This window comes from Algoriphagus yeomjeoni (assembly GCF_003259505.1).
Taxonomy (GTDB): domain Bacteria; phylum Bacteroidota; class Bacteroidia; order Cytophagales; family Cyclobacteriaceae; genus Algoriphagus; species Algoriphagus yeomjeoni.
This window is the reverse complement of the sequence record NZ_QLLK01000009.1, coordinates 1-230,686: the sequence shown is the minus strand read 5'-3', so window position 1 is coordinate 230,686 and position 230,686 is coordinate 1. Positions and strand designations below refer to the sequence as shown.

Annotated in this window: 206 protein-coding genes and 1 tRNA gene; 94 read left to right on the top strand and 113 right to left on the bottom strand. The window is 40.8% G+C overall.

Translation table 11 applies throughout. From position 1 onward, the window contains the following. Positions 1–26: 26 nt before the first annotated feature. Together LV83_RS16030 and LV83_RS16025 are read right to left on the bottom strand one after the other, a co-directional pair. Positions 27–1,091 carry a M42 family metallopeptidase gene (locus LV83_RS16030; protein WP_111612560.1) on the bottom strand — a complete coding sequence of 355 codons (1,065 nt, stop codon included), beginning with the start codon at positions 1,089–1,091 and terminating at the stop codon, positions 27–29. A gap of 35 nt (positions 1,092–1,126) precedes the next feature. Further along, positions 1,127–2,710, bottom strand: coding sequence for an acyl-CoA carboxylase subunit beta (locus LV83_RS16025; RefSeq protein WP_111612559.1), 1,584 nt, complete (start codon positions 2,708–2,710; stop codon positions 1,127–1,129). Positions 2,711–3,012: 302 nt separating this feature from the next. Between LV83_RS16025 and LV83_RS16020 the strand changes: the two genes are divergently transcribed. Continuing rightward, entirely contained in the window at positions 3,013–3,957 is a 945-nt protein-coding gene (locus tag LV83_RS16020; RefSeq protein ID WP_111612558.1) for a Ppx/GppA phosphatase family protein, read from the top strand. Between the two features lie 69 nt (positions 3,958–4,026). Next, complete coding sequence (locus tag LV83_RS16015) at positions 4,027–5,097, top strand: Ldh family oxidoreductase (RefSeq protein ID WP_111612557.1); 1,071 nt, start codon at positions 4,027–4,029, stop codon at positions 5,095–5,097. Positions 5,098–5,486: 389 nt separating this feature from the next. Here the strand turns inward: LV83_RS16015 and LV83_RS16005 are convergent, their stop codons facing one another. Then, on the bottom strand, positions 5,487–5,693 hold the full coding sequence (locus LV83_RS16005) for a hypothetical protein (protein ID WP_146613736.1): 207 nt from the start codon (positions 5,691–5,693) through the stop codon (positions 5,487–5,489). Positions 5,694–5,785: 92 nt separating this feature from the next. Here LV83_RS16005 and LV83_RS16000 point away from each other — a divergent pair, with 92 nt between their 5' ends. The 4 genes from LV83_RS16000 to LV83_RS15985 all read left to right on the top strand — a co-directional run bounded on the left by LV83_RS16000 (position 5,786) and on the right by LV83_RS15985 (position 8,600). Further along, positions 5,786–6,013: a hypothetical protein gene (locus LV83_RS16000; RefSeq protein WP_111612554.1), complete on the top strand. Its 228-nt coding sequence runs from the start codon at positions 5,786–5,788 to the stop codon at positions 6,011–6,013. A gap of 35 nt (positions 6,014–6,048) precedes the next feature. Further along, positions 6,049–6,510, top strand: coding sequence for a hypothetical protein (locus LV83_RS15995; protein ID WP_111612553.1), 462 nt, complete (start codon positions 6,049–6,051; stop codon positions 6,508–6,510). Positions 6,511–6,646: 136 nt separating this feature from the next. Beyond that, positions 6,647–8,014, top strand: a complete 1,368-nt coding sequence (locus LV83_RS15990; RefSeq protein WP_111612552.1) for a Gfo/Idh/MocA family protein — start codon at positions 6,647–6,649, stop codon at positions 8,012–8,014. Between the two features lie 91 nt (positions 8,015–8,105). Next, positions 8,106–8,600 (top strand): GNAT family N-acetyltransferase, encoded by a 495-nt coding sequence (locus LV83_RS15985; protein WP_111612551.1) that lies wholly within the window; start codon positions 8,106–8,108, stop codon positions 8,598–8,600. A gap of 218 nt (positions 8,601–8,818) precedes the next feature. On the opposite strand, the gene truA is transcribed toward LV83_RS15985, so the two are convergent. Together truA and LV83_RS15975 are read right to left on the bottom strand one after the other, a co-directional pair. Continuing rightward, entirely contained in the window at positions 8,819–9,604 is a 786-nt protein-coding gene (truA, locus tag LV83_RS15980) for a tRNA pseudouridine(38-40) synthase TruA (RefSeq protein WP_158530601.1), read from the bottom strand. A 77-nt stretch (positions 9,605–9,681) separates the two neighbouring features. Beyond that, on the bottom strand, positions 9,682–10,884 hold the full coding sequence (locus tag LV83_RS15975) for a CehA/McbA family metallohydrolase domain-containing protein (RefSeq protein ID WP_111612549.1): 1,203 nt from the start codon (positions 10,882–10,884) through the stop codon (positions 9,682–9,684). Between the two features lie 145 nt (positions 10,885–11,029). Here LV83_RS15975 and LV83_RS15970 point away from each other — a divergent pair, with 145 nt between their 5' ends. Together LV83_RS15970 and LV83_RS15965 are read left to right on the top strand one after the other, a co-directional pair. Next, the gene (locus LV83_RS15970) at positions 11,030–11,278 is read left to right on the top strand and encodes a DUF4160 domain-containing protein (RefSeq protein ID WP_111612548.1); all 249 of its coding nucleotides are present in this window, start codon (positions 11,030–11,032) and stop codon (positions 11,276–11,278) included. Between the two features lies 1 nt (position 11,279). Continuing rightward, on the top strand, positions 11,280–11,510 hold the full coding sequence (locus LV83_RS15965) for a DUF2442 domain-containing protein (protein WP_111612547.1): 231 nt from the start codon (positions 11,280–11,282) through the stop codon (positions 11,508–11,510). 243 nt (positions 11,511–11,753) lie between these two features. Here LV83_RS15965 and leuB read toward each other — a convergent pair whose 3' ends face one another. From leuB to ilvD, 9 genes are all read right to left on the bottom strand, one after another. Further along, complete coding sequence (gene leuB, locus LV83_RS15960) at positions 11,754–12,821, bottom strand: 3-isopropylmalate dehydrogenase (RefSeq protein WP_111612546.1); 1,068 nt, start codon at positions 12,819–12,821, stop codon at positions 11,754–11,756. Next, entirely contained in the window at positions 12,790–14,349 is a 1,560-nt protein-coding gene (locus tag LV83_RS15955) for an alpha-isopropylmalate synthase regulatory domain-containing protein (protein WP_111612578.1), read from the bottom strand. Before LV83_RS15955 ends, leuB begins: the two co-directional genes overlap by 32 nt. 92 nt (positions 14,350–14,441) lie before the next feature. Further along, positions 14,442–15,032, bottom strand: coding sequence for a 3-isopropylmalate dehydratase small subunit (gene leuD, locus LV83_RS15950; protein ID WP_111612545.1), 591 nt, complete (start codon positions 15,030–15,032; stop codon positions 14,442–14,444). Between the two features lie 107 nt (positions 15,033–15,139). Next, on the bottom strand, positions 15,140–16,546 hold the full coding sequence (leuC, locus tag LV83_RS15945) for a 3-isopropylmalate dehydratase large subunit (RefSeq protein WP_111612544.1): 1,407 nt from the start codon (positions 16,544–16,546) through the stop codon (positions 15,140–15,142). A gap of 2 nt (positions 16,547–16,548) precedes the next feature. Beyond that, positions 16,549–18,057 (bottom strand): 2-isopropylmalate synthase, encoded by a 1,509-nt coding sequence (locus LV83_RS15940; RefSeq protein ID WP_111612543.1) that lies wholly within the window; start codon positions 18,055–18,057, stop codon positions 16,549–16,551. Between the two features lie 19 nt (positions 18,058–18,076). Further along, complete coding sequence (gene ilvC / locus LV83_RS15935; RefSeq protein ID WP_111612542.1) at positions 18,077–19,120, bottom strand: ketol-acid reductoisomerase; 1,044 nt, start codon at positions 19,118–19,120, stop codon at positions 18,077–18,079. Positions 19,121–19,181: 61 nt separating this feature from the next. Beyond that, positions 19,182–19,682, bottom strand: coding sequence for an acetolactate synthase small subunit (gene ilvN, locus LV83_RS15930; protein WP_057939693.1), 501 nt, complete (start codon positions 19,680–19,682; stop codon positions 19,182–19,184). 100 nt (positions 19,683–19,782) lie between these two features. Further along, positions 19,783–21,477, bottom strand: a complete 1,695-nt coding sequence (ilvB, locus tag LV83_RS15925) for a biosynthetic-type acetolactate synthase large subunit (protein ID WP_245947075.1) — start codon at positions 21,475–21,477, stop codon at positions 19,783–19,785. A 4-nt stretch (positions 21,478–21,481) separates the two neighbouring features. Beyond that, positions 21,482–23,161 carry a dihydroxy-acid dehydratase gene (gene ilvD, locus LV83_RS15920; RefSeq protein WP_111612541.1) on the bottom strand — a complete coding sequence of 560 codons (1,680 nt, stop codon included), beginning with the start codon at positions 23,159–23,161 and terminating at the stop codon, positions 21,482–21,484. 533 nt (positions 23,162–23,694) lie between these two features. On the opposite strand from ilvD, the gene ispE reads away from it, so the two are divergent. From ispE to LV83_RS15905, 3 genes are all read left to right on the top strand, one after another. Then, positions 23,695–24,504, top strand: coding sequence for a 4-(cytidine 5'-diphospho)-2-C-methyl-D-erythritol kinase (gene ispE, locus LV83_RS15915; RefSeq protein WP_111612540.1), 810 nt, complete (start codon positions 23,695–23,697; stop codon positions 24,502–24,504). A 70-nt stretch (positions 24,505–24,574) separates the two neighbouring features. Next, a complete protein-coding gene (locus LV83_RS15910; protein ID WP_111612539.1) occupies positions 24,575–24,817 on the top strand; it encodes a ribbon-helix-helix domain-containing protein in 243 nt (80 codons plus the stop codon). After that, positions 24,804–25,136 carry a type II toxin-antitoxin system PemK/MazF family toxin gene (locus LV83_RS15905; RefSeq protein ID WP_111612538.1) on the top strand — a complete coding sequence of 111 codons (333 nt, stop codon included), beginning with the start codon at positions 24,804–24,806 and terminating at the stop codon, positions 25,134–25,136. Before LV83_RS15910 ends, LV83_RS15905 begins: the two co-directional genes overlap by 14 nt. A 5-nt stretch (positions 25,137–25,141) precedes the next feature. Here LV83_RS15905 and LV83_RS15900 read toward each other — a convergent pair whose 3' ends face one another. Genes LV83_RS15900 through tgt form a run of 3 tightly spaced genes read right to left on the bottom strand, consistent with a single transcriptional unit; the run spans position 25,142 to position 28,257 of the window. Next, positions 25,142–26,050, bottom strand: coding sequence for a DMT family transporter (locus tag LV83_RS15900; RefSeq protein ID WP_111612537.1), 909 nt, complete (start codon positions 26,048–26,050; stop codon positions 25,142–25,144). After that, positions 26,051–27,124 (bottom strand): LptF/LptG family permease, encoded by a 1,074-nt coding sequence (locus LV83_RS15895; RefSeq protein WP_211320491.1) that lies wholly within the window; start codon positions 27,122–27,124, stop codon positions 26,051–26,053. A 2-nt stretch (positions 27,125–27,126) separates the two neighbouring features. Beyond that, positions 27,127–28,257: a tRNA guanosine(34) transglycosylase Tgt gene (gene tgt, locus LV83_RS15890; protein ID WP_111612575.1), complete on the bottom strand. Its 1,131-nt coding sequence runs from the start codon at positions 28,255–28,257 to the stop codon at positions 27,127–27,129. Positions 28,258–28,378: 121 nt separating this feature from the next. Here tgt and LV83_RS15885 point away from each other — a divergent pair, with 121 nt between their 5' ends. From LV83_RS15885 to selD, 7 genes are all read left to right on the top strand, one after another. Beyond that, a complete protein-coding gene (locus LV83_RS15885; RefSeq protein ID WP_111612536.1) occupies positions 28,379–29,515 on the top strand; it encodes a glycosyltransferase in 1,137 nt (378 codons plus the stop codon). Continuing rightward, positions 29,506–30,117: an RNA polymerase sigma factor gene (locus tag LV83_RS15880; RefSeq protein WP_111612535.1), complete on the top strand. Its 612-nt coding sequence runs from the start codon at positions 29,506–29,508 to the stop codon at positions 30,115–30,117. The genes LV83_RS15885 and LV83_RS15880 overlap by 10 nt, the downstream gene beginning before the upstream one ends. Then, complete coding sequence (gene rsmG / locus LV83_RS15875) at positions 30,117–30,761, top strand: 16S rRNA (guanine(527)-N(7))-methyltransferase RsmG (RefSeq protein WP_111612534.1); 645 nt, start codon at positions 30,117–30,119, stop codon at positions 30,759–30,761. The genes LV83_RS15880 and rsmG overlap by 1 nt, the downstream gene beginning before the upstream one ends. Positions 30,762–31,092: 331 nt before the next feature. Then, positions 31,093–35,379, top strand: a complete 4,287-nt coding sequence (gene dnaE / locus LV83_RS15870) for a DNA polymerase III subunit alpha (RefSeq protein WP_111612533.1) — start codon at positions 31,093–31,095, stop codon at positions 35,377–35,379. 233 nt (positions 35,380–35,612) lie between these two features. Then, positions 35,613–35,933 carry a thioredoxin gene (trxA, locus tag LV83_RS15865; protein WP_111612532.1) on the top strand — a complete coding sequence of 107 codons (321 nt, stop codon included), beginning with the start codon at positions 35,613–35,615 and terminating at the stop codon, positions 35,931–35,933. Positions 35,934–35,999: 66 nt separating this feature from the next. Beyond that, positions 36,000–37,055, top strand: a complete 1,056-nt coding sequence (gene mnmH, locus LV83_RS15860) for a tRNA 2-selenouridine(34) synthase MnmH (RefSeq protein ID WP_111612531.1) — start codon at positions 36,000–36,002, stop codon at positions 37,053–37,055. Further along, a complete protein-coding gene (gene selD / locus LV83_RS15855) occupies positions 37,027–38,070 on the top strand; it encodes a selenide, water dikinase SelD (protein ID WP_111612530.1) in 1,044 nt (347 codons plus the stop codon). The genes mnmH and selD overlap by 29 nt, the downstream gene beginning before the upstream one ends. A gap of 50 nt (positions 38,071–38,120) precedes the next feature. Here selD and LV83_RS15850 read toward each other — a convergent pair whose 3' ends face one another. From LV83_RS15850 to cmk, 9 genes are all read right to left on the bottom strand, one after another. Further along, a complete protein-coding gene (locus LV83_RS15850) occupies positions 38,121–38,675 on the bottom strand; it encodes a DUF502 domain-containing protein (protein WP_111612529.1) in 555 nt (184 codons plus the stop codon). An 84-nt stretch (positions 38,676–38,759) separates the two neighbouring features. Then, positions 38,760–39,389, bottom strand: a complete 630-nt coding sequence (locus LV83_RS15845; protein ID WP_111612528.1) for a 3-keto-disaccharide hydrolase — start codon at positions 39,387–39,389, stop codon at positions 38,760–38,762. A 130-nt stretch (positions 39,390–39,519) separates the two neighbouring features. After that, a complete protein-coding gene (gene nqrE / locus LV83_RS15840) occupies positions 39,520–40,131 on the bottom strand; it encodes an NADH:ubiquinone reductase (Na(+)-transporting) subunit E (RefSeq protein WP_111612527.1) in 612 nt (203 codons plus the stop codon). A 14-nt stretch (positions 40,132–40,145) separates the two neighbouring features. After that, positions 40,146–40,817 (bottom strand): NADH:ubiquinone reductase (Na(+)-transporting) subunit D, encoded by a 672-nt coding sequence (locus LV83_RS15835; protein WP_111612526.1) that lies wholly within the window; start codon positions 40,815–40,817, stop codon positions 40,146–40,148. Positions 40,818–40,847: 30 nt separating this feature from the next. Then, a complete protein-coding gene (nqrC, locus tag LV83_RS15830) occupies positions 40,848–41,612 on the bottom strand; it encodes an NADH:ubiquinone reductase (Na(+)-transporting) subunit C (RefSeq protein ID WP_111612525.1) in 765 nt (254 codons plus the stop codon). Continuing rightward, the gene (locus LV83_RS15825) at positions 41,599–42,816 is read right to left on the bottom strand and encodes an NADH:ubiquinone reductase (Na(+)-transporting) subunit B (RefSeq protein WP_111612524.1); all 1,218 of its coding nucleotides are present in this window, start codon (positions 42,814–42,816) and stop codon (positions 41,599–41,601) included. The genes nqrC and LV83_RS15825 overlap by 14 nt, the downstream gene beginning before the upstream one ends. A gap of 5 nt (positions 42,817–42,821) precedes the next feature. Continuing rightward, a complete protein-coding gene (locus tag LV83_RS15820) occupies positions 42,822–44,174 on the bottom strand; it encodes a Na(+)-translocating NADH-quinone reductase subunit A (protein WP_111612523.1) in 1,353 nt (450 codons plus the stop codon). Between the two features lie 133 nt (positions 44,175–44,307). Next, entirely contained in the window at positions 44,308–45,204 is an 897-nt protein-coding gene (locus tag LV83_RS15815) for a 4-hydroxy-3-methylbut-2-enyl diphosphate reductase (protein ID WP_111612522.1), read from the bottom strand. Next, entirely contained in the window at positions 45,188–45,892 is a 705-nt protein-coding gene (cmk, locus tag LV83_RS15810; RefSeq protein ID WP_111612521.1) for a (d)CMP kinase, read from the bottom strand. Before cmk ends, LV83_RS15815 begins: the two co-directional genes overlap by 17 nt. A gap of 129 nt (positions 45,893–46,021) precedes the next feature. On the opposite strand from cmk, the gene ade reads away from it, so the two are divergent. Next, the gene (gene ade / locus LV83_RS15805; RefSeq protein ID WP_111612520.1) at positions 46,022–47,650 is read left to right on the top strand and encodes an adenine deaminase; all 1,629 of its coding nucleotides are present in this window, start codon (positions 46,022–46,024) and stop codon (positions 47,648–47,650) included. Between the two features lie 209 nt (positions 47,651–47,859). After that, the gene (locus tag LV83_RS15800) at positions 47,860–48,153 is read left to right on the top strand and encodes a hypothetical protein (RefSeq protein ID WP_111612519.1); all 294 of its coding nucleotides are present in this window, start codon (positions 47,860–47,862) and stop codon (positions 48,151–48,153) included. Between the two features lie 120 nt (positions 48,154–48,273). Here LV83_RS15800 and LV83_RS15795 read toward each other — a convergent pair whose 3' ends face one another. The 11 genes from LV83_RS15795 to LV83_RS15745 all read right to left on the bottom strand — a co-directional run bounded on the left by LV83_RS15795 (position 48,274) and on the right by LV83_RS15745 (position 59,885). Beyond that, a complete protein-coding gene (locus LV83_RS15795; RefSeq protein WP_111612574.1) occupies positions 48,274–49,854 on the bottom strand; it encodes a peptide chain release factor 3 in 1,581 nt (526 codons plus the stop codon). Between the two features lie 437 nt (positions 49,855–50,291). Then, positions 50,292–51,527: a sensor histidine kinase gene (locus tag LV83_RS15790; protein WP_111612518.1), complete on the bottom strand. Its 1,236-nt coding sequence runs from the start codon at positions 51,525–51,527 to the stop codon at positions 50,292–50,294. 294 nt (positions 51,528–51,821) lie between these two features. Continuing rightward, on the bottom strand, positions 51,822–53,132 hold the full coding sequence (locus LV83_RS15785; protein ID WP_111612517.1) for an ABC transporter permease: 1,311 nt from the start codon (positions 53,130–53,132) through the stop codon (positions 51,822–51,824). Next, positions 53,125–54,018, bottom strand: a complete 894-nt coding sequence (locus LV83_RS15780) for an ABC transporter ATP-binding protein (protein ID WP_111612516.1) — start codon at positions 54,016–54,018, stop codon at positions 53,125–53,127. The genes LV83_RS15785 and LV83_RS15780 overlap by 8 nt, the downstream gene beginning before the upstream one ends. A gap of 17 nt (positions 54,019–54,035) precedes the next feature. After that, entirely contained in the window at positions 54,036–54,923 is an 888-nt protein-coding gene (locus tag LV83_RS15775; protein WP_245947074.1) for a hypothetical protein, read from the bottom strand. A gap of 80 nt (positions 54,924–55,003) precedes the next feature. Beyond that, on the bottom strand, positions 55,004–56,119 hold the full coding sequence (gene dnaJ / locus LV83_RS15770) for a molecular chaperone DnaJ (RefSeq protein WP_111612515.1): 1,116 nt from the start codon (positions 56,117–56,119) through the stop codon (positions 55,004–55,006). A 4-nt stretch (positions 56,120–56,123) separates the two neighbouring features. Further along, the gene (locus LV83_RS15765; RefSeq protein WP_111612514.1) at positions 56,124–56,696 is read right to left on the bottom strand and encodes a nucleotide exchange factor GrpE; all 573 of its coding nucleotides are present in this window, start codon (positions 56,694–56,696) and stop codon (positions 56,124–56,126) included. A gap of 77 nt (positions 56,697–56,773) precedes the next feature. Next, positions 56,774–57,769, bottom strand: coding sequence for a GTPase ObgE (obgE, locus tag LV83_RS15760; RefSeq protein ID WP_111612513.1), 996 nt, complete (start codon positions 57,767–57,769; stop codon positions 56,774–56,776). 72 nt (positions 57,770–57,841) lie between these two features. Beyond that, complete coding sequence (locus LV83_RS15755) at positions 57,842–58,414, bottom strand: adenylate kinase (RefSeq protein ID WP_111612512.1); 573 nt, start codon at positions 58,412–58,414, stop codon at positions 57,842–57,844. A 15-nt stretch (positions 58,415–58,429) separates the two neighbouring features. After that, entirely contained in the window at positions 58,430–58,966 is a 537-nt protein-coding gene (gene hpt / locus LV83_RS15750; RefSeq protein ID WP_111612511.1) for a hypoxanthine phosphoribosyltransferase, read from the bottom strand. 10 nt (positions 58,967–58,976) lie between these two features. Next, complete coding sequence (locus LV83_RS15745) at positions 58,977–59,885, bottom strand: aminopeptidase (RefSeq protein ID WP_111612510.1); 909 nt, start codon at positions 59,883–59,885, stop codon at positions 58,977–58,979. A gap of 171 nt (positions 59,886–60,056) precedes the next feature. Here LV83_RS15745 and LV83_RS15740 point away from each other — a divergent pair, with 171 nt between their 5' ends. Continuing rightward, a complete protein-coding gene (locus LV83_RS15740) occupies positions 60,057–61,343 on the top strand; it encodes an OmpA family protein (protein ID WP_111612509.1) in 1,287 nt (428 codons plus the stop codon). Positions 61,344–61,785: 442 nt separating this feature from the next. Here LV83_RS15740 and LV83_RS15735 read toward each other — a convergent pair whose 3' ends face one another. Then, positions 61,786–62,367, bottom strand: coding sequence for a DsrE family protein (locus LV83_RS15735; RefSeq protein ID WP_111612508.1), 582 nt, complete (start codon positions 62,365–62,367; stop codon positions 61,786–61,788). Between the two features lie 194 nt (positions 62,368–62,561). On the opposite strand from LV83_RS15735, the gene LV83_RS15730 reads away from it, so the two are divergent. The 6 genes from LV83_RS15730 (at position 62,562) to LV83_RS15705 (ending at position 71,824) form a co-directional block, all read left to right on the top strand. After that, positions 62,562–63,518, top strand: coding sequence for a calcium/sodium antiporter (locus LV83_RS15730; RefSeq protein WP_111612507.1), 957 nt, complete (start codon positions 62,562–62,564; stop codon positions 63,516–63,518). 22 nt (positions 63,519–63,540) lie between these two features. Then, positions 63,541–65,691, top strand: a complete 2,151-nt coding sequence (locus tag LV83_RS15725) for a cation:proton antiporter (protein WP_111612506.1) — start codon at positions 63,541–63,543, stop codon at positions 65,689–65,691. Positions 65,692–65,748: 57 nt separating this feature from the next. Beyond that, positions 65,749–66,423 carry a DUF3575 domain-containing protein gene (locus LV83_RS15720; protein WP_111612505.1) on the top strand — a complete coding sequence of 225 codons (675 nt, stop codon included), beginning with the start codon at positions 65,749–65,751 and terminating at the stop codon, positions 66,421–66,423. Between the two features lie 168 nt (positions 66,424–66,591). Next, positions 66,592–68,988 (top strand): outer membrane beta-barrel family protein, encoded by a 2,397-nt coding sequence (locus tag LV83_RS15715; protein WP_111612504.1) that lies wholly within the window; start codon positions 66,592–66,594, stop codon positions 68,986–68,988. Positions 68,989–69,121: 133 nt separating this feature from the next. Further along, positions 69,122–71,356, top strand: coding sequence for a S9 family peptidase (locus tag LV83_RS15710; RefSeq protein WP_111612503.1), 2,235 nt, complete (start codon positions 69,122–69,124; stop codon positions 71,354–71,356). Between the two features lie 63 nt (positions 71,357–71,419). Then, positions 71,420–71,824 carry a carboxypeptidase-like regulatory domain-containing protein gene (locus LV83_RS15705; RefSeq protein ID WP_111612502.1) on the top strand — a complete coding sequence of 135 codons (405 nt, stop codon included), beginning with the start codon at positions 71,420–71,422 and terminating at the stop codon, positions 71,822–71,824. 1 nt (position 71,825) lies between these two features. Here LV83_RS15705 and LV83_RS15700 read toward each other — a convergent pair whose 3' ends face one another. Continuing rightward, positions 71,826–72,008 carry a CPXCG motif-containing cysteine-rich protein gene (locus LV83_RS15700; RefSeq protein ID WP_111612501.1) on the bottom strand — a complete coding sequence of 61 codons (183 nt, stop codon included), beginning with the start codon at positions 72,006–72,008 and terminating at the stop codon, positions 71,826–71,828. A gap of 186 nt (positions 72,009–72,194) precedes the next feature. Between LV83_RS15700 and LV83_RS15695 the strand changes: the two genes are divergently transcribed. Continuing rightward, positions 72,195–73,337 (top strand): ATP-binding protein, encoded by a 1,143-nt coding sequence (locus tag LV83_RS15695; RefSeq protein WP_245947072.1) that lies wholly within the window; start codon positions 72,195–72,197, stop codon positions 73,335–73,337. Positions 73,338–73,393: 56 nt separating this feature from the next. Here LV83_RS15695 and clpB read toward each other — a convergent pair whose 3' ends face one another. After that, positions 73,394–76,012 carry an ATP-dependent chaperone ClpB gene (gene clpB / locus LV83_RS15690; protein ID WP_111612499.1) on the bottom strand — a complete coding sequence of 873 codons (2,619 nt, stop codon included), beginning with the start codon at positions 76,010–76,012 and terminating at the stop codon, positions 73,394–73,396. Positions 76,013–76,271: 259 nt separating this feature from the next. On the opposite strand from clpB, the gene LV83_RS15685 reads away from it, so the two are divergent. After that, the gene (locus tag LV83_RS15685) at positions 76,272–76,781 is read left to right on the top strand and encodes an ORF6N domain-containing protein (RefSeq protein WP_111612498.1); all 510 of its coding nucleotides are present in this window, start codon (positions 76,272–76,274) and stop codon (positions 76,779–76,781) included. A gap of 54 nt (positions 76,782–76,835) precedes the next feature. Here the strand turns inward: LV83_RS15685 and LV83_RS15680 are convergent, their stop codons facing one another. Beyond that, a complete protein-coding gene (locus LV83_RS15680; RefSeq protein ID WP_170124576.1) occupies positions 76,836–78,095 on the bottom strand; it encodes a dipeptidase in 1,260 nt (419 codons plus the stop codon). A gap of 170 nt (positions 78,096–78,265) precedes the next feature. Between LV83_RS15680 and LV83_RS15675 the strand changes: the two genes are divergently transcribed. The 6 genes from LV83_RS15675 (at position 78,266) to LV83_RS15650 (ending at position 86,118) form a co-directional block, all read left to right on the top strand. Further along, the gene (locus LV83_RS15675) at positions 78,266–79,993 is read left to right on the top strand and encodes an alpha/beta hydrolase-fold protein (protein WP_111612497.1); all 1,728 of its coding nucleotides are present in this window, start codon (positions 78,266–78,268) and stop codon (positions 79,991–79,993) included. A 5-nt stretch (positions 79,994–79,998) separates the two neighbouring features. Next, positions 79,999–80,883, top strand: coding sequence for an SMP-30/gluconolactonase/LRE family protein (locus LV83_RS15670; RefSeq protein ID WP_111612496.1), 885 nt, complete (start codon positions 79,999–80,001; stop codon positions 80,881–80,883). Between the two features lie 320 nt (positions 80,884–81,203). Beyond that, complete coding sequence (locus tag LV83_RS15665; RefSeq protein WP_111612495.1) at positions 81,204–82,205, top strand: acyl-ACP desaturase; 1,002 nt, start codon at positions 81,204–81,206, stop codon at positions 82,203–82,205. A 110-nt stretch (positions 82,206–82,315) separates the two neighbouring features. Further along, positions 82,316–83,614, top strand: coding sequence for a M20 family metallo-hydrolase (locus LV83_RS15660; RefSeq protein ID WP_111612494.1), 1,299 nt, complete (start codon positions 82,316–82,318; stop codon positions 83,612–83,614). Positions 83,615–83,658: 44 nt separating this feature from the next. Continuing rightward, positions 83,659–85,197 (top strand): carbon-nitrogen hydrolase family protein, encoded by a 1,539-nt coding sequence (locus LV83_RS15655; RefSeq protein WP_111612493.1) that lies wholly within the window; start codon positions 83,659–83,661, stop codon positions 85,195–85,197. A gap of 66 nt (positions 85,198–85,263) precedes the next feature. Then, entirely contained in the window at positions 85,264–86,118 is an 855-nt protein-coding gene (locus LV83_RS15650; protein WP_111612492.1) for a pirin family protein, read from the top strand. On the opposite strand, the gene LV83_RS15645 is transcribed toward LV83_RS15650, so the two are convergent. The 8 genes from LV83_RS15645 to bshC form a co-directional block, all read right to left on the bottom strand. Next, positions 86,119–86,892: a Rossmann-like and DUF2520 domain-containing protein gene (locus LV83_RS15645; RefSeq protein WP_111612491.1), complete on the bottom strand. Its 774-nt coding sequence runs from the start codon at positions 86,890–86,892 to the stop codon at positions 86,119–86,121. Between the two features lie 84 nt (positions 86,893–86,976). After that, complete coding sequence (lpdA, locus tag LV83_RS15640; protein ID WP_111612490.1) at positions 86,977–88,374, bottom strand: dihydrolipoyl dehydrogenase; 1,398 nt, start codon at positions 88,372–88,374, stop codon at positions 86,977–86,979. A 104-nt stretch (positions 88,375–88,478) separates the two neighbouring features. Next, on the bottom strand, positions 88,479–90,023 hold the full coding sequence (odhB, locus tag LV83_RS15635; RefSeq protein ID WP_111612489.1) for a 2-oxoglutarate dehydrogenase complex dihydrolipoyllysine-residue succinyltransferase: 1,545 nt from the start codon (positions 90,021–90,023) through the stop codon (positions 88,479–88,481). A gap of 88 nt (positions 90,024–90,111) precedes the next feature. Then, positions 90,112–92,904, bottom strand: coding sequence for a 2-oxoglutarate dehydrogenase E1 component (locus LV83_RS15630; protein WP_111612488.1), 2,793 nt, complete (start codon positions 92,902–92,904; stop codon positions 90,112–90,114). A gap of 226 nt (positions 92,905–93,130) precedes the next feature. Next, positions 93,131–94,795 carry a patatin-like phospholipase family protein gene (locus LV83_RS15625; protein WP_111612487.1) on the bottom strand — a complete coding sequence of 555 codons (1,665 nt, stop codon included), beginning with the start codon at positions 94,793–94,795 and terminating at the stop codon, positions 93,131–93,133. 190 nt (positions 94,796–94,985) lie between these two features. Next, a complete protein-coding gene (locus LV83_RS15620) occupies positions 94,986–95,483 on the bottom strand; it encodes a hypothetical protein (RefSeq protein ID WP_146613735.1) in 498 nt (165 codons plus the stop codon). A gap of 22 nt (positions 95,484–95,505) precedes the next feature. After that, the gene (locus LV83_RS15615) at positions 95,506–96,078 is read right to left on the bottom strand and encodes a 5-formyltetrahydrofolate cyclo-ligase (protein ID WP_111612485.1); all 573 of its coding nucleotides are present in this window, start codon (positions 96,076–96,078) and stop codon (positions 95,506–95,508) included. Further along, positions 96,068–97,633: a bacillithiol biosynthesis cysteine-adding enzyme BshC gene (gene bshC, locus LV83_RS15610; protein WP_111612484.1), complete on the bottom strand. Its 1,566-nt coding sequence runs from the start codon at positions 97,631–97,633 to the stop codon at positions 96,068–96,070. The genes LV83_RS15615 and bshC overlap by 11 nt, the downstream gene beginning before the upstream one ends. Before the next feature lie 203 nt (positions 97,634–97,836). On the opposite strand from bshC, the gene LV83_RS15605 reads away from it, so the two are divergent. The 4 genes from LV83_RS15605 to LV83_RS15590 all read left to right on the top strand — a co-directional run bounded on the left by LV83_RS15605 (position 97,837) and on the right by LV83_RS15590 (position 100,951). Beyond that, positions 97,837–99,078 (top strand): M16 family metallopeptidase, encoded by a 1,242-nt coding sequence (locus tag LV83_RS15605; RefSeq protein WP_111612483.1) that lies wholly within the window; start codon positions 97,837–97,839, stop codon positions 99,076–99,078. Then, positions 99,075–99,557 carry a 2-C-methyl-D-erythritol 2,4-cyclodiphosphate synthase gene (ispF, locus tag LV83_RS15600; RefSeq protein ID WP_111612482.1) on the top strand — a complete coding sequence of 161 codons (483 nt, stop codon included), beginning with the start codon at positions 99,075–99,077 and terminating at the stop codon, positions 99,555–99,557. The genes LV83_RS15605 and ispF overlap by 4 nt, the downstream gene beginning before the upstream one ends. Next, positions 99,554–100,237 carry a tRNA (5-methylaminomethyl-2-thiouridine)(34)-methyltransferase MnmD gene (gene mnmD / locus LV83_RS15595; RefSeq protein WP_111612481.1) on the top strand — a complete coding sequence of 228 codons (684 nt, stop codon included), beginning with the start codon at positions 99,554–99,556 and terminating at the stop codon, positions 100,235–100,237. Before ispF ends, mnmD begins: the two co-directional genes overlap by 4 nt. A gap of 240 nt (positions 100,238–100,477) precedes the next feature. Continuing rightward, on the top strand, positions 100,478–100,951 hold the full coding sequence (locus LV83_RS15590) for a Clp protease ClpB (RefSeq protein WP_111612480.1): 474 nt from the start codon (positions 100,478–100,480) through the stop codon (positions 100,949–100,951). A 56-nt stretch (positions 100,952–101,007) separates the two neighbouring features. On the opposite strand, the gene LV83_RS15585 is transcribed toward LV83_RS15590, so the two are convergent. The 5 genes from LV83_RS15585 to LV83_RS15565 form a co-directional block, all read right to left on the bottom strand. Beyond that, positions 101,008–101,670: a phosphatidylserine decarboxylase family protein gene (locus LV83_RS15585; RefSeq protein WP_111612479.1), complete on the bottom strand. Its 663-nt coding sequence runs from the start codon at positions 101,668–101,670 to the stop codon at positions 101,008–101,010. A 72-nt stretch (positions 101,671–101,742) separates the two neighbouring features. Next, a complete protein-coding gene (locus LV83_RS15580; RefSeq protein ID WP_111612478.1) occupies positions 101,743–103,020 on the bottom strand; it encodes a Glu/Leu/Phe/Val family dehydrogenase in 1,278 nt (425 codons plus the stop codon). 70 nt (positions 103,021–103,090) lie between these two features. Continuing rightward, positions 103,091–103,930, bottom strand: a complete 840-nt coding sequence (locus LV83_RS15575) for a phosphatidate cytidylyltransferase (protein ID WP_111612477.1) — start codon at positions 103,928–103,930, stop codon at positions 103,091–103,093. After that, positions 103,914–104,120, bottom strand: coding sequence for a putative signal transducing protein (locus tag LV83_RS15570; protein WP_111612476.1), 207 nt, complete (start codon positions 104,118–104,120; stop codon positions 103,914–103,916). Before LV83_RS15570 ends, LV83_RS15575 begins: the two co-directional genes overlap by 17 nt. Beyond that, positions 104,104–105,045 carry a CPBP family intramembrane glutamic endopeptidase gene (locus LV83_RS15565; RefSeq protein ID WP_111612475.1) on the bottom strand — a complete coding sequence of 314 codons (942 nt, stop codon included), beginning with the start codon at positions 105,043–105,045 and terminating at the stop codon, positions 104,104–104,106. The genes LV83_RS15570 and LV83_RS15565 overlap by 17 nt, the downstream gene beginning before the upstream one ends. Positions 105,046–105,082: 37 nt before the next feature. On the opposite strand from LV83_RS15565, the gene dusB reads away from it, so the two are divergent. Both dusB and LV83_RS15555 read left to right on the top strand, forming a co-directional pair. Beyond that, positions 105,083–106,072 carry a tRNA dihydrouridine synthase DusB gene (gene dusB / locus LV83_RS15560; protein WP_111612474.1) on the top strand — a complete coding sequence of 330 codons (990 nt, stop codon included), beginning with the start codon at positions 105,083–105,085 and terminating at the stop codon, positions 106,070–106,072. Positions 106,073–106,165: 93 nt separating this feature from the next. Further along, entirely contained in the window at positions 106,166–107,077 is a 912-nt protein-coding gene (locus LV83_RS15555) for a DMT family transporter (RefSeq protein WP_111612571.1), read from the top strand. A 134-nt stretch (positions 107,078–107,211) separates the two neighbouring features. Here LV83_RS15555 and LV83_RS15550 read toward each other — a convergent pair whose 3' ends face one another. From LV83_RS15550 to ubiE, 7 genes are all read right to left on the bottom strand, one after another. Then, the gene (locus LV83_RS15550) at positions 107,212–108,285 is read right to left on the bottom strand and encodes a DUF3810 domain-containing protein (protein WP_111612473.1); all 1,074 of its coding nucleotides are present in this window, start codon (positions 108,283–108,285) and stop codon (positions 107,212–107,214) included. A 10-nt stretch (positions 108,286–108,295) separates the two neighbouring features. After that, the gene (locus LV83_RS15545) at positions 108,296–108,877 is read right to left on the bottom strand and encodes a NifU family protein (RefSeq protein WP_111612472.1); all 582 of its coding nucleotides are present in this window, start codon (positions 108,875–108,877) and stop codon (positions 108,296–108,298) included. Positions 108,878–108,953: 76 nt separating this feature from the next. Next, positions 108,954–109,688, bottom strand: coding sequence for a ThuA domain-containing protein (locus tag LV83_RS15540; protein WP_111612471.1), 735 nt, complete (start codon positions 109,686–109,688; stop codon positions 108,954–108,956). 65 nt (positions 109,689–109,753) lie between these two features. Next, positions 109,754–110,503: a M15 family metallopeptidase gene (locus LV83_RS15535; protein ID WP_394335805.1), complete on the bottom strand. Its 750-nt coding sequence runs from the start codon at positions 110,501–110,503 to the stop codon at positions 109,754–109,756. Between the two features lie 5 nt (positions 110,504–110,508). After that, the gene (locus LV83_RS15530) at positions 110,509–111,264 is read right to left on the bottom strand and encodes an SDR family NAD(P)-dependent oxidoreductase (RefSeq protein ID WP_111612469.1); all 756 of its coding nucleotides are present in this window, start codon (positions 111,262–111,264) and stop codon (positions 110,509–110,511) included. A gap of 112 nt (positions 111,265–111,376) precedes the next feature. Beyond that, positions 111,377–112,189, bottom strand: a complete 813-nt coding sequence (gene porT / locus LV83_RS15525; RefSeq protein ID WP_111612468.1) for a type IX secretion/gliding motility protein PorT/SprT — start codon at positions 112,187–112,189, stop codon at positions 111,377–111,379. Beyond that, the gene (ubiE, locus tag LV83_RS15520; protein ID WP_111612467.1) at positions 112,138–112,860 is read right to left on the bottom strand and encodes a bifunctional demethylmenaquinone methyltransferase/2-methoxy-6-polyprenyl-1,4-benzoquinol methylase UbiE; all 723 of its coding nucleotides are present in this window, start codon (positions 112,858–112,860) and stop codon (positions 112,138–112,140) included. Before ubiE ends, porT begins: the two co-directional genes overlap by 52 nt. A 123-nt stretch (positions 112,861–112,983) precedes the next feature. Here ubiE and yihA point away from each other — a divergent pair, with 123 nt between their 5' ends. The 5 genes from yihA (at position 112,984) to LV83_RS15495 (ending at position 116,393) form a co-directional block, all read left to right on the top strand. Next, positions 112,984–113,586 carry a ribosome biogenesis GTP-binding protein YihA/YsxC gene (gene yihA, locus LV83_RS15515; RefSeq protein WP_111612466.1) on the top strand — a complete coding sequence of 201 codons (603 nt, stop codon included), beginning with the start codon at positions 112,984–112,986 and terminating at the stop codon, positions 113,584–113,586. Between the two features lie 49 nt (positions 113,587–113,635). Beyond that, positions 113,636–114,127: a DUF5606 family protein gene (locus LV83_RS15510; protein WP_111612465.1), complete on the top strand. Its 492-nt coding sequence runs from the start codon at positions 113,636–113,638 to the stop codon at positions 114,125–114,127. A gap of 42 nt (positions 114,128–114,169) precedes the next feature. Beyond that, the gene (locus LV83_RS15505) at positions 114,170–114,478 is read left to right on the top strand and encodes a hypothetical protein (RefSeq protein WP_111612464.1); all 309 of its coding nucleotides are present in this window, start codon (positions 114,170–114,172) and stop codon (positions 114,476–114,478) included. Positions 114,479–114,555: 77 nt separating this feature from the next. Beyond that, a complete protein-coding gene (locus tag LV83_RS15500; RefSeq protein ID WP_111612463.1) occupies positions 114,556–115,026 on the top strand; it encodes a hypothetical protein in 471 nt (156 codons plus the stop codon). Positions 115,027–115,271: 245 nt separating this feature from the next. Continuing rightward, positions 115,272–116,393 carry a sugar phosphate isomerase/epimerase family protein gene (locus tag LV83_RS15495; RefSeq protein ID WP_111612462.1) on the top strand — a complete coding sequence of 374 codons (1,122 nt, stop codon included), beginning with the start codon at positions 115,272–115,274 and terminating at the stop codon, positions 116,391–116,393. Between the two features lie 367 nt (positions 116,394–116,760). Here LV83_RS15495 and rnhA read toward each other — a convergent pair whose 3' ends face one another. The 5 genes from rnhA to aroQ all read right to left on the bottom strand — a co-directional run bounded on the left by rnhA (position 116,761) and on the right by aroQ (position 120,224). Continuing rightward, on the bottom strand, positions 116,761–117,213 hold the full coding sequence (gene rnhA / locus LV83_RS15490; protein ID WP_111612461.1) for a ribonuclease HI: 453 nt from the start codon (positions 117,211–117,213) through the stop codon (positions 116,761–116,763). 36 nt (positions 117,214–117,249) lie between these two features. Continuing rightward, on the bottom strand, positions 117,250–117,840 hold the full coding sequence (locus LV83_RS15485; RefSeq protein WP_111612460.1) for a MarC family protein: 591 nt from the start codon (positions 117,838–117,840) through the stop codon (positions 117,250–117,252). 266 nt (positions 117,841–118,106) lie between these two features. Further along, a complete protein-coding gene (locus tag LV83_RS21805) occupies positions 118,107–118,547 on the bottom strand; it encodes a transposase (RefSeq protein WP_111612459.1) in 441 nt (146 codons plus the stop codon). A gap of 196 nt (positions 118,548–118,743) precedes the next feature. Then, positions 118,744–119,799, bottom strand: a complete 1,056-nt coding sequence (locus LV83_RS15475; protein WP_111612458.1) for an aminotransferase class V-fold PLP-dependent enzyme — start codon at positions 119,797–119,799, stop codon at positions 118,744–118,746. Positions 119,800–119,810: 11 nt separating this feature from the next. Then, a complete protein-coding gene (aroQ, locus tag LV83_RS15470; protein ID WP_111612457.1) occupies positions 119,811–120,224 on the bottom strand; it encodes a type II 3-dehydroquinate dehydratase in 414 nt (137 codons plus the stop codon). A gap of 227 nt (positions 120,225–120,451) precedes the next feature. Here aroQ and xerD point away from each other — a divergent pair, with 227 nt between their 5' ends. Beyond that, positions 120,452–121,357: a site-specific tyrosine recombinase XerD gene (gene xerD, locus LV83_RS15465; protein WP_111612456.1), complete on the top strand. Its 906-nt coding sequence runs from the start codon at positions 120,452–120,454 to the stop codon at positions 121,355–121,357. Between the two features lie 103 nt (positions 121,358–121,460). Beyond that, entirely contained in the window at positions 121,461–121,697 is a 237-nt protein-coding gene (locus LV83_RS15460; RefSeq protein ID WP_111612455.1) for a hypothetical protein, read from the top strand. A 142-nt stretch (positions 121,698–121,839) separates the two neighbouring features. On the opposite strand, the gene LV83_RS15455 is transcribed toward LV83_RS15460, so the two are convergent. Further along, a complete protein-coding gene (locus tag LV83_RS15455; RefSeq protein WP_111612570.1) occupies positions 121,840–123,408 on the bottom strand; it encodes a phage tail sheath family protein in 1,569 nt (522 codons plus the stop codon). 287 nt (positions 123,409–123,695) lie between these two features. Between LV83_RS15455 and LV83_RS15450 the strand changes: the two genes are divergently transcribed. Beyond that, positions 123,696–124,568 carry a glycoside hydrolase family 16 protein gene (locus LV83_RS15450; protein WP_170124575.1) on the top strand — a complete coding sequence of 291 codons (873 nt, stop codon included), beginning with the start codon at positions 123,696–123,698 and terminating at the stop codon, positions 124,566–124,568. A gap of 142 nt (positions 124,569–124,710) precedes the next feature. After that, positions 124,711–125,982, top strand: a complete 1,272-nt coding sequence (locus LV83_RS15445; RefSeq protein WP_111612454.1) for a hypothetical protein — start codon at positions 124,711–124,713, stop codon at positions 125,980–125,982. A 23-nt stretch (positions 125,983–126,005) separates the two neighbouring features. Here the strand turns inward: LV83_RS15445 and LV83_RS15440 are convergent, their stop codons facing one another. Both LV83_RS15440 and LV83_RS15435 read right to left on the bottom strand, forming a co-directional pair. Then, the gene (locus LV83_RS15440; protein WP_146613734.1) at positions 126,006–126,644 is read right to left on the bottom strand and encodes a hypothetical protein; all 639 of its coding nucleotides are present in this window, start codon (positions 126,642–126,644) and stop codon (positions 126,006–126,008) included. 21 nt (positions 126,645–126,665) lie between these two features. Beyond that, entirely contained in the window at positions 126,666–129,011 is a 2,346-nt protein-coding gene (locus LV83_RS15435; RefSeq protein ID WP_111612452.1) for a TonB-dependent receptor, read from the bottom strand. A gap of 348 nt (positions 129,012–129,359) precedes the next feature. On the opposite strand from LV83_RS15435, the gene LV83_RS15430 reads away from it, so the two are divergent. Next, positions 129,360–130,919: an SDR family NAD(P)-dependent oxidoreductase gene (locus tag LV83_RS15430; RefSeq protein WP_111612451.1), complete on the top strand. Its 1,560-nt coding sequence runs from the start codon at positions 129,360–129,362 to the stop codon at positions 130,917–130,919. A 278-nt stretch (positions 130,920–131,197) separates the two neighbouring features. Here the strand turns inward: LV83_RS15430 and LV83_RS15425 are convergent, their stop codons facing one another. Continuing rightward, positions 131,198–132,019 (bottom strand): purine-nucleoside phosphorylase, encoded by an 822-nt coding sequence (locus LV83_RS15425; RefSeq protein WP_111612450.1) that lies wholly within the window; start codon positions 132,017–132,019, stop codon positions 131,198–131,200. 94 nt (positions 132,020–132,113) lie between these two features. On the opposite strand from LV83_RS15425, the gene LV83_RS15420 reads away from it, so the two are divergent. Then, positions 132,114–132,638, top strand: coding sequence for an NADPH-dependent FMN reductase (locus LV83_RS15420; protein ID WP_111612449.1), 525 nt, complete (start codon positions 132,114–132,116; stop codon positions 132,636–132,638). A gap of 3 nt (positions 132,639–132,641) precedes the next feature. Here LV83_RS15420 and ftsZ read toward each other — a convergent pair whose 3' ends face one another. The 14 genes from ftsZ to LV83_RS15350 form a co-directional block, all read right to left on the bottom strand. After that, on the bottom strand, positions 132,642–134,321 hold the full coding sequence (ftsZ, locus tag LV83_RS15415) for a cell division protein FtsZ (RefSeq protein WP_111612568.1): 1,680 nt from the start codon (positions 134,319–134,321) through the stop codon (positions 132,642–132,644). 109 nt (positions 134,322–134,430) lie between these two features. Next, the gene (gene ftsA, locus LV83_RS15410) at positions 134,431–135,741 is read right to left on the bottom strand and encodes a cell division protein FtsA (protein ID WP_111612567.1); all 1,311 of its coding nucleotides are present in this window, start codon (positions 135,739–135,741) and stop codon (positions 134,431–134,433) included. A 10-nt stretch (positions 135,742–135,751) separates the two neighbouring features. Beyond that, positions 135,752–136,510 carry a cell division protein FtsQ/DivIB gene (locus tag LV83_RS15405; protein WP_111612448.1) on the bottom strand — a complete coding sequence of 253 codons (759 nt, stop codon included), beginning with the start codon at positions 136,508–136,510 and terminating at the stop codon, positions 135,752–135,754. Beyond that, positions 136,507–137,919, bottom strand: coding sequence for a UDP-N-acetylmuramate--L-alanine ligase (gene murC, locus LV83_RS15400; protein ID WP_111612447.1), 1,413 nt, complete (start codon positions 137,917–137,919; stop codon positions 136,507–136,509). The genes LV83_RS15405 and murC overlap by 4 nt, the downstream gene beginning before the upstream one ends. Further along, positions 137,916–138,998 carry an undecaprenyldiphospho-muramoylpentapeptide beta-N-acetylglucosaminyltransferase gene (gene murG, locus LV83_RS15395; RefSeq protein WP_111612446.1) on the bottom strand — a complete coding sequence of 361 codons (1,083 nt, stop codon included), beginning with the start codon at positions 138,996–138,998 and terminating at the stop codon, positions 137,916–137,918. The genes murC and murG overlap by 4 nt, the downstream gene beginning before the upstream one ends. A gap of 29 nt (positions 138,999–139,027) precedes the next feature. Next, positions 139,028–140,197: an FtsW/RodA/SpoVE family cell cycle protein gene (locus LV83_RS15390; RefSeq protein WP_111612445.1), complete on the bottom strand. Its 1,170-nt coding sequence runs from the start codon at positions 140,195–140,197 to the stop codon at positions 139,028–139,030. Next, positions 140,194–141,546 (bottom strand): UDP-N-acetylmuramoyl-L-alanine--D-glutamate ligase, encoded by a 1,353-nt coding sequence (gene murD / locus LV83_RS15385; protein WP_111612444.1) that lies wholly within the window; start codon positions 141,544–141,546, stop codon positions 140,194–140,196. The genes LV83_RS15390 and murD overlap by 4 nt, the downstream gene beginning before the upstream one ends. A 5-nt stretch (positions 141,547–141,551) precedes the next feature. Continuing rightward, a complete protein-coding gene (gene mraY, locus LV83_RS15380; protein ID WP_111612443.1) occupies positions 141,552–142,763 on the bottom strand; it encodes a phospho-N-acetylmuramoyl-pentapeptide-transferase in 1,212 nt (403 codons plus the stop codon). A gap of 1 nt (position 142,764) precedes the next feature. Further along, positions 142,765–144,228, bottom strand: coding sequence for a UDP-N-acetylmuramoyl-L-alanyl-D-glutamate--2,6-diaminopimelate ligase (locus LV83_RS15375; RefSeq protein WP_111612442.1), 1,464 nt, complete (start codon positions 144,226–144,228; stop codon positions 142,765–142,767). Beyond that, positions 144,229–146,337 (bottom strand): penicillin-binding protein, encoded by a 2,109-nt coding sequence (locus LV83_RS15370; protein WP_111612441.1) that lies wholly within the window; start codon positions 146,335–146,337, stop codon positions 144,229–144,231. Then, positions 146,337–146,717 (bottom strand): FtsL-like putative cell division protein, encoded by a 381-nt coding sequence (locus tag LV83_RS15365; protein WP_111612440.1) that lies wholly within the window; start codon positions 146,715–146,717, stop codon positions 146,337–146,339. Before LV83_RS15365 ends, LV83_RS15370 begins: the two co-directional genes overlap by 1 nt. After that, positions 146,714–147,625: a 16S rRNA (cytosine(1402)-N(4))-methyltransferase RsmH gene (gene rsmH / locus LV83_RS15360; RefSeq protein WP_111612439.1), complete on the bottom strand. Its 912-nt coding sequence runs from the start codon at positions 147,623–147,625 to the stop codon at positions 146,714–146,716. The genes LV83_RS15365 and rsmH overlap by 4 nt, the downstream gene beginning before the upstream one ends. Before the next feature lie 4 nt (positions 147,626–147,629). Then, the gene (gene mraZ, locus LV83_RS15355) at positions 147,630–148,064 is read right to left on the bottom strand and encodes a division/cell wall cluster transcriptional repressor MraZ (protein ID WP_111612438.1); all 435 of its coding nucleotides are present in this window, start codon (positions 148,062–148,064) and stop codon (positions 147,630–147,632) included. 535 nt (positions 148,065–148,599) lie between these two features. Continuing rightward, positions 148,600–148,791 (bottom strand): CsbD family protein, encoded by a 192-nt coding sequence (locus LV83_RS15350; RefSeq protein WP_111612437.1) that lies wholly within the window; start codon positions 148,789–148,791, stop codon positions 148,600–148,602. 368 nt (positions 148,792–149,159) lie between these two features. On the opposite strand from LV83_RS15350, the gene LV83_RS15345 reads away from it, so the two are divergent. Continuing rightward, on the top strand, positions 149,160–150,185 hold the full coding sequence (locus LV83_RS15345; protein WP_111612436.1) for a ligase-associated DNA damage response exonuclease: 1,026 nt from the start codon (positions 149,160–149,162) through the stop codon (positions 150,183–150,185). After that, positions 150,182–151,780 (top strand): ATP-dependent DNA ligase, encoded by a 1,599-nt coding sequence (locus LV83_RS15340; RefSeq protein ID WP_111612435.1) that lies wholly within the window; start codon positions 150,182–150,184, stop codon positions 151,778–151,780. Before LV83_RS15345 ends, LV83_RS15340 begins: the two co-directional genes overlap by 4 nt. Positions 151,781–151,889: 109 nt before the next feature. Here LV83_RS15340 and LV83_RS15335 read toward each other — a convergent pair whose 3' ends face one another. Together LV83_RS15335 and LV83_RS15330 are read right to left on the bottom strand one after the other, a co-directional pair. Next, entirely contained in the window at positions 151,890–153,959 is a 2,070-nt protein-coding gene (locus LV83_RS15335; protein WP_111612434.1) for a M56 family metallopeptidase, read from the bottom strand. Further along, positions 153,959–154,330 (bottom strand): BlaI/MecI/CopY family transcriptional regulator, encoded by a 372-nt coding sequence (locus LV83_RS15330; protein WP_111612433.1) that lies wholly within the window; start codon positions 154,328–154,330, stop codon positions 153,959–153,961. The genes LV83_RS15335 and LV83_RS15330 overlap by 1 nt, the downstream gene beginning before the upstream one ends. A 346-nt stretch (positions 154,331–154,676) precedes the next feature. Between LV83_RS15330 and LV83_RS15325 the strand changes: the two genes are divergently transcribed. From LV83_RS15325 to LV83_RS15315, 3 genes are read left to right on the top strand one after another with little or no spacing between them, the layout of a single operon-like run. Then, a complete protein-coding gene (locus LV83_RS15325; RefSeq protein ID WP_111612432.1) occupies positions 154,677–155,789 on the top strand; it encodes an alkene reductase in 1,113 nt (370 codons plus the stop codon). 45 nt (positions 155,790–155,834) lie between these two features. Further along, on the top strand, positions 155,835–156,599 hold the full coding sequence (locus LV83_RS15320; protein ID WP_111612431.1) for an NRDE family protein: 765 nt from the start codon (positions 155,835–155,837) through the stop codon (positions 156,597–156,599). Positions 156,600–156,605: 6 nt separating this feature from the next. Then, positions 156,606–157,595: a YpdA family putative bacillithiol disulfide reductase gene (locus LV83_RS15315; RefSeq protein WP_111612430.1), complete on the top strand. Its 990-nt coding sequence runs from the start codon at positions 156,606–156,608 to the stop codon at positions 157,593–157,595. Between the two features lie 137 nt (positions 157,596–157,732). Here LV83_RS15315 and LV83_RS21755 read toward each other — a convergent pair whose 3' ends face one another. From LV83_RS21755 to LV83_RS15295, 4 genes are all read right to left on the bottom strand, one after another. Next, positions 157,733–159,664: an OmpA family protein gene (locus LV83_RS21755; RefSeq protein WP_111612429.1), complete on the bottom strand. Its 1,932-nt coding sequence runs from the start codon at positions 159,662–159,664 to the stop codon at positions 157,733–157,735. Positions 159,665–159,820: 156 nt separating this feature from the next. Then, positions 159,821–160,309, bottom strand: a complete 489-nt coding sequence (locus LV83_RS15305; RefSeq protein WP_111612428.1) for a hypothetical protein — start codon at positions 160,307–160,309, stop codon at positions 159,821–159,823. A 230-nt stretch (positions 160,310–160,539) separates the two neighbouring features. Beyond that, positions 160,540–161,331: a (Fe-S)-binding protein gene (locus LV83_RS15300; RefSeq protein WP_111612427.1), complete on the bottom strand. Its 792-nt coding sequence runs from the start codon at positions 161,329–161,331 to the stop codon at positions 160,540–160,542. 145 nt (positions 161,332–161,476) lie between these two features. Next, positions 161,477–162,811: a 4Fe-4S dicluster domain-containing protein gene (locus LV83_RS15295; protein ID WP_111612426.1), complete on the bottom strand. Its 1,335-nt coding sequence runs from the start codon at positions 162,809–162,811 to the stop codon at positions 161,477–161,479. 102 nt (positions 162,812–162,913) lie between these two features. Between LV83_RS15295 and LV83_RS15290 the strand changes: the two genes are divergently transcribed. The 6 genes from LV83_RS15290 (at position 162,914) to LV83_RS15265 (ending at position 166,793) form a co-directional block, all read left to right on the top strand. Then, positions 162,914–162,986: transfer RNA gene (locus tag LV83_RS15290), tRNA-Phe, on the top strand. 545 nt (positions 162,987–163,531) lie between these two features. Beyond that, positions 163,532–164,023, top strand: a complete 492-nt coding sequence (locus LV83_RS15285) for an RNA polymerase sigma factor (RefSeq protein WP_111612425.1) — start codon at positions 163,532–163,534, stop codon at positions 164,021–164,023. Next, entirely contained in the window at positions 164,020–164,451 is a 432-nt protein-coding gene (locus LV83_RS15280; protein ID WP_111612424.1) for a hypothetical protein, read from the top strand. Before LV83_RS15285 ends, LV83_RS15280 begins: the two co-directional genes overlap by 4 nt. 3 nt (positions 164,452–164,454) lie before the next feature. Next, entirely contained in the window at positions 164,455–165,009 is a 555-nt protein-coding gene (locus tag LV83_RS15275) for a DUF4252 domain-containing protein (protein WP_111612423.1), read from the top strand. 143 nt (positions 165,010–165,152) lie between these two features. Then, positions 165,153–165,641, top strand: a complete 489-nt coding sequence (locus LV83_RS15270; RefSeq protein ID WP_111612422.1) for a DUF4252 domain-containing protein — start codon at positions 165,153–165,155, stop codon at positions 165,639–165,641. A gap of 585 nt (positions 165,642–166,226) precedes the next feature. Beyond that, positions 166,227–166,793 (top strand): hypothetical protein, encoded by a 567-nt coding sequence (locus tag LV83_RS15265; protein ID WP_111612421.1) that lies wholly within the window; start codon positions 166,227–166,229, stop codon positions 166,791–166,793. Between the two features lie 392 nt (positions 166,794–167,185). Here LV83_RS15265 and LV83_RS15260 read toward each other — a convergent pair whose 3' ends face one another. Together LV83_RS15260 and LV83_RS15255 are read right to left on the bottom strand one after the other, a co-directional pair. Beyond that, the gene (locus LV83_RS15260; RefSeq protein ID WP_111612566.1) at positions 167,186–168,919 is read right to left on the bottom strand and encodes a M14 family metallopeptidase; all 1,734 of its coding nucleotides are present in this window, start codon (positions 168,917–168,919) and stop codon (positions 167,186–167,188) included. 12 nt (positions 168,920–168,931) lie between these two features. Next, positions 168,932–170,539, bottom strand: a complete 1,608-nt coding sequence (locus tag LV83_RS15255) for a M14 family metallopeptidase (RefSeq protein ID WP_111612420.1) — start codon at positions 170,537–170,539, stop codon at positions 168,932–168,934. Between the two features lie 120 nt (positions 170,540–170,659). On the opposite strand from LV83_RS15255, the gene LV83_RS15250 reads away from it, so the two are divergent. From LV83_RS15250 to LV83_RS15220, 7 genes are all read left to right on the top strand, one after another. Then, positions 170,660–171,580 (top strand): universal stress protein, encoded by a 921-nt coding sequence (locus LV83_RS15250; RefSeq protein WP_317046689.1) that lies wholly within the window; start codon positions 170,660–170,662, stop codon positions 171,578–171,580. 6 nt (positions 171,581–171,586) lie between these two features. Next, entirely contained in the window at positions 171,587–172,822 is a 1,236-nt protein-coding gene (locus tag LV83_RS15245; protein ID WP_111612419.1) for a cation:proton antiporter, read from the top strand. Between the two features lie 100 nt (positions 172,823–172,922). Continuing rightward, positions 172,923–173,951, top strand: coding sequence for a ferrochelatase (gene hemH, locus LV83_RS15240; RefSeq protein WP_111612418.1), 1,029 nt, complete (start codon positions 172,923–172,925; stop codon positions 173,949–173,951). 314 nt (positions 173,952–174,265) lie between these two features. Further along, positions 174,266–175,429: an AIR synthase related protein gene (locus tag LV83_RS15235; protein ID WP_111612417.1), complete on the top strand. Its 1,164-nt coding sequence runs from the start codon at positions 174,266–174,268 to the stop codon at positions 175,427–175,429. Between the two features lie 163 nt (positions 175,430–175,592). After that, positions 175,593–176,948, top strand: a complete 1,356-nt coding sequence (locus tag LV83_RS15230) for a neutral/alkaline non-lysosomal ceramidase N-terminal domain-containing protein (RefSeq protein WP_111612416.1) — start codon at positions 175,593–175,595, stop codon at positions 176,946–176,948. Positions 176,949–177,031: 83 nt separating this feature from the next. After that, entirely contained in the window at positions 177,032–177,418 is a 387-nt protein-coding gene (locus LV83_RS15225) for a DUF983 domain-containing protein (RefSeq protein ID WP_245947070.1), read from the top strand. Between the two features lie 59 nt (positions 177,419–177,477). Continuing rightward, complete coding sequence (locus LV83_RS15220) at positions 177,478–178,365, top strand: AraC family transcriptional regulator (RefSeq protein ID WP_111612414.1); 888 nt, start codon at positions 177,478–177,480, stop codon at positions 178,363–178,365. Here the strand turns inward: LV83_RS15220 and LV83_RS15215 are convergent. Continuing rightward, positions 178,348–178,956 (bottom strand): class I SAM-dependent methyltransferase, encoded by a 609-nt coding sequence (locus tag LV83_RS15215; protein ID WP_111612413.1) that lies wholly within the window; start codon positions 178,954–178,956, stop codon positions 178,348–178,350. The two genes, LV83_RS15220 and LV83_RS15215, sit on opposite strands and share 18 nt — an antisense overlap. Positions 178,957–178,995: 39 nt before the next feature. On the opposite strand from LV83_RS15215, the gene LV83_RS15210 reads away from it, so the two are divergent. Then, a complete protein-coding gene (locus LV83_RS15210; RefSeq protein WP_111612412.1) occupies positions 178,996–180,354 on the top strand; it encodes an acyl-CoA dehydrogenase family protein in 1,359 nt (452 codons plus the stop codon). Here the strand turns inward: LV83_RS15210 and LV83_RS15205 are convergent. After that, positions 180,351–181,190, bottom strand: a complete 840-nt coding sequence (locus LV83_RS15205; RefSeq protein WP_111612411.1) for a sterol desaturase family protein — start codon at positions 181,188–181,190, stop codon at positions 180,351–180,353. The genes LV83_RS15210 and LV83_RS15205 overlap by 4 nt on opposite strands. 127 nt (positions 181,191–181,317) lie before the next feature. Between LV83_RS15205 and LV83_RS15200 the strand changes: the two genes are divergently transcribed. The 3 genes from LV83_RS15200 to LV83_RS15190 all read left to right on the top strand — a co-directional run bounded on the left by LV83_RS15200 (position 181,318) and on the right by LV83_RS15190 (position 186,031). Beyond that, positions 181,318–181,956 carry a GDSL-type esterase/lipase family protein gene (locus LV83_RS15200; RefSeq protein WP_111612410.1) on the top strand — a complete coding sequence of 213 codons (639 nt, stop codon included), beginning with the start codon at positions 181,318–181,320 and terminating at the stop codon, positions 181,954–181,956. Between the two features lie 167 nt (positions 181,957–182,123). Further along, a complete protein-coding gene (locus LV83_RS15195; protein ID WP_111612409.1) occupies positions 182,124–185,177 on the top strand; it encodes an Eco57I restriction-modification methylase domain-containing protein in 3,054 nt (1,017 codons plus the stop codon). Then, on the top strand, positions 185,174–186,031 hold the full coding sequence (locus LV83_RS15190; RefSeq protein WP_111612408.1) for a hypothetical protein: 858 nt from the start codon (positions 185,174–185,176) through the stop codon (positions 186,029–186,031). Before LV83_RS15195 ends, LV83_RS15190 begins: the two co-directional genes overlap by 4 nt. Positions 186,032–186,879: 848 nt before the next feature. Here the strand turns inward: LV83_RS15190 and LV83_RS15185 are convergent. The 9 genes from LV83_RS15185 to LV83_RS15140 form a co-directional block, all read right to left on the bottom strand. Further along, positions 186,880–187,350, bottom strand: coding sequence for a hypothetical protein (locus LV83_RS15185; RefSeq protein WP_111612407.1), 471 nt, complete (start codon positions 187,348–187,350; stop codon positions 186,880–186,882). Between the two features lie 1,132 nt (positions 187,351–188,482). Then, complete coding sequence (locus tag LV83_RS15180) at positions 188,483–190,051, bottom strand: sulfatase family protein (protein ID WP_111612406.1); 1,569 nt, start codon at positions 190,049–190,051, stop codon at positions 188,483–188,485. 555 nt (positions 190,052–190,606) lie between these two features. Next, positions 190,607–191,482, bottom strand: coding sequence for an ATP synthase F1 subunit gamma (gene atpG, locus LV83_RS15175; RefSeq protein WP_111612405.1), 876 nt, complete (start codon positions 191,480–191,482; stop codon positions 190,607–190,609). A gap of 66 nt (positions 191,483–191,548) precedes the next feature. Continuing rightward, complete coding sequence (gene atpA, locus LV83_RS15170; RefSeq protein WP_111612404.1) at positions 191,549–193,126, bottom strand: F0F1 ATP synthase subunit alpha; 1,578 nt, start codon at positions 193,124–193,126, stop codon at positions 191,549–191,551. A gap of 23 nt (positions 193,127–193,149) precedes the next feature. After that, positions 193,150–193,710, bottom strand: a complete 561-nt coding sequence (atpH, locus tag LV83_RS15165) for an ATP synthase F1 subunit delta (protein ID WP_111612403.1) — start codon at positions 193,708–193,710, stop codon at positions 193,150–193,152. 9 nt (positions 193,711–193,719) lie between these two features. Then, entirely contained in the window at positions 193,720–194,214 is a 495-nt protein-coding gene (gene atpF, locus LV83_RS15160; protein ID WP_111612402.1) for a F0F1 ATP synthase subunit B, read from the bottom strand. A 77-nt stretch (positions 194,215–194,291) separates the two neighbouring features. Next, positions 194,292–194,549, bottom strand: a complete 258-nt coding sequence (gene atpE, locus LV83_RS15155; RefSeq protein WP_111318661.1) for an ATP synthase F0 subunit C — start codon at positions 194,547–194,549, stop codon at positions 194,292–194,294. 37 nt (positions 194,550–194,586) lie between these two features. Further along, positions 194,587–195,612, bottom strand: a complete 1,026-nt coding sequence (gene atpB, locus LV83_RS15150) for a F0F1 ATP synthase subunit A (RefSeq protein ID WP_111612401.1) — start codon at positions 195,610–195,612, stop codon at positions 194,587–194,589. A gap of 447 nt (positions 195,613–196,059) precedes the next feature. Beyond that, positions 196,060–196,290, bottom strand: coding sequence for an AtpZ/AtpI family protein (locus tag LV83_RS15140; RefSeq protein WP_111612399.1), 231 nt, complete (start codon positions 196,288–196,290; stop codon positions 196,060–196,062). Between the two features lie 144 nt (positions 196,291–196,434). On the opposite strand from LV83_RS15140, the gene porW reads away from it, so the two are divergent. From porW to uvrC, 3 genes are all read left to right on the top strand, one after another. Further along, positions 196,435–199,056: a type IX secretion system periplasmic lipoprotein PorW/SprE gene (gene porW, locus LV83_RS15135; protein WP_111612398.1), complete on the top strand. Its 2,622-nt coding sequence runs from the start codon at positions 196,435–196,437 to the stop codon at positions 199,054–199,056. A gap of 3 nt (positions 199,057–199,059) precedes the next feature. After that, the gene (locus LV83_RS15130; RefSeq protein WP_111612397.1) at positions 199,060–201,366 is read left to right on the top strand and encodes a penicillin-binding protein 1A; all 2,307 of its coding nucleotides are present in this window, start codon (positions 199,060–199,062) and stop codon (positions 201,364–201,366) included. 64 nt (positions 201,367–201,430) lie between these two features. After that, entirely contained in the window at positions 201,431–203,236 is a 1,806-nt protein-coding gene (uvrC, locus tag LV83_RS15125; RefSeq protein ID WP_111612396.1) for an excinuclease ABC subunit UvrC, read from the top strand. Between the two features lie 14 nt (positions 203,237–203,250). Here uvrC and porN read toward each other — a convergent pair whose 3' ends face one another. The 8 genes from porN to LV83_RS15085 form a co-directional block, all read right to left on the bottom strand. Then, a complete protein-coding gene (gene porN / locus LV83_RS15120; RefSeq protein WP_111612395.1) occupies positions 203,251–204,069 on the bottom strand; it encodes a type IX secretion system ring subunit PorN/GldN in 819 nt (272 codons plus the stop codon). Positions 204,070–204,101: 32 nt separating this feature from the next. After that, positions 204,102–205,715 (bottom strand): type IX secretion system motor protein PorM/GldM, encoded by a 1,614-nt coding sequence (gene porM, locus LV83_RS15115; RefSeq protein WP_111612394.1) that lies wholly within the window; start codon positions 205,713–205,715, stop codon positions 204,102–204,104. 40 nt (positions 205,716–205,755) lie between these two features. Continuing rightward, a complete protein-coding gene (gene porL, locus LV83_RS15110) occupies positions 205,756–206,559 on the bottom strand; it encodes a type IX secretion system motor protein PorL/GldL (RefSeq protein WP_111612393.1) in 804 nt (267 codons plus the stop codon). Positions 206,560–206,614: 55 nt separating this feature from the next. Continuing rightward, on the bottom strand, positions 206,615–207,709 hold the full coding sequence (gene porK / locus LV83_RS15105) for a T9SS ring complex lipoprotein PorK/GldK (protein ID WP_111612392.1): 1,095 nt from the start codon (positions 207,707–207,709) through the stop codon (positions 206,615–206,617). A gap of 168 nt (positions 207,710–207,877) precedes the next feature. After that, the gene (locus tag LV83_RS15100; protein WP_111612391.1) at positions 207,878–208,858 is read right to left on the bottom strand and encodes a PorP/SprF family type IX secretion system membrane protein; all 981 of its coding nucleotides are present in this window, start codon (positions 208,856–208,858) and stop codon (positions 207,878–207,880) included. Between the two features lie 76 nt (positions 208,859–208,934). Beyond that, positions 208,935–209,708, bottom strand: a complete 774-nt coding sequence (locus tag LV83_RS15095; RefSeq protein WP_111612390.1) for a uroporphyrinogen-III synthase — start codon at positions 209,706–209,708, stop codon at positions 208,935–208,937. Between the two features lie 32 nt (positions 209,709–209,740). After that, positions 209,741–210,862: a DUF4271 domain-containing protein gene (locus tag LV83_RS15090; protein ID WP_111612389.1), complete on the bottom strand. Its 1,122-nt coding sequence runs from the start codon at positions 210,860–210,862 to the stop codon at positions 209,741–209,743. Positions 210,863–210,864: 2 nt separating this feature from the next. Beyond that, positions 210,865–212,553, bottom strand: a complete 1,689-nt coding sequence (locus LV83_RS15085; protein ID WP_146613733.1) for a BamA/TamA family outer membrane protein — start codon at positions 212,551–212,553, stop codon at positions 210,865–210,867. On the opposite strand from LV83_RS15085, the gene hemW reads away from it, so the two are divergent. From hemW to LV83_RS15050, 7 genes are all read left to right on the top strand, one after another. Further along, positions 212,531–213,736 (top strand): radical SAM family heme chaperone HemW, encoded by a 1,206-nt coding sequence (hemW, locus tag LV83_RS15080; protein WP_317046688.1) that lies wholly within the window; start codon positions 212,531–212,533, stop codon positions 213,734–213,736. The genes LV83_RS15085 and hemW overlap by 23 nt on opposite strands. A gap of 13 nt (positions 213,737–213,749) precedes the next feature. Beyond that, on the top strand, positions 213,750–214,061 hold the full coding sequence (locus LV83_RS15075; RefSeq protein WP_111612387.1) for a DUF721 domain-containing protein: 312 nt from the start codon (positions 213,750–213,752) through the stop codon (positions 214,059–214,061). A 122-nt stretch (positions 214,062–214,183) separates the two neighbouring features. After that, positions 214,184–216,265 (top strand): GAF domain-containing SpoIIE family protein phosphatase, encoded by a 2,082-nt coding sequence (locus tag LV83_RS15070; protein WP_111612386.1) that lies wholly within the window; start codon positions 214,184–214,186, stop codon positions 216,263–216,265. Between the two features lie 3 nt (positions 216,266–216,268). Beyond that, a complete protein-coding gene (locus LV83_RS15065; protein ID WP_111612385.1) occupies positions 216,269–216,601 on the top strand; it encodes an STAS domain-containing protein in 333 nt (110 codons plus the stop codon). A 13-nt stretch (positions 216,602–216,614) separates the two neighbouring features. Next, on the top strand, positions 216,615–217,016 hold the full coding sequence (locus tag LV83_RS15060; protein WP_245947068.1) for an ATP-binding protein: 402 nt from the start codon (positions 216,615–216,617) through the stop codon (positions 217,014–217,016). Between the two features lie 87 nt (positions 217,017–217,103). Beyond that, positions 217,104–219,104, top strand: a complete 2,001-nt coding sequence (locus LV83_RS15055) for a peptidylprolyl isomerase (RefSeq protein ID WP_111612383.1) — start codon at positions 217,104–217,106, stop codon at positions 219,102–219,104. Positions 219,105–219,156: 52 nt separating this feature from the next. Continuing rightward, the gene (locus tag LV83_RS15050; RefSeq protein ID WP_111612382.1) at positions 219,157–220,524 is read left to right on the top strand and encodes a peptidylprolyl isomerase; all 1,368 of its coding nucleotides are present in this window, start codon (positions 219,157–219,159) and stop codon (positions 220,522–220,524) included. Positions 220,525–220,575: 51 nt separating this feature from the next. Here the strand turns inward: LV83_RS15050 and LV83_RS15045 are convergent, their stop codons facing one another. Then, positions 220,576–220,899, bottom strand: a complete 324-nt coding sequence (locus LV83_RS15045; RefSeq protein ID WP_111612381.1) for a hypothetical protein — start codon at positions 220,897–220,899, stop codon at positions 220,576–220,578. A gap of 91 nt (positions 220,900–220,990) precedes the next feature. After that, a complete protein-coding gene (locus LV83_RS15040; protein ID WP_111612380.1) occupies positions 220,991–222,781 on the bottom strand; it encodes an ABC transporter ATP-binding protein in 1,791 nt (596 codons plus the stop codon). Positions 222,782–222,926: 145 nt separating this feature from the next. On the opposite strand from LV83_RS15040, the gene LV83_RS15035 reads away from it, so the two are divergent. From LV83_RS15035 to LV83_RS14990, 10 genes are all read left to right on the top strand, one after another. Beyond that, positions 222,927–224,027, top strand: a complete 1,101-nt coding sequence (locus LV83_RS15035; RefSeq protein ID WP_111612379.1) for a Glu/Leu/Phe/Val dehydrogenase dimerization domain-containing protein — start codon at positions 222,927–222,929, stop codon at positions 224,025–224,027. A 115-nt stretch (positions 224,028–224,142) separates the two neighbouring features. After that, positions 224,143–225,327: a transcription antitermination factor NusB gene (nusB, locus tag LV83_RS15030; RefSeq protein ID WP_111612378.1), complete on the top strand. Its 1,185-nt coding sequence runs from the start codon at positions 224,143–224,145 to the stop codon at positions 225,325–225,327. Positions 225,328–225,334: 7 nt separating this feature from the next. Continuing rightward, entirely contained in the window at positions 225,335–225,637 is a 303-nt protein-coding gene (locus LV83_RS15025) for a YtxH domain-containing protein (RefSeq protein WP_111612377.1), read from the top strand. 95 nt (positions 225,638–225,732) lie between these two features. Beyond that, positions 225,733–226,275 (top strand): DUF1573 domain-containing protein, encoded by a 543-nt coding sequence (locus tag LV83_RS15020; protein WP_111612376.1) that lies wholly within the window; start codon positions 225,733–225,735, stop codon positions 226,273–226,275. A gap of 2 nt (positions 226,276–226,277) precedes the next feature. Continuing rightward, on the top strand, positions 226,278–226,595 hold the full coding sequence (yajC, locus tag LV83_RS15015) for a preprotein translocase subunit YajC (RefSeq protein WP_111612375.1): 318 nt from the start codon (positions 226,278–226,280) through the stop codon (positions 226,593–226,595). Between the two features lie 8 nt (positions 226,596–226,603). Then, a complete protein-coding gene (locus LV83_RS15010; protein WP_111612374.1) occupies positions 226,604–227,566 on the top strand; it encodes a YbbR-like domain-containing protein in 963 nt (320 codons plus the stop codon). Then, a complete protein-coding gene (gene coaE / locus LV83_RS15005) occupies positions 227,559–228,164 on the top strand; it encodes a dephospho-CoA kinase (protein ID WP_111612373.1) in 606 nt (201 codons plus the stop codon). The genes LV83_RS15010 and coaE overlap by 8 nt, the downstream gene beginning before the upstream one ends. 75 nt (positions 228,165–228,239) lie before the next feature. Beyond that, positions 228,240–229,121: a bestrophin family protein gene (locus tag LV83_RS15000; RefSeq protein WP_111612372.1), complete on the top strand. Its 882-nt coding sequence runs from the start codon at positions 228,240–228,242 to the stop codon at positions 229,119–229,121. 48 nt (positions 229,122–229,169) lie between these two features. Beyond that, positions 229,170–229,964 (top strand): HipA family kinase, encoded by a 795-nt coding sequence (locus LV83_RS14995; protein WP_111612371.1) that lies wholly within the window; start codon positions 229,170–229,172, stop codon positions 229,962–229,964. After that, complete coding sequence (locus LV83_RS14990) at positions 229,942–230,325, top strand: DUF3037 domain-containing protein (RefSeq protein ID WP_111612370.1); 384 nt, start codon at positions 229,942–229,944, stop codon at positions 230,323–230,325. Before LV83_RS14995 ends, LV83_RS14990 begins: the two co-directional genes overlap by 23 nt. Positions 230,326–230,686 lie beyond the last annotated feature (361 nt).

Here is a 230,686-nt window from a genome sequence, read left to right as displayed (position 1 = left end):
AGCCGAAATGACCGTGGGTTTTGACCCTATTTTATGTATCTAAAATCGAAAGCGGGATCAAAATCCAGCAAGAATTCATACATCAAATTGATCACCTGCTCGATATCATCCTTGCTTGCAGTCTCAACAGTAGTATGCATGTATTTCAAAGGGAGGGAGATCAATGCCGATGGCACACCTTCATTAGAATAAGCAAATGCATCCGTATCTGTTCCTGTGCCTCTAGATGCCGCAGCTCTCTGGAAAGGAATCTCTTTCTTTCTCGCCGTGGCAATAATCAAATCCAACAGCTTCTTGTGAATTGAGGCACCAACTGGCAACACCGGGCCTTTGCCTGCGGTGTAATCTCCACTTGTGACCTTATTATAAAGCGGAGCAGTGGTGTCGTGACAAACATCTGTGATAATTGCTGCATTAGGTTTGATTTTGGCAGCGATCATTTGAGCTCCACGAAGACCTATTTCCTCTTGAACGGCATTTACTATATAAAGTCCAAATGGCAATTTCTTTTTCTCTTCTTTAAGTCTCTTGGCGACCTGAGCAATCATATAGCCTCCTATTCTATTATCAAGGGCTCTACCTGAGTAGAATTTGCCATTCAATTCAGTCAACTCATCCTTGAAAGTGATCACGCAACCCACATGAATCCCCATTTCTTCAACTTCCTCCTTTGATCTAGCTCCCACATCTATGAAAATATTATCCAAAGTTGGCGCATCCTCCTTGCCTTCTTTCCTAACATGGATAGCTGGCCAGCCAAATACCCCAGGGAGTATTCCTTTGTCTGTATGGATATTTACCCTCATGGATGGAGCGATCATGTGATCAGAACCTCCATTGCGACGAACATAAATATAGCCATCGTCTTTAATATAGCTTACAAACCAACTGATCTCATCCGCATGAGCCTCGATCACGACTTTATATTCAGCCTTTGGGTTAATTACCGCAACAGCAGTTCCGTAATTATCAGTAAAATAATCATCAACGAATGGCTTAACATAATCCAGCCAAATTTGCTGACCTGATGCTTCAAAGCCTGTTGGGGAAGCGTTGTTTAAGTACTTATATAAAAAGGTATTCGAATCCATTGAAAATTATATTTGAAAATTGGTAATTGAATTTTTTACAGCGGAATATTCCCATGCTTCTTTCTAGGGATCCTATCCACCTTGTTTTCTAGCATTTTGTATGCTTTGATAAGTTTGATGCGGGTTTCCGAAGGCATGATGACTTCGTCAATAAAACCTCGGTGCGCTGCACGATAAGGATTTGCAAACTTAGCAGTGTACTCATCTACTTTTTCCTGAAGTTTGGCTTCTGGATCTTTGGCTTCTGCAATTTCTTTCTTGAAAATAATCTCTGAAGCCCCCTTAGCTCCCATGACAGCGATCTCTGCTGTTGGCCATGCAAAGTTTAGATCGGCACCTATATGCTTAGAATTCATCACGTCATAGGCACCACCATATGCCTTTCTGGTAATCACTGTGATTCTGGGAACTGTAGCCTCCGAAAAGGCATAAAGCAGCTTTGCTCCATTTGTAATAATGCCATTCCATTCTTGATCAGTACCAGGCAAAAACCCTGGGACATCTACCAAAACTAAGAGTGGAACATTAAAACTGTCGCAGGTCCTCACAAATCTGGCAGCTTTTACTGAGGCATCGTTATCCAAAACACCAGCCATAGACTGCGGCTGATTCCCAACCACTCCTATACTTCTACCCGCGATCCTTGCGTAGCCAACAACAATATTGTCCGCAAAGTTTTCATGTACCTCCAAAAATGAATCTTCATCTACTATTCCTCTTACTGCATCTCGAATATCATACGGTTGATTGGGATTATCTGGAATCAAGCTGTCCAAATCCTTCCGACTTTCATCCTTTAATAATTCATATGGATAAACAGGAGCGATTTCCTCACAATTTTGAGGCATATAGCTCAAGATCTTTTTGATGTGTTGAAGGCATTCTAATTCATTTGCGCAAGCGAAATGAGTTACCCCACTTTTGGTACTATGAGCCGAAGCTCCTCCAAGTTCCTCGGCGGTAACATTTTCCTGGGTGACAGTTTTCACCACATTTGGTCCTGTCACAAACATATAGGAGGTGTTTTCCACCATCAATATAAAGTCTGTAATTGCGGGAGAATAAACGGCTCCACCAGCACATGGGCCCATGATCGCTGAGATCTGAGGCACTACTCCAGATGCAAGTGTATTTCTATAAAATATATCTGCATAACCGCCGAGCGAATTTACTCCTTCTTGGATTCTCGCCCCTCCAGAATCATTCAACCCTACCACGGGAGCACCATTTTTCATCGCCATATCCATGATCTTGCAGATTTTCTCCGCGTGGGTTTCGGAAAGGGATCCTCCAAAAACTGTAAAATCCTGGGAAAAAACATAAACCAACCGCCCATTGACTTCTCCGTACCCGGTAATCACACCATCACCCAGATAATGTTCTTTGTCCAGACCAAAATCCTTTGCCCGATGCATGACGAATTTATCAATCTCCTGAAAAGTACCTTCATCCAACAATAACTCCACACGCTCACGGGCGGTGAGTTTACCTTTCTGGTGTTGAGAAGCTATTCTTTTTTCTCCTCCACCGAGTAACGCTTCCGCATTTTTCTTTTTCAGCAACTCTATCTTGCCTTCTTTTCCTGGTAAAGTATAATTGGGTTTATCTTTTTTGCTCATACGATAGTTTTTAGACTTGCTCAAATATAGCAGGCTTTGTCAGCTATGGAAAGGATTGTTTCCAGATGTAATTATTGTAAAAAGAAAGTAGTAAAAGCTGTTAGGAAAAATCCATAGCCAAGGAAGCTTTCGCCAGCACAGCTTCAGTAGGCTACTAGTTGTCACTGTTCATCTCCGTGAAACCTCAGCGCGTGTTGTAATGAACTAGTGTTTAGAAAAAAAATCAGGCAATTAAATTTATATGGAAAGACCTCATTTCAAATAACTTTCTATATTCGCCCATCTTTAAAAATTGGCAGCGTATGAGTACCCGAAAGGCGGCGGTAATTGACATGGGCACCAATACATTTCATTTGTTATTGGTAGAATTGGATGATGTAACTTTTAAAACAATTTACAAGGAGAAAATCCCTGTCAAATTGGGAAAAGGCGGAATCAATCAAAATAATCTTGCTGAAGATGCGGTAAAAAGAGCATATCATACGCTTAAACACTTCAAAAACCTGATCGATGGTGAAAACATAGATCAGGTTTTTGCTTTTGCTACCTCTGCTGTCCGGAATGCTGAAAATGGTCCAGAGTTCGTCAAAACTGTCAAGGAAACTATTGGAATTAACATTCAAGTGCTGTCAGGCGAGGAAGAAGCTCAAATGATTTACCAAGGAATTCGGCTTTCCGGTTCTTTAAATGGACAAACTGAACTAATGATGGATATCGGCGGGGGTTCTGTAGAATTCATCATCGGTAACAGTCAGGAGTCTCTTTGGAAACAAAGTTTTGAAATAGGCGGTCAACGTCTGTTGGAGCTTTTTCACTACCATGACCCAATTCTTCCAGAAGAAATTGATAAGCTGGAAAATTACCTGGAAGAGAAACTTCAGCCTTTGATAGAAGCTATCAAAACCTACAAACCATCAGGCCTAGTCGGAGCTTCCGGGACTTTTGATACCCTTACGGATATTTATTTTGAGTCCATGCTCCAGTGCAAACTCACCGGACGACATGTATTTGAGCTTCCTGTGGAAGAATACGAAGCAATTCATCGCATGATTTTAAGCAAAAACAAGGAACAACGATTACTCATTCCTGGGATGATTCCAATGCGAGTTGATATGATCGTGGTAGCATCCAGTTTGATAGAATTTATTTTGCGCTACATAGAGGTGGATTTTATCACCTGCTCGCACTATGCACTCAAAGAAGGAGCAATTGCTTCTTTGCTAATTCCTGAGCAAACCGCTATTTAAGCCTTTCTGAAAAATTTCATTTCTTATATTTAGCTGCTAATTATTTAACAGTTTATTCCCTCTATTGCTATGACTTATTCTTTTGAACAACTTCACACTTTTACATTAGGCATGCTTACCAAAATCGGCTGTCCGGCAGATCAGGCCAAGACAGCTGCTGACGTATTGCTTTCGGCGGATCTTCGAGGAGTGGACAGTCATGGCGTTGCACGGCTTTCGGGCTATGTTCGTTTGTGGGAAAAAGGGAGGATAAATGCAACGCCAAATATCAGAGTAGTACACGAAACTCCCTCTACGGCAGTAGTGGACGGAGACGGAGGTTTGGGTTTGGTGGTAGCTCCTTTTGCCATGAAGGTTGCTATCGAAAAAGCTAAAATCGCTGGAACAGGCTGGGTTTCTGTGAAAAACTCGAATCATTACGGCATTGCAGGATACCATGCTATGCAGGCTTTAGCTCATGATATGATCGGAATTTCCCTGACGAATGCGAGCCCACTAGTCGCTCCTACTTTTTCGCAGGAAAGATTATTAGGAACAAATCCAATTGCTGTTGCAATACCTGCTAAAAACCAACCCCCTTTCGTGGCGGACTTAGCAACAACCACCGCAGCGAATGGTAAATTGGAAATCTTGCAGCGCAAAGGAATGGATACACCAACTGGCTGGGTGCAGGACAAAGAAGGCAATCCGACCACTTCCGCAAATGGAGTGAAAGATGGCGGAGCTCTACTGCCACTGGGTGGAGATAGGGAACATGGTTCTCATAAAGGTTATGCCTTGGGTTCCATTGTGGATATTTTCTCTGCAGTACTATCGGGAGCCAATTATGGCCCATGGGTTCCTCCTTTCGTGGCTTTCTTAGAGCCAGATCCAAATCCAGTCGGAGAAGGAATTGGTCACTTTTTTGGCGCTATGCGCGTAGATGCTTTTCGCCCAGCAGATGAATTCAAAGCGCACATGGATAATTGGATCACTCGATTCCGAGCTGCCAAGCCAACTCCTGGAAATGAAAAAGTCTTAATCCCAGGTGATCCAGAGCGGGAATTGGAAGCTATCAGAATGAAAGAGGGAATTCCGCTGCTTGATCCTGTGGTAAAGGATTTGACGGAATTGGGGGAGAGATTTGGGGTAATGTTTTAGGAATGTGGGGTATAGTCGGTTGACCGATGTTAAATGTTAAAATTTAGATTTTATATTATTAACTGAATGATCTTAAAATGATGCAAAAACAGCACCCAATTACTCAAGATCACATATCTATAAAAATCTTAAACTTGACTTTTTCAGGATTTATAATTCTTTCCAATATTTCAGTTTTCTTTCCTCACACATTCCGAATTCTAAAATCTGGGGGAGGGCCATTTGGCTACGGAGTACTACTGCTTCCTGTTACATTCATCGGTATTTTATATCTAATTCCTGCTTTATTAACTTTTAAAAGGAAAAACCACTACAACAGAACTTTGCTTTGGATCAATATAACAGGGATAATCGGATGTGCTTACTGGGTTTACTTTTTCAACTCTTCTTTATTTTCTTAAAAAATCTTTCAAAGAAACACGCCTTCCTTCATCTAATTGTTTGATCCCAAGCAATAGTCCCTGATGCTGTTCTTCAGTCAAGGAATTTTCGCTATTCGTCATAGTGAGTAAATTCAACAGTGCTGAGATCAACTTATCATCATTGATCTCGAGTATCTGCTTCACCAAGCGTAGTTTTTCAACTGCTAGTTCCATGATTGTGTTTCTGATTAATTTAGCTTTTTCAAAATAAAAGTGCTCAAACCCCGTCTCTTTTTTAACTTTAAAGAATCCTATCCAAATCAACAATGTCCGACCTCCCTAAAAAATTCAAGCTCAACCGATCTGCCTTTCATGCAAGAAATGCCTCCGAACAGGTCAATTACGGTAAAGAATATAAAAATTTAACTTGGCAGGAAAGAATGCAAATTCACAAGTATCTCAATAGTATCGCCTACGGATACGACATAGATAATCCTCCAAGAATGGATAAAACGGTTTTTAAAGCGAGGTCTAAGGATCTAAATGATTTGTAATAATTTTGGATTAACTAGGATATCAAAAATTGCCAATGCCCATCACTCCCCTCACCTCCCGCCCCTCTTTCGAAGAAAACCCGAAACTTGCCAAAGCTGCTAGTAACCTGAGCACACTCATTGCTGCCATTGAGCAAAAGAAAATCCCACAGGCTCAACAACAGAAAATCAACGAGATCATCGAAGGAGTAAATGACTTCCCAGGACCAGATCCAGAATTGCTGAAGCAAATAAAATCCGCACAAGCAGCTATCATTAAACTGCTCGATCAGGAACTCAACCTTGTCCCACAAAATCACTATCAGCTCCAATGGCTCGTTCTTGGAATGGCTACTTTCGGGATCCCGCTAGGAGTGGTATTTGGCATTTCCATAGGAAATCTTGCTTTTTTGGGAATAGGTCTGCCAATTGGAATGGCGATAGGCATAGCTATTGGAACGTCTAAAGATAAGCAAGCAGCAGAAGAAGGCAGGCAGTTGGATTGGGTGGCTAAGTGATTTAAGCCTTTTGCAAGCTATTTTTTCAAATTGAGTTTTATCAACTTTAACCGATGATCACAAACTGATTAAAAACCACTTGATGAAGACTGTGCTTTTTGTAATTTAAAGCACCTATACCAAAAACCCATACCCTATGAACCCATTAAATCGAAGAGAATTTTTAAAAGGAAGTACAGCCCTGATGTCGTTGGCTAGCTTCGGCTTACTTGGCATGGATTTCAAAGATCGCGAAGGGCCGCTTCAAGTTGCGCTCATAGGCACAGGCTGGTATGGGAAATCTGACCTTTTTCGCTTGATTCAAGTGGCAGATGTAGAAGTTGTTGGCCTTTGTGATGTGGATAGCAAGCAACTAGCAGAGGCAGGAAGATTGGTTTCGACTCGTCAAAAGTCGGGTAAAGTCCCAACTCTTTATGAGGATTACAAGGAGCTTTTGGCAAAAGAAAAGCCAGAATATGTTCTGATCGGAACTCCAGACCATTGGCATGCGCTCATGGCAATTGATGTCGTTAAGAGTGGGGCACATTTGTATTTGCAAAAGCCAATTTCGGTGGATGTGATCGAAGGTGAGGCGATTCTGGCGGCAGCCAGAAAGTATGATCGCAAAGTACAAATCGGCACTCAGCGTAGAAGTACCCCGCATTTGGTACAGGCAAAAAAAGAAATAATCGACACCGGAAAACTCGGGAAAATCTCTCATGCAGAAGTTTGCTGCTATTATCATATGCGAAATAATAGTAATCCAGAGGTGATGCCCGTTCCTGAGAATTTGAATTATGAGCTTTGGGCGGGTCCTGCTCCAAAGTTGCCTTATCGCGGAATTTTGCACCGAGGATGGAGGGCATTTATGGAATACGGAAACGGAATAGTAGGAGACATGTGTGTACACATGCTCGATTCGGTACGCTGGATGCTGGACTTGGGATGGCCACTGCAAGTGACTTCGACAGGTGGGATCTATGTGCAAAAAGACAGTGTAGCGAACATTTCGGATACCCAGACTGCTCTTTTCGAATATGATGAACTGAACATAGTTTGGCAACATAGAACTTGGGGCAATCCCGTGGATAAGGATTACCCATGGGCTTTTAAAATCTACGGTGAAAATGGCATGCTAGCTGGCAGTCCAATGCGTGCTGATTTTTATCCCGAAGGAAGAAATAATGGTGAACCAATTCACTATCCGGTGGTTTTGGAAAAGGAAGAATATCCTGAGGATGTAACTGAAAAAGACAATGAGGTTCATGCGGCACCAGCCACAAGGGCGCAGTTGAGAGATTGGCTTCAAGCCATAGAAAAAGACACTTTGCCAGTGGCTGATGTTTTGGAAGGGCATATTTCGACTGCCTCCTGCATCTTGGCAAATATGTCAATGGAATTGGGAGGTAGACCATTAAAATATGACCCAAAAACTATGACTATTGTTGGTGATGACGAAGCAACTGCTTTGCTGAGAAGACCATATCGAGCAGGTTATGAGCATCCTGAACCAAATAAAATCTGATAAAAAATTGATACCATAAAACCGAGCTTCGTAAAAAATGGCTCGGTTTCCTTTTTTTAATCCAATTCGGATAAATTGAGACTCCACTACCATGATTCAAATAAAACAGGCGTCAAAAGAAGAATTAATTCTAGTTCAATCCATAGCTCAACGTACATGGCCAGATACTTTCAGGGAAATTCTAAGCCCTGCCCAAATCGACTACATGCTAAATTGGTTTTATGATATTCAGCATCTCGAGAAGCAGTTGGATGAAGGTCATATCTTTTTACTAGCATTCGAAGATGACGTAGAATTAGGATTTACCGGAATTCAGCTCAATCAACTACCAGGTCAAACCAAAATCCACAAGATCTATATTCTTCCTACAGCTCAGGGAAAAGGAGTTGGCAAGAAATTGATTCAGAAGATCAAAGAAGTTGCGCTGGCAAAAGATCAGAAAAGTCTCCTCTTGAATGTCAATAAATACAACGAGGGTGCGATCGCTTTTTACGAGTATTTGGGTTTTAAGAAAATAAAAGAAGAAGTCATCGACATTGGCAATGGGTATGTGATGGATGATTATGTGTTTGAGATGAAGCTTTGAGTATTTTCTTCTCTCGCAACGGCGCAGCGACGCGGCGTGAGATAGATTTTAGTTGTTGACTTCATTTATATTGGCGCAAGTCTATTCTGGCGCAAAGTCTTCAGACTTGTGCCTGCAAAAATGCAGTCTTCGGACTGCTTGCAAAAGAGGGAATGATTCAGTCTGAAGACTGCACTATTTTGGGTCCAAGTCATGAGACTTACGGACCAAAGCTTGTATTAAATCTCTAACACCGTTTCCCAAAGAACTAATCCATTTGCCGGAGCGGGTGGGAGATTTGGAAACTCCCCGTCCGGATTTTCAAGACGTGAGATAATGTCTTCCAGTTTCCATTCGCCAGAGCCTACATTCCAAATCGCACACATCATTTTCCGGACTTGATGATGGAGAAAACCAGTTCCGGTGATTTCGAAGTAATAAATATCCTTAGGAAAAAACTGCCCTAGAAATTCATTGGAGACAAAAATTCCTGAAGAAAGAACTTCGCGTTTATAATCCGTCTTGTTTTCTGAAGGTTTGCAAAACGCCTTGAAGTCATGCTTTCCTGTAAATAACCTACAAGCTTCTTTTATCTCTTTCCAATTAAGGTCGCCACCCACATTGACAAGAAAAGCTGAAGCGAAGGGATGAAAATCAGTGGAATTAGCAAAATAATAGCGATAGGTTTTTTCCTGAACGGATTGAATCAAATTGAAGTTGGTTGGCACTTCTCTCACGGAATTCAAACGGATATCCTGGGGAAGATGCTCGTTAAACTCTGGCAAAAGTGCTTCCATTTCAACTTTTTCCCTAAGGAAAAGCTGCACATATCCGCCTATACAGGAAACTCCCGAATCCGTGCGACTAGCCCCAATCAATGAAAAATCCTCATGTCCGAGTACATGCCTAAGTACTCTTTCTACTCTTCGCTGAACCGTTGGCTGATTGGGCTGAGGGGCCCAACCTTTGTATCGAGCACCAAAATAGGAAATAGAAAAAAGATAGGAATGTGGTCGGGATTGCAATGAAATAACGATTTGTGATTTGAGGTTGAAATTAGGGGCAATTTCGTTCAAATCAATCTACTACTCAAGAATTGCAATTACTTCCCTGTCACTGGCTGTGTCCAGGCCGTTTCTTTATCGCCGATCTGATAGGGATTTTCTTTTGGTTTAGAGGAAATGATTTTTGCCCGCACATACATATCGTCATCCTCTAGAGAATAAGATCCGGAAGTACCAGTTACCTCACTCAGCAATATTCCGCTTTCTTCTGGTGAAGATTTTTTGGTGCCAAAGAATTGGATTTCATAAGATATTCCTTCCTCCGCCTTCACTTCGACATTTAGCGTTTTTCCACTGAAGTCAATTGATTCCAAAGTAACACCTGTACTTGAATAGAAATCTCCACGCTCCATAGCTTCAACCAAAGATGCCGGGTCTAAGCTTTCAGACAAAACCATTACCCATCCTCTACCTGGATTGCTACTATTTTGATCAAAAACATGATAATTATGCGCATCATCTACAGCCAAACCATAAAGCAATGGCTTCCCCGCTTCCAAATAGGCTGCTTGAACTTTGTCCCAAAGCACTTCCATACTTGGCCTCAAGGAATCACCATAATTATTGACCTGCGGATGACCATTATACACTTCAAAAAATCGCTCACCTTCCAATGCGATAATATCCTCAGGCGTAATCGCCCACACGAAATTTGGATGGTTGATATGCAAAAACATAGGGACTCCTGTAGAATCCCGCTGAGCTTTGACTCTATCCAAGCCATTTTGCAAGATCTCTGGAATGGAGTTCCCTCCTTCAGCAGGGATCAATTTCTGGATATTCGTCACGTTCATATGCAGAGGTTTACTTTCAAAACTCTCCGTAAGTTCTTGGGATTGAATGATCAAAAACTCCCCTTTCTCTTCAAACATCGGAGCATATTCAGCTAAGGTTTTCAATCTTACTTCTATCCTACCCGCTGAATCTTCTCTGTATTGAACCTTGTCTCCATATTTATCCAAGTATTTCTGGAAACCCATTTCATGGGATGGGGATTTTGGAATCAACTTCCATTTTTCTCCAACTGCCAACGTATTATGATCGGAAAGAACCACAAAATCGTAGTCATGCGACTTGTACCAATCCATGATCATCTCAGGATAATCGTCACCATCTGACCAATAGGAATGGGTGTGCAGGTTGCCTTTGTACCATTGTTTTTTCGAAGAAGTCTCTTCTTGAGAAGTACATGATATCAAGAAAAACAAAGAGAGCGCAAAAATGGTGTAGTAATGTTTCATGTGGTTGGGGTTTGGAATGCTAAGATAGGAAACTCCAGGTGGCTGGAGGTTAGATTTGGGTTAAGGATTTGCCTAGTACCAGTTCTGCTTGTAGAAAAACATTATTAGATATGCTCAATTACCTTTCTATTTAATAAATTGGATTATGCCAACTGTTCTTTACATCTCAGGCTGGAGACTTTTCTTCTATTCAAATGAAGGTTCAGAACCAATTCATATTCATGCGCAAAAAGCAGACATGGAATGTAAATTTTGGATTTTAAGCGAGGAAGTAGACATTAAGGAAGCTTTTTCGTATAATTTGAGTACTTCAGGGAGAAAAGAGGTTCGTAAGATAATTTTCAAGAACTTTGATTTAATTGTAGACTCTTGGAACTCCTATTTCAATAAATAACATGAAAGTAAGCTATCATATTTCTGACATCAACTTCGTCAATGACAAAATGATCCTGTCAGTCGATGAGCAGGAAATTGTTCTTGATATTGCTGATGTATCCAACAAGCTGTTATTAGCGTCAGACATGGAACGCTCGGTGTATAAAATCTCTGCTTCAGGATATGGCGTTCACTGGCCACTTATCGATGAAGACATTTCCGTGAATGAATTGGTGAAGAAATATGAATGATTTAAATCCTAGTAAAAGCTGGGCAGCAACGCCTCACCACATTGAGTGAGTTCCTCCAATAGTATACTTCTGCTTCATTATCATACTTTTATTTCTTGGGCTTTACATTTATTATAGAATTAAAAAAGAAAAGCTAAAACAAACACCTAGTCTTAAGCAGCAAATAATTATGAATGCTCTCAAATCAACAAAAAAACCACCTCATTCCTGAGGTGGTTTTCCATTTAGTAAAGCCTAATTATTTTAAGCCAAAATCTTAGCTGCTAGCCAATCGCCAACCTCGGAAGTTTTGTAAGCTGTGCCGCCATCGGCGATATCTTCAGTTACATATCCTTCATCAAGAGAAAGGTTAACCACATCAGAGATCAGCTGAGCCTCTTCCTTCAAGTCGAAAGCATAATCAAACATCATCGCTGCAGAAAGAACTGTAGCCAATGGATTGGCAATGTCTTTTCCGGCCGCCTGAGGATAAGAACCGTGAATTGGTTCGAATAATTTGATCGAAGTCCCCAAAGAAGCAGAAGGCATCAAGCCCATAGAACCTGAAATTACCGAAGCCTCATCTGTTAGGATATCTCCGAACAAGTTTTCAGTGATCAAGACATCGTACGCTTTTGGCCACTGGATCAATCGCATTGCTACTGCATCTACGAATTCATATTCCACTTTCACGTCTGGATATTCCGGGGCCAATTCCTGTACGGTTTCTCTCCAAAGTCTGGAAGTAGCCATAACATTCGCTTTATCTACACAAGTCAAGAGTTTTCTTCTTTTTTGCGCAGCTTCAAAGCCCATTCTCGCTAGACGAGTGATTTCTTCTTTACTGTACACATTAGTATCAAAAGCTTTTGTGCCTTGCTCGTTTCTTCCTCTTGGCTCACCGAAGTAGATTCCGCCAGTCAATTCTCTGAAGAAAACAAAGTCAACACCATCTACGCGATCCAACTTCAAAGGTGACTTATGCACCAAAGACGGGAAAGTGAAGGTAGGACGAACATTGGCAAACAAGCCTAATTTCTGACGCATCAACAACAATCCCTGCTCAGGACGCACCTTAGCTTTAGGATCATTATCGTATTTTGGATCACCGATAGCTCCGAAAAGCACTGCATCGGAAGCTGCTGCGATTTCGTGGGTAGCATCTGGGTAAGGTTCACCAGTCGCATCAATTGCGGCGGCTCCTACTACTGCTTCTGTAAAAGTGATTTTGTGTCCGAATTTTTGGCCGATAGCTTTCACTACTTTCACAGCCTGGTCGATTACTTCAGGTCCGATGCCGTCACCCGGCAACAGCGCGATATTCATTTCCATAAAACTTGGATTCTTCTTTCGTTGGTGTTTGATTGAATGATTCGACGATGTTCAGCATTTTCTCTGTGGCCATCATCGCAGCCACTGTTTGATCGGGATCAAGCCCTTTCGTTTTAAATATTTTCCCATAATCCCAGGTGATGACAGTCTCCACAAAAGCGTCTGTTTTTCCTCCAGGAGGAATAGAGACATGGTAGTCAATCAATTTAGGAAGTTGTCTTTTTCGTGATTTGTAGATTTTTTTGACAGCTCGCATGAAAGAATCATACTGACCATCTCCTGTAGCGGTGGCATCGTAAGACTTCCCATAAATATTCAATCTCAACTGCACCGAAGGCTTCAATCCTTTGGAATGAGTCATGTGATAGCCTTCGATAAAAATATTTTTGGAAATTGAATTGTTTTGCAATACATCAGAAATAATGTACGGCAAATCTTCCGTAGTCACACGCTCTTTTTTATCACCGAGTTCGATGATTCGTTGAGTCACTTTCGTCAGTTCCTCTTTTTCCAAAGAGATCCCCAGCTCTTCCAAATTCTTTAGAATATTGGCTTTGCCAGAAGTTTTACCAAGGGCATATTTCCGCTGCCGACCAAATCGCTCTGGAAGCAAATCGTTGAAATATAGATTCTTCTTATTGTCACCGTCAGCGTGGATTCCTGCAGTTTGGGTAAACACATTTTCACCTACTACAGGCTTATTTGCCGGAATATGCTGACCGGAAAACTGCTCTACCAGTTTGCTAACTCGGTAGATTTTCTGCTCTTGCACGTTGATCTGAAGATCAGTGAAATCTTTAATCACAGCAATAACGGATTCTAAAGGGGCATTTCCTGCTCTTTCTCCCAATCCATTTATTGTCGTATGGATTCCGGATGCACCGTATATGATTGCTTCCATCACATTGGCGACAGAAAGATCGTAGTCATTGTGCGCATGAAAATCGAAATGTGCTTTCGGGAATTTGGTTGAGATCTGGATAAAATATTCCTTGGTTTCTTCCGGAGAAAGTAGCCCCAGAGTATCAGGAAGCATAATCCTTTTCACAGGAAGCGTAGTCAGAAAGTCAACTAGCGCAAGCGTATATTCGGGTGAATTCCGCATTCCATTTGACCAATCTTCCAAGTACACATTTACATCTATCCCATTCTCCTGAGCGTATTCTATGCTCTTTTGGATGTCTGCAAAATGCTCTTCCTGAGTTTTTTTTAGTTGGTAGACAAGGTGATTAAGTGAACCTTTTGTCAGTAGATTCATCACTTTGGCACCAGCTTTCAAAAGCCAATTCACCGACGCAGGCGTATCTACAAAACCCAAAACTTCAACCCTATCGAGATAGCCTTTCTCAGTCGCCCAATGTGTGATTTTCTGTACCCCCTCTAATTCCCCCTCTGAAACTCTAGCTGAAGCCACCTCAATTCGATCTACCTTCAATTCATCCAGCAAAAGCTTAGCGATCTGCAGCTTTTCAGAAGGCAAAAAGGAAACGCTTGAGGTCTGTTCACCATCCCTCAGCGTAGTATCCATTATTTCAATGCGTCTGCCAACGGCACCCTCCAAGGGTGTGAAACCCTTGGAGGGTTGACCCTTTTGATTTCCATTTGCCTTCATTTTATAACTTATTTACTAGCTGCAAAAGCATCGATTTCCTCCGACATATTCAATAAATAGTCTATGTCGTCGAAGCCATTTTGCATATTATCTTTCTTGTATTGATTGATGTCAAAAGATTCAGACTCTCCAGTGGAGTCCAATGTTATCTTTTGAGAAGGAATGTCCACGGTAATAGTCGCAGCGGGATTAGCAGTAATTGTATCTAGGAGTTTGTCAGCAAAAGCTGGAGAAACTGTCACTGGAAGTACGCCGATATTCAAGCAGTTATTTTTGAATATATCTGCGAAAAAGCTGGAAACTACGCATCTAAAACCGTAATCATATAATGCCCATACTGCATGCTCTCGACTTGATCCAGAACCGAAATTTCTCCCTGAAACCAAGATTTTACCACTGTAAGTTGGATCGTTTAGTACAAAATCCTTTTTAGGGTTTCCCTCCACATCATATCTCCAGTCACGGAAAAGATTGTCGCCAAAACCTTCACGCTCAGTAGCCTTCAGGAATCTAGCTGGGATGATCTGATCTGTATCCACATTGTCTGTCGGTAATGGAACCGCAGTGCTGGTGAGAACAGTAAATTTATCGTAAGCCATTTTATATAAATTGAAAGATTGGAAAATTGGAAAATTGAAAGATTTGATCGGTGCATAAAACTTAGTTACCGATTCGATCTGTACTTTCCATTTCTGACTTCGTGTTTTTAATTTTGGAACACTTCTCTAGGGTCGCAAATTTCGCCTGCTATGGCTACTGCTGCTACTGTCAAAGGAGATGCAAGCATAGTTCTAGCTCCAGGTCCCTGACGGCCTTCAAAGTTTCTATTGGAAGTAGATACGGCGTATTTTCCAGAAGGAATTTTGTCATCGTTCATCGCTAAACATGCAGAACAGCCTGGCTGACGTAGTTCGAATCCAGCTTCTTCCAAGATCTTTACCAAACCTTCTTCATGCGCCATTTTTTCAACCTCCCGAGATCCTGGTACAATCCAAGCAGTAATGTTATCCGCTTTTTTGTGACCTTTTACATAGGAAGCCACAGAACGGATATCTTCAATTCTACCGTTTGTGCATGAACCAACGAATACGAAATCAACCTTTTTGCCTTTGATAGCTTCACCCGGCTCAAAGCCCATGTAAGCCAAAGATTTCAGGTAAGAAGACTTATTACTGCCTTCCATTCCCTCGGTAGTAGGTATATTTCCTTTCACTTTGATACCCATTCCAGGATTTGTGCCGTACGTGATCATCGGCTCTATATCCGCAGCGTCGAAGTGATATTCTTTGTCGAAAACAGCACCTTCGTCAGTTTTCAAAGTTTTCCAGTGAGCTACAGCTTTGTCCCATTCTTCACCTTTTGGAGAATATTGTTTTCCTTTTAGGTATTCGAAAGTAGTCTCATCCGGAGCGATCAAACCTCCACGTGCTCCCATTTCGATAGACATGTTACAAACTGTCATTCTAGCTTCCATGGAAAGGCTTTGGATCGCAGATCCTGCATATTCCACAAAATATCCAGTAGCACCAGCTGCAGAAATCTGAGCGATCACATAAAGAATTAAATCTTTGGAAGTCACACCTGGTCCTGCTACGCCATCGATGGTAATCCTCATTTTCTTAGCCTTGGACTGCATGATACACTGCGTCGCCAAAACCATCTCTACCTCAGAAGTACCGATTCCGAAAGCAATAGCTCCGAATGCACCGTGCGTAGAAGTGTGGCTATCACCACATACGATCGTCATTCCTGGTTGCGTGATACCAAGCTCTGGACCGATCACGTGAACAATCCCGTGATGAGCAGAACCCAAATCGTGAAGTTCGATGCCATATTTGGCACAGTTCTCACGAAGTCTTTCTACTTGCATGCGGGAAAGCTTGTCCTTGATCGTTTTATCCTGATCTATAGTAGGAACATTGTGATCAGGAGTAGCGACAGTTCTGCTTGGGTTTTTCACTCCTATTCCACGCTTTTCCAAGTTTAGGAAAGCTACGGGAGAAGTTACTTCATGGATAAAATGCTTATCGATGAAGAATACATCTGGTCCAGCCGGAACTGATTTCACTACGTGAGCATCCCAGATTTTATCAAATAATGTTGTCTTTTCCATAATTATGCGGTCGCGTATTCTTTGACCGGGATTTTATTGAGTGCATCTACAAAGGCCTGAGCTGAAGCCAATACGATGTCTGTATGTGAGGAAAAGCCATAGTAAGGCTTATCTCCTTTGATTAACCTCATGTGAACTTTCGCCACATCGTCACTGCCATGTGTAATAGCCTGAATCAGAAATTCTTCCAATTCAACAGCTGGCTTGGCAATCTTGTCTATTGCTTTCAATACTGCGTCTACTGGGCCATTTCCATGCGCAGTAGAAGTATGAGACTCGTCACCGATTTTCATTTCTACCTGAGCTTGAATGGTTCCGTTGGATGAATAAGTGACTTTTCCCAATTCTATGAAATTTGAATCTGTCACAAACTTACCTACCAAGCCCATCAAATCTTTACGACCAATATCACGCTTGCTATCTGCCAAAATCAAGAACTCTTCGTAAACTTCTCTTAGAGCCTCCCCCTCCAATTCTACTCCCAAAGCATCCAAGTGATGCTTCAAAGCAGCTCTTCCAGACCTTGCTGTCAAGACGATAGTTGACTCTCCGACTCCAACATCTTTTGGATCGATGATTTCATAGTTTTCTCTATGCTTCAACACGCCATCTTGGTGAATTCCTGATGAGTGCGCAAATGCATTTCTACCAACGATAGCTTTGTTTGGCTGAACTGGCATGTTCATCAATTTGGAAATCAGGCGACTGGTATTATAGATTCTCGGGGTGACAATCTCTGTATGCACTGGAATAGATTTGTGGCATTTGATTGCCATCACTACTTCTTCCAGAGAGGTATTCCCCGCTCTTTCTCCAATACCATTGATGGTCACTTCCACTTGACGAGCTCCATGCTGTACACCGGCTACAGTGTTAGCGGTAGCCATACCAAGATCATTATGACAATGTGTAGCAATGATTGCTTTGTCAATGTTTGGCACATTATTCTTCAAGCTGGCGATGATAGCACCGTATTGTTCAGGAAGCGTGTAACCTGTAGTATCAGGAATATTCACTACCGTCGCTCCTGCTTTGATCACTTCTTCGATGATTTTATTCAAGAAATCTGGCTCAGCTCGTCCAGCATCTTCAGCGTAAAACTCCACGTCGTCTACAAACCTTCTGGCAAACTTCACCGCAGCTACACCCCGAGCAATAATATCCTCGGGAGTAGAGCGCAGTTTGTATTGAATGTGATAAGGTGAAACACCGATACCGGTATGAATACGACCCTTTTTCGCGAATTTGAGGGATTGAGCCGCTACTTCGATATCTTTTTCTACAGCTCTGGAGAGGGCGCAGATAATCGGGTTAGAAACTGCCTTTGAAATCTCGAGTACAGAATTGAAATCTCCTGGACTAGAAATTGGAAAGCCGGCTTCGATAATATCTACACCTAATTCTTCCAGCGCTTTTGCTACCACAATTTTCTCCTGGGTATTCAGCTGACACCCGGGTACTTGCTCCCCATCTCTCAGGGTAGTGTCAAATATCCATAGCTTCTCACTCATAATTCTTGGGGTTTTTGTGTTAATTATTTTCTGGTCTCAATTGACGGACGACAGCACCTGCCTGCCACATTTCAGAATCTCTCAATTCTTTCAATTCAGCTTCTAATTTCACTCTATAATCTTCTTTTGAATTAGAGTCGATAGACTTTTGAGCTTCTTGACCAGTTTTTACACTGTTATATAATTCTTCGAAAACTGGCTTAGTAGCATCTCTGAAAGGCTTCCACCAGTCAAGTGCACCTCTTTGAGCTGTAGTGGAGCAGTTGGCATACATCCAATCCATTCCGTTTTCAGCTACCAATGGCATCAATGACTGAGTTAATTCTTCCACTGTTTCGTTGAAAGCTTCAGATGGAGAGTGACCATTTGATCTCAATACTTCGTACTGAGCTGCAAAAATACCTTGAATAGCACCCATCAAAGTACCTCTTTCGCCAGTCAAATCGGAAGTTACTTCACGGTAGAAATCTGTTTCAAACAGATAGCCTGACCCAACTCCTATACCTAGTGCAACAACACGATCATAAGCTCTGCCAGTTCCATCCTGATAGATTGCATAAGATGAGTTCAACCCTCTACCTTCTACAAACATTCTTCTCAAGGAAGTCCCAGAACCTTTAGGAGCTACCAAGATCACATCTACGTCAGAAGGAGGTATGATACCTGTTTTTTCTTTGTAAGTCACACCGAAGCCGTGAGAGAAATAAAGTGCTTTACCTGGAGTAAGATGCTTCTTTACCGTAGGCCAAAGAGCAATCTGACCTGCATCGGAAAGAAGGAACTGAAGGATAGTACCTTTTTCGCAAGCTTCTTCCAATTCGAAAAGTGTTTCGCCAGGAACCCAGCCATCAGCTACAGCTTTGTCCCAAGTTTTGGAGCCTTTACGCTGACCTACAATCACGTTGAAACCGTTGTCTTTCAAGTTAAGCGCCTGACCTGGACCTTGGACACCGTAACCCAATACTGCGATCACTTCGTCTTTGAGTACTTCTCTTGCTTTTTCCAGTGGAAATTCTTCCCTAGTTACTACGTTTTCTTCTGTTGAGCCGAATTTTAATTTCATCTGTTTTTTATTTATTACTAGTGTTTAATAGGTTCCTGCGGAAGCCTTCTTTGGTTTATTATTATTTGACAAAACTGTCAATGGTTAACATTCTTTTCGCGACAGCTACTCTACCTGACCTGGCAAACTCTAGTAGACCGTAGCCCTTTAAAATCTCGAGCAATTCTTGAGTTTGCTCCTTATGACCTGTCAGTTCCAGAACCACGAAATCAGGTTCTGCCGCAATTATTTTGGCATTGTGTTGACGAATGATTTTCTCCAGGCCTCCATCTAGACGTGAAACAGGGATTTTATACAAAGCAATTTCCTGATATACCACGCTTTCATCTTCATGATAAAAAGCCTTAATCACATCGATAATCTTCTCAATCTGATTGACCAACTGAATGACAGTATCCTCTGAAGCTGTCACCTCGATAGTGATCCTATGGATTCCTTCCAATCGGCTTTCCGAGGCTGTGAGGGCATCGATATTGATACCTCTACGGGTAAAAATAATGGTGATGCGATTTAGAATACCGATGAAGTTTTCGGTAATAACGAATATGGTATATCGTTTCATGTGATTATAATTTTCTTTCAAAGGCCACATGGAATCTCGCAGGAATCATATTCATCCTTCTTGGCGGTAACTGAATTTTGCTCGATTTCATTTGTTTGAATTAGCTAAGTCTAACCTCTTCCACTGAACAGCCAGTGGCAATCATTGGGAATACATTATCTTCTTTTTCCACTACCACTTCGAGGAAATAAGGTCCATCGTGAATCAGCATATCTTCGATAGCTTCCTGCAAATCACCTCGTTCAGTGACTTTTTGAGCTTGAATATTATATGCTTCAGCTATTTTGATGAAATCCGGATTGTCAAGTTCGGTAAATGAATAGCGTTTGTCAAAAAACATTTGCTGCCATTGCCTTACCATCCCTAAGAAATTGTTGTTAAGCAGGACAATCTTCACAGGAGCCTTGGTCTGCATGATAGTTCCGAGTTCCTGAATAGTCATCTGAATCCCACCATCTCCTACTACACATACTACCTGTCTGGAGAAGTCATACATCTGGGCTCCCAATGCCGCAGGAAGAGCAAAACCCATCGTCCCTAAGCCACCGGAAGTGACTTGAGTTCTTGGTTTTTTGTAATTAAAATACCTCCAAGCGATCATTTGATGCTGACCTACGTCAGTCACTAATATCGCATCATCTGCTTTGTATTGGTTGACCCGATGGATGACTTCTCCCATGGTCAAACCATTTTTGGTTGGCATTAAATCTGGCTGAATGACTGTAGCATTTTCTTCATCAGCAAGCTTTTGAAATTTAGCCATCCACTCAGGATAGGAATTCTCTTTAACTGCTTGAGTCAATAATTCTAAACTATCCTTACAACTTCCTAAAACCGCTACTTCACATTTCACATTTTTATTGATCTCTGCTGGGTCAAGTTCCAAATGAATCACCTTGGCTTGCTTGGCATAACGCTTCAAATCTCCCGTCACCCGGTCATCAAATCTCATCCCTACAGCGATCAAAACATCACATTGGTTTGTCAAAAGATTTGGCGCATAATTTCCATGCATCCCGAGTTTACCAACATAATTTGGATGATCCTCAGATAATGCTCCTGAGCCCAGCAAGGTGCAGGCTGCTGGGATTCCTGATTTTTCTAAGAATGATTTTAATTCGGCCTCCGCTTGTCCCAATACGACACCTTGACCAAAAAGAACATAAGGTCGCTTAGCCATATTGATCAGAAATGCAGCTTCTTGAATAGCAGTTTTTTCTATTGGAATGTGCGTCCTATAAGACCTGAATCCTAAACATGGCTCATAATTAAACTCACCAAAGTTTGTCTGTGCATCTTTTGTGATATCAATCAAAACTGGCCCTGGCCTTCCTGATTTAGCTATATAAAAGCCTTTCGCAATGGCTGGAGCAATATCTTCCACTCTTCTGACCTGGATATTCCACTTGGTACCTGGCATAGATATACCTACTACGTCAGTTTCCTGAAAAGCATCAGTTCCTAGAAGATGAGAAGCGACTTGTCCTGTGATGCAAACCAAAGGAGTGCTATCGATTTGGGCATCGGCCAGACCTGTAATCAGATTAGTAGCACCTGGACCAGAAGTAGCAATACAGACACCTACTTTACCAGAGACGCGTGCATAGCCTTGAGCAGCATGGATCGCACCTTGCTCATGGCGTGTAAGTACATGTCTCAACTGATCATGATAATCATGCAATGCGTCGTAAACGGGCATTATTGCTCCTCCGGGATACCCGAAGATTATTTCCGCATTCTCGGCAATGAGTGATCTAACTACGATGTCAGCTCCTCTTATCATTGAATCCTTCATGGGCTTAGAATTTGTCTGTTACGCAACCTTCGGATGCGGTAGATACTAGTTTGTTGTATTTCTTTAATGTCCCTTGCAATTCAGGCATCTCTTTCTGCTTCCAGGATTTTTTCCTTTCAGCTAGCTCTTCATCAGATACTGCGACTGTAAGTTTTAACCCATCAGCATCGATCGTAATTATGTCTCCATTTTGGACGAGTCCAATTGGTCCACCAGACCATGCCTCAGGAGTCACGTGTCCTACGACAAAACCGTGAGTACCTCCAGAGAATCTCCCATCTGTGATCAACGCCACGTCCGAACCTAAACCAGCTCCAATAATCATAGAAGTAGGTTTCAACATTTCCGGCATTCCCGGCCCTCCTTTTGGACCAATATTTCTGATGACGAGTACTTCACCTTTTTGCACTTTATGATCACGGATCGCATCATTTGCCTCTTGCTCCGAATCAAATACGTGAGCCGGGCCAGTAAATGAACTTCCTTCTTTACCTGTGATTTTAGCTACGGCTCCCTCGGGTGCCAAATTTCCATCTAGTATGCAAAGGTGCCCAGTTGCTTTTATAGGAGTTTCCAACGGGTGAATCACATTCACCATAGATACGGTCACTGGGGCTATATCTTTTAAATTTTCTGCTACAGTTTCTCCAGTAACGGTCATGCAATCTCCATGAATGAAGCCGTGCTGCAGCATATACTTCATAAATGCCGGAACCCCACCTTGCTCGTGAAGGTCTTCCATCATGAATTTACCAGAAGGCTTGAAGTCACCAATCATTGGCGTCTTCGCATTGATGGCTTTGAAATCTGAAATAGTGAAATCTACTCCGGCAGTTCTAGCAATTGCAATGATGTGCATCACCGCATTAGTACTTCCTCCCAAAGCGATTGCAACTGTTACAGCATTTTCAATACTCTTTCGAGTAACGATATCACTTGGTTTGATGTCTTTTTCTAACAAAATTCTCATGTACTTATTGACATCACGGCATTCCTGAAGTTTCTCGGGAGAATTTGCAGGATTAGAGGCAGAATACGGCAACGACATGCCCAATGCTTCAATCGCTGAAGACATGGTATTTGCAGTATACATTCCTCCACAAGCACCAGCGCCTGGACATGCATTACGAATTACACCATCGTAATCTTCGTCCGAAATATTTCCATTTACTCTTTTTCCAAATGCTTCAAAAGCCGAAACAATATTCAGTTTTTCACCTTTATAATTACCTGAAGCTATCGTGCCTCCGTAGACCATAATAGAAGGTCGATTAATACGAAGCATTCCCATGACAGCACCGGGCATATTTTTATCACAACCAGCAACTGCCACACAGGCATCGAATGAGTGACCTAATATAAAAGACTCAATAGAATCAGCAATTATCTCTCTGGAAACCAATGAATAACGCATTCCAAGCGTACCCATAGACGTTCCGTCAGAAATCCCAATGGTATTAAAAACCAAACCGGTCAGATCTTGATCCTGTGAGGACTCTTTGATCAGACCGGCAAAGTCATTTAGATGCATGTTGCAGGGATTGCTCTCATAACCACAACTGGCTATCCCTACAAAAGGCTGTTTCATTTTCTTATCACTCATTCCAGTGGCATACAACATTGCCATTCCTGCTGGATGCTCAGGATTATCACTTATTTCCCAACTGTGTTTTTTCAGGGTCATATTCATAGGGTATAAAAAAAGTGCCTCAGGTTAGTGAGGCACTTCAGATTTTTTTTTATTTCATTATAAAGAATAGTCTAGTGCCTCACATTTAGAATCCAATGAGAATAATTAAGCTTAGCAAAATGACTACTTTATACATACTGTTTTTCAAAATTATCTCCGGCTCTCAGCCGAAGTACTAGACAAACTTAAAACCGAATTTTCAGACTTACAATATTTAATTTTACATTTTTAAACTTACTCATATAAAAAATGTATGTTAAATTAATTTTTTCAAAATAAAAATCTTATAAACCCACCATTTACCCCTGTTTTTCAGCAAATGATTTGTTGAAATTTTCGATTCTCAAAATTTTGTACTGATTTCTGTTTTTTTCAAATTTTAACAAAAGTTATTCTCTTTTTTTTAATAAGAAAAATGATATACCACAATTACTTCAATAAATACTAGATTTTTTACCGAATTCTCAATTTGGAAAAGCTTCACTTCCCCTGCTTTTTGTTTTATTTTTGGCAAAACACTAAATCCAATGATTTCATTTCCAAACGCTAAGATCAACCTAGGACTTCATATCACTGCCAAAAGAAAAGATGGATACCATGATATTGAGAGTTGCATGATCCCGATTCCACTGAATGACGCCTTGGAAATGATCGTTAGCACCAAAAAAACAACATTTGAAAGCACCGGGCTAGAAATTCCTGGAAATCCTAAGGAAAACCTTATCCTCAAAGCTTATCAGCTTTTGAAGAAAGATTTCCCAAACTTACCTCACCTGAACATCCACTTGCACAAGAATATTCCGATGGGAGCTGGACTTGGCGGAGGCTCAGCAGATGCTGCATTTGCGCTTAAGCTGATGAATAATCTATTTGACCTGATTTTGGATGATTTCTTTTTGGAAGAGTATGCTGCGCAACTTGGAAGTGATTGCGCCTTTTTCATTGAAAACATGCCAAAAATCGCCCGTGGAAGAGGTGAGCTTCTGGAACCGGTGGATTTGGATCTGGGTGGCACTCATTTGGTTTTGATCAATCCCGGGATTCACATTGGCACCAAAGAAGCTTATGCAGGCGTCACTCCAGCTTCCCCAAAAGTTTATCTCGAAGAAGTACTGGCTGATCGAAGCAGATGGAAAAGCGAGCTTGTAAATGACTTCGAAGCGAGCATTTTCCCGAATCATCCTGAGATCGCAGGTATAAAAGAAAAGCTTTACGAACATGGAGCTTATTATGCTGCTATGTCTGGATCTGGTTCTTCAGTTTTTGGGTTGTTTGAGGAGAAACCAGAGGGAATTGATTGGGATAAAGGATATTTTCTCTTTGAAGAAAAATTATAATTCGCTTAAAATAAATAGGTTGCATTCCAGTTTTATGTTTTATATTTGTAATTCATAAACATAAAACGCAATGGCAACTTTCACTAGTACACTTCCAGACGACCTGCTCCAGCGACTCGCTGATTATGCAAAAAAGCTTTCTCTACCAAAGAATAAATTGATGGAAAATGCACTTAATCTCTATCTCGATCATCTAAAAAGAGCTGAATATGTCAAATCTTATAGACAAGCCGCTCAGGATGAGGATATCCTTATGGTCGCAGAAGAAGGAATGGATTACTATCTAAAGCAGATCGAAGATGAGGCAGGGTGAAATCTGGATGTCAGATCTCAATCCTGTAATAGGTTCTGAGCAAGCAGGAAGAAGGCCGGTGGTGATCCTTAGCGGAAATCTGATGAACAAATTTCTGCAAGTGGTGATCACAGCTCCGCTAACTTCCAAAATAAAAAACTATAAGGGAAACCCAATTTTGGAACCATCAACTATAAATGGGCTGAAACTGGAATCTGAACTGATGGTTTTTCATATCAGATCTCTTTCAAAGGATAGATTAATTGAGAAAATCGGAGAAATATCAGCTGAGGAATTGAGTCAGGCGCTAGCTACACTCAAGGATATAACTACAATGTAGTTTACTTATCCCAACGGCCTTACTGGCTTTCTTCTTTTATTTATATAATTCAACACAGGATAGGTCAGCACCGAAACCAGAATTATACCCGTTCCCAGATAAAATTGTGGAGTCATTTTTTCGCTTTCTCCAAAAATCAAAACCGCTAGAATAATACCGTAAACAGGTTCTAAGTTAACAGTCAGATTGATTGAAAACACTGAAAGTCTCTTCATCAATTCCACCGAAACTGAAAAAGCATAAACGGTGCAAATCCCTCCAAGGATAAACAGCCAAAACCAATCGTATCCAACCCAAGCAAGTTGTAGACCTTCCTCAGTCATAAAATTGGAATAGAATGGCATAAATAAAATAGTGAAGAGACATGCCCCGGCCATTTCATAAAAGGTGATTTGATATGGATTGTGCTTATGTGCAAGTTTCCCATTCAATACTGAGAAAACGGCAGCAAGAAAAGATGAACCAAGCGCCATACTCAGTCCTAGCCAATAGCCTGATTCGAAACTGAAAATTACTAACAAACCACAAATCACCATCAGGCCAAGCCCAACTTCGTACCATTTGATTTTGGTGCGATTGAATAAGGGCTCCACGAAAGCTGTCCAAAGTGAGGTCGTTGCCATTCCTGCGAGACAAACCGAAGCTGTAGAAACTCTGGCAGACCAAAAAAACAATATCCAATGCATCGCAATTACAAATCCAACCCCAGTAACTCTGATCATAGAAGGGAATGGCATAAGAAGATTTTTCTTTTTCAATAGAAAAAGCCCAGCTACTCCCACGGATGCAATCAATGTCCTATAAAACACCAGTTCTATCGCAGGCAAACTAATAAGCAGTCCCAGAATAGCGGTAAATCCCCAGATCAGTACAATGAAATGAAGCATCAAGTAATCCTTGATCGTTGAATTCATCTAGCGAGGGACAGTTTTATAAAGTAAAAGGCCAGTAACAGCAAAAATGATATTGGGTAGCCAAACTGCAAAAATCGGATAGGTAGCTCCATTTTCAGCAAATGTCCTAGCGAGAATAAACAGTATGATGTAAATAAATGCTAATAGAAAACCCATCGCAATCTGAAATCCAGAACCGCCTCTTGTCTTCTTTGCAGACATTATTACTCCGATAAATGTCAGGATTATTGCCGCAAAAGGCGACATAAAACGAACATAGCGCTCGATTTTATAAAAACCCACATTGTCAGCTCCCCGTGCTTCTAGAACTTTAATCTGCTTCCCTAATTCGGGAAGCTTAAGCGTCTCATGATGGTTTGGAGGTAGATCAAAATCCTCCGGACGGATAGAAAGCATGGTATCGAGCTCTTCACCAACCGTATATTCTTCTGTTCTACCTTTAAGTTTGCGTAGCCTCCAGTTGTTTATAGTCCAAACATTCTTGGCAGTGTCCCATTCTATATTATCAGCAGTGAGCTTTGCTAAAAGCTCTCCGTCTTTTATGGTTTCTAAGGTAAAAGAATACCCTATTAATGAAGTGTTATAGAAGCGACTGATGTATGCATAAGATTCTTCGCCTACTTTAATATGAATATTTGCTTCAGAGGTGGTTTTCTCCTTTTCCAAATAATTAATGCGGAATTCAGTAACACCAGCAGTAGCTCCAGGCAGAACCCAACCATTCAGTAAAAAACTAGCTCCACCAATCATACTTGCAGCAAAAAGAAATGGCCGAAGCATTCTCATAAAACTTACTCCACTGCTCAGAATTGCAACAATTTCCGTTCTTCCAGCCATTTTGGAAGTGATGAAAATAACTGAAATAAATACGGTGATCGGTGTGAGGAGATTATTCAGATACAAGCCGTAATTGGCCATGTATTTGAAAATTTCCCTTGAAGGAACATCATTCCTAATGTAGGTGTCGTTCTTTTCGGTGAAATCCAAAACCAAAACCACCAGAACTAACATCACCACTACGAAAAAGTAGGTCTTGAGAAAATCCTTGATGATGAGCTTGTCTAGTAATTTCATAATTAGAGTCTGGTACTCACTTTTTTTACCATTTGATCTTTCCAAACGGCAAAATCACCTGCAAGGATATGTTCTCTAGCTTGGCCAACTAGCCAAAGATAAAAACTTAGGTTATGGATACTGGCAATCTGCGCAGCCAAAATCTCCTTACTGACTGTCAAATGCCTCAAGTAAGCTTTAGAATAGAATGTACTGACGTAGCCGCCGATAGCTGGATCTATAGCACTAAAGTCTTCCTTCCATTTTTCATTACGGATATTGATGAATCCCTCAGAAGTGAAGAGCATTCCATTTCTAGCATTTCGAGTGGGCATTACGCAATCAAACATATCAACGCCGAGAGCAATACATTCCAGAATATTTGCTGGCGTTCCTACTCCCATCAAGTACCGAGGCTTATCCTGTGGTAAAATATCAGTGACCAGTTCGGTCATCTCGTACATCATTTCAGCAGGCTCGCCTACTGATAGGCCACCAATTGCATTTCCTTGTTGATTGGTAGAAGCTATGAATTCCGCACTTTGCTTTCGCAAATCCTTGTAAACAGAGCCTTGGACAATGGGAAAGAGCGTTTGATTGTATCCGTATTTTCCTTCAGTTGCATCAAATTGATTAATACAACGCGTCAACCAACGATGAGTCATTTCCATGGAATTTCTCGCGTATCCATATTCGCATGGGTAAGGAGTGCATTCATCAAAAGCCATGATAATATCAGCACCAATCGTCCGCTGAATATCCATGACATTTTCTGGTGTGAAATGATGCTTCGAGCCGTCAATATGAGACTTAAACATCACGCCATCTTCCTTTATTTTACGGGTGCCAGACAGCGAAAAAACCTGATATCCTCCACTATCTGTCAAAATAGGTTTCTCCCATCCGTTGAATTTATGGAGCCCACCAGCCTTTTCAAGCACATCCAGCCCTGGCCTTAAATACAAATGATAAGTATTCCCAAGAATAATTTGAGCCTTGACATCTTGATCCAACTCCCGCTGATGAACAGCTTTTACAGAACCAGCCGTGCCTACGGGCATAAAAATCGGTGTCTGAATATCACCATGATCAGTTTTTATTACACCTGCTCTGGCTTTACTCTTGGAATCTTGTTGGGCTAAAGTAAACTTCATATCGCTAATGGGTTGCTGTTGAGACATTCTACACCTTGTCTCTTTCAGCCTACAAAAATATACGCTTATTCTTAAATGGTTTGCTGAATTTGATTTTATATTTGCTCAGCAAAAGCGACCTATGGGCCTATTTTTACTTTGGTTTTTCTTCGGTGTTGGAATCCTTATCCAAGCAGTTTACCTATTGGTTATTTTCGGAAAATCAGCATTTTATGTGGGTAGCAAATCCCAATCTAATTCTGAAAATGAGGAAGGGGTTACGGTTGTAATTTGTGCTCATAATGAATTTTCAAATCTTAAAGATCTAATCCCTAAGCTTTTCGAGCAAGATTACCCAGCATATGATGTAATGATCGTCAATGATCGATCCAACGACAGGACTAAACGCTTGCTGGAGCAAATGATGGAAATTTATCCCAAGCTTAGATCCGTCACAATCAAATACACACCTGCTCATGTCACCTCCAAAAAGTATGCACTTACCCTAGGTATTAAAGTCGCTAAAAATGACGTTATACTTCTGACAGATGCAGATTGCGTCCCAGAAACAAATCAATGGATCAGAAAGATGACAGCTCCAGTGCGAAATCAAGACAAAACATTTGCTGTTGGGTTCTCTGGGTATGAGCAAAAACCTGGCTTTTTAAACAATTGGATTCAGTTTGAGACCTTGCTGACTGGTTTATACTATTTGTCTTTTGGCCTGTGGAAAAGACCTTTCATGGGAATCGGTAGGAACTTATGCTATCGCAAGGATTTTTTTATGGAAGTAAAGGCTTTCAAAGGTCTTTGGCACATCGAAGGCGGAGATGACGACCTTTTCTTAAATCAATATGCAAGCGGAAGAAACACTGCAATAATTTTGGATCCTGAGGCTAATACTATTTCCAAGCCAAAAGAAACGCGCAAAGAGTACCTCATTCAGAAAAAAAGGCACCTGCATGTGGGTAAATATTATCGTGGAGAAGACAAGAGAAAGATTGGATTATACTCCTTTTCACATGCATTATTCTGGCTTGGGGGGATAGGATTGCTTATTTATTTCGGTTTAGACCAAAGCTGGGAACATTTTTCAGCTGTTTTCGGTATTATCCTATTAAGGTCTATTCTCGTAACGCTGATTTTCAAAGCAGCTGAGAAAAAGATTCAAGGTACTAAACCACCGAAAAATATCTGGATGCTAGATTTCTTGTATTTAGGTTATTTTTGGATTTTAGGGACAATCTCCCATCAGGCAAAAGACATCCAATGGAAATAAATGAACGCGGTTTTTCTAAGAAAGCACTTGAAGATTTTGAGTTAATTGATCAGGCTGTAGATCAAAAAGACCAGCAAGCCTTCGCTTCTTTGATGAAGCGATACAAAAAGGCAGTTTATTACATGATCTTAAAAATGATTCGGGATGCAGATGATGCCGAGGATCTGACGATGGAGGCTTTTGCGAAAGCATTCAAAAACCTACACCGCTTTAAAAAAGATTATACTTTTTCCACTTGGCTTTTTAGAATTGCCACCAATAACACCATTGACTTTATCCGAAAAAAGAAACTCAAAACCATGAGTTTGAACACGACGATGTCTGATGATGGGGGCAATTCGGTGACCATCGATGTGGAAGATGATGACAACAATCCGCAAGATGAATTCATCCGTACACAGCGAATCGAAATGGTGAGAATCTTCGTGGACAAGCTTCCTGCGAAATATAGAAAACTGGTTCAGCTTCGCTATTTCGACGAGCTTTCGTATGAGGAAATCGCCCAAGAACTCGAAAAACCACTGGGAACTGTGAAGGCTCAACTTCACCGATCCAGAGAATTACTTTACGAAATTGCCGCAGGCAAACAAAAACATATTTGATGAACTCTGGCACTCAGCTTATCCAGTCCTATTTTCCTGATCTCACAGAATCTCAACTTTCACAGTTTGATCAGCTTCAGGAGCTATACGAAGATTGGAATTCTAAAATCAACGTGATTTCCCGCAAAGACATGGAGCAATTCTATGTGCATCATGTGCTGCATTCCCTTGGAATTGTGAAAGTCATGCCATTTGAGCCAGGAACGAAGATTTTGGATATCGGCACTGGTGGTGGTTTTCCTGGAATCCCATTAGCCATCATGTTTCCTGAGACCCATTTTCACTTGGTGGATTCTATTGGGAAAAAGATCACCGTGGTCAAAGACGTGGTGAAGCAACTGAAGCTAACCAATGTGGAAGCACAACAGGCAAGAGCCGAGCAGTTGATCCGTAAATATGACTTTGTGATCAGCCGGGCAGTGACCCGAATGGTCAATTTTTACCCTTGGGTGAAAAATAAGATCCGCAAGGAAGACATCAACGAATATCCTAATGGCATTCTCTATCTCAAAGGAGGGGAAGTAGATGAAGAGATGGAAGAACTAGGAAAATCTTATGTGGTTTATCATTTGGAAGACTACTTCAAAGAAGAATTTTTTGAAACAAAAAAGGTGATCTATATGCCTTGGGAGGATAAGAGGTAGATTGGGTGTCGGCTGTCGGGTGACCTATATATACCATGCGGCAAATCTGCTCTCTTGAAAATACACTTTTAGATAGAAATTCTATTCTACTTGATACATTCTCTGATTTGAATCTGTACAAATTCAAAATAGACCTTGTACAATTTCAAAATAGAGATTCCCCCTGATTCTAAAGAAGCAGTACATTTACTATGCTCTGTGCCCTCAGCGCAAACCTCCGTGTTCATCGTGGTTTAAAAAACTTTCGCAAAATTCCCTGACAATTACCCCCGCTTCGCTTGCCTCCTTTCGGAGATTAGCCCTAATTTGAAGTCTCAATTACCCAAGCTGTATGTATTTAATTTTTGATACGGAAACCACCGGTCTTCCCCGCGACTACAATGCTCCCATGTCCGATGTGGACAACTGGCCACGACTGGTTCAGCTAGCCTGGCAACTGCATGATGGGAAGGGAAATCTGATCTCAAATCATAATTACATCATCCGACCTGAAGGATTTACAATCCCCTATAATGCGGAGAAAGTTCACGGAATCTCTACCAAGCGCGCGCTAGCAGAAGGTCACGACCTGAAGCAGATTCTTGGAATATTCGAAGGCGATGTGAAGCAAGCCAAATACTTGGTCGGTCACAATGTGGAATTTGATGTGAATGTCACCGGCTCTGAATATTACAGAGCGGAGGCTACTATGCCGCTGACGGCACAGCAGTTGGATACGAAAGACATTTCCACTGATTTCTGCGCCCTTCCAGGCGGTCGAGGAGGCAAATACAAATGGCCAACGCTTACTGAATTACACCAGAAACTTTTTGGGAAAGGCTTCGGTGATGCCCACGATGCAGCCTATGATGTGGATGCGACTGCTCGCTGTTTCTTTGGATTAATCACCCAAGGAGTCCAAGCGCCAGAATCAGGAATCTCTATTTCTGAAGTTATTTACGAAGCTCCAAAACTGGAGGAAGCGAACTTTGCGCAAGCAAAAGACGCTCAAAAAGCCGCTGCTAAAGATGTATTAAAGCAAGCCGGAAAAGCTGATATTTCGGACCTCACCGACATTCCATTCACCCACTTGCATGTGCACAGTCAGTATTCTGTGCTGCAGGCGACTTCTGAGATTCCAGCGATGATTGCTCGCGCAAAGGAGTTGGGAATGCCTGCGATAGCAATGACTGATCACGGGAATATGATGGGTGCTTTTCACTTCGTAAAAGAAGCCTTAGCAAAGGAAATCAAACCGATTTTGGGTTGTGAATTCAATCTTTGTCGCGACAGAAAAAACAAAGCAAATAAGGATGATGGCTATCAGACAGTACTCCTTGCAAAAAATAAAGCAGGTTACCACAACCTAGCAAAACTAGCTTCCTACGCAAATATCGAGGGTTTTTATTACGTCCCACGAATTGACAAGGAGCTTTTGGTTCAATACAAAGGAGATCTGATTGCAACTACTGGTGGCCTTTGGGGTGAGATTCCATTTCTGATTCTTAACGTAGGTGAAACGCAAGCGGAGGAGGCTTTTGTCTGGTGGAAAGAACAGTTTGGAGAAGACTTCTATGTGGAGCTCAACCGACATGGAGTTCCTGAAGAGGAGAAAGTAAATGAGGTGCTCTTGGAGTTTGCGAAGAAATATGACGTGAAGTATTTCGCAGCAAACAACTCTTACTACAGCGAAAAGTCAGATGCCAAAGCGCATGATGTCCTGCTTTGTGTGAAAGATGGGGAACTTTACGATAAGCCTAAAAAATACATCGGTAAGCGTGGACGTGAGTTTCGCTACGGTTTTCCAAACGATGAATTCTACATCAAAACTCCCGATGAGATGAAAAAGCTTTTCGCAGATTTGCCGGAAGCTATTGAATGTACGAATGAGATTACCGAGAAAATTGAAACCTATAAACTAGCTCGGGAAGTACTTCTTCCAGCTTTTGAGATTCCTGATGAATTCAAGCATGCAGAAGATGAAGTGGACGGAGGGAAACGTGGGGAGAATGCTTTTCTAAGACATTTGACCTACGAAGGAGCAAAAAAACGCTACCCAGTAATCACACCCGAAATCGAAGAACGCCTAGATTTTGAGTTGGCAACGATCCAAAATACTGGCTACCCAGGCTATTTCTTGATCGTTCAGGATTTTATTGTAGAAGCGAGGAAAATGGGTGTATCAGTAGGCCCTGGCCGTGGTTCTGCTGCGGGTTCCGCTGTTGCATATTGCACAGGCATCACAAACATTGACCCAATCGCTTACAACCTGCTTTTTGAGAGATTCCTAAATCCTGACCGAGTTTCACTTCCCGATATTGATATTGACTTTGACGACGAGGGAAGGGGCTCGGTGATTGATTACGTAATCAAAAAATACGGTTCCAATCAAGTTGCCCAAATCATCACCTATGGCACCATGGCTGCAAAGTCTGCCATCCGTGATACCGCACGCGTCTTAAACCTACCACTTCCTGAAGCTGGAAGACTTGCCGGCTTGGTGCCAGACATCAAGCTAAAAGCATTATTTGGCTTAGCTGGAAATCGAGCTGCACTTTCAGATAAGCTAAAGGGGCAGGGAGAAATGATCGCCAAAGCAGATGAACTGATCCGAATTTCCAAAGGCCAAGATGATTCTGCAAAAACGATCAACCAGGCTACCATGCTGGAAGGTTCTGTTCGGAATCTTGGAATTCATGCTTGCGGTGTCATAATCACTCCGGCGGATATTACGAACTATGTGCCTGTAGCTTTGGCGAAGGATTCTGACATGGTTTGTACGCAGTTTGACAACTCTGTGGTGGAATCTGCCGGCTTGCTGAAGATGGACTTTTTGGGATTAAAAACCCTAACTCTGATCAAAACCGCTGTTCGAATAGTCAAGGAACGACATGGAATCGAACTGGATGCTGATCATTTCCCAATAGACGACGCGAAGACTTACGAGCTTTTCCAACGTGGCGAAACAGTCGGGATTTTCCAATATGAATCTGCCGGAATGCAGAAATATATGCGCGAGCTTAAGCCTACGGTTTTTGCGGATTTGATTGCCATGAACGCCTTGTATCGTCCAGGACCATTGGCGTACATTCCTTCTTTTATCAAAAGAAAGCATGGAACTGAAGCGATCGAATACGATCTGGATGACATGCAGGAATACTTGGAAGAAACGTATGGAATTACCGTTTACCAAGAGCAGGTGATGCTTTTGTCCCAAAAACTTGCTGGATTCACCAAAGGTGAGGCGGATGTTTTGCGTAAGGCGATGGGTAAAAAGCAGAAGGATGTACTCGACAAAATGAAGCCAAAGTTTGTCGAACAAGCTTCCGCCAAAGGTCACGATGCCAAAAAACTTTCGAAGATCTGGACTGACTGGGAAGCTTTTGCATCCTACGCATTCAACAAGTCACACTCCACTTGCTATGCTTGGATCGCTTATCAAACAGCGTATTTAAAAGCTCATTATCCAGCAGAATACCTTGCTTCGGTTTTGAGCAATAACATGAATGACATCACGCAGGTGACGTTTTTCATGGAGGAATGTAAGCGTGCCGGAATTCCTGTTTTAGGCCCAGACGTGAATGAATCCAAAAATGGATTTACGGTAAACCAAGCCGGAGAAATCCGATTTGGAATGGCTGCAATCAAAGGTGCAGGATCTGCGGCAGTAGATGCGATTATTGAAGAGCGGGAGAAAAACGGTCCGTATAAAAACATCTTTGACTTTGCGAAGCGGGTAAGTTCCAAGGCTTTGAATAAGAAAACAATGGAAGCACTAGCAATGGCAGGTGGATTTGACTGCTTCCCACAGCATCATAGAAGACAATATCTGGAATCTGCAGATGGAGATTTGAATTTGATCGAAAAAGCGACCAAATACGCTCAGAAAGTACAGCAGGAGGAAGAAAGCAACCAAGTGAGTTTATTTGGCGGAGGTGCTGGAAACATGGAAGTTCCCCTTCCTACAATTGCTCCGATGGAGCCTTTCACGCAGCTACAGCAATTGAACATCGAAAAAGAAGTGGTTGGGCTTTATATATCTGGTCACCCACTCGATCAATTCAGATTAGAAATTGAGTCTTTCACCAATGCTTCCTTGCCTGATCTGAATGACTTGGAAAGTCTCAGAAATAGAACTGACATCAAATTGGCTGGCTCGGTTTCGACTTTTGCTCACAGGACGACTAAGAATGGTAAACCTTTTGGCACGCTGACGCTGGAAGATTACCAGGGTGCATTCACCTTTTTCCTTTTTGGGGACGATTATGTAAGGTTCAAAGAATACTTTATGCCAGGCTGGTTTTTGTTCATCAGCGGAACTGTAGCGGGTAAGCGCTGGGCTGAAAATGAGCTTGAATTCAAGATTGGCAACATCACTTTGCTGGACGAAATCCGGGGAAAAATGGTCAAGGGTCTCCGTGTCAATATTAATCTGGATGATTTGACGTTAGATTTGATGGAAAAGCTACAAGTGATCACCGAGAAGTATAAAGGCGATGCCAAGCTGTATTTTGATGTGATTGATCGCAAGGAAAATATTGCGCTGGAGCTTTTCTCTAAAAGATTCTCCATCGATCCAAGTGCGGAAATGATTACGGAACTGAAGCAAATTCCGGAGGTGATGTATAAGGTGGTTTAAAAGTAAGTCCGATGTTTGATGACCGATGTTCGGTGTCCACATTAAAATTTAGCTCAGTGAATTCAATTCACAACTACTCCAAATTAGCTATAGGAAAGAAATTAAAACCTTTACCATCATCGTTTTTGTCAATCAATCATTGACAAAAAAATCAAATCCCTCGGAACTTATTAATACGCTATTGGCTTTTGGTCATATATTTGAAATCCGAGAAATTTTAAACCAAACATACAATGTCAAAAGCAATAGAAATTACTGACGCAAACTTTGAAGAAATAATCAAATCTGAACAGCCAATCCTAGTGGATTTTTGGGCTGAATGGTGCGGACCTTGTAAAATGATCGGTCCAGTAGTGGAAGAGCTAGCCGGAGATTATGATGGCAAAGCTGTCGTAGGTAAAGTAGACGTGGATGCAAATCCAGGTGTAGCGCAAGCATTCGGAATCAGATCTATTCCAACTCTGCTCTTCTTCAAAGGTGGAGAAATAGTAGATAAGCAAGTTGGAGCTGTTCCAAAATCTGTATTATCTCAAAAACTTGATGCTCAACTTTAAGTAGTTGACTATATTACATTCAGAGCCGCAAGGAATTCCTTGCGGCTTTTTTTATCTTCAAACTTTATGGCCGAGCAGTTAATTACTTTAGATGAATTTTGGAGTTTGAGAGATCAATTTCCTGTGATCGATGCCCGCAGCGAAAAAGAATTTGATCAAAGCCATATCCCTGGCTCCATTAACATCCCAATTCTGAATAATACTGAGCGAATTCAAGTCGGCACACTTTATAAAGAAAGAGGCCCAGAAGAAGCGACCATCAAAGGGTTCGAATTAGTTGGGCCTAGATTCCATTTAATCATAAAGGACACTGTCAAGCACTTTCCTGAGAAAAAAGTAATAATCTATTGCTGGCGTGGAGGGATGCGAAGTCATATTCTTGCTTGGCTATTGACCATGGTAGGTTTTGATATTTTTCGCCTCAAAGGTGGCTACAAAACTTACAGAACTTACAGTTTTGATTTAGTCAGAAAAGACTGGAATCTGATCGTGCTAGGAGGAAAAACAGGGACCGGGAAAACCAGATTACTGAAAAAACTTCAAGAAACTGGAGAGCAAATCATAGATTTGGAAGGCTTAGCCAATCATAAAGGATCTTCCTTTGGCGCTATTGGACAGCCCGCTCAACCTTCCGTGGAGCAATTTGAAAATGAATTTGCTGAAACCTTACATAAGCTAGATCCAAAGAAATCTAGCTGGGTAGAAAATGAAAGTAGGAAGATCGGACGGTTGATTCTCCCAGACAATTTTTATCACCAAATGCTAGCTTCTCCTCTGATCGATATTTACAGAACTGAACAAGAGCGAATCAATTTGATTGTTGAGGAATACGCAGGCTTACCTTCAGATGAATTAATTCTCGCCGTTTTACGCATTAAAAAGCGATTAGGAGGTTTACGAACCTCAGAAGCGATACAAGCAATAGTGGAAGGAAATCACGAAGCCTGGATCTCGAACATGCTCGTCTACTACGACAAAGCGTACAACTTCGACTTGGATAAGCATGAATCAGGAAAAACAATCCAGTTAGACCTTTCTGGAATCGACGAAGAAACATCAACAAAAAAACTACTTGAAGCAAAATCTCAATTCCATGGAAAACACACCGACTCGACTGACTGAATGGAGTGAAGGCTCTGGCTGCGGATGCAAAATTGCACCGGCAATATTAGACCAAATACTAAGTTCAAGTGGCTCATTAACTCAATCAGACCCAAAACTTTTGGTTGGGAATTCAGGAAAGGATGACGCTGCAGTATATCAAGTTTCAGAAGATTTAGCTGTTATAAATACAGTCGATTTTTTCACTCCGATCGTGGACGATCCATTTGATTTTGGAAGAATCGCTGCCGCCAATGCACTCTCGGATGTATACGCGATGGGCGGTAAACCAATTTTTGCAAATGCTATCCTGAGCTGGCCTGTGGAAAAACTAGCTCCTGAACTTGCCGCCAAGGTAATGGAAGGAGCAAAATCTATTTGCAAAGCAGCAGGAATTGAATTAGCTGGCGGACATTCTATTGCTGCCAAAGATCCGATTTTTGGACTTTCAGTGAACGGAGTTGTTCATCCACATAAAATCAAAAAGAATCAGGGTGCCAAAACAAGAGATATTATTTATCTCACCAAACCTCTTGGAGTTGGCGTTTTGGCGACTGCGCTGAAGCGTCAGAAGATCTCTGACAAAGATTACATGAACCTACTTGATACCGCATGTCGATTGAATTCTATTGGCGAGATCATCGGAAACCATGAGGAAGTTCATGCGATGACAGATGTCACTGGCTTCGGATTGTTGGGGCATTTAATAGAAATGTGTGAGGGTTCTGGACTTTCAGCAGAAATCGATCTCTATAGGTTGCCGATGATAGAAGGAGTTCAAGAATACATTAATCAGTTTATTTTCCCAGACAATACTTACCGTAACTGGAATGCCTACAGCGCCAAAACCAAGGGAGTGGTGGGAATGGACTTGGTTAAGCTCTGTGATCCTCAAACTAGCGGAGGATTAATGCTTGCGGTAGATCCTGAAAACCGGGATTGGTTTGAAGAGGCAATGAAGCAACATAATCAGGTGATTTGGGAAATTGGGAGGTTCATAGAAAAGGCTGAAAAAACAGTAGAGGTAAAGCAGTAGAATTGGCTGATACAATTTTGTTCAAATTTCATTCAATGGTAATTTTTGAATTAAACCAATGGCGAAACCCCTCCACTCACCATAAACTTCATCACATCAGAGCTCTTCACTCCTAATAGCGGAGTTACTTTATCTTTTGGCACCAAGAATACATTCCCAGAAACATTGTAGCTATGAGGGAAATAAACAGCAACCATATCAGGCTCTCCCACTATCCCCATATTATCCTGCGTGATGAATCCCAAGCGGATAAACGTATCACTCAGCTGCACTTTGACAGGTGAGGAAAACTTCTTTTTGTCCCCAACAAAAGCACCCATCAGATCCTTGATGCTGGTATAAATCAAATTCACCAGTGGAATCTTGATCAGTCCCCGCTCAAACCAATCAAAAATAGGTTTGGCAAAGAAAAGGCTGGCCAGATATCCTACAAAAGTAATCAACGCCAAAACCATCAAAATACCGATCCCAGGTAATGGTACCGGGATCAAGTTATCCAGAAAAAGGATTGTCTGATAAATGATGTAAAAGGTGACTGCTAAGGGAGTCACAAATAACATTCCCCGAAGGAAATAAGAGAGAATACGCTTGTATGTAAATGTCATGACTGTAAAATGAAAATCCTGATTATTAGTCAATAATAATCAGGATTTATACTGTAAGATACTTTCCGTTTAAATTTCTTTAGATCAGTCTGGAAGGAGTTTCACCTTCACACTTTTATAGTAGATCACAGACTTAGGATCATGAGCCTGAAGAGCGATTGTTCCGTGGTCAACTTTCTTTGTACCTAGACCATCTTTACGGTTTTCATCCTTAGACTGATCATATACATTGACTGTTTCGCCATTGATCTTTACTGTCACAATATCACCTTGCACGATGATATGCTCAGTGTACCATTCTCCATCTTCCACATAGACATCTCTTACGTCTTGGAAAGAATACACACTGCCCGTCTTTCTCCAGTCACCATGACTTTGATTGACTTGAATCTCATAGCCAACATTTGGCCAGCCGTCTTCTTGGTATTGGGTATGGATAAAAATGCCTGAATTGGCTCCAGGCATGGTTTTCACTTCAGCAATTACTTCAAAGTTATTGAAATCATGATTTGCTACATCTCCATTGTAAAACGCGTGTCCTCGTGGTCCAGCTACTTTAATCACGCCATCTTCCACTTGAAAAGATTGTGAGTTTTCAGAAATCTTCCAGCCGTCTAGATTTTCACCATTGAATAGTTCGATCCACTCTCCGCTTTGTGCGGCAGCCGAAAATGTAAGTGCTATAAAGCAGCAGAATGTTAATAGGGTTTTCATAAGAGTCAGGGTTATTGAATAGTATATTAAAGGTAAAAGTTACGAGCTATTAGACAAAATCAAACACCACTAAAAACAAAAGCCCCGAGATTTCATCCCGGAGCTTTCGAATATTGTTGTTAAAGGCTGATTACAAATCAATCCCCATAAAGGACATGAATGCGATTCCCATCAAGCCTGTCAAAAGCATAGTAATACCCAGTCCTTTCAAGCCATTTGGAACATGAGAATATTTTAATTTCTCACGAATAGCAGCCAAAGCTACAATGGCAAGACAGAATCCAGTTCCAGATCCGAAGCCATAAACTGTAGATTCAGCAAGTGTGTAATCTCTTTGAGCCATGAATAGGGAACCACCTAGGATCGCACAGTTTACAGCGATCAAAGGAAGGAATATACCCAAAGCACCGTAAAGTGCAGGAGCAAATTTCTCAACCACCATTTCCACCAACTGCACCATCGCTGCGATAATCGCAATAAACATGATGAATCTTAGGAATGAGAGATCTATGTCTGCTAAGCCTGCATTCACCCAGGATAAAGCACCTTCTTTAAGTACATACTCATTCAATAACCAGTTCACCGGAACAGTCACAGTTAATACAAATATTACTGCTGCGCCAAGACCGATAGCTGTAGTTACTTTTTTGGAAACTGCCAAAAAAGAACACATCCCAAGGAAGTAAGCGAAAATCATATTGTCGATAAAAATCGACCGAATACCTAAATTAAATAAATCCATTTCTTCAGTTGGTTTTAGTGTTCAACATATCCAGTTTTGGTACGCTGTACCCAAATCAATAATCCCAAGACCATAAATGCCCCTACAGGTGACACCATAAGGCCGTTCGTTGCCAATTGGAAATCAGGACCAAATAAGCTAGAGACATAGTCGTAAATAGGGATACCAAATACTGCACCTGATCCTAACAATTCTCTGAAGAAGGCCACCGTTAGTATAATCCAAGAATATCCTAGAGCAGACCCAAATCCATCAAGAATGGAATCGTAAGGCTTATTACCCAAAGCGAAAGCTTCTAAACGACCCATTACTATACAATTGGTAATGATCAAACCAACGAATACGGATAGTTCTTTGTACATATCATATGCAAAAGCTTTCAATACCTCATTCACTAAAGTTACCAAGGTAGCTACTACTGCAAGCTGTACGATAATCCTAACTCGGCTAGGAATAGTATTTCTCATAAGAGAAATTAAAAAATTGGACATCACAATTACGAAGATAACCGCAATAGCCATTACCAAAGTAGGTTTCATTTGCGTGGTAACTGCAAGAGCAGAACAAATACCAAGTACCTGGATAGTCACCGGGTTGTCATCGATCAGAGGATCGCTTACCAGTTTTTTCCTACGCTTGGAGAGTAATGCCTCTGCAGGCTTTTTTTCTATAGTTTCAGCACTCATATTTAATAATTATTGAGTTGAATAGTTCGATTAAAGTGTAGCTACAGACGAAGAAGACTTCTTATTTTCAATGTAAGCTTCATAGTAGCCAAGATAATTCTTAAGCATATTATTAACTCCTTTTGCAGTAATAGTAGCCCCAGACATACCGTCTACTTGGTGAGGATCGCCAGAGTAATCTTTGCCTTCTCCTTTTTGCATCTCTACTGCCACTAACTCTCCTGACTCATTGTATATAGTCTTGCCCTCATATCTCTCTTGTACACCTGGCTCCGTGATTCTAGCTCCAAGACCTGGAGTTTCTCCCGCATGGGCTAAGGTAATTCCTCCTACTGTGTTCATATCTGTCTCCAAAGCAACATATCCCCAGATAGCGTCCCAAAGACCTGCTCCGTAAAGAGGCAAAATGTAATTTTCAGCGGATTCAGGACTTCCCTCAGCATGGAAAATATATACTGGGTATAATCTTTCCTCAGCTGGCTTCTTATAGTTCTTGGCAATATCAACGGTCTCAGCAGTGACTGCGACACCATCGCGCTCAGTAACTTCCTTACCTGTAATATCCACTACAACGGAAGCAATTCTGTTACTGTAATATTCATTAACCTGTTGAGGAGTCATGGCTGCAATCTCCTCGCCAGATATAACTGCACCCAAGATTTGTTTTTTGTTGTCCAACGCAATTGCTTCTTTTTGCAAAGGACCCAAAACTTGAGAAGTACCTGAAAGAAGTAATCCCAGAACTACCGTCAAGATGACGGAGAACGTAATAATATAAGTATTAGACTGTTGCACGTTGTAACCTCCTTGTTTTATTTGCCTTAACTACATAATAATCGATCAGCGGAGCGAACACGTTCATGAATAGAACCGCTAGCATAATTCCCTCAGGGTAAGCTGGGTTAGTCACTCGAATGATCACAGTAAGCATACCTATCAAAAGACCGTAAATCCATTTTCCGACCTCTGTCTGCGCTGCAGATACAGGATCAGTTGCCATAAAGACAATACCGAATGCCAAGCCACCCATCACCCAGTGGTACTGAGGAGGCAATGACATATATTCATTTACTGAGAAAAGATTCATCACAAAACCCATAATGTATGCTCCAGCAAAACCTGAGAAGATAATCTTCCAGCTTGCTACTCCAGTACCGATTAGGATTAATGCGCCAACCAACGCCATCAAAGTAGATGTCTCACCAATTGATCCTGGTATCCATCCTATGAACAAGTTTGTGAATTCATACAATCCAGATCCCAGTGCTGTGTTGTGGCTTGCTAAAGCTTCGACAGCTGACTGTGTACCGTCCACGCCAGCATTGTAAACTACTGATAGAGCAGTAGCTCCAGAGAAGCCATCAACTGGCATTTTATCACCTAAGTAAGTCCAAACCTGATCACCAGAAATCTGTGCTGGGTATGCGAAATACAAAAATGCTCTTGCTGTCATGGCCACGTTCAAGACGTTCATACCAGTACCACCAAATACTTCTTTAGCAATCACTACAGCGAAAACAGTTGCCAATGCCACTTGCCATAATGGTGTAGTTGCTGGCACCACCAAAGGGATAAGCATCCCTGTTACCAAGAAGCCTTCGTTGATTGGGTGCTTACGTACAATTGCAAAAATAGCTTCAACCATACCACCTGCTGCATAAGCAACTAAGACGATTGGTAAGACTAAGAATGCGCCTGTACCTAATTTCTCACCAAAATTTTCCCAAAGGCCAGCAGTTCCGCCAGTTGCCAATAAATGCTGATGACCTGTATTGTACATACCAAAAAGCAAACATGGAATCATAGCGATTACCACTGTGATCATCATTCGCTTCAAATCGATAGCATCTTTTACTTGAGCACCTTTGATGCCGGTAGTATGCTTAGGGCTGAACATGAATGTCTCCCCTGCCTCAAACGCGTAATATAGACTTTCAAGCTTGCCACCTTTTTCGAAAAGTGGCTTCTGCTTGTCCAATAAATCTCTTAGAAACTTCATATGGATTAACTGTATTGGATTAATTCAATTCCTTTTCTAACTAACTCCTGCACAGGATGCTTTGACACATCCACAAACTCGCAAAGAGCTAAATCTTCTTCCACGATCTCATAGATCCCCAATTCTTCGATTTCGTCAAAATCTTCAGCCATGATAGCTTTCAATAGATAAACTGGAAGTATATCCATTGGAGTAACAGATTCAAAAACACCAGTCTGAACAAATGCTCTTTCTTCTCCTCTACCATTAGAGTCCATGACGAATTCTTTGTTTGGAGTAAGGAAAGACAATAATCCTAATGCCCTGTGGTAGCTCAATCTAGTGGTAGGCTTTGCCCATCCCATGAATTCATAGTAATCACCCTCAGGGATAACTGTGATCTGGTTGTGGTAAAAGCCTAAGAAACCTTCCAGAGAAATTTTCTCACCAGTAAGCACATTTCCAGATATCACTCTTACATGACCAGAATTAAGATTGCCTTTTACGAAAGTGGAAACTGAAGCGCCCATGTAAGTCTTTACATAAGCTGCTTTGGTCAATTCAGAGCCAGTTACTGCGATGATTTTAGAAGCATCGTACACACCTTCCAAAATTAATTTACCGATCTGAGCAAGTCCATATGGAGAGACAGTCCAAGCGATTTCACCTTTGTTCATAGGATCTAAGTGATGGATCTGTACGCCTACGTTTCCTGCAGGGTGAGGACCCGAAAACTTATTTACCTGAGCTCCTTTCAAGTCTGCAAAAACAGATGGAGTAGGCTTTGAGCCATCCACATTCAAGTGAACTTTACCACTTGTAAGTTTTGCAAGAGCTTCGATTCCTGCCTGAAGATATTTCTCTTGGCCTTGCAATGCGAAAGCATAGTCCGGAGCAAGAGGATGTGTATCAAAAGCAGAAATAAAAATACTCTTAGGAGTATCTGTAGGGTTAGCTACTATTCCGTAAGGACGTTGTATGATGTTTGGCCAAACACCACTCGCTGCCAGTTTTGCTGCTAAAGCATCCCTATCCAGAGAAGCGATATTCACAGCACCTAGTTGCTCGTGGTCGATGGTAGCATCCGCCAAAATACTGATTTCAAGCAATTTCCTACGATCTCCACGCTTCACTTCGACGATTTTGCCGGAAACAGGAGCCGCATACATTACTTGATCCAATGCTTTGTCGATCAGGATTGGAGTACCTGCCTTTACGGTATCTCCTTCATTGACAAGAACTTTAGGGCGCTGGAGCCCGATAAAGTCTGTCGGCTTAATTGCGAAGGTTTGAGCCGGGGCGAAATCAGCAAGCTCTTGCTTAGCCTTTCCCACCAAGTTGATGTCAAAACCTTTCTTAAGCTTCACTATTTTAGACATATCTGTTTTTGAACTATGAGCTTTTGAAAAACGCCCCAAATCTAATAAATAACCTTTTTAATTTGAGGGTATATGAACTTTAATGTTTGAACTTTTGGAAGAATGGCTTCCTAAGTTTTTAAATATCTCTCTTTTATACTGAAAGCACCCCTTCTTCGAGCGATTCCACGTAAGATTTAACCTGTTCCATCAGCCACATGGGAGTAGAGGTAGCTCCGCAAATCCCAACTTTCTCATCTTTTTGAAACCAGTCTGGATCAATCTCTTTCTCATTTTCAATGAAATAGCTTCTTTCGTTTTGTGCTAGACAAACTTGATGAAGAGCCTTGCCATTGGAGCTTTTCTTTCCCGACACAAATAAGATCACATCATTTTCCTGAGAAAACCGCTGCAATTGAGGTTCTCTATTGGAGACCTGACGGCAGATAGAATCATTTGTATTGTAGGATTCTCTAGTTATTTCTTGTTTTGCGGCTTGTATACGCTCTTCTATTTTTTGAGAAATCTCGTAAAATCCTTTCGTGCTTTTGGTGGTTTGGCTGAAAAGGGTCACAGGCCTGGTAAAGTCTATTTTATCCAAGTCAGCATCTTCCATCACCACGATGGCTTTTTCCAGTGTCTGACCTGTCAAACCAATTACTTCCGCGTGGCCTTTTTTGCCATAGATGACAATCTGACCTTCCTCACGCTCCATTTTATCGAAAGCGCTTTTCACACGATGCTGAAGCTTCAGTACTACTGGGCAAGAAGCATCAATCAACTCAATATTATTTTCAATGGCAGTTCTGTACGTCTCAGGTGGTTCACCATGAGCTCGGATCAACACCTTGCAATCGTGGAGCTCTGACAATTGCTCACGATCTATCACGACCAAACCCTTTGCACTTAGACGAGTAACCTCCATATCATTATGAACTATATCACCCAAGCAATATAGCTGATCACTTTGCTCCATTTCATCCTCTGCCATTTTGATGGCAAATTCGACACCGAAGCAATACCCAGAGTTTTTATCAATGCTTACTTGCATAGCTCTCTTTTTTATCAATGATTTGTCTCGCTAGGTGGACAATCTTCCCCACTTGCGCCGCAAAGGTACTATTACTTGTATCTACCTCCACTGCATCTGGCATTTTCTTTAGTGGACTCTCTGATCGGGAGGAATCTACCCGATCTCTTTCAGCTAGATTAGTTTTAATCGCTTCCAACTCAACCAACTCACCTTTTTCTAACAATTCTTCCTGACGTCTAACTGCCCGAGTATCCAAATCCGCAGTCATGAATACTTTCAAATCCGCATCAGGAAAAACCACAGACCCGATATCCCGACCATCCATGACCACCCCTTTTTTCTTACCCAATCGTTGCTGCTGGGCGACCAGTTCTTTTCTGATGGCAGCAACCGTTGCGATTTCAGAAACTTTATTAGAAATGCGCATAGTACGGATCTCATCCTCCACATTCAAACCATTCAAATAGGTCTCTTGTTTGGCCGTTTCAGGATTGAGGTGAAAAGAAATCTCTAATGACTTCAAACCCTTTTCGACATCGTGCGGATTGGTTGGGGAGAGAAAATGATTCAAAAAGTGTAGTGTTGCCGCTCTATACATAGCTCCGGAATCGATGTAAGTATATCCCAAATCCTTTGCTACTGCTTTGGCCGTGGAGCTCTTTCCACATCCCGAATATCCATCGATGGCGATGACGATTTTATTCATTCAAAAATCCTTGTAATTGGCTTTTTTTATTCCTGTGCAAATATAGTAGTTTTAATCCAAACCAATCCCCAAACCTTGGAATCGAATCGCTTATGCAGATTCTCTCCATCTAATTTCCCCCTAATTTTTATGCAGATTCAAGGACAATTCGTCGATATTCCAAACCGTGAGATTTATGCTGTTTCACTTAGTACCCAAAATGGTATAATAGCAAAGCTTGAAAAAATCGAAGAAGATCCTTCCTTGCCTTTTTTGATGCCTGGCTTTATCGATGCGCATGTACATGTGGAGAGTTCCATGTTGGTTCCTGCCGAATTTGCAAGGCTAGCCGTAGTTCATGGAACTGTTGCAACCATTTCCGATCCGCACGAGATCGCCAATGTCTGTGGAATGCAAGGCGTGGAATATATGATCGAAAATGGTAAGCAGGTTCCTTTCAAATTCTACTTTGGTGCTCCTTCCTGCGTCCCTGCCACTCCTTTCGAGACTGCAGGCGGAGAAATAAATGCAGCAGACATTGAAAACCTGATGTCTAGGCCCGAAATTCATTACTTGGCAGAAATGATGAATTGGCCTGGCACGGTGAATCGGGATGAGCTGGTGATGGAGAAAATCCGAATCTCGAAGAAATACGGTAAACCTATAGACGGTCATGCTCCCGGATTAAAAGGTGAACTTGCAGAGAAATATGTCAGTGCAGGCCCAAGCACCGATCATGAGTGTTTTACCTATGAAGAGGCATTGGGCAAAATCAAACTGGGGATGAAAATCGCTATCCGTGAAGGATCAGCAGCTAAAAACTTTGAGGCTCTGATCGATCTGATCGATGAATATCCTGAAATGATTATGTTTTGCTCTGATGATAAGCATCCGGATAATTTGGCAGTTTCTCATATCAATGAGCTAGCCGCCAGAGCTGTCGCAAAAGGAAAAGATCTTTATAACGTGCTTCAGGCTGCCTGCCTGAATCCTATTACTCATTATTCTATGAATGTGGGGCAACTCAAAGAAGGTGATCCCGCAGATTTTATTATGGTAAAAGACTTGAAGGATTTCAAAGTCATCAGCACTTATATAAATGGAGAAAAAGTTGCGGAAAATGGAAAGACGTTGATTCAGCCCATCAAAAATGACATCATCAACAATTTCAATACTTCACTCAAAAAGCCAGAAGATTTTCAACTCAAAGCAAACGGTTCCAAAGTCAGAGTGATTGAAGCATTGGATGGACAATTGATCACGCCGGAAATCTCTGGAGAGATTCTAATCAAAGACGGATTTGCAGAATCGAATCCAGCGGAAGACATATTAAAAATCACCGTAGTCAATCGCTACGAAAATGCTCCACCAGCTGTGGCTTTTATTAAAAATTTTGGATTGAAAACCGGAGCAATCGCTTCCTCCGTTGGCCACGACTCACATAATATCATAGCAGTAGGGATCGATGATGAATCCATCTGCAAGGCTGTGAATCTTTTAATAGAGGCGAAAGGCGGAGTTTCTGCTGTAAATGGAAATCAGAAAGAAATTCTTCCACTTCCTGTCGGAGGGATTATGTCTCCTTCTGATGGCTATGAAGTTGCTTTTGCCTACACGAAGATTGATAGACTTGCCAAGAATATGGGAGCTACGCTGAATTCCCCATTTATGACTTTGAGTTTTATGGCGTTATTGGTAATTCCCGATTTGAAGTTGAGTGATAAGGGCTTGTTTAATGGGCAGAAGTTTGTATTTGAGGAGGTGTTTTTGGAAGATTGATTGGAATTGTAAAGAAATACGATAGAAATGAAAGAATCAGAATCGACAAAATCAGCAAGAACACAAGGTATTATACTATTGATTGGAGCATCAATAGCTCTAATCATTTTTTTACTAAAGAGATAATATTAGGCCGTTAAAACCTACTCCTCATTATTTAATTGCATCCTAATACACTAACACCGAACAATTATCTCAAACATTTCAAAGTGAAAAACACGAATGTCAATATTTTATCTCAAATCCAAAAAGCCCAGTCCATTGGATCTGTGGTGACGTTGATATCCTTTGTACTAAACGTCTTTGTGAGTAGAATGAAGTCGCTGGAATTCTTGACTCTTCCATTGATTATTGTCGTTTCCTTGACGATTGTTGGTTCAGGCTATTTCCTTTTCCAGACTGTCAAGCACAGAGAAAAAATAGAAAATCCGCGAAAAAACATTGTGGCTTTTGCTTTTAGAATACTTATCAACGTTGTGTTGCTCGTGCTGATGATGCTTTGAAAAGTACAATATGTATAATGTGGAATAATTCGGAATTAGATTCCGAATTTTTTCAGTTTTACCATAGAGCCATAAAAAAGCAAACCTTCCAGGTTTCCAAAACCTAGAAGGTTGCCAAAATCAAATATCCGATGTAAAGTGGAACTCTATTTCAGGATAATTATCCATCACCATCTGAAGCCAGGCCTTTGACTCGGCCATAAAGACAAGTTTACCGTCTTTGTCATGAGCGATATGACGGTTTTTGGAGCGGACAAATTCTTCCAACTGCTTCTTATCCTTGCTGGTGATCCAGCAGGCTTTGTATAGGTTCATTGGGTGAAACTCCACCGTAGCGTTGTATTCGTTTTTCAATCGGAACTGGATTACTTCAAACTGAAGTTGCCCGACTGTACCCACTACTTTTCTCGAACCCATATCGAAGGTAAATAACTGAGCGACTCCTTCTTCCATGAGTTGCTTCAAGCCTTTCTCCAGTTGCTTGGTTTTCATCGCATCCTTATTCACCACTTCCCGGAAAATCTCCGGAGAGAAACTTGGAATCCCCACAAACTGCATGTCTTCGCCATCAGTCAGCGTATCGCCGATTTTCAGGTTTCCCGTATCATACAATCCCACGATATCTCCTGGGAATGCCTCATCAATCATCTCCTTATCCTGCGCCATGAATTGTGTCACGTTGGAAAAACGAAGCGGCTTCGGTCCACGCACGTGATTGTAAGGCTTATTCCGCTCAAAAGTACCAGAGCAGATTCTCAAGAAAGCGATTCTGTTTCGGTGATTTGGATCCATATTGGCGTGAATCTTAAACACAAAACCTGAAAATTTCTTCTCGTCAGGTTTCACTTCACGATCCTCCGTTCTACGGCTTTTTGGTGCAGGAGCTATTTTGATAAAGGTATCCAGCATCTCATTAATACCGAAGTTATTCACTGCAGAGCCAAAGAATACTGGTGCCACTTTTCCTTCCAAATACTCAGTAGGATCGAAATCCGGATAAACTCCCTCGATCAATTCCACATCTTCCCGAAGTTGGTCTGCGTAGCTTTTCCCAATCAATCCTTCCAGTTCAGGATCATTCACATCCTCGAAAGACTGGCGCACATCGCTGAGTTTCCTTTGAGATGGGGTAAAAAGATTGAGCTTGTGGTCAAACAGGTTATAAACGCCTTTGAATGTTTTTCCCATTCCGATAGGCCAAGAAAGCGGACGGCACTGAATGTTCAGCTTTTGCTCCACTTCTTCTATCAGTTCGTAAGGATCACGGCCTTCTCTATCGAGTTTGTTGATAAAGCAGATCACAGGAGTATTTCTCATCCGGCAGACTTCCATGAGTTTCTCCGTCTGAATCTCCACGCCTTTCACGCAGTCAATCACCATAATGACCGAATCGACAGCAGTCAACGTACGGTAAGTATCTTCTGCAAAATCCTGGTGACCAGGCGTATCAAGCAAGTTGATTTTGATGTCTTTGTATTCAAATCCCATGACAGAAGTCGCCACGGATATACCTCTTTGCTTCTCTATGGCCATCCAATCCGACTTGGTTCCGGTATCGATTTTATTCGATTTCACCGCACCCGCCGTCTGGATCGCTCCACCAAAAAGCAACAACTTCTCAGTCAAAGTGGTCTTTCCTGCATCGGGGTGAGCAATAATAGCAAAGGTTCTACGCTTCTGGATTTCTTCTTTCAAACTCATGGGAGACATCAAATTAAGGCTGCAAAGGTAGGAAAAAAATGGGTGGTAAGGTGGTAAAGTTAAAAGTTGGGTTTTGATGTTTGATTTACGAAGTACGATTTACGCGGTTCGCGAAAGTGTTTACCTCATTCTTCATTTCAGTGGTCTATAAGAAAAGTATATTAATCTTGTCGCGAACTCATCCTTACCTCAAACTTCATTATTCGCTATTCTTCATTCGACATTCATCATTAAAAAGTTTATTTTGATTAGGGAGTTACATCCTCGCGAGGCACCAACCAATCTCATTATCACAACCAGACTGCTTCCGCGTACCGCGTCGCAGTGGTAAGCGGAGACTTCATCATTCAAAATGCACAAGGGTTTACTGCGAGTAGTAACGCTTGATTTCCAAATTGCCCTCGTAAATCGTAATTCAAAAAATCGTAAATCCCCAGTCAATACTCAAGAATTCCTTCAGTTATAAACTGCGATGCTCCCTCATGACTTCCATGGAGCAAAATTCTAAAAGTAGTTCCTTTCCCTACTTCAGAATGTTTGACGAAAATCTTCCCTCCGTGATAGCCTTCCACAATTCTTTTTGCTAATGTCAATCCAAGTCCCCAGCCCCGCTGACGGGTAGAAAAACCAGGATTAAACACCCGTCTATACATTTTCTTCTCCATACCTTTGCCAGTATCAGTGATATCGATGATCACAAACTTGTCACTGTCTTGAAGAATTTCTATATCGATTTGACCTTTTCCTTTCATCGCATCTACGGCATTCTTACAGATGTTCTCGATCACCCATTCAAAAAGTGGCTTATTCATCATCGCATCCAAATCCTTGGAATCTGCATGAATATTCAAATCAACCTTGGTGGAAATCCTCGGACGCAAGTAATTCATCGTTTCCTCGATGGTCTCATAAACATTCCCGGATTGGATGACAGGCTTAGATCCTATACTACTAAATCGCTCTGTCACCATCCTCAGCTTCACCACGTCTTTATCCATTTCAGTGATAATTTCCTTATTTTCCTCCCACACAGGAGAATTCCTGAGATAATCTATCCAAGCCATCAAGGAGGCTATCGGCGTCCCGAGTTGATGAGCTGTTTCTTTGGTCAATCCAGCCCACACACGGTTTTGCTCTGCGATTTTACTTTGATTGAAGAGTGCATAGGCAAAAGCACCAAAAATCAGAATAATCCCAAGCTGCACGTAGGGGTAGTATTTTAGATTAATCAGCAGCTCAGAATTCCTGTAAAAAACCTGAATATCTGCCTCTGGTAGAAGAATTGGCTCGTATTCTCCACGCATTTCAGCCAGTTCTCTCTCGAGAGTTTTAACTGAATCTTCCGCAGTGGCATTTTTTTTAAATGGAATGTTTCTGAATTCTATGGGGTTTTCGGAGTCATCCACCATAATAATCGGAATGGAATAATTCTGTTGGATGATCTCTTGGTTGATGAACGTGAGATTCTCCATCGTTGTAGCCGCATATTCCAGGGCACTGGAAAGCAATTCTATCTGCCTTCTTTCTCGCTCCCGCAACTCCTCCACAAGACTATTGGTATACCAAATCGACCCGGCTCCAATAATCAAAGAAGAGGCAACCACAAGCCACTTGACTTGCTTCCTATTCGTGTAAAAATCTAGAGAGGTAAGGTCCTGAAATCGTTTTTTCATTAATCAAACTTGAATTACTATCGTTACTAACTACCTATTCAAAAAGATAGTATCATCGGGATACAGAATTTATTAGACGGAAAGGCACTGCTTCTGGAGTAGGATTGTGATATTTCTTAAGTAGGTAATACTCTTCAACTCAATCAAAAGATAGGAAATTTGAAGATCAGCAGTCAAATAAAGAAAATATTTGAGAGAAATACTTTCATTGATTTCCAACAGAAAATCCAGACGGTTATGTCTGGATTTTCTGTTGGAATCTAATCATGGTACTCAACCGTAGTGCAGTAAATATCAATTATTTGTCTTAATCCACTTCCAAAGTGTCTTATAGCTTGGCTTTGTTCCATGCATGAGGATTCCGATTCTATAGATTTTGCCAGCTACCCAAGTAGTGAACAGAAAACCAACAATCAGTAATCCCATTGATAAAGCTAGCTCCCAGAAAGGAACACCATAACTCACTCGACCCATCATCGCGATCGGAGACGTGAGCGGAACGACTGAGAGCCAAAATGAAGTCGTACTAGTTGGGTCGTTCAGGACAAACACAAATAAGCCCATGTATGCAACAATCAATGGAATAGTCACAGGTAACATAAATTGCTGGGCATCTGAAGGCGCATCTACTGCCGATCCAATTGCGGCAAACAAAGCTCCATACAGCAGATATCCTCCCAAGAAATAAAACACAAAACTTAAAGTTATTTGCACGTAATTGATACCTGCAAGAACAAGAAGTATATCTCCCATTTCAGAATTCTGCGCCATACTCTGGGCCAATTCTGGATTAGCCATTTCCATGGCTTGCTGCTGCGGCATTTGCATTCCCAGAAAACCTGTCACTAGTGTAGTCAAGGTTCCGACTAGCACTATCCAAATCAAAAGTTGAGTAAGTCCGACTCCAGCAATACCAATTATTTTACCCAGCATCAGCTGAAATGGTTTGAGTGAAGAAACCAATATCTCTACGATTCGGCTGGATTTTTCCTCAATCACGCCCTGCATGATCTGATTGCCATAGATGAAAATGAACATGTAAATCAATATCCCAGCTACAAAGCCAATCGCATAATTCACTGTCGCGTTGCTAACAGTTTCTGTTCCTTCTTCATCTAGGGTTATAGATTTGATCGCTACTTTTGTCCGAACTTCATTGATGATTTTCGGATCAATTCCGCTTTCAAAAAGACGTTGTTCTTCGATTTTTTTTCGCAGATTATTCTCCAAGTAGCTAACCAAACTCATGCTTGGATTTTCTTCCCCATAAAATGAAATCCCTTGGGGATCCTTTATATCAAACTTAGGGATATGAAGAAAACCGTAACGATCTCCATCCTGTACTAATTTCTTGGCTTCATCGGAATTTATATCCGAAAATGAAAAAGCATATTGCTCCGAACTCTCAAGAAAGAATAGCTTATTATCATCTACCACTTCTATAATCCTTAGCGCTTGGTTGTCGTCTTCTTCCAAAGCAATCCAAACGAAAATCCCCATGATCGCAGGGAATATCAAAGGTGTTAATAAGGTGACAAGTAAAAATGATTTCTTTTTAACACGAGCGACATACTCCCGCTGTATGACTAACCAGATCTTATCCATTCTCTGTTGACTTTACCTGGTGAATAAAAATTTCTTCCATGCTAGGGATGAGCTCCTGAAATCGATTCACTTCCCCGTACTGCATCAATTCATTTAGAAGTTCATTAGGAGTTTTACCGCTCAGTGGGAGCGTAAAACTGTAGCTTCCCTCATCTTCTTTGGATATCCATTCGGTAGGTAAATCCCTTTTGATTTGGTCTAATGTAATCGAATAAACTTCAGGTCTATAAATTGATTTCACCTGTTTAATGGTGCCATCAATAATCTTTTTGGAGCGATTGATCATTGCTACTTGATCACAAAGTAACTCCACAGATTCCATTCTATGCGTACTCAGGATCACGGTAGTTCCCTTTGCTTTTAGCTCCAAAATCTCATTTTTGATGATCTCAGCATTCACTGGATCAAAACCGGAAAATGGTTCGTCAAGAATCAAAAGTGGTGGGTTATGAATTATGGTAGAAATAAACTGGACTTTCTGAGCCATGCCTTTAGAGAGATCTTCAATCTTCTTATCCTTCCAAGTTTCCATTTCTAGCTTTTCAAGCCAGTTTTTGATTTTAATCTTGGCTTCCTGAGGACTCAGCCCTTTAAGTCTGGCGAAATAAAGCATCTGATCCCAGACTTTCATTTTCTTATAAAGCCCACGCTCTTCAGGCAAATACCCGATCAATCCAATATGCTTAGGTGCCAAAAGCTCACCCCCAATGTAGACTTCCCCGCTATCGCTGTCTATAATCTGATTTATTATTCGGATTAGGGTGGTTTTCCCAGCTCCATTTGGACCAAGGAGACCAAAAACTACCCCTTCGGACACATTCAAATCCACATCTGTCAATGCCTTATTGGCTCCGTAGGATTTATTAAGCTTTTTAATTTTCAGCATATTCCAAAAAATAGGGATTATTCTACAGTTAATGAACCCACTCCTACATCAATGATCAATTCCATTAATCTTGGGTCATCCGCTTTGTATCCTTTCGTGATGTAAGTTCCTTTTTCTAAGGTTTTTAGATATTTCGGTAAGGTAGTTTTACACATCGCCGTTGTTCGCATTTTTATTTTGATTGGAAAAGAGTCTGAAGGCAAACGCAAATGAAGCGTACCTGCACCTACTGCCGCGATTACATGGCTAGCATTATGCATCCCATCTGAAAAATTCAAATCAATTTTACCATAATTCACTTCGAATATCATTCGTTTGGCATTCGTGAAGTTGGCATTGGAAACGACTACAGATCCCATGTTGAGGGTCACCAACAGTGTATCCATTTGAACCTGATTAGGTGACTCGCTACCATAATGTATCAGCACATCTGCACTAGCACTTTTCACTTTCAACTGGCTAATGGTGAGATTCGCTAAATCTAAGTCTGACTTGCCCATACCCAAATTGAAATCCAGATGATACAGGAAATTGGTGCTTAGGGCTACATTCCAGCTATGATCAAAATAATCAGAGGAACCCGAAAAAAGTTTCGAGGTAATGCTTTTCCCTAAGTTTTCAGACTCCACATTCTTGTGAATCAAGGATGTCTGAAGGACATTATTTGATACCTTCTGAGAAAATACAGGAAGGATATTCGTTTGATTAAGATGTCCATGAATATAGACAGGATCGGAAGATTTAGTTCTTTTAAGTTGAGTTGTACTTTTATAAGAAGTAAACTCTAGAGCAACCATATCAAAACCGTTTCTTTCTGTCGCCTTGAACTCTTTGACGAGTTGCGCCTTACCCACAGCTACCCATCCAATCATCATCAGGAAAAGCAGACACAATTTTCTAAGCATACGGTTAGGTTACGAGGCGACTTTGAAAAGGTTTTTTAAAAATATAAAAAAAGCCAGAATTGCTTCCGGCTTTTTTTGTATTAAAAGAACTCTTTCATTTTATCAAAAAAGGATTTTTCGCTGTTCCCTGGGTCCGGTTTGAAATTATCTGAATCCCTAAGCCCTTCCAGCGCTTCCTTTTCCTCTTTAGATAAATGCGTAGGAGTCCACACATTTACCATGATCAGCTGATCACCTTTGGAATACCCATTGATATCCTTAATGCCTTTACCTTTTAATCGAAGCATTTTACCACTTTGGGTTCCTTGCTCTATTTTGATTTTAACTTTTCCTTCTATTGTTGGTACTTCGATCGAAGCTCCTAAAGCTGCGTCCACAAATGAAACATATAGATCAAAAATCACATTGTTTCCATCACGCTGAAGAACCTTATCTTCAATCTCCTCAATCACAATAAGAAGATCACCAGCAATTCCACCTGGAATTTCATTACCTTTTCCAGACATGCTAAGCTGCATTCCTTCAGCCACACCTCCTGGAATATTGATAGAAATAACTTCTTCTTTTACAATGAGACCTCTTGCATCAGCATCCGCAGGTTTTTTATCGACTATCTGACCACTTCCTCCACAAACACCACAGGTGCTTGCCGAAACCATCTGTCCCAGCATGGTATTGACTACTTTCTTCACTTGTCCAGAGCCTTGGCAGGCAGAACAAGATTTAAAAGTCACACCATCAGCAATCAGATGGCGCTTCACTTTAATCTTCTTCTCGACACCATTAGCAATTTCAGCAAGTGTTAGTTTCATCTTCACACGGAGATTGGTTCCTTTCTTTGTTCGTCGACCACCGCCGCCGCCGCCGAAAAATGAACCGAAGCCTCCACCGCCACCGCCGCCGAAAATATCGCCGAACTGTGAAAAGATGTCATCCATATTCATTCCGCCTCCGCCAAATCCTCCGGCACCACCTACTCCTTGATGACCAAATTGATCATAACGTTGCTTTTTCTCCGGGTTACTTAACACTTCATAAGCCTCAGCTGCTTCTTTGAACTTGTCTTCAGCTTCTGGATTGTCAGGGTTTTTATCCGGATGATATTGAATCGCTAGTTTCCGATACGCCTTTTTTATTTCATCGGCAGATGCGGACTTTGTTACTCCAAGTACTTCGTAATAATCTCTTTTCGCCATAATATTATGCTCCTGTCACCACTTTAGCGTAGCGCACTACTTTATCTCCTAATAGGTAACCTTTCTCGATTACATCAACTACTTTACCTTTCAATTCTTCGCTAGGTGCAGGAATTTGAGTGATTGCTTCCTGAGTCTCGGGATCGAAGGGCTTTCCTACTAAGTCATCCATTGGCTTTAAGCCTTTTGAACCAAGTATTTTACCTAATTTCTGAAAAATTAGGAGATTCCCTTCTCTTACCTTAGCACCTTCAGCCTCATTTTCACTAGCTTTTAAACCCCGCTCAAAATCATCTACAATAGGGATAAGATCCCTAATAACATCCTCAGAAGCTGTGGAAATCAAATCCAATCGCTCCTTAGCGGTTCTTTTTCTATAATTCTCAAAATCTGAATAGAGACGAAGGTATTTATCTTTTAGATCGGCTACTTCATACTCCAATTTATTCTCTTCTGATTCAGTTTGAGATACTTCCTCTTCAATTTCCACCTCAGGAGAAGTATTTTCTACCGTTTCTTCATTGACATTCTCGTCCTTAAGATTCATTTCTTGATCCACTTGTTCTTTATTAGTCATAATTGAAATAGACAATAGTTGGCGTTGACCCTGCAACAATATTGTTGCCACAGCACTTTCTCTGACAAACTGACACCTTACCCCTCGTGTATAGCCTGCCAGATTAGATCTTTGAGCCTGTCAAGATTGTATTGGGAGACAGATGAGATGAACACGTGGGGAATGCCTTCTGGCACTTCCTTTTCCATTTCTTTTACCAGCTCTTCATCCAACATGTCTGCTTTAGATATTGCAAGGAGTCTTCGCTTATCGAGTAGTTCTGGGTTGTACTTTTCTAGTTCCCCTAGTAAAATCCTGTATTGATCACCAATATTAGCAGCATCCGCAGGCACCATGAATAATAAAATAGAGTTACGCTCGATATGGCGAAGGAAACGTATACCTAAACCTTTACCTTCAGCGGCTCCTTCAATAATACCCGGAATATCAGCCATCACAAAAGACTGATCTCCTCTGTAGCCTACCACACCCAAATTTGGAACGAGGGTAGTAAATGGATAATCGCCAATCTCTGGCCTCGCTGCAGAGATAGAAGAAAGTAGCGTGGATTTACCAGCATTTGGGAATCCGACCAAGCCAACATCTGCTAATAGCTTTAGCTCGAGAATAATCCATTCTTCTATTCCTTCTTCGCCAGGCTGTGAATAATGAGGTGCTTGATTGGTTGAAGTTTTAAAATGATCATTGCCCAATCCTCCTCTACCACCTTTAGTAAGCACTACCTCTTGACCATCTTCAGTGATTTCAAATCGCTTTTCTCCAGTTTCAGCATCTTTGGCAATGGTGCCAAGTGGCACTTCCAGGATCATATCCTTGCCGTCAGCACCAGTTCTCCTTCCTCCCTCACCACTTTTTCCAGCCTCAGCGATTACATGCTTTTTGTATTTTAAATGGAGTAAAGTCCATACTTGGGTAGTACCTCTTACGATAATGTGCCCACCTCTACCACCGTCACCACCATCTGGACCTCCTTTAGGCACATGTTTTTCTCTTCGAAAATGTGTCGATCCTGGTCCGCCTGCGCCTGATCTGGAACAGAACTTTACGTAATCTATGAAATTTGAATCAGCCATTTTTATAAAGAAAAAGGCTAAGCTTACTAGCCTAGCCAAATATGATTTGCAAAATTAGGGAATTTAAGGCAATCAGTAGCTATCAATCACTGAAGTGATGTCTGAGAAGATCTGATCGATCTCTCCTACGCCATTGATTTTCTGAAGTTTCCCTTGTGAAGCATAATAATCCGCTACTGGAAGAGTCTCATCTAAGTACACTTTAATACGTGTATTGATTTTCTCATCATCTTGATCATCTACTCGGTTTGAAGTTTTACCACGCTCTTTTATTCTTACCCTCAACACTTCTTCTGGCACATCAAGTGCAATCATGCCATTGATTGCAAGATCGTGTTTTGCCAGCATTTCATCTAGTGCCTCTGCCTGCGCTGTTGTGCGTGGGAAGCCGTCAAAAATAAACCCTTTAGCATCTTTGGTCTCATTAATTTTATCCTCTACCATTCCAATAACCACTTCATCAGGAACCAATCTACCTTCATTCATGTACTTTTTAGCGAGCTGGCCCAGTTCTGTACCCTCTCCAAGATGCTTTCTGAAAAGATCTCCAGTTGATAAATGAGTGAGACCATATCTCTGAATCAATTTTTCACTTTGAGTGCCTTTGCCTGCACCCGGAGGACCAAATAATACAATGTTATACATTAGTAAGTCTATTATTTAAGGAGTACTGAGTTGGTAAATATCAGGTAGATTCCTACCCAAACCATCGTAATCAAGGCCGTAACCAACCACAAATTTATTGGGAATTTCAAAACCCACATAATCCAAGGCGTAATTAAACTGAAAAGCCTCCGGTTTGTGAAGTAGCGTAACTATGGAAATTTTGGTTGGATTGAGGTCAGAAAGTGACTTTAATAAATAATCCATGCTGATTCCTGTGTCTACTATATCCTCTACAATCAGGACATTTTTGCCTTCAATCTTTTCTTCCAAACCCAACACAGAGCGCACTTTTCCTGTTGATTCTGTTCCTGCATAGCTACTCACTCTTATAAATGAGGTAGAAATAGGCAAATCAATTTGCCTGCATAAATCAGCCATAAATACAAAAGCACCAGTTAAGATGCCGACAACTATCAGCTCTTCTCCTGCGAAACCCCGGCTTATTGCTTGCCCGAGTTCTGAATTTCTTTGGCTAATCTCATCAGCACTCAAATAAACTTCAAATTCCTTATCCTTTATAACGATACTCATTTCAGTCTTTTTAAAGTCTTTCCATTAGGTATGGATAAATTTCGAGCATTGCTTCAAAATCCACCAAAGAGACTTTCTCATTTGGAGAATGTACATTTTCTTCGGCTGCTCCAATAAAACACCAATCAATTGCATACGGTGAAAATTGCACTTCCCTACCATCACTTCCGCCATACTCCTCCACTTCAAGCTGAAAAGGAATACCACTATCCTTAGCAAGGCTTACAATTCTATCAATAAATTTTTTGCGCGGGATAAATTTATCGCGAATGGATATTACTACACCATTGTGAAATTGTACACCCTCTGTAATCCAAGTAATATCAGATATCAATGCCTGCTTGATGGGAAAAGTTTCCTGAATAAACTTGAGTAAAAAAGGCATGCTCCCTCCACCATGTTCCTCATATGTGGAAAATACCACCCAACCATCGGAAATATTTTCGCAAAGTTTTAAAGCAGCATAAACTCCCAATCTATTATCCAGATATGCTGCTTGAATAAATTCTTCATCTACTCTTATATTCTGAGCAAAAGATAGCCGTGTACCTGGCTCAATTCCCCTTGGAAAATCATGTGAAATATTATTTTCGTCACCAGATATTTTACACGATATTTCTCCCAAAGAGTCTCTCCCCTCCAAAATAGCACCTTCAATTATTTCAGGACCACCTATGCTAATCAACTGATTATTATACCTTGACATAAAACCAATAGTATCAATATGAGCAAAAACAGCAGTTCTAGGTTCCCCGAATTTCAACAAAATACAATCATGAAAATCTTCACCTGAATAGATCTCTGGTAAAACTTTCCAACTTTTCTTCCGTTGGTCTATATGCTTTAATATGAATTCAGACGTTTGAGATTCATCTCCCGAAACACTATTTTGTTTAAGGATTTCGAATAAAAATTTCATTATGGCATAAATTATGTTAATATTTTGACGTTATATTTGAAAAAAGACTGGAATTTATTTTTTATCCTCAGTGGGTTCTAAATATTTCAGCTAGATTTGCAGTAAATTAAAAGTTTATAAATTTGTATTCACATCAATCAACACTTAAAATTTGAACAAAAATTTTTTGTTATGAAAAAACTAATACTATCAACAATTATCGCAGGCGGTCTCGCATTCGGAGCAAATGCACAGGAATTCGACAAATTCTCTCTCGAGGTTGGCGGAGGTTTTAACAAACCTATGGCACCATTAGCAGGAGGTTTTCTGTCCCCTACTCTTAATCTAGGTCACATCGATTTCGGTGCTAGGTACATGTTCAATGAGAAATTTGGTTTGAAACTGGATTACGGTTTCGGATCCGTAAAGGAAGCAGGTAACGAGGACGCTATCACGGGTTCCTTTGACACCAAATACTTCCGTTTAGACCTACAAATGGTTTCTAACCTTGGTAGAATCATGAACTTCGAATCATTCACCAGATCTCTAGGCTTACTTGGCCACTTTGGTGGTGGTATCGGTAATGTGAAACCTCAAGAAAATCAATTTGCTGGTTTTGATGATGATGTTTACAATTTAATGGTAGGTATTACACCTCAATTGAAATTAGGTAAAGGTGTTGCTTTGTATGGTGACATCAGTGCAATCATGAATGGCCGTCAAACTGTTACTTGGGATGGATCTACTCCTGTTGGTCCAGCTATTGATAATGGTTTCTTCGGAGCTAATAGTGTTTTGTGGACTGGTACACTTGGACTTCAATTCTATATCGGAGGTAATGAAGAGCATGCTGACTGGTACATCGCAGCTGATAAGTATGCTACAAAAGAAGAACTTGCAACTCAAATCAACGGAATCAAAGATATGTTGAAGGATTCTGATGGTGATGGCGTTCCTGATTATTTGGATAAGGAGCCTAATACTCCAGCTGGAGCAAGAGTTAATTCTGCTGGAATGACTTTAGATTCTGACGGTGACGGTACTCCTGATCATATGGATAAGTGTCCATTCCTTCCTGGCCCAGCATCAACTAACGGATGCCCAGTTGAAGAAGTACAAGAGCAAATCGATTTCTTCAAGAAAGCTATCAACGATGGTTATGTAAACGTTTACTATGCATTCGATAGCGATAAGCCACTTGGATACTCTACTAGCGCAGCTAATTATGTTTCTAACTTCTTGAAGAAGAATCCAGGTGTAAGTGTTGAAATCAAAGGTTATGCCGACGAATTAGGCCCTGAAGATTACAACATGAAACTTTCTGAAAGAAGAGCTAAGTCTGTTTATGACATCTTAGTAGCTTCTGGAGTTGACGCTTCAAGATTATCTTACAAAGGATATGGCGAAGATACTAGCGTAGATAAGTCATCTGCTGATGCAAGACAAATGGCTAGAAGAGCTAGTTTCGAAGTGAAGTAATTAGCACTTAATACATAAAATGAAGGGGTTCGATAGTATATCGAACCCCTTTTTTGTTGAGGTAAAACCTATTTTTTTACTTTTTACCTATTGGAAACTTCTAATTGATTCTGAAGCGTATTTCATTCTATAACCCAAAACCCATTTATAGTTTAATCCAATCAGATTTTTCATCTTAAACTATCGAGCTCTAACTAAGGCTAAATGATGTAAACATAATTGTAGAATCTCCCTCACCTTGTATAAGTGAAATACCTGAAACCACTTTATTAGCACTGATTTTAGTCCTAAAAGCGTTTAATCGGGATAGTATGAATAAATCACTATCTAAAATATCTTCTAGATGGAAGCACAATCCATTTAAGGGCGTTGAGATCGGAAGGATTAGCAAAAAAATAGTCGACAAAACGTCGAATATGCCTTAAAATATTCTTGAAATAAATTAATCATCACTAACATTGAGATAAGAATATCCCATCTGATCTAACATGATAAAGGTGGTCTTTGCTGATATCGCCATTTTGACGATTGGCGTAATATTCTCAGTTTTCAAGTTGTAGAACGCCATGCTTTGACCGCAAACGTAAAATTCAACTCCTACTTCTTCAAGAGCTTTTAAGGCAATCAAATTAGGGTTAGGTAGACCATAATTAGTCAGGTAGTCTTCTTCCTTTAAAATAGCCTGTACTAATCCTCCATGGATTACTGCAGCTAAATGAATCTTTTCAGCAGGTACTCCATTTGCAATAGATAGGTTATAAGTCCGAGCTACTTCCAAAATAGCAGGGTTGATTGCTGTAGAATCCTTCACTTTTCCATACAAGTCCAGTGCAACTTTATAGTCAAGATTAGAATCATAGGTCATAGCCGGGTTGACAACTGGCACGACTCCTACCCAAGGATGAAAATCCAGGACTGGATAAGTAATACTTTCCTTGATATGTGGAGGCATATTGTCTTGAGCCAAAGATTCGCCACTTGAAAAAGTAAAAGCGAGTAATAATACTAAGCAAAATAGTTTCATAATATTTTGTTATTTAGAGTCTTAGGAAAAGTATCAAATAAAAATAACAAAGCAATCTTAAAATGTAGGATAAAAACAGTCCGTATTTTATCTAAAAATATTTATTGGTACAGCATGAAATTACCCACATTTTTCATTCTACTTTTGATTGATTTTTTAAAGCGTTATGCTTTAAAATAAAAATCAATCAAGCTATGATTCTTCAAAGTATAATTCTTATTGCCGGTCTTTTACTGTTAGTAAAGGGTGCTGATTGGCTAGTAGATGGCGCATCGGTATTAGCAAAAAAATACAAGGTTTCGGACTTAGCCATTGGTTTGACGATAGTTGCTTTTGGCACATCTGCCCCAGAACTAGTCGTCAACTCAGTTGCTTCCTCGGGAGGGTATCCAGATATAGTTTTCGGAAATGTAATTGGATCAAACAATTTTAATCTCTTTGTCATTCTTGGCATAGCCGGATTAATCACCCCACTATCCGTTCAATCTAGTTCTGTCTGGAAAGAGATTCCCTTTTCTTTTTTAGCTGCTATCATCCTATTGCTGATGGCCAATAACTATTTTTCTGGAACTGAAACGAGTTTATCGCTGATTGAAGGGTTTGCTCTGCTGGTATGTTTTGCAGCATTTCTCTATTATGTTTTCACGCAACTAAAATCAGAACCTCCTAATCAAGAAATCGAGCAAAAAGTCTATTCAAATCTAAAAATCTGGGTTCTGATTTTTGGTGGGCTTGCTGGTCTTGTACTGGGCGGAAAATTAGTGGTGGACAATGCAGTTGCAATAGCAAACAGTTTAGGAGTGAGTGAAAAAATCATCGGGCTCACCATCATCGCTGCCGGTACATCCCTACCTGAATTAGCTACCTCCGTAGTAGCAAGTATGAAAAAAAACAATGATATCGCTATAGGCAATATCATTGGTTCTAACATTTTTAATATTTTCTTGATCCTGGGTGTTAGCTCCATCATTAACCCTTTAACATATCAACTTTCATTTAACACAGATATCTATCTTCTTTTGGGTGGCACACTTTTTCTATTTATTGCCATGTTCACTGGCAAAAGAAAAAGCTTAGATAGATGGGAGGCTGCCATTCTACTATTTACATACCTTGGATATACTACCTACTTGGTTAGTATGGAACTTTGAATAGTTATTAACATCCCTTAAAATGATCATAGAATCGATTTTTTCATCCGAATTGCCCATTACCAATCCGGTGATCAAATTCCTATTGATTTTATTGATCATCCTATTTGCTCCCATCCTATTAAATCGAATTAAAATCCCTCCATTGCTAGGGTTAATAATAGCTGGAGCCTTCGTTGGTCCAAATGGCTTTGACTTGATTGAACGCGATAGTGGAATTATCCTTTCTGGAACAGCTGGGCTACTCTATATCATGTTTCTAGCAGGATTAGAGATTGACTTGCAAGACTTTAAGAAAAACAGGAATAAGAGTCTAGTTTTTGGCATGTATACTTTCATGATTCCCATGACATTAGGAATCATTTCAGGACTTTATCTTCTTAATTTGTCATTGATTTCCTCAGTTTTGCTTGCAAGTATGTTTGCCTCGCATACCCTGATAGCCTATCCTTTAATTTCAAAATTGGGAATTGGAAAAAATCGAGCCGTGAATATTACCGTCGGAGGCACATTGATCACAGACACGTTGGCTCTATTGATTTTAGCAATTATAATTGGGTCTACAAAAGGCGAAGTAAATACAGCATTTTGGCTTAAACTTATACTCTCCATCACCACATTTGCTTTAATTATCATCTTTGGGTTCCCGAGGCTAGGTAGATGGTTTTTTAAAAAATATTCAGATAATTCTTCCCAATATATTTTTGTATTAGTTCTGGTTTTTCTGGGTGCCGCATTGGCAGAATTGGCTGGAATCGAAGCCATAATTGGTGCATTCCTTGTCGGTATATCCATCAACTCCCTGATTCCTCACACTTCTCCCTTAATGAATCGGGTCGAATTTGTAGGGAACTCGATATTCATTCCATTTTTTCTAATTGGAGTAGGAATGCTGGTCGACTTTAGGGTTTTCTTCGAGAGTTGGGAAACGATCTGGGTAGCGTTTGTGATGACAACAATTGCTATCTCTGCCAAATGGCTGGCAGCATTTGCAACTCAAAAAACATACAAATTCACCATAGATGAGCGGAGAATTATTTTTGGGCTTAGCAATGCACAAGCAGCAGCGACTTTGGCAGCAGTAATCATTGGATATAACACATTTTTAGGTTTTGATGATTTAGGTGAACCTACCCGACTTTTATCCGGATCTATTTTGAATGGGACAATCATCATGATACTTATCACATGTACCATTGCATCTTTGGAAGCTCAAAAGGGCGCTAAGAATATTGCGCTAGCCGAAACGGTTATTGACGATATAAATGAAGAAAAAGAAACTCCCGAGCGCATCCTTATTCCTGTTAGAAATCAGGAAACTTCAGATGAACTTATCAATCTAAGTATCTTGCTCCAGTCTCCGAAAAGAAAAAGTAGTATGTATGCTTTGAGCATTATCAATACTGATCTGCAGGATTCTGCTGCGGAAATGAAAGCTCAAAAAACTCTAAACAAAGCAAGTGAAACAGCATCAGCCACTGACCATTTTCTGATCGAACTACTTCGCTATGACACCAATGTCGAGCAAGGAATCACTGGAGTAATTCATGAAAATAAGATTACCGATTTGGTCTTGGGACTTCATGAAAAACAAGGTATGGACGACAGCTTCCTGGGAAATCTCACTGAAGGTCTGCTAAGCAAATCGAATACAACGACGTTTATTTACAAATCCCATCAACCCTTTGATACGCACAAGAGACATTTGATTCTTGTGCCTCCAAATGCAGAAAAAGAGTTAGGTTTTCCGTTTTGGCTGGTCAAAGTCTGGAATATTGCGAGAAATACCGGAGCACGTATTATTTTCTACGTAGCACCTGAAACAAGGGAATATCTAGCCGACATCCTAAAAAATTACCCAATCAGGGTTGATTTTCGCGCTTTCCCAGATTGGGAAGAGCTTTCAAACCTAAATATTCATCTCAAGCCAGATGATAACTTAATCATGGTATTAAGTAGAAAAGGTACTATCTCCTACCATACAAAACTTGAGCAAGTCCCAAGCTTAATCAATACATGGTTGCAGCATAATAGCTTTATCTTAATCTATCCCAACCAACCCAAATTCGCAGGAATGGACGGAATGGAAATGATACATGGCTCCCTAATTGGCCCTATTGAGCGATTTGATTACACCAGCAGATTGATCAACAAGCTATTTAGAAGGAAATAAAAATTTAATTAGTTGGAAAAAGAAGAAATAGTAATTCCTAGTTAATTTAGCCTTGTTATGAAATCATGCTATTTGCTAAGAATTGTAATTCTTCTATTTTTTGGGCTATTGTCTTCGATAAACTTTGCTCAACAGATTCTTGAGCTCGACAAAAGAGTGTTGATAAAGACTTCGCCAATGGCACTTTTGGAACCTGAGACTATTATTATTCAAGGAGGAATCGAATACTTTTTAAGCCCCAAATTTAGCATTCAGACAGAACTAGGAGTGAACGCGGGGCTTTTTGGTATTCCTTCGGGTAGAGGGAAAAACGAACAATTCTCTATGTGGCGAACAAAGAACGAATTGAAATTCTATTCTAAAAAGAACTATTGGGGGGTTGAATTATTTTTTGTGAGTAAGGATTTTATTCGAACCGACGATTATTATGTTACTAACAGCAATAAAATCTGGTATGACAGAGCTCACATTGATTTTCAGATTTTTGGAACTGGGTTAAAATTTGGGCGGCAAGAATTTGTCTCCGAAAACATTTCACTAGACTCCTATTTAGGGATAGGGATTCGCTCAAGATATCGACTAGTGAATGCGCTTGATATTTCTCCAAATCAAGTACGAGATGAATTAAATGAAAATTTTTTAACTGCTGACCGATACCGATTCAATAGATGGGATAACATCCCACACTTAACTCTGGGTATAAAAGTGGGAATTCTTCCACAGAAAAGATAACAGGGAAGCAAACAGTCCATAACTTCAATTTCCAACTACCATTTAAGACCTTTGGTCAATTATTATCTGGATATTCAGATTTTTCAAAATATATTCCCAACATCTACCCTCAAGTCAATATTTGATTTGGAAGTTCAATAACCCAAAATCAAAACCTCTTCCAGCAAAATGGATCGCGCTACAATATTATGTTTAGGAAAATTCGGGACTTTACTCGTTTTAGTTTTCCTTTTAGGTACAACAGGATATTCTCAACAAAGCAAGACTAAACTTTCTGGTGTGGTCAAAGAAAAAGAAAGTGAAAACCCCATGGGATTTGCTACTATTGGTATTTACTCAGAAAGAGATAGTCTAGTGGCCGGAGGAATTACTGCAGAAAATGGAAAGTTTTCTATAGATGTGCCCGTAGGCAACTTTTATGCTCTAATAGAATTTATGGGTTTTGAGTCTCATAAAACCAGGACGATCAATTTCACTACTACAAACAATACGATCGACCTAGGTCTGATAGAAATGGAGTCAACCGCTGGAGACCTAGACGAAGTAGTAGTCCAAGGTGAGAAGACTATTATGGAGCTTTCTCTGGACAAAAGAATCTTCAATGTTGGGAAAGATCTGGCAAATGCAGGAGGCACAGCAAATGATATTTTGATGAATTTACCTTCAATTGCAGTAGATCCAGAAGGAAATGTACGATTGAGAGGATCTGCGAATGTTAGAATTTTGATTGATGGAAAACCCTCTGGATTGGTGAGTTTCAAGGGAAGTAGTGGGCTTCGCCAACTTCCTGCCAATATGATAGACAGAGTGGAAGTGATCACCAATCCCTCCGCACGCTACGAAGCGGAAGGTATGGCTGGAGTGATCAATATCATTTTGAAAAAAGAGAATAATCAGGGTTTCAATGGTTCTTTTGAGGTTATTGCCGGAACACCAACTAACCTGGGTTTTACAGCTAATTTGAATTACAGGCACAAAAAAATCAACTGGTTTATAAACTACGGGCTCGCTCACCGCCGATCTCCAAATGTGGCGGATCTCTACCAAGAAGTTTATGGCGAGGACACCACTTTTATCTCCAATCAGACTAGGGATGGCAATGTGGAAAGTTGGAATAATAACATCCGAGGTGGGCTGGACTATTATTTCAATGAGAATAGCATCCTCACTTTTTCCTATTTGTGGAGAAGAAGTGATGCACATCGAATCACAGACATCCGCTACGAAGATTCCTGGAACAGCATCGGCAACCTTCAAAGCTATACGCTCCGGAGACAAGATGAAAAAGAACAGGAGCCAAACTCAGAGATTTCAGCGAACTACAAGCGGACATTTGAGGAAAAAGGCCACGAGCTCACTACCACTTTTACCTACCTGAATTATTGGGAAAACTCTGATCAGATTTTTACACAGAACACTTTTTCCCCTGATGGAATCGAAAATCAAGCGCTAGAAGAAGTCCAAACTTCCCTAAATGACGAATACGAAAATCAATATTTGCTCATGCTGGATTACGTCAGACCTTTTGGAAAAGAAGGAAAGTTTGAAACGGGCTTTAGAACGAGTTTCAGAAGAATGAAAAATGATTACCTCGTGCAGGAAAAAGGTGAAGATGGAGAATTTACACCGATTCCAGGATTGGATAATATCTTTCTTTATGATGAAAACATCATGGCTGCGTATGGCATCATTGGCAATAAGACGAACAACTGGAGCTATCAGGCAGGTTTAAGAGTAGAAAACACAGATGTTAGAACTATTCTGAAAGAGACAAATGAAGAGAACCCAAGAAAATACACCAACCTTTTCCCAAGTGCTCATTTGACCTATAGCATCACCGACGAAAATGCTTTTCAACTCAGCTATAGCCGAAGGGTTCAAAGACCTGTTTACAATGATTTGAGTCCTTATGTTACCTTCTCAGATGCGAGAAATTTCTTCAGCGGAAATCCAGATTTGGATCCAGAATACACCGATGCATTCGAATTGGGCCACATCAAGTACTTTGAAAAAGGAACCCTCTTTTCCACCGTCTATTACAGGAGTACTGTAGAGAAAATTGAGAGAATTCGAACCGTAAATGAAGATGGTCAATCGATTACAAGGCCCTATAATTTGAACGGGGAAAACTCATTTGGAATAGAACTAAGCGGAGATTACCGCCCAAAAGACTGGTGGAAAATTGACCTAAATGTGAATTTCTTTCATGCTACAATCGATGGAAGCAACATTCAGGCTGACTACACTGCAAAAACCTATTCTTGGTTGTTCCGTCAAACTTCCCGATTTACTCTAAAAAATGGGCTGGACTTACAGTTTCGTGCTAATTATGAAGCAAGGCAAAAGACTGCTCAGGGAATCAGAAAAGGGATTTTCTTTATGGATTTATCCGCTAGTAAGGATATAATCAAAGAACGGGGAACTTTGACATTGAACGTGACTGACATTCTAAATTCAAGGAAAGACAGAACTATCACTGAAGGTGTGAATTTCTATACAGAATCCAGCTCTCAGCGTCAAATGAGACAAATCAACTTGACAATGAGTTATCGCCTAAAGCAGTAAATACGAGTTTCATTAGTTTAAAAAGTACAGTAAACAGGTCACATTGATCTGTTTTTCGTTTGAATTGACCTCTATTGAAAAATCTTGGGATATTCCCTTATTTTTGAAGACATCAGTTTAAACTAAACAAGTCATGCGTTTTACAAAACCATCACAACTGTTATTCTTCCTTTGCTTCTTTATAACAAGCTCAATTCTTGCCCAAAAATCAGACTTACTCACACTAGAACGAATCTATGCTTCGAGTGAATTCCAGCAGGAAAGACTTCAACCCATCCAATGGATAGAAAATGGAGCGGCTTATGTGACCGTGGAGGACGGAAATGAATTGGTGAGATGGGATAGTAAGAGTTTGGAGAAAAGTGTTTTCGTGCCGGGTTCTGCGTTGCAAAACAATGGCAAACCAATCACAATCGAATCCTTTAGTCTTTCTGATGATGGATCTAAAGTCTTGATTTTCAACAATTCCAGTCGGGTCTGGAGATCAAATACAAAAGGAGATTACTGGGTTTATGATTTGGAGAATGAGGATTTAAAGCAACTTGGAAATGACTTTGAGCCTTCGTCTCTGATGTTTGCAAAGTTTTCTGCCGACAACTCAAAAGTCGCTTATGTGCAGAAGTTCAATCTGTACCTGGAAGACTTTCAAACTGGAGAAGTCACCCAATTGACCTCTGACGGAACAGACAAAATCATCAACGGAACCTTTGACTGGGCTTATGAGGAGGAATTTGGCAAGCGGGACGGTTTTGCATGGAGCCCTGATGCGGAGCACATCGCTTTTTGGCAGATCGACGCCTCGGAAATTGGCACTTTTTACATGATCAATAATACCGACTCGGTATATTCTAAGCCCATTCCACTTCAGTACCCAAAAGTCGGTGAAGAGCCGGCTGGAGCCAAAATTGGGCTCATTGATTTGGCTTCAAAAAATACAGAATGGCTTCCTATTCCAGGTGGAGAAAAGGAAAATTACTTACCGGGAATGCAGTGGATCAATGAAGATTTGCTTCTGATCCAGCAGATGAACCGAAAGCAAAACCAACTGACCATCTGGACCTATAAACCTTCCAACGAAGAACTGAAAAAAGTGTATGTGGAGACGGAGGAGACTTGGGTAGATCTAGCCTATCCTGATTTGTCCAGATATGGCTGGAGCGATAATAGCTTGCCGCTGGTCGATGATGGAAAAGCTTTTCTACGCATGACCGAAAAAGACGGATGGAGACATATTTATAAAGTAAATATTGCTTCCGGAAACAAGACTTTACTCACACCAGGGGAATTTGATGTCGCCTCATATGGAGGACTTTCGGACAAGGAAGTTTTCTTTATCGCTTCACCAGATAACGCCACCCAGCGGTATCTATATGCGATTGATCTAGCTGGCAAAGGAAAACTCCGACGAGTGACACCAGATGCTTTCGAAGGAGTGAATACCTATGACATCGCACCAAACGGACAAGTTGCGGTTCACAATCATCAAAGCACTTCAGATCCTTTGACCACAAGATTGGTTGCCTTGCCTGATCATAAGGTCGTAAAATACCTGGTAGAAAATGAGGCTTACAAAGCAAAATTAGCTTCGCTCAAAACACCGGAAATCAAATTCACAACCGTGACTACATCTGAGGGCGTAACCTTGGATGCGCGGGTTATTTATCCGGTGGATTTTGATGAGAAAAAGAAATACCCAGTGGTTTTCCACGTCTATGGCGAACCTTGGAGCACGGTGGCTACAGATACGCAAGTTGGACTTTACAATATCATGCTGGCGCAAAAAGGCTACTTCATCATTGATATGGATAATCGAGGAACCCCGACGTTGAAAGGTAGCGAATGGAGAAAGAGTATTTACCGGAAAATCGGTGTGATCAATGCTCGGGATCAAGGTTTGGCTGCTAAGGAATTACTGAAACTTCCTTACTTGGATGAATCTAGAGTAGCCGTTTGGGGCTGGAGCGGTGGAGGTTCTATGACTTTAAATTTGATGTTTAAATTCCCTGAAGTGTATCAAACTGGAATGTCGGTAGCTGCCGTTTCGAATCAACTGATTTATGATAATATCTATCAGGAGCGTTACATGGGACTCCCTCAGGAGAACATGGACGACTTTGTCAATGGGTCTCCAATTACTTATGCCAAAAATCTCGAAGGTAATCTCCTGATCGTACACGGTACAGGCGATGACAATGTCCACTATCAAGGGGCAGAAATGCTAATGAATGAGCTGATCAAACATAATAAGCAATTCCAGATGATGCCTTACCCAAACCGATCTCACGGAATAAATGAGGGAGCTGGAACGTCCCTTCACTTGTATACACTATTAACAAATTATTTGCTTAGAAACACTCCAGTTAACTAATTATCAAAAGATTAGGATTAATCAACTATTTTATTTTTCTTACTATTAAAATTTAGTAGGACTATGAAAAATACATCGATTGATTCACACAAACGTAAGTTAAGGAGGATAAATATTGGGGTGATCGTCTCATTTTGTTTATTTCTTGGAGGATTAGCCTTTTCTATCTCCAAGCTTACCGCAGCTCCTGACACGGAACAAGTAGAATATGAAAAAACTGTAAAAGGCCTTATTGTTTCATCAGAAAACAAGCCAATCCCTGGCGCGGTCATCAAAGTCAAAGATGCAACTACCGGAACTGTTGCTAACATAGAAGGTAATTTCTGGTTGGATTTGGAAAAATTTAATGAAGAAACTGTGACCTTAAAAATCTCAATGATTGATTACGAATCCACAGAGATGTTGGTAAACACAAAGAAATTACCAAAGGACCTGGGAAAAATCACCCTGAAAAAAGAAGTAGAGTAGCTTAATGCTCGATTGATTTTGCTTCAAAAGAAACAATTTCATTTTCCTCAATTGTGATCTGAACCTCAATCGGATTACAGCAAATTTCACAGTCCTCAATATACTTTTGGGAGGCCACGGAAGGATCAATCAACATAGAAATCTCCTCGAAGCAATAAGGACATGGAAAGAAATGCTCAAGCATATCAGAAGATAATCAATTACATTTCTTTAATCAAATGACGCTATTCACATTAATTCCGTCAGTCAACTGACGCTATTTACGTTAATTCCATCAGCTAACTGACGCTATTTACGTTAATTCCGTCAGTTATCTTTTAAATTCTAGCAAAAACAATTTACTTTGTGCTGTATTTCAATAAGATAGACAGTGCAAAATATCCCCAGAGCATTACGAGCCGATTTTGATCGGAAACTCATACCGAATAAGGTATTGATGATTCTCGGTCCACGAAGATCAGGGAAAACTGCGCTTGTACGTCAATTTACCAAAGATGTCGATCCTCAGCAAAGCCTGATCCTTAATGGAGAAGATGTGCTCGATGCGGCGCTTTTACAAGAAAGATCAGTAGCAAACTACAGCCGTCTGCTAGCTGGCAAAACGCTTTTGATCATCGATGAGGCACAACATATCCCTGAGATTGGGCTGATTTTAAAGCTGATTGTAGATACGATTGAAGGAATACAAGTAATAGGCACTGGCTCCTCATCCTTCGACATGCACCAGCAAGTAGGCGAACCCCTGGTAGGGAGAAAAAACATGCTATTCCTCTTTCCTTTAGCCCAGATGGAATTTGCTCAAGTGGAAGATTTCAAAACTACGCTGGAAAAGCGCGAAGAACGGCTGATATTCGGAGGCTACCCTGAACTGACTCGCTATCCTGATTGGAAAGACAAGGAAGACTACCTCTATCAGATTATGAATGATTACCTGTTGAAAGACATTCTGATGGCGGATGGGGTAAAAAATTCTGACAAGCTCTACTCGCTACTCCGGCTAGTGGCTTTTCAGGTAGGAAAGGAAGTTTCGCTGGAAGAACTCGGTAAGCAACTTGGCATGTCCAAAAACACCGTGGAGCGCTACCTGGATCTCCTTTCCAAAGTTTTCGTGGTCTTCAAGATCGGTGGATACAGTAGAAATCTTCGCAAGGAAATCGTCAAAAATAGCCGCTGGTATTTCTATGATAATGGTGTGCGGAATGCAATTATCCAAAACTTCAATCGATTAGAACTTCGGGCTGATGTGGGAGAACTTTGGGAAAACTACCTCGCCGTAGAACGGATGAAGTTTCAGAATTACAGTCATATTCGCTGTACTAATTATTTCTGGAGAACATATGACCAGCAGGAAATCGATTGGGTGGAAGAAGGGGCTGATACACTTCGGGCTTACGAGTTTAAATACAAAAGTACCAAAGCTCCCAAAGCTCCCGCTGCTTGGACAAAAGCCTACCCTGACTCCACATACGATGTGATTCATTCAGGGAATTACCTGGATTGGATCGGAGGGTAACAAAAAACCCTCGAAGCTACTTGCTCCGAGGGTTTAACGCTAACCAATAACCTAAATTACACTTCTATTTCAGAGCCGACATTTTTAAAGTAAACCTGCTTATCAGCATCCAAATCCACCAAGACCGCAGAGTCGTTTTTGATATAACCTGCCAAAATCTGTTTGGAAAGCTCGTTGAGTACTAATCGCTGCATGGTTCGCTTCAGCGGCCTTGCTCCGAAATTCGCATCAAAACCTACTTCACCTAGATAATCCAAGACGTCTTTGGTCGCTTCTATTTCTATACCTGATTCGGATAAACGATGCTGAATCTCTCTCCATTGAATATCCACGATCTTACGGATAATCTGCTTGTTCAGCGGCTCAAACATAATCGTTTCATCTATTCTATTTAAGAACTCTGGACGAACAGACTTTTTCAACAGCTCATAAACTTCTGTTTTGGTCTTATCCAAAACCTCATCTTTATTCCACTCCTCCATCTCAGCAAATCGCTCTTGAATCAAGTGCGATCCGATATTAGTTGTCAAGATGATAATCGTGTTCTTAAAATTGGCAATTCTGCCTTTATTATCAGTCAATCTACCGTCATCCAAGACTTGCAAGAGGATATTAAAGACATCCGGATGCGCTTTTTCAATCTCATCTAATAAGATGACAGAATAAGGCTTTCTACGGACAGCTTCCGTCAGCTGACCACCTTCATCGTATCCTACATAGCCTGGAGGCGCTCCTACCAATCGGCTGACTGCATGTCTTTCTTGGTACTCTGACATGTCGATTCGCACCATGGAATTCTCGTCGTTAAAGAGGTATTCTGCCAAAGCTTTCGCAAGCTCAGTTTTACCAACTCCAGTCGTACCCATGAATATGAAGCTACCAATCGGACGCTTTGGATCCTGTAGTCCAGCCCGGCTTCTCCGAACAGCATCTGATAAGGCAGTGATTGCTTCCTTCTGACCAGCTATTCTTCTTCCTAGTTCTTCCTCCAAGTGCAATAACTTCTCACGCTCTGACTGGATCATTTTGTTCATTGGAATTCCTGTCCATTTAGACACTACAGCTGCAATATCCTCCTGATCTACCTCCTCTTTCAGCAAAGGAGAGCCAGCTTGCATTTCCTTCAACTGGCTCTTGAAAGACTCCAATTTCTGTTCTGATTCACCAATTTTACCATATCGGATCTCCGCTACTTTGCCAAAATCTCCAGCTCGCTCAGCTTGCTCAGCTTCAACTTTATAATTGTCAATACGCTCTTTTTCACGTTGAATACCCGTGATTACAGCCTTTTCACTTTCCCACTTCGCTTTTACACTGTCACGCTTTTCAGCCAACTCAGCCAATTCCTTACTTAATACTGTCTCTTTATCCTTGTTTTTTTCCCTTCGAATTGCCTCTCGTTCGATCTCTAGCTGCATAATTCGACGATTCAACTCGTCTAATTCCTGCGGCAAGGAATCAATTTCCATCCTTAATTTGGCTCCGGCTTCATCCATCAAGTCAATGGCCTTATCTGGCAAGAAACGATCGGAAATATATCGCTGAGAAAGCTCTACTGCCGCAATTACAGCATCATCTTTAATTCGCACACCATGGTGCAATTCATACTTATCCTTAATCCCTCTAAGGATCGAGATCGCATCTGCAGCATCAGGTTCATCTACGATTACTGCCTGGAACCTTCGCTCCAGCGCCTTATCTTTTTCAATGTATTTCTGATATTCCTTCAGCGTAGTAGCTCCGATTGCATGAAGTTCTCCTCGTGCCAAAGCTGGTTTCAGCAAGTTGGCCGCATCCATGGCTCCTTCTCCGCCTCCACCTGCACCGATCAAGGTGTGAATCTCATCTATAAATAAGATTATCTCTCCCTCAGCGTCAGTCACTTCTTTGATTACTGCTTTCAGTCGCTCCTCGAATTCTCCTTTGTATTTGGCTCCTGCCACTAGCAAACCCATATCTAAAGAGATAAGAGTCTTGGATTTTAGGTTTTCAGGCACATCTCCAGAAACAATTCTTTGCGCGAGGCCTTCCACAATTGCAGTCTTACCCACACCTGGCTCACCTAGAAGAATCGGGTTATTTTTGGTTCTTCTAGCCAAAATCTGAAGCACTCTTCTAATTTCTTCATCACGGCCTATCACAGGGTCAATTTTCCCCTTTTTAGCCATCTCATTCAGATTCTTAGAGTATTTCTCCAGTGCCTGATATTTACTTTCTGCATTCGGATCAGTCACCTTATTTCCTTTTCTAAGTTCTTTAATTGCCTCGATCAATGCTTTTTCTGAAATACCTTGATCCTTCAATAGCTGAGAAGTAGCATCACCTGAGGCCAAAATAGCCAGCAACAAATGCTCTATTGCAACATATTCATCTCCAAAAGTCTTCAGGTAATCCTTTGCTTTTGTAAGCACTTGATTAGAATAATTCGATAAATGTGGCTGCTGTCCGCCGCTTACTTTCGGCAGTCTCGCCAATTGCTCATCTAGTCTTTGGGAAATGAATTGCTTATTTGTCCCAAGTTTTTTGAACAAAAACTCAGTTACATTTTCATCCTCTGAGATAATTCCTTTCAGCAAATGTGCCGGCTCAATATTGGGCTGTCCAGCTGAAGAAGCTATCTCCAGAGCCTTTTGAATCGCCTCCTGAGATTTTATAGTGAATTGCTTAAAGTCCATAGTATAGTTGGTTATTAGTGGTATCTACTTTTACTAGTCAAGGCCAAATGATTCAATCTCTGGACTTGCTATAATCCTTATTATCAAAACTACCTCCAATTGCTTTTCTCGGTCACAATGGCTGGAAAAATTGAATTTCACCCTATAAAACTGAAAAGTTGGCAGAATTTTATTCGGAATATGATGATTTCACGACATTATGAGTAGTTAAAAGAGGCTATTTCTATATATTAGTTTACACTTTTTAAAACAATCATTTATGAGTGAGCTTTTAAATGAGGAGCAGGTACTACAGCTCATTCACAAAATCCGAAATCAGAAGGTAATGCTGGATAGTGATCTGGCGGAAATGTATGGTGTAGAAACAAAACGACTTAACGAGCAAGTCAAAAGAAGTCTAGATCGCTTTCCCGAAGATTTTATGTTTCACCTTACTTCAGATGAATGGGCAAACTTGAAGTCGCAAATTGCGACTTCAAGTTGGGGAGGTCGTCGAACCTTGCCATATGTTTTCACAGAACAGGGCGTTGCTATGCTTTCATCAGTGCTAAACAGCCCTAGGGCCATTCAAGTCAATATTTCTATCATTCGAACATTCGTAAGGATCAGAGAATGGGCGCTTAATTATTCAGAGCTGCAGGACAAAATTCAAGCATTACAAGATGCAGAATCCAACCAAAATCAGCACATCAATCATATTTATCAAATGATAGAAGAACTTCTGAAGCCAAGTTTAGGGGAAAGGAACACAATTGGTTTTAAAAAATAAAACCCTGTTCCATACATATGAAACAGGGTCAAAGTAAATATATCTTTCAAATTTTTATCCCTTTTGAGAAACTGCATAATCCTCCACAGCCTGCCATACTCTGAATATATTTTTATAACAAATCTTTTCAATTTCCTCCCGAGAGTAACCACGCTTTAAAAGTTCCGCAATCAGGTTTGGATACATAGAAACATCTTTCAATCCTGTAGGCAAAGAATCACCAACGCCATCGAAATCGGAACCCAAACCTACGTAGTCAATGCCCACTAAATCTTTCACATAATCTATGTGATCGGCAACTCTCTGCACTGTTGGGAATGGATTGTTAGCGGCTGTGTATTCAGAAATATACGCCTGAGCTGCGGAATCTCCTCTCGAAAGATTATTTTCTGCTAGGTAGTTAATGAGATGCTCACGTACCGCTGAACTTCCCGCAGCATAGGCAGAATCAATAAAAGTACCACCGAAATTAATCATCATCACTCCACCATTTTTGGCCATAGCCTGAATCAACTCATCACTCATGTTCCGCTCAAAACCAGGAGTAAAAGCCCTCACAGATGAGTGCGAGGCGATGGTAGGAACTTTGGTAATCGCCAATGCATCCTTAAAAGTATCATCTGAAACGTGTGACAAATCAACCATAATACCCACTCGGTTCATTTCAGCCACTACCTTCTCGCCATATTCGCTCAAGCCATTATATAGTCTTACTGTATCATAGCTGCTGTCTCCAATCAGATTGGCTTTCCCGTGAGTTAGTGTGATGTACCGAATACCTCGTCCGTGAAAATATTCCACGTTTGAGATATTATCCTCTAGTGCAGATCCATTTTCCATTCCCATTGGAAGAGAGACTTTGCCTACGGCAAAATTAGCTTCAATATCGGCGGGGCTATATGCCATGGCAAATTGATCTGGAAAAGTCTCAGCCAAACGTTCTGTCATTAGAATGAGAGAATCTGCCAAAGCCTTGGAAGAACCTGGCGTCTGCTGAAGTCCAGCAGGGATATAAATAGACATAAAAGGCGCATCAAGACCGCCTTCTTTGGCTCTGGGAAAATCAAAGTTCCCATCAGGTGTACGGACCGACACATCCAAAATCTCGCGTTGCAGTGTAAATCCACCTACTTTCATTCGGTAGGGTAAATCCACATGGCCGTCTACCATGATAGTTTCATGTGCAATTTGTGTTGCTATCTCAAGGCGCTCTTCATCAGATAGAGCTGTGTAATCGACTGCAGTTTCTTCTTCCTTTGGGGCACATGCAATTGCCATGGTTACCAATAAGACAAGGCTTAAATATTTTCTCATAAGTTGGTGGGTTAGATTAATCCGTAAGATAAGTGGTTTTTCTAATTGAAATCCCATTAATCCATCAATGGCGTTTTGAACCATATTATTATCGATTCTAAAGTTTATAAAAACCAATAACCACTAGAATCAATGGGAAATATGTAAATTCCAACACAAAACCACCCAACATGAAACAATTCATCTATTTTGCCCTAATACTATTTGCAAGCTGGGCCTGTACTTCTCCAAATAATTCTCAAATCGAAATCGAAATTGATGAATCTCTACAAACAGAGCTAAGAGATGGGCGAGTGCTCTTGATTTTTTCTACAGATAGCACTTCAGAACCTCGATTCGGAATCAATGATAATGTGGGTACAAATCAGGTTTTTGGGATGGATTTTGAAAATTATGAAGCTTCGAAAGCAATCGTTTTCGACATTGAAAGTTTTGGATATCCAGTAGAAAGCATTGGGGAAATGGAAGATGGCACCTATTATGTCCAAGCTTTTATCCAAAAGCACGACACCTTCGAAAGAGCTGACGGACACACCGTAAAACTTCCCATGGATCAAGGAGAAGGTAGGCAGTGGGCGCGGGCTCCAAAAAACATTTACAGCAATCCAGTTAAAGTGGACTGGAAAAAAGGGCAAATGCTAAGCTTGACGATTGAAAATATTATCCCAGAAGTCACTCAGCCCGAAGACACAAAATACATCAAGCATATTCAATTCAAATCAGAAAAACTTTCAGAATTCTGGGGAAGAGACATGTTCCTTGGCGCAAACATTTTGCTTCCAGAAGGCTATGATGAAAACCCAAATCAGTATTACCCCTTGATGATTTTCCACGGGCATTTTCCTTCGGATTTCTCAGGTTTTAGAACAATCCCACCCGACCCAGACCTATCTGAAGATGATTACAGTGCACGGTTTGGAATTTATGGCTACGAAAAAATTCAGCAGCAAGAAGCCTATGATTTCTATCAAAAATGGACTTCGCCAGACTTCCAGCGCTTCATTATTATCGAGATCCAACATGCAAATCCTTATTATGACGATAGCTATGCTGTTAATTCCGCAAACTTAGGGCCCTATGGTGATGCCATTACTTATGAATTGATTCCCCATATTGAGGAAAAATTCCGAGGTATAGGCGAAGGGTGGTCACGCTTTCTCTATGGAGGATCTACCGGTGGATGGGAAGCTTTAGCGGTACAGGTTTTTTATCCTGATGAATACAATGGCTGTTTCGCAGCATGCCCTGATCCTATAGATTTCAGAGCTTATACGTCAATCAATCTCTATGAAGATCAGAATGCCTATTATCAGGAAGGCGAATTCCGGAAGACCCTTCGCCCTGGTCATAGGGACTATTTAGGCCATATTTCTGCTACTGTGCAGGATATGAATCATAAAGAACTGGCTATAGGGGGCAACAAAAGTAGGTCCGGAGATCAGTTCGATATTTGGCAAGCTGTTTATTCGCCTGTGGGCACAGATGGTTATCCAAAACCAATTTGGGATAAATATTCAGGAGAAATCGACTCAGAAGTTGCTTCCTATTGGAAAGAGAATTACGACCTTCGCCATATCATGGAGCGGGATTGGGATACTTTAGGACCAAAACTTGAGGGAAAAGTAAATATATACTGTGGGGACATGGATAATTATTACCTAAACAATGCAGTTTATTTGACAGAAGAATTTTTGGAACAAACCCAAAATCCATATTATGATGGCACAGTCGCATACGGTGACCGCGCCGAGCATTGCTGGAACGGAGATCCTACTCTGCCAAACTATATCTCCAGACTAAGGTATAATACACTCTATCTGGAAGAAATAGGGGAACGTCTAAAAGAAACAGCCCCAGCAGGATTTAATCAATACAACTGGACACTAACTAAAAACTAACTAATATGAAATCATCTGCACTAAAGCTTGGTCTTCTCGGACTTTCAAGCGCATTCTTATTTGCAAATTGTTCCTCTCCAAAAACAGAAGAAACGACTGAGGAGGTAGTCGTTGAGGAAGTAAAAACACCAACACTTACTAAGATTTGGGAGACAGATTCGACTTTGACAACTAATGAATCTGTACTATTCGACGCTGCTTCTGGCAAAATCTATGTATCTAATATAGAAGGGCAGCCTACTGATAAAGATGGAAAAGGTTCTATTTCCATCATCGATAAAGAAGGAAACATAGTCACTCAGGAGTGGGTCACTGGATTGAATGCACCAAAAGGTATGGGCATTGCAAACGGAAACCTTTACGTAACTGACATTGATCAATTGGTCGAAATCAACTTAGAATCAGGAAAAATCTCCAAGAAATACCCTATTGAAGGTGGACAGTTTCTCAACGATTTGGCTACTTATGATGGCAAAGTATATTTCACAGATATGAATACTGGCAAAGTACACATGCTCGATGGCGGGACAATTTCTACCGTAACTGAAGGTCATGAGTCTATCAATGGTATTGCTATTGGAGAAGATGGGGCATTATATGGTTTGGATAAATCCGGACTAGTTGCGCTCAACTCAGACGGATCCGACATGATTATGAATAGCACTGTCACAGGTGGTGATGGATTGGTGATTTTGGGAGATGGCAATTATGTAGCTTCTCGCTGGGCAGGAGAAATTTACTTTGTAAACGCAGAAGGAGAGACATTGCTATTAGACACTAAAGATGTTTCGTCCAATACTGCAGATATAGGGTTTATTCCAGAAGACAACATTGTTTTGGTCCCTACATTCTTCAAAAACAAAGTTGTAGCCTATAAATTGGATTATTAATCCTCCCTTACTAATCTTAGAAAAAAGCCTTCCTTTGGAGGCTTTTTTTAGTTAAGTGAACGGGAAGGCCTGATTTTTCCTTATATTAATGAACATGCCTCCTAAAGAATCTCACCCTTTTTGGAGCACCTAAAAGCAAAACATGCACTATTTTATGAATAATATCATGTTTTGTATAGTTAAACCTCTGTAAGTTGACCACTTATAGAATGACAAATCATTGATAGGTACTTTCTATCAGAAATTTGTTCAAATGTGAGTAAATTTGTCCTAATTCAAAACCATACCGAGTTAGCCATAATTCGGACTTAAATTTATCCATGATGAAATCAGGAGAAATAGATTACGAACTAGAAAAAAACATAGAGGTTATCTCTCAGCTGGATGGTCTTGTTGGCGAAGCCGTAGATAATATCCTAGTTGATCCAGACAAATGCTGGCAACCATCAGATTTCCTACCCGACTTTGGAGATCCGGATATTCATGATCAAATAAAACTCCTTCAGCAACGATCTGAAGGTATTCCAGATACAGTTTTTACTTCCCTTGTTGGCAATCTGATAACTGAAGAAGCACTTCCAAGTTATCAGACTTATTTCAATCTCTTAGAAGGAATCAATCCTGAAAGAAGTTTGCTTTCTCCTTCTGGCTGGGTGAGATGGTCTAAATCCTGGACAGCTGAAGAAAACCGTCATGGTGATCTTCTTAATAAATACCTCTACATGACTGGAAGGGTAGATATGAAAGCTATGGAACAAACTATTCATAGATTACTGATGAATGGTTTTGATGCGAATACTGGAGGCGATCCTTATCAAGCCATAGTTTACACCTCATTTCAGGAAAGAGCAACGAAAGTCTCTCACGTAAATACCGGGAAACTGGCAGATATCGCTGGAGACCCAGTTTTAGGAAGAATATGTAAGCAAATTGCTGGAGATGAAGCGAGACATGAGAAAGCCTATAAAAGCTTTATGTCAGCCATTTTTGATATTGATCCTAATGGAGCAATTCTCGCTTTTGAAAAATTAATGAGAAAGCAAATCGTAATGCCTGCAGTGCTGATGGGAGAAGGTGGCTCAAACCCTTCACTTTTCGCTGAATTCTCAGCGATCACTCAGAAAGTAGGAATTTATACCGGATGGGATTATGCCAGAATTATTGAGCATTTGGTGAGCCTTTGGAAAATCGAAAGTCTAACGGGCCTAAACGATGTAGCTTCAAAAGCTCAGGATTACCTAGTCAAACTCTCAGATAGATACATGAGGTTGGCTGATAGAATGAAGGCCCCAGAAGAAGTTAAACTGGCTTGGTTGAAATAGTCATGAACAATATTCAAAAAATCCTTTCCACATCGGAAGGGATTTTTTGATTAAGGACAGTTTAAGCTAACTTATAAGACTGATATAAATCTGGACGTGATTTAATAATTATGAAATACATATTTTGCCTGCTTCTTTTATCCTTTTCAGTTTCTTGCTTGAAAGCTCAGGGAACTCACTCAATTCTAGTAAACCAAAATCGCCTTTCTGGTCTGATCAAAGAACTGTCAACGTATGGAAAAAATGAAGCCGGCGGATCTGATCGAGTTGCCTACAGCCCCCATGATATTGCAGCCCGTAAATTTTTAATTCAAAAGTTAGAAAAGCTTGGATTGGACGTATCGGTGGATTTTTCCGGTAATATCATCGCAAAAAAGGCTGGAAGCAATCCTAGATTGAAGCCCATTATTTTCGGATCTCATATCGATGAAGTTCCAAACGGTGGCGATTACGATGGCCCAGTTGGCTCTATGGGTGCCATTGAAGTCATGGAGACATTACTAGAAAACAATATCACCACACTGCATCCGTTAGAACTCATTCTTTTCACCAACGAAGAAGGCGGAGTCGTTGGTAGTCGGGCTATCGCTGGACAACTTTCTCCAGAAGCTTTACTAACAAAAAGTAGTAGTGGTTTGACCCAATCTGAAGGAATCAGAGCAGTAGGAGGAAATCCAGATCGTATCATGGAAGTAAAAAGAGAAAAAGGTGACATCGCTGCGTTTCTAGAACTTCACATCGAGCAGGGTGGGAATCTTGAGAAAAATCAAAAACAAATCGGAGTAGTAGAAGGGATCGTCGCCATAGAATGGTGGCAATTCACGTTTAAAGGAATGGCAAACCACGCTGGAACTACTCCAATGAATATGCGAAAAGACCCGATGCTTCCTGCTGCCAAATTTATTTTGGCAGTGAATGAAACGGTTAAAACCTACGAAGGAGCTCAGGTAGGAACCGTAGGGAAAATAGAAGCTTTCCCAGGCGCAGGAAATGTAATCCCGGGAGAAGTAACTTTAAATTTGGAGTTGAGAGACCTTTCTTCTGAGAAAATCTGGAAAATCTATACAGAACTTGAGAGCAAAGCGAAAGTATTTGCTGAAGAAAGTGGTACTGATCTCAAGATTGTTCATCAAGAAGTGGCTAGCAAGCCAGCATTAGCTAATCCAGCTATCCAAAAAGCAATTGAAAGTTCTGCCTCTTCTCTTGGTTTGAGCACCATGTACTTACCAAGTGGTGCAGGACACGATGCACAGGAAATGGCCAGACTAGGTCCTATTGGGATGATTTTTATCCCAAGTAAAGATGGAATTAGCCATTCCCCACAAGAATATTCTTCGCCAGAGGACATTGCAAATGGAGCGAATGTCTTGCTTCAGACCCTTCTTAGAATTGACAAAGAATTAGACTAATATCGCACCCAGTTAGCGGCCAACAAACCACATTTAGCAACTCCATGGACAATACGCAAGTAGAAAACATATCATTATCCTACCTACAACCTTCTGATTACGCAGACCTCAAATCGGCGATGATCGAAGCATACAGAAGTATGCCTGGTTCGTATTGGAAAGAAAGTCAAATTGAAAGTTTAATCACCAAGTTTCCTGAAGGGCAGGTGGTAATTCGAATTAATGATAAGCTAGCCGGCTGTGCACTATCGATCATTGTGAGCGATTCCGATCTGGAAGGTGAGCATACTTATAAAGACATCACGACCAACTTCACTTTTGATAATCATAACAATGGTGGAGATATGCTATATGGTATTGACGTCTTCATCAAACCAGAGTTTCGAGGCTTGAGGCTTGGCAGAAGATTGTATGATTACCGAAAAGAGCTTTGTGAAAAACTGAATCTAAAAGGGATAGTATTTGGTGGTAGAATCCCTAATTACCACAAGTATGCGGATCAAATGGGGCCAAAGGAATATCTGGAAAAAGTAAAACTTAAGGAGATCTACGATCCTGTATTGAATTTTCAGTTGGCGAACGACTTCCATCCAGCGCGGATCATGAAGAACTACTTGGAAGGAGATGCTGCATCAAGTGAGTTTGCTGTCTTGTTGGAATGGAATAATATTTTCTACGAAAAGCCAAATAAAAAAGCCTCCACAAACAAGACTATCGTGCGCCTGGGTCTGATTCAATGGCAGATGCGCTTGTATGAAAATCTCGACGAACTGATGCAACAGGCTGAATATTTCATCGATGCTGTGTCAGGATATCGTTCGGACTTTGCACTTTTCCCGGAGCTTTTCAATGCTCCGTTAATGGCAGAATTCAATCACCTGAGCGAAGCACAGGCTGTTCGTGGATTAGCAAAATATACAGATGAGATTGTCAAGCGTTTTGCGCAGCTGTCTGTCTCTTACAATATCAATATCATCACCGGCTCCATGCCTAAGATCAAGAATGATAAGCTGTATAATGTAGGCTATCTCTGCAAACGGGATGGTTCGGTTGAAATGTATGAGAAGCTGCATATTTCCCCACTTGAAGCGAAAGTCTGGGGAATGCAAGGAGGAACTCAACTGAAAGCTTTTGACACAGACTGCGGTAAAATTGGCATTCTGATTTGTTACGATGCTGAATTTCCAGAATTGAGCAGAATTCTTGCTGATGAAGGAATGGATATTCTTTTCATTCCATTCTTGACAGATACCCAAAATGGCTACTCTAGAGTTCGCAACTGTGCAATGGCAAGAGCTATAGAAAATGAGTGCTATGTAGCCATGGCCGGAAGTGTAGGGAATTTGCCAAAAGTTCATAACATGGATATGCAATACGCCCAGTCCATGGTCATCACTCCTTGTGATTTTGCATTTCCAAGCAATGGCATCAAAGCTGAAGCTACACCTAATAGTGAAATGACTCTGATTGCGGATGTTGATCTATCCTTGTTGAGGGAGTTAGAGCAATTTGGAAGCGTGAGAAATCGCAAGGATCGTCGAACAGACTTGTTCGAGCTCAGACTCAAGGATATTTCAAAATAAATTGGATTTATGTAAACCAAATTCACTTGAAAACCATTACATGTATATACATCAATTGAGTCAATCATGAGAGAAATTAAAAAAATACATAAAGCGGAATACAGGCCTATTGCGGATTTGGTGACTTATAGTCCTATGCCTACTCGGCAGCTCCAGCAACTGGACCCTTTCATTTTCCTAAACCATCACGGTTTCCAAACCTATCCTGCCCATAATCAAGGATTGCCTTTTGGTCCGCATCCACATAGAGGTATGGAAACAGTCACCTTCATTACCGCAGGAGATATTATGCACTTGGATTCATCTGGTCATGAATCGGTCATTGGTCCAGGAGGAGTTCAGTACATGACTGCTGGGAGTGGCTTGATTCACTCGGAGGTGAGTAGTTCAGATTTTAAGAAAAACGGAGGAGATTTAGAAATCCTTCAGCTTTGGTTAAATCTCCCGGCAGATAAAAAAATGATGAAGCCGAGCTATGTTGGCTTGCAGGAAAATGAAATTCCGAGTTTTACCATGGATAATGGCAAAATAAAAGTCCAGCAGCTTTTCGGAGAATGGGATGGAAATGGCGGCGCTTTTAAAGGCAATTTTCCAATTACGATGAGTACGATTTACTTAGAAAAAGGCGGGAAATTCGAGAAGGCAATTTCTGCTGAAGAGAATATTTTCTTTTACATCGTACGAGGTGTGCTCATGGTAAATGGCGAGGAAATCAATTTCAGAAACTTGGTAGAATTTGAAAATCAGGAAGGATCAATCTCAGTAGAAGCTACCGAGGATGCTATTCTGATTCTAGGTCATGCAGCACCTTTCAATGAACCAATGGTCGCACAAGGTCCATTTGTGATGAACACCCAACAACAAATCCAAGAAGCCTATCAAGACTACCAAGCAGGGAAGTTTGGTACTTGGACCCACTAATTAACTATCTATAATATCCTGGGAGATAAGTCGGTAGATTTCAGCGATAGATTCGTTGTAATTCAAAAACCGATGATGATCTTCCAGGGTTTCATAATCTTCCCGAATTGCTGGGCCTGTTTGGGCAGCCTTTGCTCCTAATTGAAGACTTTTGGAAATTGTCTCAATAATCAGTGGCTTCAGCATCTCGAAGTCCAATCCTTGCCTGTGCATCACTTCCTCAGCAATTCTAATCATGTGATTGGAGAAATTACTCGCGAATACCGCAGCAATATGCATGGCTTTTCGATCTTTTGATCGTACAGTATAGATCAGTGGAGACAGACTTTTTGCTAATTTTTTGAGCTTTTGTAATGTCTCTTCATCATCAGATTCTAGCAAAAAAGGCACCTCATCAAATTCGATTTTTCTTCCTTTGGTGAAAGATTGCAAAGGATAAAATATACCTGTGTAGCTGGCTGAGCTATAATTCAACATATCCAACCCTACGGATCCTGAAGTATGTACAAGAATAGAATCCTCTGGCAAAATAATCTGGTCTGCTACTCCCATTATAGCAGAATCTTTAACTGCCAAAATAAAGATCTCAGCCTCACTTGCCGAGAAATCTAGCTCATCTTTAGCTTCTCCTGCATAGACCCGACCTGTAATAGTCTCTGCACTTTTCATGGTGCGCGCATAGACTTCTGTGATGATGTGACCTGCGTCTTCTAAAGCTGGCGCCAAATGCCAAGCGACATTTCCAGCACCAATTAGGGCAATTTTAAACTTCATACGCTAATTAAACCAAAAATTCGACCAAAGAAAAAGCCATTCGAATCTCTCCAAATGGCTCATTTTAATTCTATATTTTCAAACTTAAATATGCAGCGCTCTATTATCAGTAGCGGCCAAACAAGCTTCTTTGAAAGCCTCTGTATAAGTCGGGTGAGCATGAGACATTCTAGCGATATCCTCAGCAGATGCTCTGTATTCCATCGCTACCACCGCCTCAGCAATCATATCAGCCGTTCTTGGACCGATCATGTGAACACCTAGGATCTCGTCAGTCTCAGCATCTGCCAAGACTTTTACCAGACCATCGGTATCCATGGAAGCTCTCGCACGGCCAGAAGCCATAAAAGGGAATTTCCCAGTTTTGTATTTGATACCCTTTTCCTTCAATTGCTCTTCGGTATATCCTACAGCAGCCACTTCCGGCCAAGTGTATACTACACCAGGAATCAGGTTGTAATTGATATGTGGCTTCTGTCCCAAGATCGTTTCTGCCACAAATACTCCTTCTTCCTCAGCTTTGTGTGCAAGCATTGCGCCTTTCACCACATCACCGATTGCATAGATATTTGGCACATTAGTCTGCAAATGATCATTTACTTCTACTTGACCTCTGTCCGTGATTTTCACACCTGCTGCTTCCGCATTCAAGCCATCCGTATAAGGTCTTCTGCCAATAGAAACTAAGACATAATCACCTTTCACCTCTACTGTTTCACCTTTTGAATTCTCTGCTTTTACAGTAACTTCTTTGCCTTTGCTTTCTACAGCTGTTACTTTATGCTTTAGGAAAAACTCAAAACCGATTTTCTTCAAAGACTTCTGAAGTTCTTTACCCATTGTACGATCCATGGTAGGAATCAGTGAATCCATGTACTCGATCACGGATACTTTCGAGCCCATTCTACCGTATACAGATCCAAGTTCCAAGCCAATAACACCACCACCAATGACTACTAGGTGCTTTGGAATTTCTTTCAAATTCAATGTTTCGGTAGAAGTGATGACTCTGTCTTTATCGATTTTAATAAAAGGCAAAGTAGATGGCTTTGATCCAGTTGCAATAATGATATTCTTGCCCTGAATATCAGATGCGGTTCCATCGTCTTTAGTCACCTTCACGGTAGTTTTATCTACGAAAGAGCCAACTCCTTGATGAACATCGATCTTATTCTTTTTCATCAGATAGTTAATACCATCTGTATTCTGCTTTACCACATCTTCCTTACGTGCGATCATTTGCTTCAAATCAACTTTCAAATTACTCAACTTTATTCCATGAGTTTCGAAAGAATGAGCAGCATTATGGTAGTGCTCAGAGGAATCCAACAAAGCTTTGGATGGGATACAACCTACGTTCAAGCAAGTCCCTCCTAGCGTTGGGTATTTTTCAACAATGGCTGTTTTCAGTCCAAGTTGCGCACAGCGAATCGCTGCAACATATCCACCTGGACCAGAACCTATAACTATTACGTCGTACATTTTTTTTTAGATTTTAGAGTCTAGAACCAAGAGCCAAGACTGTTTAAAATGAGGGCTGCAGTTCCTCAGCCCATCGTAAATCGTAAATCAGAAATCGTAAATCCTTATACTCCAAACAACAATCTTGTTGGATCTTCAAGCAATTCTTTTACCCGAACAAGGAAGCTTACTGACTCACGTCCATCGATGATTCTATGATCATACGAAAGTGCCAAGTACATCATTGGAAGTATGACAACTTCACCATTCACTGCCATTGGACGCTGCACTATGTTGTGCATACCCAAAATAGCGGACTGAGGTGCATTAATGATAGGAGTAGACATCATGGACCCGAAAATTCCTCCGTTAGTCAACGTGAAGGTACCACCAGTCATTTCCTCTATTGAGAGTTTATTGTCTCTTGCTTTTCCTGCAAGTCTCACCACTTCTTTTTCTATCTGATCAAAGCTAAGTGTTTCAGCATTTCTGATTACAGGAACCACAAGTCCTTTTGGAGCAGAAACGGCTATAGAAATATCACAATAGTCGTTGAAGACCATCTCATTTCCGTCAATCTTAGCATTTACTGCAGGCCATTCTTGTAGGGCTACGCAAACAGCTTTGGTAAAGAAAGACATAAATCCAAGTCCTACCCCATGCTTTTCTTTGAATTGCTCTTTGAATTTGGATCTCAAATCCATGATTGGCTTCATGTTCACCTCATTGAAGGTGGTTAACATGGCCGTCTCATTTTTCACAGATACCAAACGCTTAGCAACCGTTTTTCTCAAAGAAGACATTTTCTCTCTACGCTCGTTCCTTTCTCCGGCAGTTGGAGCAGGCGCAGAAGCTTCAGCTGATTTATTATCAGCTTTTGCAGGAGCAGGAGCTGATTTTTGAGCAGATTGAGCATCTTCTTTGGTAATTCTACCATCTTTTCCAGTTCCTTTTACAGACTCAGGAGAAACTCCTTTTTCTGCCAAGATCTTGGAAGCAGCTGGCGATGCATGTCCTGTGGCATAGTTTGTATTTCCTGAGTCAGCGGATGCTGATGCAGGAGTTGAAGAAGAATCTGAAGATGATGCAGCACCTGGCTCGCCTTCCGTCACTTCGATTTTACAGATCATTCCGCCAATCTCAAGCACATCACCTTCTTGCGCTACATGGCGCAAAATTCCCGATGCCTCAGCTGGCAATTCAAAAGTCGCTTTATCAGAGTCCACCTCAGCGATGATTTCATCCAACTTCACATAATCTCCGTCTGCTTTGATCCAGTTTGCTAAGGTAACTTCCGTGATAGACTCACCTACAGTAGGCACAACCATATCTTTCACTTCTCCTGTTGACTTTGCTCCAGAAGATTTTTCCTCAGTCTTAGGTGCTGATTCAGCCTTAGGTTCGTCTTTGGTTGGCTCAGACTTTCCTGGAACTCCAGTTTCGTCGATTTCACAGATCACAGCTCCGATTTCCAGCACATCACCTTCTTGGGCTTTGATTTTAAGCACGCCCGCAGCTTCTGCCGGCAATTCAAAAGTAGCTTTATCAGATTCCAGTTCACATAGGACTTCGTCCATCTGAACTTCCTCCCCGTCTTTTTTAAACCATTGGCCAATAGTGACTTCCGTGATGGACTCTCCTACCGCTGGGACTTTAATTTCTTTGCTCATAAGTTTTTCTTTTTTTCTCTTTTGTAGTCAAAAAGAGAGGAACAAAATGATACGATTATTTTGGATGTCTTTATAAAAAGAGCTGTGATTATTTCAATTTAAGTGCTTGAGCAATAATGTTTTTCTGCTCTTCTACGTGTACTTTATTGTATCCTGTTGCAGGTGAAGCACTGGCTTTTCTGGCGATCACCTCCATTGGAATTTCCTTATAAAGTAATCTTAAGATATAATTCCAATACCCCATGTTTGAAGGTTCTTCCTGAACCCACACGACTTCAGCTTTTGGATAGCCAGAAAGAACATCTTGCATTTGTTTCTTTGGAAGTGGGTGGAGTTGCTCGATTCTCACGATAGCTACATCTTTCACTTTCTCTTTCTCGCGAGCTTCTTCCAAATCATAGTAAATCTTGCCGGAGCAAAGCACAACCCGCTTCACATCTTTGGCATTTACAGTAGTATCTGGAAGCACTTCTCTAAATGTACCTTCGGTAAATTCGGAAAGTGGTGAAACCACTTTAGGATGTCTAAGCAATGACTTTGGTGACATCACGATACAAGGCTTTCTGAATTCCCACGCCAACTGTCTTCTCAACAAGTGGAAGAAGTTGGAAGGCTCAGTTACGTTTGCCACCACGGTATTGTATTCAGCTGCTAGCTGAAGGAATCTCTCAGGACGCGCATTGGAGTGCTCTGGTCCCTGACCTTCGTAGCCGTGAGGAAGTAGCATCACCAAGCCATTCATTTTCTGCCATTTTGATTCACCAGAAGTGATAAACTGGTCAATCATAGTCTGAGCGCCGTTGGCAAAATCACCAAATTGTGCTTCCCAGATCGTCAAAGAATTTGGGTTTGCCATGGCATAGCCATATTCAAAACCTAATACTGCATACTCAGAAAGTAGAGAATTGTAGATGTAGAATTCACCTTTTCTATCCTTCATTTCCTTTAGGGAATTGTAGGCTTTATTCGTATTGGCATCATGAAGTACAGCGTGACGATGCGAGAAGGTACCTCTTTGCACATCTTGTCCAGTCAGTCGAACTGTCTTTCCTTCCAAAGTCAAGGAACCGTAAGCCAGTAATTCTGCTGCTGCCCAGTTCAATGATTTAGACTGGAAGAACATGTCTTTACGCTGCTTCAACTGCGCTTCAATCTGTTTTAGCGGTTTAAATCCTTTTGGAATTACTGTCAGCGCTTCAGCTACTTTTTCTATTTGCTCCTGAGTTACCCCAGTTTGTGGAGATTGATCAAAATCTTCTGGCTTGGACCTTCTCAAGGTACTCCATTCATTTTCAAAGCGAGTTGCCTGATAAGGAAGTGGCTTTTCCTTCACCAAATTTAATCGATCTTGAAGAAGCTGTCTAAACTCCTCATCCATTTGCGAAGCTAATTTTGCCTCCACATCACCACGTTCTGCTAGACGCTTCACGTAGATTTCTCTAGGATTTGGGTGCTTAGAGATAATGTTATATAGTTCTGGTTGAGTGAATTTTGGCTCGTCAGATTCGTTGTGTCCATGACGTCTGTAGCAGACCATATCGACAAAAATATCTCGGCTGAACTTCTGTCTGAATTCTGCAGCAAGTTTTGCGGCAAACACCACTGACTCAGCATTATCACCATTCACGTGGATTACTGGTGCATCAATGATTTTAGCTACATCTGTACAATAGATGGAGGATCTGGCATCATCAAAATCAGTCGTAAAACCTACCTGGTTGTTAATTACAAAGTGAATTGTCCCTCCTGTATTATATCCTTTCAGGTCTGCCATCTGAGTAACCTCATAAACGATCCCCTGTCCGGCAACGGCTGCGTCTCCATGAATTAAAATTGGAAGAGCCTTGGTCTTATCTCCTTTATACTCAGAGTCAATTTTCGCTCTCAAAAATCCTTCTACCACTGGATCTACCGCTTCAAGATGTGATGGGTTTGGAGCAAGCTTCAAGTGGACTTTATTTTCATTTGGAGTCACTATGTCACTTGAATAGCCCATGTGATACTTCACATCACCATCACCCATAGTTAAATCCGGCTTTGCAGTTCCTTCAAATTCAGAGAAAATCTGCTCATAGGTTTTGCCCATTATGTTAGCCAAAACATTCAGACGGCCACGGTGAGCCATACCGATCATTACTTCTTTTACTCCTAACTGAGACGAGGTATTTATAACGGCATCCAAGAATGGGATTGTGCTTTCTCCACCTTCCAGTGAAAATCGCTTTTGTCCAAGGTATTTGGTATGTAAAAAGTTTTCGAAAACTACCGCTTGGTTAAGCTTCGAAAGAATTCTCTTTTTCTCTTCATGAGTTGGGTTAAATGCTAAAGCATCTTTTTCCACCTTAGTTTTAAACCAATCCAGCATCTCCGGATCACGAATGTATAAGTATTCAAAGCCTACTGAACCTTCGTAAATGGATTTCAGAGAATCTAAAATTTTGGAAAATTTCGCAGTACCAATTCCAATTTCGTTTCCAGCTTGGAATTCAGTATTCATATCTTCTTGACCCAAACCGAAGTCCTGCGGATCAATCAACGCTTTTCTATCACGTCGCTCTCTTACTGGGTTGGTCTTTGATCTCAAGTGAGCTCTAGAGCGATAAGCGTGTATCAACGCTCTTACCTTGATTTCTTTAGGCAGCTGCTCCATGTCCATGATGGTACCTGGTGTCGCAAGTGCGCCATTTTTTGCTGGAGCAGCAGCTTTTCCATTCGACGAAGGAGGATTGTCTTCGTCACTGTAGTTTGTCAGCGCAAAGTCAAAGCCATCAAAAAACTCTTTCCAGCTTGGGTCGATTGATTCTGGGTCACTCTTGTAAGAAGAGTAAAGCTCATCGATATAAGACACGTGAGCATTAGCGATATAAGAAAACTTATCCATTGTTAATTATTCAAGAAGAGTTCAAAGCTAAGGCCTTAAATCTATAATAAAAAATTGCTTATTTGCCTTTCCGAATATGTAGATTGCTCTTACAGTTTTATTTGGCATATAACAGCGAAACCGTAGATTTTAGAAGTAATACTCCCAATTTCTTTATTAAAAGAAGTTGATCAACTCAACTTGGATGGAAAAACCTTCAATGTTGGACGCAGACAAATTCATGAAATTATTTCCCAACAAAAACCAAAGGATCGGTTTTAAATTGTTTCCAATCTTCCAAAAGTGCTTTATGGAGATTCGTTACCTGATCAGTTTGGTATTCTAAAGGTAGTTTTTGTATGTACTTGATCAGATTGTAACAAGTAGTAAACTGTCCACATGCAATAAGGTTATCTTGACGATGTACTTTTAAGTCTTCACTATCCCACCAAAGCGTGGTTGGCATCTGAGAAGCGATAAGAGCTGACTCTTTAATTCTTCTGGAAATAGTGATATCATCCGCCTTTTCCTTTTGCTTTTCATCACTGATAGTATTTTGCTTCCCATTCAATTGGTACACTGTGGAAGTTATTCGGCGATTAGCAAACTTCGGGGAGGTGTACAGCAAGTCAAAATTCAACCTCCTTATTTGTCTCAGGAATATTTCATTAATCATCAGTAAGGCAGAAGTCCACCTATTAATTATCATTTTCTTTACCTGGTTCACTTCTAAATCAGCAAATCTTTCTACATCATCCACCAGAGCAGAAGGCAAGACATTTTTAATCGTACCCTGAACCTCCTTTTTAGCTTTTTTCACTAAATAATCACCTAAAAAACCCAAGCCGGTCAATAAGCCAAATACTCCAATCAAGCCACTTGAAATACCATAAAGCAAAATCCAGGTTTTCTCAAAAAACACATCTATAAAACTTGATATGATCAAGCCAAAGACGCCGATTAGCAGACCAATCCAATAAGCAGGCTTTAACTGAAGGTATTTTAACCAGCCTGCAATAAAAGATGAAAGCGATTCTTTTCCTTTAGTTGAATTCAACCCTTCAAAAGGAGTCCAAGGAGGCATAACGAAACCATCTACATCATTCACGATAAGTAGATCTAAAGGGAAGCCATCCCGAGAACTTTTATCAAAATTCACCATACTGCCAATTCCCTGATTATCCACAATTCCTCCATCCATAACGCCTACTCCCTTAGCAAATTTGGGGACAGTGATTAAGTCAATATATTCTTGACTTTCATGATTTTCTATATAGTCGTTAGGGAATATCATTGGGGAAAAACCAACAGGAAAACAGGAAGAGGATGCGATCGCATCGGCAATACGTATGTCTTTCAAAACCGCCTGAATCTGGTCACATTTCAATTCATAATTCCCAAATTTATTGACGTTTTGAAATCTAAAAGTTAACCCATAAGAGAACTCGGTGGCATTGAAACAGACATATTTTAGGTGACCTTTTATTTTCTCCGGCTTCAAATCCTCAAAGCTTTTAGCGACTAACTTCTCATAGTAAGTGAGCGCGAAGCCATTAATTACTGAACGACTCCGAGTGGTTGTCTTCCAAAATTCATCATCCATGAACTTTGCGGTCGCCTCATCTACCAACTTATCCTCTTTCAGGAAAGTATAAAGTTTTGAGTAAAAAGTATCAAAGGAATCACCATTTGCATTATTGGCTGCAAACAGCCCAGCTGTGATGGTCCCCCCACTTACCGAGCTTAGAGCAATTACGTTTTCAAGAAGAGGCTTACCTTCAAACTCTATTCTATTTAGGTAATCCATAACCCCTAAGCTAAATGCGGTTGCTCGATATCCACCGCCACTGAAACATACGCCGATTGATTTCAGAGGAGTTAAAGGTTGCGAAACATCATCTGATTGCGCCATAAAAGTGTAGTTATAAAAAGAGACTTAATTAAAAATTATATTTTAATATACCGATAAAGAGCGATATAAAATATAAACACTAATAAAAGCAGCACCTAAATAGACGCTGCTAAAATCAAATAACATTTTCACAAGTTTGAATTACAAAACCTCACTATAAAGCTCCGAGCTTACCGAAAGTCACTTCAAGCTACAATGAATACCTCAGCGTAAAAGCAACTTCATCTTCCCAAAACTTAGTAAAGTCAGTGAAATTATAGGCAGGCTTCCAATAGAGTCCGACGAAAAAATTACTCTTATTGATGTTGTATTCCACTCCAGTGATTGCATCGATTCCAAAAACATTGTAATCCTGATCAATCTTGTATACCCAAGGTGGCTCACCTTTTCCATCCTTCCAAACTCCGTAATGAGCCCCACCACCAAAATACCATTCTAAGCCTCGAAATTCACGAATATCCAAATGGTGTTCATATAAAGCAGCGGCTACCCAGCCTTTCCATCTCCTGTATACTAAAACATCCACTGCCCCATTGTATGAAATAAATTGTTTTACAGTTCCACCAATGTTAGTTCCGCCTACTACTCCAATCATCGTATTGTAATCCGCAATCTGTGCTCTGGATTCATCTACAGATGAAAAAAGCATAAAAACTGTGACAAAAAGGAGGAGTAGAGTAAATCGCATATACAGGACTATTAATTCAAGGTTAAAAAGTAATAATATTTTCTGGCGTAATGCAATAATCAAGTGGGATATCATGCAATTCAGCTGGAATACTTAGCTCCGGGGCAAAAAAACTCAAACCTACCTTAATTACAGAATGATCTAGGCTAGCTAAAAAAACATCATAAAATCCTTTCCCAAAGCCAATTCTATTTCCTTTTTGATCATAAGCGAGTAAAGGCACAAAAACCACTTGAATCAACTCATTCGAAGTTATCTCATACTCCTCAGGAATAGGAATCCCCCAACTATCCAACTGAAATTTTGTCTTAGCCCTCAATAGCAAAGTCTTCAATTCCAAAGATTCAGAATCAACTTTTGATGTATATATCTTTCCACCAATTTCTTCTAGGTAGTCCTTAATAGGATAAGTATTTATTTCTAGCTGCTTTGAGATAGGAAAAAATAAGTGAAAATACTTGATGCCTTTCCTTTCACTCAAAAAATCAATCACATTCTGAGAGATCTGAAGAGACTTATGTTCTCGTTCCTCAGCGGACATAGCTGCTCTCAATTTCTTGTAAAAAACCCTAAGTTGATGTTTATCACGACTCATCTGACAATACCATCATTCTAAAATCCAATGGGTCAAAACAATCCAACAGCTCAGTAATCAAATCTGGATTACCTAAATAAAACTGCATCATATTGACGACACGCTCCTGTGGACTTCCTCCAGGCTTTACAAGTTCCTGAATGCAACTGGCACGTTCTATTTGTGTATGCAATCTTCGCTCTTCAGCTTTACGAAGTTTTCGCGCCATTTGATCCAGGATCTTTAAAGCACGGACCTTTCCAGCTGCAAAAGCATTCTCAAGGCTTTTCTCCAAATGTGCAGCTTCTTTCCCCTTCAAATCAAACAGCGCAGCGATAACCTCCTTTTGCTTTGTGAGCTCTATATCCATGCTAGCCTCCGCTTTCACAAAAGTCTTTTTCCAATGCTCCACATCTACAAAAAGATCCTCAACACCCCAATTCAACTGCGCCATTTTCCGCTGCACCTTCGTATTTAGAAGTAGGGCAAAATTACGAGGCAATAAGACAGGGAAAGGAGTATTAAAGTGCTCAAAAACGCCCTTCAGTTGAAGCCAATAAACCACTTCAGCCGGGCCGCCTAAATAAGCTAAATTCGGCAAAATCATCTCTTGGTATAAAGGACGCAGCACCACATTCGGGCTAAATCGCTCAGGATGTTTGGCTACCAAATCCTTCATTTCCTGATCTGAGAATCGTAACTCAGTGTTCACCACACCAAAGCCTGAATCCATCTTTTCAATTCGCTCCCGAACACCTTTGTCTAAGTAGAAGAAATTCACCTCCCTGGGGAAAATCTGACTACTATACCCCAGTTCTTCCAACTTTTCTGTCGCCTCGGTAGCTCTCTCATAGGAAGTATGCTCAAACAAATCTGAAAGAATCACTTCTGAGAATTCTCGCTTCAAGTTCACATCGTCCCCATCTACAATCAGCAATCCTTCCTCCCCGAAAAGTGAATTCACATACTTGCGTACTGCCTCTGCTAGTGTCTCTGAAGAAGAATAAGCATCCACAAACACATCTGGGGCGAATGATACCGTTTTCAAAAACTCTTTAAAATCTTTACCTAATTCAAAATCACCGACAGCACCGGTTTGATCAGAATTCCACTGGTATTTCTTACCATCTAGTTTGAAGTAATTGATCTCATCAAAATCATGATCCTCCGTCGCCATCCAATACACTGGTACGAACCTATGCTTTGGATAGGTTTGTGCTAATTTCTTAGCAAGATTGATGGTAGATACAATTTTGTAGATGAAGTAAAGAGGTCCTGTGAATAAATTCAGCTGATGACCTGTGGTGACTGTAAAAGTTTGTGCCGAGGATAATGATTCTATATTCTTTGAAACTGCATAGCTCACTTCCTGGTTGGCATATTGAGTCTGCAGCGCCGCTACCAGTATTTTGCGATTTTCTTGAGAAAAAGTCTTCTGGTCAATTGCTTGCTTAAAACTCTCCAAAATGGGAGCATGAGTATAAAATGGTTGTAATTCTTTTTTCCCTCCGATGTAATCCAAAAAAAATTGTGAAAACTGTCCGGTCTCGTGAAGTTCTACGCAACGTTTTAACATAAGGGAGTTGAGCTGAGGGTTATATTGGAAAACTAACTTAGGCAATCATTCCAAAGTTCGTTTTTTTTTCTGAAAAATGAGGAATGCTTATACCAATGGGGCTTAAGCTGATTAAACATTAGAATTCCGTGGAAGGTTTATTTAAAATAAGCTTTCCTAATTAGCCAGAATTGCCAATTATCTTAGCTTTGCAAGCTACAATTATGCTACCCTACACAAGATTTTTCTTAGATAACGGCTTAGAAGTGATCGTCCATGAGGATCACGGCAGTAAAATCGCTGTTTTCAACCTGCTTTATAAAGTCGGATCCCGAAATGAAAAGCCAGGAAAAACTGGACTTGCCCACTTCTTCGAACATTTGATGTTTGGAAGTTCTGCGAATGTCCCTGTTTTCGACCGAGAATTAGAGCGTGTCGGAGGTGCTTGCAATGCATTCACTAGTCCAGACATTACTAATTACTATATCACGATCCCAGCGGCAAATTTAGAAACTGCCTTTTGGCTAGAATCTGACCGAATGCTGCAACTCACGCTGAGCGAGAAAACAATAGAAACCCAGCGGAAAGTAGTGATGGAAGAATACAAGCAACGCTATCTTAATCAACCTTATGGCGATGTATTTCACCACTTGCGCGGTCTCGCTTATGAAACACATCCGTATCGTTGGCCAACTATAGGTCAGAATTTAGAGGATATTATCAACTATACCCAAGAGGATGTTTGGGCCTTTTACCAAGCAAATTATCGGCCTGACAATGCTGTACTAGTCGTCGCTGGTGCAGTCACCCAGGCTGAGGTAGAGCGTTTGTCCAAAAAATGGTTTGAACCCATTCCTAATCTTTCTGAATCAAATCACCAAATCCCTGCCGAAGCACCTCAGCTCACTAAAAAGACCAAAACAGTGGAAGCAACAGTGCCCACAGATGCGCTATACAAGGCTTATAAAATGCCGGCAAAACTATCGCCGGGATACTTAGAAGCTGATTTAATAACTGACATCATTGGCTTTGGAAAGTCTTCCTTGCTTGAGCAAACCTTAGTGAAAAATGGGAAGTTGTTTGCGGCAGTTGGAGCTTATGTGTTAGGATCAGTAGATCCAGGACTGCTGATTTTCTCAGGGAAAATGGAATCAGGCGTTTCAGCTGAAGAAGCCGAAAAAGCATTGGACGATGTAGTTTCTAAATTCCTAACTTCAGAAATCTCAGATTACGCGCTGCAAAAAGTAAAGAATCAAGGTGAAGCTATGAAAACCTATGAATCTATTCAGGTATTAAACCGGGCTATGAATCTGGCAAATTATGCGCAGCTTGGAAACCCAGACCTTTATTACCAAGAATTCGAAAATAAATCCAAAATAAAAGGAGACGAAATCATGATGTGGGCAAACCGCCTTATTCGTGAAGAAAACTCCTCTGTCTTATATTATAAATCTGTGCCTGCATGAACAAATTCAGAATAGGTTTTGGCTATGATGTCCATCAACTCAAAGAAGGATATGACTTCTGGCTGGGAGGAATCAAATTAGAACATGAGAAAGGTGCTGTCGGACATTCCGATGCAGATGTTTTGATCCATGTGATTTGCGATGCCCTTCTCGGTGCTGCAAACTTACGTGACATAGGATATCATTTCTCTGATCAAGACCCCAAATTTAAAGGTATTGACAGCAAAATTTTACTTTCAGAGGTGATGCTTCTGATCCGGGAAGCTGGCTTCGAAGTAGGTAATTTAGATACGACGATTTGCTTGCAACTCCCTAAGGTCAACCCACATATACCAACTATGAAAACATGTCTGGCTGAGGTGATGAATATCTCTGAAAACGACATTTCCATCAAAGCTACTACAACCGAAAAACTAGGTTTTGTTGGTAGGCAAGAGGGAGTCTCGGCATATTGCACAGCTTTAATTTATTCGGTATGAGCGACAACTTAAAAATCATCACTACTGAAGACGGTTCCCATTCTCTTTACAACGAAGAGCTAAAAGAAACCTATCATAGCTTTCACGGCGCTTTCAAAGAATCCATTCATGTTTTCATGCTTTATGGACTAGATTCATGGGTAATAAATAACCCTAAGAAAAAACCACTGAGGATTTTTGAGGTTGGTTTTGGGACAGGCTTGAATGCTTGGTTAACGCTCGTTTGGGCAGAGCAAAATCAGATTCCAGTCCTATATCATAGTATTGAACCCTTTCCATTAACCGAGGATATTTATTCCCAGCTCAATTACGGTGATATGGACGATGCCATATTTCACTATAAGCCATATTTGCAGCGATTGCATAAAGCGGACTGGGACAAAGGCATCATCATGTCTGAGTATTTCAACATGAAAAAGGAGAAAACTACACTGGAAGATGTAATTCTTTATCCAACTGACGTAGTATTTTACGATGCTTTTGCGCCAAGCAAACAGCCTGAAATGTGGTCAAAGGAAGCTCTAAGTAAGGTTTGTGAGACCCTGAACCCAGGTGGAATATTCACCACTTATTGTGCAACTGGACAGCTAAGGAGAGATTTGAAAGATCTCGGACTTGAGGTAGAAAATCTGCCTGGCCCTCCGGGCAAAAAAGAAATGACCCGAGGCTGGAAACGATAAAAACAACAAGTTTAAAGCTGTTTAGAAAACGAGTAGCAAATCCCTATAAATTATCCATTGGTAATGCAAATCATTGAAAAGGATATCGTCATTACTAAATAGATGCAATCACAAAATTAAATTGAAGGGGCTTCAATTCGTTCTAGATAAATTGGCATTCTCTTTCCTTTATATTCGAACCAAAGTGAATTTTTTACTCCCTGATTCGTTACTACTAAGTCCTTTAATATCTGAAGAAAAATGATCCTAATAGTACTTCTTACTTTTCTAAATGCATTTACACCCCAATTCACTGAGGCAGGTAAAGCCAAGTTGGAAAAAATGGTACAAGAGCGTGATGCACTGACCCAACAATGGAAGGCATCTGAAAGTAAAAAGTCCGGAATCTTTGGTAATCGGACCAAAAAGGACATGATCGAAACCAATGAATGGCTGGAGCGCATTATTGCAAAGGACAACCTGATTATGGATGAACTACGAATGATTGGGGATATCGAAACCACCGTTGCCACTCAGACCGGGGAAGACTACAAAGCCATTGCATTCAAGCAAGAAAAGGACGTCCAAGCGCTAAAAAGAGCAGTTGCAGAAAGAGACAAACAACTCGAAGAAAAGCTTTCCGAAAAAAGAACTTTCGAATGGATCAGTCTGATTTTATTTCTGATTACGTTGGGGCTTGGATTTGTGGTGTACAAAAAAGTCATCAAGGCATAAAACCAAAAAAGCTCCTTATTTGGAGCTTTTTTTGGTTTTATAGGTTTCTTAAAAAGTTACGCTTTCAATCTCGCAATCGGAGTTCTTCCACCTTTAGTTTTCTCTTCTAATCCTACCAATATCTCAGCATCTAATGGAAGGTAGACATCCACTCTGGATCCGAATTTGATAAAGCCAAATTCACCACCTGAGGCCAATTCGGAACCTAGCTTCACATACCATTTGATTCGTCGTGCCAAGGCACCTGCTACCTGTCTTACCATAAGTTTTGTTCCATTCTCATGAGTCACGACCATGGAAGTACGCTCATTTTCCGTACTTGACTTTGGATGCCAAGCTACCAAGTATTTACCTGGGTGATATTGAAAAAACTCAACTATTCCTTTGATCGGAGATCTAGTAACATGCACGTTGATCGGAGACATGAAAATCGAAATCTGTCTGCGGTTTTCTTTGAGATATTCATCTTCGAAAGTCTCCTCGATTACCACGACTTTACCATCCACAGGGGCATATACCAAACTTTCGTCAGTAGGTAATTTGAAAATCGGACTTCTGAAAAACTGTAGGATAATCAGATACAACACAATGCTTCCTAATACAGCAATATTAGAAAGTACTCTGGCATCTGGCATAAAGTAGATGATAAGATAATTTCCAGCCACTAAGACAATTAGCAACCAAAACAACAAAACTTTTCCTTCTCTGTGTATAGTCATAATTTTCAAAACTAAAAGGCGTGGAGATATCCCCACGCCTCAAAGATAAAATATTCTTTCGATAGAACAGGCTTAGAAGCCTCCTCGGAATGTATATGTCTTCGCTACTTTATCGATAGCGACGATATACGCTGCAATTCTCATCGGCACATCGTACTTCTGAGACGCCTGATAGACCATTTCAAAGGAATCCTTCATGATCCGGTCAGAGCGTCTGTTTACACGGTCAGCAGTCCATTTGTAGCCCAATCTGTTTTGTACCCACTCGAAGTAAGAAACAGTAACACCACCGGCATTTGCTAGGATATCTGGTACAGCCATGATGCCTTTTTCATTGATGATGGCATCTGCTTTTGCTGAAGTCGGACCATTTGCACCTTCTACGATGAGTTTAGCCTTAATATCGTTTACGTTGTGAATAGTGATCACATCTTCTACAGCTGCAGGCACTAGCACATCAACTTCCAAGGTGAGCAAATCGCCTGCATCTAGCATTTTCTCGCCACCTGCGAAGCCTTCCAAATTATTGTTATTCCCATCCCGGTAGGCGATAGCCTCCAGAATATTGATCCCATTCTCATTGTAAAAAGCACCGGTATGATCTGAGATTGCTACGATTTTCAAACCTCTTTCTTCCAACAGTCTAGCCGCCCAAGAGCCCACATTTCCAAAGCCTTGTACTGCACAGGTAGCTTGGAAAGGGTTGATTTTCAGTTTTTGCATGGCTGCCAAAGCGGTTACCATCACACCTCGACCTGTCGCTTCTGTCCTGCCGAGAGAGCCACCCAACACAAGGGGCTTACCTGTTACAACCGAACTTACCGTCATACCCTTTGCTTTGGAATACTCATCCATCAGCCAAGCCATCTCTCGAGGACCAGTTCCCATATCCGGAGCAGGAATATCCTTATCCGGACCGAAAACATCGATCATTGCCATGGTATAAGCTCTGACAAGACGCTCGATTTCACCCTTAGACATTTCCCTTGGATTACATCTTACGCCGCCTTTACCTCCACCGTATGGAATGTCCACTACTGCACATTTCCAAGTCATCCAAGCCGCTAATGCACGCACCTCATCGATGTGTACATCTGGCGCAAAGCGAATACCGCCTTTTGCTGGGCCAAGAATGTTGGAGTGAATTACTCGGATCCCCTCGAAGACCTGAATCTTACCATTGTCCATGGTGATAGGTAGGGATACGATTACTTGTTTGGCTGGATTTTTCAGGACATTGTACACCTCTTCGGAGAGGCCTAGCTTTTCAGCTGCAATGTTGAATCTTTCCATCATTGACTCCAGAGGATTTTCTTTATCCTTAATCGGAGCCGGTTCAATGTAAGCCATATTCGGGTTTGATTTAGTTATTCAAATGCGGTGTAATATTAAGCAGATTTTCAATCAAGAGGGCTTCAAATTAGAAGATTTTCAAAAAGGCTGTGATAAATGGGGCCGAAAGTAACAATCCATCAAAACGATCCATAAATCCACCATGCCCAGGAAGTCCTTTTCCAGAATCTTTAATCTCAATTGATCGCTTGAAAAGCGACTCTATAAGATCTCCATAAGTGCCGGCAATAATTATGATTCCGGCAATTACTAACCACTTCCAATCTTCGATCACATGGAAGTATCTCGTCAAGGCAAAAGCTACTCCTATTGCGGAGAATGCTCCCCCCAGAAATCCTTCCCATGACTTCTTAGGTGAAACCCGTTCGAATAACTTAGTCTTTCCAAATTTTGTTCCCGCAAAGTACGCGCCCGTATCACTGGCCCAAAGAATCAACAAGCAGCCAATAATGATCTCATAATTATAGGTAGCATCTACTGAAAATACCGCAAGATTTAGCAGAGAAAATGGCACCGCCACATAGAAAAGGCCCAAAAAAGTATATGCGACACCAGTGAAAGGTTTTTTGTCTGTTTTGCGATAAAGTTTAATAAAGAAAGTAATGGAGACAATCGGAAAAATCAAAAAGAAATACTTATCTGATAGATGTTCCTGCTGTACCAAAAAGGTGAGACAGAATATCATTAGCCCTAGGAATGTACCGAAACTTCTCAAAGGAAGCATGCCATCCAATCCGCTAAGCTTGTAAAACTCCATTTGTGAAAAGCCCAGAATTCCTGCAAAAACCAAAAAATAGGTGTATTCCGAATAAATGCATCCACCTACGATAAGCAAGGCTCCAAACAATCCAGTGATGGCCCTCTGCCCTAGATTACTGTAATTATTGATACTAAAACGTGATCTCATTCTGGACAAGGTTATTCGCCTTAATTAAATCTTTTTGCTGCACTAGTACCTCGTAGTTTCCAAAAATCTGATAAATAGTTTCTTTTTTGTTCAATACCACAGCTTGAATTTGGTTCTCCTCCAAGACTCCTTTTACAATCTCCGCTCGCACTTGCATTGAGCTTTCAAATACCTTATTCCAGTTCTCCATTGGGCTTATTTATTTTCTTAAAGTAAAAGATTCCTGCCAAAAGAACTAATAATCCAATGATTGCAGCAGGATATGACACCGTGTCTGTGGACTCCATATCAAAATCAATCAATCCTTGATTAGAGGCGTAAACCATCAAGACAGTCACTGTATTATTCAAAATATGAGCTAAGATAGGATAGGTAAGACTTCCAGAATAATAATAAAGGTAACCAAACATACCTCCCAAAAATAAGCGAGGAAGAAAGCCGTAAAACTGGAGGTGAATTGCTGAGAAAATAAAAGCCGTCACCCAAACACCAGCATGACCATTCCCTGTATATAAATGCATCTTTGGCTGAATTAGCCCTCTAAAAAACATTTCTTCACCTATTCCTGCAAGAACACCAATAACCAGAACACCCATAAGCAACTCGGGAATTGTCTGAAAATCAGTGAGATATTTAGTCATCTCCATCAGCTGAGTTTCCATCTCCAGCATCCAAATCTCTAGGTCAGAAAAAACCTCTGGAAGTACCAGTTGAGAGTTCCAATACACCAATAGCCCATTGAAAAGCATACCTCCTATAGCGATCAGAAAAACCAAACCTGCACCTTTGGCATTAAACCTTGGCAACTGAATTTCCCAATGCAAATCTGCTTTATCAATAAAATGCATGACTACATAAGCTGCTAACCAGAATCCTATTCCAGAACCTAATCCCTGTACAAAATACATGGCCATCCGCCCATTTGGAGGAGAATAATCACCAGTCATAAGACCAATTATCTCTTCCATGGTGATATTAAATAGGAATGGAGCAATTGCCAGCGCCACTACCTGTAGTACTATCAAAACACCTAATCCTACTAAAACAATGACTATCAAGGACAAAAGCCAACTCTTTCTCTTGGCAATTTCTGATTCCGTTTCGTATATCTCCATAATTGAGGTAAATTTACGCGCAAATTTAAAATAAGAAGTGGTTAAGATAGGAAACTTGGAGTTAGGAGACTTCCCATTGTTGCTTGCACCGATGGAAGATGTGAGTGATCCGCCGTTCAGAGCAGTATGCAAACAAAACGGTGCAGACCTCATGTACACAGAATTTATCAGCTCAGAGGGATTGATTCGTGATGCTGCCAAAAGTGTGGCTAAGCTCGATATTTTCGATTATGAGAAGCCTATTGGGATTCAAATTTTCGGAAATGAAATTGATTCCATGCGTGAAGCAGCAGCTATCGTAGAAGAAGCTAAGCCGGATATTTTAGATATCAATTATGGCTGTCCTGTGAACAAAGTAGCCTGCAAGGGCGCAGGAGCCGGGATTCTTCTGGATATCGACAAAATGGTCTCCATGACCGCTGAGATCGTAAAAGCTGTGAATATCCCCGTCACTGTGAAGACTAGACTCGGCTGGGACCAAAACACCATTCGTATAGTAGAAGTCGCTGAACGTCTTCAAGATGTAGGAATCCAAGCAATCAGCATTCATGCGCGCACTAGAGCTCAAATGTACAAAGGCGAAGCCGACTGGAGTTATTTGAATCTGGTCAAAGACAACCCACGCTTACACATTCCAGTCTTTGGAAATGGAGATATAGATACACCGGAGAAAGCGCAGGAATACAAGAATAAATACAACGTCGATGGAATGATGATCGGCAGAGCATCCATAGGATATCCGTGGATATTCAATGAAATCAAGCATTTCCTTGCCACAGGAGAAAAACTCGCTGCTCCAGGGTTGGACGAAAGGATTGCTGTCGCAAAGAAGCACTTAGACTTTTCAGTTCAGTGGAAAGGCCCTAAACTTGGCATTCTTGAAATGAGGAGACACTACACTAATTATTTCCGCGGTATGCCAAATTTCAAACAGTATAGAGCTGAGATGGTTACTGCAGAAACTTATGAGCATGTTTGCGATATCCTGAATCAGGTTTCTGACGTCTACGCAGATCATGTTTTTTAGAAGAAATAGTTAAAAAGTTGGAAGGTGGTAAAGTTGGAAGGTAAACTGCAACTTTACCACCTTCCCTACCTTACCACTTCTCAATTTCCTCAAATGTCAACTACCACCAACGACGGCAACCTTAAAAACTGGGGTTTACTAATTCTACTATCCTTGATCTGGGGCAGTTCATTTATTCTAATCAAAAGAGGCCTGGAAGTTTTTTCACCTGGAGAAGTGGGAGCCTATAGAATAGTCGCGGCCGCCACTTTCTTGTTACCACTTTCTATTCCAAGGCTCAAAAATCTTGATAAAACTCAGATCAAAAATTTGATAATCGTAGGTCTTGTCGGAAGTTTCATCCCTGCTTTTCTTTTTGCAAAAGCACAAACTCAACTCAGTAGCTCCCTAACTGGTGTTTTGAATGCACTCACTCCTCTTGCAGTGGTTGTGATTGGTGCATTGTTTTTCCAGTCTAAAATCACTCGCAGAAATGGAATAGGCCTTGCCATTGCTTTCGTAGGGGTTTTTATTTTGGTTACTGTTAAAGAAGGTTCTGGATTTGGAGCATTTACTGATATCAACGCCTATGCTTTCTTTGTGATTTTAGCTTGTATTTGCTATGGATTTAACCTGAATATCATCAAATACCGCTTTCAAAAATTAAAGCCGATTGAGATCACAGCTATTTCATTAATAATGGTTTTGCCTGTCGCATTACTCTATTTAATGGCCGGCACTCAGTTTTCTTATAAGGTCGTAAATATCGAAGGTGCATTGCCTGCCTTGGGTTATATCACATTACTGGGAGTGATGGGAACAGCTATTGCCTTGATCATTTTCAACGTGATGGTAAAGACCGCCACACCTGTTTTTGCATCATCAGTTACGTATCTTATCCCAATTGTGGCAATCTTCTGGGGAGTGCTTGATGGAGAAGTGCTCCTTTTCGGTCATTATGTTGGGATCGTGGCAGTGATTATTGGTGTTTGGTTCGGAAATAGAAAGAAAATAGTTCAACCTTGAATTTCCGCCTTATACTAAGTGGTTTTGCGATATAGGAATCAGATGGCGAAACCCAATAACTCGCATCATAAAAACTATAGAATTTTTATAAAAAAGCTTGCTTACAAAGCTTTATAAAATCAGCTAGCTTAACCTTATAAATTATTCATCCGCTCCCTCCATGCAAATGCCAACTTAGGAAGCTGCTGATAACTATTTATCCCAGCTTTGACGCCTTGAGTTTTTAGAAACACGTCGTTAGTTTTTCTACTTATCTCTAATGAAAATGCCTGAATTGAATCACTGTTTCGCTTGATGGACATCATGTCGTTTTTGATTCCAGGATCTAGATTTTTAAGCCACTCTCTGTAGTCTTCAGGTGCCATTCTATAATAATCCCGGATCTGATACATCAGCAACCTCAGCTGACCTGAATACCGAAGTAATTGATCTTCGCTATTGGTGCAGATTACCCAAGCGATAAAGTTTGCCTCTCCTTCGTCAGTCACACCATAACTATGCGCCATTTCATGGGCGACAGTAAAAGGTTGTTCTAAGGCGTGCAGCGTAGGGTCTATATAACTTTCGCCAGTAAAAGGAAAATAGATTCCTAGGATACCCATTTTCCTCATAAATCCAGGGGGAGGAAAAAGCTTGGTTCGGGGTCGCCCAGTAAAATTCAATCCAAGCATGTCTAGGTTGTCGGCAATGTTAGCTCTCACCAATTTTTCCAGCTCTGGATAAGCCAAAATACTTTCAATAGCAGCAGTATCCTGAGTGATCGAGTTCCTGTATTGTTGTGCCAAGCGCTGAGTAATGAGAACTTCATTTTGCAATTCCTCCAAGTTCATGGCGCGTGGACTTAGTCCGAGTTGCTCCACTATAGGTGTCCGCTGATAATTGAAACCCCAAAGAAACAGAAAGAAGAAAATCAGGGCCCCAAGGCCATTTGTCAAAGCTCGAGAGGAATATAAGACTCTATTTCTCCAACCTACTTTTTTGCGAAGCTTAAAAATATAAATCCCGATGATCAGCATCACCGAAAGGATAAACAAATAGACGCTGGGAAAAGGCATTCTTCCCAGCGTCATATCAATTACATTCCGGATTCCCGGAAAGAAAATTCTAGAATAAATATCGTCAGTTGCTTCAGGATTTTGAGCCGCCAAATAACGTATTCCCAAAGCAATAACTCCAAGAATCGCCCAGGACCAATCTCTTTTACCCATAAAAAACAACTTAAACTCCCTCAGCTACTACTTCTTTCACTTCAGGAAGCATTCTGGTTAGCAGGTTTTGAATTCCGGCTTTTAAGGTCACCGTACTAGAAGGACAGCCAGAGCATGAGCCTTGCAACTGCACTTTCACCACGCCCTCATGGAAAGAATGGAAAACGATCGCTCCACCATCTTGCTCTACAGCAGGACGAATGTACTCATCCAAAATCCCCTTGATTTTTTTCACCACTTCTGAATCATTCTCATCGAAAAGCGGATCCTTGTCAAATCCAACAGGAACTGGAGCTTTTCCTGCCTCCAAATATTGCTTGATATGATCACGAACGATGCCTTGAACTTCTGCCCATTCTACAGATTCAGATTTGGTAACAGTCACAAAATTAGAAGCTATAAATACTCGCTCGACAGCAGCAAAATTAAAAAGCTCTTGAGCTAGAGGACTGATTTTGGCACTTTCAGCATCCGGGAAATCAAAACTTACCCCCTCATCAACCAACATGAAGTTGGCTACAAATTTCAGGGAATTTGGGTTTGGATTGGCCTCCATGTAGAGGTGAACAGGTCTTGCTTGTGCTTGTAGCATGGTATTCTTGATTTTTGTTTAGAAAACCGATTTGCTGGCATTAAGTTCCAGCAAATCCAATTTTCCTGCAAATGAATTATTTATACGGTTCGCCAGTCGCTGCATACCAGATTCCTCCGTATAGGTGCTTTAAGAAATCATCCTCTTCCCAGGCTGACTCCACATGGCCCAAAGCAGTATAAAACACTCTTCCACCGTCAAATTCATGGTACCAAGCCATCGGGTGATTATCTCCATTCCCTCTAGCTACTTTATAGGTGCTTTCATCAGCTTTGATCAGCACTTTGATATCAGGATTGATTTCTCTGAATTCATACAGTTCATCAGTCCACAACCAGTTTTTCGGTAAATGCCAAGTCGATGGGTGAGTTTGATCGACTACATCAAGCCTTAATGTCTGCTGAGCGGGGTGAGAAAGGAAGTAAGCTCCAATCATTTTGTTATACCAAGGCCATTCATATTCGGTATCTGTAGCAGAGTGAATGCCTACAACTCCTTTTCCACTTTGCACAAACCGCTGGAAAGCTGCCTTTTGCTCCTCATTGAAAATCGTCCCGGTTGTGGTGGTCAAAATCACTACGTCATATTTTGCCAGTTTTTCATCTGTGAATTCACCAGCATCTTCTGTAGTATACACACTGAAAACCTGTGTTTTTCCCAATTTCTTCAACGCCACAACAGCATCAGAAATGGATTGATGGCGGAAGCCTGCGGTCTTGCTAAAAACCAGCGCTCTAAATTGCTGAGCATTAGACATCAAAGCAATGCTGAAAATCAGCGAAAAGGTGAGAAATATTCGTTTTAAGTTCATAGGGTTTGAGTTGTTGGGTTATTGAATTTTGAGTATTGAAAATTGATAATTGAATATTGAAGGTACTATTTGATTATTTCAAATTTTTCTCCAGCTTCTTTTCTGGAATATGCATTGAAATGCCACCATTCTGAGCCTATTCCTGTAAAACCGTTTGAAGTCATCACGCGGCGAAGAATTTCCCGATTTGCGATTTGTAGGTTGGTTATTTTTCCTTCAGCGAGCATTTGCTCTTCACGATCTGGATAGGCTTGGTAGCCAAAGAAATCATAACCCGTTCCCATATCCAACGTGGAATCAGCTTTGGTGTCAAATATGGTCAAATCTACCGCAACTCCGAAGTTATGTAAGCTACCTATTTTAGGATCTGCCACATAAAGCGGTTTCAAACTATCTGGTTTATCCAAATTATCCCAAAGTATCTGCTGCACACTGGCAGGACGCACTCCATCATAAACTAATAAAGTATAATCAGGATACTCTGCCTGAAGCATTTCCTGAGCTTTTTTCAATTGCTCTGCCACTTCAGGTTGGAGAAAAGCCTTTGTCAAATCCCCATAAACATCTTGACCGAAGAAATTGTCGGTTGTGGAATATTTCAATTCCACTTCAATCTCAGGAATAAATCCCTCCAACTCTACCAATCCTTGTTCTCGAAGAGTTTTTTCTAACTCTGGCATTTCCTCCACAAGATCTATTTCCTGTATAGGATCAAGTACTTCCCGCTGCTGCTCGGAGAATATCTCCTGATCGCTCTTTTGGGAAGTGCCACAACCAAGCATTAGTAGTAAAACAGGTATGTAAAGCTTTCTCAAAATTTCTAATTTCTATTGACAAGTGTAGCGGAAGCTTGAGCTGTTGGAAGAACTACCACATCAGCAATCGTTACATGAGGAGGTCTAGTTACAGCAAATTCAATAATATCCGCAATATCCTGAGCTACCAATGGCTCCATTCCCTGATAAACAGTCTCTGCCTTACCTTCATCTCCTTTAAATCTTACCAGCGAAAATTCCGTCTCCACTAATCCTGGATGAATTGCGACAACGCGAATACCAAAGGAATTCAAATCTATCCTCATCCCTTTAGTAATCGCATCTACCGCATGCTTGCTTCCGCAATACACACTTCCATTTGGATAAACTTCCTTTCCAGCGATAGATCCTATATTGATGATCATTCCTGATTTGCGAGCTGTCATTCCTGGAATAATTGCTCTGGAAACATACAAAAGTCCTTTCACATTGATATCCATCATCGCGTCCCAATCATCGAGACTTGCTGACTGCACAGGATCAATTCCGTGGGCATTTCCTGCATTATTGATCAGGACATCGATTGCTTTCCATTTTTCGGGGAGATTATCAAGAACCTCCTTCACATTTTCACGATCACGCACATCAAAAACCAATGGCAAAAAATCAATTCCCTGTGGTAATTCACTCTTTAATTCTTCCAGACGATTTCCACGTCTTCCAGTGGCGATGATATCAAATCCAATTTTAGCTAGGGTTATTGCAGCAGCTTTACCAATACCTGAGGTTGCTCCTGTAACTAAGGCGATTTTATTTTTCATGAAGGCAAGTTAAAAAATTATCAATGGTCGATGTCCAATTTAAAATGTTACGCCTCAAACTAGGTTTAGCAAAATCTTACAATTTTTCAATATTCCAATTTTACAATCCCTCCTATTGGAAATTCAGATAAAGCGTAATACTCTTTCTTTTAATAGACTCGATTGCTCCCTGAAGTTCAGGACGGGTGTTTTCTGCTTGATAGGCATTCATCAGTCCATGTGAAAAACGAACCTCTGGAGCAAACTTGAAGTATTTGAAGTAAAACTCGAATCCCATTCCCGCTTCTAGAGAAAAATCCTGTCCGGTCATCACGATGTCATCCACATTAGCTTCATCCTGTCCCTTTGTCCGAAACTGGTAACTCGCTCCGCCTACCCAATACATTCTGGTGTTATTAAACCGAACTGAACGATACTTGAATAGAAGAGGTAGCTCGACCATAGTAGCTTCAGAAGTGAAAACTTCTCTGCTAAAATTATTTGGGTTTGGCCCATCTATCACTTCATCACCAGTATTAGGTAAACCTGGTTCAGTCACATTGAAATAAGTCACTTCGGTTTTGTACTCATAAAAGCCAACCTTCGGCATAAACATCAAAGAAACTTGATCATGAAATCTCAGAATCCCGATAAACCCTAAGGAAAACCCGGCAGAAAATAATGGCTGAATACTTCTCACATTGTCAAACTCATTCGCAGAGGTAGAATTAAGAAAAGCATCCGTATATTTTATGCGAAGCGTGCTATTGTGGCCGGCCAAAAAGAATCCATAGGACAGCGGTCTGTTGTCTGAGGCTGATGCTGAGGTCAAGCCAAACATTCCTTGTCCAAACGTTGGGATCGCCGCTAAGAAAAACACTAAACCCAGTAGGATTACTTTGTTCCTACGTAGATTGAGCTTATTCCAAATGTAAGTGGTTTGCATAAGTTGCTTGTGAATCCGACACTATTCATAATTCTCAGGAAATCCATTCCATCTGGAAAGGCCTGTACTGACTCAGGAAGGTAAGTATAAGCAGAATTGTCTTTCGACACAATTTTGCCAATCTGTGGAAGAATAGCTTTGGAGTAAAAAGCATACGCCTGCTTCATTGGAGCTTTGGTAGGCTTACTGAATTCCAAAATCACCACTTTGCCTCCAGGCTTGAGCACGCGATACATATCTGCCAACCCCTTCTCCAGATTCTCAAAGTTCCTAACTCCAAAAGAAACGATGACCGCATCAAACTTATTATCTTCAAAAAGTAGTCCTTCCGAATCTCCAAGCTGAAGCTCGATTTTATCCTCAAGACCTTTTTTCTTCATTTTTTTTCGACCTTCCTCCAGCATACCTTCGGAAATATCCACTCCGATGATCTTATCTGGATTCAACGATAGTGCTTCAATTGCAAAATCTCCAGTTCCAGTAGCAATATCCAAGATCAATTTTGGCTGATCGTCTTTCAGGTATTTAATTGCTTTTTTTCTCCAAGTGATGTCAATTCCCATGCTGAGCACGTGATTAAGCAAATCATATTTGCCTGAAATGTTATTGAACATCTCAGCTACCTGATCTTTCTTGGAATCTTGCTTGTCTTTATAAGGTACTACGGCCATCTGAATTCTATCTTTGAAAGGACAATAATAGGCAAGAAACACGAGGAATGGAAAATTGTTAGACTTCGACTTGACCCTGCCCTTTTCGGATAATGTCGTACTTTTGCAAACAAATACCAGCAGATGATCCAGAAAGCCACCTTTGTAATCAGTAATTCGAACCCAGGAAATTGCCCTAAGCCAGACCGAGCTGAGATTGCTTTTATCGGTAGATCCAACGTAGGAAAAAGCTCACTGATCAATATGTTGGTCAATCAAAAAGGACTGGCAAAGACCTCCCAAAAACCTGGTAAAACTCAGTTGATTAACCACTTCATGATTAACGATAAGTGGTATCTTGTCGATCTTCCGGGTTACGGTTTCGCCAAAGTAAACCTAAAAGTGAAGCAGGGCTGGGAAAGCATGATTACTACGTACTTGACTAAGCGAGAAAATCTTTGTGGGGTATTTGTTTTGATCGATAGCCGACTGCCACCACAGCAGATAGATTTGGAATTTTTGCTTTGGTGCGGAACTCAGGAAGTCCCTACAGCTTTGGTTTTCACTAAAGCAGACAAACAATCCAAATCAAAAACCGACCAGAACATTCAGAAGTTTTTGAAGAAAACCAGAGAGATGTTCGGAGAGAATCCAGACTACTTTGTCACCAGTGCAGAAGCCAGCACAGGCAAAGAAGAACTGACGAAGTTTATGGAAGAACTAGTAACAGAATATAATGCCAGGTGAATCATTTAATTGATAATCCTATATTTGCAGCCTCGAAAAAATAAACCAAATGAATTTTAAAGATCTTGCTACCGTAGCCGGTAAACCCGGTTTGTTCAAAGTTTTGAAACCATCACGCACAGGAGTCATTCTTGAAAGCATGGATGCAAAAAAAACTAAACTCGTTGCCGGCATGTCCCAGCGTGTATCTATTCTAAGCGATATTTCTATCTATACCTTGACAGAAGAAGGCGCGGAGCCTTTGGAGTCTGTCTTGCAAAAAATTGAGGCCGAATTCCAAGGCGATCTTGGACTGGATGCCAATCCTGATGATGCTGAGCTTAGAGCATTCATGAAGCATATCCTTCCAGAGGTCGATGAAGCTAGAGTTTACACCTCAGATATTAAGAAGTTGATCACTTGGTATAAATTAATCCGTGAGCAGGCACCTGAAGTCCTTCAACAATCTGAAGAAAAAAAGCCAGAGGAAGTAAAGCCTGCTAAGGAAAAAGAACCAAAAACTGCAAAAGAAACTAAGTCTGATAAAAAATCAGAAAAATAAAACTAAAGCCCCGGTTCAACTCGGGGCTTTTTTGGCAGTAATATGAGCGAATCACTTTCTCAAGACACATTTTCATTGCTCAAAATGGATTTTGAACTTCCAGAATTCAATTCAGAATTTGATGAGCAAAAGGCAATTTCGATACTTTCCAAGGTAATCTCATACCTGCTAGATCGGGAATTTGAGCGCTTGCTACAGATATGTTACCGCATAGATTTGGGAGAGGAAAAGCTCAAAAGTATCCTACACGAATCTGATCCTGACCGTATTGCTCCTGATTTAGCACAGGCTCTTTGGCATCGCCAAAAACAAAAAGTAGAAATCAGAAAACGATATTCGGCAAATGAATAGGCCTATTTTTAAGGAATTGGGCCTATAAAAAGTATTTTTCCTTATTTTTAATTTTCACTCCAAACTAATTTTTCACTATGAAATTACTTTTGAAAATCAATTTTCTTTTGGCGCTCACTTGCTTGTTTACTTTAGGCTCTTGTAGTGATGACGATACTGATCCAGCGAAATCAGAAGCTGAAATTATCGGTTCCGGCATAGCATGGAAACTAAGCACTGCCAAGGTGGGTATCTTCAACGTAATCTCAGAAATAGATGCCTGCCTTCAAGACAACGAGGTAACATTTAATTACGAAACCAGTGTCAAGCTTGGGGTGTTAGATGCAGGGCCTACCAAGTGTAGCTCTACAGAGTCGCAGACTGTTAATTTTATTTGGGACTATAACGAATCAACCAAAATCCTGCTTGTCGACACTGAGATCATTGATGTGCCTGGAGCCGAAGGAAATATGATCGTTGAAAGTGTATCGAATAATGAACTCGTGATTTCTCAAAACATTTCTGTTTCTGGATTTACCCAAAAATTAGTGGTGACCTTTGTACATTAATTATTCAAGACAAAATAATTTATATGTATATCCGCTTTGTTACCAGTAAATAGATAAAAGCGAATTAATAGATGGTATACTCTAGCTTTGAGGCCGCTTCGGTCATCGGTCTTCCAGCCAACCAAAGAAAGAATCTAAGGTGACTGGCATCATTGCGGATAATCATAATAATTTAAAGGAAATAGCCTAGCCCTGTATTAAGGCTGCAGTTATTTCCTTTTTTCTTACCTCTCAATACTCCCAAAATGGCAAACCCTATCTGGATCATGACTTCTGCTTTTGATCAACTCAACTTAGATCAGACGATAGATAAAGCAACAGAAATCGGCGTACAAGGCCTTGACTTATGTGTTTTCAGAAAGGACGGGACGAGGGATGACTTTGTCGCCACACATCTGGATTATGAGAATTTTGGGCCTGAAGAAGCCAAAAAACTCATCGAGAAATTCAATGGAGCCAAACTTCGCCTTTCTATTGGGGCTTTTGAGAATCTAATCGGAGGAGATGCCGAACAGCGGGTTAAAAATCAAAACCATCTATTACGATTGATCCGCATGGCTCACCTGCTTGGTGGAGATGAAAATGATGTCAAAGTCGGAACCTTCGTCGGCTACAATCATGAATTGGGAAATCAAGATGGGGGATTTGAGAAAAACCTGCTGGAATACCAGCGAATCTTTGGGCCTATTATCCGCTACGCAAATAGCCTTGGGGTGACTGTACTTTATGAAAACTGCCCCATGGAAGGCTGGAGAAGTTCAGGTCATTTCGGAACTTTCAATAATTTGACGGGAGTGTTGGCTGCAAGAAAAATCATGTACGAACTTGTGCCTGAATCTAATCATGGAGAAATCTACGATCCGTCCCACGATGTCTGGCAGCATACAACCCCAGTTGAAGTGATTAAAAATACCGATATGAATCGGTTAAAGCGTATTCACGTCAAATCCACACGAAACAATCCTGATCCTTTCTGGGGAAATATGTATCCAATGCAGGAAGTAAATGCGGATTGGGCTAAAAAAGCTGGCGTTCCTTCAAGCAACAATCCTTGGGACAGACATCATTATGAAGCTACGTTGCCAGGCTTCGGATTAGGAGATTCGATGGATTGGCGAGCTTTTGTGAATATCCTAAAAGAGAAAAAGTTCTCCGGTCCTTTTGAAATAGAAAACGAAGCCGTTCTCTCCAAGCAAACAGGAAATATGGGAGCGATAGTCCAAGGCTGTAAAGCTGCTGTTCAAAATTTAGCTCCATTGCTTTATAAGTTGGGAGAAAATGGATGGGTCTATCCTGAAGCGGAATACAAACCACTTTTTGAAGTAAATCGGGAGGATGTTCCGTTGATGACGATGGAAGAATTATAAAATCTAAAGTGTGAAATTTAAAAGAAAAAATCAGACGAGAATAGTTTACGTTGACAACGTAAACTAGTGTCTTTAGCAAAAGAAACTTTCAAATTGATAAGCGTCAGGTTGGACCATTCCCTAGGAACGATTGGTGACAATCGATTCACCAACCATCCTAACTGAAGTCCAAAAAATAAAATACAGTGAGTTCTTAAGGGCCGTACCTAAAGGCACGACTGATAACTATGTAAATTCAATTCCTACCCATAGGTTGGTCCCTAAAGGCACGGGCTATAATGTCAAGATTGGACGCGTATTTAAACTAGAAAAAATGACACAAATATCATCTTTGCGCCTTCTTCGCGTCCTTCGTGGCTAAAAAAATCTATAAACTCGCTTCGTATCCTTCGTCCGGCTTCAGATCAAATCCTTCTGCGGCTTGCACCGCAAGCACATCACATCTCTCATTCTCGATATTGCCAGCATGGCCTTTTACCCAAATAAATTTAGGCTTGTACTTCAGATGTAGCGGAATATAACGTAACCAGAGATCTGGGTTCTTTTTGTCTTTGAAGCCTTTTTTCTGCCAACCCCAGATCCAACCTTTCTCTACCGAATCAACTACATATTTACTATCCGAATAAATCTGGACAGGAAACTCTGTTGTATTAATGGCTTGTAGCGCACGGATTACTGCCAAAAGCTCCATGCGGTTGTTGGTGGTCAATCGGAATCCTTCGGAAAGTTCTTTTCGGTGCTTGCCGAATTTCAAAACGGCTCCATATCCTCCAGGGCCTGGATTTCCTTTGGCCGCACCGTCAGTGTAAATGGTAATCATGAAACAAAGTAAGTGAAAATAGGTCAGAGAAAAGATTTAAATACCCGAATCCACTCCTATCGGAAAGGCATTTGTCTTGAAAATCTTGACAGCGATGGAAAGCAAAATAATCCCGAAAATCCTTCTCAACACATCCAGACCTGTCTTTCCAATTTTACGTTCCAGCCAACCGGTGCTTTTCAAAACTATATAAACCAAAATCAAATTGAGCAGAATCCCAATTGCGATATTGATCTGAGCGAACTCAGCTTTTAGGGTCAAAATAGTAGTAAGTGTCCCAGCTCCTGCGATCAGAGGAAAAGCAATCGGTACGATGGAAGTCCCAGCCTTAGCTTCTGGATCAGACTTGAAAAGCTCAATTCCCAAGATCATCTCTGCACCAATAGCAAAAATGATCAGTGCACCAGCGATAGCAAAGTCCTCCACTCCTATTCCGAAAAGTCCCAAAATTGCTTTGCCTCCAAGCAGGAACAGAATCATCAAAAGCCCTGCAGCAAGCGTTGCTTTTTCGGACTGAATATGGCCTACTTTTTGGCGGAGGTTGACAATAATCGGGATAGAACCGAGGATATCAATTACCGAAAAAAGGATCAGCGACACGGATAATATTTCCTTCAAATCAAACATCCCGCGAAAGTATACATTTAACCTTTGAGGTCTATAAGACCTCGAAGGTTTTTAGATTAAAATAATGTGTAGAAGTAAGGTGTCAGCACCTTTGAGGTCTATCAGGCCTCGAAGGTTAGACTACTATAATGAGGCTATCCCTCTAAAGAGTACTCGTCATATAAATACTCCTCCATAGCACCTTCATGTACTTTTAGAAATTCAGAAATACCTCCAAACCATTCTAAACCCAACTCTCTCGACACTTTGGAAGTTTTATAGGTAGTCTAAGCAGAAAAAGAAGAATACTTCCACCCTTTGGCTTTCGTCACTAGCCCATGCTTAATGGGATTTAAGTGAATGTAAAGGATGATTCGACTCAGGTAATTATCGTTATCAATTAATTTGCGCTTAAACTTTCTTTGGAAGAGCCCTCCATTCCTACTAATGGATTTATTAAATGCTTTTGCGTAGCAATTGAGAAAATTTGAGAATGACTTTACAATTTCTAGGTCCTGCTGATTTTCTTTAACTCTAACTAAAAAATGAAAATGGTTGGGGATTAGACAATAGGCAATTGTGTCAAAACATACTTCGCAATATTGAGAATATTTGATCAGGAAAAACTTATAATTTTCATCTTTTAGAAACAATTCTTGATTACTAATTGACCTAGAGTAAAGGTGATAAATTATACCAGATTCAAATGTTTCAGAGAAGTTTTTCATCGTTAGTTAAAAAGTGATCTAAAATAGAAAAATTCGATAAGGTTTAATAGCCTCAACTATTATTAAAAACAAACCCTCCGAAGTCATCAAAAGACTTCGGAGGGTTGCAAGCAAAAGACCTTCGGGGTTTTATAAACCACAAAGGTCAACATACTACCAAACCTTCGAGGTCTTGTAGACCTCAAAGGTTACACGGTTAAAACCTTCCCAAAAACTCAATTAACTTATCCATTTCAGCATTGGTAATCGCCGGGAAATTGGCGATCCTGAAGCTAGTTGGCTTATGCGGACCATAGCCAGAACCCAACTGCATTCCTTCTTTTTCAGCAGCCTTTTTCACGGATGAAATCAAATCTTCAGGACCAGTCACAGCCAATACCGTAGTACTTCTTGTCTCTGCATTATCAACCAGCATTCGAAGAGACTTGGATTGGGCAACGGCATTCTCTAGTTTTTGCATACGCTCACGAAGGTTTACGTCGATGTGTTGGATTTCTGCCAAATCCTTCAAAACCCGATTGAGTAAGTAGATCCCAAGTACATTCGGAGTATAATGCGTTTGGTAGCCCGCGGCATTTTCCAGGATAAAACTCAAAGAATTATAGCGTCCATTTTCTCCTTTACTTTCGCACTTTTCAATGGCTTTCGGAGAAAGAATCAAAACTCCCAAACCAGCTGGAAGTCCGAAGCATTTTTGCACAGAACCATACCAGATGTCCGCCAAAGAAAAATCAAACTCTATCCCCGCTATGGAGGAAGTGGTATCCACAGCGATCATTTTTTCAGGATACTTTTCTTTGATTGCTTCTATCGCTGACATCGGAACTTGAGTCGCATTGGCCGTTTCATTTTGCGTCAGCGCGATCACATCAAAGTCCTCAGAGATCTCTAAACTTGCCACATCGATCACCTGATTTGCCTCGATTTTCAAACCGTCAGTTGCTGGATTGATATGCTTTGCGAAGCCAATCCACTTCTTCCCGAAGGATCCAGAATAGATATGAAAGCTTGCTTGCTGTACGATAGACTGGGTGATGATCTCCCAGTTTTCGGTAGCGCTGGAGGTAAATAGCAACTTGTAATCATCCGGCATGTGCAGCTTTTCACGCATCAATTGCTCAGTTTCCTGATACAAATGCATGAAAGCATTACTGCGGTGATTGGCACTCAGAATACCTGCAGTGTAGGCATCTTGCAAATAAGTGGGAAGGGCATCGTAAACTTTAGATGGCCCGGGTGCAAAAGTGAGCATAGGGAAATAGGTTATTGAAAGTATAGGATTCCAAGGGCGTAGCCTTTCAGGCCAAGTCCAGAGATCATGCCGACGCAGGATTTGGAAATAATGCTTTTGTGACGGAATTCCTCGCGTTTATAAATATTCGAAATATGGATTTCCAGTGTAGGAGTCGTCACACTGGCAATGGCATCAGAAATCGCCACGGAAGTGTGGGTATACCCGCCGGCATTCAGCAAAATGGCATCAAACGTAAAACCAACCTCGTGAATCTTATTGATAAGTTCACCTTCAACATTACTCTGGTAATAATGTAGCTCAACATCTTGAAAAGCTTTCTTCAAGCCCTCAAAATATTCTTCAAAAGATGTGCTTCCATACACTTCCGGTTCTCTTTTACCAAGAAGATTTAGATTAGGCCCGTTGATGATCAGTATTTTCATGTGTTTGATAATTGATTTTTATACGTCACATGGAATCTCGCATTGGTGATAATAATCGGAATATGTGACTCTTGAGTCCTGCTCGATTTCAAAACAATATTCGGTTTGATGATTGCTGGTTCAAAGTTAATCGGAATTTCAGGTTTTAAAGTGGTAAAGTTGTAAAGTTGTAAGGTTGCGATGTTCCAAACCTTCTAACTTTACCACTTTGCAACCTTACCAACTGAATGTCAAAAATCTGGCAAAACCACATCAAGCAATTCCGCCATTATCTCAAGCTGGAGCGATCCTTAAGCGGTAATTCCATAGAGGCCTATACGCGTGATGTGGAGAAATTGGCAGCCTATTCGGATGCGAATTTCCCAGAGAAAAGTCCCTTGAATTTAGAATTAGAGCATTTACGAAGGTTTGTGAATGACTTAGCGAAACTCGAAATATCGGATTACACGCACGCCAGAATCATATCGGGAATCAAAGCCTTCTACAAATACCTGATGTACGAGGATGTGATCTCCGAAGATCCAGCGCAACTTCTGGAAGCACCGAAACTCGGGCGAAAACTTCCTGACACGCTCAGTTATCAGGAAATCGTGGAACTCTTGGAAGCAATTCCTCTAGGAGAACCTGAAGGTCATCGTAATCGAGCCATGCTGGAAATGTTGTATAGCTCAGGTCTGCGGGTTTCTGAATTGATTGAATTGAAAAAAGGGCAGGTATTCGAAGACGTCGGATTTCTGAGAGTCACTGGAAAAGGCAATAAAGAGCGACTAGTGCCTATCGGAAAAGATGCGTTGAAATACCTGAATATCTATAAAGATGAGGTTCGGGTGCATCAAACCATCGCAAAAGGGCATGAGGAATATGTATTTCTAAACCGCAGAGGTAAGAAGCTTACACGAGTCATGATTTTTCTGATTATCAAAAAGACTGCGGAGCTAGCTGGAATTGAAAAGAACATTTCTCCACATACTTTCCGTCATTCCTTTGCTACGCATCTCATCGAAGGCGGTGCTGATCTTCGGGCGGTGCAGGAAATGCTTGGTCACGAGAGCATCACCACGACGGAGATTTACACACATTTGGATCGAGATTATCTGCGGCAGGTGCTGACGGATTTTCACCCAAGGAAATAAATGTTGGTTGCTGGTTGCTGGTTGTTGGTTGTTTGAAAATTAATAATTTCGTAGAAGCCTTTTTATTTCTAAATTAACCTAGGTAATTACTGAAAACCCTACCATGACCAATCTTATCTACAAACTTTTCCCACGCCTAAACAGTCTCACCAAGCGTCAGAAACTCATGTTTCGCCTTTTGCTTCTTAGTGTGAGTATGATGCTTTTCGGAGCTTATTTTAAAATTGGCGGTAAACCTAATACTGATTTAATTCTAGGCTCAGCAATGGTTATTCATGTTATTTCAATCGTTGGATTGGTGAGCAAATGGGCGAAGTATCGTACCGTAAGTGAGTTTTAAAGTAAATAATAAGCACATTTTGAAAAACAATTAATCCTGCTTTTTATCCTAATAACTATTTCTGCCTGTACTTCTACGAAAATTAACTTTGGAATAATCAGAAACAGAGGATCAAAACAAATTATTTGCAAATACTCATTTTTTAGCTCGAACTAGCCATTTCCTGCTGGAAAGTGAGCACAAAGAATTCGGCAGGATGTGTCAGAGCTACTCTAATACTAACATTCATATATCCATCCATAATATCCTGCGCTGTCATTGTCGTTCCGAGTCCACACTCCACAGAAAATGCATCGTCGGGAATCGATCCAGCCAAGCCTCCTTGTTTCCAAATACCTGTTAAAAAGTTGCTAATCATAGATTTCACTGCGGTCCAAGTATTTGCATCATTAGGCTGAAAAACATAAGCTTCTATAGCAGATTTGCAGGACTGCTCAAGAAATATAAGGGTCCTCCGAACAGCAATATATCGGTAATCCTGACTATTCCCGTCTAGCGTTCTCGCTCCCCAAACCAGTACGCCTTCACCTATGAAAGACCTAATTACATTTATTGATTTCCCGCTGAGTGGATCTACGTTAAGCGGTCCCTGCTGATCATTATTCAGATGAATAGGCAGGTCTTTAACTTGGTTGATTCCGATATTTGCAGGAGAATTCCATACTCCTTTGACATTATCATTCATAGTGATCAACCCAGCCATCGCAGCACTTGGAGGTAAAGTATTAGCAAAATCCAGTACTTTGGCGAAAAACGAAGCATAAAATGCACTCGATTTAAGCAGAGCATTATTGAGCTGACTGACACTGATCGATTGATTATGGATATCATTGATCATTTCAAAAACACTTGTGACTGAGGCATCGCTGTTTTTAGGATTGATTAGCTCAGACAATTGATCCAAATCGCCTCCAAAGAAATTCGTATAATTCAAATCCTCCGGCTGAAGAACTGTGGTTCCCAAAAACGGAAAATAAGCTGCGCCATAGCAAAGCCCAATGCTTCCAGTGTTATTTCTAAAATTCTCAATTAATTGAAGGTAATTCTGCTGGCTAGGATTATTCCCTCCTTGCACATCAAGCAAACTCATGGTAGATCCAAGCTCTTCACATTGAAGAAGCATAGCTTGCATTAGTGTGGCATAATTGTCAATTGAAAGTAAAGTTGCATCAGGAAACACATACAGGGTAGGCTCAGGCTCCTTTTTCAGCAAGGAAAGTCCTATTAGCAATGCGTTCAAAGAAACATTCTGATTTATCAAGCGATCATTTGAGCCAAGTGGTCTGCCCGATACTTTACCATATGTTCCTACAGATACGATGTAAGCTTCACCTCCACCATTTTCAAAAAACAGTTTCACACTTAAAAATAGATAGTAAATGGTGCTAGGATCGGGTAGTATTAGATAGTCGCCCAAAGCTACACTGAAAGAATTGACAGCTACTTGACTTTTGGGTTTGTTAACCACAAAATAGTTTGGACTGTACTGCTGTGGTATTTCTCTTTCTTTTTTGGGGAGGCAGAAAATAGCCAAAAATTCATTCCATGAGGAAATTTTAATAGGAACATTTAAGTAGGACTTACCCTGATATTCTGCCTGTGGCGTATAACCTACAAAAGCAGGAACAGCTGTAGGTACAGCCACTACTGATTTGGGAGAGGCATTCTTTTCTTCTTTATAAACTCCTGGTTTCTTATACTTTGCAGCCATGATTTGAATAAGTTGAAAATGGAAAATGTGAAAAAGAAAAAGATGGACTAAAATTGATTCCAGAGCAGAATTTTCACGATTAACTATGAGCACAGTAATTTTGGAAGAAAGCCTCTTCAATTCTAAAATAAGGTTTATTTCAAACTATACCTTAGAATCAGCCGAAGACTTTCCCACAAGTTTGCTTGTAATATCCTCCACAGAGGAGTTTGTAGCCTCATGTAAAAACCATCCATTATGTAGACTACCAAAAAATCTCAAACTATAAATTCTCTATCTTCAATCTTATGAAGCAAGTGTTCATTTTACTATTCTTGATATTGGTGAGTTTAATTCCAAAAGATTCTCAGAAGATGCAGAAATCATTTTTCGAGGACTTTTCTTCCTCAAAATCAAAAATTTTCCGCTACGGTTCTACAGGAATGCCAGCCGATTTCAAATACAAAATGGGAATCTCATCTCCCTCTGAATCCGAAACTAAAATTCTTTCTTTTAAGCTAAACCCAGACGAGACAGCAGGCCCAGGCAAGGGTCCGGAGATCATCTCTAAGAATTTCACACACTTTGGAAGCTACTCTGCAAGATTAAAAGTGCCAGATGTGCGCGATAAGCAGCCGAATGTGGGAGCTGTAGTAGGATATTTCACCTATCATGAAGACGAGAAAGAAGGACTGAGCGAAATTGACTTTGAATGGCTGATTGCTGATCCAAGAATTATCTACGTCGGGACTTGGACTGGTAAGCCTGGCAACCTTCAACGAATTGGTCGGATCATAAATCTGGCTGAAGGGAAAATCATAGAAACGATCTCCAAAGTGGATTACGATGGGACACCAACTCCCTTAACTGACTTTCAGAATATCCCGGAGAGTATTCCAGCGATCAAAAATTACGATGCCTCTAAACAGTTCTATACCTATGGATTTGACTGGGAAAGTGAAAAAATACGTTGGTGGATGCTGCATCCTGAAACTGCAGATACTGTCGTACTTTGGGACTATCAAGGCTCGCAACTTGGAATCCCCCAACATGCGTCCAAGTATAGAATGAACTTTTGGCATACGAAAGACTGGGCTGTCGAAGGCAATCCTAATTCACTTGAGAAGCCGGAATTCCCCTTTGAGCTGGAAGTGGACTGGATGGGCTATAAGAAAAAATAAGCTACGCTAAAGAACTTTTGAATAGATTCGGCAGATAAGGATATTCAAAACAACTTGTTAAATTTTGCAAATAGCTGTACCTCAGCATTTCATAAACAGACCTTTTTTAGTTAACTTTTAGTTCAAACTAATCAGCTATCCTATGAAGAAGGCGCTTTTATTCGGAATCCTATCAGTCTTTTTATTTTCCCCTGAGCTTTTTGCCCAATCAAAAACAGAACTAATTACCGTAGATGGAAACCAAATGCGGGCTAAAACTTCAGGTTTAGCGGAGCGAAAAGCCTTTCAACCCATTGTAATTTTGGAAGCTGGAAGTGGAGAAAGTTTAGAGGTGTGGAATTCAGTATTTGAGCAAATCGCTGAGTTCTCCCCTGTGCTATCTTATGATCGACTTGGCCTTGGGAAGTCTAGTGATTCTAGAGAAAAGCCTTCAGTAGTTGCACGTGTTCAAGAACTGGAAGCACTTTTGACAGAAATGAAAATCCAACCTCCATTTATCCTAGCAGGGAATAATTGGGGCAATCTTCTGATTCGTGAATTTGCCGAAGATCATCCGACTGAGGTAGAGGGAATGATCTATGTTGATCCTGTTTTGGATACAGAAAACTCAGAGCAACTCAGTGCATACTTGAGCGAAAAAGGTTTGGATGGTGATCAATTGATTTCCGAATATATGGATTATCAAAAATTGAGAATGACTGGAAGATCAACAGGAAATAAGGAGGAAGCAGAACTGTTTTTGACGATGCTCAAGGACAACAAGTTAATCTGGTCTTCACAAGCGGTTCCGGAAGTCAACTCATTGGTAATTCTAGGAAGTAGATTTAATACATTCCCAATGATGGGTTCGCTTTCAGCAAATTCTGGTGAATTTTTCAACTTATTGATTGAGTCCAAAAAGAAATTTCTAGACGAGTACACACCTATTCACCCCGAATATTCTGTTCTTCTCTCTTCAGGATCATTGAATTCACTTCTTCTCCAAGAGCCTACACAAATAGCACAATCAGTCCGCCAAGTAATTTATGCTGATCCAAATAAGAAAATCGCGAATGCTGCACATAAGCTCGGCCCAGAGGAGTTTGATACATTTATCACAGATCTTTATTCCTATCTGCCAGGCTCGTTACTCACGGAAGAGAATATCAACATGATGGGTTATAGCCTCATGCGCTTTGATAAATACAAGCAAGCGGTTTCGCTTTTCCGAAAAAACCTTGAAAATCATCCAAATTCAGCCAATGTCTATGATTCTTTAGGTGAAGGTCTAATGGCTTTAGGACGAGTAGCAGAAGCAGTTCCGCTTTTCCAAAAAGCAGTAGAAATGGGTGCTGAGCCTCAACATCGGGACTATGAGCTTTTCAAAAAGAATTTGATCAAAGGAGAAGAGATGCTGGCAGGGATGGATAAATAATTCCGTACATATTATTCTTAATTCTAACTAGCTACAAAAACTAAGGACATTCCGTAATCACCTTTTTCACCGCTAGCAAAAATCATTTTAGAGTTTGACAATTCCACAAGTTGCAAACTAAAAAAGTTGTTTTTAATGACTCCATTAACTAAGGAAGCCTTGCTGATCGAAATGAAAATGAGACCTTCCTGCTCATAAAATTGATAGGAAGCCGTGGTGATTTCATCCTCAGGATCGATGTCGCTACAGCTGATTTCTCCCGAAACAACCTGTATTTCATTCGTTCCTTTCTGGAAAACAAAAATATCATCACTAAAACAGGCGTTTTTTGCACTTAGCACTTTCTGATTGTAGTTATCATAAAAAGCTTCAATTCTCCAATCCTTCAGATCAGTACCATGCAACTTGTGTAAATCTTCAGATGTGTATTTTTCTTGAAAAAGAGGCTCTTCATCAGGACTACAAGCAAAAAGAATGAGAAATATAAAACTGGCTAAAAATAAAGAATGAGAAATTTTCATTGGAAGGTAAATACGTTTAAGAGTTGGGAAAAAATGCTTCTCAAATCCTAAACCAATCTTAAAAATACCCGAATTATAACTACAATTAATTTTAGCTAGACATGTAATCGCCTGATTCTTTGAAACAAAAAAACGAAGCACTTTTTGCCTCGTTTCATAATTTTAAAACTCAACTCTATAACTCAATATCGGAATCAGCGGAGCCTGATAGGAAGTTTTGATCTTGTTTTCCATTGGTTCGAAGTATTCTCCATACACATTCTTCCGATTTGTTGCATTTTGAATATCAAGTGCCCAGGTACGGGTGGATTTTGGCTTGTTTTTCTTAAGACTAAAGCGCAGATCGGCTCGGAAATAATTCGGGCTTTTTTCCGAATAAAGCTGATCTTCAATATAAACGCCTTCACCTTTTTCGATAGAAGCTGCCAAATCAATAGGAGTATCCCGCAAGCCACCACTGTAAATAGCACGGAGGTTCACGCCGAAAACCCTATTTTTCTTCTGTTTATACTCCTTTCCAGCTGTGAAAGTCACATTGAAATTGCCATTGTAAGCGGAATTTCTCCAGACATCTTCATTGGTTTTATACAACGAATTGTAAAAGGAAGTGGAAAGCAAAAAGTACAAATCATTATGCGTAAACTGCTCCAAGGTCAGTTCAACCCCATAGTTTTTCCCAAAACCTTCATTGACCAGCGGATCAGTGGCAAAAGTCCACTGCTGATTGATGATGGAATAGGTTTCATCAGCACCGCTTTTGATCGGGATATTGAACAAATGCTGATAATAGGTTTCCACTTTCATGCGTAAATATGGAGTGAACGCGCGATCAAAACCCAGCACAAAATGATGTGATTTGCTCAGACCTAACTCTTTGTTAGGAAGCGTAATTTGCCCATCAACTTCCTGCTCCGCAAAGTAAGTCCCGAGCGGCTGCACCTGGGAATGTAAGCCGTAACCCACGCTCAAACGCTGCTTTTCGTCCAGCGCATAGGAAGCACTGAATCTAGGTTCGATAGACTTAGAATCATTCAGCAAAAGTTGCAAATAATGTAGGCCAACATTGATTGTTAGGCGTTCACTCGCTCGGTAGTTCAGCTGGGAAAAAGCTTGAATACTCTGCGTGTTTCCTTTGGAATTGATATTGGTTTGCAAGTTTTGATTTTCTTCTTCAAAGTCATCTTCACGAAGATTGTAATACAATTGATTTACATAAAACCCAGATCTCAAACTTGCTTTAGCCGAAAACTTTGTATTCAACACTGAGCTCAGTGTAACTTTTGAATTGCTATAATTCTCGTAAAAACGATCTTGCTCCTGCATCTCATCGGTCAATCGAAACTCGGTAGTTCCCAAAGCATTTCCTGAAGCCAACACTGTAGTTTGGAGGAAATTTGACTCGTTCAAAATGTAAGAATGCTTGATTCCAACGGCTCCAGTATTGGAGAAAAACGTCCCACCGTAGCGATCTCCCTCGGATTCCCAGTCCAAAGAATCAGTGATCGCATCACCATCTTGGTCGCTTAGTCCACCAAACCCAAAGAGTGTAATCGTGCTTTTCGGACCCGTCGGCAAATAGACGTTAAAGGATAAATCCTGGAAATTGGTAACAAAATCACCCAAAGGAAGTCCGATTTTTGAAAGGACAGAAAGTGTGGAATAACGGTAATTGATCAAGTAAGAACCTTTGTAGTTTATTGCAATTGGCCCCTCTGCCGCCACATCCAAGCCTAGAAATCCTGCCTGAAGTGTAAACTCCTGATTTTCATTATTGCCTTTGCGCAAGCTAAGGTCAAATACGCCCGAAAGTGCATTTCCATATTCCGCAGGAAAAGCTCCAGTCAGAAAATCAGAATTAGCTAATAACTGAGAACTTAAGATAGACACACCTCCGCCTGAAGTGCCAGGATTTACAAAGTGATTGGGGTTAGGAATTTCTATTCCTTCCATTCTCCAAAGCAAGCCGTTGGGACTGTTGCCACGAATTGAGATATTATTGTTTCCATCATCAGTGCTGGTGACTCCAGAGAAGGATGCTGCCATACGTCCAGGGTCATTTACTGCAGCGGCAAACTTCCTAGCTTCCTCCACAGAAAATGTGCGTCCACTCACCTGAATCATATCATTGATCGTTCGGTCTTTGTCTGTGGCCGTCACCACCACTTCATCGATCTGGGTGATATCTTCTTCCAAAGGAATTGTCAATACTACTTCCTTCCCGGAGTTCAGTTGAACATTCGGAAGGATTATCTCCTTAAAGCCCATAAAACTCACTTTTAGCGAATAGCTTCCAAGCGGAAGAGCAGGAATTTTGAAATCACCAGCTACATCCGTAGTCGTACCGATCACTGGATCCGAACCCATAATCATCACGGTCGCGCCGGGCATGGGAGCCTTGGTGATTTGATCGATCACGGTGCCACGGATAGTTTGCGTGAGTTCCTGGGCTTGTAAAGGATTGATCGCCATGAAAAATAGAACCCCAAAAATCTTTATAAACGAATTCATACTAGTTGGTTTAGTTTGATTCTATGACAAGGGGTTTGGGGTTTACCCTTAGTGCATGGAAGGAATTTCTCGCTGAAGAGAAAATTTTTAGCTCGCGGCGGCGCTATGGCGTGGCGAAAGATTCGTAACCTTTGAGATGTCACCCTGAGCGAAGTCGAAAGGCTTATTAGAACCTTTTAATGAAATCTCCCGCTAAGGAGCAGGAGGCGCAATTTTCGATATTCAGATTGCGTCAACAAAGGTAAATGAAGCATTGAACCTGTGATATTTACAATTACCCAACTTCCTACTTCACACCAATTTCCAGATTTAAAATACTTACTTTTGCGCCCTTGTAAGCTTAATACCATGGAAAAGGAATCAGAATCTGTAACACCAGTGAAATTCACCGCTGAACAAATCGCTCAAGCTATTGCAGTTCTGGAAGGATTGAATGCGGATACTGACCAGATTTTTGATATCCCGAAAGAAAGTAGGCTTGCCCTTCTCATGGCAGCGGGACAGTTTTCAAGACCGAGCAAAGAAGAACTTGCGGAGAGAAAAAAGGGTGCGAAAAAGATTCATAGAAAAAAAGTCGCAGATAAAGATAAAACTGCCAGAAAAACTACGGGAATTCGATCTGCAAGAGAAGCGTCAATTTTCATCGCACCAACTATGCTGGAATTGACTGGAAAAGAAGCTGATGAAGCCATTATTCTCGAATCACCTCGCGAATGCTATGTCTGTAAGGAGTCCTTTGATAGACTGCATCATTTTTACGACACCATGTGTACGGGTTGCGGGGATTTCAATTATGCCAAGCGTTTTCAAACCGCAGACATGAAAGGTCAAGTTGCGTTGGTGACGGGTTCTCGCCTGAAAATTGGCTACCACATTACGCTAATGATGCTTCGCGCAGGAGCAACTGTAATTGCCACGACCCGTTTCCCGGTGGATTCAGCTTTGCGATTTGCCAAAGAGCCTGATTTCAATCAATGGGGTGACCGACTTCATATCCATGGGTTGGACCTTAGACATATTCCGAGTGTGGAGATTTTTTGCAATTACATCGAGCAGAAATACCATCGACTGGATGTATTGATCAACAATGCCGCCCAGACTGTTCGTCGACCTTCAGGCTTTTATCAACATTTGATGGAAAATGAGGCCCTGGAATGGGAAGATCTCTCTACTGCTTCGCAAAAGTTACTTACTGATCATCATTCCTGCTTGCAAGAAATTAGAATTCTGAGCCAGGAATTTGCCGAAGGCGAAAATAAAAACCTACCCGTTTCCTGGCATGGAAAGCAATTAGGAATAGGATTGACATCTTCTGCTCAGCTCACGCAAATTCCCTACAGCATCGATGATTCTTTGAGTTCTGAGGAGATCTTTCCAATTGGAAAACTCGATGCAGATCTACAGCAAGTAGACCTTAGAAAGACAAATAGCTGGAGATTGAAGTTAGGAGAAATCCATACCAACGAAATGCTAGAAGTGCAGCTGGTGAATTCTGTGGCACCTTTTGTTCTTTGCAATCGCCTCGTGAACATCATGAAGAAGGATAATACGGGCAAAAAACACATCATTAATGTCTCTGCTATGGAGGGAAAATTCCATCAGTTTCACAAGGAAGCCCGACATCCCCATACGAACATGGCGAAAGCAGCTTTGAATATGATGACATTGACTTCTGCGGCTGAGCTTCCAAAATTCGGCATTTACACCAACGCTGTGGATACAGGCTGGGTGACGGATGAAGACCCAGCAGAATTGGCGAAGCGAAAGCAGGATTTGCATGACTTTCAGCCCCCGTTGGATATAGTCGATGGAGCAGCCCGGGTGATGGATCCGCTTTTTGATGGGATCAACACGGGCAAGCATTGGAATGGGAAGTTTTTGAAGGATTATAAGCCGACTAGCTGGTAGGAGTTTCTCGCGGCGTCGCTCCCGACAGCTGTACGGGAGGCGCAGAGTTTAATTGCTGCGTGTCATACTCACACTCGTTCTGTGTCACACTGAGCGAAGTCGAAGTGTCTCCCGCCTCGCAATAGGCGATAGTTTTTAAAGAAAAAGAATTTACCACATAGACACATAGCAAAACATAGTTTTACTTGATGTAATTATCAGTCGCTATGATCTCTATGTGGCTATGTGGTTTTATTTCTTAAAATTATCCTGCCTCTTGAGAAGCAGGACAACTGCCTTTAATCCACCTTCCTCACCACTTCCTTAATAATCTCTGCCATTACAGGCTCGGCAATTGCGGCAGCAGCAAGCACTTCGGCAATAGTAACTTTGGTTATTTTCCCTTCAACTCCCAAATCTGTAATCGCAGAAATACCAAATACCTCTATTCCTGCCTGTCTAGCTACGATCACTTCAGGAACTGTACTCATGCCAACTGCATCCGCTCCAATTCCACGTAGGTATTTGTATTCTGCTGGAGTTTCAAGATTTGGACCCTGAACGCCGACATATACCCCGGTATGAACCCGGAAATTGTTTTCTTTAGCAAAACCTAAAGCAATTGCAGTTAAATCAGTAGAATAGGCATCGCTCATGTCTGGAAATCTTGGACCAAATTCTTCGTAATGCTTGCCACGAAGTGGACTCTCGGGAAACAAATCAATTTGATCCCGAATCAGCATGACGTCTCCAACTTCCTGTTCTGGATTCAATCCTCCACTTGCGTTTGAGACAAGCAATGTTTTTACACCGAGCTTTTTCATCACACGAATAGGAAAAGTAACTTCCTGCATGGAATAGCCTTCATAGTAATGAAAACGTCCTTTCATTGCCATCACTTTTTTCCCTGAAAGCTCTCCAAAAATCAATTTACCTGAGTGACTTTCTACAGTAGCTAGCGGGAAATTGGGGATATCTGCGTAATTAATTTCCTTTTCCACTGTGATCTGCTCACCCAAATGTCCAAGTCCGGTACCAAGAATAATTCCTATTGATACTTGGCCAGAATATTTGGATTGTATGAAAGAAGTTGCTTCAGAGATTTGATTTAGGTAGTTCATAAGGTGTAATTTGCCAGCCCTAAATATATAAATTACCTCCTAGCTTCAAACTTTTATAGTGCTAAGAGTGTATTGCATTTAGAAAAAACAAAACATGATCAAAATAATCGTAGGAACTAACCGTAAGAATTCTGTTTCAAAAACTATAGCAGAGCTTTATCAAAGCATTCTTAAGGAGAAAGGCGAGCAATCAGAAATCCTTGAATTGGAGGATTTACCCAGTGATTTTATAGATAACGCACTTTATGAAAATAACGGGAAACATGATTTGTATAATGAGTTCCACGATCAATTAGTGGATGGGAAAAAGTTTGTGTTTATCGTCCCAGAGTACAACGGGTCCTTTCCGGGAATCTTGAAAACCTTTATAGATGGGATGACCTACCCTAATACCTTCAGGAATAAAAAGTGTGCTTTGGTGGGTATTTCATCTGGAATAGGCGGGGGTGGCATCGCTATGAGCCACCTTACCGACATCTTCCATTATCTGGGAATGCATGTCCTTGCTCTCAAGCCGAAACTGGCTAAAATAGAGCAAAATATGTCAGATAACCTGCTCACCAACAGGTTGTACTTGGACTTGCTGCAAACCCAGGCAGACATGCTGCTTGAATTTTAGGACTTAGTCCACATTATCATGCAGAAATCTATTATTTCCTAGAATCTCATTGTCATCGCTCAAGTTGTACTTACTGATACTTGGCTCTGAGCTATGCTGAGGTTCGTTCAATACTACATTTTTACGCTGATAAGCAGGCACTTCCATTTTCTCCTTCAATTCTTCTGGAGTTGGATTGAAAGCACGGTTACCTTTTAGCTTTTCAAAACGCTCGTGCGCTCTTTGAATCGCCTTTTGCTTCATTTGCTCATAGTAATCATTTGCAAAAGCTGGAGTAGCTGGCTCTTCTTTCTTAGGCTCTTCAGCAGTATTTTTCTCCTCCTCTTCTTCGAAAAGATCATGTACGATTTTCTCTTGAGCCGGCTTTGGAGCCTCAGCTTTCACTTCTTCCTTTGGCTTCATGAAAGAAAATAGGCTTTCTTTCTTTGGAGCTGGTTTAGGTGCTTCTATTGGCTCTTCTCTCTTAGGAGTTTCAGCCACTGGCTTCACTTCTGGAGCAGGAGTTGGCGTAGGAGTTGGAGTTTTTGGTATTGAGAATACAAAAGTAGATCCATTAGCAACTGGCTCTTCTTTTACTTTCTCGGATTTACCAGAATCCAAATTGATAACCGTCTTTTCTTCCTCTACTTCCTGCACTGGAGTGCTTGGAGTTGGAGCAGGAGATGGTGCAGCAATAGCCTTAGCAGTTTCTTCTCTTTTGGTTCCGGCAAGTCTATCCATTTGGAAACCTGTAGCAATTACAGTCACTCGGATAGCTTTGCCCAATTCCGGATCAATACCTTGACCGAAAATTACCTCTGCATTGTCACCCGCTTTCTCCTGTATATACTCAGTGATTTCGCTCAATTCGTCCATTGACAATTCCTCGTCTTCGCCGGACATAATGGAAAGCAAAATTTTCTCTGCTCCTTTGATATCCACGTTGTTCAACAATGGAGAAGAAATGGCTGCACCGGCAGCGCGGATCGCACGACCTTCGCCTTCTTCAGTTGAAGAGCCCATTACGGCAGCTCCAGCGTCTTTCATTACTGTCTTCACATCTTCAAAATCCACATTGACATCCTGATGAACAGTGATGATCTCAGCGATAGATCTTGCAGCAGTAGATAGAATATCATCCGCCTTGCTGAAAGCAGTTCTGATGGCAAGATTGCCATAGATCTCTCTCAATTTGTCATTTAAAATAACCAGAACCGTATCGCAATTCTCACGAAGAGCTTCAATACCAGTCTGAGCTACATTCATTTTCTTCTTTCCTTCGAACATGAATGGAGCGGTCACTATACCTACAGTTAGGATATTGAGCTCTTTCGCAATTCTAGCTACCACAGGAGCTGCACCAGTCCCGGTACCTCCACCCATTCCAGCCGTGATAAATACCATTTTGGTATTATCAGCCAATAGTTCTCTGATTTCATCCTCAGACTCTATCGCTGCATTTTTACCTTGCTCAGGATTTGCACCAGCACCTAGACCTTCGGTCAAATTGGCGCCAAGTTGCAATCTCAATGGAACCGGGCTAGACTTAAGTGCTTGAGCATCGGTATTGACTACCACAAACTCTACGTCCTTAATCCCTAGACCGAACATGTGGTTTACGGCATTAGAACCGCCTCCACCTACGCCGATTACTTTTATAATCGACTTCGGGTTTTTGTGTAAATCAAATCTGTAATCTTTCATGTTATCTGACATATTTATTGTTATTGGTGAAATTTTCTATGGTTGTTTGTAGTGGTTTTTTAAAAAGGGAAATTGACAGCAAAGCCGACAATCTCCCCAATCATAAGCCCTAGTAATTAATATCGTCTCCGATATCATCGCTGAGAATCCCTTTCAGTCTTCCGGCGATTTTATCGAATATGTCTTTTGGATTGATATCCATACTTTTCGCTCTTTTCAAGGATTTCCCATTGGCAGTGCGGTTCGTATATCCCTGATCTCTATCGTCGAGTGCTTTAAATCCTGCCAGTACCAAACCTACGGAGGTTGCATACATTGGACTTTTCACTTCTTCGATCACTGACTTGCCCAAGTGTTCATTTGGATAGCCAATTCTAGTATCCAGTCCAGTCATGTATTCAAACAACTGGCTGATAAATTGCAATTGTGAGCCACCGCCCGTCAGGACAATCCCTCCTGCCAGTTTCTTGTAGTGGCCACTTTGCATGATTTCATTTTGGACGATCTCAATGATCTCCTCCATTCTTGCCTGAATGATTGAAGCCAGGTTTCTAATGGAAATCTCTTTTGGAGCTCTATTTCTTAAGCCTGGGATTGATACGATTTCGTTAGGATTTGCCTCCTCAGTGATGGCTTTGCCAAATTTTGTTTTTAGCAATTCAGCCTGGTTTTGCATCACCATGCAGCCTTCTTTGATGTCTTTGGTGATGATATTTCCTCCCAAAGGAATCACAGCTGTATGACGGATAATGTTCTCGTAGAAAATGGCGATGTCTGTGGTACCGCCTCCTATATCTACCAGGCAAACGCCTGCTTCCTTCTCGTCATCACTCAACACAGAAAGTGAACTTGCCAACGGCTCCAGAATCAGTTGCTTGGAAACTAAATCTGCTCTGCGTACACATCTGTTGATATTATTGATAGCGGTGGTCTGGGCTGTGATGATATGGAAATCAGCTTCCAAACGAGTACCCGACATCCCTACAGGATCTTTGATACCACCTTCGTAATCCACGGTATAATCCTGCGGCATCACGTGAATGATTGTATTTCCCGGAGGGATCAGGATGTTTTCCATTTCACTGGAAAGTCTCCTTACGTCTTCAATCGTGATCTCATCATCCGTCGGCTGACGCATGATACTTCCACTTTGGATTTTACTTTGGATATGTTGTCCTGCAATACCAACTATGACATCAGCGATGTCCACATTTGCCATTTCTGACGCCTCCTCTACTGCTTTCTCGATGGCGTGCACAGTCTTGTCGATATTGGTCACAACGCCTCGGTCAACTCCGTCCGAAACGGCTTTGCCCATTCCAAGCACCTCGAGTTTGCCATACTCATTTTTGCGGCCTACGATGACACAGATCTTGGTTGTCCCAATATCCAGTCCTACTATTAATTCTTTGTTTTCCATATCCAAGCTATTATTCACAGACGATTTGATCCTTAAACTTCACGCTTACACGGTTGTAAGCACTCCACCCCTTGCGAGGCAATATTTCCTTATAAAAGACCGATATCCGGTCAAACTTATTTACTATGTCATGTGCATCTCCGAACTCGATGATTTGTCTCCCAACCTGCTGATAAAGGCGGATATCATCTCTGGAATTCAATTCCACTTCGGTGATTTGAGCATTCCAAAACTCATCTTCCGTGATGAATGTGATCAAGTCCATCAACTCAGGCATATCCGTATTGATTTCGCCTTTGTCCATCAGCTTTTCAGCATATTCTCCTTCCAAAATCAGCACTCGGCTGGTGTATGAAGTCGAGGTAGGAATGACTTTCCCTTCCGTGGTGATATATCCATCTGCACCTAAAGGCTGCGCAATTCTTGCAATCGGCTGATGCTGACTGATTTTCAAATTCAAAATGCCTTTCTGCCCCAGCATCGCCTCAGCCGACTTCACAAATGGATGCCCCAGTAGTCTAGCTTCGATTGCCTTCATCGGAACTTCTTCCAGCATCAACCCAGCTTTCAAGTCTGGAAAGGCTTCACTGAGGATCTTGGCGATCTCAGCATCTTCCACGAAATAGACTTCACTTACTCCTTCAATGTCAATCTCAGTCCCTTGGAAGGTTTTATAGAGGGTTTGCTTTTCCACAAAACCAATAAACCCTACCAGCACCAATGTGAGCACTACAAAAGCAAGCACTTTCTTTATTTTGGCCTTCTTCATAATGAGTATCGGTTAAGTCCTTCTTTCATCCATGATGCTATTTCTGGCACCAGACGATCGATATCGCCAGCTCCCAGTGTCACCAAAACTTCCGGAGAAGTCTGATCCAAATGGCTTATCAAATTCTCTTTGGACACCAATTCTTTATGGCCTGTATTAATGCCTTCAAGAAGCATAGCAGAGGTAATTCCCTTAATTGGAAGCTCCCTAGCTGGATAGATATCCAACAAAATCACTGAGTCCGCTAAGGATAGACTTTCGGAGAAGCCTTCGGCAAAATCTCTCGTGCGGGAAAACAAGTGAGGTTGGAAAATCACTGTCAGCTTTTTAGCTGGAAACATCGCACGAACAGAACTCAAGCATGCTCTGATCTCCTCAGGATGATGCGCATAGTCATCGATGAAGACCTGATTTCCTTCATTTACATGAATTTCAAATCTTCTCTTTACTCCTTTGAAAGAGCTAATTCCTTTTCTGATTTGCTCCTCAGATATCTGATGATCCAAGGCAATTGCAATAGCAGCCAAGGCATTTTCCACGTTATGAAATCCTGGGATGAACAACTCTAAACCCTTGATTTCATTTTTGCCATCCACATAATCAAATACAAATGACCCTGGTCTTGCCTGAATATTCTCAGCACTAATCCCTGAAGATCTTAACCCATATTCTCGGGTAGCAACTTTTGGAAGTTTGCCTTCTCCAAGTCTTTGCCCAGCCTGCTGCTGTATGTAAAGTCTTCCTTTTTTATCCACCAGATTGACAAACTCAAGGAATCCGTCTAAGATGTGCTGCTCGTCTCCATAAATATCCAAGTGATCTGGATCGGCACTTGTCAGCACTATTTCATTTGGATGAAGTCTTAGAAATGAGCGGTCAAACTCATCTGCTTCCACTACTACTAATGTGGGTTCTTTAGACTTTTTGCCTCCCAAAATCAAGTTGCTCTGGTAGTTTTGAGTGATTCCGCCAAGGAAAGCCACCACAGGTTTCTTTGCAGATTTCAGCATGTGAGCGATCATGGAAGAAGTGGTTGTCTTGCCATGTGTCCCAGCTACTGCGATGGTGTAGTACTTATTCGTTACTATACCTAGCACCTCAGATCTTTTCTTGATTTGGAAGCCATGATCTCTGAAGAAATTTAACTGAGCACTTTCCTTCGGCATAGCAGGAGTCCAAATAATCAGTGATTTCTCAGGATTTCCTGTAACTGAACTCGGGATAGTTTCTTGTTTGTCATCGAAAGAAATTTGCATCCCTTCAGTGATCAGCTCATCGGTCAGCGGCGAAGGTGTACGGTCATAGCCGGACACAGCATATCCTTCATGGCGAAACCAGCGAGCCAAGGCGCTCATGCCTATGCCACCGATACCGAGCAAATGGACGCTATTTATTCCTTCGAAACTCATGCAATCAATAGTTCTACTTCCTCCACTATGGCGTTGGCCGCATTCGGCTTAGCCAGATTCTTTATATTTTTCCCTAATGACTCAGACAGTTGAGTGTCCTTCATTAGCTCCGTTACTTTTTGTTCCAAAGCGCCTACGGCTTCTGAATCTCTCAAAAGCAATGCGGCATCGTGGCTTACATAAGCCATGGCATTTTTGGTCTGATGATCCTCAGCCACATTTGGAGATGGGATGAAAATCACCGGTTTGCCCACGAGAGAAAGCTCAGAAACTGACAATGCGCCAGCTCTCGACACAATCACATCAGCCGCCGCATAAGCCAAATCCATCTCGCGTATAAATTCATTCAGGTGAATATTCTTCAATCCTGACTCAGCCAGCTTGGATTTCATTTCCTGGAAATAAAACTTACCGCACTGCCATAGCAACTGATAGCCCTCAGCCTCCAGCTTTTGCATATCGGCGAGTACCGCGTTATTCAGTGTTCTAGCTCCAAGTGAGCCTCCCAAAACAAGGATTGTTTTTTTATCAGTATCAAGTCCGAAATGGGCAATTGCTTTCTCTCTTTTTCCAGATAAATCCAGGATATCCTTGCGAACTGGATTACCTGTGTAGGCAATTCTGTCAGCTGGGAAAAAGCGATCCATTTCAGGATAAGCCACACAGATCTTCTTTGCTCGCTTGGCCAAAATTTTATTAGTCAAACCGGCATAAGAGTTTTGCTCTTGAACCAGCGTTGGTATTCCTTTCCTTTGCGCAGCATAAAGCACCGGACCACTTGCATAGCCTCCGACTCCTACTACCGCATCTGGATTGAAATCCTTAATGATTTTCGAAGCTTGGGTCAGGCTTTTCAATAATTTGAAAGGAAACTTTAGATTTTCCAGAGACAAGCTTCTTTGCAATCCAGCCACCGGAAGACCTTTGATCTTGTATCCGGCTTCTGGTACTTTTTGCATTTCCATTTTGCCCAAAGCACCCACAAATAAGATCTCGCTGGCCGGATGCTTTTCCTTCCAGGCATGGGCAATAGCGATAGCCGGATAGATATGTCCTCCGGTACCTCCACCACTGATCAAAATGCGATATGTGCGCTGTGCGTTAATAATTATGCGGTTTTAAGTCTAGATCTATTTCCAATTGTGGGGCTGCTTGTCTGCGATTCATCTTGGTGATCTCCGCGACTAACCGAGAGAATAATTCCCAGCGATATCCCGGTGAAAACCAAAGAGGTCCCCCCCATACTTAGTAGTGGAAGTGGCAAGCCTGTTATCGGACCCAAGCCAACGGCCACAGCCATATTCACTAAGGCTTGGATCACCAATGCGAAACTCAATCCCGCAGATAGCAATCCACCAAATGCTTTATTTGAATTTGCCACGATACGCATGCCTCGGTAAAGCAAGGCGAGGTATAGGAATAGCACGGAGAATCCTCCGATCAGACCATATTCCTCGATGATGATGGCATAGATAAAATCCGAGTAAGGATGCGGAAGCGAGTTTCTCTGCTCAGAATTTCCTGGGCCTTTTCCTCCTATTCCTCCAGTTGCGATTGCGATGTAAGATTGCTCGGCCTGGAATGGGATTTCATCCTTGTTCATAAAGTCTTCAACCCGGGATACAAGAGTTGCTCCTCTTTGTCCTATGAATCCAGCAGCTGTCAATCCTAATGCGCCAACCATTAACACCATTGCTAAATATTTCACAGGAACTCGCCCTATGAACATGATGAGCAGGCAAGTAATCAATAGAAGAATTGCCGTTGAGAAATTCGCCATAGCGATCAATCCACTGATCAATCCTATCGCAATAATGATAGGCACGAAAGTGCTCTTAAAGTCCTTGATATTATTTTGACGTCTTGCAAGCATACCCGCAATCGAAGCTATCAAGGCCAATTTTGCCAAATCTGAAGGCTGAAATGCTTGGTTGATTACCGGGATGGTAATCCAGCGATTTGCCTCGTTGATATTGGAACCAAACAAATAAGTCACCAGCAAAAGTGGGATAGATATAATCACTCCCAATCGAGCATAAACTGCATACTTTCTGTAAGGAATTTTATGGGCAAACCACATCACCACCAGCGACACGAAAATCAACATGGAATGTCTGATTAGGTAGATCTCAGTATTTCCACCAGCATATTTATACGCCAAAGAGCCCGTAGCGGAATACACTACCAGAATACTGAAAAGCGACAATAGAATGACAATGCCCCAAATGATCGGGTCGCCTTTGAAATTCCTATCTATCCATGCTTTAAATTCACTCATGAGATGGCTTTGGGTTTAAGGTTTTCTACTGCCGCGCGGAATTGATTTCCGCGGTCTTCATAATTTTTGAATAGGTCAAAACTTGCACATGCAGGCGATAGCAATACAATATCTCCAGGCTTGCCTAGTTCTTGGCCCCAACTCACTGCTTCCCGGATATCCTGAGTTTCGCGGATATCAGCTATATCTCCAGCAAAAGCTGTTTTTAGTTTATCATTGTCCTTGCCCAAGCAAATCAGCGACTTCACTTTTTCATTTACCAAAGGCTTGAGGACAGAATATTCGTTACCCTTATCCACCCCACCAGCGATCCAAATCAAAGGATTCTCATAGCTTGCCAAGGCATAAGCAGTAGCTTCCACATTAGTCCCTTTGCTGTCATTGATGAATTTCACGCCGTCGACTTCTCTGACTTCCTCCATTCGATGCGGCGCGTTTTTGAAGGTTTGATAACCTGCGATCATCTGAGATTCGGTTACCCCGGCGCAAAGCGCTGCAGTTCCTGCGCAAAGTGCATTTAACACATTATGCTTCCCTTTTATGGAAAGAGAATCCATCGGAATTTGAGCTGATTTCCCTGCTATTTTCATCTCAAGCGTGAGTCTGGTTAAATAGCCTCCACTTTGCTGCGCTTGCTCGAGTGAAATCCAGTTTTGGGTTGCAGGAATTGTTTTGGTCTTCAATCCTTCCAAAGTCAAATAGTCTTCTGCAAAGAAAATGGCTTGATCAGCTGAAGTCATATTTTTGAAGATCCCAAACTTGGAATCCATGTACTTGTCAATCTGATAATCGTAGCGATCCAAGTGATCAGGCGTGATATTGGTCAGAATCGCAATGCTAGGCTTGAAAGTCTGGAAACCGTCTATTTGAAAGCTACTGCACTCGATCACCCAATAGTCATGATCTCCTTCAAGTAGTTGGCCAGCCCAGCTTTTACCTACATTTCCAGCTAGTCCAACATCCAAACCCGCTTCTTTCATTAGATGGTAAGTAAGCAAAGTCGTGGTAGTCTTTCCATTGGTTCCAGTAATCGCAATCACCTTTCCTTTGGAATAACCGAAGGCAAATTCCAATTCATCGATAATTGGAATCCCAATGATCAATGCCCTAGCTACGATTTCTGTTTTTGGAGAAATCCCAGGACTCTTAATGATCAAGTCGGCACTCAACACTTTAACTTCGGAATGTTTGCCTTCTTCATATGGAATTTCCAATCGCTCCATTTCTTCCTTTCTAGCGGGAGAAATCTGCCCAGCATCCGATACAAAAACGACATAGCCATTCTGCTTGGCAAGCATTGCTGCTCCCACTCCGCTTTCTCCTGCACCCAGAACGACTATTCTGTTCATATTTATTATCTAAGTTTTAGTGTTGCCAAAGTGATCACTGCCAAAAGAATCCCTACAATCCAGAATCGGGTTACGATCTTGGCTTCAGGTATATTTTTCTTTTGGTAATGATGATGAAGTGGAGACATCAGGAAAATCCTTCTGCCTTCCCTGTATTTTTTCTTAGTGTATTTGAAGTAGCCCACTTGGAGCATCACACTGACATTTTCAATTACAAAGACTCCGCACATTACTGGAATAAGTAATTCTTTGCGAAGCGTCAAAGCCAAAACCGCAATCACTCCTCCAAGCATCAAGCTGCCTGTATCGCCCATAAAAACCTGGGCCGGATAGGCGTTATACCAAAGAAATCCCACACAGGCACCAATGAATGCCGCAGCAAAAATCACGAGCTCGCCCGAGTTGGGGATGTACATGACATTGAGGTAAGAAGAGAAAATGGCGTTACCGCTGATGTATGCAAAAATCGCAATCGTCAAGCCGATAATGGCGGAGGTTCCCGCCGCAAGCCCATCAATTCCATCGGTGATATTTGCACCATTTGAAACAGCCGTGATAATGAACGTCACCACGAAAATGTATAGAATTGGAGTCATCGCTTCGCCCATAAAGCCCAGCAAAGTCTCGTAATTCAACTCATTGTTTTTGGTAAATGGAATGGTGGTTTTAGCAACTTTGACATCTCTATAAACCGAGGTTTCTACCACACCTTCCTCTATAGAAACAGAATTAGGGAATTCACGGATAACTACACTTTCGTTGAAATAAAGCGTGGAACCTACGATAATTCCGATTCCGATCTGACCGATGATTTTAAATCTTCCGGCAAGTCCTTCCTTGTTTTTCTTGAAAACTTTGATGTAATCATCCACAAAACCAATCCCTCCAAGCCAAACTGTGGTGATGAGCAAAAGGATGATATAGATATTGTTCAGATCTGCGAAAAGCAAAGTCGGGATCAAAATGGCCGCCATGATCATCAAGCCACCCATAGTAGGCGTACCTTTCTTCTCCTGCTGCCCTTCCAAACCTAAATCTCTTACCGTCTCACCGATCTGTTTATTCCGGATCCAAGCGATGATTTTGTGGCCAAAAGATATGGTAATGATCAATGAAAAAAGCGATGCCATACCGGCTCGGAACGAGATATATCGAAACACCCCTGTCCCCGGGATATCAAGTACTTTGTCCAAATAATCAAAAAGTGGATATAACATCTCAGCGCTGTGTCAATTGTTGTAAAAACTCGGTTACTACTTCAGTATCATCAAAGTGATGCTTCACCCCTTTGACCTCCTGATAATCCTCATGGCCTTTGCCAGCGATGAGGATGATATCTCCTTTTTGCGAAAGCATACAAGCAGTCTTAATTGCCTCTCTGCGATCCACAATGGATAATGTCTTTCTGATTTCAGACGGAACTACGCCAGCCTGCATATCTTTCAGTATTGCTTCCGGCTCCTCAAATCGAGGATTGTCAGAAGTAAGAATTGCTTTATCGCTTTCCTGAACGGCTATTTTTGCCATCACAGGACGCTTGGTTTTGTCACGATTTCCGCCACAGCCAACCACTGTGATCAATTGCTCTCCACCAGTTCTTGCGCCGTTGATAGTCTTTAGCACATTGTCCAAAGCATCAGGAGTATGTGCGTAATCGACGATGGCGGTGATGCCAGCAATGGAAATTCTATCGAATCGACCTTTTGCTCCGCGGATGCCAGAGAGCTCACGAAGTACTTCATCTTCCTCTTCCCCCAAAAGAACTGTGACGCCCAAAACACCCAAAAGATTGTAAGCATTGAATGCACCTATCATTCGGAACCAGATCAATTTCCCATTGATATCCAGCTCAAGGCCTTCAAGTGTATTCGATATGATTTTTGCTTTGAATTCTGCAGGAGACTTTAGTGCGAAATACTGATGTGATGCTTTGCAATTCTGAAGCATCACTGCTCCACGCTTATCATCTCCGTTTACCAGTGCAAAAGCGTCTTTAGGAAGCTCATCAAACAACTTCTTCTTTGCTTTTATGTACTCGTCAAACGTGCCATGGTAATCCAAATGGTCATGGCTGATATTTGTAAAAACAGCCCCTGCAAGCTTTAGTCCTGCTATTCTCTCTTGCACAATCGCGTGAGAACTCGCTTCCATAAAGCAATGCGTACAGCCTTCCTCCACCATTTTGCGAAGCAAAGCCTGCACACTTACCGCGTCGGGTGTAGTGTGAGTTGCATGAATTACAGTTTCATTAATCTTATTTTCTACAGTGGAAAGCAAACCCGTGCTGTAGCCCATCCGCATGAAAAGCTGATGCAAAAGCGTAGCTGTGGTGGTCTTGCCATTCGTGCCTGTAATGGCGACTACTTTGATACTTTCCGAAGGATTATCAAAGTAATTGCTAGCCATAATGCCTAGTGCTCTGGCAGAATTCACTACTTGCACATAGGTTACGCCATCTAGTATTTTCTCAGGCAATTGCTCACAAACAACGCTCTGAGCTCCAAGTCCAATAGCTTTCTCTATGAATTCATGGCCATCTACCTGCGTACCTTTGATCGCTACGAAAGCACTTCCCTCAGTCACCTGACGGCTGTCAAAGACAATATCTTTCACCCCCAACTCCATATCTCCAGTGGTAGAGGTAAGTGATACTTTATATAATATGTCTTTCAGTACTTTCATTTATCCCAATACCAGATTAATTGTTGCATTTGGAGTCAAGGCAGAACCAGGCGAAATCGACTGCCCTTTTACTCTGCCTTTTCCTGTATAGTTGACTTTCATTCCCTTGTTTTCCAGAATGAAAAGTGCGTCACGAAGCGGAAGTCCCGACACATCTGGGACAAGTGACTTGTCCGTGTCATTGACATTCATTTCCACGCTCGCTTCACGAGAAACTGTCTTCACCCACTCTTCTGGATTGGCTGCCGAGGCTTTCAATCCTAATTCTTGGAATATCTCTTGAAGTTCTTCCGCTTTCCCAGCCTGCACATAAGGCAATTGCGTACCCTGAGCTTCAGCTCTAAAAATCTCTTGTTGATTTTCTGGGTTCAGCTCAATATCCAGTGCGTAAATTTTGTCTGCTATTTCTTTGAAAACCGGTGCAGAAACATCTCCTCCATAGGCTGCAAAGCCTTTTGGACTGTCAATGACCACGACCATGGAATACTTAGGATTATCGGCAGGGAAATAACCAGCGAAACTGGTGTAATAAACTCTCGTGTATTGCCCATTGACCAACTTCTGGGCAGTACCGGTTTTGCCAGCGATTCGGTAATCAGTGTTGGCGATATTTTTTGCTGTGCCTCGTACCACCACACCTTCCAAAAGTTCTTGGAGAAGTTTGATGTTTTTCTCGGAAGCAATCTGCTTTCGAACCACCTCAGGCTCATACTGTTGCTCAATCCTGTTTCCTTTGGAAATAGATTTCACGATGTACGGCTTCATCATTTTTCCACCATTCGCCACTGCATTGTACAAGGCAAGGGTATGAAGTGGGTTTAGCTTAACTTCATATCCAATAGAAATCCATGGAAGCGAAGTTCCATACCAATCTTTTTCACCAGGTTTTTTGAAAAAAGGCTTGCCTTCGCCGATCAGCTGAAAACCAAAAGGCTCTCTCAATCCAACCTTATCAATGTAAGCCATGAATTTGGAAGGGCTGGAGCCAAAATGCTCGTCTACCAATTTTGAGATCCCAACATTAGAAGATTTCTCAAATGCCTCACGAATGGTCAAGGTTCCGTAACCACCATTCTTTGCATCACGCATGGTTTGGTTATAGAATTTATGAGCACCATTTCCCGTTTCTACCGTTTCGTCCAGCGTGATCTTGTTTTCTTCCAAAAGCGCAAGCATGGAAAGTAATTTGAAAGTTGAGCCAGGCTCTGTGTTTCCCTGATCTCCAATGGCAAAATTGTAGTTTTCACCGTAGCCATTGCCACTCGTATTTCTTTGCAAATTGGTGATCGCCTTGATTTGACCGGTTTTCACTTCCATCACTATCACAGAACCAAATTCCGCATCACGATCAGTCAGTTGACGTCTCAAAGCTGTTTCTGCCACATCTTGAATGTTCACATCTAGCGTCGTAGTCACGTCGTAGCCGTTCTCGGGCTTCACATCTTCTGCATCGAAGACCGGCTTCCAGCTTCCACCAGCTAAGCGTTGAAAAAGTGCTTTCCCATCCTGCCCTTGAAGGTAATTATTGAAACTGTACTCGATTCCTGCGCCATATTGGTCTTCATTCAAAAAGCCAACTGTACGGCTGGCAAGGGAATTAAACGGTCTATATCTTTTCTCTACTTTCTCGAAAATAACTCCACCTCCCAGTCTTCCTTCTCTGAAAATTGGCCAATTGGACATTTCCTGCATGCCTTGATATCCGATCTGCTTTCTGTTCAGCACCAAATACCGTTTGTTGTCTAGTCTGGCATCATTAATCATTCTCTTATAAGAGTCAGCCGACTTATCCTTATAGTATCCGGAAAGCTTTCTAGCAAGCGAATCAATTCCGGCTTTGTAGCGATCAGACTTTGCGATAGTTGGATCTAGTGCAACTCTATAAAAAGGCAAACTGGTAGCTAGTAAGCTTCCATCAGCTGCGTAGATATTGCCACGAGTAGCTGGCACTTCCCGATATTGGAAGTTGATTGTTTCGGCTTTTTCACGCCATACGTCTCCATCCGCCATTTGAAGCTTGGCGATTTTATACGGGATTAGCGCAGAGATCAGCGCTATGAGGATGAACACCACCCGTACTCGGATCAATATGGATCGTTTAAAATTCACTATTCTACCTCGATTTTAATCGGTGGTTGATTGAGTTCTACTATTCCTTGCTCAGCTACGCGCTTCGCTACTTCTGACTGCATGCTGCTAAGCATGTATTCTGCTTCCAGCGTAGTCACATCTGCTCTTAGATCTTCTACTTCCTGCTGTGCCTTTTCGATTTTGCGCACCATATTTTCAGCGCGGTGATTGCTCCAGATGTAGACCAAAGCCAATAAAGCCACAAATCCAACCGGTGGAACCAATTGGACTGGCACTCCTTCACCCAAGATTCCAGTAACATCGAGCTTCTCTTCCATCCATGTGAAAATGGATTTGCGAGGACCGCCTTTTGGCTTGTTGCCTGATTTCAATTTTTTCCTGAATGTGTTATTGCTCATATCCCCGTCTTCTTAGCAATTCTGAGTTTCGCACTTCTTGCTCTTGGGTTCGATGCTATTTCTTCTGCATCTGCTACAACAGCACCTCTGCTGATTGGCTCGAGAGGTCGTATTAGATTTCCGTAAAAATCCTTCTCCACCTCACCTTGGAATTTCCCTTTGATCATCAGGTTTTTCACCAAGCGATCTTCCAAACTATGATAGCTCATCACCACCAATCGCCCTTCTGGTTTGAGAATTTCTACTGCTTCACGTAGCATTTCCTCCAAAGCCCCCATCTCATCGTTCACTTCTATTCGCAAAGCCTGGAAGACTTGCGCGTAGTATTTAAAGTCTTTGCCTTTTGGGGCGTATCTTTTCAGAAAAGATGTAAAACCCTCTGTTGTCTCAAATTGCTGTGAGGTTCGTTCAGAGACTATAGCTTGCGCCAACGTCTTCGCATTTTTCACCTCACCATACATCCCAAGAATCTTGTGAAGCCGACCCTCATCGTAAGTATTCAGAACTTCTTTTGCAGAAACCTCTGCCGACTGATTCATTCGCATATCCAAGCTTCCACTGAATCGGGTAGAGAATCCTCGGCTCGGCTCATCGATCTGATGCGATGAAATCCCCAAATCTGCCAAAACCCCATCAACCTTTTTCACTCCATGAAGCCTTAGGTATTTTTTCAAATCCCTGAAATTGGCAGCGATGAAGGTGAAGTTGTCTGATGCAGGAATATTTGCTTCAGCATCCACATCCTGATCAAAGCCATACAAGTGACCTTTGTCCAAATGCTTCAAAATCTCACGGGAATGTCCACCTCCGCCAAAAGTCACGTCTACATAAACCCCATTGGGATCAATAGACAATCCTTCAGTGCATTGGGCTAGCATCACTGGTATATGATAAATAGACTCCGTCATGAGATTAAGAGAGATGCTTTTCCATCAGGCTAGACAAGTCCGCCGGATCCTTGATTATATTATTCAGGTAGTTTTCAGTATTCCAGATCTCTATACGAGTTCCGTTTCCTACTACCATGATGTCTTTCTCTAGCCCTGCGTAGATTTGAAAATGCTTTGGCACCAGCAATCTGCCAGCGCTATCCAATTCCACGTCAGTTACTGAATTGAAAAAAGACCTTTGCAACAATCGCTGTTCAGCGTTATTGATGTTCAGAGACTTGATTTGATTCTCCAGTTTTTTGTATTCCACTATGGTATAAAGTGCCAGGCACCTATCTTCAGCCATGCGAAGCATAAGCGCACTCCCATTAGCCTCCGGTATTGCCGCCTTTATCTTGGCCGGCAAAACCAAACGCCCTTTGGGGTCTAGCTTGCAATCGTATTGACTGTTGAACATAATTTCCTGTACTCTTTAGAATGATGAGTTTGTGGTAAAGACAAAAGTAATAAAATGACTTTCACTTTCTACCACTTTCCTCCACAATTTCCCACTTTGACTTAAAAGTAGGCAAATCTTTATTCCATCCCAATATTTATATGAAAAATTCACTGTTTTTTTTCATTGTATCCTATTGATTAGAAAGAGGTTAGATCTTCCCCAAAATGAGGCAAAACAGAGCGTTTTAGCCATTTTATCTGGCTAGAAAAAAATATCTATTCTATTATGGGAGTGAGAACAAAAGAAAAGTGGGGGGATTTCCCAGGATTTACTAAAAATCAAGAGTAAAGTGGGGAATAAACCCACAGTGCAAAAATTCGAGCATTAATTTTAATAAAAACCACAACTACAGAGTTCACTTTCATAAAGCTTTAGAATTAAAAAATCTTTCCAAATGTTATGGCCTTTTGATCCGAAAATTCATTTGGCAATGCACAAAAAAAAACACCCTCGCGCTGAGAGTGCTTTTATTAATTGACCTGATTTTTTGAAATTAGATACTATCTATAAAGGATTTTACTTCCTCTTTGGATTTACCCGTTTTCTGCTGGATTTTTCCTAAAAGCTCGTCTGCTCTCCCTTCGTCATGCATCAAGTCATCCTCGGTCAATTCACCGTATTCCTGCTTCAACTTACCTTTAATTTCGTTCCAATTTCCTTTTATTTTATCTTCAAATGAACTCATGATATTTTTCGTTTAGGTTAAAAATTAATTTCTTACCCTATTAAATCCACATCTTGTGCCAAAGCAATAGTTATTCCCTAAAACAGCCCCTAAACACTCCTAAAGGTATTTTATGAAGGATTCACCGGAAATTACTTAACGTTTTTTCGTCAAGTTGGGGAATCACATTCGGGAATTGAGGATATTTTTATTTGATTAAAGAGATTTTAAAAAGTTGAGGTTGAATGGAATTTCTTTAAATCTTAACGGTCATATACATTTTCCCGTCATGTTGGTTAAGAGTGTAGTGCCACATAGCTGACCCATTTGATTGAATCCCGCGATTGGTCATTTGATTATTCTTTAGCTAGCTATATTAATCTTTGAAAATGAAGCAGTCAGATCTTTTAATCTTCAACTCTAAGGGTATTTACTGCCCAAAAGCCCAAGTTTATATTGATCCATGGAGGCCTGTCAACAAGGCTATCATCACGCACGGACATTCGGATCATGCTAGGTATGGCCACAAGAAATACCTCACACACCATAGTAACGTCCCCATCATTCGCCATAGACTTGGAGATATAAATGCCCAAGGAATTAGCTGGAATGAGCCTTTTCAAGTTAATGGAGTCAGATTTAGTCTTCATCCTGCAGGACATATTATTGGCTCTTCTCAAGTAAAAGTAGAATACAAAGGTGAAGTCTGGGTTTTTACTGGAGACTACAAAACCGAAGATGACGGAGTCTGCACGCCCTACGAACTTGTTAAGTGCAATACCATGATTACTGAATGCACATTTGGACTTCCTGCTTTCAAATGGAAGCCCCAAGAAATCGTTTTTGAAGAGATCAATGCTTGGTGGAAAAGCAACAAAGAAGAAGGAAAAACTTCAGTATTGTTTGGCTATACTCTTGGAAAAGCTCAGCGGATTCTCAAGCATTTGGATCCATCCATCGGGAAAATCTACACCCATGGCGCCGTAGAAAATATGACGGAAGTCCTCCGCCCACAATTACAATTGCCAGAAACACATCTGATTACCAAAGACACTTCATCTAAGGAAATTCAAGGAAGTATGGTAATAGCACCACCAAGTGCTCATGGTACACCTTGGATGCGGAAAATGGTGCCATTCGAAACAGGAACCTGTAGTGGCTGGATGGCTTTTCGCGGAGCAAGATCACGCAGAGCTACGGATAAAGGCTTTGTGCTATCAGACCACTGCGATTGGCAGGGTTTATTGCAAAGCATCAAAGAAAGCGAAGCAACTCGAGTGATTTGTACACACGGGTATACGGATATTTTCAGCAAGTACCTTCGGGAAATCGGATATGATTCCAGCACAGAAAACACTGATTATGAGGGAGAAAAAGAAGATACTGCTACGACTGAAACCATCCAATCAGCATGAAACAATTCGCTCAACTGATCGAAAAGCTGGACTCAACCAATAAGACAAACCAGAAAGTCGCTGCTTTGGCTGCATACTTTGCTGAAGCCAATGAGAAAGACAAGCTCTGGACTATGGCAATTCTATCTCATAGAAGGCCTCCACGACCGGTAAATACCACTTTACTTCGCACTTACGCAGCTGAACTAGCCGAAATCCCACTTTGGCTTTTTGAAGAAAGTTACCATATCGTAGGCGACTTGGCAGAGTCTATAGCCTTAGTCGTACCAAATGATTTCCACACAAGTGAAAAATCACTGAGCACTATTCTGGATGAACTGATTTTATTAAAACCCCAAACTGATCTAGAAAAAAAAGAATATGTGCAGCGTATGTGGATGCAGCTGGATTATTATTCCCGATTTGTTTTCACCAAGCTCCTCACTGGATCATTTCGAATCGGAATCAGCCAAAAGCTCATGACCAAGGCACTTTCTCAGGTAACTTCTGTGCCACCAGATGAACTTGCTTATCGCATGATGGGTGATTGGAGTCCCGACTCAACGACATTCGAGGAGCTAGTTTTTGGAAGAAATGAACAAGCATATGTGTCAAAACCCTATCCATTTTACCTGGCTTATGCCTTAGAAAATGACTTGGACGAACTTGGCGATGTGGCCGATTGGGTAGCGGAGCACAAGTGGGACGGCATTCGCGGCCAGGTGATTTCCAGAAAAGGTGAGATTTTCGTTTGGTCCAGAGGTGAGGAATTAGTTACAGATAAGTATCCTGAAATCGCAGAATTGGTGAATTTCTTACCAAAAGGCACAGTCATCGATGGGGAAATATTAGCATTCATCGACGGTCAAATCGGGCTATTTAATGACCTTCAAACTCGAATAGGAAGAAAAAGTGTTAGCAAGAGTATTCTACAAAAAGTCTCCGTAATTTTTAAAGCATATGACCTTCTAGAGTATAATGGCGAGGATATCAGAGCATTGAGCTATCTGGAACGAAGGGCTATCTTGGAAACTTTGGTCATGAAAACAAACCATCCAGCTTTGCATATTTCAGAACAAATGCAATTTTCCTCTTGGGAGGAAGTAGCTTCCGAGCGAAAGCTGTCAAGGGACAAAAGAAGTGAGGGCTTGATGTTGAAGAAGAAATCTGCATCCTATCAAGTCGGCCGGAAAAAAGGAGATTGGTGGAAGTGGAAAACTGATCCGCTCACGATTGATGCCGTGCTTACTTACGCGATGCGTGGCCATGGAAGGAGAACGAATCTATTTACTGATTATACTTTTGGTCTTTGGCAACCCAATGAAACTGGAGAAATGGAACTGGTAACTTTTGCCAAGGCATATTCAGGCCTGACAGATAAAGAGTTTGCAGAAGTAGATAAAATCATCAAAAAAACCACTTTGGAGCGATTTGGACCTGTTCGAAGCGTTGCACCTACGCTCGTATTTGAGTTGGCTTTTGAGGGAATTGCTTTTTCAAACCGCCACAAAAGTGGTGTAGCCGTTCGCTTTCCACGAATTCACAGATGGCGACAAGACAAAACCATCGAAGAGGCAAATACTCTTGAAGATCTGAAGGCATTGATTCCAAAGTGAAAATTTCATGTAGGACTACAAGAAAAAAGACCTGTCCAACGGGCAGGTCTTTTTCAAAGCATCAACACACAATTACCTTTTCAGGTATATCTTGAGAAGAACGTCAGTTCTATTTGTTATCTTCTTTTTTCTTTAATGCCTCTTCCAATTTTTTCTGGTAGGCTTCGATTTTGGCGGCGTTCTCCTTTTGCCAAACTTCCATTTTACGTTGATACTCCTCCATTTTTGGCTGCATCTTAGCCTCCCACTCTTTCATCTTCGCCTCGTACTCCTTCATTTTTGGCTCGTTAGCTTTTTGCCACGCTTCCATCTTAGCTTCGAATTCCTTCATTTTAGGTTCATTTGCTTTCTGCCATGCCTCCATCTTCTTCTCGAATTCCTCCATTTTTGGCTTCATAGCCTTTTGCCATGCTTCCATCTTAGCCTCAAACTCTTCTTGATGAACTTCCCATTCTGCAGCTTTCAATTCAGCTGCTCTTGCCCACTCTATTGAACGTTTATCAATTTCCTTTGCCCACTTTTCCTTTTGCTCTGGAGTCATATTTTTGATGGTGTCGGCATTAAAAAAGAAGCCCGGCCCATTTTTTCCATCAAATTCAAAAATCATTGGATGATCACCCATCTCGAAGATCATCTCTGGCATGGAGCCCATTTCAAAGTCAGGCATTGGCGCCATTTCAAAATCCATTGGAGGCATAGGTGCCATAGCAAAATCCATCATTGGGGCCATCGTCTCAGCAGGGAAGGGAGGCATTGGGGCTAAATCCAATGCTGGCATATCTTCTAACACCATCGTCTTACCATTTTGCTTATATACGTAAGAGCCGTTCTTACCTTTCTTTATAACTATTGTATCACCTTTTGTAATAATGGTGTCTCCTTTAATCAGAACATGCTCCGGCTTAGCGTATTGATAATCTACGACTTGATTTTTAGAGTTTACATAAGTTGGCTTCCCATCAGTGATCACAACTTTTTTAACTTCATTATCCACGATAGTATCAGCGGATACCTCCAGGTTATTATTGATGTTTGAATTGACATTAGCGTTAAGATTTATATTATTCTCAACTTGAGCAATTGCCTGTAATTCGGTATTCACATCAACAGTGACTGGATTAACTTTTTCTGCAGAGACGGAAACGTCCTGTTGTGCTGTAGCCATCAGGCCAGCGCTTAATAAGAGTGTTAGTAGCATAGGGATAGAAATAATAGGGTTTTGTGGATAGGTCTGAGCCGGGTGACCCAGGATTCTTCTGATTCTTTGAAGGGTTGGATTCCTTCTTTTTCCAGCAGCAAGTGCTAGCTCTGGTGGGTTTTGCTTCGCAAAGTTCAGCACCTCAGCAAGACTATGTGCAAGCTCCTTGGGAACTACACCTACCTGAACTGCTAAGTCATCAGCTGCATTTTCCCTCAGCTCCTTGACGGTCTGACTCATCCACCAGTAACAAGGGTGATAAAAGAAAAGCACTTCTAGAGCTGATTGAAATAGATTTACCAAATAATCATTCCGCTTCACATGTGCCAATTCATGGGCGATGATCGCTTCCAATTGCACAGGTGTGAGCTGCAAAATAAGTCCTGCAGGAATAAGTATGACAGGTTTGAGATAGCCAAATGTAATTGGCGAAACTCCATAGGACGTCAATCGAAGCTCAACGTTCTTGGATATATTCATCTTGCTCACCAGGCGATAAAGCATTTTCTCCAACTGGAAATCCTCTGGATCTGAAGATGATTTTCTAAGCGTTCGGACTTCAGAAAGACTATTGAAAAGACGGAAAAGGAAGAGCAAAGCTCCCAAAAACCAAAAATTCACTAACAAGGGTAATTGAAGCTCAATCCATCCCACTGCCAGGTAGATAAATTCTTCCATTCCAATGCTAGAAGAAGCTTCAATAGTCTGCATCGGGATAAAAGATCTATTAATTCTCTCGAAAAGTGGTGTAGGTGTAAAACTTGCAACTTCGTAAATGAAGGTTCCAACTGCTGCAACTACTGAAAGACACAAAGCCGCCAAACCTAAATTATACTTGAAGTCGGCGCTTTTCTTGCTAAACACCTTCAACATGAACCAAAGTCCAGCACCCAAAATAACAAGTTGCCAGAGTGAGTGCACTAGCGTCCAGCCGATGGCATACACTATACTTTCCGATACCCAGTCGTTTAAAAGATCCATTATTTCTTATTTTCTAGTTGGTCTAAAAATGCCCTTATTTCATCTAATTCCTCTTTGGAAGGGTTTTCTTCACCCAATGCCTGGAGTACCAATTTTTGCGCAGAACCACCAAAAGCAGTTGTTACCAAATTCTTAAGCAGCGATTTCTGAGTGTCCTTCTGATTCGTAGCTGGACTATAGATATGTGTGCGCTGGGTTTCATTTCTACTGACCATCTGCTTGGCATGCATGTTCTGCATGGTCTTCAGCGTAGTCGTATAGCCAGTATCTTTTGTCTCTGAAAGTCGCTCATGTACCTGGCGGACGCTGGCTTCCTTCATTTCCCACAATAGGGAAAGTATTTCTAATTCTGATTCGGTAGGCTTACTCATAGGAGTTTATACGATAACTTTCGTAGCAAAGATATACGAAGAGAATCGTAAGTTCAAAATATCTACGATAATAATCGTATTAAAAAGTGTTAAAAAACTGTTTATCAGTATTTTATCATGATTAAATAAACTTAAGAAATATTATAAGGCAAATAAATAACCCGATCGTCACGCGCTATTATGACAAAAATGTGTTCGTTTTTATTCATTGGAAAGGTTTTGAAGGCATAATAGAAAGAATTACGATTTATGCCTAGAGACAAATATTTAGGATTTTCAATGAACTTTACCGTCTCGACATTAGTTGTATAGACACGGAATTTTTGAAATCAAACCAACTTTCGAAATGAATTACGATCAAGCATTGTTAAAACCTATTTCACTAGCAGGTGGACTAGAGTTAAAAAATAGAGTATGGATGGCCCCGATGACTAGAAGTCGTGCAGATAATCCATCGAATAAACCTTTTGATATTCACGAGAAATATTACGCACAGCGAGCATCTGCTGGTCTTATTATTACGGAAGGCTCCCAAGTTTCCAAAGAAGCAGTAGGCTACATTAATACTCCTGGAATTTATTCAGCTGCACAAGTAGAAGGATGGAAAGGAGTCACAAAAGCAGTGCATGATAAGGATGGAAAAATTTTCATACAATTATGGCATGTAGGAAGAATCTCGCATCCAGATTTTCATGGTGGAGAATTGCCATTGGCACCTTCCGCAATCAATCCGCATCAAAAATCCTATACTCCGGAAGGTTTTAAAGATACTGTCACTCCGAAAGAAATGACCCGTGCAGAAATTAAGCAAACGATTCAGGATTTTAAAAATGCTGGTAAAAATGCAATGGAGGCAGGTTTTGATGGAATTGAGATTCACAGTTCAAATGGCTATCTACTACATCAATTTTTTAATGCAACCAGTAATACCCGAAGGGATGAATATGGGGGATCAATCGAGAATAGAGCAAAAATCCTTTTTGAAATTATTGATGCGCTAAAAGAAGTGATGCCAGAGCAAAAAATCGGATTGAGATTAAACCCATCACTTAATGGGGTTTTTGGAATGGAAGCTGATGAGGAAACTATCCCAACTTTTGAATACATCGTTGAAAAATTGAATTCCTACGATCTTGCCTATTTACACTTATCTGAGCCATTTTCGGATGTTTCAGACATTCCATATTTAGTAAGTGAAATAGCCAAGCATTTCAGACCGTTATTTAAAGGAACTTTGGTCATTAATGCTGGTTTTGACCAAGAGAAAGGAAACAAAGTGATTGAAGAAGGATATGCTGACGCCGTGGCTTTTGGCACGTTATATATTTCCAATCCAGACCTAGTAGAGCGCTTTGCTGAGCATGCAGAACTAGCTAGTCCTGATAAAGACACGTATTACACACCTGGAGAAAAAGGGTACACTGATTACCCCAGCATTGAAGAATTAAAAGTTGGATAATCACCCTAGGGCCGGAAATTCCGGCCCTTTTCTTTATTTTTAGCCATGTGTCTTGTAGCTTTTTCCTGGAAAAATAATCCCAAGTTCCCTTTAATCATCAGTGCCAATCGAGATGAGTTTTTCGATCGGCCTAGCGAAAAAATCCATCTTTGGAAATCTGGTTTTTATGCCGGAAAAGACCTGAGAAGTGGCGGTACTTGGATGGGTTTTCACCCAAATGGCAGATGGTCTTTACTGACCAACTATCGGGATTTCAGCAATCCTAGGAGTCCTAAAATTAGCAGAGGCAAACTAGTCCAAGATTGGCTGGAAACTAATATCACTCCTGAAGAGTATTTGAAAGGCATTCAAGAGAACCAAAACCTTTATGACGGCTTCAATTTGCTGGTGAGCGATGGACACAAGCTTTTTTACTTGAGTAATTACGCACCTGAAGTTCTGGAATTGAAGCCTGGGATTTACGGACTTAGCAATGGTTTATTACATGATCCTTGGCCAAAAGTTGAATTGGCCAAAACTCAACTTAAGCAACTAACCCAAACTGCCTTTTCCACCGCAGACCTTTTATCCATTTTGAAGTCAACTGAGACCTATCCGAAAGAGAAATTACCTGATACAGGAGTGCCGTTGGAAATGGAAACTTCTCTTTCTGCACAATTAATCAGAATGTCAGGAAATTATGGAACGGTTTCGGCGTCTGCCGTGGTTCAACATACGTCTGGGCTGGTGCAGCTCAAACAACGAAGCTACCAATGGAATCCCGAGTTATATGATGACACGGATTTCCAATTTCAACTCGATCAAACCTAAGACCTAATGGCAGAAAAAATATATGATTTGCTCATCGTCGGTGGCGGACCTATTGGTCTTGCTTGCGGCGTGGAAGCAGGAAAAGCAGGATTGGATTATGTGATTATTGAAAAAGGCGCATTGACTAATTCTATTTATAATTACCCAATCAACATGACTTTTTTCTCCACTTCTGACCGATTGGAAATGGCTAATATTCCCTTTATGTCAATTGGAAATAAGCCGACTAGAACAGAAGCGTTAGAATATTATCGCAGAATATTTTCCCACTTTAATCTAAATATCAAGCTCTATGAGCCCGTTGAGACTTTGGAGAAAAAAGAGGAGCTCTTCCATATCAAAACGTCCAAGGATGAATATCTGGCAAAGAATATAGCAATGGCTACGGGCTTCTACGACTTGCCAAATCTGATGAACATCCCGGGCGAAGATTTACCCAAAGTTAAGCATTACTACAAAGAGCCCTGGCCATTCATCAACCAAAATATTGTAGTAGTAGGAGGAGCAAATTCCGCAGTAGATGCAGCACTCGAGACTTGGAGAAAAGGCGCTGAGGTAAGTATGGTTTTGCTGGAAGATGAGGTGGATCAGGCAGTAAAGTACTGGGTTCGACCAGACATCGTAAACCGCATCAAAGAAGGATCCATCAAAGCTTTTACCAAATCGACACTCAAAGAAATCCGTGAGCATGAAGTTGTCATTACTACTCCGGAAGGTGAAGTGACAATAGAAAATGACTTTGTCTTAGCAATGACTGGTTACAAACCTAATTTCGGATTATTGAATCAATTGGGTGTAAAATTAAGTGAAGATGAAAAATGCCAACCTGAGTACAATGGACAGACGCACGAATCAAATGTACCGGGTGTTTATCTTGCTGGCGTGGTTTGTGGAGGTCTCAATACCAGAGAGTTCTTTATTGAAAACAGTGTGGTACATGCAGGGATGATTGTGAAAGATATTGTGGAGAAGTCAAAAGTGAGAGGTATCAAGTAAAAAGTATTAGACTATGCTGCTGGACTAAGCACCTAATTAAAACAAAAGAGCCTGATCGAATCGCTTCGATCAGGCTCTTTTTATTTTTTAGCCACCGTTCGCGTCACACGACCGGTTTTAAAACTGCTTTGAATCTACTATTCTTTAATTTCAATCACCTTAAACTCAGTTCTTCTATTCGTCTGATGCTCTTCTTCTGTACTCGCATTCTCGATAATCAACTGACTTTCTCCATAGCCTCTCGCAACTAACCTGTCTGCAGAAATACCTTGAGAGACGATGTAATCTACAGCAGATTGAGCTCTACGTTGAGACAAATCCTGATTATAAGCATCACTCGATCTATCATCGGTATGTGAACTCAATTCGATTGTGATTGAAGGATTGTCTTTAAGTATTTGTACCAATTTATCCAACTCCACAGCAGCATCAGGCCTGATCTCCGCTTTATCCAGATCATAATAAATATTTTCCAAAACGATGGAACGATCAAGTACCAGCTGATCCAATACAATCGTGGTATCCAAGGTAATGTTAGTCACATCCTGTACAAGCGTAGAAATATCAGGAGTCTTTCCAGTAGTGGTATAAGGAATTGACTTAGAGAAATATCCACTCTTGGAAGCGATAATCGTAAAGTCAGAATCCGGTGTCAAAGTAAATCTCACGCGACCGCTAGTATTAGAAAAATCTCCCCCAGCTTGCTTATTCAAACTATCGTAAAGAACCACTCTAGCTTGCTCCAAAACAGCATCATCCTCTCCTGCTACACGCTGCTTGGTATAAACATTCAGCAATACATTGATGATTTTTGGCTTAGGAGTTTTATCCTCAAAGAAGTAAATATCATCATCTCCAATTCCGCCTTCACGGTTGGATGAAATGAAACCAGCTTTTGGATAATCTGTGAAGAAAAGTGAGAAATCATCATTGTTGCTGTTGAAGTTTTCTCCAAGGTTTTTAACTACCTGTGTTCCAGAAGCATCTTTTTCGGCTACGAAAAGATCAAGTTTCCCATAGCCCGGATGTCCATCCGAGGAAAAGAAGAATTTACCATCTCCCATTGGTCTAGGAAAAAGCTCATTGCCAGGCGTATTAATAGTAGGCCCTAGGTTCTTTGGATTGCCGAAGTCACCGTTTGCCAACTTCGTGGCTTTGTACAAATCAATTCCTCCATATCCTCCTGGTCTGTTCGAAGCAAAATACAATTCCTCTCCATCTTCGGAGAAAGCTGGAGTGGAATTCCACCAAAACTCATCTTCATTCACAGGCATCCAAATCGGCTGGGTAAAGCCTCCACCTCGGAAGTATGAAACAAAAAGCGCAGTTTCAGGAAGATCCTTATCTGAAGTAGAATTACCGCGGGCATAAATAATGGTGTTTCCATCCGGACTGATCGCAATGGCAGCCTGATTCAACCCCTCTTCATTTTTGAATTCGGGAAGCGCCTGAGCACCGCTCACATCTACCCGAAGTCCGTCAGCTCTAGCTCTGAATAATTTGGTATAGGGAGATCCATCAGCAGGGTAAAGTCCGCTGGCCTGTCGTCCGGAAGTAAAGTATATAAAATCTTCCGAAATGACAGGTGCATAATCTGGTCCTGCCGTATTTAAGTCTTTATAGTTCAACAGCTCATGATACGGCCAGTAATCTTCGATTCCCTCAGATAATTTGATTGCTTCTAGTTGGCGTTGGGTCTCCGCTAAAAAAGTCTCATCCTGAGTATAGCCCTTTGCTTTCTCGAAAGCTTCTTTAGCTTCCTCGTCCTTACCCTGAGCTTTCAAACTTAGGCCCAAGCGGTAATAGCTTTCAAAAGTAGGGTCCTCTTCTACCAGCTTCTCGTAATAAGGCGCAGCATCTTCAATCCGATTAGAAAGTCTGTAACTCTCAGCTATGACCTGATTTGCCTCTTTGTTGTCAGGGTCGTCTGCCAGTATTTGGGAAAAAGAGTTGATAGCGTACTGATATTGCCCAGAGAGAAACTGCTCATTCCCTTTTTCCTGAAGGCTCTTGCAAGAACTCACTCCTACGAGGAGTAAAAGACAAATCCACAAAAAATGGTTTTTCATCTGTTTATATTTTGATTTTCATAGGCCATACAGCCTGTCTTAAACTCGTTTCTGGAGAACCTTACATGATAAATAAATTTCCAAGTATATGATCCTTGAGTCATGCTCGATTTCATCTGAAAGGGAGATTGATGATCTATTCTGAATATTACTAAATTAATTTGGAAAGTATCGGTTCAGCCAACTATTCCCTGCCAAAATCCACACACTCTCCAGGTCTTTTTTGCTTTTCACCTGCGGGTTGATCACGAAGGTTTGCGAATCAATCTCACCAGAGGTGACTTTTGACTTGATCCCTAGAGCAGAAGCTACGTTGATTTCACCTGAGTTGGATTTAAATGTCACTTTGCCTTGATCTGTGATATTATTTTCAATCTCACTCTCCAACTCTCGCAATGTTCTGACTGAACTATCGATCGAGCAACCACTAGCTCCCAACCCAGACTCATCCACTGCCAGCACCAAAATCTGATTATCCAAAATCTGAAACGAGGTAGGCATTCTATTGCCGTGAGTATTCCACCCGTCGCAGAATGTGGACAATCTAGCTTTGATTAACTCTTTTTCCTGAGCAGAAAACTGACGTGCTGTCTGGTAAATCCAAACCCTCGAATCTTCTGAAATATCTTCAAATGGTACGTACATACAAGTGATTATTACTTTGGCTAAGAAAAACCCTTTCTACCTAACGGCAAAAAGGGTCAAATTGATTCATTGAAAAACGTAAATGCTTATCTACAATTAAGCCACTGACCATAGTTTCTTTGATTTACTGGCTGGAAGACGTATGACTGAAGCGGCCTCAGTTATTTATATATCCAAATCTTTAGATGCTTTTGACTACTTACAGGCTGAAAGACAGCTTATCTACTAATCTAGATTCCCATATCCTTGGCAATCATCTCAGCCAGGTCATAGACTTTCACTTCTGCTTCCTTTTCCTTGTTCTTTACACCATCCGTCATCATCGTCAGGCAGAATGGACAGCCAACTGCTATTGTACTTGCTCCAGTGGCCAGAGCTTCCTCGGTGCGCTCAATGTTAATATCTTTTTTGCCTGGTTCTGGTTCTTTGAACATCTGAGCTCCTCCAGCTCCACAGCAAAGACCTTTGGTCTTGCAGCGCTTCATTTCCACCAGCTCCACATCAAGTGCCTTGATTACATCTCTAGGAGCTTCATAGACATTATTTGCTCTGCCTAGATAGCAGGAATCGTGGAAGGTAATTTTCTTTCCTTTGAACTCTCCTCCACCTTGCAGCGCTACTTTTCCTTCATTTATGAGTTGCTGAAGAAATTGGGAGTGGTGAATCACTTCGTATTTCCCACCCAAAGCTGGGTATTCGTTTTTGATGGTGTTGAAGCAATGCGGACAGGCAGTTACTACCTTTTTAATATTGTAGCCATTCATCACCTGAATATTTGCGACAGCTTGCATCTGGAAAAGAAACTCATTTCCGGCACGTCTTGCTGGATCTCCAGTACAAGCCTCCTCAGGACCCAGAACGGCAAAGCTCACTCCTACTTTATTTAGGATTTTCACGAAAGCCTGTGTTACGGCTTTGTATCTATCATCAAATGAACCGGCACAACCCACCCAGAATAAGACTTCTGGACTTTCTCCTTTGCCGGCCATCTCGGCCATAGTTGGTACTTTATATGTTGACATAAGTTGGATTTACGATTTATGATATTGGATTTACGAGGCCATTTTCATGATTGACTTTTGCTCTTAAACCTCGACCTTATTTCAATTTCTCTACTTATTCAGTCCACTTTCCTAGTGAATTCTGAGACTGAATACTGGTAACTGATCACTTTATTTCTTCCTCTTTCACTTGCTCCGCCCAGTTAAATCTATCCTGAGGGCTGAATTTCCAAGGAGCAAAGCTAGTTTCCATGTTTTGGAACATCGCATTCCACTGCTGTGGCGTTCCGGACTCTTCCATGGCTACATAGCGGCGCATATCCAAGATGATCGCTAGTGGATCGATATTCACCGGACAAGCTTCCACGCAAGCATTGCAGCTGGTACAAGCATTCAATTCCTCCTTGGTGATGTAGTCTCCCAAAAGCGACTTTCCGTCTTCCAAGCCTTTCCCTCCTGCGTCTAGACTCTTCCCGACTTCCTCTGCACGATCACGCACGTCCATCATAATTTTACGAGGAGAAAGCTTCTTTCCGGTCAAGTTTGCTGGACATTCTGAAGTACATCTTCCGCATTCTGTGCAAGAATAAGCGTTCATCACGTTAATCCAACTTAGATCGTTGATGTCTTTGGCTCCAAATCTTCCTATTTCAGCAGGTGGATCAGCCGGAGCATCAGTAGGAATCCCAAGCATCATATTCACCTCATTGGTGACAGCAGGCATATTTTCCATTTCTCCCTTAGGTTTCAAGTTGGAATACCAAGTATTTGGGAAGGCTAGGAAAATATGGAGATGCTTCGAATATGTCACATAAATAGCAAAAGCTAAAATCCCAACGATGTGAAACCACCAGGAGGCTCTTTCCACGAAAATCAGAGATTCCGTACTCATGCCAGTGAAGACCGGATGCAAAATGCCACTAAAGAAAAGGTTACCGACCACTAGGTAATGCTCGGCTCCACGAACGGCCAAAATCTGATCGGTAGCATTCATCGTCAAAATTGCCAACATCAGCACAATCTCAATTACTAGAATCAAATTGCCGTCTAATGCCGGCCAACCCTTCATTTCAGGCTTAGTGAATCGTGGAACTTTGACCACGTTTCTCCGGATCAGAAAGATCACGCAGGAAAGCAAAACAGTGAAGGCGAGAAATTCAAACAGGTTCATCGCAGCTGTATAAACACCTCCTAGGAAAGGCGCAAATAACCGGTGAGTGCCCAAAACTCCATCCAGGACGAACTCCAGTACTTCAAGATTGATCACCAAGAATCCTACATATACAAAGAAGTGAAGAAAAGCAGGGATAAATCTCTTGAACATTTTCTGCTGACCAAATGCTACCAGCAGCATAGTTTTCCATCTTTTGTCCGGCTGATCATTTCTAGTTTCGGATTTGCCCAAAAAGATGTTTCGGCGCAGGAATTTGACACGTTTGATCAAAAAGAAGCTTGCAGCTCCCAGAATGATCAAAAATATTAATTGCGGTAAAAAGCTCATAGTTACTTTATTAGCGTATTTCTTGGGTTTAAATCTATATTTTTTTCTAAAATGGCTTGCTTGAAAAACTGAAATATCTACCTTTGCATCACTTTACAACAAGGTGATATAGCTCAGTTGGTAGAGCATCGGACTGAAAATCCGTGAGTCGGTGGTTCGAGTCCACTTATCACCACAAGCCATGAAGCAATTCATGGCTTTTTTTATGCGGTTACTTTTTACCGAACAGGACACAACTCGATATTTACGTGAAAAATTCGATTCATCCATTTCCTTATTAATCCCAGTTTCAATTACCCAATCCATCATTTATTCGACTTGATGATTCCAATTTAGGGAATCATTTTTTCTAAAATAGGAAAGCAAATTAATAAATAGTCTGCATGCATACTATTTCCAACTCTTATTTAGAAGAAATTTAGTCTAGCTTCAGTTTGTATATTATGGAATATGTATATCCGCTTTGTTACCAGTAAATAGATAAAAGCGACTTAATAGATGGTATAGCCTAGCTTTGAGGCCGCTTCGGTCTTCGGTCATCCCCGCCTGTAGTTCGGGCAGGGGTCTTCCAGTCAAAGAATCTAAGGTGACTGGCATCATTGCGGATAATCATATTATGTAACATCTTGATCTATTCAATGTTGAGGCCAGCAGAAAAAAACTTTCATTTTTTTTTGCCTCAATTGTAACATTTGCCTTTTCCATGCATAACCGTAATGAATGAAGTCATTTTTTGAAGCACATATCTGGCCGCAAAGAGGCAGGCTCTACCGGCTGGGATATCTCTGGGTGAGGGATAGATCCCTCACTGAGGATATGCTCCAGAATGTCTTTGAGAAATCTTTCGAACGGGAAGAGGAACTTCGTAGTCACCCGAATCTGATTGGATGGCTGGTAACAAGCTTGAAAAATGAAGCCTTAATGCATTTCAGGCAATCCAAAAAATTGGACTCTCTGGAAGGACTGGAAGAACTCAAAATGGAAGAGACTGTATCGGAGGACACAAAAGATTCCATTCGCCAAGTGATGAATCTTGTAAAAGGTTTGCCTTTGCGACAGCAGGAAATTTTCCACCTGAGAGAAGTAGAAGGGCTGAGTTACGAGGAAATTACTGAACACCTAGAGATAAGCCTGGAACAAGTGAAAGTGAATCTTCACCGAGCCAGAAAAAGCATTCGAGAGCGGATGCTCAACCAAAAATCAACCAAATGAAGAATCAGCGAATAGACGAATTACTCGAAAAGTATTGGGAAGCTGAGACAAGCTTAGCAGAAGAACAGGAATTGAAGCTTTTAATTCAATCTGCTGAAGGGTACGAGGAGGAGAAAGCTTTGTTTACTGGTCTTATGGATATTTCTGCAAAAGAACCATCCATTAAAAAGCCAACTAAGACCGTACTTATCAAATCCAGAAACTGGATGAATTGGGCTGCATCTGTAGCAATCCTAGTTGGTTCTGTTTGGGGATGGACTGTATATGAGCAAAAGCAAGCTGAGGAAGAAGCATTCATGGAGGTAATGCAGGCCTTTGCCCTGATTCAAACCAACCTCTCCAAGGGTCAAGAAGAAATGGGTGTGATGAATGAAATGAAATACCTAAATACAACAAACCAATTATTTGGCAATCCTATATCAAAATAAGCCATGAAGAAATTTATACTAATTCCGCTTTTGCTCTTCGCCTTTATAATAAAGGTGCAGGCACAGGACGATGCCATACAGCGGTTTTTCTCCAAATACATGGATGACGATCGTTTTTCAAGAGTCTATATCAGCCCTAAGATGATGCAGATGGCTGGAGGTTTTCTGAAAAGCAACGCTGGCACCGATAAGGACTCTGAAGATTTGGGTGTCTTGATTCAAAAAGTAAAAGGTATCCGAATTCTTTCCTCGGACGAGGTAGATGGAATGGCTTTCTATAAAGAGGCGATGGGAACCCTTACTAAAAATAAGTACGAAGACCTGATGATCGTCGAAGACAAGGGCAGTAGCCTGAAGTTTATGGTGCGCGAAGAAGGCGGACTGGTCAAAGAACTCATGATGATCTCAGGGGAAGCAGGAGACTTCACCTTACTGTCGATGCTGGGAAGTTTCACCTACGAAGACTTAAACTTGCTTGCTGAGAAGACGGATATTCCAGGAATGGATCTTTATGGGAAAGGAAGTAAAGGACCAAAGGGGCCTAAAGGAGTTAAATAAGTATCAAGTATCAAGTATCAAGTATCAAGTATCAAGTATCAAGTATCAAGTATCAAGTATCAAGTAAGGCGAAACTGAAAGACAGCAAGTAGGTTTCACAATTCGAAAATAATTAACTACAAACCACACTTTATAATAAACACATGAAAAAGCTATTCTTAACCCTAGCATTAATTGGAGCAGTGATATCCGTTCAGGCGCAGAGCAAAAGTGTCAAAGCACTTTATGAAAAATACAAAGGTGAAGACGACTTCTTCCACATGGAACTTGGCGGTAACTTCATGAACTTTGCCGAAGGCTTCAAAATCGATATTGATAAGAACGATATGGCCACAGTGGCCAAGTCAATCGAAAAGCTAAACTTTTTCACTTTGCCCGATCATGTGGATGATAGCAGGGTTGAATATAAAGCCTTGCAAAAAGGCTTGGAAAGGGAGCGCTATGATTTACTTATGGAGGCCTCTGAAGGAAAAAAAGGAGGAGTGATGGTGTATTCCAAAGGAGGAAATACCATTTCTGACTTAGTTGTTCTTGTCGGCGGTGATGATGGCGACTTGATAGTAGTAGAATTGAAGGGTAAATTTGACCAGGAATTGGTCGCGAAAGCCACAAATTATAAGGGAATTAACTAAATCCGGGAGAAAATCAGGACAAGTCACATTTCAATTTATGTAAGAATGACCAAAATGGGTTTAGAATTGAATATCTAAACCCATTTTTTTTGTCAATTCCCAACAACACGGGTCAGATTAGGGTAATAATATCAGCCAAAAACTGTTGATTTTTATCAAATCGGTTTCATATCTACCCATTTGAAAAAGCCTTTTGAAAAAATTTCTAATTTTTTTTCACAAAATTTCCATTGGAAATCCATAGATAATCTCGTGAACCGTAATTACAATATTTTGTGATAATCAATTTTGCCAACTAATATTTTTTAAAATAGGTAAAACTCAAAACACAGGGAGTTCCGCTATCGATTGCGGGAGCATTTTATTAAATCGGCAATAATTACAATGATCTGTTACCATATCATTAACAATGATCTTTTTTTATTGAGGTATTTGCAATTGATGTTTTCAGTCGTACCTTTGAATCGTAATAACAAACCAATCGGTAACCGAATTGAATTACAGCCCAAATTTCCCCACCTGAGACGGAGCAGCCGTCAGGCGGTTAATTTGAAAAATTAGAACCTATTCAAACCAATTATTAAAATGAAAAAATTATTCACATTGCTTTTCGTAGCGGGGATCGCTGCAGGAGCGTTTGCCAAATCAGAAGGTACATCTGTCCTAATTAGACAAACTGAAACTACTAAAGTGGCAGTATCCTTCAATGAAGCACCACAAGGAACTGTGATCGTAAAAATCACGGATTCAGAAGATCGTTTGATCTTGAGAGACAGAATCACTAAGAACGAAGCATTTGCTAAGAAATATGATCTTAAAGCGCTTCCTCAAGGAAACTACTCTGTAGAAGTAATGGACGAGTCAGGCGTATTGAGAACTGCTTCTTTCAACAATTACTTAGTAGAAGCTCCAACTGTCTTCTCTCGAGTATCTCCAATGGGAGACAATCAGTACAGATTGCTCGTAAGCAACCTAGACGCTAAAGATATCGAAGTAATGATCTATGATGGTGACAAATTGATCCACACAGAGAAAATCGATAATCCTCAGGGCCTACACAAAATCTACACTATTGATAACGGAAGCGGAGCAGGTATCAACTTCAAAGTGAAAACTGCATCAGGATTCGAAGGGTACGTAACAAGCCTATAAGCTAAACCAACTTCATATAAACTAACCCCGCTTGAGCAATCGAGCGGGGTTTTGTTGTTTAAGGGGAATTAACCACAGTGGTCACGGAGGTTTTCGCAGAGACCACAGCTTATTTCTACCCTGCTTCTCCACAACAAGGACATTTTATATCTATTGAATAAATGTTAGCTAAAGCCGTACCTAAAGGCACTGCAGATTGTTCAATAAACACCATATTCTATCCATAGGATGTTCCTTCGGGAACTTGCATCCAACTACCATAAACTTGTGACCTCTATGTTAATCTCAGTGTTCATTGCGGTGTAAAAAAAAATGCGAAGCATCACTGCTCCGCATTTTATACTATTCATCAAATTCAATTTGACTGACTACTGCCACTGATCACTGAGACTCTATTTCTCTTTCTTCCAACTAGCTTTTCCGCCTTTGGCCGAATCAACATTGATGGAATAATTTGACCCTGAAGACACAATCCACTTCACTTTTACTCCAGTCATTCCAGGTACATTATCTACCAATATTTTCTCAGGATTGTTCTTTTGCTCTTTGAGCTTATTGAAATCCTCATCTTCCACTACAAAACCAGCAAGCACTTTGGCTCCAGTAATGGTCACATAGTCAGGTCGCTCGATATTATATTTGAGATCCTGGCTAGCGTGAGTAGGCATCAAGCGCTCGTTGAAGATGGTAGCGGTAATAGATTTCAAACCTCCACCCAAATCTTCTTCCTTCACATCCATCACAGAGAGTTTTGGTGTGTGATAGCCATGGTAAATAGTGAAAGCAATATTTCGATGCGCATCCTGCTCGAGTAAGAACCCTGGATGAGCACGACCGAAGTTTTTCTTAAATCCGCCGATTTCCACTGTTCCAAATTGTGGATGCTCAAATTCGTTCCACATCACAAAGGCATCTCCCATTGTCAGGAACTCATCTACTTCGAACATTTCATTTTGTCCACCGCCTTGTTTGTGGAAATACAAGTAAGGAACCATCAGCTCATTGGAAAAGGTAAAAACTCCTCTCACTCCATAAAACCAATCAAGCTCACCACCGAAAACAGAATACAAATCTTTATAAACCGTCAAGTATCGATAGCCAGGAATCATCTCCTCACCTTTTTGCCCTAGCGCATCATAGATTCGGATATCATTTCGGTTATAGGTACTTACATCCTCTTCAGCACCTGGACCTCTTAGGATCATTCCGCCAGAATTGTGGAAACTTTGAGCTCCAGCGATATTCGGATGCTTCATGACAAACTCCATGATGGATCGGTTCTCAGGAAGTGTAAATGGATACTTCAACGCTCCCCGCTGTATGTAATCAGGCTGCCAGTTCCATCCCCAATCCCTGTTCGGGTCATAATATCCTACGCCATCGTCATTCACACGACCATCCCCATCTCCATCTGTACCTTCCTGACCCAGCATTTCGTATTCACCTACTTTATCCGCACCTACCATAATCAGCTTACGCGGATCCTGCGGATCTTTGATGTATCGGCCGGTTGGGGATTTTCTGATCATCATTGTGATGTGTCCATCACCATCTAGATCATCCATTCCATCTTCGCCAGCTACTCCATCGCCGTCATTATCCAAGATCATCATCCCAGATCTTGGTGAATTGGCAGTGTTTGGCTCCAAAAAGAAGTCATTTCTTGCATCAGGATTGATCGTTGGGGTGATATAAAACACCTTATCCTTCAAGAGCTGCTGGATAAATTCATTATCCGCAAACATCTCCGTCAGGTACCAAGCACCATAAAGAGAGAATTCACCTCCCTGAATTTCGTTGGAGTGGATATTTCCATCTATCCACATTCCGGGCTTATCTGTGTCTTTTCCGGTGGAAAAATCCGTGATCGTCAGCGTCCACATATCCCGACCTTCATAGGATTTTCCTATCGATTCGAGTTTGGCGATATTCGGATGCGCTGCCGCAATTTTTTTCATATTATCCACCAATCCTTCATAAGTATAATACCTGTTGAAAGCGATATCTACTTTAGGGTTGTGGGGAGTACCCACAGCACGGAAAAACTTCTCCTGCGCATCTGCTTTATAACTTCCTAGGCTAAGTGCACCTATAGCCACGGCAATGAGTAATATTTTTGATTTCATCGTTTTCATGGCTTAGAGTTTTACAGTTGTGGAAGTGAATCCGGCATGAGAAGCGCCGGCTTTTACAGTCACATTTCCCGAACCACGAATGATCCAGCTGAAACTTGCTTTCTCATAAGCTCCCAAAGAATCCATCAATTCGATTTTATTACCTGAGACAATTTTCTCCGCATCGGCATCTATGTCAATTCTGACTTTGCGCAGCCAACGGGAATTTTCTCCCATTTCAGAATGTGTCGGGATAGCTGAATTATTAAAAAGATCCATGGTCACTCTAGTCAATCCGTTGCCCAATGATTCAGAGTTCACATTATGAATCTCGAGCTTTGGTTGCATCTCAGCAAGCTTCAGGATAAAATCTGTGTGCTGATCAGCGATTTCCTCTACTTTATCAAAAGAAGGAGTAGTCATCACGAATGGTTTGATACCTCCTATTTCTACTTTTTTACCCGGAAAATCCGGATGTTGAATTTCCGCCCAAGGAACAAACACGTCTTGCATGCCCAGCGAATCTGCCCAAGCCAAGTAATTGGCTTCTGCATTTGATTTGCCTTTACCTGTCGAATCTTTGTATTCAGGAACCCAATAACCCGGAGTACCGAAGCTCAATCTACCAAAGTGGAAATATGCCCACTGAAAGAAATCCCCATCAGTACCTTGATTATCCTGCTGGTAAGCTTTCTGCTTTACCGTCTTTTTATAGACATCAGAAATCATTGTGTTTAATGCCTGATCTTCTTCCAAAATAGAAGTGACAATTCTCTTTTTAGCATTTCCTGCATTGTACTTCAGCGGTGTAGAGAGATTATTTGCCGGAGAAAAAGTAACAAAGGCAAAAATATTCCACTGCTCAAACAAGTAATCAAGCAAAGCTCGGGATTCTTTTTGGGTCACTGGCATATCACCAGCCAATGGCTCAAAAACTGGGAATTTATAAGTCAAGGACTTATTGAATGCTATTCCTTCCTTCAAGTCTTCAGCAAATTCGCCGTCTTTATCATCATCTTTTGATTCCTTATAAAGAGCGTATTTTCCTGATTCACCTTTTGATTTATCCGCTTTGACAAGCACTCGATCATCCTCTGGAGAAATTAAATAATCCCCTGTTGGATCTTCTACACGCATCATGGTGATCAGACCATCACCATTCAGATCGGTATAACCACTTCCGCCTGGAATCCCATCCCTATCATGGTCAATAGCAACTGCATTTCCTTTTCGCTCATATTTTAGCGAAGCGTGATACTGCTCGTAAGCATCCGGAGACATGTTTGGGAAAATGTAAAAAGTGGTGGCTTCAAGTGCCTCTGCATGATCTGAGACTAGCTTTTCTGCAAATTGAACGGCGAGCTCTACGCTTAGCACTTCATATCCTTCCACTCCACCTACTACTGCGATGGCAGGTTTTTCATCCAGTTTGCCAGTACCTATTTTGAGCACCCAGATATCTTTGCCTCCTTCGGTTTTGGTGAGTGAGGTGAGTTCAGCGGAGGCATTGGAAGCCACACGCTGCAAACGCTGATTGAGCTGACCAAGCGTAGGATAATCCGACTGCGCAAATGCAGCTCCTGATAATCCCATACCCCCAACCAGCAACCAACTGAGTAGTGTTTTTTTCATAAATCGTTTGGGTTTTAATTCTCTGATTTCAACAATCTCGAAAAAGATTGACCCTAAATTTTACTAAAAATTCGGGACAAAAAGCCTCTTCCTTTTTCGGAGTGCTTAAATAACACTTGAATGGATCGGGATCAGGATAAATGGAGTTGTGATAAAAGTATTGTACAGATGCGGAAAATTCGCTTATTTAAGGTCATTAGCTTTTTCAAAATGTATCATAAAGTAGCCCTTGCCATAGCTTTTTCCCCAAGGATGGAAGCTTTGATTTCAGAAACCAAACGACTTGTTCAGCTTTTCGGCTCCGAACTGATTTTAATTCATATTGGTAAGAAAACTGATGAACTAGAAGCCAAACTTGGAGAGATCATGGTAAAAAACGGCTTGGATGATGCCAAAACCAAGCTGATCTGGAAAGAGGGAAAGCCGGTAAAAATGATCATCGAAGCCTGCAAGGAAGAAAATGCTGACCTATTGGTAGCTGGAGCATTGAAGCGTGAGGGATTTTTGACCTACTACATGGGTTCTGTAGGCAGAAAAATCATCCGAAAATCCCCTTGCTCAGTTTTGACTTTGATCGAACCGAAAGTTCAATCCACAGTTTTTGAAAAAGTAGTACTCAACGGAACTCAATTGGAGATCACAGCTAATGTGATCGAGTGCGGAATAATTTTCTCCAAAGCCGTGAAGGCAGATCAAGTTCACATTTTGAATGAAATAAAAATGTATGGCCTCCAAATGGGCACCGCCAGTGAAGACTCTGAAGAGGAAGCCTCCAATACCAGACGGCAATTGGTGCAGAATGAAGTGGAATATGTAGAAGGGATTTTAAAGAAAATTGATCAAGGGAATTTGAAGATAAACATTAAAGTGACTGGCGGAAGATGGGCTGTTGAGTTGGCTAGATTTTGTGAAAAGATAGAAGCAGACTTATTGGTAGTGGGTGATGATCAAAAATTGAATTTTTTCGACAGGATTTTTCCACATGATTTGGAAGACTTGTTGAGCACTTTGCCTTGTAATTTATTAATCGTAAAAAATTAAACCTCCATGGAAACTTTAGACCATAAGGAGGTAATTAATTTACTCCTCCAACTCGCATCTATACTTATTCTGGCAAGAGTATTTGCAGAACTAGCCAGAAAATTCAAGCAACCTGCTGTAGTGGGTGAAATATTTGCAGGGATCATTTTGGGCCCCACCATCCTTGGAAATTTCTTTCCCGGAGCGCAAGAATATCTCTTCGGAACACATGAGATGACTAATATAGCCTTTGATGGTTTTGTGCAAATCTCAGTCGTACTGCTGCTATTCATTGCAGGATTGGAGGTGGAGTTACATATCGTATGGAGCCAGGGAAAAAAGGCACTTTACATAGCTGTGGCCTCGATGATCTTGCCGATAATCGCTGGTTTTGTCGTGGCCTACGCATTCCCTGAGTTTCTGGGAGTGAATATCAATGACAGAGTAGTAGCCTCCACTTTCTTCGGTTTAGCGATTTCCATCACAGGATTGGCCATTGTAGCCAGGATTCTAATGGATCTCAACCTCTTCAAAACATCCTCAGGCCTTCTCATTATTGCAGGAGCAATGATTGTTGACGTGCTTGGTTGGCTGATTTTCTCTGTGATTTTATCATTATCAGAATCAGGAAGCGATGGGCTGGGAGTCTGGCCTACAATTGGTCTAACCTTGCTATTTACGTTAGTTATGCTGACTATTGGAAAAGGATTGATCAATAGAGTTTTGCCTTGGATCAATAAGAAACTGGCCTGGCCAGGAGGCTTACTTTCCCTTTCACTTGCACTTTGCTTTTTGGCTGCTTCCTTCACTGAATTTATCGGAATCCACGCAATTTTTGGAGCATTTATCATCGGAGTGGCACTGGGAGATTCGGAGTATTTGACCGAAAAAGCGAAGGAAATTCTACATCAGTTTATCAATAATATTTTCGCTCCTATCTTCTTTGTTTCCATTGGACTCAAGGTAAACTTCATCACTGGATTTGATCCGGGAATTGTAGGAGTGGTAATTATTGTAGGTCTTTTGACAAAATATTATGGAGCTTACTTTGGCGGAAGACTTGCTGGTGTTTCCCGCAAAGAGTCAATCGTAGCCGGATTTGGTATGAGTACCCGAGGAAGTATGGATATCGTACTGGGACTGATTGCCTTAGAGAATGGATTGGTCACTGAACCACTCTTTATTGGCTTGGTTATTTTAGCGATTATTGCCAGTATGAGCGCAGGACCATTGATCGGCTGGGCGAGAAACCTGAAAGTTTAAAAGCTTTTTTCAATAACTGATTCTCAGGATCAATTGGCGAAATCTAACAATCGGACGTATTTTTGGGTTCTGAATCGCAAATCCTCACAATAGAGCTCTCATGAATAAATCCGGAAAAATCGGCGTCCTGCTGGTGAACCTAGGAACTCCAGACAGTACCGCTACCGGCGACGTAAGAAAATACCTCCGCGAATTTCTAATGGATGGACGAGTGATCGACATCCCGGTTGTCTTTAGATGGATGCTGATCAATTTGATCATTGCTCCCTTTCGGGCACCCAAATCTGCTCATGAATACCGAAAACTTTGGACAGATCGTGGTTCTCCCTTGCTTTTCCACACCGAAGATCTAAGAGACAAACTGATCGAAAAACTCGACTCCAAGCAATACAAAGTAGCGATTGCGATGCGCTATCAGACTCCTTCCATAGAAGCTGGTCTGGAAGAATTGCGAAAAGCCCATGTGACCAAAATAATTGTACTCCCACTCTTTCCTCAGTATGCTTCTGCCTCTACAGGTTCCGTACAGGACAAGGTGATGGAAATAGCCAGAAGCTGGCAGATCATTCCTGATATTTCATTTATCAGTAATTTCATTGAGCAACCGCTGTTTCTAGAGGCTTGGGCGGAGCGTGGCAGAGCTATGATGGAGGGAAAAGACTACGATAAAATCCTTTTCTCTTACCACGGACTTCCTGAGCGCCATATACTTAAAGGCTCTGTAGACGGCTATTGTCAGTTAGGTGCATGCTGTAATAAGTATGGAGCAAAAAATCATTATTGCTATCGTGCACAATGCTTCAAAACGACTCGTTTGATCTGCGAGAAACTTGGAATCCCAGAGGAAAAAGCTGTGAATTGCTTCCAATCCAGACTAGGAAAAGATCCTTGGGTGAAACCTTACACAGATGATGTTATTGAAGAGTTGAATAAGCAAGGTGTCAAGAAAGTATTAGCTTTTTCACCGGCTTTCGTGGCCGACTGTCTTGAAACCACCGTGGAAGTAGCCGGAGAATACAGAGACAAATTCCTGGAAGGAGGCGGTGAAGAATGGGACTTGGTGCCAAGTCTGAACTCGGAAAACACCTGGGTGGAATGCGTGAAGGAAATGGTGCTCGAGCATTCTTAAGAAAGGATTTTAACCACGGAGAGCGCAGAGTTTTGCGCGGTTAGCACGGTTGTCCTGCTTCTGGAGAAGCAGGACTTTTTATATTTAAAACAGAAAGCAGTCTGAAGACTGCGGTAATTTTAGGTCCAAGTCATGAGACTTGAACCAAATAAGTGGTCTTGAACCAAGTTAATTGCTGAATTTTAAATTGCGCCACTTTGTGTGAGCTTTGCGTACTTTGCGGACTTTTCGGTTAAAATTATCTACCAAATAAGCAACCCAACTTTACCCCTCTTATTCATCCATTTTGCGGAGAACCTATTAACTTTGCCCCCATGAACGAGCGATACATGCAGCGCGGAGTTTCCGCCTCCAAAGAAGATGTCCACAAGGCAATATCCAATCTTGACAAAGGACTTTTCCCGCAGGCCTTTTGCAAAATCGTAGAAGACACCCTCGGCAATGATCCTGAGTATTGCAATATCATGCATGCTGACGGTGCCGGCACCAAATCCTCTTTGGCATATTCCTATTGGAAAGAGACTGGTGATGTAAGCGTTTGGAAAGGTATCGCGCAGGATGCGATCATCATGAACACGGATGACTTGCTTTGCGTGGGTGCGATCAACAATATTCTCGTTTCCTCTACACTTGGAAGAAATAAAAACCTGATTCCTGGCGAAGTGATCTCAGCGATCATCGAAGGTACTGAAGAAGTTCTACAGATGCTCCGTGACAACGGCGTCAACGCTGTACTCACTGGCGGAGAAACTGCCGATGTGGGAGATTTGGTACGCACGATCATCGTGGATAGCACGGTCACATGCAGAATGCGTCGCGATGAAGTGATCTCCAATGACCAGATTCAAGGTGGTGATGTGATCGTAGGTTTGGCTTCTTTTGGTCAGGCAAAATACGAAACAGCATACAACGGAGGCATGGGAAGCAACGGACTTACTTCTGCCCGTCACGATGTGTTTAATAAAGTATTGAAAACAAAGTATCCTGAGAGCTTTGACCCTTCTGTACCGGAAGACCTGGTTTATTCAGGAAAATATAACTTAACTGATCCGGCTCCAGGAGCTCCTGTGAATATTGGTAAGTTGGTACTTTCTCCTACAAGAACTTACGCACCTATCATGGTGGATGTGCTGAACTACATGCGACCTAGAATTCATGGGTTGGTGCATTGCAGCGGTGGAGCACAGACTAAAGTCCTTCACTTTGTGGACAACGTGCACGTGATCAAGGACAATTTGTTTGAAACTCCTCCCCTTTTCCAAATCATCCAGGAAGAAAGTGGTACGGACTGGAAAGAAATGTATAAAGTCTTCAACATGGGGCACAGAATGGAAGTTTACCTAGACGAACGCTACGCTGAGGAGATCATCGACATCGCAGAATCTTACGGTGTAGAGGCACAGATCATCGGTAGAGTTGAGCCACATCAAGGCAAAAAAGTAACGATTAATAGTCCTCATGGCACTTTTGAATATTAATAATTTATCTGTTAAATCGAAATCATGCCAGTATCAGCATTTTCTTTGCTTATCTGGCGGGAAGACCGATGACGGGTGACCGAAGTACCGGCAAAGCTAGTGTGTACCATTTATTCTGGCACTTTTGGCTTTAATTGATAAAATTGAGGAACCCAATATTTAAATGGCGTTGAAAGAGAAAAACATCTTACTAAAAACAACAAAAGTCCTAAGCTGGACTTTTGTTGTTTTGGTAGTAATCGGACTAATCACTTTGACCAAAGTAGATCGATCTCCTATTCAGGATCAGGGTTTTTATAAAGAGACTTTGGAGCGATTAGATCAAAACACTTTTTCAAATTCCCAAGGCGACACTTGGATCGCTGGCTGGTCAAGTGTCAACATGACACCTGATGAACCTGCGGATCTTGTAGGTTATGCGCCTAGAGGAAAATATGAGTTCGTGCAAGACAGCAGTTATGTGAAAGCATTGGCTCTTTCCAATGGGAAAACCCGAATTGCATGGCTCAATTATGAATTGCTGATCGTGCACCCTACGCTTGCAGAGCAAATTCAGATAGCCATCAAGGATACCAATTTACCCGTGGATCAGGTGATTTTCACGGCAACACATACGCATTCAGGAATGGGTGGATATATGCCAGGCCCGATGGGGGAAATTGCTTTTGGAGGATTTGATCAAAGGATAGTAGATCAAATGGTGTCAAGTAGTCTTTCTGCTTTGCAAAATGCTATTGCCACCCAAGACACTGTTTCTATCACCTATCGAAAGTCCGATGCTGGCGCATTGGTGGCAAATAGATTTGTAAAAGACGGTCCGACAGATCCTTTTGTCCGACAACTTATTTTCACCAAAAAATCTGGCAAAAAAGCCACTTTCCTCACCTATTCAGCACATGCTACGGCGATGAGCACGAAGTTTATGGGGTTATCCGGAGATTATCCATTTTACCTCACAAAGAATCTGGAAGCTGACGGGTTTGACTTTGCTCTGTATGCTGCGGGGACAGTAGGAAGTCATCGACCACTACGCCCAGGAAACACACCGGAAATGGTCGAGCTATACGCCCATCAATTGGATTCTACCTTGAATCTAAGAATGACTTATTTCGCAACTCTAAAAAATCATAGCATTAAAACAGGCTACTTGCCGATTTCACTTCGTGAACCACATCTTCGCGTTTCAGATAATCTTCGCCTTCGCCCTTGGCTTTTCAATTACCTATTGGGCGAGACAAATGCGCATCTAGATATTTCTCAGATCGGCTCAACTTTGATGATCGCATCGAGCGGAGAACTCTCTGGCGTATTCTATGAAAAGTGGGAGAAGCTGGCTCAAAGCAAAGGATTGAATCTGATCATCACGACATTCAATGGTGGCTACATTGGATACATCACGCCTGATGAACTCTATGATGAAGACTTCCATGAGGTGCGGGAAATGAATTGGTATGGACCGGGAAACGGAAAATATTTTGACAACTTGATCGAAAAAGTCATAGAAAAGTCAAATCCCTAATCATCTCAATTGTCCTATTAGAAGTGTTTTTTATCCAGTTTGTTTTAGGCTTCAAGCTTTAATTTTGTCAAAACTTAAATGCCATGATATTCTCCACACTGAAAAGCATCTATCAATGCAAATGCCCTCGCTGTCATCAGGGAGATATGTTTTTACGTGGTAAATTATTGAGCCCAACCAAGTTCTCCGTGATGAATAAAACTTGCTCGCACTGCAAGCAATCATTCGAACCAGAGCCAGGCTATTACTTCGGAGCCATGTTCGTAAGCTACGCCATTAACACCGCCTTGTTTATTGCAGCTTGGCTGGCTTTGACAATTTTGAAACCAGACTATTCGCTTTCGCTTCTGCTTTCCTTACTGGGGGTCGCAGCCATCGTTTTTCTACCTTTCATTTACCGCATTAGTAGATCCATCTGGATATCGATTTTTATCCAATACCAAGGAGACGAGTTTCCGAGCTCTTCCTGATTTCTTACTTCAGACGAACTGGGTATATTTGAGAACTCCTGCAAAAGAAGTTTTCCAGAATGCCGAAAAGTCCTCTGCCCATATTTCACATTCCCGATTTCGGACCGGATGCAATTGATTCATCTCATTTCTATTACGCTGGGCTGAAGAGCCATTTGGCCACACATCAGTTTATCCAAAAACCGCATAAGCATGACTTCTATATTATTGTGGTTTTTACGCACGGATCAGGCAGTCACACCATAGATTTCAAAACCTATGCTGTAGAACCGGGATCTGTGTTTTTTCTAAGTCCAGGACAGGTTCATTCTTGGGAACTGACTCCAGCCACAGACGGTCATATTATTTTCTTCAGCGGAGAATTTTACACCTCCACTTTCCCGAGAAAAAGACTAAATACCTACTCTGTTTTCAACTCAATTGTGGATTTTCCAGCATTGAAAATCGGCTCTGAGGAAGCAAAAGAGGTTTTATACTTAGTTGAAAAAATTGATCAGGAGACGAAAAAGCCAACTTGGCACACGAAGGAGCTTTTGAAAAATTACATTGATACCCTCCTAATCTTTTTCTATCGCTACAAAGGGAGCAAAACATCTTTTTCTAAGAAAGAGAAACTGTTTCATGAGCAATTTCAGGAATTGGAACTCTTAATTGAAGATCATTTCAAAAAGCATCGAGAAGCGAGTTTCTATGCTGATAAGATGAACTTAAGTTTAAAACAGCTGAATAGCTTGTGTAAAAACACGGTATCCAAAACCAGTTCCCAACTCATTATGGATCGAGTGATCTTGGAAGCTCAACGACTTCTGACGCATTCGGATCTGAACATTTCTGACATTGCTTATGCACTTGAATTTGACGATGCTTCCTATTTCAGCCGGCTCTTCAAAAAGAAAACGAATATGACGCCTGAGCAATTCAGGAAACAACTAGATGCCAGTTTCTAACTTCCACTCCTGAGCTTTCACCCAGCCTTCCATAAATTCCTTTTCGGAAGTTTTCACCCAACCTTCTGAACCTAAGATTTGCTCATAATCGGGAAGATTTGCCCGCTTGTGCTTCGTCACCAGCCTAAAAAAACTAATCATGGCTTGATGTATAATTCGATGAAGAGTGTTTTTTGGAACAAAAAAATCAGCCAGGTAAATCTTCCCTTCCGGTTTAAGGCTTTTCCTAATTTCTCCCAAAAGGCTTTCAATTTCTTTGTCCAGCATGGTATCCAACACAAAGTGAAGCCAGACTTCATCAAAAACTTTCCCTTCCTTAGCCTGAAAAAAGTCCAGATGGAAGGAAAGATCACTTTTTCCAAGATTTACTTTTGCCCGATTGAGCATGGATTGGGAGATTTCCCAGTATTCTCCTGACAAATTCTCTTGTAAAACCTGATAATCAAGTCCATCTCCACCGCCTATAATTAAGATTTTCTTGCCGGTAAAATTTGATCCAAAACACCTTTTAGCCAGCATCAATTGCTCCCCAAAAATGAGTTTGGTCAGGGGATTGTAAAAAGGAGTAAGGAAACTGTAATTGTCTTTCACTAGTTTAAAGGAATGAACTAATTCCCAAAATAGATACCTATGAAAAATCTTTTTAGAAATATCAGTGGTTTGCGCAAACTTTTGTCAAGTGTAGACTTAGGCCAAATCTCCAAACTTTCCCAGAAAGTGGATCTTGCCAAGATGGTAGGATTGGTGTCGCAAATGAGTGAGGAAGACCTTTCAAAAATGATGGGAATGATGAAAGGAGGCAGCCGTCCGAAGACTATCCCGCCCATCAATGGGGATTTCTATGAATTGGACAAAACACTTGCACCTCAGGAGCGCGAGATTCAGTTGAAAGTGCGGGAATTTATGGAACGGGAGATTAAGCCAATTGCCAATGACTATTGGAACCGTGGGGAATTCCCCATGCAGATCATCCCGAAAATGGCAGAGCTGGATATTGCCGGATTGACTTACCAAGGCTATGGTTGCCCGGGACAATCCGCTTTGTTAGAGGGATTTATAGCCATGGAAATGGCAAGAATAGACACCTCGATTTCTACATTTTTTGGCGTGCAAAGTGGCTTGGCCATGGGCTCAATCTACCTCTGTGGATCAGAAGAGCAAAAGCAAGAATGGCTTCCTTCCATGCAAAAATTGGAGAAAATCGGCGCATTTGGTTTGACGGAACCCGAAGTAGGATCTGGAGTAGCTGGAGGATTGACTACAACCTGCAAAAGAGAGGGTGATGCCTGGGTGCTGAATGGGCAGAAAAAATGGATTGGAAATGCTACGTTCTCAGACATGACAGTAATCTGGGCGAGAGATCTGGACGATCAGCAGGTGAAAGGTTTTATTGTCAGAAAAGATAATCCAGGATTCAAAGCTGAGAAACTGGAAGATAAAATGGCGCTGAGAATAGTACAGAACGCCTTAATCACGCTGACAAATTGTGAAGTGCCGGAATCAGACAGATTGCAGGAAGCAAACTCTTTCCGAGATACTTCCAAAGTATTACGAATGACTAGAGCTGGTGTCGCTTGGCAAGCGGTAGGTTGTGCCCGTGGCGCCTATGAATTGGCTTTGGCTTATACGAATGAACGCAAGCAATTCGGCAGACCTATCGCTTCTTTCCAACTCGTTCAGGATCTTTTGGTAACCATGCTCGGTGATCTTACAGCTATGCAGACGATGGTTTTTCGGCTTTCAGAAATGCAGGATGGAGATATTCTAAAGGATGAGCACGCTTCCCTTGCTAAGGTATTTTGTACCCTTCGGATGCGTTCAATCGTGGATCATTCCCGCGAGCTTTTCGGAGGAAATGGCATTTTGCTGCGCCATGACATTGCAAGATTTGTAGCAGATGCGGAGGCCGTTTATAGCTATGAAGGCACCAAGGAAATCAATTCCCTGATCGTGGGACGTGCGATTACCGGGCACAGCGCATTCGTTTAAAGTAGAAGTAAAACGGCTGGAGTCAGAAATGCGATTTCCATTCGCATTCTGACTTGCTCGGGTCTTTGTCCAGATTTGAAAAAACTCAAATAGTGTAACAGCACCATGATGAGTAATAAACTCGGAAAGATTCTAAAGAATGAGTTTACCAAGAACAATCCGATTAAGGCAACTAGAATTAATCCGATTGCTAGCTGGCGGATTCGTGGATAGAGATTTTCATGAGGAATAATCGTGGCGATGGAGACAAAGCCGGCTTCCTTATCTGACTCAGTATCCAAACTGGAAAGCATAATCAAGTTCAAATAAGCCAAGCCCATGTACAGGATTGTCAGACCAAAAGCCGTCCAGGTATAATCGATTTGCGGAGTCTCGTACCAAGGAAGCCATGAGATCCCGATTACATAAAATACTGCTGAGCTGAGTTCTTTTAGGCGAACTTGCTTTTCCGCAAGCTTCCGAACTGCGAGCATTATTCCCAGAATCACGAGTCCTAAGCCTGCTCCAAAAAACAATTCCTGAGAAAACCCGAAGTATTGTATTGCCCAGACCAAACCCACTGCGCCAACTATTCCGAGTAAGGCCAGCAAGGGCTTTTGATAGTTGAGATGAAAATAATGCCGATTCTCTGTGTGATCTGAGTCCAATTTCCTAGCATCCATTAAATGATCGGCGGTGTAAATACACCAAACAGCCATGCCTAGCAAGGCATATTCTTGCCATTCCAAATCAACTCGAAGCAGTCGCTCAAAAAAAAGCATTCCGGCCATAGCGCCGAGAACCACATCCAAAGAAAGCCAGGTAAGCCGCTGATAGATTTTAAAGAGAAACTGCACGGATTAAAGATAGGGGGATTAGGTAAAAGTGCCTAGCTAGATCGCAATTGCGTATTTATTTTGACTAGGCTGTAATCAAACATTTGCCTATTTTGGAGATCAATTCTCAATCCCAAAACCTCAAATAATGAAAAGAACCAGTTTAGTACTACTCGCACTTTTAGCTTTGAATTCCATTTCCCTAGCACAAGCTCCTATCAAAATAGCCTGTGTGGGAAACAGCATCACCCAAGGACCAGGCAGAGACAATCCAGATAGCTGGCCGCTACAGATGCAGGCAATACTTGGAGATGCCTATGAAGTTGGAAACTTCGGAGTAAGCGGAAGAACGCTTTTAAGAAAAGGAGATTATCCTTTCTGGAATGAACCCCAGTTTCAGCAGGTGAAAGACTTCAAAGCCGACATTCTGATCATCATGTTGGGAACCAACGATTCTAAACCTCAGAACTGGCAATACGCATCAGAGTTTAGAAAAGACTATTTGGATATGATCGCCGAGTTCAAAGCAACCATGCCGGCCGACGGCAAAGTGTATGTGGTCATGCCCGTGCCAGTCACCCGTGAAAACTTCGGAATCAGGCCAGTAGTGATGAACAATGAGCAGCGCATGATGATCATCGATATTGCGTTGGACTCCGGATCAGAACTAATCGACCTGTATACCCCATTTATGGGCCATGAGGATCTACTACCTGATGGCGTACACCCAAATACTGAAGGATTGGGGATAATGGCGAAGGTGGTGGCGAGGGCGATTCGATTGTAGGATTTCTATTGTCGGATGTCCGATGCCCGGTGTCACAAACCCTCCAGGTTTTCGAAACCTGGAGGGTTTTGTTTTTTTTAGAATTCTCCTTTCAACTGACAAAAACTCCTTTTCGTTTTCGAGGTAAATGATATCTTTAGGAATCAATTTTTACCAATTACCCGAAGATGCCTCTTTTTCAAAGTTCCGTTCTTAAAAAATACAGTTCCGCTCAAGATCAATCACTGATTACTACAGCCTACGACGCTTACAAAAGCTATTTCTTCAATCCCTTAATTCAGGAGAATATCCGTAATTCCAAAGAGGAACAGTTTCAAGAGGGATTTCTACGGGAGTTGTTTGTGAATATTCTAGGCTACACGATCAATCCTAATCCGGATTTCAACCTGACCACAGAGCTGAAGAATATCAAGGATGCCAAGAAAACCGATGGCGCAATCCTTAAAGACGGAAATGCACTCGCAGTCATCGAACTCAAAGGCACCGACACCAAAGACCTGGATAAGATCCGCGATCAAGCCTTCAACTACAAAAACAACCAGCCCGAATGTGCTTTTGTGATCACCAGCAACTTCGAAAAGCTGCGCTTCTACATTCACAATGCCGTTGATCATGAGGAATTCCACCTCTTTACATTAGGTCGGGAACGCTTCGAACTGCTTTGGCTACTGCTGGAAAAGGATAATCTACTTAGCCGAATTCCTGAGAAGATCAAAACCGAATCCCTACTCGTAGAGGAGCAGGTCACCAAGAAACTTTACTCGGATTACTCCTCCTTCAAGCAGGCACTGTGGCAGGATATGGTCATCAAAAACCCTGAGGTGGATGAATTGCTACTCTATAAGAAAAGTCAGAAACTGCTGGATCGCTTTCTCTTTATTTTCTTTGCGGAGGACAAGGGACTACTCCCGCCAAATAGTATCTCGGAAATCGCCAAACATTGGGATACCCTGACTAATTTGGATGCCTACGTGCCCTTATACGATCGCTTCAAATTGTACTTTAGGTACATGAACACAGGTCGTCCCGGGGGAAAGGATAAAGCCGAAATCCATGCCTACAATGGGGGATTATTTGCGCCCGATCCTTTGCTGGATGGCTTGCTGATAGACGATCAACTGCTCAAAAAACACACAATCAAGCTCTCTGAGTATGATTTCGACACCGAAGTAGATACCAATATCCTTGGGCATATCTTCGAGCATAGTCTGAATGATATCGAGAATGTCCGGGCTCATCTCGCAGGAGAACAAGTGGACAAGAGCAAAACCAAGCGCAAGAAAGACGGGGTATTCTACACGCCCAAATACATCACCAAGTACATCGTGGACAATACAGTCGGCAAGCTCTGCGCGGAAAAGAAAGCTGAAGTCAACTTGGTAGATGAGGAATTTGCGGAGGGGAAAAAGTCTAAGAAGAAACGAGCCGAGCTGAAGGATAAACTAGATACCTACCGTAACTGGCTACTCGAGATCACCATCTGTGATCCTGCTTGTGGTTCTGGGGCATTCTTAAACCAAGCCTTGGAGTTCCTGATGGGAGAGCATAGATACCTGGACGAACTGGAGTCCCAACTTTTCGGAACTCCTATGGTACTTCCCAATGTAGAAAACCACATCCTGGAGCGCAATATCTTCGGAGTAGATATCAATGAGGAATCCGTGGAAATCGCCCGACTCTCGCTCTGGCTGCGCACGGCTAAGAAAGGCCGAAAACTCAGCAGTCTAAGCTCCAATATCAAAGTAGGAAACAGTCTGATCGATGATCCCACCGTCGCAGGAGACTTGGCTTTCAACTGGGAAGATGAATTCCCACAGGTATTTGCCAAAGGTGGGTTTGATGTGGTGATTGGGAATCCGCCTTATGTACAATCTCACGCATTAGATGAAGCCACAAAGAATAGTATTTATTCCACCTATCTTACTGCTGAATATCAAATCAATACTTATGCAGTTTTTATAGAAAGGATAATAACTATTCTTTCAAATGAGTCGCTGTACAGCGTCATTATCCCTAATTATTGGTTATCAACACAATATGATGCTAGATTAAGGGAATTAGTGTTTTTGCAACATCATTGTCATGAAATACTTAATGTATTTAGTGTTTTTGAAGACGCTACAGTTGACACATTGATATTAACTGGACAAAAAAATCCAACTCCTATTTTTCCAAAAACAACATATATAAATGCTGTAGATAAGGACTTGAAAACCATTCAAGAGCGATTAGGTAAAATTGCTGATAAACTATGGCAAATAAGTCAGGAAAGAAATTTCACTTCTTTAAAGGATGATACTCTGCTATCTTTTGAGTTAAAGCTTGATTTAAAAGGTGAATATTCAGTTCGAGATTTATTAAATGGATATAAAGGAATGCAACCTTATGAAAAAGGCAAAGGCAATCCAGCTCAAACCAGAGAGATGATGAACAATAAAGTTTATCATGCCGATTATAAAATTGATGAATCTTATTTCCCTCTTGTTGGGGCAGGTAATGTACAAAGGTATTTACTTAAACCTCATAAGGAGTTCATAAAATATGGGGTTAATCTTGCCGCTGCTAGAAAGGAGGAAATATTTTCTAATCCTAGATTACTTGTAAATAGGATTTTATCAAAAGACACTATTGATATTACCTATCAAGAAGAGAAAGTAATCAATAATACAGATGTTTTTAATTTCATTTCTAAACCTACGAAGGAAATTTATCTAAAGCCTTTATTGGCAATTCTAGCAAGTAAAGTGACTGCTACCTATTTTAGAAAATCAAATGTTAACTTGAGTAGGGCTGCATTTCCGAAATTGAATGTCAATAATATTTTAAGTTTTCCAGTTCCAGATATTTCAAATTCATCAATTGAATTGTTGTCCAATCATGTGGATTCAATGCAAGATTTATATAGCTCACTCTATTTGCATACATTAAATCTAGTTGGGTTAATCCAATCCAAATTCTCCATCGAAAAACCATCTACCAAACTCCAGCATTGGCCGGACTTGGATTTCAAGGGGTTTTTGGGAGAGTTGAAGAAAGCCAAGGTAAAGTTGAGTCTCAGCGAAGAAGCCGAATGGATGTCCTACTTCACCGAGCAAAAACAAAAAGCACTTGCCCTCCAATCCGAAATCAACCGCATCGATGCTGAAATCGACCAGTTGGTGTATAAGTTATATGGATTGACTGAGGAGGAAATTAGGATAGTGGAAGGGGGAGAGGGATGAGCTGTTTTATTGAACAAGATATAGTATCTAATAACACTAGTTGGATTGTTGAAGTTTCAATTACATTTTTAGCTTTTTTTCTAGGGTTATTATCAACTTTTTTACTTAATAGATTGGCGGAAAAAAAGAAAAGAAAAAGACTTAAGAATTTTTATATTTCTTGGATTGAGTTTTCTTTAGAATCTATTGAAAGACAAACAATTTTATTGAAAAACCATGTTTATAATATTGAGAAAAATAATTTTTCGAAATTGGAATTTAATAATAACCAGATTCATAAGCTAAAAGATATTAATAACGAAGAGTTGTTTGATGCATTTGTGATTAGTAATAGGGGTGAATCAACTGAAAACTCAAGAAAATTACATAATCTTGGAAATCATATTGAGTTTCTTATTACAGCTATAACAGATATAAAAGATAAATTCTATGATTACAGAACTGATTTAAAAAATTGGAATGAAGATTGGAATGTTTCATTCCTGGAATTTGGAATTATAATAGATAACTATATTTTAACTCATAAAAACAATATGGGTAAAAATGTTCAAGAAATTATAGTGTTAAAAAATAAATTCAATCAATTTGATAAATCTGACGGGCCATCAACAGAGTATATATTAAAAAACTTCATAACCCCCGTAAGGATTGTCTTTGGAGATCACCTTCACTTTGATAATGATCCACAGGCTAAAAAAGGAATAGAAATAAGTGATTGGTTAAATAAATTATCACTTCAAAAATCCAAACAAACTGAAAGTTATACTAATAATATTTCAAATTATTGTGAGCAATTTGAATTCACTATAATGAAGATTAAGGAAATTATTGATTATTTCAAGAATCAAAAATGAACTAACCTGCTTATCATAAAATTTCTTGGTCTAAGCTTAGATTTTATCTACTCCACTAGGTGTAGAACCAGCGTTGTCTAAGCGTAGCTTATATCTACACTTTTCTATTTTTTGGAATTTGTAATTCCATTTTCCAAAAGTTTAACCCCTACGGGGTTGCCATTTCAAATCATACACCTCCTATCCACGGGTTGCACCCGCGGTTATGAAAAGTTGAACCACCCCGAAATCGCTTCGCTCATCGGGACTGTCGCTTCGTGGTCGTGCGTATCACGGCAAAAACCCAACGCAGGACCCCGAACGGGGTCAAACCATCAATAACCATGGGTGCAACCCATGGAAAGTGACCAACAAACGATTTCGCGACCCTGAAGGGGTCGAACTTTTTCTCGCTTACCACGCCCTTCCTAGACCCTGCATTTTGCTTCTCTCCTATAGGACTGAAACTGAATGCACCACTGGTGCTATGGATGCCTATGGACTTCAAAAGTTAACCCAACTCACCTTTAACCTAACTCACCCGATATTTTACCTGACCGCAGTTACCATTTCTATTCAATTTCGGCGTGAAAAGTTAACAGAAGTCATGAAAAAGTTGACTCGTCGGATGTTTTACCTGACTGCGGTCATCTTTTTTATCAGATTTTGGGTTGGAAAGTTGACACGAGTAATGTTTTAAAGGACTGCGGTTAACTTTTTTATAAGCTGTGTTTACTTTAGGCTTACTCTTGGGTGGAAAACCATGGGCTGAGTCGGTTAGGAAGATGAACAACACTATCCTGACACAAAAAAGACCGAGTCGGGAAAGACTCGGTCTGGATGATTAATTCGCAACTTTTCTAACTACTTCACATCTCGGGACCTTTTCGGTCTCCTTGACTTTCATAGCGTTTGCGTAGCTCATCATAAAGTGCTTGTGCTCCTGCTATTCCCATTTTCGCAGCATACTTGACAGAATTGTAGAATATCCTGGCCTGATCGTAAGCTTCCGCTCCGGCAAGTGTGGAGGTATTCGTAAAATCGTCCTGCAACTGCTCTGCTGCCACAAAAAATGGCTTCAACTGAATGTAGGCTTCCAGATCCTTGCGCATCTCGACCACGTCCAGAAAGGGCGGGTTAAACTGTGGGTTGGACTCTGCAAACTCTGTTGCCTTCTGTACAAAAGGCAAAGTGCCATCAGACATCCGGGCGAGGTGCTTCGCTTTGCCCTTGCTGAGCTCTGCGAAATACTGACCCATGATGGTGTTGATGGTGGCAAATGCATCCCGGACTTGCTGTAGTTCAGCGGGCGGGATGGAGATGGAAATGCGATTCTCCATAGTGTTTGTTGTTTAAAAATGAATAACAATTATTAAAAACTATGAATGAATTTAAACAAACTGAATTATAAATACAATATTGAATTAAAAGTTTCTTATTACTGACTATCAATAGAATAGAGAGAGATAAAAGAGATTGGGTACTGGACATATTTTAGCATAAACCCTCCAGGATTTAAGAAATTTGGTCGGTTTTATAACTTATTCCCCCGCTAGGTGTAGAACCAGCGTTGTCTAAGCGTAGCTTATATCCCCCCCTCTAGGTGTAAAATCGGCGTTGGTCTAAGCGTAGATTGTATCTACGCTTTTCTATTTTTTGGAATTTGTAATTCCTCTGTACGGATTCGTACGCAAGTCCCTTTAGGGACAAACTATAGGTAGAGAATATTTCAGGAAACGATCTCAGCCGTGCCGTCAGATACGGCTCTAGAAACAGAATACAAATCTCAGGGCTGTACCTACGGCACAGCTAAATACCCTAACTAATTCAAAGCTACCCATAGAAAGTCCCTAAAGGGACAAGTGAAATACCATCCCCTACTTTGAGTAGAAACTTTGTCTAAGCATAGAGTGTATCTACGCTTTTCTATTTTGGGAATCCCGTACAGCTGTCGGGAGTAATTCCATTTTCCAAAAGTTTAACCCCTACGGGGTTGCCATTTCAAATCATACACCTCCTATCCACGGGTTGCACCCGCGGTCATGAAAAGTTGAACCACCCCGAAATCGCTTCGCTCATCGGGACTGTCGCTTCATGGTCGTGCGTATCACGGCAAAAACCCAACGCAGGACCCCGAACGGGGTCAAACCATCAATAACCATGGGTGCAACCCATGGAAAGTGACCAACAAACGATTTCGCGACCCCGAAGGGGTCGAACTTATATTAAACAACAATCAAGAAATAATCTATGGCAGAATGTATTAGCCCCTCTAAGCGTAGCTTATATCTACGCTTTTCTATTTTGGAAATTTGTAATTCCTATCTCAAACATTCAACTCCTTCAGAGTTGTCTTCCCCATCAACATTCAATTACCCCGCATTTCATACGGGGCTATTCATGGTTTGACCACCTCGTGGTCACGCTTAAGAGCCAATGAAGAATCTAATGCACCTGAACTAGGTAGAACTATTATTCCTCCACAAACCCAATCTGCTTCCACTCGCCTTCGATCTTGTCATTGGCTTGTGGAGCACCAGGAGTGCTTCTGCCCTCTTTGATGTACTTGGAAAGAAGAGTTTTTAGGGAAGCTACTTTCTCAGGATTTTCCGCCTGAAGATTGATAGTCTCACCCGGGTCAGAAGCTAAATTATATAACTGTACTTCTGGAAGCTCTGCTTCAGCGGGATCATTTGGCTTTGGGAAGCTCCATCCTCCAGAACCTTTAGCCATAATCAGCTTCCAATCGCCTTGACGGATTGCGAAGCTGCCGTTGATGGAATGTGAAACTGTTGCTTCACGAAATTGCTCCGCTTTTTTATCGGCATCAAAAAGCGAAACCAAACTGTAGCTGTCTTCGCCTTCATTGTCTTTCAACTCATAACCGGAAATCTCCGCACTGGTTGCCATCAAGTCAGTCAGGCAGATTGTTTCAGATCTGGTAGTTCCCGCTTGGATTTTAGCTGGCCACTTAGCAATGAATGGAACACGATGCCCTCCTTCGAAAATATCTGCTTTGTGACCTCTATAAATATAGCTGGAGAAATGACCTGCTGCCTGCATCACATCCAATCCTGCCGCGGGTGAACCTCCATTATCACTCGTGAAAATAACCAACGTATTATCGGCAATTCCCGCTTCTTTTATCGCCTGATTTACTTTTCCCACATAGTCATCGATCATCATCATAAAATCACCAAATGGAGCCAAACCACTTTTGCCCTGCCATTCAGCTGGAGGTAGAATCGGAGTATGCGGTGATGGAAGTGCTAGGTAAAGGAAAAATGGCTTCTCCTCCTTTGCTTGCTCCTGAATGTAGGCTATAGATCGCTCAAAGAAGTTTGGAGTGACTTTTTCATGGTCAAAATCAGGAGAGGTTGGGCCTTCGCGCCACCAGGAATATTTGCCTGTATTCACGGTAACGGTATCAGGAATCGCGGTCACTTTGCCATTCTCCACATACACATAAGGCGCCATATCCAGTGAACCTGCATGTCCATAGGCATAGTCAAAACCCAAATCATTTGGAGTGTGTTTGACAGGTTTGGCAAAATCAATATTTTCAAAATCATTTGGCCCCCAACCATCAGCCGTCAGGGAATCACCATCAACTGTAGCCCAATTCCAACCCAAATGCCATTTGCCAATAAAAGCTGTATGATAGCCCTGACCTTTCAACACAGAAGCAATCGTAGTTCTATTATCAGGAATCAAAGCAGTAGAATTCCCTGTAAGCACACCACTTTTCAGCGTACTTCGCCAATTATACCTCCCCGTCATAAAACCATAGCGAGTAGGAGTGCACACTGCAGATGGCGTGTGAGCATCTGTAAACCTCATGCCTTCAGACGCCAGTTGGTCTATGTGAGGAGTCTTGATTTTGCTTTCCGGGTTAAATGCCTTGATGTCACCATAACCTAAATCATCTGCAAGAATAACAATGATATTTGGTTGCTTGGGCTGTTCTTTAGCCACCTCTGAGCAAGAGAAACTGCTAAATAATAGACAAAATATGGCCAAAGACTGGATGGTGTTTTTCATTGGAGTTTAGGAATATAATTCGATCAGACAATTTAGGGCGTACGACCCAAGTATAAAAGGAAAATCTGTTGAGTAGTTAGAACTATGCAGACAGGGAAAAATAATAGGGTTTATTTATGGTATTTGGGCTAAAAAAAACACTAATCAACAACTTCTTAAGGTTTCGACTTCGCTAAATCTGACAAAGATTAAAAGATACTGGTGTAAGAAGGTTCGACATCACTAAGCCCGATAAGCGGGGTAACTTCAAAGTGGTGTGGGGATTTGTAGATGAGATGAATCCTACTTCTGGAGAAGCAGAATAACCTGGAATCTTGTTTTCATAATCAGCGCTAAGATATTTTAGGCTTGTAATCCAAATCATATGAAGAGACAGGAAAAAACAAACCACATAGACACATAGAAAACATAGGCTAAATGGAAGATCCCGAGTTAAACCTATGACTGCTATGTGTCATTTGTGGCAAAAACCTTGGTGCTATCTTCGTGGCCTTCGTGGCTAAAAAAACCACAACCCTTGCGAGTTGTGGTTTCGGAAAGTAGGTCTATCGTTTATTACTTACCTCCAAGTGCATTTGCACCGGAGACAATTTCAAGTATTTCGTTGGTAATGGCAGCCTGACGCGTTCTGTTGTACATCAATCGAAGTTCTTTCAACAATTCACCAGCGTTTTCAGTCGCCTTATCCATCGCTGTCATTCTGGCGCCATGCTCAGAAGCATTGCTTTCCAATACAGCCTTATAGAATTGGATCTTCAAAGAAGTAGGAACCAATTCTTCGATGATGTATTTTCTAGAAGGCTCCATGATGTAATCTACCTCAGGTGCTTTTTCTTCTTGGGTAGAATCTTCCTTTGCCATAGGCAAAAACTGCTCAACAACCACCTCCTGGGTAGCTACGTTTTTGAATTCATTGAATACCAAAACTACCTGGTCGTATTCGCCAGCGATAAATGCATTCATTGCAAATTCAGCAGCGTTTCTTGCATTGTCAAACGTAAGATCCTGAAAAAGCTGAGAGTAATCAGAAACCAATTTGAAATCACGTTTTTTGAAAGCTTCGAAAGCTTTTTTTCCTATAGGAAGAATCGTGATATCCTTATCGGAGAATTGCTTAGCAACAGCAAGGTTTACAGCTTTGATAATATTGGTATTGAAAGCACCGCAAAGTCCTTTATCTGAAGTCACAGGAATGATCAATACATTTCTCACTTCTCTTTTTTCAGCAAATACGATATCCGCAGCTCCGTCTGAAGCAGCTGATACATTATTCAGGATTTGGGTCAACTTCTGAGAGTAAGGACGCATCTGGGTGATTTTGTCCTGTGCTCTTCTAAGTTTGGCAGCGGATACCATTTTCATGGCCTTAGTAATCTGCTGGGTTGAGACTACTGAGGTTATCCGTTCCTTTACTTCCTTAAGATTAGCCATCTTGGTTGCTTTGTGCTTGGGGTATTAACTAACCGGAAGACACACGCCTTCCGGAATTTTAATCAATTATTTCGCGAATTTAGGAGCTAACTCAGCAGCTGCCTTGGAAAGAACTTTTCCAGCTTCGTCTACATTTCCTTTCAAGATGAAGTCTAATGCCTCAGGATAAGAAGTATCCAAAAGGGTATAGAATTCTTTCTCAAAGGCTCTAGCTTTTTCAACAGGAACTGTATCCATTAAGCCTTTTGTAGAAGCATAGATGATAGCAACCTGATGCGCTACAGATACTGGAGAGTACTGGGCCTGCTTCAAGATTTCTTGATTTCTTCTACCTCTTTCGATGGTACGCTTAGTAGTCGCATCTAGATCAGAACCAAACTTAGAGAATGCTTCCAATTCACGGAAAGCTGCCTGGTCCAATTTCAAGGTACCGGCAATTTTCTTCATTGACTTGATCTGCGCGTTACCACCCACTCGTGATACCGAGATACCTACGTTAATCGCAGGACGGATACCAGAGTTGAAAAGGTTAGTCTCCAAGAAGATCTGACCATCAGTAATAGAGATTACGTTAGTCGGGATGTATGCAGAAACGTCACCAGCTTGAGTTTCGATAATTGGAAGTGCTGTCAAAGACCCGCCACCTTTTACCAAATGCTTGATAGAATCTGGCAAATCGTTCATTTCCTGAGCGATTTTATCAGACTTGTTGATTTTCGCAGCTCTCTCTAGCAATCTTGAGTGAAGGTAGAATACGTCACCTGGGTATGCTTCACGTCCTGGAGGTCTTCTCAAAAGAAGAGATACTTCACGGTAAGCAACTGCTTGCTTAGAAAGATCATCATAAACAACCAAAGCTGGACGACCTGTATCTCTGAAGAACTCACCAATCGATGCACCAGTAAATGGAGCAAAGAATTGCATTGGAGCTGGATCAGAAGCAGGAGCTGCTACGATTACTGTATATGGAAGTGCGCCACCTTTTTCAAGGGCTGCAACTACACCTGCAACGGTAGATGCTTTCTGACCGATTGCAACGTAGATACAGAAAACTGGCTCACCTTTATCGTAAAATTCTTTTTGGTTCAAGATAGCATCGATAACCACGGCTGTCTTACCAGTCTGACGGTCACCAATTACCAATTCTCTTTGACCTCTACCGATTGGAATCATCGCATCGATAGATTTAATACCTGTTTGAAGAGGCTCAGTTACTGGCTGACGGTAGATTACACCTGGAGCTTTACGTTCCAAAGGCATCTCATACAATTCGCCGGTGATAGGACCTTTACCGTCGATAGGATTACCCAAGGTATCCACTACACGACCTAGCATTCCTTCACCTGCCTGAATAGAAGCAATTCTTTTAGTTCTTTTTACGGTATCTCCTTCTTTTACAGATTTGGAGTCCCCGAAAAGTACTGCTCCGACGTTGTCTTCTTCAAGGTTCAGTACCATTGCTTTCAGACCATTGTCGAATTCTAGCAATTCACCGGACTGAGCCTTAGAAAGTCCATAGATACGAGCTACACCATCCCCCACTTGAAGGACTGTACCTACTTCTTCGAGTTCAGCTTCGGTTCTTGCACCAGAGAGTTGTTCTCTTAAAATTGCCGAAACTTCATCAGGTCTTACTTCTGCCATGATATATAGATTATTGCTTTTTGTTAGATTTTACTTTCGTAATGATTTGTGATAAACTGAGTCTTCAACTGCCTCAATTTGCTACTCAATGACTCGTCAAGCTGACGGTCATTTACTTTCAAAATATATCCACCGATTAAGTCTGGATTTACTTTCTCCACCAATTGTACCGTCTTCTTACCAGAAATTTCTTTTACTACTTCAGCAAACTCCTTGCGTAGTTTATCATCAATAGGGAAAGTAGTAGTCAACTCAGCTACCTGAATAGACATATGAAGATTGTACTGGTTTTCAAATTCTTTAGCCACGTCAAGAAGAATCTCCTCTCTGTTTTTTCGGGAAATAATCTCGAAAAAAGTCATTGTAAGCGGATCTGCGCCCTTAGCAAAAAGAGCCTTAAGCACATTCAATTTCTTATCTGAATTGACAATTGGGTTTTTCAAAACTAACCTCAGCTCATGGTTGCTTTCTGCCAAAGCAGTCAGTCTTTGAAAATCTGTATGCACCTCGGCTAGTCTTCCTTTTTCCAAAGAAAGTTCCATGATTGACTTGGCATAGCGGGATGCTACTCTCTGGTTTGACATGGAGGTGTATTAGTTAAGCTTAAGTTCTTTGATAAATCCTTCTACCAGATCCTTTTGAGACTTGTCGTCGGATAGATTTGCTCTTAGGAGCTTTTCAGTTACTGCGAGAGAAAGGCTAGCAACCTGAGTTTTAACATCTGCCAAAGCAGCTTTTTTCTCAGTCTCAATGACAGCTTTTGCATTTTCGATCATCAAAGCACCAGCCTTCACAGCCTCAGCCTTTGCATCATCGACCATTTTCACAGAAGCGTCCTGAGCTTTCTTCAAAATAGTATCTCTTTCAAGTCTGGCATCAGCAAGAAGTTTTTCATTCTCAGCTTTCAAATTTGCCATTTCATTTCTAGCAGTTTCAGCAGCTTTCAATGCATTGTTGATGCTACCTTCTCTTTCGTCCAAAGCAGCTAGCATAGGCTTCCATGCAAACTTGATTAGAATGAAGAGTAGGCCTAAGAAGCCAAATAATTGCCAGAAAATAAGACCGGTACCTGGTGTAATTAAATCCATGGGGTATGTATTATCTCAGATTGTTCAATTGAATAAAGAAAAGGGAAAGGCCTAGCGCCAATCCCTCTTCTAGTAAATTATGCGATCTCCGCGATGTTTAGCGCGATCAACAAACAGATTACCGCTGCGAACAGGGAAACCACCTCGATCAAGGCTGCAATAATCAACATTGCACCCTGGATTTTACCAGCAGCTTCTGGCTGACGAGCAATAGCTTCCATTGCCTGTCCACCAATACGACCGATACCAAGGCCTGCGCCAATCGCAACAATACCTGCACCGATACCAGCTCCCATAAGAGCGTAACCAGCAGTCAACAAGATAATAGTTAACATAAACTTAGATTTATAAATTGAACAAAGAAATTACTAATTAATGATCTGCATGAGCATGCTCAGCTACTGCCGAACCAATGTACATCGCTGAGAACAGCGTGAATACATAAGCCTGGATTGTCGCCACCAATAACTCAATTAGATTTATAAAGGTAACCATCAGGGTACTTGCTACACCGATAGTATACGATTCGAAGATAAAGGCCAAAGCTATAAAGCCTAGGATTACAATGTGACCTGCTGTGATCGCTACAAATAGTCGAACCATCAAAGCGAAAGGTTTGGTAAACAAACCGATAATCTCGACAGGAACGATAATCAGCAACATTAATGGAGGAACGCCTGGCGTCATGAAGACGTGCTTCCAATAATCCTTATTTCCATTGACATTGGTAATAATGAAGGTCAAAACCGCCAAAACCAAGGTAACTGCGATATTTCCAGTCATGTTGGCAGCACCCGGGATAAGTCCCAATAAGTTACCAAACCACACAAAAAGAAAAAGGGTAATCAAATAAGGTACAAAACGCTTGTATTGCGGCCCAATTGATTCTTTTGCAATATCGTCTCTTACGAAAATAACAATTGGCTCAATGATCGCAGCAGCGCCTTTCGGAGCTACAGCGCCATTTTTCTTATAGAAAGCAGCTGCAGAAAGCGCTAACCACCCAACAAAGATCAATACTATAAATAGCATGACCACGTTCTTTGTAATCGAAAACTCTATAAAGCTACCGTGGTCTACCCTACCTAAATGATCATGCTCATCTATATAGTATCCTTCATGAGCAAACTCTTCACCAAATGCATGCGTCTCGTGATTTTGGAAATCTGAAGACTTGAAAAACTCCAATCCTCGATCTCCTGAATAGACAATCACTGGAAGTGGCAAAGTCACGTGTGTATGCCCAAAAGTAGCGAAATGCCACTCGTGAGAATCCTTTACGTGATGCATAATGAAGCTCGTCTTATCTTCTTCTCCACCTGCAGCTTGAGTATTGCCGGTAAAACCAAGCAAGAATGCTGAAATTAAAAGACTTAGTGCCAGTATTTTACGCGTCATTAACTCTATTATTTGAGGGCTACTTTGAAATCGGGCGCAAGTTAGACAGAAAGGCGTAGATATCAAAAACTAAGTAGAACAAAAAAACAACGAAGAAATCTGCTATAAACAGAATAATATTTTCCATTCCAGGCCATACAGCCAATCCAATAAAAACAATTGTGGCTATAAATCTCAGAATCATAGCTAAAACTAGGATATTGAAGAAATTTTCAGCAAATGATTTCAGCAGAAACGCATTCAATATGCTGATCAAAAAAGACAGAATTAGCATAAAAAAATAAATGTTCCAGATTTTTTCGTGGACGATAGTGGGCAATAAAACACTAAATAAACCGATCAACCCTGCAACGGCTGCTGAGAAAAGAAGGAATTGAAGGTGCATATTTTTTGGCAAAAGCATAATAGTTGACTGTTTGCCTGCAAAATTACTTCATTTTTTTAAACTCAATTATTATCCTGCTTCATGGACATCCAGAGTTGATAAAAAGCGATGATAACGGAAAGGAAACAGAATAAGAGGAGCCAGAGAGGAAACTTCATTTCACTTCGCTGCTGAAGCCACCACCCAAACCAAGTACCCGCACCTATTATTCCAAATAACTGGAAAGATAGACCAATGTATTTTACATAAACTGGTGTACCGGTTGGCTTGGAATCCTTTTCTTCTGGGCTCATAATTGCGCTGATTGAGGTTATTTTTGTTAAAAATTGCTAGTTATATCTTAGTGAGTCAGGTGGACACAAATAATAGACCACAGTATTCGTTCACTAAGTAAATCAAAAAACCTATTTTGCTACTTGAATTGGGCAAAACAACTCATGAAGAAATTTTCCAGGCTTATAGTAGTCATTTTATTTTTTTGCGTAGCGTGCTCTTCAGAGCGCAACACCTTTACGAACAGGACTTTCCATAATGTCACTGCACATTTCAATGCCTATTACTTAGCAGATGTGAGATTAAAGGAGGTAGAAGCCGAAGTTTATCAAAACTACAAAGAAGACTATACTCAGATCCTTCCTGTCTTTATTCCTCTTGATTCGGCAACTATTCAAGCAAACGCTGAGAAATTGCAATCATCCCGCGAATTAGCCTCTAAAGCCATAGAATGGCATAAAATCAGCAATTGGGTAGATGATAGCTACTACATTCTCGGAAAGCTAGATTATTACCAATCACACTTTGACGATGCACAAAACACGTTTAAATACATTAATGTAAATTCAAAAAGTGATGACCTGCGCCATAAGACCTTAATTACCTTGCTTCGTCTCTATGTGGATCAAGGGGAATTTGAAAACGCCAATTTCACTATAGATTACCTCTCCAAAGAATCTGGGATTTCTGATGAAAACAGGTACGAGCTATACAGAACATTAGCCTATTACTACGAAAGGCGAGGGGATAAAAGTGGGGTAATTGGCGCATTAGATAAGGCGATTGAGTATTCTCGGAATAATAAAGAAGAATCCCGAATCAACTTCATTCTGGCTCAGCGTTATCAGCGGGAAGGCTTTGATGCCTTAGCTCACGAATATTATGAAAAATCACTCGCTGGAAACCCTCCTTATGAGCGAAGCTTTTATGCCCAATTGTATGCACAGCAAGTTGCGGAACTAAATGCCTCAAAGGATCTCAGAAAGGTACGTAAGTACTATGACGACCTCTATGAAGATCCAAAAAACAAGGATCTAAAAGATGTAGTGATTTATGAAAAAGCACTATTCGAGGCAAAGCAAGGTGACACTCAACTTACTCTTGATTTACTTCACCAAGCAGCTAAAGAGCCTGGAAGTAATCCCAGAGTAAAAGGCTACATATACCAAAAGCTGGCGGAAATAAATTTATCTGAATTTAAGGATTACAGAGCCACCAAGTACTACCTGGATTCTGCACTCACCTACATTATTGAGAATGATCCGGTAGCGATACAAATTACAAGTCAAAAAGAGTCTCTTGACCAATATGTCTTTCACTTTGAAAGAATCCAAAACAATGACAGTTTGTTAAGATTAGCCGACTTAACACCTGAAGAACAAAAGCTAGTTGCTGAAAACTTTATCAAATCAGAAGAAGAACGACTGATGCGGGAAGCTGAGGAACTTCAGAAGCCTAGAAGCACAAGTGTTTTCGACAATCTTTTAGCATTTAGTGACAGAGGTTCTGGATCATCGTTTTACTTTGACAATAGCGTCGCTATGCAACAAGGAGCTATTGATTTTAGAAGAACCTGGGGCAATCGCCCGTTGCAGGATAATTGGAGAAGAAGTGCTATGAGTTTCCAAAGTTCAGCTCCTACAATTACTGAGCCCACTGAAGGGGACTCTATTTCCACGGAAAAAGAAAGTCTTATAAGCCAATTGCCAACTTTAGATAATCTATTGGCAGAAATCCCAAATACAGCCGAACAGATTACAACGCTAAATCTTGAATTAGAGGAATCCTACTTCGAATTAGGAAAGCTTCTATATTTTGAGCTAAAAGAAACCGAGCAGAGTGTTGACAATCTTGAAACTTTGGTTCGGGTATATCCTGCCTCTTCAAGAAAACCTGAGGCATATTATTTATTATACTTGGCACAAAAAGATTTGGGAGGAAATTCCCAACAATATGTTAGCCGCCTGAACAGGGAATTTCCAGAATCACAATACACTTACTCTGTAAATAATCCAGATGCTGCATCGGGTAATTTGGCCTATGTAGAGTCCTCCAAAAGATACGAAAAGGCTTATAACGCCTATTATGATGGGCAGTATCAGTCTAGTAAAGCTATCATAAAATCAACATTAGAAGATTATCCACTAACTCGAAATACAGAACGACTCCTGCTGTTAGATATCATGGTCTCTGGCAAAACTGAAAGTAGAGCTAAGTACCGAGAGCGCTTAGAAAATTATATAGAAAATACGCAAGACGAAAATTTGGTAGAGTTGGCAAGGAATATGCTAAAACCTATGCTGTCTCAGGAAGAATTAGCAGAACTTAATCCAAAAGAAATAGTAGAAGGTGATTCCACTTTAGTTGAGAATAATGCATCGGAAGAGGTAGAAGAAAATGAAGGAGCATCTTCCTCACCCTACAAATACAATGAGGCGGCAACGCATATCTTTGCACTGGTGATGGATCCCAGTCTTTCTGAAACTGCAAAAAGTCTTTTACCCGATATCGAGAGTTTTCATTCATCGAATTTCTCCAAGGAAAGATTGAGGACAGGGGACTTTAATTTCAACAGGGAGAACACGATTTTAATTATTAGCCCTTTTTCAAATGCCGAAAAAGCAAAAGAATATTACAGTAAGTTTCTAAAAGAATTCCAATCAGAAGGACTTCCAGATGAGGTAAAGTCAAACTCATTTGTGATATCGATCGAGAACTTTCAATTACTGAGTAAAAGCAAAAATTTAGAAGAATACAGGACTTTCTTTAAGTCCACTTATAAGTAAACTATGAGTAACAAAGCAAAACCCCAAACATCCTCTTGGGTATCCAAGACCATAAAATACCTCTGGATCGCCTTTATTGCAGGATTTTTTGGTTTCATCCTGTTTGTCTGGATGGTCAGTATTAATTTTCTAGGATTATTCGGATCTCTTCCAGACTTTAAAGCCTTGGAAAATCCTGATTCTGAAATTGCATCAGAATTATATTCTACGGATGGAGTTCTTCTAGGGCAATATTTCCGTGAAAACAGAAGCCCTGTCAAATACGAAGAACTAGCTCCTAATCTAGTTAATGCATTGATATCGACTGAGGATGTGCGTTTTGAAAACCATTCAGGGATTGATATGCAGGCGATGGCTCGTGTTTTTGTCAAATCAATTCTCCTTGGCCAAAACGCCGGAGGTGGATCAACACTAAGTCAGCAAACCGCAAAAAATCTTTTCAAAACTAGGACAGATGCTTCTCAAGGTTTACTGAGTTCTATTCCAGGCTTAGGAATGCTTATTATCAAAACGAAAGAGTGGATTGTAGCAACCCAATTAGAAAAAGCCTATACTAAAAACGAGATACTTACACTCTATCTCAATACTTCTGATTTTGGATCTAATGCGTTTGGGATAAAAACTGCCGCTAAGACATTTTTCAATAAAACACCTTCAGACCTAGCTGTCCAAGAATCAGCCGTATTAGTCGGCTTATTCAAAGCACCTTCCTATTACAGCCCTGTTTACAACCCAGAGAATTCACTTCGCAGACGGAATACAGTTCTATCTCAAATGCGTAAAAATGATGCATTAACAGATAGTGAATATGATTCTTTGTCAAAATTACCAATAGAACTTAACTACAGTGTAGCAAATCAAAATAAAGGATTAGCCACTTATTTCAGAGAAATCGTTAAAGCAGATTTGATCAAGTGGACAAAGGAAAACCTAAAATCTGATGGAACTGCCTATGACCTTTACGGTGATGGACTTAGGATTTATGCCACTATCGATAGCCGTATGCAGCAATATGCAGAGGATGCAGTTGCTGATCACATGGCGACTTTACAAGCGAAATTCTACAAAGAAATGGGTAAGAACGACCCATGGATAGATGAAAACCGTCGTGTTATCCCAAATTTCATCGAAGATGCTGTGAGAAGGACTGAAGCGTACCGTTTACTCAAAGTGCGTTATGGTAATGACACAGATTCTATAAATATCAAGTTGAATGAAAAGAAGAAAATGAAGGTGTTTTCTTGGGAAAAAGGAGAAATAGATACGCTCATGAGCTCTATGGATTCCATGAGATATTACAAGAAATTCCTACAAACTGGTTTTATGAGTATGGATGCACATACTGGGCAAATCAAAGCTTGGGTAGGTGGATTGGACCACAAGTATTTCAAGTATGATCACGTACTCCGAGCGAAGAGACAGCCTGGCTCTACGTTCAAACCCTTTGTTTATGCGGCTGCCATTGAAAACGGCTACAGCCCGTGCTATAGCGTTATTGACCAACCAGTCGAAGTCTATATTCCAGGTCAGCCGGCATGGAGTCCCTCAAACGCAGATGGGAAATTCAGTTACGAAAAAATGACTATTAGACATGCTATGGCTGAATCTGTGAATTCGATCACTGCATATATGATGAAGAAGCTAAGCCCGAAAATTGTGGTTGAGACTGCAAGAAGGTTGGGTGTTACTAGTGATTTAGAAGAAGTTCCAGCTTTGGCTCTAGGAGTGAATGATGTCTCTATTTTTGAAATGGTGGGAGCCTTTGGGACTTTTGTCAATCAAGGTGAGCATACGACACCATTCTACATCGACAGAATTGAAGATAAAAATGGAAATGTAATTCAACAATTCACCGCCAAAAAGAGACCGGCCATGAGTGAGGAACACGCTTACTTAATGACCTATATGCTCAGAGGTGGATTTGAAGAAAGTGGCGGAACAAGTCAAGGGGTGGATTGGGAATTAAGACAGGACAATGAACTAGGAGGAAAGACTGGAACTACACAAAATGCTTCCGATGGCTGGTATATGGGAATTAGTAAAGATCTGGTCAGTGGTGTATGGGTAGGCGGTGATGATCGTGCCATCCACTTTAGAAATTGGTATGATGGACAAGGTGGTAGAACTGCAAGACCTATCTGGCAGAATTATATGAAAAAAGTGTATGCTGATAAAAGTCTAGGTTATACTAAAGGACCATTCCCAAGACCTGAACGTCCATTGAGCATAGAGATAGATTGTGATGTCTATGAAAAAGAAAGTCAACGGTTTGCTGATTTTGATTACGATGCCAAAAAGAATGACTTTTAAAAATTTATAGAACCTCTTTCAAAAACAGCCTTAAACCGAGGCTGTTTTTTTTTAATTTTATACCATGCAATCATCCTCCTTTTCACCTACTGATCACTTAACACTCCCAGATAATCCAGGGGTTTACAAGTATTTTAATGAGGAGAATGAATTGATCTATGTAGGTAAAGCCAAAAGCTTAAAAAAGCGAGTTAGTAGCTATTTCAATAAAAATGCTGGCGTTAATCTGAAAACCAGAAAGATGGTCAAGGAGATACGAAGAATTGAAATCACTTTAGTTGATAGTGAATTTGACGCGCTCCTTTTGGAGAATAATTTGATAAAAAAGTCTCAACCAAAGTATAACATTCTACTTCGAGACGATAAGACCTACCCATACCTCCTTTTAACAAAAGAGAATTTTCCTCAAATTTTCCCCACACGGAAAATGATTCCTAGACGGGGTACATATTATGGGCCTTTTGCAAGTGTCAAAGCAATGAATAATGTGTTGGATTTGATCCGAGAGCTATTCACGATTCGAACTTGCAAGCTCGATTTATCACCTTATAAAATCGCTGAAGGGAAATATAAAGTATGCCTAGAATACCATATAGGGAATTGTCAGGGTCCTTGTGTAGGGTTACAAAATGAAACAGATTACAATAAAGATCTAGAGCAAGCAAAACATATCCTGAAAGGAAACCTTGGAGTGGCTAAAACCTATTTCAAGCAGGAAATGCAGCAGCATGCAGAAAATCTTGAATTTGAAAAAGCTCATAAACTGAAGGAAAAACTGGATTTGCTTGAAAAATATCAGGCAAAGTCATTGATAGCAAGTCCTTCCATTAATAATCTGGACGTGTGTACCATCGTTTCCGATGAGAAGAACGCCTATGTAAATTTCATGCGTGTGAAGAATGGTTCGCTTATTACTTCGAAGAATGTGGAGCTTAAAAAGAGACTGGATGAATCAGATGAACAGTTGCTCTTAACTGCATTGATTAGACTTCAGGATCAATTCCAAAGTGATGCCGAAGAAGTCCTGCTAAACATAGAATTGACAGAACAAATTGAAGGATTGAATGTATTCCATCCGAAGATTGGAGATAAGAAGAAGCTTATCGAGCTATCATTGAAAAATGCACTTTACTACAAAAAGGAAAAAGCATTGCTGATAGGCTTAAATCAAGATAAAAAGGATCGTGTGATCCGACAACTACAACAAGACCTAAGTCTGCCCGAAATCCCAGATCACATCGAATGTTTCGACAATTCCAATATTCAAGGAACAAATCCTGTTGCTAGTATGGTATGCTTTTTAAACGGTAAACCTGCGGTTAAGGAATATCGACATTATCACATCAAAACAGTCGTTGGGCCAGATGACTTTGCTAGCATGAAAGAGGTCGTTGGGCGTCGGTATAAGCGCTTAATAGACGAAGGCAAGCCAATGCCTAAGTTGGTTGTAATAGACGGTGGTAAAGGTCAGTTATCATCCGCGGTAGAAGCTCTGAAGGAATTAGGAGTTTATGGTCAGATGCCAATCATAGGTATCGCTAAAAGGCTGGAAGAAATATACTTCCCAGGTGATTCTTACCCAGTACATATTGATAAAAAATCAGAGAGCTTAAGACTATTACAAAGAATCCGAGATGAAGCCCATCGATTTGCCATAACATTTCACAGGAATATAAGAAGCAAAAATGCTTTTGGTACACAACTTACAGCAATCCCAGGAATAGGAAAAAGCACAGCAGACAATTTACTAAGCCACTTTAAATCAGTTAAGAAGATAAGTGAAGCAAGCGAAAAAGAAATAGCTGCAATAATAGGGACTAGTCGGGCAAAGGCATTGGTAGAATGGAAAGAAAAAAATAAAGGGGCTTAAAGCCCCTTTTTATATTACCACTCCCATAGGGAGTTTTCATATTCTAGCAATTTATATTCAAATTCAAGTGCATCTACGTAAGCCTGCATATCTGGATTAGGATGATCTACAGCCACAAGGTCAGCTATCAGAGCCTCTTCAGAGTTTGTAAATCTCCTTACTACAGATCTAAATAACCTTGTTTCAAAAGCTTGGTCATAGGTTAGACTCCTAGCCATATTCTGAAAATTAAGCCATCTAGCTTCAGGATGATCTTTGAAATAGTTATAGAAATCTTTATATCGAATGAAACCAATAGTCTTCTGACCAGCATTAGAGTTCGTCTCAGACGGCATCACCAATTCAAGATATTTGATATCAAATACCATGTCTGAATGATGCTTATCAAAAACAAAATCTTCTCTGAAATCCAGATAATAAAGTTGCTTTGAGAAAATACTATCTCCAGTCGCATTCAACCAAAAGTTTTCCTGAAATTCAGCGATAGACAATGGCTGCGTAAAGTCCTCATCTCCGAAAACTTCTAGAGCATTTTCCTCTACGATAGCATCATAAATTTGATTAATAATGCCATTATCTTTGGTATCTCCTGATCCATAAAGAGGCATATTGTATTTCTCTCGCAGGTCGATTCTTCTCCAGACACCAATTTGATACATTTTATCATCTTCTCTGATTCTCTTTGCAGAAAAGATCGTATCCATATCAAACTGACGATCACCATATCCAGATGGACTTACGCTAGTAGCAGGGATTTGCGCCTGACTAACAAGAGGCGAAAACCCTATAGCGATGAGTAGGGAAAGGATTAATTTTGTCAGAAACTTTTTCATAATCATTCGTTTATGTTAATCCAATACTCGAATTACTTAACTCGAATAGTGATAACTTGTCTTAATTCTGAAGGAATTTTATTTCCTCTGAAATTTGTTCTGGTGACTTGTCTAATTTCGAATACCACGACATCTCCAGCTCTAGCACTTTCTAATAACGAACGCATCGCTAAACTATTACCATTAGAGATAGGAGTAGTTTGTCTCGGTACTTCGTTTCTCAATAATCTCATTTCACCACCAGTCACTTCAAAAGCAGCATCTTTGGACATTGTTCTAGCAAAAGTTGGTTCTGCTTTGGCTAGCATCTTAAGCCCCATTAGAGAACTGATTGCTTGTGCTTGACTCAGATCAATTTCAGTGCCGTTAGAAGCAGCTGGAACCAAATTAGGCAAAGGAACAGGTTTGATATCATAATCGACTGTCCCAATCTTATTTCCGCCACTACTAACTCCAATATTGACTTTTCCAGATGCACCCGGAATAACAGTCAACTGGCCAGGCTTATTTCCTTTTATAGACTGACCGTTGCTTACCGCAAATTCTGGGGAATAAGTATTGCCAAGAGCAGGCACTTCAATCAAAAGCTCATTAGCACAATCAGCATACAACTGCTGAACAACTTCAGATGAAACCTTAATTACTGGCTGGGCTACAAAATATTCATATTCTACTGGCAGAACTTTGTCTTCCCCGCCTACATTAGTGATGATTTCGCCGTTGATAACTCTTCTTGCCAATCCTCTGTCATCATATTCCGAAGCAGGAGTCACATTAAATTCAATTTTACCAAATCCCGAAGCATCTACAGGCACAGAGCGACCATCTATCGTCATAGTAGGCGCTGCTGAAGTAGAACTAGAAGCTATAAACATATCAGCTTCGAATTTAGTACCCGCTGCTACTACATTTGACAGCGCGGCAATTCGAGCTTCAGTAACATCTGCCTTGAAAAAGAAAGAACCTATTGAATTCTGTATTGCCTTCAATGACTCACTTTCTATGTTCAAAATTTCATTTTGAAACTGAGATATAAGGGCAATAACAGCTCCAACTGGTGATTTCACGAACGTCAGCGCAACGAAATCCTTATTCTTCACTTCTCTATCATTGGCAAAAAGCTCAATATCTTTAGCATCTTTCGCGATTGGCTCAAATTGCATATCTGGAAAACCAATCTTTGTCAAAATTGCAGAAATCTGCTCCGGATAAGCATTCAACTTTTCCTTCATCTCAGCTCCTCTGCCGTTATTTGCAAATAAATTTCCCGTGATTTCGGTATTTTTAAGGTTTGCATTGACAAAATTCCCTTCGTCATTCTTGGCATTCGACTGAATAATCAAGTCTTGCTTTAATCCTTCTAAGTAGTCATAAATTTCCTTAGTAGCATCTCGTACTTCTTGAGAGGCCGCAACTTTTGGCACATCTACTTCTTTATTGCCTTGTTGCTCTACTGTATAAGCTATTGACTCTACTGTAGAAACGTTCTTACCGATGAAATTTCTGGAAGTTCGTTCCATTCCATCATTAATTAATATAAATTTTTGGAGGATTTGGTTGCTTACCTGTAAGGCCAAAAGGGCCGTTAATACTAGGTACATCATACCAATCATCCGCTGTCTAGGTGTCTCTTTAGCTCCTGCCATTTTTAAGTTTTAATGGATTTTAAAATGAATTGAAGAGAAATTAACCTTTCATAGCGGATAGCATTCCACCATAGATCTTATTCAATGAACTAACGTTCTGATTCAATTTTGATAATTCTGTTTTGAAAGCTTGAGTTTCTTTACCTGCTTCAGTAAGACCTTCCATTGCAGCAGTCATGTTAGCATAGAATTTATTCAGAGTCTTAACATGGCTATTAGCATCTTGAAGTTCCATCTCGTAGACAGAATTAAGCGCAGAAAGATTTTTTGTAACAGTTACCACTTGGTTATGATAAGCCTTGGCATCTTGCGAAGCTGCAGACATTTCAGTCAGGGCAGCAGCAGTTTTGCTGTACGATGCATTCATGTCCACCAAAGTTTTAGCTGCTGACTTTACATTAGTAGCATACTCATTCGTTGCAACAGCTGCGTCTGATAAATTACCCATTTTCTCAGCTGAAGTAGCTAAGTTTTGCATTCCTTTACCAAGGCTTTCAATCAATTCAGGGCCTACTTTAGCTTTAGAAAGCATTTCATCTAACTTTTGAGAAACTTGATCTCCACCTGCAACTACTCTTTGGGCTCTTGGCGCTGCCGGTGCATCGCCTGCTAATTCAGGATATACTTTAGACCAATCCACTTCTTCAGATTTAGGTTCGAAAGCGGAAAGGAAGAATATTAATGCCTCAGTACTAAGTCCTACACCAATCATAAGATTTGCAAATTGCCAATCTAAGATTTTGAACATTGCACCAAGAATAACTACAGCAGCACCAATACCGTAAACCTTCGGCATTATGCTGGAATAAAATTTTGCTGAAAACGAGTTGCTGTTGCTAGCCATGTGTTATAATGTAATTAAGGTTTTAAGGTATTTTATGTGTGGGGATAAATTTCTCTTATCTTCTTCTTCTTGTTGAACTTTTCACATCCATCGATCCAGAACGGCCAATGAATGTCATTTTAGTTCTAAAACCAATGTGAGCTTGAGCCACATCTTCGTATTCATATGTTCTTGTACTAGTTTCAAGGTAGTGGGCGATGTCCTTCCAGGATCCTCCTCTTACGACTTTCCTAGGCTCATTTGGATCTTCATATAGTGGATTCAAATCCCAGGTAATTGAACTAGAAGTTGTAGCATAAGCATCAAGTACCCATTCGGCAACATTTCCAGACATGTTATACAGTCCGTAACCATTTGGTGCAAATACATCAACAGGTGCTGTGTAAGGGAAACCGTCATCTATGTAGTTACCACGTCCAGGCTTGAAATTAGCCATTAAGCAACCTCTCTTATTCTTCAAGTAAGGACCACCCCATGGATATTTAGCTACCTCTTTTCCACCTTTAGCAGCGTATTCCCACTCTGCTTCAGACGGAAGTGTAAAGCCAGGCCCATCAAAATCAACCTCATCATTTGCTCTCATGTGATATGTTTTCCATTCACAATATTTTTTAGCCTGATCCCAAGTAACTCCGACAACAGGATAATTATCAAAGGCTGGATGATCAAAATAGAATTCCATCAATGGATCTCCATAATGATATGCAAAACTTGTAGACCAAACTGTAGTGTCTGGCTTAAGCTCTTCATAATTTAATTGAGGAGGATCTTTTAAAGTTGTTGGAGTACCTGTTTCATATGTTCCGCTTTTGACGGCCTCTAAAAACTGACGGTACTTGTTATTGGACACTTCATATTTGTCCATAAAAAATTCTGAGATGGTTATTTGCTTGTTCAATGCAGATTGCGAGAATGCAATATCTTCATCAGCTTGCCCCATCCAGAATGTTCCAGCTTTTACTGGAACCATATCATAAGGAAGATTTTGTTGCCAGTTTGTACGCTTAGGAACACCTGTTACTTCTCCTCTTCTATTCATCTTTTCACTAGCTGATCCTTTCTTACTAAAAAGACCGCAACTAGGTAAAAGTGTCACTAGTGCCAACCCTAAAGTAAGAGGCAATAAGCGAGCATTCATTTTTTTATACATAAATGACGTTTTTTCGTTCATCAAATAATTACGATGTGTAAAGTATTTTCAAGATTCGAAATTTAGCTGAATTTGGCACAATAATGCAAATAACCTGCCAAAATATGAGGTTTTGATATTAGTTTGTTTTCTCAACTCAACCATCGTTCCTATTGAATTTCAGCTAATTTAAAATCTAAACCTTGGTGTTCTTTGTATCACTCTTTGTACTTCCCTACTCACATTGGATAAAGCATATCGAAGCATAAGTTCATGACTTGTGGGAGATTTAGCTTCAACTCCACTAAACACCAAATCAAAGGCATATCCCAATTTCAATGAATTATCTTTTAATAGGGTATAGCCTAAAATTAATGAAACTGACTCTTCTCCTCTAAACCCTATCCCCCCACTTATTTTATTCTGATGAGTAGCAATAACGCTAGCTTCATAAGAAAAATTATTAAATGATACTGATTTTAACAGAAAACTTGGCTCAATAACTAATTGACCGACCGGTCTAAACCTATATCCCAAGAGCAAATACGAATGATTTTTCAATTGATTTGCATAGGAACCATCTCCAAAATCAAAATTAGGCTCATTTATATGTCTACTACTGAGACCTATGTAATAATTTCGAGCATCTAGCAATAAGCCTGCCCCAAAATTAAAGTTCAATTGACTTTCTTTTCCAGCTACCGGTAGATTCGGTTCAGGATTAACAACAATTAGTTCTCCATAATCTAATGCACTGGAGAACATTCCAAAATACGCTCCTACACTTAAAGTTGATCTGTTGAGCTTTTTATGATAAGCCCCTTGTAAATTGATCTCTAAGTTACTAGTAGCTCCAATTCGATCATTGACAATGGTAAGACCATATCCAATATTTCTCCCTTCTATCCTTCCTTGACCACTCACCAACTGAGTCACAGGAGCTCCACCTTGACCAGTGCTGGTTGTGTAATTCAACCATTGAGAGCGATGCAGTGCAGAAAACCTCAAACCTCCATCTTTACCAGCGAATGCGGGATTATAATACATCCCGTTGTACATGTACTGAGTAAATTGAGGGTCTTGCTGGGCCATCAGCGAAGAAACCTCAAAAAAGAAGAACATGAGAAATGTGTATCTCAAAAAATATAAACTATGGCCTCTTTTAAACATTTTGTAGTGGTTTCGTCTAATATATTAGCTAGTGTAAGAATTTAAACTGAAAAACCACAGGCTTAGGTTTTATGTTTTACAAATTATTTGCCTTTTTAATATAAAGCTCCAATGCACCAGTCATACTTGGAGCATTTGGCATAGGTGCCTCAATATCCAAAAACAAATCCAAATCTCTTACAGCTTGAGCTGTGGTAGGGCCAAAAGCAGCTATGCGAGTGGCTCCCTGTTCGAAATCCGGGAAGTTAATTTTCAATGATTTAATACCTGATGGGCTGAAAAAGGCTAATATATCATACTTGACGTCAGCCAAATCTGACAAGTCTGCTTCTAACGTATGATAAATGATAGCTTCTGTAAAGGCTATCCCATTTTTTTGCATGTATTCAGGAATATCGTCTTTGCGGATATCAGAGCAAGGGAAAAGATACTTTTCAGATTTATGTTTTTTAAAGTAATCAAATAAATCCTGTGCTGTCTTTTGACCTACGAATAATTTACGTTTTCGGATTACAATATACTTCTGAAGGTAATGTGCAGTTTGATCTGAAATACAGAAATACTTCATATCTGCCGGCATTTCGATTTTGAAATCTTTGCAGATCGCAAAGAAATGATCTATAGCATTACGGCTAGTGAAAATCACCGCAGTATGCTTCAAAATATCAATCTTCTGCTTGCGAAATTCCTTTGGAACTACAGGCTCAACCTTAATGAATTGACGGAAATCAATCTTCAAATTATACTTTTCTGCCAATTGTACATAGGGAGAATTCGCTCCCGCAGGGGCTGGTTGAGATACTAGGATACTTTTTACTGGTCTAAACCTGTCTTTGGTAACTGTGCTCATGCTTCTTTTATTCCTTTTGGTGATTATCGCAATTAATAACCCAAATCAAGCACCAATTTGGCCAAGATTAAAAAGGGCACTAATTCTGCGATGCAAAGGTAAGTAAATAAATGATATTTCTTAAAGCCGAGTCTATTCACCATAATTAGGAATAATCCTAAAATCCCGGAAATATAAATCCAGAAAAACCCTACAAATGATGCCTCTAAAGCAATCCTAATTGCTGAAAAATCATTAAGTAAAAAAAACGCGCATATAAAAATCAATACTATAGTCGCTATCACTACTAGGCGGAGCAAATAAAAAAAATGAGGGAACTCTAATTTACCTAAATCGAATAAATATGATAATATCCTGATAGCTGTAAACTTTAGTATAGTCAGCACCAAAAGCAAAAATGAACCTAATAACCATAAAACTGTAAGGGAATTGAAATTCAATTCCATCCTAACTTCTAGCCATTCTTGACGAAAGATCACCATAGAAGTCACCATTGCTAGTGACAAGAGTGTATTAACAATAAATACGTATAACAAAATATCTCCTGAAAAAAACTTCTGTAAACTCCCACTTTCAGAGAAATCTTCTGCATTAAGCAGAGAAATAGGCTTGATCATCATAGCAAAAATGAAGGGGTATGCCAGTTTATACAAGGTGATCAATAGTAAGCAAGAGATCATCGCAACGATAAAAAAATCACGAATACCTTGTCGATTAAAATCTCTTTTATTGGAGAAGAACCCTTCGCTAGTCGAAATGACGCCTAACGGCTCAGACTTCAAGACCTTCATCACACTTGCCTGTTCTGAAGAAATTCCATTCTTAAAAACTGTTAGACTTACTTTTGACTCAGAAAATACTCTTTTGAGCTCCGTCACTTGCTCCTTAAATGTCGTATCTCTTTCTGTGAAAAACCATAGTTTCTCACCAATAAAAACCACAGAATGATCTGGGAATTCAAATGAATAGTAGGCAAGCGGAAATGTTTCCAGATCCAACTCTAAAATCAACCTATCATTTGAACTGAACCAAGTCTCTCGCTCCCCTTCTTGCCACATTGGATTGTAATCTTCCAAAACCTGAGCAAATGCTACTTCTCCTACTGTCAAAAGAAGTGTAAAAATAAATATTGACTTACTGATCAATTTTTTCATACTCAAAATCTGGCTAGGTAGCCAAAATGTATCCTAGAATAGGAGAATTGTAAAGGTTGAAGGTTTGATTTCCCAACACCATAAATAAACCGAAAGATACCAGAACCAGTATCAAGATTGATCCCTGCTCCAAACGATATCGGTTTATCAATGGAAGTTGCAAAGTACGGGTTTTCCAGAATGCCAAAGTCAGCAAAAACCATGAGAAATGAGTTTTCTCCAAAAAAAAGTCTTTGTTCCATATTCAGGTACCCGTAAGACTTCGCAAAAAAGTAATTCTCATTAAACCCACGGATGCTTTTCAAACCTCCCAGACGGAAAAGGTCATTCAGAAGAAGGTTTTGATTTTGGGTAAAACCTCCACTTCCCTTCAACCACATTCCCCAAGTCGGTCTAATGTAGACATGTTTTTCAATTTCCAGTTTGCCTAGGTATTGTGGACTTTTCAAGTCAAGATTGTCATAAACCTCAGCCGGAAATCCTGTATTCTCTAAAATCCTTTTGTTGCCTAGGGCAAATTCGCCAGTGATCAGAAAACCTCGTCTTGTAAAAAATGGAGAATCCCTCCCATCCCACGACCATCCAATCCCATATTGGTTCCAGCGATAATCTGCTACCTCAGGTAATTCAGTCAATTCATCAAAATCCTCAGTATTCAGCACATCGCTGGATTGCCTCCTAGTAAAAAATCGGAGATAACTCATTTGGCTAATATGGTATCCAAAGTCCAAACTCAAGAATCTATTTAGAAAGGTAGAATCTTGCTTAAGTAAGCTGAATCCTACACTCACGTCTATTGGAGAATTAAATAAGAAAGACTCCTTGGCCGATATTTCCAGCGATTGAGTGGCTATATTCAGACGCTTCCAATGGAGAGCCACATCTCTTCCTTTACCACCCAGATGATATAATTCTAAATCCAACTGTCCCGTGATGAGCATCTTGCCTGGTTCATTCTGGTTTGGAAGTAACCCGATTACTCCATCCAAAACATTGGTATTTCTATCTCTCAAAGTGAACGTGGGCTGTGCCTGTTGTATTTGAAATTCGACCTGAGGAGCTTGTGTCTGAACAAAATAAGGCGATCGAGTCAATGCCAGCGTTGCGGCGTCGAGTTGCTTTTGCGAAAAAGGAGTACCTGGTCGGATCCCAGTTGTATTTTGCAAATAACTTTCTTGAGTTTTTGTCTCGCCGGCTACTTTCAGGCTATCCCAAAGAATCAAAGGACCTGAGTCAAAGTAAAAAACTGCTGAAAGCAAGTTTCCCCGACGCTGAATGCTATCAAGTTTAATTTGTGCAAATGGGAAACCCCTATTCTCAGCATTAGAAATAGCTTTCCTCATCCATCTAGTAGCGGAACTGTATTCGGATGTGATAGGATCAATATTTTCAGAGAATTCCTTTGGAACATTGCCGAGAGAAATTGATTCCCAGCTATACTTTTCTCCAAGAACTATTTTCATCAGTAAGGAGTCTTTTGAAACTTCTTCCTTTACCAAAAGAAGAGAAAGATAACCGAGCTCTTGAAGTGATTGTTGCAATGAATCAAGATACTGATTCCCCTCTAGCTTATTAGAATATGAAGTCCAATCCGCAGATTCCTGGACTGGATCAGTAGTCCATTTGATCCAATATGCACCTTGGGCTTCGCATAGCTGTCCTCCGGCAATGAAAAAAAGAAAGAATGCCAAAAGGAAGGTTTTCAAAGGGATCTTAGGGAATGATTATATTCGCAAAATAATAGAATTCACTTTGGCTGGCATATACATCCATATTCCTTTTTGCAGGCAGGCGTGCCATTATTGCGATTTTCACTTCAGTACAAATCTTGGTAGAGTCGAACAGATGGCTGATATGATTTGCCAGGAAATTAAAATGAGAGCTAATTACCTGCAGGGCATGAAGCTTGAAACGGTCTATTTTGGCGGAGGGACGCCTTCACTTTTACCTCCACTTTTGATTGAAAAAATACTAAATCAAATTTCCCTTTCTTTCAATTCTGACTGGAAGGAGGTTACGCTTGAGGCAAACCCGGATGATCTGAGTGAGAATAACTTAAACTCATGGAAAGGTCTAGGTATAGACCGACTGAGTCTAGGCATACAGAGTTTTGATGAGGAAGTATTGAAATTCTATAATCGGGCACATACTGCGAAAGAGTCTAAATCTGCCATAGAAAAAGCTAGAAAAGTAGGTTTCGAAAAATTCAGCCTGGACTTAATCTATGGTTTTCCCCAAGAAAACCATTCCCTTTGGAAACGTGATTTATCAGAGGCTATCAGTCAGAATCCTGGGCACATTTCCAGCTATGCACTTACCGTAGAACCTAAAACTGCACTTGGCAACTGGGTGAAAAAAGGTGATTTTAAACCAGCTGGTGAAGATTTCGTCGCTGAGCAATTTGAAATCCTACAAGAACAAACTGAAAAAGCCGGATATATACAATATGAGGTATCTAACTTTGGAAAGCCTGATCAATTCGCTCTGCATAATACCAATTACTGGAAAGGTGTTCCCTACTTAGGAGTTGGGCCCAGTGCTCATTCTTTTGATGGACAAAATAGGGGTGCAAATCCCTCCAATAATTCCCTTTATTTGAAGAGTTTGGAAGGTCAGACTTTGCCTTTCATTGTAGACAATCTTTCCGAAGACGAGAGACTAAACGAATACATGCTTACTGGATTGCGAACCTTGTGGGGAATAGATTTCGAAGAGATAAACCGAGTTTTTGGAAGAGATCTTCTGACTACGAAAAAAGTCATATTGTCGCAGATGGATTCTGAAGGCTGGCTCATTTGGAAGGATAAAAACCTATCTTTGAGCAAAAGCGGAAAGCTACTTGCAGACAGCATCGCAGCAGCACTTTTTGTTTAGGATTAATGCAATTATGAGTAGAGACGGATATTACAGCAGAAAAAAAGAGGTCGCTCCACTTGAGTCAGCTTTCAACGATTTGCTGAAAGCATACCGCCTAGAAGGTAAATTCAAAGAAAAGTCTCTGGTTCATGATTGGCCTGAAATAGTAGGAAAGACTATTGCAGATCGAACTTCATCGGTTTTTATCCGAGACAAAAAACTCTTCGTGAAAATAAACTCGGGTCCGATCAAGAAGGAATTGCTAATGAATAAAAGCAAAGTAATTACGCTAATAGAAGAGAAGTACGGAGCTGGAGTGATCGAAGACTTAGTCTGTATGTGAATTTCTTTGATTCAGAATCTGAGTCACTTCAATTTACACTTTTTAACAACTACCAGCATTCACTAAGCTCTCTACCTTCATTTATTTCCAATCCGAATGAGTATTATTGTGGCAGCGCATTCATGATCAAACTACCGCAAATCCATATCGGAAAGCTAAGCCTGCTGCTCGCCATCCTCGTATGGCTGGGTTTGCTATTTGTGAATTTGGTCAGGCTGGTAGGGATACTCAATGAGATGGATTCCGGAATTGCCATCGAATTCACGTGGATCTTGCAAATCCTATATTTTATTACTGTTTACAGTTTTTATAAATATTCGATCAATAAAAGTACCCAAAGCGACTTTCTGAATCTCATCTGGCGAGGTGCGTCGACTGGAATATTCGCTGTTTCTGTCTATTTAATCATAGGTTTTTTTTACACGTCTCTGGGCGAAAGTAAACTCGCCGGAGATCCATTTCTCAAAACTTTCTTTTATCATGTCCGCTTTGGACTGATGACTATTTTTCTGATCTCTTCCTCATTATTATGGCAGCATCTTATTCTTTACCAAAAAACTAAGCGAGTTGTAAAACAATGGCAGGCTTATGAAATTGCCCTGCTTATAGCAATGTTCTTAGTGTTTTTTGATAGAGAGGCTTATGAATACAGCTTCTATTTTGGCATGGTCCTACTAGGGATCTTAGCAGTGATACTCTCTACTAATTTGAAATGGATTCCATATCTGACTTTCAAGGAGAAATGGAAATCACTTCTGTTCCTTGCCATTATAATTTTATCCATTAGCTACATACTTTGGTACACTATTTCAGTGGATATGGAGTACGAGTATTACCCAGCAAACCTCATGGGTAACTTATTCCTGATATCGCTTTTTTGGTTTATCCTGGTTTATGCCGTTCTCAGCTTTTTAGTAACATTATTTAACCTTCCAACCTCCTCAGTATTTGAGCAAAAGCTGACTGAAGCGATCAATTTCCAACGACTGAGCCAGTCTATACAGCCAGAAGAAAATGAGGAGCAAGTACTGGATATTCTTATGGACTCCTGTATGAGTGCTGCCTATGCCGATGCGGCATGGTTGGCAATGAAAAGTGATGAATTCCCAGAAGGTTATTTCCAGGAGAGATTTATAGATCGAAAGACAAGAGAAGAAATATCTGTATTGATCGAATCTCAGAAGGCTATTCAAGATTGGGAGTCTGAAAAGCGACCAGATAATTTAAGCCCTATTAATCTTAGGATTGCTCACTCAAAATACGAATCTATCCTCTTAGTTCCTCTGGTCATCAATAAATCGGTCATTGGTAAAATCGTGCTTTGTAAGGAAGTACGGGATGGCTTCAACAAGGAAATGCTGAACATCATTAGCACTTTTGGAAGGCAGGCTTGTATTGCAGTGGAAAATCATCGTTTGCTCAATCAAGCCATCCTAAATGAACGGTACCAAGAAGAATTGAAAATTGCTCAGCGTGTTCAAAAATCCCTACTTCCTACCCAATTAGATCATAACGAGTACTTTGACATTTGCGCTTTTTCCAATGCAGCGGATGAGGTAGGTGGTGATTATTACGACACTTACAAGCTTGATGAAAATCGGTATGTATTGATTATTGGCGACGTATCAGGAAAGGGAACTTCAGCTGCTTTTCATATGTCTCAGATGAAGGGTATTTTCCAAAGTCTGATTCAGCTGAATCTTAGTCCCTCGGAATTTATGATCAAGGCGAATTCAGCTCTAAGCAAATGTCTGGAGCGCAACCACTTTATCACTGCATCCATATTTATCATTAATACTGCAAAACAAACCATATGTCATTCTCGGGCAGGTCATGTTCCTACTTTAATACATAAGAAAAAATTAAACAAATCTGAGTATTTGGAGATTGATGGGTTAGGTTTGGGAATTTTAAGAAACATGCAATATGAAAATCACGTTGTGGAAAGAACATTCACTTATCGACCTGGAGACGTATTAGTCTTATTCACAGACGGGATAGTGGAAGCAAAAAACAACAAATCCAATCAATTCGGTTATGAGCGTGTTAGGACCTTATTGGAAGTTTACAACGAACTAAATCCACAAGAAATTCAGACTAAAATTATTGATTCACTACATGATTTTGTAGGAAGAGATAGATTGATTGACGATGATTATTCGATAATGGTAGTAAAATTTACCGAACATAATAAAGCAAGCTAAAAGATGCTATCAATAGAAACACAGGAAGAGAACGGCCATACTATATTGCTACTCAAAGGCGAAGTAGATGCTAGCAACTCAGTAATACTTGATGAAGCAATCACTAAAGTGGTTGTCGATGGTAGTAATTCTATTTTGGTCGATGGCGCAGGGCTAGAGTATATTTCTTCGGCAGGATTAGGCGTTTTTATGTCCTATTTAGAAGATTTTCAGGAAAAAGAGATTGATCTGAAAATCTATTCTCTTTCTGAACGAGTATATGAGGTATTTAAAATATTGGGCTTGGATCAGTTGATGAGTATTTACCCAAACAAAAAAACTGCTTTAGAAAGCTGATATGAAACATCAGATGAAAATATCTTGTCAAACAGCAGCACTCTCCGAACTGCGCGTCTTTTTAAAAAAGACGCTGGGAGAGTTGCACCTGTCTGACGTAGACCAGCTCCAACTTATCTTGGCAGTGGAAGAGGTATGTGCTAATCTGATCATTCATTCACACAAGTGTAATGCGCTAGACTTTATTCAGTTAGACATTAAACAAAATCCCGGGAAGTTAATTTTTGAAATTACCGATGAAGGTAAAGCATTCAATATGCTCGATTATGAGGTACCGGACCTAAATAAAGTTAAAGGAGATAAGCGAAAAGGAGGTTTAGGCATAATTTTGGTCAAGAAGATAATGGATGAAATTGAGTTTGATTCTACCCGAGGCACAAATACCTGCCGGCTGATCAAATGGTTCCAGTCCTAATTCATGTTAAAACCTTAGTATTCGGGACTTTTGACTTTAAATCCTAATAAATTTGTAAAATTGCAATCCAATTCTGGCATTCACCACATGACAAACCGAACCATTTCGGCATATATTATCACATTCCTTGTAGCATTTGGATCCACCGCATCTGCGATGGCGTTTGTGCAAACGCCAAATCAGGGTGACCCCTTATTGACTTTGGGTGGTAAGCCGGTAGCTAAGGATGAGCTGATTTATTTATTATCTAAAGGAAATAAGTCTGAACCTGGTACTCCAGGGATGTCCAGAGACGAATACGAAGAAAACCTTGACCTTTTTATTAATTACAAATTAAAAGTTAGGGAGGCCGAAGCGCGGGGACTTGATCAGACGGAGGAATTCACAAGAGAATTTGATTCGTTTAGAGAAAATCTAAAGGCTCCTTTCCTGATTAGGAACTCATTGGAAGAGGGAGAATTACGGAAAGCTTATTCAAGAATGCAGGAGATTATCCGTGCGAGTCACATTTTGCTTCAATTTCCGCCAAACGCAAAAAAGGAGGACAGTTTAATTGTCCTACGAATGGCATTGAAAATTGAAGACGAAATAAAAAATGGAGGTAGTATTAATGAGTTGGCATTAAAATATTCTGATGATCCTTCGGCTCAGGTAAACGAAGGTGACCTCGGTTATTTTACAGCACTGCAGATGGTTCAACCATTTGAAGACGCAGCATTTTCACTGCAACCTGGACAGGTTTCTGATCCCGTTTTAACCAATTTTGGCTACCACATTATTAATGTGAAGGACCGCCAACCGAATCCAGGACAAGTAAGGGTATCGCATATACTCGTAAGAATCGATGAAAATGCTGAAAATGGCGAAGACCTCGCTAAAAGAAAAGTAGCAGACATCTACACTGAAATTCAGAAGGAAAATACTATCTGGGAAGATATAGTGAAAAATTATTCCGAAGACCCTTCAAGTAGTCAAAAAGGAGGTATTCTTCCTTGGTTTAGTGTTGGGTCAATGATTCCGCAATTTGAAATGGCTGCTTTTTCGCTGACAGAATTAGGTGAAGTTTCCCCGCCTATCCGCACCAAATATGGGTATCATATTCTGAGGCTGGAAGACAAAAAACCAGTTGAAAGCTTTGAATCCATGGAGGAGAGTATTCGCTCTAGAATATTAAGAGATTCTCGTTCTACGATGATTCAGTCCCAGGTGATGGCGATTCAAAAATCCCGCTACAACTTTGATGAAAACGAACAGAATGTTGCCAAATTAAGAACTGAATTAAGCTCAACTTCTAAGAATGATGTGGCGCAAGTTGTTGCGGATAAAGATTTAGCTAGTGACCAAATCTTTTCCCTACAGGGCAAAAGTTTCATCGCTCAGGATCTTGTCGATTATATGAACGAGCAAGAAATCAGAATTCAAACTAATGACGGGGTTTTCGATGCTTGGTATGAAAGATTTGCAGCTTCCGTTTTAAATGAAGCTGAAGAGGCTGACTTGGAAGCAAATAATAAGGAGTACCAAATGCTCCTTAAAGAATACAGAGATGGAATTTTGTTGTTCTCACTCATGAATGAGGAAGTATGGCAAAAAGGTCTAATGGATTCAATTGCACAAAAGGCCTATTTTCAAAATAATATTGGGAATTACCAGTGGGAAGAAAGAGTAAATGCATACATCGTCAAAGTTCTTGACATGACTCAACTGGATGCTGCTAGACAATTGCTGCAAGGAAAATCACTTTCCGATGAACTCATCTCAACTTTTGAGTCAAGCTATGAAAGCATCAATCCCTTAGCGTATCAAACTGAAGCAGGCACCATCGAATACGCTGAACATCCTGTCCTATCCAAAGCAGATATGGATTCAAACTACCAGGAAATAGAAGCCAATGGACATTTACACATTGTAATCTTAGGAGAAAAAACAAGTGCAGGACCTAAGGAATTCGAGGAAACTCGAGGATTGGTAATTCGAGATTATCAAGAATACTTGGATAAAAGTCTAGTTGAGTCTTTACGAAAGAAGTATCCTATCAAGATAAATCCAAAAGCTAAGGAAGAAACATTCATAGCTTTAAATCAATAATATTTTACATAAGAAAACCGTCAAATTAGAACCAAAAGACGGAAAAACTCCCATGAAATTATTAAACCGACTAACCTTTACTTTAATAGCCAGCTTGCTGGTTACCGCATCATTTGCTCAAGAAACAACGCCTACTACAGGCCAGGTACTTGACAAAATTGTGGCTAAAGTGGATAATTATATATTATTGGAATCAGACGTACAGAAAGCATATTTGGAAGCTATTTCCCAAAATCGACAGGGTCAAGAAGCGCCAAGCAGATGTCAGATATTTGAATCTCTGATGATCAATAAACTGATGGTAGCCAAAGCAGAAGTGGATTCTGTAATCGTCACCGACGCAGAGGTTATGCTTCAAACTGAACAGCGATTCAACATGGTACTCCAGCAGTTTGGAGGAGATGAAAATACACTTGTAGAAGCCTACGGTAAGACTTCAGACCAACTCAAAGCTGAGATTGAAGATGTGATCAGAGAGCAATTAATTGTGCAACGGATGAGAAGTCAGATCACCGAAGGATTAACTGTTTCTCCAAATGACGTTAGAGAGTTTTTTAATAGCATTCCTACCGATTCTCTTCCACTATTCACATCTGAGGCTACTGTCGGGCAAATAGTCGTCAAACCCGAAGTAAACCCCCAAACCAAACAGGCCCTTTATGATCAAATGGTCCAATTCAAGAAAGATATTGGTGAAGGCAAAGCTGACTTTGGCGATTTAGCGAGAAGATATTCTGAAGATCCTGGTTCAGCTTCCAATGGAGGAAATTTGGGGTTTTCTTCTAGAGGACAAATGGTTCCGGAATACGAAGGAGCTGCATTATCCCTAAGACAAGGTGAAATTTCTGATCCGGTAGAAACTGCGTATGGTTTTCATATCATCCAGCTATTGGAGAAGAAAGACAACACCTATAACACGAGACACATTCTAATGTCGCCAAAAGCTACTATAGCAGATATAGAAAAGTCAGAGAGATTTCTTGATAGTCTTAAAACAGAGATTGAAGCAGGAAGAATGGAATTTGCAAAAGCAGCTAAAGACTTTTCTGATGACAGAAGCACATCAGATAATGGCGGTTTCTTCACCGATCCATCCAATAGTTCCAATCGTCTTTCTTTAAGAACGCTTGAAGACCCAAGTCTATATTTTATGATAGATTCCATGGAGGTAGGTGATATTACTCCACCGATGCAGTTTGACGACCCAAGAGAAGGTAAAAAAGTTCGTATTATCTATTACAAAGCAAAGTATCCTGCTCATAGAGCTAATATGAACGATGACTACGAAAAACTAAAAGCAGCAGCGCTACGCAAAAAAGAAGATGATTTGCTCAGCAAATGGTTTGTTACAGCCAAGGAAGATATTTTCATAGATCTTGACCCAGCTTACGATCGATGCAATGCACTAGCAGCAAAATGACGAAAAAGGCCCGAGAATTTGCTCTCGGGCCTTTTTTGATATCTTGAGATCTTAACTTTTCTTCTTACCAAAAAGAGCTTTGAAAGCTAATCCTATTTGCTTAAGGCCTTCCTTCAAAAATCCTTTAGATTCTTCCAATTTAGGCTTGAAATCGTCAGAACGCTCTTTAAATTCTCGTTCTAAAATCTCTTTCCCTTTTTTAAATTCAGCTTCAAGAGACGTTTTATTCTCTTTCAAATCCTTAATTTTCTTGTCTATTTCTTCCTTTGCATCTGAACCAGCATCAGCTCCTTTTTTTACTAATTCTTCAATTTTATCGCCAATCTCCTTGAGGACTTTTTCTAGGTCTTGGGTGGTTGATTTCTTCTCCGTCATAACTAAAAATTTTAAGATGAACTGATACTCTTCAAGTTAATTACTTTTTTCAAAATGCCACTTTTCTGAGTTATAATATAGATAGAAATCATTAATTATCAACGGATTCTCCTGCCTGAGTCTGTTTTTCGTAAAGCTCAGCATAAACTCCCTTTTGGGCCATCAACGTCTTGTGATTCCCTTGTTCGATTACTCTGCCATCATCCAAAACGATAATCTGATCTGCCAGCTTAGCTGATGACACGCGATGGGAAATAATAATCGATGTGCGATTTTGCATGATATTTTTTAGAGCTGTCAATATCACATTCTCAGTCTTAGTATCCACTGCAGACAGGCAATCATCCAGAATGAGGATCTTTGGCTCCTTGGCAATAGCTCTAGCAATAGAAACTCGCTGTTTCTGCCCACCTGAAAGGGTAATTCCTCGTTCGCCTAGCATAGTCTCAAAGCCTTTCGGAAATTCAATGATATTCTGATAGACATCCGCATCCTTCGCTGCTTGCTCTATAATCCTTGGGTCTGACTCCTCGATTCCAAAAGCAATGTTATTTCCTATGCTGTCTGAGAACAAAAATACATCCTGAGGCACATAACCAATTTGCCTCCTTAAATCTGAAACAGAAAGCGAATCAATTGGCTTTCCATCCACTTTGATCACACCTGAGTTAGGATCATACATTCGCATTAACAAGTTGGCTATAGTAGATTTCCCTGAGCCTGTTGTGCCAATAATCCCAAGCGTTTGTCCTTCTTTGATTTTAAAGCTTACATTTTTTAGTGCTTGGATCCCAGAATCCGGATAGATGAAAGAAACATTATCCATTTCTACTGTCCCTGTAATTGTTGCCTTAATGTCGTTAGTATTAAGAATATCATTCTTTTCATCAAGAAACTCATTGATACGGGTTTGGGATGCAGCTGCACGCTGAACAATACTCGTCACCCAGCCTAAAGAGGTAACTGGCCATGTCAGCATGTTTACATACAAAATAAATTCTGCAATAACCCCGTAACCTATCTCTCCGCTGATTACCTGCAAACCACCTACATAAACAGTGATAATTGTAGAAACACCAACAAGAGCCATAATGATCGGGAAGAATAGCGCATTGACTCGTGTCAGCCTAATAGACTTCACCTTATAATCTTCACTTGCTGTTGCAAAATCATTTACACTATCACTCTCTCTGACGAAAGCCTTTAGCACCCTAATCCCGGAGAATGCTTCTTGAACAAACGTGCTTAACCCACTCAAACTTCGCTGAATCTTCTCAGAACGCTCATTGATCATGTTATTCACATAATATATACTTAGCGAAAGTACTGGTAGCGGCAATAGTGCGTAAAGTGTCAACATTGGATTGACCGTGATCATATACGATATCACCAAAGGGAAAAGAATCAGCAAGTTCAATCCATACATGATTGCTGGTCCAAGATACATTCGCACGCGGCTCACATCCTCCGTGATTCTTGCCATCAAATCTCCGGTGCTATTTTTTCTATAGAAGCTAAGAGGTAGTTTTTGGTAGTGATCGTAGATTTCATTTTTCATGTCATACTCTACCTTCCGGGACATGATGATGAGCGTCTGACGAATAAAAAATAAGAAGATCCCTCTCAGTAAAGCCATTACTAAGATCAATATTCCAAACACAAACACGAATTTTAGAAAAATATCTTGAGCCTGATTACCCATACCACCCTGCTCTAAAGGCTGATAAATTGAAAAACTTTCAACAACATAATCTATTGCAAGTCTTACTAATTGTGCGGGGATAATTACGAAAATGTTTGAAATCACCGTAAAAACTATCCCCAAAAGGATTAAGCCCTTGTATTTGTACAAATACTTATTGAGTCGCCAAAGTGGTTTCACCAAATAAAAATTTTAAAATGAAAGAAATAGATTAGGAAGACTGGGTATATTAATCCTTTGAAGGCCAATAAAAGTATTTAATTTTGTATCGGTCAATTTCGCAAGGAGTACCCAAATATAACACATTCTAAAAAGCTAAGTTCACATGTTAGAGATTAAAGCTACCGAAACAGTACGTGAAGGTTCAATCTTTGGCCAAATCACCACGATGGATCACGAACAACTTGTGATCTGCCACGATGAAGCTACAGGCCTTAAAGCATTGATAGGAATTCACAACACCACGCTGGGCCCTGCTTTGGGCGGAACCCGTATGTGGCCTTATGCTTCTGAAGAGGAAGCGATTACAGATGTCCTTCGTTTATCCAGAGGAATGACATTCAAAAATGCGCTGGCTGGATTGAATCTTGGCGGTGGAAAAGCTGTGATTTTGGGTGATCCAAAATTGAAAAATGAAGCTTACCTAAGACGCTTCGGGAGATTTGTTCAGAGCTTAGGTGGCAGATACGTAACCGCAGAAGACGTAAACATGAACACCTCGGATATGGAATTCATCGGCCTGGAAACTCGCCATGTCACTGGTCTTCCTGAGATCAAAGGCGGTGGTGGAGATCCTTCTCCAGTTACGGCTTATGGTGTTTACATGGGCATGAAAGCAGCAGCGAAAAAAGCTTTTGGATCTGAATCCTTGGCAGGAAAAAGAATTGGTGTCCAAGGTGTAGGGCAAGTAGGCAAGTATTTGATTGACTATTTAGTAAAAGAAGGAGCCAATGTGTTGGTAACGGATATTTTTGAAGACAAGCTACAGGCAGTTGCCAAAAAAACAGGCGCTCAAGTAGTTGATCCAAATGTGATCTATGATTTGGAAATGGATATTTATTCGCCTTGTGCCCTAGGAGCCACTGTCAATGATGAGACGGTTGACCGCTTGAAATGTGCTGTAATTGCAGGTGGTGCAAACAATCAATTAAAAGACGAAGCCAAGCATGGCAAAATTTTAGTGAAAAAAGGAATTGTATACGCACCTGACTTTCTAATCAACGCTGGTGGTGTCATCAATGTAGGCGCTGAGTACTTCGGCGGATACAATAGAGATACAGTTTACAAGCAAACTGAAAAAATATTCGATACTTGCTTGAGTATTTTAGATAAATCAGAAAAAGAAAACATACCAGCTCAACAAGCAGCTATCGAGACAGCTAAAGCTAGAATTGAAGCTATCGGAAGAGTAAAGCTTTCTTTCTAAGACCACATACATCCTCATCAAAACCACCGGAAATGGCTTTCGGTGGTTTTTTTGTCTCATCTACCTACATGATAGCCACCTCAAATTACCTATATTTGCAACTCATTTCGAAGACATGCTAAACAGAAGAATACTCAGAGTAAAGGCTTTTCAAAACTTATATGCATACGAACAGTGCAAAGGTTCTAACCTAAACTTGTCAAAAGATTTCATCCGCGCCTCATTCATGCCGGATCTGAACAGTATGGAAGTGCAAGATAAAACTGCACTCAACAAAGAAGCTGAGGAGGCTATCAAGCTTTTTGAGCAGAATCTCACGTCAAAAGATCTGCTAAAATCAAGCGAGGCAAATAGAAAAGTAAAACAGGTTGTTTTAGATGCTTTGAAAAAGTATCATGAGGCAAACGAAAAAGATCACCAGTTTTTGTTAAAAAACATGGTGGTATCTGCCGAACGAATTCCACAGCTATATTTGCTTGCGATTGAGCTTTTACAGGCGTTTGCAAAGCACGTAGAAAAAGAAATTGAAAAGAAGAAAAAATTCGCTTCCAACAATCCAGTTGGATTTGGGAACGAACTCAATTTCCCCAACAACACAGTTCTTGCTTCCCTTCGTGAATCTGATTCATACAGAGCAGCGATTGCGAGAAACAATGTTAACCTGAATGATATAGAACTGGAAATCAGAGAATGGTTTAGAGATTATATTAAGCCTTCTGAATTCTATCAGGAGTATCTTCAATTGGAAAGTCCAACTGTAACCCAAGATTTTGAGCTGGCTGATGATCTCTTAAAGAAAGTTCTGTTCAAAAATGAAGTGATCTTGAATTTCTTCTCTGAAAAGGATTTAAACTGGACAGAAGATAAATCGGTAGTTAGGAGCCTAGCTTCCAAGGTATTGAAAAATGCGGCTAATCTAAACGAGGAAAATGAAAGCCAAATGCCTGAGATCGCTATGAACTGGGACGAGGATAAGGAGTTTTTTCAAAATATCTTTAACTTCACCATTGAAAATGATGTAAACAGTAAGGCCCTTATTACTCAAAAAACCAAAAACTGGGATATTGACAGACTTGCATTTACTGATAAAGTGATTATCTCGATGGCAATAGCGGAAATGAAAAACTTCCCGAGTATTCCCGTCAAAGTAAGTATAAACGAGTATATCGACATCTCAAAAACATACAGCACACCAAAAAGCAAGCAATTTGTGAATGGATTGCTAGATGTAATGGCAAAAGAGTTAACCGAAAGCGGAGAAATCCGTAAGAGCGGAAGAGGACTTTTAGACAATAAATAACTTAACTATGAGCAAGAGCAGTAATTCACTCATCGCATTCCTAATAGGCGCAGGCGTAGGCGCAGCAGTTGGAGTACTTTTTGCACCAGATGCAGGGACAAATACCCGTGATCGACTTTCTTTCAAACTTTCAAAATACAAGAAGGAACTAGAAGAATTAATCGATGATTTGGTAGACGGAAAGGAAATGCACCTTAACGAAGCAAAAACCGAAGGAAAAAGAGTAATAACAGAAGCAAAAAACAAAGCTGAGAACCTTCTCAGTGATGTAAACAAATTAATAGATCAAATCAACCAAGGAAACAATTAACAGATATGAAATCGAGCCTAAATTATCACTCCCACTGAGGATTGAAAATCGATCAGCGAGATTCCATATGACCACTTAAAAAAATATAAATAGGTATGAAAATCAACGTAATTAATATGGCGGTATTTTCCGTCATGCTTGCTTTGGGAACTTCTTGTAACCAAAAAAGTGATCAGGATGAGAAAATCGCTGCACTTGAACAAAAAATTGCCCAATTAGAAACTAATAGTCCTGTAGCAACACCTGTTAATGCGCAAGCAACACAGGCTGCTGATCCTTCTACTTTAGGTTCTTTCTCCTTCCCAGAAGAGGAGTACGACTTTGGAGTCATCAATGAAGGTAAGGTAGTAGAGCACATATTCAAATTTACAAATAATGGACAGGCTCCATTAGTAATCTCCAACATTACTGCTTCTTGCGGATGCACTAGTCCTGATTGGTCTAAAGCACCTGTAAAGCCAGGAGATGAAGGATTTGTGAAAGTTGTATTCAACTCATCCGCCAAATCAGGTGCACAAGCCCCTACAGTAAGTATTCAAGCAAACACTAACCCAGCTGTTACCAGATTAAGATTGAAAGGTACAGTTACTCCAAAAATTGCAGGCGCAGCTACTCCAGTAGGCCCAGTTAAACGATAATTATGATTTCTACAGTACTAGCCCAAGCTGTCGCAGGTGGCAGCGGAATTTTAGGACAAGTTTTCCTTTTCGGTTCTATTATTCTGATCATGTATTTCTTTATGATCAGACCTCAGCAAAAAAAGCAAAAGGAAAGCAAAAAATTCATTGAAGAAATCAAAAAGGGCGACGAGGTAGTAACTATCGGCGGACTACATGGTAAAGTAAGCTCAGTTGAAGGCGATGCTGTAATGCTTGAGCTTGACAGAGGACTAAAAGTCAAAGTGGAAAAATCTGCTATATCATTAGATTTCTCGAAAAAGACAGAGACAAAAAAATAAATTGAATTTTGCCGGAAACTAAAAAATCCACTAAAAGGATTTCTCCAAAAAAACTCTCTAATCTGAAAGTGGTAGTCCTCTGCATCGCAGCAGCTACCACTTTTTGGATTTTAAACGCCCTCAATAAGGACGATTATAATACTGTTGTCGATTTTCCCATTGAGCTAGTTTATGACCAAGATCAGTATGTGGCTGTCGCTGGTCTTCCAACTACTTTGGAAATTGAAATCTCAGGAAATGGATGGGATTTGCTCAGGAAATACTTCAATTTCAATAGTGACTCTTACCCTGTTGAGCTTACAAATCCAGCATCAAAAAATTACATCCTTACAGCTGACCTTAAAAGATCCTTAGGCGAATTCCTTTCCCCAACACAGCTTAATTCTGTTCTTAAAGATTCTTTGAAATTCAAAATTGACAAAATTAAAACTGTCAAAGCCACCCCTGTCCTGGATTCTACAAGCTTCTCGTTGGGTAAGAATTTTAGAGTCATTGGGCCTGTTACGTTTAGTCCAAGCGTTATAACAGTCAAAGGGCCTAGCTCAGTAGTGGATAGTGTAAAAACCATTCCAATTGCTTTAGAGGAAAAGCGTATTAACAAATCAGTTGATAAAGAAATAACACTAACGCTACCTGAAAACCTCGGTAATCATGTGACACTTGAGGTAGATAAAGTCCAAGTTAAATTTGATGTTGTCGAATTTTTAGAAGGAAATAAACGCCTCAAAATCAAAAAAATAAACTTCCCGAAATCAGTCACTCTACAGAATGAAGATGTGGTAATTATGATTTCTTATTTGGTAGATGAGCGAAAGTCAGCCGAATTAAAGGACCTTGAATTCGAAGCAATTTTGGATTATTACAAAAGGAACAAAACGGACAGCACGATCACCGTTCAGGTAAAACCAATGCCTGACTACCTAGAACAAGTTGTAGCTCAACCTGCAATCTTAAAGCTCAAATATGAGTAATACCTCTCCCATCTTAGTGGGTATAACTGGCGGAATTGGCTCAGGAAAAACAACCGTAGCCAAGATTTTTTCTATACTTGGAATTCCCGTTTATTCAGCTGATGATCGCGCAAAGTGGCTAATGGGAAATGACGAAGAACTAAAGAATCAAATTAAAAATGCCTTTGGATCGGAATCTTACCTTTCTGACAGCAGCTTAAACAGGAGTTTCCTGGCAAATGAAGTCTTTTCAAATCCAGATAAAGTCAAAACAATCAACTCCCTAGTTCATCCAGCAGTTGGAAAGGATTTTTTGACCTGGGCATCACAGCAAAATTCCCCTTATGTGTTAAAAGAAGCTGCTTTAATCTTCGAAACTGGAGGTGAAAAAGCGCTTGATTATGTGATTAATGTAAGCTCACCACTGAAAATCAGAATCGCAAGAACGCTAATGAGAGATCCCCATCGCTCCGAAGAGCAGGTAAATCAGATCATCAATCAGCAACTTCCCGACGAGCAAAAAAATAAATTAGCTGATTTTATAATTAAGAATACCGACAACAAACTTTTGATTCCTCAAGCGTTAAAAATTCATCAGCATTTAATTGCAGCTAAGTAAAAAATCACCTCCTGTGATACTAGCTGTTAAATCCTTATTTTTCTTCATCCACCCCAAAACCCTTTTCAAAATAGTATGAAAGGATACAACCCCAAAGAATGGTTTCAGGTGATCTTCTTGATTCAGAAATCTGACACTTTAGTCAAGTTAGGTCCATTTATGGTCATCATTTTCCTTTATTCATTAGGAATTGCTTGGTTAGAAATGGACTTCCTGAAGATTGGAGAAGATAGTTGGGTGCAAAACATACCAATCATGCATAGCTTATTAAGCTTTGTGATTTCCATGTTGTTGGTATTCCGAACGAATACCGCCTATGACAGATGGTGGGAAGGCAGGAAACTATGGGGACAACTGGTAAACAACAGCAGAAATCTAGCACTTAAACTCGCTGGAATGCTAGACAACTCTGATGAAGAATCCAGAAAATTTTTCAGAAGGACAATCCCCATTTATGCTTTTGCACTAAAGGAACATTTGCAATCCAAAGTGACACTTTACATGCTGGATGACAAGGAAGATGAGGAAATAAAACCGGAGATTGACCCAGAAAAACATGTGCCAAATCAAGTTGCCAAATTGATGTTTGCTAAGGTGAATGATCTTTACAAAGCAAAGAAAATCACCGGTGATCAATTGATAGTATTGAATCAAGAATTAATGTCTTTCACTGATATCTGTGGAGCATGCGAACGAATCAAGAATACACCAATCCCCTATTCTTATAGCTCTTTTATCAAGAAATTCATCCTAGCTTATGTCATCACATTGCCATTGGGTTATGTATTTTCTTTGGGATATTATGCAGCTCCCATAGTCACATTCATATTTTATGTGCTGGCGAGTTTGGAACTGGTGGCCGAAGAGATTGAAGAGCCTTTTGGAACTGATGCTAATGACTTACCCATGGGTAAATTATCTGCAAACATCCAGAAGCATGTGGAAGAATTGATTTAGAACTGATTCTTTAACTTTGGACTTTCAAGCTTTACCGAAAAGCATCAAATGGATACTAAACTTAACCTTCGCAAGGTAAACGTGACCCGTTATATTCTACCCCTTCGGGAAGGAGGATCTCTTCCTGCACTTGCCGATGCAGATGACGGTTTCAAATATGTATTGAAATTCCGTGGAGCTGGCCAGCGGGAGAAAGCACTTATCGCTGAACTATTAGGTGGAGAAATTGCGAGAGCTTTAGGACTGAAAGTTCCTGAATTGGTCTTCGCCAATTTGGATCCGGCTTTTGGTAGATCTGAGGGAGACGAAGAAATCCAGGATCTGCTCAAAGGTAGTCAAGGGCTGAACTTAGCCTTGCATTTTCTATCCAGTGCAATCAATTACGATCCAATAGCAATGAATACCGATTCCTATTTAGCATCCCAAATTGTATGGCTGGATATGCTGATCACCAACGTGGATCGGACTTTTAGAAATACAAATATGCTACTCTGGAATCGTGAGCTGTGGCTGATCGACCACGGCGCTTCGTTTCTGTTTCAACATGCATGGATCAATTGGAAAAAAAATGCTGAAGGCACTTTTCCCATTATAAAAAATCACGTGTTGCTGCCTGTAGCTTCTGAACTAGATGCTGTAAATGAAGCCTTCAAAAAGCTTTTGACACCTAAGAAAATCAGCACAATTATTAATACCATTCCAGAAGAATGGCTACTTGCTGGGGGCGATTCTGAAGATCCCAATGAAGTGAGAAAAGTTTACCAAGACTTTCTAAATCTTCGCCTTTCTTATTCTGATCAATTCATAAAAGAAGCTCAAGATGCAAGAACAGCACTTATATGAATACGCCATCATTCGCGTAGTACCGCGGGTGGAAAGAGAAGAATTCATCAATGTTGGTGTAGTGATCTGTCATTGGAAAAGAAATTTTCTAGGCTGCAAGATTCATTTAAACACTCAAAAATTATTGATGCTAGATCCGCAAGCTGATGTAGAAATGATAGCACTTAACTTGGCTTCTTTTGAAAAAATATGCCAAGGATCTACAACTGGTGGTAATATCGCAGCTATGGATCTAGCCTCCAGATTCAGATGGCTAACTGCTGTGAGAAGTTCCATTATCCAAACTTCAAGGCCGCACGCCGGACATGCGGATGATTTGGAGAAAATGCTGGAGAGGCTTTTTGAGGAGAATGTAGTGTAAAATAAAAGACGTTCGTGTGACACGAACGTCGGCGATAAAAGTAATTGGCGCAAGTCTCATGACTTGTGCTTAAATCAATGCAGTCTTCAGACTGCTTACATATAAAAGCAATTTTTTATGGTAATGTACTGAAAAATAGTTGGTGACTTTAATGAGATAATTTCTTAATATCCAGTGTTGATTTGAAGAGGAAACAGGCTCTGGTGGAGACCAACTTGTCAGCAATAAAGTCAGCGCATAAACGAAAAAAGAGGTCTGGTAATTTTTTGCCAGACCTTACTTTTTTTGATATGCTCTATGGCTTTGAAAACTCATTTTTTATTGGACAAAAACACATACCATTTAATGAAGTCTATCCTGT

Bases quoted from the DNA above. Each gene is read 5' to 3' on its own strand.
- LV83_RS16030 (WP_111612560.1), bottom strand. From the start codon at position 1,091: ATGGATTCGAATACCTTTTTATATAAGTACTTAAACAACGCTTCCCCA.
- LV83_RS16025 (WP_111612559.1), bottom strand. From the start codon at position 2,710: ATGAGCAAAAAAGATAAACCCAATTATACTTTACCAGGAAAAGAAGGC.
- LV83_RS16020 (WP_111612558.1), top strand. From the start codon at position 3,013: ATGAGTACCCGAAAGGCGGCGGTAATTGACATGGGCACCAATACATTT.
- LV83_RS16015 (WP_111612557.1), top strand. From the start codon at position 4,027: ATGACTTATTCTTTTGAACAACTTCACACTTTTACATTAGGCATGCTT.
- LV83_RS16005 (WP_146613736.1), bottom strand. From the start codon at position 5,693: ATGGAACTAGCAGTTGAAAAACTACGCTTGGTGAAGCAGATACTCGAG.
- LV83_RS16000 (WP_111612554.1), top strand. From the start codon at position 5,786: ATGTCCGACCTCCCTAAAAAATTCAAGCTCAACCGATCTGCCTTTCAT.
- LV83_RS15995 (WP_111612553.1), top strand. From the start codon at position 6,049: ATGCCCATCACTCCCCTCACCTCCCGCCCCTCTTTCGAAGAAAACCCG.
- LV83_RS15990 (WP_111612552.1), top strand. From the start codon at position 6,647: ATGAACCCATTAAATCGAAGAGAATTTTTAAAAGGAAGTACAGCCCTG.
- LV83_RS15985 (WP_111612551.1), top strand. From the start codon at position 8,106: ATGATTCAAATAAAACAGGCGTCAAAAGAAGAATTAATTCTAGTTCAA.
- LV83_RS15975 (WP_111612549.1), bottom strand. From the start codon at position 10,884: ATGAAACATTACTACACCATTTTTGCGCTCTCTTTGTTTTTCTTGATA.
- LV83_RS15970 (WP_111612548.1), top strand. From the start codon at position 11,030: ATGCCAACTGTTCTTTACATCTCAGGCTGGAGACTTTTCTTCTATTCA.
- LV83_RS15965 (WP_111612547.1), top strand. From the start codon at position 11,280: ATGAAAGTAAGCTATCATATTTCTGACATCAACTTCGTCAATGACAAA.
- leuB (WP_111612546.1), bottom strand. From the start codon at position 12,821: ATGGAAATGAATATCGCGCTGTTGCCGGGTGACGGCATCGGACCTGAA.
- LV83_RS15955 (WP_111612578.1), bottom strand. From the start codon at position 14,349: ATGGATACTACGCTGAGGGATGGTGAACAGACCTCAAGCGTTTCCTTT.
- leuD (WP_111612545.1), bottom strand. From the start codon at position 15,032: ATGGCTTACGATAAATTTACTGTTCTCACCAGCACTGCGGTTCCATTA.
- leuC (WP_111612544.1), bottom strand. From the start codon at position 16,546: ATGGAAAAGACAACATTATTTGATAAAATCTGGGATGCTCACGTAGTG.
- LV83_RS15940 (WP_111612543.1), bottom strand. From the start codon at position 18,057: ATGAGTGAGAAGCTATGGATATTTGACACTACCCTGAGAGATGGGGAG.
- ilvC (WP_111612542.1), bottom strand. From the start codon at position 19,120: ATGAAATTAAAATTCGGCTCAACAGAAGAAAACGTAGTAACTAGGGAA.
- ilvN (WP_057939693.1), bottom strand. From the start codon at position 19,682: ATGAAACGATATACCATATTCGTTATTACCGAAAACTTCATCGGTATT.
- ilvB (WP_245947075.1), bottom strand. From the start codon at position 21,477: ATGAAGGATTCAATGATAAGAGGAGCTGACATCGTAGTTAGATCACTC.
- ilvD (WP_111612541.1), bottom strand. From the start codon at position 23,161: ATGACCCTGAAAAAACACAGTTGGGAAATAAGTGATAATCCTGAGCAT.
- ispE (WP_111612540.1), top strand. From the start codon at position 23,695: ATGATTTCATTTCCAAACGCTAAGATCAACCTAGGACTTCATATCACT.
- LV83_RS15910 (WP_111612539.1), top strand. From the start codon at position 24,575: ATGGCAACTTTCACTAGTACACTTCCAGACGACCTGCTCCAGCGACTC.
- LV83_RS15905 (WP_111612538.1), top strand. From the start codon at position 24,804: ATGAGGCAGGGTGAAATCTGGATGTCAGATCTCAATCCTGTAATAGGT.
- LV83_RS15900 (WP_111612537.1), bottom strand. From the start codon at position 26,050: ATGAATTCAACGATCAAGGATTACTTGATGCTTCATTTCATTGTACTG.
- LV83_RS15895 (WP_211320491.1), bottom strand. From the start codon at position 27,124: ATGAAATTACTAGACAAGCTCATCATCAAGGATTTTCTCAAGACCTAC.
- tgt (WP_111612575.1), bottom strand. From the start codon at position 28,257: ATGAAGTTTACTTTAGCCCAACAAGATTCCAAGAGTAAAGCCAGAGCA.
- LV83_RS15885 (WP_111612536.1), top strand. From the start codon at position 28,379: ATGGGCCTATTTTTACTTTGGTTTTTCTTCGGTGTTGGAATCCTTATC.
- LV83_RS15880 (WP_111612535.1), top strand. From the start codon at position 29,506: ATGGAAATAAATGAACGCGGTTTTTCTAAGAAAGCACTTGAAGATTTT.
- rsmG (WP_111612534.1), top strand. From the start codon at position 30,117: ATGAACTCTGGCACTCAGCTTATCCAGTCCTATTTTCCTGATCTCACA.
- dnaE (WP_111612533.1), top strand. From the start codon at position 31,093: ATGTATTTAATTTTTGATACGGAAACCACCGGTCTTCCCCGCGACTAC.
- trxA (WP_111612532.1), top strand. From the start codon at position 35,613: ATGTCAAAAGCAATAGAAATTACTGACGCAAACTTTGAAGAAATAATC.
- mnmH (WP_111612531.1), top strand. From the start codon at position 36,000: ATGGCCGAGCAGTTAATTACTTTAGATGAATTTTGGAGTTTGAGAGAT.
- selD (WP_111612530.1), top strand. From the start codon at position 37,027: ATGGAAAACACACCGACTCGACTGACTGAATGGAGTGAAGGCTCTGGC.
- LV83_RS15850 (WP_111612529.1), bottom strand. From the start codon at position 38,675: ATGACATTTACATACAAGCGTATTCTCTCTTATTTCCTTCGGGGAATG.
- LV83_RS15845 (WP_111612528.1), bottom strand. From the start codon at position 39,389: ATGAAAACCCTATTAACATTCTGCTGCTTTATAGCACTTACATTTTCG.
- nqrE (WP_111612527.1), bottom strand. From the start codon at position 40,131: ATGGATTTATTTAATTTAGGTATTCGGTCGATTTTTATCGACAATATG.
- LV83_RS15835 (WP_111612526.1), bottom strand. From the start codon at position 40,817: ATGAGTGCTGAAACTATAGAAAAAAAGCCTGCAGAGGCATTACTCTCC.
- LV83_RS15825 (WP_111612524.1), bottom strand. From the start codon at position 42,816: ATGAAGTTTCTAAGAGATTTATTGGACAAGCAGAAGCCACTTTTCGAA.
- LV83_RS15820 (WP_111612523.1), bottom strand. From the start codon at position 44,174: ATGTCTAAAATAGTGAAGCTTAAGAAAGGTTTTGACATCAACTTGGTG.
- LV83_RS15815 (WP_111612522.1), bottom strand. From the start codon at position 45,204: ATGCAAGTAAGCATTGATAAAAACTCTGGGTATTGCTTCGGTGTCGAA.
- cmk (WP_111612521.1), bottom strand. From the start codon at position 45,892: ATGAATAAAATCGTCATCGCCATCGATGGATATTCGGGATGTGGAAAG.
- ade (WP_111612520.1), top strand. From the start codon at position 46,022: ATGCAGATTCAAGGACAATTCGTCGATATTCCAAACCGTGAGATTTAT.
- LV83_RS15795 (WP_111612574.1), bottom strand. From the start codon at position 49,854: ATGAGTTTGAAAGAAGAAATCCAGAAGCGTAGAACCTTTGCTATTATT.
- LV83_RS15790 (WP_111612518.1), bottom strand. From the start codon at position 51,527: ATGAAAAAACGATTTCAGGACCTTACCTCTCTAGATTTTTACACGAAT.
- LV83_RS15785 (WP_111612517.1), bottom strand. From the start codon at position 53,132: ATGGATAAGATCTGGTTAGTCATACAGCGGGAGTATGTCGCTCGTGTT.
- LV83_RS15780 (WP_111612516.1), bottom strand. From the start codon at position 54,018: ATGCTGAAAATTAAAAAGCTTAATAAATCCTACGGAGCCAATAAGGCA.
- LV83_RS15775 (WP_245947074.1), bottom strand. From the start codon at position 54,923: ATGCTTAGAAAATTGTGTCTGCTTTTCCTGATGATGATTGGATGGGTA.
- dnaJ (WP_111612515.1), bottom strand. From the start codon at position 56,119: ATGGCGAAAAGAGATTATTACGAAGTACTTGGAGTAACAAAGTCCGCA.
- LV83_RS15765 (WP_111612514.1), bottom strand. From the start codon at position 56,696: ATGACTAATAAAGAACAAGTGGATCAAGAAATGAATCTTAAGGACGAG.
- obgE (WP_111612513.1), bottom strand. From the start codon at position 57,769: ATGGCTGATTCAAATTTCATAGATTACGTAAAGTTCTGTTCCAGATCA.
- LV83_RS15755 (WP_111612512.1), bottom strand. From the start codon at position 58,414: ATGTATAACATTGTATTATTTGGTCCTCCGGGTGCAGGCAAAGGCACT.
- hpt (WP_111612511.1), bottom strand. From the start codon at position 58,966: ATGAGTATCGTTATAAAGGATAAGGAATTTGAAGTTTATTTGAGTGCT.
- LV83_RS15745 (WP_111612510.1), bottom strand. From the start codon at position 59,885: ATGAAATTTTTATTCGAAATCCTTAAACAAAATAGTGTTTCGGGAGAT.
- LV83_RS15740 (WP_111612509.1), top strand. From the start codon at position 60,057: ATGAAAAAACTAATACTATCAACAATTATCGCAGGCGGTCTCGCATTC.
- LV83_RS15735 (WP_111612508.1), bottom strand. From the start codon at position 62,367: ATGAAACTATTTTGCTTAGTATTATTACTCGCTTTTACTTTTTCAAGT.
- LV83_RS15730 (WP_111612507.1), top strand. From the start codon at position 62,562: ATGATTCTTCAAAGTATAATTCTTATTGCCGGTCTTTTACTGTTAGTA.
- LV83_RS15725 (WP_111612506.1), top strand. From the start codon at position 63,541: ATGATCATAGAATCGATTTTTTCATCCGAATTGCCCATTACCAATCCG.
- LV83_RS15720 (WP_111612505.1), top strand. From the start codon at position 65,749: ATGAAATCATGCTATTTGCTAAGAATTGTAATTCTTCTATTTTTTGGG.
- LV83_RS15715 (WP_111612504.1), top strand. From the start codon at position 66,592: ATGGATCGCGCTACAATATTATGTTTAGGAAAATTCGGGACTTTACTC.
- LV83_RS15710 (WP_111612503.1), top strand. From the start codon at position 69,122: ATGCGTTTTACAAAACCATCACAACTGTTATTCTTCCTTTGCTTCTTT.
- LV83_RS15705 (WP_111612502.1), top strand. From the start codon at position 71,420: ATGAAAAATACATCGATTGATTCACACAAACGTAAGTTAAGGAGGATA.
- LV83_RS15700 (WP_111612501.1), bottom strand. From the start codon at position 72,008: ATGCTTGAGCATTTCTTTCCATGTCCTTATTGCTTCGAGGAGATTTCT.
- clpB (WP_111612499.1), bottom strand. From the start codon at position 76,012: ATGGACTTTAAGCAATTCACTATAAAATCTCAGGAGGCGATTCAAAAG.
- LV83_RS15685 (WP_111612498.1), top strand. From the start codon at position 76,272: ATGAGTGAGCTTTTAAATGAGGAGCAGGTACTACAGCTCATTCACAAA.
- LV83_RS15680 (WP_170124576.1), bottom strand. From the start codon at position 78,095: ATGAGAAAATATTTAAGCCTTGTCTTATTGGTAACCATGGCAATTGCA.
- LV83_RS15675 (WP_111612497.1), top strand. From the start codon at position 78,266: ATGAAACAATTCATCTATTTTGCCCTAATACTATTTGCAAGCTGGGCC.
- LV83_RS15670 (WP_111612496.1), top strand. From the start codon at position 79,999: ATGAAATCATCTGCACTAAAGCTTGGTCTTCTCGGACTTTCAAGCGCA.
- LV83_RS15665 (WP_111612495.1), top strand. From the start codon at position 81,204: ATGATGAAATCAGGAGAAATAGATTACGAACTAGAAAAAAACATAGAG.
- LV83_RS15660 (WP_111612494.1), top strand. From the start codon at position 82,316: ATGAAATACATATTTTGCCTGCTTCTTTTATCCTTTTCAGTTTCTTGC.
- LV83_RS15655 (WP_111612493.1), top strand. From the start codon at position 83,659: ATGGACAATACGCAAGTAGAAAACATATCATTATCCTACCTACAACCT.
- LV83_RS15650 (WP_111612492.1), top strand. From the start codon at position 85,264: ATGAGAGAAATTAAAAAAATACATAAAGCGGAATACAGGCCTATTGCG.
- LV83_RS15645 (WP_111612491.1), bottom strand. From the start codon at position 86,892: ATGAAGTTTAAAATTGCCCTAATTGGTGCTGGAAATGTCGCTTGGCAT.
- lpdA (WP_111612490.1), bottom strand. From the start codon at position 88,374: ATGTACGACGTAATAGTTATAGGTTCTGGTCCAGGTGGATATGTTGCA.
- odhB (WP_111612489.1), bottom strand. From the start codon at position 90,023: ATGAGCAAAGAAATTAAAGTCCCAGCGGTAGGAGAGTCCATCACGGAA.
- LV83_RS15630 (WP_111612488.1), bottom strand. From the start codon at position 92,904: ATGGATAAGTTTTCTTATATCGCTAATGCTCACGTGTCTTATATCGAT.
- LV83_RS15625 (WP_111612487.1), bottom strand. From the start codon at position 94,795: ATGGCGCAATCAGATGATGTTTCGCAACCTTTAACTCCTCTGAAATCA.
- LV83_RS15620 (WP_146613735.1), bottom strand. From the start codon at position 95,483: ATGCGATTTACTCTACTCCTCCTTTTTGTCACAGTTTTTATGCTTTTT.
- LV83_RS15615 (WP_111612485.1), bottom strand. From the start codon at position 96,078: ATGAGTCGTGATAAACATCAACTTAGGGTTTTTTACAAGAAATTGAGA.
- bshC (WP_111612484.1), bottom strand. From the start codon at position 97,633: ATGTTAAAACGTTGCGTAGAACTTCACGAGACCGGACAGTTTTCACAA.
- LV83_RS15605 (WP_111612483.1), top strand. From the start codon at position 97,837: ATGCTACCCTACACAAGATTTTTCTTAGATAACGGCTTAGAAGTGATC.
- ispF (WP_111612482.1), top strand. From the start codon at position 99,075: ATGAACAAATTCAGAATAGGTTTTGGCTATGATGTCCATCAACTCAAA.
- mnmD (WP_111612481.1), top strand. From the start codon at position 99,554: ATGAGCGACAACTTAAAAATCATCACTACTGAAGACGGTTCCCATTCT.
- LV83_RS15590 (WP_111612480.1), top strand. From the start codon at position 100,478: ATGATCCTAATAGTACTTCTTACTTTTCTAAATGCATTTACACCCCAA.
- LV83_RS15585 (WP_111612479.1), bottom strand. From the start codon at position 101,670: ATGACTATACACAGAGAAGGAAAAGTTTTGTTGTTTTGGTTGCTAATT.
- LV83_RS15580 (WP_111612478.1), bottom strand. From the start codon at position 103,020: ATGGCTTACATTGAACCGGCTCCGATTAAGGATAAAGAAAATCCTCTG.
- LV83_RS15575 (WP_111612477.1), bottom strand. From the start codon at position 103,930: ATGAGATCACGTTTTAGTATCAATAATTACAGTAATCTAGGGCAGAGG.
- LV83_RS15570 (WP_111612476.1), bottom strand. From the start codon at position 104,120: ATGGAGAACTGGAATAAGGTATTTGAAAGCTCAATGCAAGTGCGAGCG.
- LV83_RS15565 (WP_111612475.1), bottom strand. From the start codon at position 105,045: ATGGAGATATACGAAACGGAATCAGAAATTGCCAAGAGAAAGAGTTGG.
- LV83_RS15555 (WP_111612571.1), top strand. From the start codon at position 106,166: ATGTCAACTACCACCAACGACGGCAACCTTAAAAACTGGGGTTTACTA.
- LV83_RS15550 (WP_111612473.1), bottom strand. From the start codon at position 108,285: ATGGGTAAAAGAGATTGGTCCTGGGCGATTCTTGGAGTTATTGCTTTG.
- LV83_RS15545 (WP_111612472.1), bottom strand. From the start codon at position 108,877: ATGCTACAAGCACAAGCAAGACCTGTTCACCTCTACATGGAGGCCAAT.
- LV83_RS15540 (WP_111612471.1), bottom strand. From the start codon at position 109,688: ATGAACTTAAAACGAATATTTCTCACCTTTTCGCTGATTTTCAGCATT.
- LV83_RS15530 (WP_111612469.1), bottom strand. From the start codon at position 111,264: ATGAAAAATAAAATCGCCTTAGTTACAGGAGCAACCTCAGGTATTGGT.
- porT (WP_111612468.1), bottom strand. From the start codon at position 112,189: ATGCAAACCACTTACATTTGGAATAAGCTCAATCTACGTAGGAACAAA.
- ubiE (WP_111612467.1), bottom strand. From the start codon at position 112,860: ATGGCCGTAGTACCTTATAAAGACAAGCAAGATTCCAAGAAAGATCAG.
- yihA (WP_111612466.1), top strand. From the start codon at position 112,984: ATGATCCAGAAAGCCACCTTTGTAATCAGTAATTCGAACCCAGGAAAT.
- LV83_RS15510 (WP_111612465.1), top strand. From the start codon at position 113,636: ATGAATTTTAAAGATCTTGCTACCGTAGCCGGTAAACCCGGTTTGTTC.
- LV83_RS15505 (WP_111612464.1), top strand. From the start codon at position 114,170: ATGAGCGAATCACTTTCTCAAGACACATTTTCATTGCTCAAAATGGAT.
- LV83_RS15500 (WP_111612463.1), top strand. From the start codon at position 114,556: ATGAAATTACTTTTGAAAATCAATTTTCTTTTGGCGCTCACTTGCTTG.
- LV83_RS15495 (WP_111612462.1), top strand. From the start codon at position 115,272: ATGGCAAACCCTATCTGGATCATGACTTCTGCTTTTGATCAACTCAAC.
- rnhA (WP_111612461.1), bottom strand. From the start codon at position 117,213: ATGATTACCATTTACACTGACGGTGCGGCCAAAGGAAATCCAGGCCCT.
- LV83_RS15485 (WP_111612460.1), bottom strand. From the start codon at position 117,840: ATGTTTGATTTGAAGGAAATATTATCCGTGTCGCTGATCCTTTTTTCG.
- LV83_RS21805 (WP_111612459.1), bottom strand. From the start codon at position 118,547: ATGAAAAACTTCTCTGAAACATTTGAATCTGGTATAATTTATCACCTT.
- LV83_RS15475 (WP_111612458.1), bottom strand. From the start codon at position 119,799: ATGCTCACTTTTGCACCCGGGCCATCTAAAGTTTACGATGCCCTTCCC.
- aroQ (WP_111612457.1), bottom strand. From the start codon at position 120,224: ATGAAAATACTGATCATCAACGGGCCTAATCTAAATCTTCTTGGTAAA.
- xerD (WP_111612456.1), top strand. From the start codon at position 120,452: ATGTCAAAAATCTGGCAAAACCACATCAAGCAATTCCGCCATTATCTC.
- LV83_RS15460 (WP_111612455.1), top strand. From the start codon at position 121,461: ATGACCAATCTTATCTACAAACTTTTCCCACGCCTAAACAGTCTCACC.
- LV83_RS15455 (WP_111612570.1), bottom strand. From the start codon at position 123,408: ATGGCTGCAAAGTATAAGAAACCAGGAGTTTATAAAGAAGAAAAGAAT.
- LV83_RS15450 (WP_170124575.1), top strand. From the start codon at position 123,696: ATGAAGCAAGTGTTCATTTTACTATTCTTGATATTGGTGAGTTTAATT.
- LV83_RS15445 (WP_111612454.1), top strand. From the start codon at position 124,711: ATGAAGAAGGCGCTTTTATTCGGAATCCTATCAGTCTTTTTATTTTCC.
- LV83_RS15435 (WP_111612452.1), bottom strand. From the start codon at position 129,011: ATGAATTCGTTTATAAAGATTTTTGGGGTTCTATTTTTCATGGCGATC.
- LV83_RS15430 (WP_111612451.1), top strand. From the start codon at position 129,360: ATGGAAAAGGAATCAGAATCTGTAACACCAGTGAAATTCACCGCTGAA.
- LV83_RS15425 (WP_111612450.1), bottom strand. From the start codon at position 132,019: ATGAACTACCTAAATCAAATCTCTGAAGCAACTTCTTTCATACAATCC.
- LV83_RS15420 (WP_111612449.1), top strand. From the start codon at position 132,114: ATGATCAAAATAATCGTAGGAACTAACCGTAAGAATTCTGTTTCAAAA.
- ftsZ (WP_111612568.1), bottom strand. From the start codon at position 134,321: ATGAAAGATTACAGATTTGATTTACACAAAAACCCGAAGTCGATTATA.
- ftsA (WP_111612567.1), bottom strand. From the start codon at position 135,741: ATGGAAAACAAAGAATTAATAGTAGGACTGGATATTGGGACAACCAAG.
- LV83_RS15405 (WP_111612448.1), bottom strand. From the start codon at position 136,510: ATGAAGAAGGCCAAAATAAAGAAAGTGCTTGCTTTTGTAGTGCTCACA.
- murC (WP_111612447.1), bottom strand. From the start codon at position 137,919: ATGAGTTTCGAAGGAATAAATAGCGTCCATTTGCTCGGTATCGGTGGC.
- LV83_RS15390 (WP_111612445.1), bottom strand. From the start codon at position 140,197: ATGAGTGAATTTAAAGCATGGATAGATAGGAATTTCAAAGGCGACCCG.
- murD (WP_111612444.1), bottom strand. From the start codon at position 141,546: ATGAACAGAATAGTCGTTCTGGGTGCAGGAGAAAGCGGAGTGGGAGCA.
- mraY (WP_111612443.1), bottom strand. From the start codon at position 142,763: ATGTTATATCCACTTTTTGATTATTTGGACAAAGTACTTGATATCCCG.
- LV83_RS15375 (WP_111612442.1), bottom strand. From the start codon at position 144,228: ATGAAAGTACTGAAAGACATATTATATAAAGTATCACTTACCTCTACC.
- LV83_RS15365 (WP_111612440.1), bottom strand. From the start codon at position 146,717: ATGAGCAATAACACATTCAGGAAAAAATTGAAATCAGGCAACAAGCCA.
- rsmH (WP_111612439.1), bottom strand. From the start codon at position 147,625: ATGACGGAGTCTATTTATCATATACCAGTGATGCTAGCCCAATGCACT.
- mraZ (WP_111612438.1), bottom strand. From the start codon at position 148,064: ATGTTCAACAGTCAATACGATTGCAAGCTAGACCCCAAAGGGCGTTTG.
- LV83_RS15350 (WP_111612437.1), bottom strand. From the start codon at position 148,791: ATGAGTTCATTTGAAGATAAAATAAAAGGAAATTGGAACGAAATTAAA.
- LV83_RS15345 (WP_111612436.1), top strand. From the start codon at position 149,160: ATGAAGCAGTCAGATCTTTTAATCTTCAACTCTAAGGGTATTTACTGC.
- LV83_RS15340 (WP_111612435.1), top strand. From the start codon at position 150,182: ATGAAACAATTCGCTCAACTGATCGAAAAGCTGGACTCAACCAATAAG.
- LV83_RS15335 (WP_111612434.1), bottom strand. From the start codon at position 153,959: ATGGATCTTTTAAACGACTGGGTATCGGAAAGTATAGTGTATGCCATC.
- LV83_RS15330 (WP_111612433.1), bottom strand. From the start codon at position 154,330: ATGAGTAAGCCTACCGAATCAGAATTAGAAATACTTTCCCTATTGTGG.
- LV83_RS15325 (WP_111612432.1), top strand. From the start codon at position 154,677: ATGAATTACGATCAAGCATTGTTAAAACCTATTTCACTAGCAGGTGGA.
- LV83_RS15320 (WP_111612431.1), top strand. From the start codon at position 155,835: ATGTGTCTTGTAGCTTTTTCCTGGAAAAATAATCCCAAGTTCCCTTTA.
- LV83_RS15315 (WP_111612430.1), top strand. From the start codon at position 156,606: ATGGCAGAAAAAATATATGATTTGCTCATCGTCGGTGGCGGACCTATT.
- LV83_RS21755 (WP_111612429.1), bottom strand. From the start codon at position 159,664: ATGAAAAACCATTTTTTGTGGATTTGTCTTTTACTCCTCGTAGGAGTG.
- LV83_RS15305 (WP_111612428.1), bottom strand. From the start codon at position 160,309: ATGTACGTACCATTTGAAGATATTTCAGAAGATTCGAGGGTTTGGATT.
- LV83_RS15300 (WP_111612427.1), bottom strand. From the start codon at position 161,331: ATGTCAACATATAAAGTACCAACTATGGCCGAGATGGCCGGCAAAGGA.
- LV83_RS15295 (WP_111612426.1), bottom strand. From the start codon at position 162,811: ATGAGCTTTTTACCGCAATTAATATTTTTGATCATTCTGGGAGCTGCA.
- LV83_RS15285 (WP_111612425.1), top strand. From the start codon at position 163,532: ATGAAGTCATTTTTTGAAGCACATATCTGGCCGCAAAGAGGCAGGCTC.
- LV83_RS15280 (WP_111612424.1), top strand. From the start codon at position 164,020: ATGAAGAATCAGCGAATAGACGAATTACTCGAAAAGTATTGGGAAGCT.
- LV83_RS15275 (WP_111612423.1), top strand. From the start codon at position 164,455: ATGAAGAAATTTATACTAATTCCGCTTTTGCTCTTCGCCTTTATAATA.
- LV83_RS15270 (WP_111612422.1), top strand. From the start codon at position 165,153: ATGAAAAAGCTATTCTTAACCCTAGCATTAATTGGAGCAGTGATATCC.
- LV83_RS15265 (WP_111612421.1), top strand. From the start codon at position 166,227: ATGAAAAAATTATTCACATTGCTTTTCGTAGCGGGGATCGCTGCAGGA.
- LV83_RS15260 (WP_111612566.1), bottom strand. From the start codon at position 168,919: ATGAAATCAAAAATATTACTCATTGCCGTGGCTATAGGTGCACTTAGC.
- LV83_RS15255 (WP_111612420.1), bottom strand. From the start codon at position 170,539: ATGAAAAAAACACTACTCAGTTGGTTGCTGGTTGGGGGTATGGGATTA.
- LV83_RS15250 (WP_317046689.1), top strand. From the start codon at position 170,660: ATGGATCGGGATCAGGATAAATGGAGTTGTGATAAAAGTATTGTACAG.
- LV83_RS15245 (WP_111612419.1), top strand. From the start codon at position 171,587: ATGGAAACTTTAGACCATAAGGAGGTAATTAATTTACTCCTCCAACTC.
- hemH (WP_111612418.1), top strand. From the start codon at position 172,923: ATGAATAAATCCGGAAAAATCGGCGTCCTGCTGGTGAACCTAGGAACT.
- LV83_RS15235 (WP_111612417.1), top strand. From the start codon at position 174,266: ATGAACGAGCGATACATGCAGCGCGGAGTTTCCGCCTCCAAAGAAGAT.
- LV83_RS15230 (WP_111612416.1), top strand. From the start codon at position 175,593: ATGGCGTTGAAAGAGAAAAACATCTTACTAAAAACAACAAAAGTCCTA.
- LV83_RS15225 (WP_245947070.1), top strand. From the start codon at position 177,032: ATGATATTCTCCACACTGAAAAGCATCTATCAATGCAAATGCCCTCGC.
- LV83_RS15220 (WP_111612414.1), top strand. From the start codon at position 177,478: ATGCCGAAAAGTCCTCTGCCCATATTTCACATTCCCGATTTCGGACCG.
- LV83_RS15210 (WP_111612412.1), top strand. From the start codon at position 178,996: ATGAAAAATCTTTTTAGAAATATCAGTGGTTTGCGCAAACTTTTGTCA.
- LV83_RS15200 (WP_111612410.1), top strand. From the start codon at position 181,318: ATGAAAAGAACCAGTTTAGTACTACTCGCACTTTTAGCTTTGAATTCC.
- LV83_RS15195 (WP_111612409.1), top strand. From the start codon at position 182,124: ATGCCTCTTTTTCAAAGTTCCGTTCTTAAAAAATACAGTTCCGCTCAA.
- LV83_RS15190 (WP_111612408.1), top strand. From the start codon at position 185,174: ATGAGCTGTTTTATTGAACAAGATATAGTATCTAATAACACTAGTTGG.
- LV83_RS15185 (WP_111612407.1), bottom strand. From the start codon at position 187,350: ATGGAGAATCGCATTTCCATCTCCATCCCGCCCGCTGAACTACAGCAA.
- LV83_RS15180 (WP_111612406.1), bottom strand. From the start codon at position 190,051: ATGAAAAACACCATCCAGTCTTTGGCCATATTTTGTCTATTATTTAGC.
- atpG (WP_111612405.1), bottom strand. From the start codon at position 191,482: ATGGCTAATCTTAAGGAAGTAAAGGAACGGATAACCTCAGTAGTCTCA.
- atpA (WP_111612404.1), bottom strand. From the start codon at position 193,126: ATGGCAGAAGTAAGACCTGATGAAGTTTCGGCAATTTTAAGAGAACAA.
- atpH (WP_111612403.1), bottom strand. From the start codon at position 193,710: ATGTCAAACCAGAGAGTAGCATCCCGCTATGCCAAGTCAATCATGGAA.
- atpF (WP_111612402.1), bottom strand. From the start codon at position 194,214: ATGGATTTAATTACACCAGGTACCGGTCTTATTTTCTGGCAATTATTT.
- atpE (WP_111318661.1), bottom strand. From the start codon at position 194,549: ATGTTAACTATTATCTTGTTGACTGCTGGTTACGCTCTTATGGGAGCT.
- atpB (WP_111612401.1), bottom strand. From the start codon at position 195,612: ATGACGCGTAAAATACTGGCACTAAGTCTTTTAATTTCAGCATTCTTG.
- LV83_RS15140 (WP_111612399.1), bottom strand. From the start codon at position 196,290: ATGAGCCCAGAAGAAAAGGATTCCAAGCCAACCGGTACACCAGTTTAT.
- porW (WP_111612398.1), top strand. From the start codon at position 196,435: ATGAAGAAATTTTCCAGGCTTATAGTAGTCATTTTATTTTTTTGCGTA.
- LV83_RS15130 (WP_111612397.1), top strand. From the start codon at position 199,060: ATGAGTAACAAAGCAAAACCCCAAACATCCTCTTGGGTATCCAAGACC.
- uvrC (WP_111612396.1), top strand. From the start codon at position 201,431: ATGCAATCATCCTCCTTTTCACCTACTGATCACTTAACACTCCCAGAT.
- porN (WP_111612395.1), bottom strand. From the start codon at position 204,069: ATGAAAAAGTTTCTGACAAAATTAATCCTTTCCCTACTCATCGCTATA.
- porM (WP_111612394.1), bottom strand. From the start codon at position 205,715: ATGGCAGGAGCTAAAGAGACACCTAGACAGCGGATGATTGGTATGATG.
- porL (WP_111612393.1), bottom strand. From the start codon at position 206,559: ATGGCTAGCAACAGCAACTCGTTTTCAGCAAAATTTTATTCCAGCATA.
- porK (WP_111612392.1), bottom strand. From the start codon at position 207,709: ATGTATAAAAAAATGAATGCTCGCTTATTGCCTCTTACTTTAGGGTTG.
- LV83_RS15100 (WP_111612391.1), bottom strand. From the start codon at position 208,858: ATGTTTAAAAGAGGCCATAGTTTATATTTTTTGAGATACACATTTCTC.
- LV83_RS15095 (WP_111612390.1), bottom strand. From the start codon at position 209,708: ATGAGCACAGTTACCAAAGACAGGTTTAGACCAGTAAAAAGTATCCTA.
- LV83_RS15090 (WP_111612389.1), bottom strand. From the start codon at position 210,862: ATGAAAAAATTGATCAGTAAGTCAATATTTATTTTTACACTTCTTTTG.
- hemW (WP_317046688.1), top strand. From the start codon at position 212,531: ATGAAAAAAAGAAAGAATGCCAAAAGGAAGGTTTTCAAAGGGATCTTA.
- LV83_RS15075 (WP_111612387.1), top strand. From the start codon at position 213,750: ATGAGTAGAGACGGATATTACAGCAGAAAAAAAGAGGTCGCTCCACTT.
- LV83_RS15070 (WP_111612386.1), top strand. From the start codon at position 214,184: ATGATCAAACTACCGCAAATCCATATCGGAAAGCTAAGCCTGCTGCTC.
- LV83_RS15065 (WP_111612385.1), top strand. From the start codon at position 216,269: ATGCTATCAATAGAAACACAGGAAGAGAACGGCCATACTATATTGCTA.
- LV83_RS15060 (WP_245947068.1), top strand. From the start codon at position 216,615: ATGAAAATATCTTGTCAAACAGCAGCACTCTCCGAACTGCGCGTCTTT.
- LV83_RS15055 (WP_111612383.1), top strand. From the start codon at position 217,104: ATGACAAACCGAACCATTTCGGCATATATTATCACATTCCTTGTAGCA.
- LV83_RS15050 (WP_111612382.1), top strand. From the start codon at position 219,157: ATGAAATTATTAAACCGACTAACCTTTACTTTAATAGCCAGCTTGCTG.
- LV83_RS15045 (WP_111612381.1), bottom strand. From the start codon at position 220,899: ATGACGGAGAAGAAATCAACCACCCAAGACCTAGAAAAAGTCCTCAAG.
- LV83_RS15035 (WP_111612379.1), top strand. From the start codon at position 222,927: ATGTTAGAGATTAAAGCTACCGAAACAGTACGTGAAGGTTCAATCTTT.
- nusB (WP_111612378.1), top strand. From the start codon at position 224,143: ATGCTAAACAGAAGAATACTCAGAGTAAAGGCTTTTCAAAACTTATAT.
- LV83_RS15025 (WP_111612377.1), top strand. From the start codon at position 225,335: ATGAGCAAGAGCAGTAATTCACTCATCGCATTCCTAATAGGCGCAGGC.
- LV83_RS15020 (WP_111612376.1), top strand. From the start codon at position 225,733: ATGAAAATCAACGTAATTAATATGGCGGTATTTTCCGTCATGCTTGCT.
- yajC (WP_111612375.1), top strand. From the start codon at position 226,278: ATGATTTCTACAGTACTAGCCCAAGCTGTCGCAGGTGGCAGCGGAATT.
- coaE (WP_111612373.1), top strand. From the start codon at position 227,559: ATGAGTAATACCTCTCCCATCTTAGTGGGTATAACTGGCGGAATTGGC.
- LV83_RS15000 (WP_111612372.1), top strand. From the start codon at position 228,240: ATGAAAGGATACAACCCCAAAGAATGGTTTCAGGTGATCTTCTTGATT.
- LV83_RS14995 (WP_111612371.1), top strand. From the start codon at position 229,170: ATGGATACTAAACTTAACCTTCGCAAGGTAAACGTGACCCGTTATATT.
- LV83_RS14990 (WP_111612370.1), top strand. From the start codon at position 229,942: ATGCAAGAACAGCACTTATATGAATACGCCATCATTCGCGTAGTACCG.